This is a genomic window from Leptospira paudalimensis, from assembly GCF_026151345.1.
Taxonomy (GTDB): Bacteria; Spirochaetota; Leptospiria; order Leptospirales; family Leptospiraceae; genus Leptospira_A; species Leptospira_A paudalimensis.
In genome coordinates this window covers 3,063,060-3,293,745 of the sequence record NZ_JAMQPR010000001.1, presented here as the reverse complement: position 1 = coordinate 3,293,745, position 230,686 = coordinate 3,063,060, and the positions used below count along the sequence as shown (strand labels likewise).

Here is a 230,686-nt window from a genome sequence, read left to right as displayed (position 1 = left end):
TCTACATAGGATAAAAAGTATTGTTGGATGGGCTCGTGATTGGGATAATCAGGGTAGTTTGTTGGCATTGGGAAATCACGGTATTCCATTCTGTCCCGATGGGTGTTGATGTGTAAGGATTTATAAATATTACTCAGGCCATTGTCATTTTTGTAACGCCAGTTGCCACCAACATCACTTCCCTTTTCATAACAATCAAACGGAATGCCGTGTTCTTTTAAGGATTTGATGACGGTGATTCCAGAAGAACCAGCTCCAATTACACATACTTTAGGAAGTGCCATAAGGGATCTCTCTTACTCTTGTTACAGATTTACTTTAGGGACAAATGTTTAGAATCAAGAACATCGTTATCAAGTAGATTTTACACAATGATAGAAAAAAGTAACTGAATTGAGTTTAAATAGGCGACAGATCGATCCTGAACCAAAGGTAAAATTGTGAAATTCCCGATGGTTAGAAAAAAATCAAATGTGAATTAGAATGGCTTTCGAAATAGGTATTTGGTTTCCCTTAGAAAAACAAATAAAATTTGAAAGGATAAGGAACAATAAAAGTATAAGAAGATAAAATAAAAAACAAACAAATGTTTTGTTAGTTCAAAGGTTCCATCACCGAAAATGGTTGCATAAAAGCTAAGATAGAGTAACAGAATTGTGATTAGGTAATGTTTGGCGGGAAAATTTTTCCGGACATATGGACTTAATAATAACATAAAGACAAATATAGGAAAATAGAATAAATAAGTAAAATACTGGCTTTGTAATGCTATGATTTGATGGTTTAGAGTAAAAATATCTTCCCCTAATTTACCTTCTTCTGTCTGTGGGTATTCAAAGTTGATCCATCCTTTTGTTTCAATGAGTGCATGGTTGGTTAAATCAAAAAACAAATTTGGATTTTTCATTAAAAATAATATTAATTTTGAATACCCGATGTTCATGATCTCAGGACATGGATGACCATTCCAGAACTGGCCTTCAAACCAATTTTTACCAATGTAATTCTCACATTGTTTGTTTAATTGAAAATTTTCTTGAATTTGTGCTGGTTTGGAATATTTAAAAACAAACCCTAAAATCGTATTTGTTTTATTAATTTCTTTAATAAATGAATCATCATAATGACTTTTTTTATAAAGTAAAACACAGCTAACCAGAGTTATGATTAAGATAGAAACATATTTTGTAAGTTGTGTTTTTCTTTTGGTCTTATTCCTCTTAATGAAATAAAAAATACTTACGCCAATAAAAACAATGGCTAATGGAGAATATTGTTTTTTCGTAAAAAAGAGCAGAATGGCAAAGAAGAATAAAAAGTAGTTAAGTTTATTGTTATAACTAATTTGAAGTTGGGATAAGATAATGAACAGAAATGTTAAAAAGATGATGCCCGAGGGTTCGGCATAAAATGTATTAAAATAGAGTAAAACAGCTGGGTCGGAAATTAAAAACGTTAATATTAAAATCTGGACTTTCTGAAAAGTAGATAGTCGATTTTTCAAATGAAATAAACTTAAAAAAATAACGATAGAGAGAATACGAACGATACCGATCGATTGTAATTGAAATTTCTCATTCAAAACGGATGAATATAAAAATGTGGGGAATTGAAAAATGAGTTCAGTGCTAACAAAACACGAGTCAAAATCGTATTCAATTAATGGATTGTTAAAAAAACCTTTGTATTCATACTCTTTAATCGGTTTACTATGTGCTTTTTCGATTAGTGAGTTGTCTACTGGGAAAACTGCATAACATCTGGTATATCGATTCGCATCAAAATTGTTGGCATATCCTTTTAACGGTGAAGAAATAAGAAAGAATATAGATTTGATAAGAAAAAAGATAAGGATAGAATCATATAGATAAGTTTTTAGCTTAGATTGAAAAATTTTTTCCATTTGGAATAGGATTTACTTAATTTTTGGCTATTACAAACTTTCTAAAAAATCCTTCACTTCCTTTTCTACATTCGAAATATGAATTTTTGTAATTTTCCCTTGTTTTAATTGGATCATTGTCACGGAACCTTTTGTCCTAGGAAATGGATCCGCTAATTTTTCTTCTCTCACCAAACGAAGAGTATATGGATAGGATTTCATTTTAGGAAGTGCCACAAATCTTGTGATGAGGCTTGGCATTCTATGGATGTCGGAAATGAGAACTGCTTGTTTGGATTCCAAATACCCTTTGTTTTCCTTCTCCAAGATGGGATGGATAATCTTACTCGCATCCATATCTGAAATGAAGAATACTTTAATGGTTTCCTTTGGGATGGGACTTGGTTCTTCCCATTGGTTGGTATAAGGAATTTCAGGGAGTGAGTCACCAACTTTCAAAGTTTGGATTGTCGGTTCTTCAGCTATGAGAGAAGAAACAACCAAAATGTTAAAAAGGAAAAGGAGTTTGAATCCAATTGAGAGTGAATGACTGAGGTAAATTGGAGTATTTAGTTTCATGATGTTTCCCTTTTTACAGTTTATATAAATATGCGAGTACTTGTTCTTTTGTCATCTTACTTGCGTTAGAAAATTCACCACCTTTTGTAGAGGTTATGAATTCCCCTTTGGGTGAAATAACAACAAGTGATGGGATTCCATTTTGAATTGGATTTCCTAGTAGTTCATTGAGACTTAAGTTTTTGTCAAATCGACCAACATCAACCTTCATCACAACAAATTCTGAATCGAGTAAAGTTTTGGTTTCTGGATCGGCAAAAATTCCATCTAATGCCTTACAGTCGGGGCACCAATCGGCACCAAAGACAACGATGAGTTTCCGATTTTCCAAATTCGCTTTTGCTAAGGACGACTCGTATTGGGTGAGAATTATGTCTCTTTGTTTGGAGCAGTGAGAAGTAGGTAAGAGTGTGATACTCAAAATGAGTAGTGAGAGAATCGATTGGAATCGGTGTTCCATAAAAAAATGCGGAAGGATCCTTCCGCTTCGATTATTTTTTCGCGATTTCTTTTAAGATTTCTTGTCTTTTTTTGTCTTTCTCGATATGCGAAAGAGACAACCAATCACGTTTCAATTGTTTCTCTGAAACACCTTTGAAGGTTGCATATTTGCCGAGGATTTTTGCTGTTTTTGCGTTCATGCCGACCAGATTCTTTTAGTCCAGCTTTCTGTCAATGCGAACCTAAGAGACTTTGTTTCATCCTTGACCCCAATACTCACTGCGAAACATAGTAAAGTCCAAGAAATCGATCGACCTTATGAAATCACATCTACCTGACCGTTACGATCCTGAATCTGTAGAACCAAAGTGGAACCAAATCTGGGAAGAAAAAAAAACCTTTGCTCCTGATACTTCGCGCAAAGAAACGTTTTCCATTGTCATCCCACCACCAAATGTCACTGGGAATTTACACATTGGGCATGCACTCAATCATACCATCCAAGACATCATTATACGCATTGAACGGAAAAAAGGGAAAAACGTGGTTTGGGTTCCAGGGATGGACCATGCTGGGATTGCGACACAAGTTGTTGTGGAACGCGAACTGGCAAAAGATGGAAAATCCAGAACTGATTTTACTCGCGAAGGATTCATCGAAAAAGTTTGGGAATGGAAAGCACACTCAGGTGGAATGATTGCCAAACAACAACGGTTACTCGGTGAGTCAGTTGATTGGTCCAAAGAACGTTTTACTTTTGATGAAGGTTTATCTAAAGCCGTCATCAAAGTATTTCGCACATTATTTGATGAAGGTTTGATTTACCGTGGGGAACGTATCATCAATTGGTGTCCTGTTACCAAAACTGCCATTTCTGATATTGAAGTAGAATACAAGGAAAAACAAGGCAAACTTTATCATATCAAATACCCAAAAGCTGAATTCAAATCCAAAGACCCAAAAACATTAAGTGCAGGGGAATACATTGTTGTAGCGACAACAAGGCCAGAAACAATGTTTGGTGACGTGGCAGTTTGTGCTCACCCAGATGACAAACGTTATTCGGCTTTAAAAGATAAATTTGTATTTTTACCAATCGCAGAAAAAGAAATTCCAGTTTTGTTTGATTCCTTTGTCGACCAAGAATTTGGATCGGGCCTTGTGAAAATCACACCAGCTCATGACCCAAATGACTATGAAGCGGGCCAACGACTAAAACTCACACCTATCAACATTATGAATCTGGATGGTACACTCAATGACCATGCAGGTAAGTACAATGGTTTGGATCGTTTTGAAGCACGCAAACGTGTTGTAGAAGAATTAGAATCCAAAGGTTATATTGAAAAAATAGAAACCCATGTCCACAGTGTCGGCCATAACCAAAGAGGTGGGGCTGTCATTGAACCATTGTTATCCACACAATGGTTTGTGAAAATTGAATCCCTTGCAAAACCAGCAATCGAAGTTGTCAAATCAGGAAAGGTTCAGTTCCAACCAAAGATGTGGGAAAAAACCTACTTTGAGTGGATGGAAAATATCCGCGATTGGTGTATCTCTCGGCAATTGTGGTGGGGACACCGAATCCCTGCTTACTATGCACCAAACGGTGATATGGTGGTAGCAGAGTCTTTAGAGGAAGCCATTTCATTGTTTCAGAAAAAAGGAATCTCTATTACTGCCGACACCATCAAACAAGACGAAGATGTATTAGACACTTGGTTCTCTTCTGGGCTTTGGCCATTTTCCGTTTTTGGTTGGCCAGAAAAAACAGAAGAACTCAAACAGTATTACCCAACTTCAGTTCTCGTCACAGGATTTGATATCATCTTCTTTTGGGTTGCTCGTATGATTATGAACGGACTCAAATTTATGGGCGATGTCCCGTTTCATAAAGTGCTTATTCATGGTCTTGTTCGTGACAAAGACGGAAAGAAGTTTAGTAAGTCACTCGGTAACGTAGTAGATCCTTTGGATATGATGTCCAAATACGGAACGGATTCTTTCCGATTCTTTTTGGCTGCAGTGTTACCGGAAGGAAAAGATATTCTCTTCGACGAATCTAGGTTAGATGGTTATCGTTCCTTCTGTAATAAAATTTGGAATTCTAGTCGATTCATTTTTATGAATTTGCCAGAGGACTTTTCTCCTAAAGAACCTGATTTAAATGCATTGGAAGACACTGACCTTTGGATCTTACATGAATTTGATTTGATGCTTGGTCGATATGAAAAAGCTTACTCTGGTTACCTTTTCTTTGAAATGGCGAATGCGATTTATGATTTCGTATGGGGTTCGTTTTGCGATTGGTATTTGGAACTAACCAAAGCTCGTGTGTATGGAAATGTCACTCCAGAGTCTGCGGAAAAAGCACGCCAAGTGCTTGTAAGTGTTTTAAAAAAATCACTCGGACTCCTTCATCCTTTTATGCCATTCATCACAGAGGAAATCCATTCCCTTCTGGAGTCAAAGGAACTCGCAAAAACAGAATTTCCAAAAGCCTATGGAGTTTCGGAAACTTCACCTGCTGTGGTTCGGATGGAACTTGTTCGTGAGATCATTACCAAAATTCGAAACATGCGAGCTGAGCTCGGAGTAAAACCTGAAAAAAAATGTAAGGTCATCCTCAAATGTGCAAATAAAGAATTAAAAGAAATGATGGAACGAGAAAGTAAATCCATCCTTCAATTATCCAAAGCAGAGAGTTTGGAATTTTTAGATTCCTATGAATTAAAAAACACAGACTCAGTCGGTGCATTCTCGATTGGAGAAATCATTTTACCACTCGAGGGGATTTTTGATTTCGAAAAGGAAAAACAAAGATTGGAGAAAGAAAAAAAACAAATCCAATCCGAAATGGAAAAGTTAGAAAACAAAATTAACAATCCATCCTTTTTGGAAAAAGCAAAACCAGATGTAGTTGAGAAAGAAAGAGAAAAGTACAATACTTGGAAAGAGAAATTAGAAAGTACAATTAGGGCGTTAGAAAAAATTGGAACATAAATATAAAGTTTTACTTCTTGGAAGTGGTGGCAGAGAACACGCATTAGCGGACGTGATCTCAAAATCTAACTCTTTGGAATCGTTGAAGGTATTCCCAGGAAATGGAGGATTTGCAACTGAGCTCCTGCTTGGAGCAGATGAAATTTCCATTACTGATAAATCTAAGTTTTTAGAATATATAAAGATTTCCAAAACAAATCTTGTTGTGGTGGGACCAGAAGACCCACTTGTCAATGGAATTGCCGATTGGTGTGATGAAGTTGGTATCCCTTGTTTTGGTCCATCTGCCTATTGTGCACAGGTAGAAGGTAGTAAACATTTTGCAAAAGAAATGATGAAACGAGCAAAAGTTCCCACAGCTTCTTTTGCTGTATTTACAGACCATGAATCGGCTTGGAGTTATGCTCAAAAAGAAATGTTACCAATGGTTGTCAAAGCAGATGGTTTGGCAGCGGGAAAAGGTGTTACAGTTGCTTTTGAATTGAAAGAAGTCAAACGAGCATTAGATGAAATATTTTTAGAATCAAAATTTGGTCAAAGTGGAAACAAAGTAGTCATCGAATCCTTTTTAGAAGGGGAAGAAGCTTCTTTATTTGTCATTACCGATGGAGACAGGTATATGTGTTTGCCTGCTGCCCAAGACCACAAACGTGCTTACGATGGAGACATTGGACCAAACACAGGTGGGATGGGAGCGTATGCACCAGCACCAATTGTGACTGATGTTGTACTTTCAAAAGTTAAATCGAGAATCATCGAACCAATGTTAGAAGACTTTCGTAATGCAGGACATCCTTACAAAGGACTATTATACGTGGGTCTAATGATCACAAAAGAAGGGGAACCCAATGTGGTCGAATTCAATTGTCGGTTTGGTGATCCTGAAACACAATGTGTGTTACGATTACTTGATGAAGACATTTTGCCGATTTTTTATGCATCTGCTACAGGTAATTTACCAGAAAGGAATTTAAAATTGAAATCTGGCTCTTCTGCAATTGTCGTACTTGCGGCAAAAGGATACCCTGATGCTCCTGAAAAAGGAATGGTGTTAGAAATTCCACCAAACGAAGGGAATGTGGTAGTATACCATGCAGGAACAAAAAAAGAAAACCAAACGATCCTTGCCAGTGGTGGACGTATCCTTGGGATCACATCGTTTGGATCCAGTTTAAAAGATGCGATTAATGATTGTTATGTATTTCTGTCGAAAGTAAAAGCACCAAATACATTTTATCGAAAAGATATTGGTAGGAGAGCTCTGTAAGTGCCATTTAGTCTCTCAGGAAATTTTAAATCTTGCGAACGTTCTAAACTTCGCAATTTTGAAAAACACCTAGGGATTATTTTATCTGAAAACCAAACTCAACTCCAACAACATTTGATGATCCGAAGAGCCCTACAAAACTTGAGTGGTTCTGTCAGTGTTTTGTCAAGTCTCAGTCGCCAAGAGTTACTTTCCTTCATCTTCATCTTAACTCAGTTTGGTGATATCACTCGCACGGAAACACCTCCAGAATATTTACAATTAGAATCCATTCCTTATGTGATTGAATGGTCAAAGGGTCATTATATGATCCCACTTGAAATTTTGGAACATTTGGCTCATGAAAGGATTTTTAAAGACCAAGGGTATCTGTTTGCTCTCATTCCAGCCCTTCCCATCAAAGAAAAAAAATCTTGGATCAGATGGATCGGTGTAGATTATGAAAAAGGTGGCGACAGGGATTTAAATTTTGAAATTTATTTCCAATGCCGAGTGTTACAAAAACCTTTTTTAGGTAAGTCACTTGTACAAGAATCAGAGATTCGATTGGAACAAATTTGGCCAAGGGGCAAAAACGAATACATTGATTGGTTTTATAAAGGTTTATCTACATTCTATTATGCAATGGAAGAGATGAGCCGAAAAGAAAAGGATCCATTTTTACTTCATGTAATCGAACTCATCAAATCAGGAAAATTCATCTTGAAACGGTTACCTGATAGTTATGGAAAAGAATCGAGTTATTCTCTAGTGGGAACTGTAGAAGGAAATACTCCTCAACTGAGAGAAATCACATTCCAATGGGAAGTGGAACGTTTACGTAAAGATTCTTTGTTTTAATCTACACTTCGGATTTACACATTATGGATAGATCATTAAAAGACTTAAAAAAACAAACAAGTGAAATGATAGAAACATTTCAAACCTACTGGACTGCACAAAATTTCCAAGAGGATTATGATCGTTTGGTGTCCTTAATTGAAAAGGCAAACGATCCAAAATTATGGGATTCACCTGACCATGCTAAAAACGTAACTCAAAAACGAAACGAATTACAATTAAAGTTGGATCCATGGTTGGATTTAAAAAAAGAACTTTTAGATTTTCCAGACTTAATCGAACTCACTTCGGAAGAGATGGGAGAATCTGGATTAAAATCATTAAACAATGATTTTGAAAGAATGTTTGAGGCATTTGAAAACTTGCAAATGTTAGATGCTCTTTCTGGCAAAGATGATGGAAAAGCTGCCTTTATCAATATCCATCCAGGAGCGGGTGGAACTGAATCACAAGACTGGGCTGATATGTTACTTCGTATGTACACAAGGTTTTGTGAACAAAAAGGTTACCGAGCAGAACTTGTGGACTACCAACCGGGTGAAACCGCTGGAATCAAAAACGCTACACTTTACATCCAAGGGGACCATCCATTTGGGTATTTAAAATGTGAATCAGGAGTCCACCGCCTTGTTCGTATTTCTCCCTTTGATTCTAATAAACGTAGGCATACATCTTTTGCGTCTGTCTATGTGACACCAGAAGTGGATGACGATATCCAAGTGAACATCGAAGAAAAAGATTTACGAGTGGATGTTTACCGATCTTCGGGAGCTGGTGGTCAGCACGTGAACACCACCGACTCTGCCGTTCGGATCACACACATTCCAACAGGAGTTGTAGTCTCTTGCCAAATGGAAAGGTCACAAATCAAAAACCGTGATACCGCAATGAAGATGTTAAAAGCACGTCTTTACGAAATGGAAAAACAAAAAGCAGAAGAAGAGAATGCCAAAAAAGCAGGGGAAAAACGTGATATTGCTTGGGGTTCACAAATTCGAAGTTATGTGTTCCATCCTTATAACTTGGTAAAAGACCACAGAACCGATTTTGAAACAGGAAACGTCCATGCGGTGATGGATGGTGACCTGGAAGATTTTATCATTGCCTATTTAAAATACCTGACAAATCAGAAGGCAAACGCTAAAGTATAATCCCATGTCTGTGAAACAGGATATTTCCGGTGCCTTAAGGAAAATCCAAAAAGAAATCCAACAACTTCCGAATATTACGGATCGATTGAATTTCATTTTGGATATGACCCTCACTTTATTTGGTGCCTCAACGGGAAGTATCTCCATTATGGACCAAGAAGAAAAGGTCCTTACCATCGTTGCTGCCAAAGGTATGGACTGGGAGAAAAAAATTGCAGCAAAATTACCGTTTAACTTAGGTGTGACTGGTCGCGCTGCATCTACAAGAGAAATCACCTATGTTCCCGATGTTCTATTAGACAAAGATTATGTAAAACTCATTGAGACGGTTCGCTCAGAACTTGCCATTCCACTCCTTACAAGAGACTCTGTTGTAGGAGTTCTCAATTTAGAATCAGACAAAGTAAACTTTTTTTCACCCGATATCATCAACCAAGCTACTCTCTTTGCTTCTCAATTAACAATTGTTATTTTAGAAGAGAGAATTGCAAAAGAAGCATTCGAAAAATCCAAACGGGAAGAAGACCCTGTTGAAGAGATTTTAGGTTACGATCCAAGCATATTATTTTTGAAACATAGAATTAGGCAAGTGGGTCCTTCCGATATTTCGGTTATGATGATTGGAGAAGAGGGATCTGGCAAAAAATTAGTAGCAAAGGCACTTCATTATATTTCCCAAAGGAAAAATGCTCCCTTTCACACGGTTGATTGTTCTGGACTTAGTTATGAATTATTGGAAGCAGAACTTTTTGGAAGTTTTAGTGGTAAAATCTTCAATCCAGGAAAATTGGAACAATCCAATACTGGTTCCTTATACATAGAATCAATTGGCGATTTACCTTCCAATTTACAAAACAAACTGTTTCAAACTTTAAGTGATAAAACCATTCCGAATCCAACTTTAAAGAAAAAAGACGAAGTTCTAAATATCAGAATATTTACAGGTAGCAAACGAGACCTTTTGGAAGACATTCAGAAAGAAACGTTTTCCATGGATTTATATTACCGCCTAGCGGAAGTTCCACTTCGTATGCCACCGTTACGTGAAAGAAGAGGTGATATACCACTACTTGCACACCATTTTTTATACCAATACAATAAACAATATGGAAGAAACAAATCATTCTCCACCGAAGCCCTAAAGTCATTAACAGGAATGCCGTGGAGTGGGAATGTAAGACAATTACAAAGTGTCATTCAATATGCAGTCCTTGTTCCACAAGAGACAGTGCTTGAGCCATATTCTTTCCAACAAGATGGCAAACGTGAGGAAGAAACACGGACGAAAGTATCGGGATTCGGTGTGGGGACAGAAATTCTCACTCCAAGTGAGAACTTATCTTTGAATTTAGCGATTGAAAAACTAGAGGCAATTTGGATCAAAGAAGCCTTCCAAAGGGCGTCCACCCAAGAAGAGGTTGCAAAACTTTTGGGGATCAGCCGTGGATCTTTGCAATATAAGCTCAAAAATAACCAATTTCTCGACGGTTTCAGCGTTTGATCCTAAGAAAAGGATGGATCGATAGACCTCTTTGGTCGATAGTATAAGAAAGGAGCTTCGAAGTGGCAGAAAGTTATTACCGTACCATCAATGGTAAACAATACGACAATGAATTGTTAGAAATCGTTGAGAAGGCCACCAAACGTAGCAAAGCTCCTATTGGCAAAAACATCGCAAAAACATTATTTGATGCCATCAAAGATGGTGGTGATTATACTGATGTTGAAAAAAGAACTGTAAAACACATCCGCGACAATTTTAAATTTTCACCTGATGCAGATGAATACTTACGATCTGAAATTCGTAAGTGGGCAGCTAAGATTTCTGTTCCAGCTGCAAAGAAAAAAAGCCAATCCAAATCTTCGAATCCCAAAGAGTCTTCTTCTAAATCAAAATCCACTCGAACCAAAAAAACATCTATTTCTGTAAATGAATCTGAATCTTCCTATATGGAAATTTATGATTCGAACGAAGACTCTGGTTATGAAGTAGCACCAACTCCCGAATACAACGAACTTGTTGCACTCAATAAATTCCAAATCACTCCGAAACAAAGCCAATTAGGAAAATTCATCGTCATTGGTCTGATTGTATTATTTTTTCTTTTTCTTTTATTCTTTGGCATTCGAAGTTGTAATCGTAATTCAAGTGCAAACCTTTCCAAACAAGGTAACGTAACATCACAAGGACAAGAGTCCAGTTCACGATCTTTAGAACGTGTTAGCATACAATCTGGAACTGTTTCAAATCGATTTGATTCCCAAGCCAAAGCCATTCGTTATATCAATGATTTACAAATTCGTTTTATCAAACAAAGTATGGCAACTGAAGAAACTGCCTCTGATAAAATTGCAACTCTTGCCGAAGCACTAAAATCCTATCCAGGAATTAAAATTCGAGTCAAAGGGCATACCTGTTTCATCGGTGAAATGGACGAAAATAAAATTTTGTCAGACGAACGTGCGAAATTCATTTATGATGAACTCATCAATAATGGTGTGAACCAAAGCCAACTCGACTACCGAGGGTTTGGTGAAACAGCAGAAATTGATACGAACCAAACGGAAGCCGGCCGAATCAAAAACAGAAGGGTAGACTTTACTGTATTATCAGTCCTTCCTAAAGATTAGATTGTAAACGATACAAGGATTTTGTGAGCATCCGTTTGGTGGAACGAATGGACTCATACAATCCTTCGTATAAAAGTAATGATTTTTTAGCTACACCTAGTTGGGCATTTTCCTTTTCTTCCAAACTCAATTGTTCATCATACCCTTCTGTAATTGTAAGAATCACTCTTTGGATTCCCAAACTCAAAATTTCATTTAATCCTTTTTTTTGAGATACCTCCTCATCGATCAAATCCATTCGTTTGATATCTTCTGAAAATGTTTTTGGATTGATTTGGTTTTTTTGGATTTGTTGGTATATCCGCTGTGAAACGGTAAGGCCTTGTCTCACAAGGATCAGAAATTCGATTAAAGATGTGATTGTATTTTGTATATCTTCGATGAGTAATGATCGTTCAAAAAAGGAAGTATTTTCCTTTAATTTAGATTGGATCAACTTTTTTACATGCATTACAGATTGGATTTGTTTTTGATCGGAAGTATTCTCAAATTCTTTTTGAAAACTGGAATGTTCCATCCCTTCTAATTTGGCACCAAACTTTGTTAAGTTGGTCCATGGGTTTTCTTTGGTATGATCTTCAAACCATTTTTTAAAAATTAACATCTTTTCGTTGGTTATATAGGTTTCATTTTGAATTCCCGAAACTTGTTTTTGGGGAAGGGCAAAAAGTTGTTTGTAATTGTGTTTTTCCCTCCGAAACTTTCGAGACTCTAAGTAATTTAATCTTTCTTCCAACACTGCTCCTTTGGAATGAGCAAGACCCTTCGTAAAACTTAAATCTTGTCCGACCAAATACACTTTCTCGGCACCCATGAGTGTTCCAAGACTTGCAGCATTTGTGGAAACAGAACCACCAAAGGGAACGGAACCAATTTCACCAGATGCAGTTTTTTCTAATAATTGGAGTAATGGAAATGGAGAGGATGTCACAAAACCTTTGTTTGGTCCCTTTTCCAATCTAAGGCTAATATATGTGGAAGTAGGGTCAAAAATTAAAATCCCTTCACCAGTGTAGTCTTCCAAATATTGGCTATTTAATGCCTGAGGATCTACAGAATAAATTAAATCAGGATCTACACCAAAAGATGTAAGGATGGGAACTGCAGTGTCTACTGCTAATAACAAAAATTGGTTTCGGTAACGAAGGATTTCAGGAATGGATTCGGACAAACTTGGTCCTGCACAAGCAATGAGAACTTTGATACCCTTCGCAATGCCAAATAAATCTGCTACAGGTCGAAACTCTGATAATTCTGGAAGGTTGTAACAAATGTTTTTTGCCCAAATTTTTTCAAACCGAGTCAATGTTGCTAAGTTTACGTCCTTCTTATGGAACATTTGTTCGGCGATAAGTTTCAATTTAAGGTATTCTGATTCTTTCCATTGCCAAGACCCACGGTGGGGAACAAAACTAATGGGATGTGTTCCCTTTCCCTTAACTGCGTCTGAAAGTTGGTCTTCTAAATTGTCACCTGTAACAAGAACCAGTTTACCACTAAGTAATGCTTCTGAAAAATCAAACTTTGCCAAAGTCTCTTGTATAAGAAACGAAAAAGGTTCCATCCATATGATCGTTACTTTGGATCTTTCTAATAAATAGGGTATGATATAACCAATTCCTGCACCAAACAACAAATAAATACGTTCGGTTCCATCGTGTGGGAGTTCTGCAACAAAACGTGTGGCTTCTTTTTTCGGATCAAATTGGCTGTGGATCCAGACTCCATTAATTTCTAAAGTATCATCACCAACTTTGGATTTGACTCGTTTGTAATGAGTACCTTCCAACATAGAGTGATCATTTTGAATTAACTCAGAAACTTGTGAAGGTAAACAGGCTAAATTTTTGGAAAGAAAGGATTCGTTCACTTACGGTTCCAAGACAATTTTTACATTTACATTGGGAGAAAGAGATGTATTTGGTTTTGGATCTTGGGATTTGACAAACCCAGATCCATCAAGAGTATACTTCACTTTTAATTGTTTTAGTACTTGGATTACTTCCGATGCAGTTAGGCCTGTCATGTCAGGCATTTGTTTGGGATCTACCTTAAAGATTTTGTTTTTTTGGTTCTGTAATCGGTAAACCAATGCCTTTTCACTTCTTTCTACAATCGGAATGATACTTTCTACAACTTCACGAAAAACGGGAGCAGCAATTCCTCCTCCAGTATGTGCCTCACCGCCTGGTTCATCAAAAACGATAAGACCAACATACTTTGGTTTGTCGGCAGGAAAAAAACCAAGGAAACTTGCCGTAAATAAACCCGCTTGGTATCCTTCACCTGCTTTCGCTTTTTGGGAAGTCCCTGTTTTCCCTGCAATGAAGTAGTTTTCTAAATATGCCTTTTTTCCCGTTCCCTGTGAAACTGCTTTACCCATTGCATTTAATGTTTTTGAAGCAGCACCAGGCTTAATTCCAATTAACTCAGATTTGGTGGAAAATTCATGCACCAACTCACCATAAGAATTGGTGATTTGAGAAACAACACTTGGTTCAAATAAAATACCACCGTTCACGACGGCGGCAGCAGCGGTAATCAACTGAATTGGTGTTACTGAAACTCCTTGTCCTATTGACAAAAAATACGGTGTACTTTTGTTCCATTTGTTTTGTGGAGGGAGATAACCTTTTGCTTCATGGATGGAAAAATTAGTTCTTTTGCCAAATTTGAAACTATCCAAATAACGATAGTAAGTTGCCTCGTCAATTTTTTGAGCCGCTTTGATGATTCCAACATTACAAGAATATTGAAGGATTTCATCTAAATTGACATGGCCATGGTTGTCTGTGCAACGAATCACAGTTTTGCCAATTTCAATATATCCCGGACAATGGAATCGTTCTCCTGGTAGAATTTTACCTTCGTTTAGTAACATCAATGCGATAAAAATTTTCATTGTGGATCCAGGTTCATACACATGCCGGATGGACCAATTGGTATGGGATTCCACTGGAAAGTCTTGGAAATGATTGGGATCAAAATTAGGAAAGGATGCCATAGCCAGGATTTTTCCTGTTTCTGTATCCATGATCATTCCGATTCCACGTTTGGAAGCGGTTTGGAGAAAAGCTTTTTGTAAGGATTTTTCCAATCGGTATTGTATGATACTGTCAATTGTTAGGTGAACATTATTTCCTTTTGAAGATTCAGCATCTGGTGTGGATAACAGTTCCAAGTTATACAACATTTCAAGACCAGATAGGGCTTTATCATCATCATAACCTGTAAATCCAAGTAAACTAGCAGCAAGACTTCCCTGTGGGTAAATTCGTTTGTATTCTTTTTCGACTCTTACACCTGGGAGTGAAAGTGCTTTGATATTTTCTGCTTTTGATAATTCAATTTCTCTTTTTAGTAAAAAATAGTTTTGTTTGTCTCGAATGGTTTCGATCAGTTTATTTGTTGGAATTCCAAGAACTGGACCTAACTCTTGTGCGGTGAGTTCAGGATCATAAATATTGGATGGATCAATTCCAACCGTTGCTGATTCTCGAGAGATCGCAAGTTCGATGCCTCGTCTATCGTAAATGGTTCCTCGTTGTACAAATTTATTTGCTTTTAAATTGATTATGTTTTCATTAAAGTAAGTGAGATACACAACTCGGAAAAACAAAACAACAAATAATGATAAGATAAAATAGAAGATATATTTAAAACGAAGTTTGTATTCTGTCATTGTTAAAAATAAAAGATTACCTTTCCTTTGATTTTTTCAACTGGTACGAGTCCAAAGGATCTTGAGTCAGTTGAATATTGTCGATTATCTCCAAGTAATAAATAATAACCAGGAGGGATCCTTCCTTGTTTGTCCATTGCAAGAAATGGAGAATGATGTCTGTTTAAAAAGACAGAAGTGGAAGGTTCACTTGTGTAAGTTCCTTTTGGAAGATAATTTTCTAAAAGTTCCATGGAATCAATGAGCACCCTTCCTGATTCAATGGAATAAAATTCGCCAGGTAAACCTATCACACGTTTAACGACAAGTTCGTCTTCTTGGCTCACAAATAAGACTAAGTCCAATTTATTGATACTTGGATCGGTGTACAATAATTCCGTTCCAAAAAATTTGGCAGAGATGGCATACCCTCCCTTCCAGACAAAAACGACAGATCCATGTTCCAAGGTAGGAAACATGGAATTCCCTTGGACAGAATAGATTTGGAATAAAAAGATTCGGACAAACAGTAAGAAACAGAGAAATAAGAAGACAAAGAGGCTTCTTCTCACGTAACGTTTGATTTTACTCCACCAATTGGGGTCTAAAGTTTCTGTTTCCATATCCATCAAAAAACGATAAAAATCATTCGTGCATTTTTCCCCTTTCCAAAGAATGGAAAAGGAAGTTTCCGTAAATCTGAAGCCTAGAGAAGTCTATGTCACTTACAAAATATCAATTCCGAGCACAGTTTCGATGCACCAACGAATCCTGTCGCAAAACATACCCGCTCCACCAGGTCATCTATTCCTGTTCCAGTTGTGGAGAACTTCTAAATGTTGAACATGATTTAGACAGCTTAAAAAAAATCCCAGCAGAAGAGTGGAAGTCTACCTTTGAATCTCGCTTCCGTTCCAGCCAATTTCCCAATGCTTCTGGGGTTTGGGGCAAAAAAGAATGGGTTCTCCCCGAAATCAAAGAGGAAAACATCATCACCTCTGGGGAAGGGACAACCCATTTGTATGATGCGTCTCGTTTTGCAAAGGACCTCGGTTTAAAAAGCCTTCATGTCAAACAGTGCGGAGTTTCTCATACTGGTTCGTTTAAAGATTTAGGGATGACCGTACTTGTAAGCCAAGTGAACCAAATGATTGCAGATGGAGTTCCCATTAAGGCAGTTGCTTGTGCATCGACGGGAGACACTTCTGCTGCTCTTGCTTCTTATGCTGCCAAAGCGGGAATTCCAGCCATTATTTTACTTCCAGCTAACAAAGTTTCAACGGCTCAACTCATCCAACCTGTCTCGAACGGTGCCATAGTGCTTGCATTAGAAACTGACTTCGATGGTTGTATGGCAGTTGTAAAAGAACTCACTCAAGAAAAGTCAATTTACCTAGCAAATTCCATGAATTCCCTTCGCATCGAAGGTCAAAAATCAATTTCTGTGGAAATCACCCAACAATTAGGTTGGAATGTGCCCGATTGGGTTGTGATCCCAGGTGGGAATTTAGGAAATGTTTCCGCCCTTGGTATGGGTTTTGAAATGATGTTAGAACTTGGTCTCATTCAAAAACTGCCAAGGATCATCCTTGCTCAGGCAAAAAATGCAAGTCCTCTGTATGAGTCGTTTAAGAAGGGTTTTGCGGAGTTCTCTCCAGTCACTGCTGAAAAAACCTTAGCGTCTGCGATTCAAATTGGTGATCCTGTTTCCGTGAAAAAAGCGATCCGTGTTCTGAAAAAATTCAATGGGATTGTCGAGGTGGCAACGGAAGAAGAATTAGCGAACGCAAGTGCAAAAGGGGATTTGTACGGACTGTATAATGACCCTCACACAGGTGTGGCACTTGCTAGTTTATTAAAATCAATCCAATCGGGAGTGGTTAAACAGGGGGAGTCTGTTGTTGTGATCTCCACTGCCAATGGTCTCAAATTCACCGAGTTCAAACTTGCCTTTCACGAAGGGAAAATTCCGAAGGTGGATGATACCTTAAAGAATGTGATTTTACCTTGTAAGCCAACCTTATCGGGAGTGATGGAAATCCTCGGTAAACATTTGAAGAAAACATAAATCGCTAGACAAATCCCCACTTCACTGGCAATTTTTTTAAGTTTACCGGTATGTCCCAAGAGATTTCTCTCAGTCCAGATTTTTGTCGAACTGTGGATCAGGCTGTAGAGGCAGGGAAAAAAATTTCCATGATCACCTATGTGATGGGAGACATAGGTGAGGCAAAACTCAAATACATTTTGTTACGAATTTTGCGTTCCCTGGATCGTGAAGACCTGATGGAACTCTTCTACACTGCTGCAAAAGAATTAATTGTCAATTCTACGAAAGCAGCAATCAAACGAATCATTTTCGAAGAACTCCAACTCAATATCCAAAAATTAGAGGATTATGAAGAAGGAATGAAACTCTTCAAATCAAGTTTGAATGAACGCAAATTTCCCACTTATAAACAAAAAATGAGAGAATCGGGACATTTTGTTAAAATCACTTGTATTTACAAAAAAGACAAAATAGATTTAGAAATTCGAAATAATTTTCCTTTATTGCCAATTGAAGCAGAAAGGGTAAAAGAAAAGTTTATCAATGCTAAAAAGTATGATAATCTATTCGAGTTCTTTATGGAACATGGTGATAGTACAGAAGGAGCTGGAATGGGAATCACAATGGTAGAAATATTATTGTCTCAATCTGGATTTGATCGTCGTTTATTTTCAATATACTCATCAGAAAGGAAAAAGGAAACAGTAGCGCGTGTCGAAGTTCCATTACATGAAATACCAAAATCAAATGGAATGATCGAACAACTGTTTGTAGAATAATGTCAGAATTAAGTACAAAAGCAGACCAATTAAAAAGACAAGCAGACCTTCTCGGATTAACTAGAGAGGCTGTGTTTACTGATGAACAAGCCAAAGAAGTTCTACAAGGAAAAATCACCGATGGTTACTTGGTTAAAGTAAAAATTGATTTGGACAGTTTGAACGGAATGGTTCTCATTTTAGTTTCCTCCATACGTAAACACATTATGGAACTTTATGCAGTTGTGGGAATGTCTCCCACCTTTCGTCGGATTCGAACGTTTGCGGATCACGTACAAATTTCAACAGACTTAGGTGACATTGGTAAAACAGGTGGTTATGATCCTGCTATCTCTGAAAATATTGGTCGTGCTGTTCACCGAGCATTCACCAAAGAGAAGTTAGAGGAACTCCTTCCCCTTTGGCAAAAGAAGGATCCTTCTCATATCACAGAACTTTTAGAAAATCCAATTCTTATGGCAACCAAGGGAAGGAATATCAAACTACAAGCTGAAGTAGATAAAATTTCGACGGCAAAGTTTCGATATGAAAATCCAATGAAAGGGGTCATCCTTCCCATTCCAAAACCAGAAGACGAGGCACCAGCCGCACAAGATGCTTCTGTTCCTTCTGTTTCCACCGAACTTCCAAAAGGTGAAGGTTCTGCTTTGGATCGACAAATTGCACAATTTCGTGTCGCTTTTCCAAAAGAACTCAATATGAAAACGGTTATCTCTCCTATCAATGGAGTTGAGTTTGATAACTTAATGGAAGGTATGGAAATTTTATTTCGAGTTCCAACGGAAACACCAGAAGGACTCACAAATGCACAAATATTGGGTCTCATTGACGAAGAAGGTAAAATCAAAAAGGAACCTGTTGTAGGCAAATTCCTTGGGATTGCGAGTAACAAAACCGAATACCATATTTTTGCTGAAGGACCAAATCAGTATTTATTCCATTCGATCGAAGAACATCCAGTAAAGGTAGCTATTCCTAAACCTGCATCCATTGCTGGAACGGGAAACAAAACGGGAGCCGGCCAAACCCAAAAGAAAAAAGTAGGGAATGCACAACAAGATACAAAATCTTCAGGTGCCAACTTATTTATGTTAATGGGTGCATTCATCACAATCGTACTCATTGGAGTTTTGATTTTTGTGATGGTGATTTTGTAAAATCAATTAACCAGCAACTACAATGTTAACGAGTTTACCTTTGACATAAATTTCTTTTTTGATTTCTTTTCCGACCCAGAAAGGTTTTGCCTTTTCCACTTCTTTTGCAAGGGATAAGGCTTCCTTTTCTTCAATTTCTCTAGGTGCTAAAAATTCCCCACGCATTTTGCCATTTACTTGGACAACAATCGTGATATTGGCATCTACTAAATACTTCTCGTCCCATTTTGGATACGGATGGTAAGCAAGTGATTCTTTGTGTCCTAGTTTGGCCCATAGTTCTTCCGCTAGGTGGGGTGCAAAAGGAGATAATGCCAAAACAAAAGGTTCTAATACTTTTTTAGGTTTTCTTGGATTACTTGTGAACTCATTGATGAAGATCATCATTTGGGATACAGCAGTGTTAAATGAAAAACCATCGATGTCGTCTTTTACTTTTTTAATCGTGCGGTGAAGTGTTTTGAGTTCTGCTTCATTTGGTTCGATATCTTCTACAAAAAATGATTCATTTTCCCCTGAGTGAAAGAGTCGCCATACACGATTCAAAAATCGGAAAACACCATCGACACCATTTTTACTCCAAGGTTTGGACATCTCAAATGGGCCCATAAACATTTCAAAGAGTCGTAGTGTATCAGCACCGTATTCAGAAACTACATCGTCTGGATTGACTACGTTTCCTCGTGATTTGGACATTTTGCCTTTGTCCTCTCCGAGGATCAGACCTTGGTGGACTAATTTTTTAAATGGTTCTGGTGTGGATACGTGACCCAAATCAAAAAGAATTTTATGCCAAAATCTTGAGTATAACAAGTGTAGTACGGCATGTTCTGCTCCACCCACATATACTTCCACTGGCATCCACATCTTTTCAAGCGTTGGATCAATGAGTTTGTCATTATTTCTTGGATCGATATAACGAAGGTAATAATAACAGGAACCTGCCCACTGTGGCATTGTATTGGTTTCTCGTTTGCCGATTTCACCTGTGACTGGGTCTTTGTACACAAGCCAATCTTTGGCAAGGGCAAGAGGAGATTCCCCTGTTCCGGAAGGTTTGAACTCTTCAAGGTCTGGTAATACTAATGGTAATTCTGAATCCGATAATGCCTTTGGTGTTCCATCTTCAAAATGGACAAGAGGGATGGGTTCTCCCCAATACCTTTGTCTTGCAAAAAGCCAATCTCTCAGTTTGAATTGGATTTTTTTACGACCTACCGATTTTTTTTCTGCCCAAACGACCATGGTTTGGAACGCATCTTTGTAAGACTTTCCGTCTAACTGCACTTCTGCGGAAGAAGAATTAATACAAACTGAATCTTTGGAATCAAAAGCAAGGTTTGGTTCCATTTTTCCATCAATCACTTGTTTGATGGGAAGTTGAAACTTCACAGCAAAGTCATAGTCTCTTTGGTCGTGAGCTGGAACCGCCATTATGGCACCTGTTCCGTAAGAGATTAATACATAATCAGAGATGTAAATGGGAACTTTGACTGATGAGTCTGTTGGTAAACTAGCATAGGAACCAGTGAATACACCCGTTTTGTCTTTATTCAGTTCGGTTCTTTCTAAATCACTTTTTAAGGAACAATCTTTTTGGTAGGTTTCTACCGCTTTTTTCTGTTCTGCAGTTGTGAGTTCTGCGACCAGTGGGTGTTCGGGCGCAAGAACCAGATAAGTCGCACCAAAAATGGTATCAGGGCGAGTTGTATACACCGTGATGTCTTTGTTTAATGCAGGAACGTGAAAGTTGAGTTCCAAGCCTTCCGACTTTCCAATCCAGTTCCTTTGCATTTCGAGAGTGGATGGTGGCCATTCACAGAGAGAAAGATCGTTTAATAATCGTTCGGCGTAGGAAGTGATGCGCATCATGTATTGGCGCATAGGTTTTCTTTCGACTGTATACCCTTTGGAAGTCCATTCTTCCACTTCTTCATTGGCAAGAACGGTTCCCAATGCCTCACACCAATTCACAGGGATATTGGCTTCATACACCAATCGGAAATGGGACAAAATGTCCTCTTTTTCTTTCCGTGATTTGGATTTCCATTCAGAACCTGTAAATTGGATTCCTTTGGGAAGTTCTATCCCCTCAAAAAACTGAGAACCTTCGGTTTCAAAGGTTTTGATAAGGGAATCGATGGGTACAGCTTTGTTTTGTTTCCTGTCAAAAAAGGAATTGTAGATCTGTAAAAAAATCCATTGGGTCCAACGGTAATAATCGGGGTGAGTGGTGGAAATTTCCCTTTCCCAGTCATAGGAAAGACCAAGGCTTTTAATCTGGCGACGGAAGGTATTGATGTTATTTTTTGTCGTGGTACGTGGGTGAATGCCCGTTGTCATCGCATATCGTTCTGCAGGCAGTCCAAATGCGTCCCAACCCATGGGGTGCAAAACCTCGTATCCTTCCATACGTTTGAGTCTTGAGATGATGTCAGTGGCTGTGTATCCTTCTGGGTGGCCTACGTGAAGGCCTGCACCACTTGGGTAAGGAAACATGTCTAAACAATAGTATTTAGATTTGGAAGAGTGTGCGTTTGTGCGAAAGGTCTGGTGGTCGTCCCAGTATTTTTGCCATTTTTGTTCAATATCTTGGAATGGATAATTCATCGACTAACGTAGAGAAAGTGTAGTTAATTCTACTTTCTCACGGAGTCGATGATTTTTACAAGCTTTTTGAAACTCTTGGACAAACAAACTTTGCAGAGATTGTATTGATAAAGGGTAGTGACGGAGCCACATTCCGCACAAGGTTTAACATTATTGATTTTCACATTCATAAAGTCTGCAGTATTTATCTTTGTATTGCATTCGAGCATTCTATATTTACCTGTATGAGTCCGCTTATCGACAGTGCTGTTCATAACTTCCCAAAAATCCCCAAAAAAGGGGAGAGGAGAAACACTACGATGAAGTTACTTTATATGAAACCCACCCTTTGGGGTCAAAAAAAATTAGGATGTACACACAAAAAGATAAGGAATTTTTTCTAAGTTTTTTTTTGCCGAGGTGCAATAGAGTTGGAACGAAAATGAGAATTGAAAAAAAGATAACTGTTATAAAAAAAATTGAAAAATCGTTGTTAGGTGGCATTTTATTGAATAAATGCCCGATATTAGTCATGCGTTATGTGTTAGATGGTAATTAGCTTGGGGGAAAAACCTAGTGTTAGAATTTAAAAATGTGTTCAAATCATTTCACAACGAAGAAGAAACGATTGATGTGTTGAAAAATATTTCATTTCGTATGGAAACTGGTGAATTTGTAGCGATTATCGGCCCTTCTGGATCAGGTAAATCCACTCTTCTTGGTGTTGCAGCAGGCCTTGATAAACCTGATACAGGGATCGTTTCACTCGATGGAATTGATCTCACCAAACAAAATGAATCAAAACTTGCAGATATACGTGTCGATCAAATTGGATTTATCTTTCAAAACTTCCAATTATTGCCAGGACTCAATGCAATTGAAAATGTTGGGATCCCATTGTACTTAAAATCATCACTTTCAGAGAAAGAGATCTTAAAAAAAGCAGAGACCATTTTGGAATCTGTGTCTATGTCTCACCGTGCAACACATTTCCCAAAACAGCTGTCAGGTGGAGAAGAGCAAAGGATTGCCATTGCTCGAAGTTTTGTGAATGATCCGAAGATTATTTTTGCAGATGAACCAACTGCAAACCTAGATTATAAAAATAGCAAAACGATATTAGACCTATTATTGTATAGGAACAAAAAACAAGGAACAACTCTTGTTGTGGTCACACATGATCCGGATGTAGCAAAACTAGCAGACAGGGTGCTCGAGATGAAAGATGGAGAGATCATCTCGGATTCGAAGAACAAAAAATCGTCGGTCAGTCGAAAAAATTCTTCTAAGTCCAATTCCTCTTCTCTGAAAAGAGCCACCAAACAGAAACAAACGACAAAACAAACAAAGAAGGTGAGTCGATGAAGGCTTCCCTCTTTCGTTTTTACTTAAAACGTGAGCTTTTTTCACGGTTTCGGTATTCTATCCTCATTGTTGTCTCTATCACACTCGGTGTGGGTTCTGTGATTGGCATCCATTCCTATAAGGACAATACGGCCAATGCCATTAGGAAAGAGGCAAAATCCATTATGGGAGCCGATCTTGCTTTACAATCCCCCCAGGAAATCACTGAATCTGCTAAGGATTTATTGAAAAATCGACTACCGGCAGGTGCCAAAACCAGTGCTTCGATCCAATTTTTATCCATGATCTCCAATGAATCTGGCTCTGAAAATTCTCTGAGTTTTATCAAAGGGATAGAAACAGGTTATCCTTTTTATGGGGAAATGAAAACCGAACCTGAAAATGCGTATCGAAACTTAAAACCAAACCAAGTTCTCTTAGATCCTACACTAGTTGAAAACTTAAAACTGAAACTCGGTGATCGAGTTCGATTGGGTGATAGCCTTCTTGTCCTTTCTGGTATTGTTTTAAAAGAACCAGGTGCAGTTGGTTCCTTTGTGGGTTCGGCTCCTGGTTCTATCATTCGCAAAGACACTGCGATCCAAACAGGACTTGTGCAACGAGGCAGTCGCATTCGTTATACGATCTATCTACAATTCCCAGAAACTACCGATACTTTGGATTGGAAGGATAAAGAGTTTGAGTCCTTTATCAAAGAAGACTTAACCATTTATCACAATACAGAAGTCAATTCTGGGTCCCAACAGTTCATCAAAAACACATTTGATTATATGGCTCTTCTTGCTCTTGCCGGATTTTTTCTCGGAGCCATATCAGTGTATACAGCAGTTCGCACAAGGTTACTTGAAAAACGGAATGAAATTGCGATTCTTATGTGCCTTGGTGCCAAACCCAATGTCATCCTTTTGTTAGTATTTTCGGAAATTCTGATCCTTTCACTATTGGGAACAGTCTTTGGACTTTTACTTGGAACCTTCATCCAATCTTTATTACCTGATATCAGTGGGATCATTTCGGTAGGGACAAACTTCATCCTTGGACTTTCTGCATCGTCTCTTTTATGGAGTTTAGTGTTAGGTGTGATTTTGCCACTCCTCATTTCGATTCCACTCGTCTTAGAAACAAGGTCGGTAAAACCTTTAGCAGCACTGAAAGAAGTAGAATCACAAACAAGTGGGAATTTATCCTCTTCCTATTGGCAATTTGGAAGTTTTGTTTTGATATACATTCTCTTTACAAGTCTTGCGATCTTAGAAACAGAAAGTATCTTTAAGGGCACCCTCTTTACACTTGTTTTGTTAACTTTGCCTCTCCTTGTGTACGGATTGTACATACTCTTTGGAACTTTCCTTCAAAAAATTTCAAAATTAGGATGGTTATCAAAGGAGTGGAGCCTTGTGACAAAAAAAGTCACACGTAAATCAGGTGCCCTTCGCCTCTCCATCATTGGTCTTGGATCGGCACTCTTTATCTTAACACTCTCTCTCATCTTACAGGAAAGTTTACTTGAGTTAAGTGGAGCAAGAGAAATCGAACGAAGGCCTAACATGTTCCTTCTCGATATCCGTGAAACACAAAAAGAGGGACTACTCCAAGCCATCTCCAAGTTTCCTGTGGAAAAACAATATGTGGCTCCCGTGATTGGAGCTCGTTTGTCCAAAGTAAATGGAGAACCTATTAAAAAAGAAGACACCATCAAAAATGCAATGGACCGCAATTGGCGAGCCACTGCGAGAACACGGGAATACTTTTTGTCCTACCGCGATTCTTTGTATGATACAGAAGAAGTGACCAAGGGGAGTTGGTGGAAAGAATCAAGCCAAAATGAAATTTCCGTAGAACGAGATTTTTCTACCTATTTACAAGCGGGCATCGGGGATGAGCTTACCTTCAATGTACAAGGGAGAGAAGTAACTGGGAAAATCACAAACCTTCGTTCGGTGAACTGGGCGGATATGAAACCAAACTTTGTGGTGTTATTTTCCAGAGGGATTTTGGAAAAAGCTCCTAGGTTTTATATTGTATCGTTACTCATTGACAACGGAACGGATCGTTACCAATTACAAAAGGTCATTGTGAATCAGTTTCCCAATATCACTGTGATTGATACAGAAAAAACTATCCAAGCCTTTATGGGAATTTTGGAAAAGGTAACACAAATGATGGCGCTTATGACGATGTTTATCCTCGCTGCATCTTTTGTACTTGTCTTTACCACACTCTATGCAAGCCAATCCGAACGAAAACGGGAATTTGCACTCTTACGTGTGATTGGAGCAAACAGTCGTTTTATGAGAAAACATTTTTTACGAGAGGCATTCCTTGTTTCCGTGATTTCGTTTTTCCTAGGACTTGTGTATGCAGTGGGATCCAATGAAGTATTAAACCGATCTGTGTTGGAACTTCGCAGTGTGTATCCTTATGGACAACTTTGTTTGGTATTTATGGGAATTTGTTTTGTGACGGTGACTTTGTATAGCTTAGGGCTTTTTAGTTTCTTTCGATTGCCAACAAAGACGGTGCTTAAGGAAATTAAATAGTAGTAATACGATTCAATTCACTCCAAACAAAAAAGCCCGGGGTTTTAAACCGGGCTTTCTCATTGAAAGAGATGTATTCGGGATTATTGTGCTACCGAAATAACCTCATCTCGGTTGATTACGTTAACGATATGTTTGTATTCAGGAGAATCCTTTCCATATTTTAACTCGGTTGCACGTAATAAGTGAACGTTCTTTTTGTAACGATACTTGAAGAGCATATCATCTGGACCTTTTGTCTTTTTGATCATGTTTTCTTCGAAGCTATATGCACTTGCAAGATACTTGTGAGCAGGGTATTCTTTCTCGTTGTCATCGATTTCGATGTAAAGTTCAAGAATTGGGATACACTGAGGAAGGTTTTGTAAGTCATACTCAGCCATAATCCATGAACGGTAAACGTCAGAAAGAAGTCTTTTGAACTCAGGTCTTTCTCTTAAGTCAGGGTTTTTGATTTCGTCAAGGTGATTGATCGCTTTTGAGAAGTAGTTAAGTGCATCTTGTTTCGCTTTCATTTTTTCACGATAAACAACACGCTCTTCTCTTGCTTTACGATCTACTTTTTGCCAGTACCATTTTTCATCTAAGCGTTTCTTTTCAGCTTCTTCTTTGCGGTACTGTTCAACCCAATCTCTATTTTTCATGATGGTGTTAACACCAGATTGGTAGTTTGAAAGAGCCAAACGGAATTGGTTGTTTGCGAAAGTTTTAGAAAGTTGGTGTAATTCTTGGAACGTTTTGTTGTAACCTTTATAGTCAGGGTTCTTCCAAAGAGATTCCTGTTCCATAATTTCTTTCTTTCTTTTCTTTTGGTCTTCGGTGAGTTCCGCATCGTCATTCTCAGGAACGAGTTCGCCTTTGAGAAGTTCGTCGACTTGGTCTTTAGCCGCTTGGCTTTCTTGAGCGTTCGCAGGCTGAGTTTGTGCGAAAAGCACACTAAAGCCGGACACCAGTTGGAGAATAAGGAGATACTTAATAATCTTCATAGTCGTGTGACCCTTTTGTCTCTTTCAATATTTTGAACAAATAGGTTTATCTATTTCTTCAATGAAAGTATCGGATTGGGAAGAGTCAATAATAACGAATTAAAGAGGAAAAAAACCTAAATGTGAACTTTTTCTTCGGAAACCCTTTGTTTTAAAGGGACATAAGTCGATTCAGACCCAAAAATTCTCATTCCTTGACAGCCTAGTGTTTTCAGGAAGATTGCTCATTGGAGATGAATTTATCCGAAATTACTTCGATCCGAGACGGTAATCCGCAATGTAAAACCTGCGGTGGAGTGGGCATTACCTTAGCAGAACATGTGAGGGGATCTCGTTCTGGAGCACTTGTTTTATGCCATTGTATCGGCAGTGACTGTAACACATGTGAGGCGAAAGGCCAACCCCCTTTTATGTCTTTCGACCGTAAATTGGACAAAATGCTCCCTTGTGTCTGTCATAATGCAAGGTTTTCCCTTCGCAATTTAGAAACTCTGGTAGAAAAAGCCAACATACCGGCACGTTACCGGTTTCAATTTTTATCCACAATCGACATTGGGGACACAGCAAACGACCCTGATATGTCATTTATCATTGCCCACGACTGGGCAAACGAACTCGTTCATAAATTTAAGAATGCAGATTTTACACCACAGGGGTTTTACCTTTGGGGTGGGACAGGTTCTGGAAAAACCTTACTGGCTTGTGTCATTCTAAACGAACTGATCTTTCGGTATGGAATTACCTGTAAGTATGCAAAAGTAAACAAAGACTTTTTGTCTGCGATTCGCGATACTTACCAATCTGATAGCGAAACGCATGGGCAAGAACGTTCCATCGAACGTGAATTTGCCAATGTAGATGTACTTGTGATCGATGACTTTGGTGTCCAAAAGGAATCAGAATTCAACAATCGTAAGTTATACGACCTGATTGATAGTCGTTATGAACAAGAAAAACTCACTCTTCTCACATCCAATCACTCTCTTGTGGAATGGAGAGACCGTGGCCAAGGTCGGATTTACTCACGACTCATGGAAATGACAAAAGAAATTGAGTTAAAATGCCCTGATTATCGCACGAAGTTTGTGAAGAGGTAAGACCATGAAGTATTCCAATATTGCCTTTCTTTCTTTGGGTTCCAACATCGGAGATAGGCACCATTTTATGGACCAGGCAATATGGGAAATCTCCACCTTACCAGAGTTACAGATTTTAAAACAATCGGAACGATTGGAAACTGCACCTCTCGAAAACACAAACCAACCTTACTTCTTAAATCAAATTGTAAAGGTAATGGTTTCTTCTGCGTTTACACTACCATGTTTACTCGATTCACTCCAAGGGATTGAAGACAAATTAGGACGCAAACGAAGGTCTTGGAAAGGACCACGTGAAATTGACATCGACATTCTCACTTATGAGGCTGTTGTGATGAAAACTGATTTTTTACATTTACCCCACCATTCCCTTTATTCAAGACCATTCATCAAACAATTGTTAACGGATATGGGTGAAATTGGTGTGTATGCTCTTTTTTCGGAACTAAACCATGAAAAACATTATTCTACAGTATAAAAAGAAATACGATGCGGGGGAACCAATCTCTGTCATCACCTGTTATGATTATACCTTTGCGACTCTTTTTAATCGTACGGATGTGGATTGCCTTCTTGTGGGTGACTCGCTTGGAATGGTGATCCAAGGAAATCAGTCCACACTTCCTGTCACACTCGATGAGATCATTTACCACACAAAAGCGGTTTGTAAAGGGGCACCTGACAAAACGATCATTGCCGATTTACCATTTTTATCTTACCAAACCTCTATCGAAGAAGGGATTCGTTCCGCCGGCCGAGTGTTAAAAGAAACCAATGCTTCCTGTGTGAAACTGGAAGGGGACTCTGACTTTATCATCGAACTCACAAAACGAATGACCGAATCAGGAATCCCTGTGTTTGCCCATTTAGGACTTACCCCTCAATCGGTACATACTCTTGGCGGGCACCGTGTCCAAGGGAAAACAGAAGCAGCACGGAACAAAATGATCCGTAAATCCAGAGAAATTGCGGAAGCTGGCGCCTTTGCTTTGTTACTCGAGATGGTGCCCGAATCTTTAGGAAAAGAAATCACAGAATCGATTCGCATTCCTACCATTGGGATTGGAGCAGGAAAGTATACCTCAGGCCAAGTCCTTGTGATGCAAGACCTACTGGGTTTGAATGAAGATTTCCATCCGAAGTTTTTAAAGAAATTTGGGAACTTAAGTGGGGCAGTGAAAGAAGCAGTGAATGCCTACCACAAGGAAGTGACGAAAAGAGAATACCCTTCCGAAGCCCATGTGTTTTTAGATCAATAATCATCAAAAAACATTCATAAACCTCGGAGAGAGAGCAGTCTTATTTACGTTTGTTTGCTGCCTCAGCTAGTTTTTCAAACATGGGAACCGTTGTTTCCCAAGACACACAAGCATCGGTAATTGATTGCCCATAAATCAATGGTTTGGCGTCGATGGATTGGTTTCCTTCTTTTAAGTGACTTTCAACCATCACACCAAGAATGTATTTGCTTCCTTTCGAAAATTGTTCCGATACAGAATCCACAACACTCGGTTGTTTGCGAAAGTCCTTTTGGCTATTGCCATGGGAACAGTCCACCATCACTTTTGGTGGGAGACCCGCTTTTTCAATTTGGGCACCCACTTCATTCACAGAAGCCTCATCGAAGTTAGGTCCTTTGTTCCCTCCACGTAAGATCACATGTGTATCTTTGTTTCCGGCAGTTTTAAAAATCGCACTGCTACCTTGGTTGGTCACAGATAGAAAATGGTGGCTGGAACTTGCAGAACGAATGGCATCAATTGCAATTTGAACATTCCCATCGGTACCATTCTTAAATCCAATTGGTGCGGAGAGTCCAGATGCCAATTCACGGTGGACTTGGCTTTCAGTGGTCCTTGCACCAATGGCTCCCCAAGCTACGAGGTCAGCAATGTATTGAGGGGAGATCACATCCAAAAATTCGGTACCACAAGGGATTCCCATTTTGTTTAGATCTAATAAAAGTTTACGGGCAAGTTGTAATCCTTTGTTGATATGAAAGGATCCATCTAAATCAGGATCGTTGATAAGACCTTTCCAACCAACAGTGGTTCTTGGTTTTTCAAAATACACTCTCATCACTATGAGAAGTTCTTTTTCAAACTCTTTGATTTTTGGTTTTAACTTTTCTGCATATTCCATGACAGCGCCAATGTCGTGAACGGAACAAGGTCCTACTACAACTAACATACGCTTGTCGTCTTTTCCGTGAATGATGTCTGAAATTTGGCTTCTGGTTCTGACAACAACATCAGAAGCTTCATCAGTTAAAGGAAGTTCTTCTATCAAAACGGAAGGTGGAATGAGACTGTGTTGTTCTAAAATTCTTAAATTCGCAGTTGGTTTCATAATTAATACTTTTGCATGTTAGGATCAACTAGGTCAGAATAGGCAAGGATTCCCCCAGCAACATTTTTATAAGATTTAAATCCAGCTTGTGCCAAAATCCCGCAAGCCATCCCTGATCTTCCACCAGAACGACAATAAACCAAAATTTCTTTGTCAATTTGGCTTTTGATTTCTTCAATCCTTGCTGCAAGTTCACTCACGGGAATGAGTTTGTCTGTACCCGGTACGAGTGCGATTTGTTGTTCATTCGGATTTCGTACATCCAAAACAAAAAAATCATCCTTTCCTTCCGCTCTTGCATCCAGACGTTTTTTAAAACTGACAACATCGATTTCCGGTACCATTATGTAACTCCGCCCATTTCCTCTAGTTCTATTGTTGCCTCCTCCCAACGTTTGGTTAGGAGAGAGATTTCTCTTTTAATATCGTTATAAGTGTCCATTTCCAACTGAAAACTTCTGTTTTTAAAGAACTCAGGGTCCTGTAAAAGTTCTTCTTTGTCTTTTTTATTTTTTTCCAGTCTCTCTATTTGGACTTCCAAATCGGAAATTTCTTTTTCTAATTTTTTTCGTTTGTTTTTGCTTGCTTGGGGATTGGGCTTTTTTTCCTCATTTTTTGATTTGGAGGAAGTTTGGTCCTTAGCATTTGTACCCAATTCGTCTTCTTTGTGGAATTTGAGGTAATCGTCAAAACTACAATTTAGGTTTTTTAATTCTCCACCTGAGAGTTGGAAGGTGCGGTTACAAAGTCCCTTCATAAAATCGGGGTCGTGGCTGATGATGAGTAGGCTTCCCGGAAAATCGATGAGAGCACGTTTGATGGCTTCTCGGATGACGATGTCCAGGTGGTTTGTTGGTTCATCTAAAAATAAACAATTGGACGGATGATTGACAAGAAGTGCCAAACGAAGGCGGCTTTGTTCCCCACCTGATAGATGTTTTACGGACTTAAAAACTCCGTCTCCAGGAAATGCAAAATGCCCAAGAAGGGTCCTTGCTTTTTCTTCATTCAGTTCTGGGTATTTTTTAAGGACAGTTTCCACTAGGTTCAGTGATTCATCCAAATCTTCCCCGTGGGTTTGTGAAAAATAACCAAGTTTGGTTTTAGGACCATAATACAATTTTCCCGTATCAAGTTTGTGTTGTTCTAACAAACAGCGCATGAGGGTTGATTTACCTGCTCCATTGGGACCAACGAGCGCCACTTTATCGCCAGCAGAAATTTCAATTTCTGCATTTTCAAAAATGGTTTTTTTCTCACCTGTGTTTCGGTCTGGATAGGAGAAAGATGCATGTTCTAATCGTAAGATGATATTACTGGAAGGGACAAATTGGAATTGGTAGTCTGGTTTTTGGTTCCAAAAACTATCTTCTGGATTGTCTACTTTGTCCCGTTTTTCCAGACGTTTGATGACAGACTGTACTTGTCTTGCTTTTGTAGCTTGGGCTCGGAAACGTTCCACCCATTCCATACGTGATTTTAAATACGTTTCTTCTTTTTCAAATTGCACTTTAAGTTTTTCTTGGATTTCGTTTTTGGCTTCAAAAAACTCTTCCAAACTTCCTTGGAATTCAAACGTTCCATGTGGATTGATTTCAATAATAGTATCAACTGTTTGGTTTAAAAATTCAGGGTCATGTGTGACAAGTACAAAGGCCTGGTTTTGGGAAACTAGAAAATCAGCTAACCATGATTTGGTTTTATCATCCAAATGGTTTGTTGGCTCATCTAAAAGTAATAAATTATGTGGATTGAGTAGGGCAATCGCAAGACCGATACGATGGTGGTATCCTGGAGAAAACTCTTTTGTTTTTCTCGTGAAGTCTGTAGTGGCAAAACCAAGTCCCGATAGAATTTTTTTCGCGCGAGCTTCGAGACCGTGTAAGTCGTGTAAGTGGGCAAATTCCTCTAAATCACTCTGATCGTGGAGTAATGTTTCAAATTCTGGATCTTCGTGGTCAGTGGTTTCAAACTTGGATTCGATGGCCTTTCGTTTGGCATCATATTCCGCATACAATTTGTTTTCATCGAGAACGGTTTCAATCACAGACGTATCCGGATTAAATTCAGGAATCTGTTGGAAGAGGGATAAAACAGTATGTTTGGAACGAATCACTTCTCCCGATTCGGGTTTCAGTTTCCCTGCAGCCATTTGGAAAAGTGTGGTTTTTCCAGAACCATTGGGACCGACAAGGGCAACGCGGCAGCCAGGTTTGATATGCCAGCTAAAACCCTCAAAGAGGACTTTAGGACCGAAGTGTTGGTGGATTTGGATGAATTGGATCAAAGCGTTTGCGAAAACCCGCCGTTTCGGCGGGGAATTTAGGAGGGACTAACCTTATTTCTTGGCTAGGAGTTCCGCCTTTCTTTCGCGAAGGTGTTTCACATAAAGGCTTGATTCGCCGTTCATGGTTTCAACCGACTTTTTAATGGCAGAGTCAATTTCCTCGACCGTCATTTTCGCGATTTTTTTGTTCTTCTTTTCTTTTTCTTCTGACATGGAAGTTTTCCCCTTTTAGGTACGTCACTGAGATTCTTCCAGAGTTTCCGTAAGTTAGGAGAGGGCAAGAAAAATAAGACAAAAATACAGACAACTGGCAAACTGACCGCATGAAACGGATCCGTCGATTTTTCAGTGAAGTGTATTTGTATGATGTCCATGGCCTTGCCTCTGAACTTTCCTTTACCTTTCTTTTGACCCTATTTCCCTTACTGGTTGTATTTGTGACCCTACTTGGGTTACTCCAAGATCCAAAAACCATCAATTTGATGACGGACCAAATTGGGAAATTTTTACCAGCCCCCATTTTCCAACCCATCGACAAAAGTGTTGAAAACCTAACAAAGGTAAAAAGTTATAATGTCATCGCGATTAGTATCGCGATTTCCTTTTTTTCAAGTTTAACCATATTTGGAACCATTTCCAAAGCACTACGATTCATTTCCAGGGATGAAACTCAAGTTGGGTTTATTGCATCTCAATGGATTAACTTTCGACTCCTTGTGATCTCACTTGTTTTACTTGTATTGTATTTTTATCTGACATATGGAATCGTTTCCATTGAACGAATGTTATACCGTTCATTTCGGTTTTCTTTTTTTAGAAACAGTCCTTATCTTTCAGTTTCTCTCATCATTTTGCCATATAGCATTGGTTTATTTACCTTTTATTATGCATATATCACAAAAGCAAAAACAACGTTAAAGGAAAATTTACCAGGAGCCATTTTTGCATCCTTACTTGTTCTTGGGATGAGTTTTGGATTTCAATTTTATTTAAAAATGAAAAACGTTGGTGTGAACTATTCTTTGGCGTATGATTTAATTTCAAAAATGGTAGTACTGATGTTGTATACATACATCAACTCTACATTTTTTATCTGGGGATTTTTGTGGAACCAAGTTCTTTCGGATGATCGAAAGAAAAAATCTCAATCTAAAAAATAATCAGGTTCCAGTATCCGTGGACAATAGGAGATGATGATGCCAAAATAATGTCTGGCCAAGGAATGAAACAGCCATTCACCACCAGACGATAAAATGTCATCAGCATCTAAATCAGTGTAACCTTTTTTATGGAACAACTGATCGAGACTCCAATTTTCTTCTCCAGGGATTACTTGTACTTTTAAATGTGCATAAAATTTATGTTCCAAATGGTGGTAACGAAAGACTAAGGCTCTACCACCTAACGGATTTCGTATGGTGAAGGTTAACCAAGAAGGAAAATCATTCTCTGGTTCGGAGCTGAGGTGGTATAATTCCCATCCAATGTCTTTTGCATTTCCAAAAAATTCCTGAAAACTGGAAGCGAAGGCAGATTGGTATTCAGCAGTTATTCCCATTCTTTTTTTAATTCATTTTACAATCCCATTTTTTAGGCAAACCCTATCTCTTTTTTTGTAACTGTTTGGATTCAGAAGGTTCAAATTTAATCCAAGAGTAACAAATTCAGGTTTCCTAAACAAGTGAAGTCCTTATCATGGGAACTCGAGGTTCGTAAGTTATGATCGAAACCATCAACATTAACTGGCCAAGTGGTGCCATCGACCCAACAATTCATTGCCCTGCCTGCGGAAGTATGGTTTTAAGTCCGCTCGAAGAAGAGGGCCCTGGTTGCCACCATGTCCAATTCATCATCGATAGCGAATCAGGCGAATTTAACTACATAACAGAATCATTTGATGAAATCCTAAAGGAATTTCGTAAACCAGATGTAGATGAATTTGATGAATGGGACGCAACAGAATTGTTTCTGGAAGAAGCAGAATCGAATACCTTTTATGTGATGAACTTGATTTTACCAAGTAATGTTTCAATGGAAGATGATCCTGTATGTTTGCGCATCGGATATGAATTGTTTTTTACGGAAGACCAGGAAGAATTATACGAAGAATTAGAAAGAAGGCATGACGAGGAGGGTTTACATGACCATAGCCAAAACTAAATCAAATATTGTATTCATCACAGGTGTGGTATTGAGTTTCCTGTTGGTGTCAAATTGTATTATCAGCTACAAAGATTATCCAAAAATTTTGCCCCTTCCTTCGGAAGAAAAAACATTAGACACAAATTTTGTATATGTTCTACCAACATTTCCCCAACTCAATTTAGGGGGAAGAGAAGCTTTAAAAAATTACTTCGAAAACAAAACCAGATTTAGAAAAACTGTGGAAGGTGTTGATGTACCTAAGGTTGGTTATTTGGTAAATGTAAAAGTAAATTACCGATCACCCACACCTGTAGCGACTGCATTTTTAGGAGTTTCAACTCTTACTGCAACTCTACTTCCAGCATGGTCTACACAAGATGGTTACGACGTTCAGTACATACTATACAAAGATGGGAAAAAAGTTGGTACTTATGATTACCACATCTTTCGGAATTATGCACAATGGCTTTTATTTGTTCCAATCTCATGGTACAACTTTGAGACAGCGACTGAGAAAGAAGTATTTGAACGTATGACATTCAAGTTCTTTGAAGACGCAAAAGAACATTTTTAATCCACTTGGAAGAAACCTTTCAAATTTTTAACCACTTTGCCTGGGGATTTTGGCCCGGGATTTTTGTAGTTTTTAGTGTTGGATTTTTTGTTGGGTTTTTAGCCTCCTTCCTTGGTTTGGGAGGAGGTTTTATTTACACTCCCTTTTTTCATAGCTTCTTTCATCTAACTGCTGTTCAAGCAGTTGCCGTATCACTTGCACAAATGCCAATATCTGCTTTGTCTGGGTTGTATGTTTATTTTAAAAATGACAAAATTCGCTGGAAACAAGGGTTTTTATTGCTCATTACCTCCATACCATCAGCACAATATGCAGCATTAGCATTTGGAAGGTTTGAAGATACGGCTCTCGGTAAACAACTGTATTACGGAATTCCGTTGTCTGAATTTGTATATTTGTTTGTGTTTACAATTTTTGTGGGATTACTTGCGATTTATAATTTATTCACTGCATTCAATAAAAGGAAACTTTACTATAAAAGTTTATCCTTAGAAAATCAAAATCATGTCGTAAAACAAGAGAGTGCACAAACAGAAACAGATTCTAAAACGAACACAACTTCTGTTTCCCATGGGGCATCGGAATTTCATTTTACGAAACAATCAATTTTCGTCGTTTTACTAGCTGGTGTTTTTTTTGGTTTATTCTCTTCTTTGTTCGGAGTGGGTGGAGGATTTTTAGCAGTTCCATTATTTATTTATTATTTTCGAATGAGCCCTGTAGAAGCCGTTGCTACATCCTTTCTAGGAATTTTTCTTACCTCATTTGGAACCACAGTACAATTCCTAATCCTTGGAAAATTGCATTGGGAACTCGCACTCATTGGCAGTTTTGGAGGGATCTTTGGCGCAAGGATTGGTTCTTTAAAAGCCGTAAAGGCAAAACCATATACCATTTTATTCGTAACATCTTTCTTTCAATTTTTAGTTGTCACTTGGTATCTTGTGATGAAACTTCCTAAATTTTAATTTTTAAAACAAAGTTGCAATCTAGACGATACCGTCTAAATTGGGTAACCTAAAAAGATGAGACCAAGTTTTCCTGAAGCTCAGTTAATTGACACTCCCAATGGAAAAGTGCCTAAGTTATACAGTTGTGCCGAATGCCGGAGTGGTGCTGGATTGGACTTTGCCTTCTCAATGGCATTCCAACCCATCATTGATTGGAACCAAAAGAAAATTTATTCACATGAAGCATTGGTTCGAGGGACACAAGGGGAATCAGCCTATTCGATTCTCTCCAAAGTAAACCAAACCAATCGATACCAATTTGACCAGTCTTGTCGGATCAAAGCCATCCAACTCGCAAGCCAAATCCAAATACCAGCTTTACTCAATATTAATTTTCTCCCCAATGCTGTGTACCAACCGGAGACCTGTATCCGCACCACTTTGGAAGCAAGTCGTGAATACAATTTTCCTTTGAATCGATTGGTCTTCGAACTAACTGAGGGAGAAGAAGTCCAAGACCACAATCATATCATCAATATCTTTAAAGCCTACCAAAAGTATGGGTTTTTGACTGCGATCGATGATTTTGGATCAGGGTATTCAGGTCTGAACCTCCTTGCTAAATTCCAACCAGATCTGATCAAATTAGATATGGAACTCATTCGAAATATCCATACCAATTCCGTTGCCAGAAAACTCACGAAAGCTATCGCCGATGTTTGTCATGAGATTGGGATTCGCGTCATTGCAGAAGGTGTGGAGACTGTGGAAGAATTGAAAGTGTTAGTTGATATGGGGATTCATTTATACCAAGGGTATTTATTTTCAAAACCAGCGTTTGAATCCGCTGGCGAAATTCAATTTCCTTCCCTTTCGTAATTCATTTACAACAGAAAACTTTTTAAATCTCTTCGGAGTGAATCAAACTGATAAGAACTCCTACCAAGCCTTGCAATCAATTGGATTTCCTCGTTTGGTTTTAGTTTTAAAATTTCTTTTAATTTTTTTGTAAATACTCGGCTCTCAGGATAATCTTCCACTGCTTGGTTCATCGTATGGAAAGCAATGTTTTTGACAGCGCATGACAATGTATAACGCATAAAATCTCTTCCTGTCTGGATCCAAGTGGTTTCATCGTCCTTTCCCTCTGACAAAAAAAATACTAGCGCTTTTGAAGAATACACTTGTGAACGAAACATTTGAATTCCGGCATTTTTGGAATCTTCAGAATGCCAAGCTTCCTTAGATAAATCCACAAAGAATTTTTTAGCAAACCAAAGTTTGAGACCAGATAATCCGTTTCCTTCCAACGTTAATCCATCTCGGTTTGTTAACATTGATTCTTCCGTTAAACGAAACCATTTGCGATTGAGTTCATTAGATTCATAACGATTGGTTTCCATGGCAAACGCTTCGTCTAGTATTGGTAAGATGGAATTCATTAAAGTAGGATCATTTGTCCAACGTATGTTTTGAAGAAAGGGTCGAGCCAAGGATTGTATTTCTTCAAGTTCTGCATTTCCGATAAGTTCACCAGAGTAAACAGATCGATTCATCCTCCTTTTGTTAATACCAGAAAACACAAAGTCATGCACACATTTTGTTTTTGGTTGGATCGATACCTTCGCAATTGGAGTTTTGGAAAATGAATTTGATTTTGGTTTTCCATTCGGAAAAAGTTTGATCGTAGTATCAAACATTAATGAATCTGCTGTTAGGTGACAGAGTTCTAAAAAACAACCTTGTGTATGGTAAAATTGACGATTGATAGGATCAATCTCTGGTAACTGTTTGTCTCCATCACCATATAGATAAAACTCAGAATCTGAGGTTTTTTTGAATTTCCAAGGTTGAGAATTATGAGAGTTTGGTGCAAGAATAGCCGTCAGCAAAATTTGATCGATAGGGTTTGTGTAACCTAGGGATTCTGCATATGCGATTGGATTTTCCCTGTGTTTTTGATTCTCTTCACTCCCAAAGGCATATAGGCTTTTTTGTAACGACGGAAACGAAATGATACTGCCAATCGCTAAACTTTTTTTTAAAAAACTTTCTCTACTATGTTTCATCTTTTTCCTGGATATAGAATCATTCCCATTATGAATTGGAGTCTAATCTAAAATGTCAACCAACTCTGAATTATTTCCAATTGATATCGTTTCCGATGTAGCCTGTCCTTGGTGTTATGTAGGCAAAAAGAAATTAGAAAAAGCGCTACAAATTGTAGGGAATACCATCACTCCTGAAATTCGATGGAGACCATTTCAGTTATCACCCGAAATTCCAGAAGAGGGGATTGACTATAAACTACACCTAACACAAAAATTTGGAAGTTTAGATCGATTGGATGGAGCTTGGAAACGACTGACTGACATTGGAAACGATGTAGGAATTCAGTTTCAATTCCAAAAAATTCCTAAGGCAACAAACACTTTGGTTTTACATGCACTTGTTTCTGCCCTTCCCACTTTGGAAGCACAACAGGATTTAGTGGAAAGGTTTTTTGCTGCAAATTTCGCAGAAGCATTGGACTTAAGTGACAAAGAAACAGTTTGGAAGGTTGCCGAACCCGTTTACAAAGATAGAAATTTATTTGAAACCATTTATTCAGATACCAAATTGAAAAACGATATCCAACAGGAAATCCAATATTATCACCAAAATGGGATTAGTGGGGTTCCGTATTTTATCATTGGCGGGAAATACGCAGTGAGTGGTGCACAGGACACTTCCGTATTTGTAGAAGTGATCGAAACCGTCATAAAAGAACGGGAATCTGGAAATAAAGGTCAATAAATTTCCTAATCATCTTGACTCACTGGTCAATATCTTAATATTTCGTATTCAATAGTGTTCTTATGAGAAAAGTTATCCATTTTTTTGTTTATAAACCGTTAGTTGCAAACTTGGTTTTTATATTTTTGTTTCTTGCGGGGATCATTTCCGTTCTTTCTATGAAACGGGAAGCATTCCCTCGCGTCAACTTTCGCCAAGTGCGTGTTCTCACTGTCTATCCTGGTGCAAGCCCTGTGGATGTGGAAAAAAAAGTAACGATTCCCATTGAAGAGAAGTTACGCGAAGTAGAAGGGCTTGATTCAGTTCGTTCCATTTCTCGAAATTCCGAATCCGATATCAGCATCAAAATCGATTTAGAACACAATAACCCTGATGGTGTTGTAAATGACATTCGTCGTGCTGTTGACCGTGTTACCAATTTACCTACTCAAGTAAAGGATCGACCAATTGTCACGGAACAAAAGAGTTCGAACTTTCCTGTTTTGGAAATCGCAATCCATGGTGCAATGGATGAAATGGAATTACAAGAGATGGGGCGTTTCATTGAAGATGAGATGCGAAAAGTTTCTGGAGTTTCTCGAGTTGATGCGTTTGGAAAACGGAAAGAAGAATGGCGGATACGTGTTGATCCAGATTTAAAAAAACGATATACCATTGGATTTTCTGATATCATCAATGCAATTTCCAAACGTAATATCAGTGTTCCTGCAGGTTCTTTTTTAAGACCCATCACACAAGACATTCGTGTGACTGGAGAGATTGCTGAAATCAATGATATCAAAAACATACCAATTCGTTCGAATGAAACGGGAAATTCAATTTTACTTTCGCAAGTTGCCAATGTAAAAGATACGTATGAAAGACCACGTGTGCTCGCAGTAGTCAATGGTGAGCCTGCTTATGTTTTACAAATCATTAAAAAAGACAGTGCTGACATCATTCGAACGGTTGAAGCAGTCCAAGGTCGAATTGAAGAATTAAAGAAACAAATTCCGGCAAACATTCAATTTACGGAATTAAATAACGAAGGAAAAAGAGCAATCAAACGACTAGATGTGGTGATTACAAACTCTCTCCAAGGTTTGTTTTTAGTTGTTGTAGTACTCATTTTGTTTTTTAGTTTTAAAGATTCACTTTTAACAAGTTTATCTTTGCCACTGACATTATTTGCGACCACCATTGCATTTCCAATCTTTGATGTATCCTTCAACTTAGTTTCGATGCTTGGGATCATCATTTCACTTGGGATGCTCGTGGACAATAGTATCATCATCTCTGAAAATATTTATAAGTATCGTTCGAAAAATTTTGAGTCAAGAGAAGCAGCTGTTTTAGGTGCGAGTGAATTGTTTGTTCCTATCATCGGATCTTATCTAACAACAGTGGCAGCGTTTTTACCGATGGCATTTATGTCCGGGATCATGGGAAAATTCATTTGGCAGATTCCATTTATGGTGATCGTTGCGCTGACTTTATCACTGTTTGAGTCTTTTCTTTTGTTGCCTGTTCGTTATGCACAGTTTACTTCGAATGAACCAAAAAAAAGATCCAAACATAGGGATCGATTTCGTTCCATCTTGGAAAATGGATTTGAGTCTTTAAAAACTAAGTTTACAAATTTTATCACCAAAGTTGTAGGAAGACCATTCATAACACTTGGATGTATCCTCATCGTATTTTTGTCATCTTGTGGCTTAGTAGGTCTCATGAACTTCAATCTATTCCCAAAAGAAGGGATTGATTACGTGCTGGTAAGAGCAGAATTTCCGCCTGACTTTTCGGCACAAGAGACCGCCAAACAATTGCAATATTTCCAACCCATTTTAGATAAAATTCCAAAATCAGAAGTCCAAAGTGTCATTTTAAAAATTGGGATCCAACAAACGGATCCTACTGACCCACTCACACGGATTGGGGAACAATTGGGAATGGCACAAATCATACTTGTTCCAGAAACTGAACGAAAAAGAACTGCACAAGAAATATTTGGAGAACTGGAACCTGATTTAAAAAAATTACCGAATGCCATTTCAGTCATGGTGGATTTGGTTGTGAATGGACCTCCGATTGGAGCCGCAGTTACCGTTGCCATTGAAGGCCGTGATTACAAAACATTAAAACAAATCTCAAATGAGATGCAGGACTTTCTTCGAAAACAAGATGGTGTCATCAATATCAATGATGATTATAAACCAGGTAGAGAAGAAATTCAAATCCGTGTAAAAGATACTGCATCAGCGATCACAGGGATTGATACGGAAATCACAGCCTATTATGTGCGAACTGCTATGGAAGGTCTGGAAGCTTCTAACTTACGAAAAGGAAAAGATGAAGTCAGGATCATCATCCAAAATGATGATCGTTTTCGAGATGGGATAGAAGATTTAGATTCCATACAAATTTCCAATAAATTTGGCCTACTAACACCGATTACAGCAGTCACAACAAAAACGACTGTCCAAGGAATCGAAGCGCTTTACCACAATGACTATGAAAAAGCAATTACAGTCCTTGCTGATGTAAATGAATCGATTACAAGTTCATCCATCGTAAATGGAAAAATTGTAGATGAGTTTGGAAATATCGGGAAAAAATACCCTGGTTATAAAATCAAATTTCGTGGTGAACAAGAAGAAACTGCCAAGTCAATGGTTTCTTTGTTAGTTGCAGGTGTGTTAGCTTTTTTTGGAATTTTTGCAATCCTTGCAATTATCTTTAATAGTATCAAAAAACCTGTGTTGATCTTATTATCGATCCCTCTCGGATTTGTGGGTGTTGTATTTGGATTTTTGATTTCTGGTAAGGCTCTCAGTTTTCTTGCAATGATTGGTATCATCGGTCTTGCTGGTGTGATTGTTAACGCCTCGATTGTGTTAGTGGATACGATTGAAGAATTTCAATCCAAAGGAGAGGGACTTTTGGAATCGCTCATCACAGCATCATCGGAACGGTTTAGGCCCATCCTTGTTACAACGATGACAACGATGGCAGGGATGATTCCGACAGCGTATGCGATTGGAGGATCAGACCCACTCCTCATCCCGATGACATTGTCACTGGCTTGGGGATTAGGGTTCGGAACTTTTGGCTCCTTGATCTTTATCCCAGCTAGTTTTTCTGCGTATTACAAACTGAAAAAACGAGCATAAGCGACTGGATCCGTTTTCTATCAGTAAATTACTCTAAGACAGAAAGGATAAAGAGCGATGACAGTAATTGTGATCGCTCTTTTATTTTTTAGTAGTGATTGAGAACATCTTCGGCAAAACCAATTACGTTTTCTAGTTTGATTTTTTTTCCATCATCCAACACAACCGTTCCATTAAATTTTCCAAAGACTTGGTGTTGTACCGATTTAATGACCACAAAGTTCATATACGAATTACGATCCACTATGGGTTGGAAATTCAGATCCAAACGGTTGTTATTGGATACAAATTTCCAAGGTGCCATATAATCTTTTGTATTGATGATGAAATTTACTTCATCCAATTTGTGAATTTTACCATCATATAAAATGACATTTTCGGAAGCAGGAGTTCTGTCTGAAAATCCATACCCTAAATTGAGTCCAAACGGTTTTCCATCAATCCAAGCTGAAACGGAACTCCAATACCAACGATTTTTGTATGTCCAAACACCTCTCCCCCAATCCAAAGCACCAAAGTCAGTTTTGGAATCAAATGTGAGAGTCTGGTTTCCAACGACTACATTACCTGTCGCAGGCATACAATTGATTTTCGTATTATAATAGAATGCCTTTCTGTTTTCCTTCCAAGAGGTGGCAATGTTCATTGTATCCATTTTTGGTTCTGTCAGTTCAATTTTTCCTTGGATCCCACGGGAGCCGTCAGGTGCTACAAAATCTTTGGATTCAAATTCTAAGGTTCGTTTGCCATGAATCGTTTCAAAACGTAAGGAAAGTTTTTTGTCTTGGAAGGATACAACTCCACTATCATTCACTCTTGGAAATCCTGTTTTGCCAAGTGGCATTACCGATAAAGTATCAATTTGTTTGAAGATTCCTTTTTTAAAGTCTAAATAACAAATGGCAAAAAGTCCCGCATAACCTAAGTCTGATGCTGTAAATGTAATGCCATATTCTTTTGATGGAGAAAGAACCGAATAATAATCCCATTCCTTAATTCTAAGCTTGGAAGCGGCAATATTTTCTCTGTTATAAGTCCAATAGGGTGAACGTGCCCAACCTTCTTGTGTAATTGTTCCATCGGAGTTGAGCAGAGGAATTTGTTTTTTGATTTCAGGCATGAACCGATTCAAAACTGATGATTTGATTCGACCAGAAGTTTTTTCAGAATTCCTAAGAGCGAATTGACAGAAAATGAATTCCATCAGAGAATCGGATTCGCTCATTCTCCACAAACAAGGAAAAACGAACCATGAACCAAACCATTCCAAAAGAACAAAAATTTGATTACGACGTGATTATAGTTGGGTCAGGTTTTGGTGGTTCTGTTTCTGCATATCGTCTTTCTCAAAAAGGATATAAAGTTTTAGTCATTGAATCCGGCAAACGATGGAAGGCTGGAGATTTTCCAAAAACCAACTGGAGTTTACGTAAGTATTTGTGGATGCCAAAACTTGGATTTTATGGAATCCAAAGGATCAACCTACTAAATGATTTTTTACTCGTAAGTGGATCGGGAGTTGGAGGTGGATCACTTGTTTATGCGTGTACTTTATATGTTCCTTCCAGTAAAGTTTTAAACTCACCATTGTATTCCAAAATGGGTGGAGAAAAAGCATTATTACCCTATTATGATGTGGCAAAACATATGTTAGGTGTAACTGAAAATCCTCAATTATGGGAACCTGACCATTTACTGTTGGAAACTGCAAAATCATTTGGAAAAGAAGATACCTTTCGTAGAACACCTGTTGGAATTTATTTTGGTAACAAAAAAGATCCTAAGGATCCATTTTTTGATGGTGATGGTCCAGATCGTGATCCTTGTAATTATTGTGGTGGGTGTATGGTTGGTTGCCGCCATAATGCTAAAAACACACTCGATAAAAATTATTTATATTTAGCAGAGAAGTTAGGTGCTGTTATTTTACCTGAAACCAAAGTTACCTCTCTTATCCCACTCAATTCAAAGGGAATTCCTGATCCAGAAGCAAGTGGAGAGTTTGGATACGAATTAGAAACAAACAGCACAACAGGTTGGTTTGGGTATCCAAGACGAAAATTTAGATCGGAACAAGTTGTTCTATCTGCAGGTGTGATGGGAACTGTTGGTTTACTTCTCAAAATGCAACAGGAAAACAAAATGATTCGTTTGTCTGAGAAGTTAGGTGATACTGTTCGAACTAATAGTGAAACAGTTTTACCAGTGACAGTCCCATCCAGTAATCATGCAGATTATTCGCGTGGGATTGCCATCACTTCTTCTGTTCACCCTGATGAAAATACTCATATAGAACCTGTTCGGTATTCGAAAGGTTCCGATTTTTTTGGTGTCCTTGCCAGTGTGATGACTGATGGTGGTGGAAAGTTTCCGCGACCACTGAAGTTTTTTTGGACAATGTTACGCCATCCAATTTACTTTCTCAAAGCTCACAATCCATTTGGATTTGCAAAAAATTCAATTATCTTACTTGTCATGCAAACTGTGGACAATAGCGTACGACTTGTTCGCAAACGTCGTTTCATTTGGCCTTTCCAGAGGACCATCACATCGGCTCTATCCACTGGCGAACCAACACCGACCTACATTCCAATTGCGAATGCTTTCACTCGCAAATTGGCTGAGATTGTTGGAGGGATTCCCAGAAGTTCACTCAACGAAACATTATTGTCTGCTCCTGTCACAGGGCACATCATGGGTGGGTGTATCGTGGCAGAAACCCCTGAAAAAGGTGTGATTGATTTGGAAAATAAAGTGTTTGGTTATGAGAACCTACGTGTTTGCGATGCATCCATGTTGACTGTGAACTTAGGTGTGAACCCAAGTTTAACCATCACAGCATTGTCTGAAAGAGCAATGAGCCTCATCCCTCCAAAAGAAACATCTGTTCCGTATTTAAAATTTGAAGTGAAACGCGGATTTGATAAAATCATTAGTTTCAAGCCGACTAAACGTCTGGTTAAAAAATCGACAAGAGTTAAGTAACTTTTATCGTTACAGGAATGAGTGTCATTGATGTTGCAAAGTCAGGTACAATAGAAGATTGGGATTTACTTCTAAAAGAAGGAGCTGATCCGAATGAACTAGATTCTTACGGAACCAATGCTTTAACTTGGATGTTGAAAGTAGACAACGTTGAATTGTTCCAACATGCAATCACAAAGGGAGCAGACCCCAATTCACCATACCGAACACCTGGTAATGTGATCTTCGATGTTGTCAGCCAAAACCGCACCCAATTTTTAGAGGCACTAATCTCAACTTCACCATTATGGAAAAACTCACCTAACCTTCTCACACGAGACAAAGAAGGGAATACTATCTTTCATATCGCTGTGTTGGAATCCATGGAAACTCTTTGGGAGTCCATCCATCCGTGGATCACTGAGGAAGTGATGTCCTTGCGGAATGAAGCCGGACGTTCTATTTTTTTAGAAGCAGTGGTAGAAAATCGATTTGAGATCGTATTGTATCTGTTAAAAACCTTTCCTGAAGTGAAAGAAGATATTGATCAAGAAGGGAAAAATGCGCTGCATTTAGCCTCTGAACGGAATCTGGATGAAGTTTGTGCCATCCTTTTGGAGGATGATAGTCTCAATTTAGAAACAAAGGACCAATTTGGAAACACAGCTTTGTTTTTATCTGCTTCTTGTGATGGAGTAGAATCATTGAAGGAACTTCTGTATGCGGGTGCAAATCCGTTTGTATGGGGTGAAAATGAGGAATCAATTACAAGGTTACTTGACAGAGAAAAATTTGGGCATTGTCTCAAAACATGGAAAGACTTTGTGATCCAAAAAGCCATCTTAGGAGATACTTATCCCTTGAGAAAAGAAATGATCCAATACATCCAAATAGAAAAACCTTTCAAACCAGAAGAACTCGCCAAAGCAAAGTTAGTGGATTTGATTTAACTTGAATCCAATGGAATGAAAACAAGTTAAATTATATTATTCAAGATTGATCATTTTTGAGGAGTGGAATCATCTCCATAAAATTTAGGACCATAATTTCCTTCTCGGTCTGTATGGTTTCGTTCCATTCTGGGTCGTTCAAATGTAAAATGTTGTTCGATATTGGTTTTGAAGGGTGCATTCTCCGGTGAGGCACCGTATTGTTTAAGTTCCGCAATTTTTAAGACAGTCCTTGGGTGTTTGCCAAGCCTTCCTTGGAATTGAAAAAACGAAGCTACAGATGGATCAACTGTATGGTGGCCGTCTGGGTCTTGGAATGCTTTTTGGTTCACCCATCCTGGTTCTTCCCACATCACAAGTTTCTGGATTCTTTGTTTTACCATCACCCGCGCATCTACGAAGACAGTAGAAGATTTTTCCATTTGATTTGGATTTGGTTTTTGTGTTCCAGGTCCAATTTTAACAGATGTTAACTCTTTTTCGGAAAGATCTGCTGGAATCACAAGAATTGATTCCTTTGGGTCAAAGGTTGGAAACACGTCCCAAGGATCTGAAATATAATTGAATAAAAAATTCCCAGCATTGAGTTTTACCGTATAGCCACCGTAAGCTGAAGTTGGGTTTCCACCATCAGCTCCCATATTCCCTTTTGCGACATACAGGATAGGATGATTTTTTATGGAATTGATATTTCGAAAATCTGTATCGAGTAAAATATGATCGTGTCCTGTGAGTAAAATGCGTTTTGCTTTTCCTTCTTTTGAAATGAGTAAGGCGTAGGATTCCAAGTCCCCTTGGTGGATGTTTCCAAATTTAGTAGGACCTTCATTCCAATCATACCAAATCCAATAGGAAATTACCATATCCCCATTTCCAACTTCGTACCAATAATTCAAATCATCTCGAAATCCAGGTAAAGCTTCCGATTGTGTTCCAGACACAGTCGATTGTGCATAACGAACATGATAATACAAATGGGTTGGATTTTCGATTGGTATAAAATCTGGAAAATCTACGTAGTTCCAAGTGGTTTGCCCTTTGGTTTTCCTGCGGATATCCTTTTCTGGTAATGGGTATTCTTTTTTAGCAAAGAACTTGGAATACTTTTCGATGTTAGACGGAAGGTATTTCTTATCTTTATGGAAAACAAGGATGGGAGAAAATTTTTTAGCAATTTCTTCTTGGATTCTGTTTGGGATTTTGTTCTCTTGCGACAGAAATCGAAATTCTTTTGTGATGTTAGGACCTAATTTGGCAATGTCTGCGGGTGAATACCAAAATGGATTATGGCCTGGTGAAAATTTCCCATGAACTTTTTCGATTCCAATCATTCGGATTGCAAAATGTGTCCAATCCTTCGGTAAAGTGAAACTTGTTTTTCCTGCAGTTACATTTGATTTGATTTTTCCAATTTCAAGTTTATTTTCAAAGATAGGAACATAACATTCCTTAGATGTAGTATCAGGGCAATGATAGAATTGGAATGATAACGATACGGTTTCTCCTATTAACTCTTGTGGAATTGATGTTAGTTTGATTGAAAAGGTAACATCATTAGGGAGTTTCAGATCCTGATTTTTTTCGGGAGTGGAGTTACATTGAAAGAGTGTAAAGAATAAGAATGTGGTAAGGATTAGGTTTTTGTAATGCATGGTTCGTATCAAATCGAAACGGAATAAAAAAACCCCTGTTTCCAGGGGTTTTTGGAGATTAAGAGAGAAAGGATTACTCAGCGTCCTTTTTTTCTTTTTTCTCTTTTTTGGCTTTCTTAGCTTTTTTAGCCTTTTTCTCGCCTTTTTTGTTATTCTTTTTTTCTTTTTTCTCACCGTCTTTATTGTTCATTTTATCTTTCTTAGGTTTAACGGTTTCAGAAGCCTCTTCTGTTTGCATGGTAGGCTCTTCGTCTGCCTCTGTTTGAGCAAACAAACCAAAACTGCTGAAAGAGAAAAGAGTGAGAATCACAAGAAATTTTTTCATTTTTTACCTCGTATCGAATGTGCGACCAATTAGATACTAATTCGATGATTATACAAGATTAAATTTTAAATCTTCACGGAATTATTTTCCGACACAAAATTTGCTAAAAATTCGCCCTAGAATTTCCTCATTTTCAACAACACCATTCACTTGACCAATTTCTAACAAAGCCACATTGATTTCTTGGATATAGATTTCAGCAGGAGCATTGTTTTCTATGAGTTGGATGGATTCGGATAAACAAGATTCAATTTTTTGAATGTGATACCTTTGCCGGTCTTCTAACAAAACTAAATCTTCCGTATTCTCTTGTGAGGTAAGTTTTAATTTTAATAAATTCAGCAATTCGGAAATTCCTTGTTTTGTTTTGCAGGAGATTTCAGAGATGGTTAGGTTGTATTCTTTTTGGATGTTTTCTAGATTTTTTAAATTCCAGGTTGGATGTTTTGCATCAACCTTATTGGCAACAAGAATTGATTCAAATAAACGATCTTTATGTTTGTTTAGAAATGAATTGATTTCAAATGGGACAGAAGTATCGATCAAAAGTAATTTCACATTGGCACTGTCTGCTTCACGTTTACTCCTTTCGATACCCATTTTTTCGATGTTATCCGTAGTCTCTCTGATTCCGGCAGTATCGACTAAACGTATTGGGATTCCATCCAAACTCAATTCTTCAGCGATATAATCTCTTGTGGTTCCGGGTACATCAGATATAATGGATCTATCTTTTCCGATGAGTAAATTCATCAGACTCGACTTACCAGTATTCGGTTCTCCAAATAATACGACTGTCGATTGTAAGATGAGAGATTCTGCTCGTTCAGAATTTTTAATTAATTTAGAACATAAATTTTTAAGATCCACCATTCGGTTTTTCCTTTGTTCTAAACTTTCAAAGGTTAAGTCTTCAGTTGAAAAATCAATTTCTGCTTCACATTCTGCTTTGAGTGAAATCAAATCACTTCTGATTTTCGAACTTAACTTTGTGATTTCTCCAAATACGTTTTTTTGTGCGAGTTCCAATTCGTATTTGGATCTTGCTTCAATCAGTCGACTAATGGCTTCGGCACCAGACAAATTGATTTTTCCATTTAAATAAGCGCGTTTTGTAAATTCACCTTTCGAGGCAGGTCTTGCTCCTTTATCAAAAAGGACATGTAGGGCACGTTTTAATAGAATTGGATTTCCATGGAGATGGAATTCTGCTAGATCTTCACCAGTGTAGGAGTTAGGTGCTGGAAAATAAAAAAATACAATTTGGTCTAATGGGTTTCCATTTTCGACAAAGTCACAAAAAATGGCGGTGCGTTTTTGGTTTTGTAAAAATGTTTCGGTGAGGGCTGTTCCGTTTTTTTCTAAAACAGAAAGTGAGATGGGCAAAACCAAAGAACCCGAGACCCGAAGGATACCAATCGCTCCGGGACCTTGGGCTGTGGACAATGCCGCAATGGTATCAATCAAGATCTTCTTGGTCTACTCCATCAGCAAAGTCTTCCACTGGTAGACCTTTTTTAGAAGGATCTTCCAAATCTTTGTATTTGTGTTTTTCTTTTGCAGAGATTACTCGAACTCGTTTGAATGTTCCGTTACCTTCTGATCTTGTGAAGACTCTTTCGTCTTCTTGGATTGCCATATGAACAATTCTTCTTTCAAAAGGATTCATTGGATCGAGTAGTTTCGATCTTCCTGATTTAATTACAGAAGCAGCAACAGATTTAGCCAATCGAATGAGAGATAACTCGCGTTTGTCGCGATAAGATTCGATATCTAATACAATTTTACGGTTGTGTCTGATTTTTGGATCAACCATCAAGTTGAGAAGGAATTGGAGTGAATCTAATGTGCCTCCACGTTTTCCGATGATGAGTCCAGATTCTTTGCTTGTGAGTTCGACATAAATTTTTCCGTCTACATCACCCATTCCTACGACTTCTGCTGGGATTCCCATTTTTTTCAAAATGGTGATGATCACACCGTGTATGATTTTTTCAGAAGGGATATCGTTGTTAGCAACAAACGCACGTACAACGGCTGGTTTTTTTTGTGTGATTCCTAAAAAGCCGGACTTTCCGGAATCAACTACTTCGAATCGTAAATCGCCTGCTTGGAGACGAAGGGTTTCGAGAGTAAAATCTTCTGCTTCCCCTTTCGTTTTTCCTTCGGCTTCGAAAATGTAATTATTCATCTGTGATCTTCCTTGTTAAACAATGATTTCATTTCTTCTTTTTGTTTTGGTTTCTAAAACCTGGTCTTGCAACCGCAGAAGCGTTGTTAGCAGGTGTTGGCCCGCTTGGATTTGGTTTTTTGTCGTCCGACTTAACAAACTTGTTTGTATATACTTGCTGAGCGATGGAGAGAATGTTTTGCATGGTCCAATACATGGTAACCCCTGCAGGCATTGACCAGAAGAAGTATAACATGATGACAGGCATCATATACATCATCATCTTTTGATTAGGGTCAGTTGATACAGTTGTCATTTTTGACTGAACAACTTGTGTTGCTACCATGATGAGTGGAAGGATGTTGATAGCAAGAGCCCCAATAAATGCTAATTTTGGAGTCGTAAATACAGTGTCTGGTTCACTTAAATCTTTGATCCAAAGGAAAGGAGAATTCCAAAGGTCTACTGTATCTGAGAATGCCGTATAAAGAGCGATAAAGATCGGAATTTGGATGAGCATCGGAAGGCAACCGGCCATTGGATTGGTTCCGTTTTTCTTATAAAGTTCGATCGTTTTTTCTTGTTTGAGTTTTGGATCATCCGCGTACTTTTCGTTGATGAGTTTGATTTGAGGAGATAACTCTTGCATCTTTTTCATCGACTCTGCTTGTTTTTTGTTCAGAGGATAAAAAGCTAACTTAAAGAGAATTGCGAAGATAACAATTGCCCAACCGTAATTCGGAATCACTAAATAGATCTTTTTTAGGATCCAAACAATTCCGTTTCGAAGTGGTGTTGTAATCCCTTGGTTAAAGGATTTATCAAGTGATTCACTAAGACCTGCAAATACAGAGTCTTTGTTGATTTTTGGATCGAGTTTACTGTCTCGGAAGGCAGTGCCATCGAGCTCACGAACACCAACATAAGCAGCATAATCTAAGTTTACTTCTTCGCCAGGTCCTAGTTTCCAGTTGTCATACACAAGAAGGACACCTGTTTCATTTCCTTTTCGGTTATCTAAAAGGACACCAGCTGGTTTGTCATCCAGAGGGTCAATCACCCCGATGAAATAACGGCTTCCTGTTCCCACAAAGTCCACTTTGTCGTTAGAACCTTTTTTGATTTCGTAACGAGTGTCTTTTCCTTCATTGGAACCAAATAGATTGTCAAAAAATCCTTGGGTTGTTGTGCCATCGATATGGTCTTTGAAACTTCCATCTAAATAGTAGTAACGGAAGTAATGTGCATTGTCTCGGTCATTGAAGTCTTCTTTTTTCTTTAAGATGGGACCAAGGGAACTAAAGGAACGAAAGTAAACATCGGACTTAGTTGGAGAAATGTGAATGGTCTCAGAAGTTCTGTTTTTTAAAGTTAAATGGAACTTAAAGTAATTTTCAGAAGGGAAAAATTGGAATTTTTTCTGAATTGTGAATTTACCATCGAGCGATGGTGCTTCGAATGTAACCGTTCTTGTTTCTGCATTATAATTTGAGCTAAAGTTTACAAGGTTATATGCGGAATAAGGAATGGTATCTTTGTCTTCAATGATGTTGAAGTCAAAACCTTGGCCTCTTGTGAGTTCTACAGCTTTTTCAGTTTGGCCATCAAATTCAATTTGGAATTTCGGATCTTTTGCGATCGTAAAGTCAGAACCATCTGGTTCTTTATGATCTTTGATATAGTATTCTGTGATCCTTCCACCTAAACTTGAGAAACGAACCAAGAAGGAATCAGTTTTGAGAGAAAATGTTTTTTCCTCTTCTGGTTTGACTGGTTTTAGTTTTGGTGATTCCGTTGTGGCTTTTTTGATTTCTGCTTTTGGATCAGTTGTTGCTGTTTTTTCTTTATCAGCACCTTCTGTTTTTGCAGTTTCAGTTACTGTTTTTGGTTTCGGAGTTTGTGGTGGAAAAAAGATATAATTGATTCCCATCCATACTGCTAAACTTAAAAATAAAGCGAGGAATAAGCGACCTTGTCTGTTGTTGGTATCGTTTTGCATAGTTTAACTCTTGTTATAAGATTTCGGTAAAGGATCATGTCCACCTTCATGATAAGGGTGACATTTAGAAATTCGAATGATGCTAAGAACAAACGCTTTGTACCATGGATAGGTTTCAAACGCTTGTTTGGCGTATTCAGAACAGCTAGGAGTGAATCGGCATGATGGTGGTAATAGTGGAGAGAGCAGTTTTTTGTAGAGGAAAATGAGAAACAAAAACAGCCGATTCATGGGAATTGTTTTAGTGCCGAAAGGAATAAAACCTCTCGGTCTTCCTTAGATAACTTCGCAAATCCAACCTGAACAAGTAGGGCACAATCGTATCCTACTGGAAGAACAGAATTATATTTCCGAACCAGTTCCCTGAGGATTCGTTTTGAACGGTTGCGAAGAACGGCAGTTTTGTGAGTTTTATCGGGGCAAAATAAAAAACTGGCAAAAGGAAGGCCGTTTTTCCGAACAAGCCAACGAAGTGGAGGCCTGCCCATTTTTCGATTCTGACGAAAGAGTTCCTGGATCCTGGTTTGGTCGCGAAGGGTCTCCGAAGGAAGCTCCTAAATTAGAACTTTCTCCCGATTTTTTCGTCGGAAACAGTCAACTTAGCGCGTCCTTTTCTTCTTCTGTTCGCTATCACATTTCTTCCGCCTGGGGTAGCCATTCTGGCTCGGAATCCGTGAGTTCTCACGCGTTTAATTTTACTCGGTTGGAATGTACGTTTCATGAAACACCTAATTTATCTATATATGATCGCAAAAATATGAGGTCTTTTGAAAGGTTTTTGGTACCCCCATGGAAGTCAAGGGGAATTGGTAAAAATGATTGGACACTCTATATCTTATGAGACATAAGACTATTTTTGCAGGTTTTAGCCAATAAAACTAGACTCGCTTTTTTCCATCGTGTTGAAACAATTCCTGTAACAATGGACAGAATGAAACGATTCCTCATTTGCCTATTCTCTCTTTATTTGGTTCCGTTTTTATGGACTCTTCCTGCGAGACCCACAAAGCCAAATCATAAAATTCTAGATAAGAAGTCAGAGTCAATTGCCCTACAAGTAGCAATCCAAGAATCGATCCAATACCTGCAAAAACTCCCTATGGATACAAAATTTTTAATCCAAGGGGAAACCATTACTCTCAATGATATTTTATTCCCACTGAGAGAGATCCAAAAACAAATACAGGGAAACAAACACTTAGATTTACTGAAAGAGATTCGAAAACAATTCAAAGAAGTTGAATTGAAACCCAATTCCGAACCACCACTCATCACTGGTTATTATGAAGTGCGAATCCAAGGGAGATCAAAACCAAGTGGGAACTATTTGTACCCGGCTCTTGTCCCACCAAAACAGAATTCCAAAGCGACCCATTCCAAATTTTATCCTAGAGAGTATTGGAAAGAAGAATCCCATTGGAAAACCGTTTCCCGACCGATTGTGTATCTAACGTTAACCGACCTTCATTTAGCACAATTGGAAGGATCTGCTCTTGTCCAAACAGAAACAAAAGAAATATTTAGGATCAATTATGCCTCAGACAATGGATTTGATTATTTGAGTCCTGCTGTTCATTTAACAGGAGTTTGTCCAAGTTTAAAACCATATGAATTAAAATTTTGTATGGAGACAAATCCTAAAGAAGTTTCCGAAGCCATTTGGAAAAATCCAAGGTATATCTTCTTTGAAAAAGAGAACCTACCGAATAAACAACTTTCAGATCTAATGATCGGACCTTTGGGAAGTGGAGGGATCCGACTTGTTCCAGAACGTTCTGTTGCGATGGATAAACAAATCCCTCTTGGATTTCCAGTGCTTATCAGTTTTAAGTCAATTCAACAGACATATAACGATCATTTGGTGTTTGTTCATGATCGAGGAAATGCCATCCAAGGAGAAGGAAGAGTTGATTTTTATTTGGGTAATGAAACCGGAATTGACAAAATTGCCAATCATTTACTCACAAAGGGAAAAGTCATTTTGTTTGTGCCAAAGAAAGAAAAGTAAAAGCAAACGAATCTTTGTTTTTGAAATGATACTTCATTTCTGTTCCTTTCTGTTGGATATACCTTCGTAAAAAATTGAAAATATAGATTCGATTTCACGATCCACATCAATCGGAAACTTAGGTGCTAATATAAACTTTGTGATGATGAAACTAGCTCCCAAACTAAAAGATACTCTGACAATTTGATTGAGATCTAAATCCTTTTTGATCTCACCTTTTAATTGAAAATTTTGATAAGCTTCAATCGAAGTATCATATAAATTTGTTTTCCATAATTGCCCAAATATTTCAGAAAAGTCTTTGGAAAAGAGTATGGCTCCGAGTAAAAGTTTTAATTTTTGAGGTTCTTTTGCAACTGATTCAAACCTCGCTTTTAAGATTGAAATGTACCATTCCTTAAAATTCGGATTTTGTGATTGGATTCTATCTTTTAAGTCTGACATATGATTTGGCAAAATAGTCGACAATAAAAGACCAGCTAATACACGTTTGTATAAATCAAATTTAGTCGGAAAGTATTTGAACAATGTTCGTTCTGTAGTACCTGCTTTTTTAGCAAGTTCTGCCGTAGTTGCACCGCTAAATCCCAATTCGGCAAAAATTTCCTCTGCTGCATCTACTATCTCTTTTTCTTTTTCAGATTGTGGATTTTGATACGCTGCAAATTCACTTTGTAGCATTTTTAAGGTCAGTTTCATTCTAAGTATGGATCTCGTTTTACATCATTTTTTCCAAACCTGAATTTTTTCGATTGATTTTTCGTATAGTGTTTACTTTACCTTATAAGAAGAGAAGTATAGTATTCACTATACCAAGGGGAATCAGGTATGAAATCTGTAAAATTGGGGTTACCTCCTCATCGTGGAATAACATGGAATCCAAAGACGATGGAATCAGCCGAATCGGGACGGGAAATATTAGCAGATGGAAGGGTCAAATATTGGATCAAACATGATATCCTGAAAGGTGTTTTTCCAAGAATGTTAGTTTGGTGGTTCCAACATTTGGAAGGTACAATGGAATACCAAGGTAAGGTATTAGATCGATATCATGTTTGGCATCCTGAAGATCATGTTCATGTCAGTTATGAAAAAACAAATGAATCGGGTAAAATTGGGCCAGGTGCGGTGTTACGGATTGTGGAATACTTAGGAAGGCAAAAACGATATTTAGTGAATGTCATCAGTCCTATTGAAAAATTAGATGAAACTGGATTTATCCACAATCCTAAATTGTATGGAATTCTTCCCATCGCCCGAATGGAATATCAATTCCAAGAAACGAAGGATGGAACACTCTATGAAAACTGTTTGATTGTTGGATGGAAGGGAATATCCTTTCGAATTCTGAGACCTGTATTTGAATTTTTATTCTTTGATCGAAAACATGGTCAATATTGGATCAAACATAATATTGAAGAAGTGGGACAGTTCCAAAATTTTTTACCCGAATTATTTAGGAGTCAGAATGAAAGTTTACGGTGATCACCAATCAGGTAATTGTTACAAAATTCAGTTACTAACTTCTTTCCTCAACATTCCATATGAATGGGTTGATTTAAATATTAAAAAGGGAGAAACACAAACAGAAGCCTTTTTGCAATTAAACCCGAACGGAAAAATTCCCATATTCGTGTTAGATGATGCGAGGGTCATTTCAGAATCGAATGCGATATTACATTTTCTAGCAGAAGGGAGTCATTTATTACCAAAAGATCCTTTTTTAAAGGCAAAGGTATTAGAATGGCAGTTCTTTGAACAATACAGTCACGAACCTTATATCGCTGTAGCTCGGTATATACAACATTATTTAGGAATACCTGAAGAGAGACGTTTGGAATATGAATCCAAACAAGTTGGAGGACACAAAGCATTAAAAGTAATGGAACTCCAACTACAAAAAACTCCGTTTTTAGTTGGAGACATTTTTACAATTGCTGATATTAGTTTATTTGCTTATACCCATGTTGCTCATCAAGGAGGTTTCGACTTAACAAGTTATCCAAATATTCGCATGTGGATTAAAAGGATACAATCGATGGATTCATTCCAACCTATGAAGCTAAACTGAGTTTAATTAGGTTGGAGTTTGCATTGTTCTGCGTCAGTTTCAAGTTCGATTGTCGTATGGATGATTTCAAACTCAGAAGCAACTTTTCTGATTTCTTCTTTTAAGAGTTGAAACTCACTTAAGTTTATTTTTTTGTCCATCAAAACATGAAGGGATGCAACATGATGGTTTCCATCTAAACTCCAAATTTTAATATCGTGAACTGATTTGACTCCCTTGATATTTTCCCAATGTGCAATGAGTTCGGATCGATTGAGTGAGATAGGCACTCCTTGCAGAAATACACGCATGACTTGTTTTGTATTCCGATAAGCATTGAATAAAATCCAAACTGCAATTCCAAGAGACATCAAAGGGTCAAACCAAGGTAAATTCCAAAAATACATAAAAATACTACCAATGAGTACAGCAACCCAACCCAAAATATCTTCGAGGAAGTGCAAAAAAACGGCTTTTTCGGAAAAACTAGATCCACGATTTAAACGTACCATCGCAATTCCATTCACAACAACACCAACAATTGCGAGGACAAACATGGCTTCAGCTTTTGATTCCGCAGGGGAAATAAATCGTTTGATGGATTCAATGATCATAAAGATGGATCCAACAGTTAACAATACAGATATAAATAAAGCACCTAATATCGAAAAACGCCTGTATCCATAATCAAAATGAAGATCATTTGGTCTTGTTGAAACCTTTTGTAAGTACCAAACAAATGCAAGTGAAAGAGCATCGCCAAAATCATGAAACGCATCTGATATAATAGCGATGCTATTGGAATAAACTCCTCCAACCAATTCAAATAAGGAAAAGAATAAATTTAAGAAAAAAGCCCAAGCTAAGTTTTTAGAAGAGGAAGAGATGTCAGTATGTGAATGGTTGTGATTGGAATGATTGTGTCCATGTCCCATAAGGATAAAGTAACACTGATTGAATTAATATGCAACTAGTAAAGTGTTGGAATGAAATCGATAAATTCATCGATAAGTTTTGTAATGCAATTGGATTTCATTCAAATAAGATTTTTGGTTTTGAGTAAAGATAACCTTGGACGATATGACAGGATGTTTTTTTTAAAGATAGGATTTGTTCTTCTCTTTCAATTCCCTCTGCAATAGTTTTTAATCCTAAAGAATCAGCCAAATGGCATATTGATTCCAAAAGTAAAAAATTACGATCGGATGTAGCAATTTCATCTAAAAATGATTTATCGATTTTTAATTCATCAAATTGAATTTTTTGCATATAGTGTAGTGATGAATATCCTTTACCAAAATCATCTAACGAAACCGAGATTCCATTTGACCTGAGGTTAGAAACTATACTTTGGATGGTTTCAATTTCATCTATAAAGATATCTTCAGTAATTTCAAAGATTAGATTTTTTGGATTTATTGAATTTTGATTTAAATAGGTGATGATATAATCATTAAAATTAGGAAATAAAAAGAAGATTGGTGAAATGTTGATCGAAATTTTGATCTCTTGGCCATAAACTTTTTGTAAACTTGGAATTTGGCTGACTACTTTTTCGAATATTTTTTTGCCGAAAGGAACAATCAAATCTGATTTAGTAATGATAGGGATAAATTCATCTGGAGATATCTCACCTAATTCTGGCACCGTCCATCTGGCAAGTGCCTCTAACCCAACAATTGATTTGTTTGAAATATCTACCTTTTCTTGGTAGGCAATTTTAAAATGATTGAACTCAATTGCTTTTTCTAGTTGGTTCTTTAATTTTTGTTCCCTTTCTATTTTCTTTTCCATTTCCGGTTCGAACCAAACCAGATGGTTCATTGATTTTTCCCGGGCTACATTCATCGCAATGGAAAGTTTTCGAATGACTTCGTCCAAATGATTGGCTTCTGATGGAAAATGAATTCCAGAAACTCTGTATTGGAGTCTATGGCCAAGTCTATCCGGTGTTAAAGTTTGGTTATTATTTAAATCAAATTTAACAATTGCTTCCTCAATCCTATTCCTGGCAGAATTTTCGATCCATAAAATGAATTCATCTCCACCTAAACTAGCAACGATTGTATTTGGACGTTCAGAAGTGTATTGTTTTAATATATTCCCTATTAGTGTTAATATCTGGTCCCCAAAACTGATACCATGTAATGCATTAATAACTTTAATCCCTTTGATATTAATGAGTAAGACAAAAGCTTCATTTGAACCATTATCGATTCTATTTTGAATGGAGAGCTCAAATGAATAACGATTTGGCAATTGTGTGAGAGAGTCGTAAAATGCTAGTTTGTCGATATGTTGTTTTGATTTTAAAATTTTTGCTCTGGATTCTTTTAAATATACAATATTTTTAATTAATTTTGCTCGTAACCTTTGGATCAAAAATCCAGAAAGTATGGAAAAAATGATTAAACTGACTGATTTAAAATACCATTCTCTTGGGCTTTGATTTCGTATTCCTAATTCGTCTGGAAATATAACAATAGAATGGTATACAAAGATTCCAAAAATAACTGGAACAATAGAAATGAATAGTGCTGACAAAAGACTTGGAATGGGAGGTAAAAATACAAAAAAAGAAATGATAATGAAGGCAAGAGAAATCTCACCTGTCCCTAGTAATCCACTTCTTAAAAAAGATAAAACAGATATGAAGATAGCTGTAAAGATTAAAGTGAGAACTCGAATGACTAATGAAATTTTGTTTTTTAAAAAATATTCAAAAATGAATAAGATTGAAATTCCTAAATCGACAGCAAAAAAGATATAATCAATTTCACCTGATTTTGTAAAGAGGGGTGTTAGATGCAAACACGCAGCAACTAAAAACAACCCAGAAGCAGCGATTAAAAATCTCTTGAGTAGGGGACCTGTGTCCTTTCTAAATTTTAACCAATAGACGTAATTTCGTTTGTCAGTGATCATTTGTCCTCTACTTCCAAAATTTGTCTAAGGTCGGCATGTTTAAAAAAGTCTTTTCGAAACGAAACGTCAAGACTAAGTTATCCTCATTGTGTCCTCTCCTAATGAATTATCACCCAAGTCACCTCAAGAATCAGCCGTAGAAACTCGACATGTCGTTTTACCTAATGATGCCAACCATTACGGAACGGCATTCGGTGGTGCAATCATGAGTTGGATTGACTTAATTGCAGTCATGGCTGCCCAAAGGCATTCCGGAAGAGAAGCGGTGACAGTCAGTATTGATCGTATCAATTTTATAACGCCCATCCAAATTGGAGACCATGTCAATTTAAAAGCAATGGTGAATTATGTAGGAACAACTTCTATGGAAGTGGGTGTGCAGGTGAATCGTGAAAATCCATACACTGGAGAGATGGTGAGAGCTACTACCGCCTATCTTTCGTTTGTTGCATTGGATGAGAACAAAAAACCTGCTCCAGTGCCTCCGTTAAAATTAGATACAGATCTCGAAAAACGAAGGTTTGCGGAAGGAAAAATGCGAATTGAAATGGCTAAAGAATTTGCAGCAAAAATCAAAGCGAGTCGAAAGATTCTTTAATTTATATATCGATCATATTCTGCAATTTGCGTTGTACATTCGACCGATGGAATAAAGTATTTCTCTCTAATCTTTTTATACTCAGGATCCGCAAAGAAACTAAGTTTTTTTTCTTTGGTTTTGAAATAAATCAGAAACACTCTGTTGATTGGATTTTCGGTTTCGGTTTTTAGAGTTTCAGCAATTTTAAAATCATACCGAAATCCACCTTCATATTGTTCCAACAGTCCTTTCATTGCGTTTCGGTATTCAGCATATACACTTTCATCTTTGACTTGGAGGCCTACAATTGTTTCGAATGATAAAATTTCTTTTTGCATAAGGATTTTCTCACATATTTTAAGCTAAATTTTCTTTTTAAACCGACCAAAAACAAAATTTTGGACTGTGCCAAAAGGTGTATGGTGGTTTTCTCTTTGGAATTCAATGGGCTCAAATTCAGGGGAAAAGGTTTCGGCTAATGTTTCTTCGGTGTATTGTTTGATTTCAAGCCCACTACATTTTTTTGGGCCATCGTTGCTAAAGGTTCCTATGATGAGTTCACCATCTTTGTTTAGAGCTTTTAATAAATTATTTTTGTAAGCTAAAATGGATTCTGGATCTGTTAAAAAATGAAAGACAGCTCTGTCATGCCAAAGATCGTATTTGATACTGGATTGGAATTGAGTGATGTCTATCACAATCCACTCAATATTTTTGCCAATTTCACCTAATCTCTGTTTGCTTCGATTTAATGCGTTTTGGCTAATGTCTAAAACAGATAGATTTTGGTAACCAAGCTCTAAAAGACGATCCACTAAATTGGATTCTCCACCACCGACATCAATGATTTTTGTTGAAGTTGGTAAATTTGTATGATTAATCAACTGTAAGGAGAGCTTTGGAATCTCCTGAGTCCAACTCACTTCATTTGGTTGTTTTTCAGTGTAAATTGTTTCCCAATGTTTTTGATTATTCATGGTGTATTGTTCTTCTTTTGGTTTGGATGTAATACAATGTTACGATGGATACAAACACTAAGAATGGTATACTCACTAGATTGAGAGACAACCATCCTATTTTATGTTCCAAAAAACCTGCACTATATGTGGAAAAGATAGCAATAGAATATACGATTGTATCGTTAATAGCTTGGATTGTGTTTTTTTCCGCTGGATGGTATTGTTCCACAAGTAAGTTTGTCCCACCCACATACATAAAATTCCAACCAATACCAAGTAAGATCAGTGCTACTGCAAATGGTAAAAATTCGGTTCCTTGGATCGCAGAAACTGACTCCAGTCCCATGACTGCAACACCTAACAAGATCAAGTAGGGTGCTGTCATTTTACGAACTAAAAATCCAGAGAAAAAGGAAGGGATGTACATTCCTAAAACATGCCATTGTAATACTATTGTGGATGCATGCATTTCATGACCATGTGATTTCATCGCAACTGGCAAAGCTGTCATAAGCATTGCCATAAGTCCAAATCCAAAAGAAGTAGAGAGAATGGAAACCCATAATCCTAAATTTTTTACATGATAGGAGAATGGTCTTACTTTTTCTCTTTTACTCTCTAGGTGTTCCGATTCGTTTGTTGTAGTGTAACGTTTATTCGGTGAAGGTAGGAAGGTAATTAATAAAAATTGTAGGGAAAGGGAAACAATTAGGATTAAATAACATCCCAAAAATAAGGATGTGGGAAAGAGTTCTTTCCCATGTAATCCAGCAAGTGGCCCAAGGAAAGCAGCGGGGATTCCGGCGATTAAAATCCAAGATAATGCACTCGCCCTATCATGGGTTGGCACAGATTCCATTGCAACAAAACGAAGGTATTGGATAAACGATTGGTGAAGTCCAAATAACAAGTGTGCTATGGAAAATAATATAAAACTTTTTTCCCAAATTGCATACGTAGCAAGTATAGCTCCAAAGATTCCAATGATCGTACCAAGAAGAAGTCCATATTTACTTCCTTGCCATTTCATATACCTTGACGCTGGGACTAAACCAATCAAGGTTCCAAGGATTACAAACGAAACGGGAAGTGAGGCGGATTCTGGAGATGGACTTATGGTTTGCCCAGCAAGTGCAGAAACTGCCATAATCATCACTGTCCCAATTTGGAATACAGTTTGGGTAATGGAAAAGATACCAAGGACTTTGATTTTATTTAAAAAGGAATTCATGTATCTTTAATTTTCTAAACCTTAGACTGTAAAATAAATTTGATCCTAGATTAGATTCCAAGTTTTGTCAGAATTTCTTTGGCTTGTGATACAAAATGTACTTCTTCTTCCTTTTGGAATGGTACAAAGACATTTTGTGCAAAACGTACGGAAAGATGTGCATACTCGATACAACCTGCTATTGTTAATTCTGGTTTTGCTTTTCCTGGGAATATTTTAATGTCTGAACCATCTGGCACAACAAGTGAACGTGGTGGAATTTTTTTCCCTCCACGGATCATACATCCTGCCGCGATTTGAGATCCATCTCCTATTTCTGCATTATCCAATACGATGGACCCAATTCCAACTAGTACAGCTCTTCCTATTTTGCATCCATGAATCATAACATTATGTCCAACTAATGTCCATTCGCCGATAGAGATAGGACTTGTTGAATCAGTATGTAGTGTGGAATTATCTTGGATATTCACATAATCTCCAAGTTTGATTTTGTTCATGTCTGCACGTACAACAGCACCGGGCCAAATCGAAACAGAAGTACCATATTCTACCATTCCAAATGCTGTGGCGTTTGGATGGATGAATGGTTTTGTAAAATTAGGAATTTGATTGTAGGACATGGATCAAAGTCAACCTAGACTTTGAATTTCGCAACCGATAAATGTAATGTCGTCTTGTTTTGCTTGTCCATCAGTGAACAAAGAGAGTTCGCTTAACACTTTTGCCATCGTATGATCTAAGCTTAGTTTTAAGTTTTCTTTTAAAATTTCATAGAGTCTATCTTCACCGAAGAGTTCTTTTTCTTCATTAAATTGTTCGAAGATTCCGTCCGTGAATAAAAAGATCCGATCACCTTCTTCAATTTGGTGTTCGATGAGTCTGTATTGGGTATGGTCCATAAGGCCAATGATCTTACCAGTTCGAGGTAAAAGTTTGATATCATAAATTCTTTGGTGGATTTGGTCTGGATGTCCTGCAGATGCATAAAATAACTGTTTATTTTTTAAGTCAATGTCACAGACAGAACATGTAAAAATTGTTTGGATATTGCTATATTTATTGATGAAAATTTGGTTCATATGAAAAATCAAATCATCGGGATGATCATAAATCATTTTGAGTGATTCATATTCCGCTTTGATTGCCATTGTGATGAGTGCTGCTTGGATTCCGTGCCCAGTTGCATCTGCAACAAAGATTCGATAGTAGTCAGCTTTCACTTGGGTAAGGTCATAAAAATCACCTCCCACTTCGGACATAGATTGGTAATACGAATGAAAATGGATTCTTGGATCACTGGTTTTGATATCAGAGAATAATGTCTTTTGGATTTTTTTGGCGACGTTTAAATCCTTTTTGATGAGGCTCAATGATTCGTCTAAGGTTTTGGTCCGTTCTCTCACCTTTTCTTCTAAAGTGACAAGTGCTTCTGCTTGTGTATTTGCCTTTTCTTCTTTTAACTCATTGATTTTATTCGCGAGAGCAAGAGATAAAATACCAGCTTCTAAGGTGGAACCAATTTGATTTCCATAAATGGTGAAGACATTGGCAGGAAGGACTCCATTTTGCATCAGAGTGTACATCAATATTCCAAAGAGTAAGGTACTCCAACCAAACAAAAACAATCTAGCTTGTTTGTTTCCTGTGCTGTAATTCACTAATGCAACAACTAACACAGATACTACAAATAATTGTGCGATAAAATTTCCAATCCGAACTGCGATCTCAATTGGTAAATAGGCATAAGGAATTAAAATATAAAACAATACACTGAATTTTAAGACTTGGATAAGGCGATTGGACCAAGGATTAAAATCACGTAAATTCAATGTTTGTTGGGCAAATGTCCAACCAGTGATCGCAGAACAAGTCACAATGATACTACCAATTCTGTTATGAATTTCTGGATGGTCTAAAGTGAAAATTTGATTTAAAATTCCATTCAGGTACATTTGTAACAATAAATTACAAAAAATAGAAATGGAATAGGTGATGTAAGCTTTTTCTTTTAAGATGAAATAAATGAATAAATTATAAATCACCATGATAAAGATGGTGCCGTAAAAAAAACCTAGAATTGTATTTTCTAAATTTTCTTTTAGATAAAACGTTTCTTTGGAATAAAATCGAATGAGATAACTGATGTTTGATGATGATTTGGTTTCTAAAATGAGTGTTTTGGTTTCGCCAGCTGGCCAACTGAGTTCAAAAGCAATGGATTTAGAAAATGCATCCCAATGCGAATGTGCTATAAAATCTCCACCTTCTTTGATGGGCTCGGGATTTCCTTCTTCATACACTCGGATAAAGTCCAAATGTGGGTTTCCTAAATCTAGAATCAGTTTATTAACAGACGTTAGATTTGTAGCTTTTATTTTTAGATATACATGTTCTGATTGGAAACCTAAACTTAAGGTGTTTTTGAAAATAGGAGTCCATCTGAGTTTTTGTTGGTTGGTTTCATTTCCCGATTGGATGGCATAATCAATCTTTTGGGGAGTAAAACTTTCATCACTGATGGACTTTTGGATCTCCCATCGGGAACAGGAAAACAAAGTTCCCGAAAGAATAATCAAATAGATGAATCGCATAAACTCGAACGATTTCCCAATAAAAATTGGGAATTGTCAAAGCAAATTTATCGTAAGGTATAACCGTTGTTTTTTGCCGTGGACACCAAACTGTCTGAAAGTTCCTTAAAACGTTCTTGGGTAAAGGTTTTATCATAGGACATAAGCCGAAAACGATATGTTACCGATTTTTTGCCTTCTCCCACCGAATCACCTTGGAAAATCGTTTGGACATATACTGATTCTAATTCAGGAATTTGTAATGTTTTTACCAAATTTGCAAAAGATTCTGTTGGATCCGATTCATTCATGAGAAGTGAAAGATCCAATTGGCCTTGTGGAAAATGGGATGGTGGATTGAAATGAGAATTCCTTCCATGTGTTTCCCAAATTTCAGCTAACACTTCCATGTTGATTTTGGACAAAATGACCCTACGTTTTATATCGTACACATCAGCAAATCGAGTATGAAGGATTCCAAGTTCGACAACTTCTTTTCCATCGTAATGTACTACTAAACTTGCATTAGGGTGGAAATGGCTTCGTGTTTCTTTTTTCCAAACTAAATTTGGTAAATTTAAGAATAAAAAGAGTTCGGTAATTGTTTCTCTAATTTTTAAGAATTCTTGTTCAATGGAAACAAGGTCAGTTGGTTTGTGTTTGGATAAGGAAAGAATGGAGATCCAACGTTTCTCATCTGCTAACTCAGGACCATTGCCTTGTTTGTGGTAAGTTCTCCCCAATTCAAACAGGTTGACTGATTCAAATCGATCTTGGTTTAACTTTGCTTGTTTGATGAGACCTGGGTACAAACTGTTTCGGAGAATCGAATGTTCCTCTGGCATTTCATTTGCAATTTTGAGTGAAGTGGATTCTAAATTTGATTCTAGTTTTGCATCTGTTGGAGAAGCAAAAGAATAATTGTACACTTCATTAAAACCAATTTCCAAAGCTAAGAAATTTTTGACTCTACGTTCTAACTCGCGGAGTGGATTACGAATCGGAGTTTCCACTGCCATGTATAGAGCTTCTGTTCGGATGGAAGCATAACCAATTGTCCTTCCAATTTCCTCAACAAGGTCTTCTGGAATTGTTACATCGTAGTTTTGTCTGTATTTAGGTACAACAACGGAAAGTGATTCTTCTTTTGTTGTGACTCCAAAACCTAATCGTTGTAAGATGTCGGTGGCTTCGGGTAAAGTGATCTTTTTTCCTAATTTATGGCGGAGAAATTGTAAATTTGTTTCAATAGTAACCGTTTTGGATTCGGTATGATTAAAACCCTGTGGCGTGAAAACTTTTACATTCGGATTGCCGTTTTCTTTTAATAATTGAACCGCTCTTTTGATGACCGGTAAACAAGTATAAGAATCCAAACCTTTTTCATAACGTACTGCTGATTCAGTGCGGATATTGGTTTTTCGTATGGTAAAACGAACATCCTCCCTTTTGAAGATAGCAGATTCCATCACTATGTTTTTTGTACCATCTGTGACTGCTGAATCTTTTCCGCCCATCACTCCCGCTAAAGCTACTGGTGTAGAACCATTTTGAATGAGAAGGATATTACTTGGTAATGTTGGAGAAGTATCATCTAGGAGAGCTAAACTATCTCCATCTTTTGATTTGGATACTGTAAAGGAAGTTGATTGTAGCTTGGATCGATCAAAAAAATGAGTAGGTTGTCCAAGTTCTAACAAAAGATAGTTGGAAACATCTACTACATTATTAATGGAACGAATCCCACATTTTTCAAGTCGTGATTTGATTTTGGGAATGGATGTTGTGATGTTTACATTTTGGATAGAAGTCACGTAATATGCATGTGCATGTACGGATGTTTCTACTGTTAGTCCTTCGTTCCCTGATTCCCATTTTGTATCTGCTTGTAATGGAAAGGAATTCAGAGGGATTTGGAGTTGGCTTGCGAGTTCTCTTGCAAAACCAAAATGACTCCATAAATCAGGTCTATGTGTAATGGATTTATTATCGATTGTTAGAATTGTATCTTCCCATAAAAAATATTTACGAACCGAGATACCCAGAGTTGTGTCCTTTGGAAAAATAAGAACACCTGAAGATTCTAATGCCATTCCCAATTCTTTTTCGGAACAATACATTCCTTGGGAACGAACTCCACGTAGTTCCGAATCCAAAATTTCTTTGCCATCCAATTTGGTGCCAGGGAGAGCTAATGGAACAATATCACCCACGTTTACATTTGTGGCAGCAGTGACAATTTGGTAGTCTTTTGATCCATCCGTAGCGATGGTCGTTTGTAATTTCTCTGCATTGGGGTGTTTTTCAAGTGATTTGATTTTGACAGTGATCACAGATGTTAGGTGGGATTTGAAATCTTCCACATCATCAATTTCACAAATCGACGTATTAATTTTTTCCAGAACCGAATCGAAAGGAATCTGGGAGAGCGGGGTAAATTCGTTTAACCAATCAACTGAAAGTTTCAAGAGAAATCCTTATTTGTTAAAAACAGTGGGAAAGCGAACGGGTCAATCCGAAATTCCAAGTTCTGTTTTCAGAAAATGCAGGCAATCTTCCGAAGTCATTGGCCTTGCAAAATAAAATCCTTGGATTTGGTCCACTCCACTTTCGGCGAGTATTTGCACCTGTTCTTCCGTTTCAGCACCTTCTGCTACGACGCTCAAACCAAGGTTATGTGCTAAATTGGAAACAGCATGGATGATGGTTTTGGAGTCTTTGTCTGTTGTGATTTCGGATACAAAGGAACGATCGATTTTTAAAGAGGAAATGGGAAGTTTTTTTAAGTAACCCAAACTACTATAACCTGTTCCAAAATCATCAATTGCAATTTTTGCCCCAAGTTTTCGGATTTCCTGCATCGTACGAACGGCAGCATCCGCATTCTCCATTACCGAACTTTCTGTGAGTTCGACTTCTAAATCATGTGGGTCTACTTTGAATAATTTGAGATTTTCGGCGATTGTGGAAATCAGTCTTTCGTGTTTGAATTGTTTGGTGGAAATATTCACAGCCATAGAAATATCTTTAATCCCTGCATCTTTCCAAACACGCATGGTTTTGATGGCAGACTTAATCACCCATTCACCAATCGCAAGGATCATCCCTGTTTCTTCAGAAATGGGAATGAATACATTCGGTGAGATGAGTCCTCGTTCTGGATGGCGCCAACGAATGAGTGCTTCTACACCCACAGTTTTTTTTGTGTACAAATCAATTTTGGGTTGGTACATCAAAGTAAATTGATTTTCGATGATGGCAATCCTCATTCGGTTTTCGATTTCCAAACGTTCAGCCACAACTGTTTGCAGTTCTTCAGTAAAAAACACATAACAGTTTTTCCCTTGCGATTTTGCCAAGTTTAATGCACTGTCTGCATTTTTAAGAAGTGTATTTGAATCTTTTCCGTCTGTTGGGTATAAGGCGATCCCAATCGAAATATTTACAAAAATCCTTTCCCCATCGATCACAAAGGGATGGGTCATTGCATCTAAAATGGCTTCCGAAATAACGGCCGCATCACGTTCATTTGATAAATCAGGTAATACAACATTAAATTCATCTCCACCTTGTCTACTGATGAGATCATACACACGTATACTTTCACGAATCCGATAAGCGACAAGTTTGATGATTTTGTCCCCAAAGTCGTGTCCTCGAGAATCATTGATGATTTTAAAATTGTCCAGATCAATTGCAAGGATCCCAACCAAATTACCATGCCGTCTTGCTTCTTCGAAAATTGGAAATAGTTTATCAATAAGAGAGTTACGATTGGGAAGATTTGTGAGTTGGTCAAAAAATGCCATATAGGCAATTTTTTCTTCGGCATGCCTTCTTTGGGTGATGTCAAGAAAGGCAACTGCAAGTCCAAAGTTTTCAATGGGGATTGGTGTTGCTAAAATATCAAACCAAGTGATTTTATCTTCTTTGATCATCCCGATTTCCAAATTACGAATCACTTCTTTGTGTCGTAATGCTCGCATCAAACTTGATTTTCTTGGGTAAATTTTTGTGCCGTTTGGTTGGATGAGAGTGTACTTTCGAATGTTGAGAGTACGATTGAGAAGTTCCCCATCTTGGATGTCAAAATAGGTTCGTGCTGTTTTATTAGTTTCAACAATTTTACCTTTTTCATCTGTGATGGCTATGCCCATAGGTAAGTTGTCAAAGATTGACTTATACTTTTGTTGTTGGAGTAAAAATTCAAAGGAAATATCTTTTTGGATCGTTACATCTCGATCAAAACCCAAAATGATTTTGGACTCACGCAAAGGAATGAGTAACCAAATGATCCAAACTTCTTCCTTGGATTTGGTCACAAGGCGATTTTCGAAATTTACAATATTCGGATTTTTGCCCAAACTTACGAAAGTATTCTCAGTATTTTCTTTGTCGTCTTCTTGTGTGAAATGAAGGATTGATTTTCCAACAATTTCTTTAGGTTCAAATTCTAAAAATCTGGCAAAACGATCTGTAACAGAGACAAAATTACCTTCCCAATCCAATACTTGGAAACTATTGGGATATTCGGTCAGTAGAGATTTAACAGTGAGACCAGAGAGAATTTTACTGCCTAAAGGCTCATTTCGCATGTATTTCTTTGCCTAAATAATATACCGCTTCGATGGATCCAGGAAATTGGAATCCTTCAAATGGTGACCATCCGGACTTACTTTTAATCATAGATTTTTTAAATTCAACTGGTTTTTTTAAATTTAAGATAGAAAAATTCGCCGCATAACCTTCGTTAATAATACCAACACCCTTTCCAAAATGTTTTGGTAAATAAGGTGCCACAAACTCCCCAGGATTTTTGGAGCAGATTTTTGCTATTAAAGTCATCGGAATGTTTAATTTCGATATCATATATGTGACAAAAAGTCCATATGTATCCAATTGTGAAATTCCGCTTGTTCCTTTTTGTTTTTCTTCAATGGAGTGAGGTGCATGATCGGTCGCTAAATAATCAATATGCCCATCAAGAATCCCTTTCACCATCGCTTCTCTATCTTCGCGGCCTCGGAGTGGAGGGTTCATTTGGAACCATTTGTGATTTGTTTCTGTTAACATCTCCGTATCGAACATCAAATGAGTTGGAGTCACTTCACAGGTAACATTCACTCCTCGTTTTTTTGCTGCAACGATCTTAGAAAGACCGTCTTTTGTCGAATAATGGCAAAGTTTTCCTTTTAGGTTGTATTTCTCGATCAAATACAAAGCAAAATCAGTTGCGATTGTTTCTGCTTCTTTTGGCCTTCTTGTTTCATGAGTGGGTTTGTCTTGGTTAGCGATGAGGATTTCTGGGTCTTCACAATGGAAACTCACATCCTGTCCATGGTAATGTTTGATCACTTCTTCAAGGGATGGATTGTCATGGAAAAAAAGTTCTCCTATGGAAGGACCCATAAACACCTTATAAGGAACTTTGTTTGTGAGTGGTTTTGTATGAGGACCTATGCCAGCATACAATGTAATGTGGATTGGAGCTTTTTTGGTGAGCGCTTGTTTGGCGGTATAAGTTTCATCATCAATGGGTGGAACTGGATTGTTTGGCATATCAGCCACATGGATCACTCCACCGTTAATGGCGGCAGCACTTGCCGATAAAAAATCTTCTTTGTAAGTATGTTTTCCACTCACATCTTCTCTTGCGTGAATGTGAATGTCACCAAATCCAGGAAATATCACACATTCATCAGAAAACTGGCGAGCGTTCGGATCCAAACCTTCTTTAACATTCGTGATGAGTCCAGTTGTGACATCAAATTCGATCGTACCCAAAAATTCTCTTTCGTGGGTGACGACTTTTCCTGCGATTTTTTCCATAATGACCCTTTGATTCAGCAGATTCTAAGAGGGAAGGAAAGTTTCAAGGGAATTTACAGTCCCTTTCATGGAAGAATATCTCAACTCGACAATTGTTGATTTGTAAATGAGAAATGGATTGGATTAGTCCCACTTGGATAAAATTTCGATGATGTCATTTCCAAATCGTTCTACCTTGGCAGGCCCAACACCTTTTGTGGCTTCCAGTTCTGAAAGGTTTTTTGGTTTTCGTTCCGCAATCCGTTTGAGTACAGGATTTTGAAAGACCATAAACTTTTTCCATTTGAGTTGCCTTGCTTTACGATCACGGTAATTCATCAGTTCTCTTAAGATTTGAGAATGTAATGTCGGAACCTTTTTTAGTTTTGTTTGTTTCCCATTCGTCTCATCAGAGTTAGATGATGCTTGTTTGACTTTCGTTTTGGAAAAATTTGACAGGTATAATTTTGGGTATTTGGCACCAGCAACCAAAACCTTTTTTTCTTCCACCCAGGATTCTAGTTTTGCAACAACTGCTTCTTCTGGAATTCCTTCCAATTTTCCATGGAAAGGATTTCGTTCCATTCTGTAACGTAATACATCTTTTGTTCGTTTCCCCACTAAAGTTTTCGCAATGATGTTTTTTCCAAAAACTGCTGGGTGTTCTTTCAAAAAATTTAGAATGGTTTCTTCTTCCCATTCTGAGAGTGGGTGTTCTCTTTTTTCATTTTTTTTCTGAATTTTGACTTTTTCAGATTCTAAAAATTTACTCCGATTGATGCTAACACCTGTTTCCGTACAGATGTCACATTTTCCACAAGGAGAAATTGTTTCTCCAAAATAAGAACAAAGTTGGACTTGCCTACAAATTTCATTGTTTGCATATTCTTTGATATATTTGAGTAAAGTGTCTCCGCCTTTGAAGTTTGTCTCCTTAGACAACATAAAGACTTGGGTGGCTACATCACCTGCTTTGTAAAACAATACACATTCCGATGGTAAGTTGTCGCGGCCAGCACGACCTGCTTCTTGGTAATAGGCTTCGAGTGAGGCAGGAACTTGGTAGTGAATCACCAAACGTACGTCAGGTTGGTCCATACCCATCCCAAATGCATTTGTAGCAACTAAGATGGGAACTTTACCAGAAGAATAGGCATTTTGTGTTCGTTCACGGATCCCATCGGTTCTACCTGCATGGTACTTTCCAACTGAGAATCCGAAGTCTTTTAACAAATCATACACTTCGTCTGTTTTTTTACGAGTTGCACAGTACACAATGGCACGACCAGGGAATTTCCTTCCATCTTTCCAAGGTTCTAGAAGTTCCATCAGTCGGTCAGCTTTGTCTCGTTCTTGGTTTGGGTATTCCACACTGAATTTTAGATTGGGGCGAAAAAAGGTAGATAAAACAACGTTAGGTGAACGCATCCCAAGAGATGATTGGACATCTGTTTGTACTTTTTCTGTTGCAGTCGCCGTAAGGGCTAAAATGGGAAAATTAGGATTGGGATGCCTTTCTCGTAAAACATGAATTTGGCGGTATTCGGGTCGAAAGTCATGTCCCCATTGGGAAACACAATGTGCTTCATCCACTACCAAAGAAAATAATTTCATCTCACGAAAAATTCGTAAAAATCCATTAGAGAGTGCTCGTTCGGGGGATACGAGTAAAACACGAAGTTCCCCTCTGACTGCTTTTGCAAGAATGGTCATTTGTTCCACTTCGTCTTGGGTGGAATTACAGAAGGCTGCTGGAATTCCTTTTGCAAGTAAACTTTCCATTTGGTCTTTCATCAGTGCGATGAGCGGGGATATAACAAGCGTTAGTTTATCTTTTTGGATCGCGGCAGGTAATTGGTAAATGAGAGACTTTCCAGCACCAGTTGGTAAAATGGCAAGTGTGTCCTGACCGTCTAAAACCGATTGAATGGCTTCCCTTTGGCCTGGGCGAAATTCTGAAAAACCGAATTTGGTTTTGAGTTCCGAAAATAGATCCAAAGTAACTCTTAGATTTTTGGGAAATAGGAACGGGTCAACGATAAGATTCTCCCTTTTTGCCTCATTTTTGAATTTTACAGAAACAGCTAACCTAGAAATTGTAACGAAGACCGATGCTTTTTAACACTTTTGTCTTTTTATTATTCTTTCTCATCGTGTATTCGGTCTTTTTATGTTTTGGTTGGTTTGCCAAAAAACAGAAGTGGGCATACCGCGCACAAAACCTTTGGTTACTCTTTGCCTCATATTTTTTTTACGGATGGTGGGAATGGTTTTTTCTCACCCTCATTTTACTCAGCACCATCATTGATTATGTAGCAGCAAGGTCCATTGAATCCTCCCAAAACCAAATGGTTCGGAGGATTTACTTAGCAGTTTCGATTTTTGCCAATCTGGGCCTTCTTTTTACCATGAAGTACTATGATTTTTTTGCGGTGAATCTTGTTGATTCATGGAACCAAATTGCCATTTGGCTTGGTGGGAGTGTTGCCACAGACTCAAGTACATACTTACTCAAAAACATTGTGCTTCCCGTGGGGATTAGTTTTTACACCTTCCAAACGATGTCGTATACGATTGATGTGTATAGACAACAAATCAAAGCTGAACGTGATTTTTTTGATTTTGCACTCTTTGTGAATTTTTTCCCACAACTCGTGGCAGGTCCCATTGAAAGGGCACAAGACTTACTGCCCCAACTCAAAGCACCTAAGTTTCCTACTATGGATGGTGTCCAAAAAGGTTTGTACGATATTTTACTTGGTTACTTTATGAAAGTGTATGTAGCAGATAATTTGGCTACATATGTGGATCAGGTATTTTTTGCAGGTAAATCGTTTTATACCCAAAATCCAGAAATCATCCAAGCAATGGACGGCTCACAAGTGTTTGCTGGTGGATTTTTGTTTTTAACCCAAATTTATTGTGACTTCGCTGGATATTCCTTTATTGCCCTCGGAATCTCAAGATTACTCGGTGTGACCCTCACTGTGAATTTCGAAACTCCTGAATTTTCTAAAACACCTACAGAGTTTTGGAATCGTTGGCATGTAACACTGAATCGGTGGTTTCGTGATTATATTTATATTTCACTCGGTGGTAGCAAGTACGGAAAGTTTGCCCAATACCGAAATTTATGTATCATCTTCTTTTTGTCTGGGCTTTGGCATGGAGCCAATTGGACATTCATCACTTGGGGTTGTTTACAAGGTGTTTATACCATGATTTACCTTGTTGCCTTTTCCAAAAAGAAAGAAGATTTAGGAGATCAAACAAACGAATCTTCAATATCTTTTTCCTCTAAACTTTCACAAATCCTCACGGGTACGTTTAGCCGTGTGTTGGTATTCTCACTTGTTGCATTTAGTGCAGTCGCATTTCGATCGTATGATGCCAATATGATGTTTGTGTACCTTCAAAAATTCGTAAGTGTATGGACTTGGGACCTTTCTCCAAATAATAATGTGAAAAACATGTTTGGGCTTTGGGAAGAATACTTCAAAATTTTCATTCCACTCCTCATCTTAGATGGTATCACATATTTCAAAAAAGAAAGGTATTGGATTTTTTTAACACACCCACTCATCCAAGCGTTTGTATTATCGTTTATGGCATTTCTCATCCTCACAAGGGGAGTATTTGGAAAAGAGGTAATTTACTTTGCGTTCTAAATTTTTAGGCATAGGTCTTACTCTTTTATTCTTTTTGGTTTTAGAAATCACCATACGTGTGACGGGAATTCATTATTTAGAACAACCAGAGATTTTTTTTGTAAACCTAAAGAAAAACTTTGTCGAATCTGGAAAAGGTGATGCCGATATCATCGTGTTAGGTGATTCTAGATCCATGGCACTTGCCGGATATGGAAAAGACGATAAAACAGAATATTCAGTTTACAACCATAGTTTGCCTGCGATGGGACCGAAATATTACCGATTCTTTTTGGACAAATACTTAAAGAAGGGAAACAAAAAACCAAAAATGGTTTTGTTTGCCGCCTCTCCCAAGTTATATGCCACAGGTTATGGTCCTCCGCTGTATGACCCTGATGCAAAAGTTGTGAAGGAAAATGAATCCATCTCAAACTTTATGAAACGGAGATGGAACGAAGGAATAGAAAAAAACTTTTTTAGACCACAAACAAAATCCAATGTGATTAGTTATAGTGGGAAACAAGAAGATGCCAACCAAATCCTTTGGGAGTTTTTTGGTCATAGATATCTCCACCAGTTTACATTTGCCGAATTAGCAGAACAATATTCTGGTGTAGAACGACTGTTTATTTTATCAAAAGCCACACCACTTTTATACGAATCCTACCGATTCCATGGTGCCATTCGAAATGCACTTAGCGGGTCCAATTGGAAAGTAGACAAACAGTACAAAGAAAAATCCATCTTTTGTGAATCCTGCGAAAACATAGAAGCGGGTTTATGCAAACCATCCTCTTCCCAACTCGAAGACAATTTGACCATCGAAGACCAAATCAATCGTCATTTTGGGAAATATAATATTTCCAATCGATTGAAACCAGAGTTAGTTTTATTTTCCAAAGAAATGATTCGAAAGGAATTGGATGCGGAATTAAAGAATCCAAACAATGATTTTAATCCCAATCCAGATTTTGTTGTCTTGGAAGATTTGATCCGTTACACGGAAGAAAAAGGCATTCAATTTGGAATGGTATACTTGCCGTGGATCAAAGAACGCCAAGAATCTCCTGAATCGAAGGCTCTACTTTCCAAGTTAATCATTTTTTTCCAAAACCATCCAGCTACAAAACTCTTTTTCTTTCCCGAATCTTCCTACCCCGCAGAGCGTTTTGTAGATAATATCCATTACGATTGCCGGGGAGAAAAACGGGTAAACGAAGAATTCCGCCAATTTGTTCTCCCTCAGGTCTTTCGTTTTTTATCTTCTAAATAAAAATCCAATTGATTTCCGATTTCGAGTATTGGAGAATGAGGCACTCCATTCGGATAAGAGGAAACCCAATCATGTTTTCGTTTCGAAACATATTTGTTTGTATTCTATCTGCCTATCTCATCGGATCCCCGATACTAGCGCAGAACCGTTATGCGTTGTTCATAGGAACGAACTACAAAGGGAACACTGCCAAAATCCCTGAGTTGAATCTCTGTGAAGCCGATGCGAATTTTTTAAAAGAGAAAATCCAAAAAAAAGGTAACTTCAAGGATATCAAAGTCCTGTTAGGTTCCATGGTAACTCGGGATAATGTCAAAAATGCAATTACCCAAATCGGAAAAGTAGCTGGGAAAGAAGATTCTGTATTTTTGTATTTCTCTGGACATGGGATGTACATGAAAGATGCGAAGGCCAAAAATGGAATGCGTAACTACTTAATTTGTTACGATCGACCGCATATTTCTGATGAAGAACTCAATGAATTTTTAACCGATATCAAATCCCCGAAAACTGTCCTTGTGATGGATTGTTGTTATTCGGGAGGGATTGCCAAAAAAGGAAAAAACACTCGTGGTGCCGCAGAAATTCCCATTGCCCAAGGGAATGACGGGGTGGTCCGTCAAAATGCAGAAGATTATTTTTTCCAAGACAAAGCCGTCATTTCTTCTTCCGATGATGACCAAACTTCCATCGAAGTAGGGGGAACCATCAACCATGGTATCTTCACTTACAATTTTGGAAATGCTCTTGAAAAAGCAGATCTCAACAAAGACAGTGTGGTCACTGCGTTAGAGGCATTTTTTGTCGCAAAAGAAGAAACCGTGAGGATGGCTCGTCAATTCAACCACGAACAAACCCCACAAGTTTCTGGGAATGCTGCAGGGATTTTTCTTTCTGGGGCACCACAACCACAAACCCCTCCACCAAAACCACCGAATGTTGTGGTGAATGTTCCGATCACTCCTGTGGAAACAACCACACCTAACAACAACCAAACCACAACTCCCGTCACACCGGAGCCAGAACCAACACCTGCAAACGAAACCACTGTGGTCATCCCACCGATCACGGAAGTGGAACCACCAGCTCCTCCTTCTGTCTCCACTGGAAACATTCTCATCCGGACATCCATCATCAAAGATAAGTCCTATGGCGGAGCAGCAACGAAGTCTCCTTATGACCTACTGAACAAACAAGGTAAACTGAGATCTTCCACTCCGGAAGGCAAAGTGCGTGCCATTAAAGTGTTAGTCGATGACCTAGAATACAATGCACAGGTAACAACTGAGAAATCAAAGATTTGGGGTTCGATCACAAAAAACGGAACTCTCATCCCTGGTGATATATACAATGTGAAGATAGACAACCTTCCAGCAGGTGTTCACCAAATTGAAATCCGTGCTGATAATTACCCCATCTACAAAACAGCGACTGCGGTGATTCCGAAACAAACGGTGACTGTGGATGCAACGAGTTCTATGGATGGGTTTGGTGCCATTCGAGGGAGAGTTTTCTTCAAAACGTTGGACAATCCGATTGAAAAACACCCAATCTACATGCCAACAGTTGTGTCTACGAACCAAATCTTTAAGGTCACAACAGACAAGGACGGATACTTTTGGTTTACCAATCTAAAACCAGGGAAATATGAAATCAGAGCTAGTTTTATGGAAGAAATGAAACTCGAAAACTCTGAGATTGTCGTAAAACCAGGGGAAGTGACAACGGTTGAGATCATCCTCAATAAAAAATTGAGTTATACCAAAACCAAATACTAAACCAAACCTATACGGAACAGAAAGGAACTGTCTTTTTTGCCAGTTCCTTGGGGAGAAGGCCTTCAAACGAAGGTCTTTTTTTTTGTGAGCCCAGGTTTTCCAACCATCTGCCGGTGTTTTTTTGATTCACCGAGACCCAAAGAAAGGACCTAATTTATATTTACACGGCATAGAAAGGTTCAAAATCACTCAAAATGATTAATATTAATCTAAATTTGATTAATATTAATCCAAAAAGAAAGATTTTTCCCTGGTTTGGGTGAAATCGAGGTTTTTTTCAAGTTTTTGCGATTGAAATTAATCCTTATTTTTGGAATCGTATAGTCATAAAGAAAAAGGGAATCGGAAAAAGAGGTTCCCGATCTAGAGAGGATCACATGAAAACAACAAAAATAATCGCAACAGGGATCTTAGCAATGGGACTTGCAACAGCAAATCTACATGCTTTAGACACAAACGAAAGATTGGAGCTTTTGGAGTCTGCTATGATTGAACAAGCAACAACTCCAGCGCAAAAATCTGCAGTTTCAGAATACCTTGCGAATGTTGCGAAAGAAAAAACAGAATTGGCTCAAGCTCTTCGTGATAGAGCTGGATCAACTCGAGGTGGTAAAGCTCTTAGCCAAATGAACGAGAAGAAAGAACTTCTTCGCCGTGCTGAGGCTCTTGAAAAAGAAGCTAAAAAATACCAAACTGTCTCTATGGACATGCGTGCAGAGTCCATGCAGGTAGCTCACAACTAAGCACTCAATTTCCAATTGAGTCTCGCGAGAAAGGTCAGGTTCGCCTGGCCTTTTTTTATGCCCTGTTGATAAATGCTTTCCAAACTATCTAACTATGTGACATAATCAATATATGGTTGACACCCCCCAAGAAATCAAAGAAAAACGATTTGGGCGTGTGATTCCGATCCTCCTTGTTTTCTCAGGGCTTTTGGCTCTCGGATTGGTATTTCGATGGGGTAGGCCAGTCAAACCAGTTGTTCGTGTGGAATGGGAAGGCCAAAAGTACCTAACTCCATCGGACCTTATGGTTTACTTAGGAACGGATGCAGAGTCACCCAATATAAGTGATTGGAAGGATTGGGAAACAAAACTCTCCCGTCATCCTCGGATCAAAAAAGTTCGAATCACAAGAGATCCAGATGGATTTCTATTGGTTCATATAGAGGAGAAAGTCGCAGAATTTGTCATACATGTAGGAAGTTCTTTATACGAAGTGGATGAAAATTTGGAGATCTTATCCAAAGACCAAGTTTTAAATACCCATTTAATTGTCATTAGTGGGAAATTCGTTGTAGGTGAACAAAAACTAGAAGGCAGACAGATTTTTGATATTACCAAAGAAATGCGATATGCCCTATCTCTTTACCCTGCTCTTTCCACTCGAATTTCCGAACTTGTCGCTGAACGTGACGGTAATTATACAATGTACTTAAAATCACCTAAATCAATGAAAGTTTTTATTGGTGATAAATTAGAATTAAACGTATTTCGTAAATTATATGCATCTCTTGCTTATATGGAAGCAGAATCCATCAAAGCAGTCTCTATTGATTTGAGGGGAGAAGACGCAGTATACCATTAATATGATTGAAGATGATGCACCTATCATAACTGCTTTGGATCTCGGATCTTCTCTTATCAAAGTTGTCATTGGACGACTATTAGGAGATCATGAAATTGAAATCATTGGAACAGGCGTTTATCCTTCTACAGGGATCAAAAACGGTTCTATTGTTAATATTGAAACCACAACTAAATCCATCATAGAAGCGTTTGGTGATGCAGAACTCATGGCTGGCCAAGAGATAACATCAGTCGTAGTGAATGTTTCTGGAAAATCAGTACATGGATTTAATGAAAAAGGAATCATTGCTGTTACAAACAGAGAACGGATTGTAAGTGAGATGGATATTATGCGTGTCGTGGAAGCAGCACAAGCTGTACATGTTCCCAATGACCAACAAGTGATTCATGTCCTCACAAAAGAATTCAAAGTAGATGACCAAGTGAATATCAAAGATCCAATAGGGATGACAGGTGTTCGTTTAGAAGCCGAGGTTCATATTGTATCCTGTGGAAATACAGCTCTCAATAATATTGATCGTTGTGTGGAACAAGCAGGGCTTTTGCAAATGGATAAAGTTTTATCTAGCCTTGCCTCTTCAGAAGCGATTTTGACAGCTGGTGAAAAAGATTTAGGAACAGCAGTTGTCGATATTGGCGCAGGCATTTGTGATATCATCATTTATGTGGATGGGGGAATCGCATTTTCCTCGGTTGTTCCGTTTGGTGGATTTCATATCACAAGTGATATTTCCATTGGGCTTAAGACCACTGTAGAAACAGCAGAAATCATCAAAAAACGATACGGCCATACAAGAATTGATATGGTGGACCCAACAGAAAAATTTGAAATTCCATCTATATCAGGTAGACCATCTCGTTCTGTTTTCCGCCAAGAACTTGTTGAAATTTTAGAACCAAGGGTTCGCGAAATTTTAGAAATGATCGATCATGAACTGGTACGTTCAGGGTATAAGTCAAGTTTGGCGGGAGGAGTGATCCTAACAGGAGGCACTTCTTTATTACAAGGCATTGAATCCACTGCAGAAGAAGTATTTCGGTTGTCAGTAGGACGTGCAAAACCAGCAGGAATGAGTGGCCTTGTGGAAAGAATTGCAAGCCCTGAATATGCAACTGCGGTTGGCCTGATCAAATACAGTTCAAAAATACAAAACTTGGAACAAAAAAACATGCATTCCGTTTCCGATGGAGAGGGATGGATGAAGAAGGTTCGTCGTTGGATGGAGAATAATCTCTAAGGAAAAATGAATGTTATACCTAGAAGAAGAAAAAACTAGCCCAGCAATTATCAAAGTCATTGGTGTAGGTGGTGGTGGAATGAATGCCGTCACAAGAATGGTACATTCCAAAATGACAGGTGTTGACTTCATTGTGATGAACACCGACGAACAAGTATTACTCAAATCCCCCGTTGAAGTCAAAATCCAATTGGGGAATAAAGTAACCCGCGGTATGGGTGCTGGTGGTGATCCAGAACTCGGAGAAAAAGCAGCCTTAGAAGATAAGGAACGGATTGTATCTGCTTTAAAAGGTGCCGATATGGTGTTTGTCACTGCCGGTATGGGTGGTGGAACTGGAACAGGTGCTGCTCCGATCATTGCAGCCATTGCAAAAGAATTAAAATGTTTAGTGGTTGGTGTTGTGACTGTCCCTTTTTCATTTGAAGGGAAACGAAGAGCAGAACTTGCCAAACAAGGGATTGACCAACTCCGTGCGAATGTAGATACCCTTATCACCATTCGTAATGATTCTATTTTCCAAGTAGTCGATAAAAATACCCCTGTGGACATGGCCTTTCGAGTGATCGATGATATCTTGTTAAATGGTGTTCGTGGTATCAGTGATATCATCAACCATCCAGGAATCATCAATGTGGATTTTGCTGATGTGAAAACCATCATGAAAGACACGGGTGATGCGATTTTGGGAGTAGGGGAAGGGCGTGGGGAAACACGTGTTTCTGAAGCGGTGGAACAAGCGATCAACAATACCTTGTTAGAAGATTCTAGCATCCAAGGAGCTAAATCACTTCTCATCAACGTAACTGGTGGAAACGATCTCACCATCCATGAATGGAATGAAGTTTCTCAAATCATCACTGCACAAGCAGATCCCGATGCCAATATCATCATTGGTCTCAATGAAGACCAAAGCCTATCCGACCAAATCCGAGTGACAGTGATTGCGACTGGTTTTTCTAAAAAAGGAAAACAATACCAGAGAGAACAAAAGGTTGTAGGGTCTGAAGAGTCGATTTCCCCTATGGTATATCTCAAAAAATCCGATGAAAAAGAATCTGGATTTTCCAAAGAATCAGATGTCCCGAGAGGGATTCGCCAAGGGAATCGAAGTTTTGGAGCCCAAAAACAATCCTCCCCATTTCAAAATTATGGAGAGGATTATGATATTCCTGCTTTTTTACGTAGGAAAAACGATTAATCTATAATAAGAACTGTTAGTTGGAGTAGGATCTCACCGATACGAATAAGGGTTTTCCTTCTTCCACTAACAATTTTCTCGGTGCACTTGTCACAACAGAACCAGGTGATTCTACTTTAAAATCATATTCACCTGGTGCCAAAAAGATTCGTTTTACTTGGAAATTGGAAGGAATAGTCCTCCAACAACGTAGGTCAGGTGCGATGGTTTGTGAAACTGCAAGACCTGCAGCAGCCCCAGCAGCAACACGAATGAGACCAGAAACAAGGTCATTATTTTTCCCTTTTCCACCAGACTCAATGGCTCTTGCCATGGCTTCCGATGCAATTACCGCTGCGACTACCTTAAGGGATAAGGAAGTTAAGTTTTTGGTGATGAGAGCTTTGTAGTTCTCATTAAAATTGTTCATCGCTGTTTCGGAGTAATTGTTCATAATGTCGGAATACCCAACATCCACTCCATTGATGTAATATCGTTTGGGAAGGGAACCTTTAGGATCTCTTTCTTTATAAACAGGAATTGGATTCTCTGCTACAGAAAGTGCAGCTATGGCTCCTGCGAGGGAGGCACCAGCTCCTTTGGCACGCAGACCTACTTCTACTGCACCACGAAGGGCAGCAGAAAAATATTCGTCTTCAATGAGGCGTCCTCTAGACATCTTGATCGCAGATTTTCCTGCTTCGTGAATGATGATGACTTCTGAAAGTTTTTCATTTTCAGGTGAAGTCCTTTGCATAGAACGATTGTAAGCTTGTAAGCTAGATCGACCTGCAGAATATTTCGATTGGTCTGAGGAATCTCCTTCTCGGTAAGCTAACATATATCTGTCGGCTATTAAGTTTTGGCTTTTGCCGATGAGTTGTTCCATATTTTTGTATTGGACTCTTGCGTCATTATAACGACCAAGTTTCTCAGATACATACGCATCGATGAGACGAGCTGCATTGTTTTGGCGGTATTCTGCTGCCAAAAAACGCATTTCTTTCAGTTCAAAATCCAATCGTCTGAAATAAATTTTTGCGTTATTAGTGTCACCTTGTAAAAGGTAATTGTTAGCAATGTAAAACTTAATCATTACCCTTTCAAAATCTTCCCCGGTATAATTGGATTCGTTATCGGAAAGGATGAACGAAAGTCCAGACCGCGTCATACTGACTTTGATATTGTCTGCAATGTCTTCTGCTTCTTTGAAAACTTTATTGGAAGTGACGTAGTCACCTTTGGTATGAAAGATCATACCAGCTTCCATCAAAAATAGAAGTTTGTCCTTATTGGATGAACCTTCAAACAGTTCTCTAATTTTAGGAATGGCAGAATCATAATCCTGACCATAGTATGCTGATTCGGTTGCTTGGATGACTTTGTTGTAATCACTGGCACAACCGAGAACGAAAAGAAAAAGAAAGAGAAATGATTTTTTCATGCAATAGTGGAAGGGATTACCAACTAACCCCTTTGTTTCCTCGAACTGCTAATTTTCTATACGATACCTTTTCTGACCAAACCGCAATGGTGGTTTCCACTTCTACGAGTTCGATGTTAATCGATTGTTCCACGATTTTTTCTCCATTCGAAGTGAACATGTTTTCATTGATGTCACAACGAACAAAAAAGTTAGGAGATTTTAGTTTTCCAATGGATAAACGATTGGAAGTGAGTCCGGACAAACTGAACTGAATTTCATTGAGAGATTGTTCTCTATTTTTTGTGCGTACTGTGTATATTTTATTTTTGATGAGTTTAGATACAAACGCATTGTCAAAAAGTTCTGTTTGGATTTGTTCCGATGTATCGTTACGTGTAGGGAAGTGTGCCACAAATACACCTTCTTCATGTGGGTTTTCTTTGAAATACTCCCCAATTTGGCCTGCTAATTTTTCGGCCGCTTTCACCAATTCTTGGCTAGTCAGTCCACCTGAGTCGGAGATATAATCATCAGCATTGTCGAGTCTTTTGGGACTGGAACTGCATTGGAATAAGAATCCTACTAAGAGAAAGGAGAATAGAATTTGTTTCATAACCCCACTTATATGGGGGATGGAAACATGTCTTGTCAATTCCAAAAATCCGATTTCAATTCCTCGATTTTAGAACTACGATAAAAAGTTTTTTCCTCTTCGGACATTTCCTTCATTTCCCTTTCGTACAGTAACTCGACAACCTGTCGGTAGAAGGAAGGGCTTTCCCAGGATTGGATGTCCCATTTTTCCTGTTGGTAAAGTGTTTCTTTTTTACGAAGGAAAATTCGTTTTCGTTCCCTTGCATAACTATAGGGATTTCTCTGAACGTAATCTTCCAAAAAAGACAATAAAATCACGGGAGGAGAAGTGGGGTGTTTTGGAAAAAGTAATTCACTTAAAAATTTAGGAAATATTTCATCTTTTAGGCGGTTTACGGCCGTTAGTTTTTCATATTGGGAAAGTGAAGGAGAAGATTCAATTTCCAAACTTTTTTCCTTCCAATTCATAAAAGCGACATAGACAGCATATAAAACATGCCCTCTTTCATCTGGAAATTCTTGGAGTAAATAACGATATGTTTCTTCTCTGTCTCCATTCCAGAGATAGGATTCCTTCCCACGAATCGTTTCCAAAAAATCCCTAAGGTCACTTGGATACCCTGGACCTTTTAGGACCTCTGGGCGATTTTGTAACCTCTGCCAATAGATCTCGGAATGTGAATCAAAAGAGGATTCTTTGGGATTCTCTTTGTTTTTTTTGAGAAAAAGGATATAGACAAGACCACCAAGTAAGAAGGAGAGTAGAATTGTGATGAATAGGATGAAGATGGTTTTCTTTTTGTTCATTGGCATTGTGTGTATGGACTTTGCCTGTACGAAAAAATCCAGTGAAGATTCAAATTCAGAACTTTTGAGTACGTTACTCACTCAAGGGAGCCCTGTGCAATCTGCTTGTCAAAGATTTATTCTGACAGAATCAAATTGTGTGGCAGTAGCTGACATAAGTACAAACGTTTGCCCAGGTCTTATCTCCAAATTAAAAGCACAGATCCAACCAAGAGAATTGAGTACGGATTCAGTCGCTGTCTTGTATTTTGATTGTTTTTCGAAAATTAACTTAACTTATAATATTGCAAAAGCATGTAACCAGAGTTCATTTGCCTCCAATTCCGAATATAGAAGAGTCCAACGTACAGGAACTTCCTCTGCGGAAACTTCATGGCAAGAAGCAATGAACCAGTGTGGTTCTCTTGAGAATTCCGTTCCACCCGTTGATTCGGGACTTCGTGAAACAGACACCGTACTCGGGTCTGACCCTTTCCAATGATTGTTAATAGGAGTATAAAATGTCACTAGTCACTAAAGACCAATTGGTTCAAAAATTAAATCCGATTTACCTTCCTCATGAAATAGAAGAACGAATTCTTCCTTTAGCAGAAGAAATCAATCGATTGAAAAAAGAAAAAAATGCAGTGATCCTAGGTCATAATTATATGACACCCGATGTATTTTGGGGAGTGTCCGATATCATTGGTGATTCTTTGTATCTTTCCAAAATGGCGAAAGAAACAACTGCCTCAATGATTTTGTTCAATGGTGTTCATTTTATGGCTGAAACTGCCAAAATTTTATCTCCTGAAAAAAAGGTTCTCATTGCCGATCCCAAAGCAGGTTGTTCTCTTGCTGAATCCATCACACGTGAGGATGTCAAAGCTTTAAAGGCAAAATACCCTGGTGTACCTGTTGTTACGTATGTGAACTGTTCGGCGGAAGTGAAGGCAGAAACAGATGTTTGTTGTACTTCAGCAAATGCCGTACAAATTGTAAATGCTGTGGAAGGGGATACGGTTATCTTTTTACCGGATGAATACTTAGCAGGCAATGTTCGCAACCAAACGACTAAAACGATCATCTCACATCCTGGCAGATGTATGGTTCACGAAATGTACACTCCAGAAGATATTCGCTCCACAAAACGTTTGTTTCCTGGTGGAGTCACTGTCATTACTCACCCTGAGTGCCATGAAGATGTCGTTAAAGAAGCAGATTTTTCTGGTTCGACCTCTCAGATGGTTGATTTCATTCGGAAGAGTAAAACTGATAAAATCATGTTAGTGACAGAATGTTCGATGGGAGATAATTTACGTGCCGAATTCCCTGAAAAAGAATTTGTATCTACATGCCAAACATGCCCTCACATGAAAAAAATTACTTTGGAAAAAGTAAGAGATGCATTATTAAAAGAACAATTTGAAATCTTTTTGGACGATGAGGTGATTTCACTTGCCCAAAAATCTGTAAATCGTATGTTAGAGTTGAGTTATAAAAAATAATATGTTTAGAGTTGGAAACGGAATCGATTTTCATAAATTAATCCATGAACCATTTCGCCCCCTTGTCCTTGCGGGTGTGGAAGTGAAATCGGAATTTGCTTTTTTGGGTCATAGTGATGCGGATGTAATTTTACATGCAGTGGCAGATGCTATTTTAGGTGCATTGGCCCTTGGTGATATTGGGGTTCATTTCCCTGACACCGACCCACAGTATAAAAATATGAAATCCTCTGTGATCATTGATAAATGTTTAGAACTCCTAGAGGAAAAAAAATTCAAACTCATCAATGTAGATTGTACATATGTTGGTGATCATCCTAAAATAAATCCCATCCGTGCCGAACTGAATGCATCTTTGGCACAAATCACAAAACTTCCGTTAGACTGTGTTTCCATCAAGGCAACTACTTCGGAAGGGATGGGAGCTTTAGGTAGAAGTGAAGGTGTGATGGTGATGGCAACTGTGCTCGTTGAGAGCACAAAAAAACACCATTAAAATCGTTTTTCTTTTAAAGTGGCGATGTGGTTTAAATCTGCATCGCTAAAGAATAAAAACAAAAGTTTAGAAAGGAAATTGGGAGCCGTTTGGATTTCCAAAATTCCGTGGATACGAACGCCGTTCTCAGTCGGATCCAGTTGGTAGGTCTCTTTTAGAACTTCGTAATGTTTGAAACCTTGGCTTTCGATTTGGAAAGAAATTGTCGGTGTATTTGTGACAGAAGTTGTTTTGCATTTCACCGTTTCCCCCAAGGATTTAGATTCCCATTCTTCTCCCACTACAGGGGCTCGAAAGGATTTTGGTTGGAAGGATTCATACAAATTCTTTAGGGTTTGGTCAGGTTTTAATTTTACCTCCCAATGACGCTCCAAACGAGTTTCCTTTTGACCTAAGACGGCAAAAACAAAAACAAAGAGAAAGATTCCAAAAACTCTTAGATACCAAATCATATCTCCATTGAAAAATCTATTGCCTAGGGATCGATTGAAATTTATTTTTCTCCTACCGAAGGGGAATCTTCGAGAGGGTTTAGCCACTGCATTCTGCTAGAGAAATATCATCAAAACGAGTATCAGGCCTCATCCAAGTCTATGAGCGTGAACAAAATCTATCGATTCACACGAACCCTTTTCCTGATATCTTAGATGATACCACCTACAATCGTATCCTTAAAGATCCCAATTATTGGATTTCTCAGTCCTTAGAAGATAAAATCATCCAACAAATTTCCACTTCATTAGATATTTCAGGAATTTTGTACCATGTGGGAACGGAAGCATTGATTACAAATGCCTATGATTTGTTGCCACTTGATGATTCTAGGATTGATTTAGTGGAAATGATTTATAGGTTACCTATTTTGATTGGTCGCCTAACAAGAGCAGTCTACTTAAATGTAAAACCGATAGCAGACAAACATGTGAAATTCGTTTTTACATACCTTCCTGAGTTCCAAGAAAAATGGTATGATGCAGTGTTTTTCCAAGGCATGTTAAATGGCCTTGCTGTTCTCTTTGAACTCAAAGAATTTAATATCCGAATGACAAAAACCAAACTTTTTGGCATCCACGTTTCTCACAAAGAATTGGGTGAGGAAATACAATTTGGTTCCGACGCCAATGAATACGAATTGGAATGGAAAGATGAAGTTTTGTATTTGTCTAGATCACATCTAACAAAAGAAAATGTTTCATCTCGCCATCGTGTAATGGTTACCTCTCGCTCAGAAACAACATTGGAAGAGATGTCAATTGTTGATGTAAGAGATGTTGTCGGTAAATCACGTGAACTTGCGATTGAAAATCGTGATTTGGAAGCTGCTGTTGAAGTACTGAAGTCTTTCAAACAAGAGTTAGAGAGAAAACAACTCTCGATGGCAAAGGACCTTCGCCTTGCAAAAAACATCCAAAAGGGTTTGATACCTGAAATAATCCCTGATTGGAATGGGATTCAATTTTGGACGGGATTTAGTCCCATGCAAGAAGTGAGTGGAGATTATTATGATTATTTTCCATACCATACTGATAAGTTAGGTGTTGCTGTTTGTGATGTGTCAGGTCACGGAGTTCCTGCTGCCTTTATCACTGCACTTTCGAAAATGTTATTTTCGAATTTTAAAAAGCCAAAACCATCCGAAACATTTAAATTAATCAATCGTGAGTTATTAGACCTTGTCAAACAACAAGGTTACACCACTTGTGTTTACCTTCTCATCCACTCTGACTACAAAGTTGTGTATTCAATTGCAGGACATCCAAGACCTATTTTATTCCGCCACCGAACTGGCAAAGCAGAGGTCTGTGAAGGTGAAGGAACATTTTTAGGAATGTTTCCTGATGCAGGAGATACATACCGAGACTTACACCTCCAATTAGAACCTGGAGATAAATTATTCTTATACACAGATGGATTAACAGAAGCTGAAAATGATCATGGCCATGCATTCGGAGAAAGTAAACTTTTACAATTGATTGAAGAAAATGCGAATGCCACAATCCAAGAGACAGTTGAATCCATTATGAACCATCATAGAGAGTTTACGATGGGAACAGATGCAATGGATGACATCACTTTACTTGGATTACAGTTGTCACCACGACTAGAAGAGTTTCATCAGATAAAACGACAAGGTGACAAGGCCTATCACCAAAAAGATTACCAAACTGCAGTCAATTGTTATGAAAAGGCACACCAAATTTTACCAAGAGAACTGAATACCCAATTGGCATATGGAAAAGCTTTGGCATACTACGGAAAATTTGATGAAGCAATTGGGATGTTGGAATCTTATAATAAATTTAAGACCAACCATTTTAAATCACATGCAATTTTAGGTTATTGTTACTACCAAGTGGAACAATACGAAAAAGCCGAATTGGAATGGAAAAAAGCTTATTCCATTAATGACTCAAACTTATCTAATTTATATAATTTAGCACAACTTTATCGCAAATTGAATCAAAAACAAAAAATGAAAGATGTGATCGATAAAATGAAATACATTGAATCCACGTATTTACATATCCTTCCACTGGAAAAAAAGTGGGAGTCATTGCCAGATGAATCGAATTAAGCTTATTTTACTTTCTCTTTGTTTGTTTCATTTTAGTTTTCCGAGAGACCATAGTTTCCATTCTGATTTTAGCTTGGAGTGGTGTTACTTTGTCGGCCAACTCCAGACCGAATCTGGAAATTCATACGGATACGAACTTTCTTTTTTTCGATTGAAGTTTTCTGATGGTGAAAATTGGAATCCTGAAGTATTTCCTGTTCATTTTGCAATTTCAGATCTTACGGGACGTAAACATAAAACTGCACAAACCATCAAACGGAACTTAACTGGTCTTGCTGGTTATGATCAAAGTAGAATTTTTAGCGGTGAATACGAATTTCAAATACTTTCCAAAGATAAATTCTTAATCAAAGCAAAACCAAAATCAAATGAAATCGCAATTGAATTCACTTTAGAAGGGAATGGAAACATTTTATCCCAAGGAAAAAATGGAATTTCCATTAAATCAAAACGAAACCCAAATATATTTTCGTATTATTATAGTTATCCGAGACTAAAAACCAAAGGCCAATTGGTTTTTTTGGGGAAACAAGAAACCATTGTATCGGGAGACTCATGGATGGACCATGAGTGGAGTGAAAAATCATCTCAAAACATTCCTACATTAGCAAAAGGCCAATCAGGTTGGGATTGGATTTGCCTAATGGATGAAAAGGGTGGAGACTATGTTTTTTTTCGGTTTAGAGAATCTCCAGAACAAACACCTGAAATATTTGGGACGTATCGTGATGCAAAGGGCAATGTAACCTATTGGAATGATCCAAAAGATATCCAAATGGTTCCAACTGGATCTCCTTGGAAAAGTAATCAAACGAAAATCACATACCCTTTACATTGGAAAATCAAATACCCTGGAGGTGAGTGGATTGTTTCTCCCATATTCAATGAACAAGAGTTTGATGGCAGTGATTCTACAAAAACCATCTATTGGGAAGGGGCAGTTTTGGCCAAAGATCCAACGGAAAAAAAGTCAGCCAAAGGATATTTAGAATTGAAAGGTTATCAAAAATCGAAAGACTGGTGGGAGTTCTAAGCCATGTGGAAATATTTTTTAAAACGATTTTTATTAATTTTTCCGACTCTATTAGGAATCACTTTTTTAGTTTTTCTCATCTCACATTTTGCACCTGGTGGTCCATTAAATAGTGAAATTGCAAAGCTCAAAGGTGCGGGTAATTTAGCTGGAGCTTCTACCAAACAAATTTCCCAAGAAGAAATTGAACTCATCAAAAAAAGACTTCATTTAGATAAACCAGCCCCTGTTGCCTATTTTTATTGGTTAAAACAAATTGTTCAATTTGACCTTGGAGAATCCAGGCTTCACTCAAGAAAGGTTTCTGATCTCATTGTTGAAAAACTTCCAGTGTCTTTGTTTTTTGGACTGTCTGGTTTTTTTCTTACCTACTTTATTTGTATCCCTCTTGGAATCCAAAAAGCACTGAAAGAAGGCAGTCATTTTGATTTCATTTCTAGTTTTATTATCTTTTTTACGTATTCATTACCAGTTTTCGCCTTTGCGATGTTACTATTGTATTTGTTTGCTTCTGGAGAAGTTTTTTCTTTTTTTCCATTGGGACATGAAGTATCGGATTTTTATGAGGATTTAAGTGTTTGGGGTAAGGTAAAAGATAGATTGGCTCATATGTTTTTACCTGTGATTTGTTATGTAGTTGGTAGTTTTGCTGTCCTTACATTACTCATGAAAAATAGTTTGTTAGATCAAATCGCAAAAGAATACGTACGCACTGCGATTTCCAAAGGTCTTAGTTTTTCAGATTCCATTTTTAAACATGCATTCCGAAACTCACTCATACCCATTGCAACGGGATTTGGTAGTAATTTAACTCTAATATTTTCTGGATCCTTATTCATTGAACTTGTTTTTAACATTGATGGTATGGGTTTACTTAGCTTTGAAGCTGTTAGAGAAAGGGATACCGATTTAATGATGGGCCTACTCCTCGCACAAAGTTTTTTAGGTCTCATTGGCAAAATTGTCTCAGATTTTTGTTATATTTTAATCGATCCGAGGATTGATTTCGAATGAAATTTATATCAAACCCAGCAAACATTCGTAAGTGGGAAAAATTCAAAAAAAATAAAAGAGCCTATTATTCATTACTTGTACTCTTTTATACATATCTTATTTCTTTGTTTTCCCCACTTCTCATTAACAACAAACCATTGTTTGTATTGTATGAAGGTTCGGTTTCGTTTCCCATTTTCCTGTTTTATCCAGAAACCAAATTTGGTGGGAATAATTTAACGGAACCAAATTATAAAAAGTTAAATCGAGAACCAAGGTTCCAAGATTCTTCCAATCGAATGGTGTTCCCACCAATCCCATTTGGTGTGAATGAAGATAATTTAGATAGTTTAGAAGAAGGAACAAATCCTCCTTCCAAACCAACATTTCGGCATTGGATGGGGACAGATGACCGTGGGCGTGACGTTTTCACGCGTATTGTTTATGGGTACCGATTGGCGATGACATTTAGTTTGATCCTCATCGTCGTTGAAATTTTACTCGCTTCCTTTATTGGTGGGGTTCAAGGTTATTTTGTTGGAAGATTGGATTTATTTTTGCAAAGGATCATTGAAATTCTATCAGCAATTCCATTCCTCTACTTGATCCTCATCATGGGTTCTTTTTTTGGTAGGGGATTTTTGGTTTTAATCGTCACTTATGGATCACTCAGTTGGATTGGACTTAGTTATTATATGCGAGGTGAGTTTTTAAAGCTCCGCAAACAACAGTTTGTTGATGCTGCAAAAACTTTGGGCGCCTCTCCCTATTCCATCATTATGCGTCATATGTTACCAAATTCACTTACACCACTTGTTACCTTTTTACCATTCATTTTGATCTCAGCAATTTCTGTTTTATCAGCTTTGGACTTTTTGGGTTATGGAATCCCTGCTCCTAATCCATCTTGGGGTGAACTTATTGGGCAAGGAAGAGAACGTTTAACTGCTTGGTGGCTCATTACCTTTCCATCGGTTGCCTTATTTCTAACGATATTGTTCTCTGCTTTTGTGGGAGAGGGTTTACGAGATGCTTTTGATCCAAAAGATAAGGTGGTTTACGAATGAACCCCAATGAGAAAGCCATTGAAGTAATGGATCTCAGTGTCCAAATCAAAACGGATGATGGAACATTGCCAATTGTCAGCGGAATTAGTTTTCACTTAAACAAAGGGGAAACATTGGCACTTGTCGGTGAATCCGGCTGCGGAAAATCCATTACTTGTTTGGCATTAACGAAATTATTGCCTTCTAACACTACCATTTATCCAACGGGTTCCATCTTGTTTGAAGGAAACAATTTATTAGAATCTTCCAGTGAAAAACTAAGGTCTGTTCGTGGAAGGGAAATTGCGTATGTATTCCAAGAACCTTTTTCTTCTCTCAATCCATTACACAAAATTGGCGACCAGTTAATTGAAAGTTTTTTATTACATGGACTTGGTTCTAAAGAAGAAGCTGAAAAAAAGGCAATTTATCTATTGGAACGAGTTGGAATCACAGATGCAAAACATCGATTGGAACAGTATCCTAACCAATTTTCTGGTGGGATGTTACAAAGAGTTTGTATTGCCATGGCACTGATGTGTGATCCAAAAATTCTGATCGCAGATGAACCTACAAGTGCTATCGATGTCACCATCCAACTCCAGTTAATCGAATTACTGAAAGAACTAAGAAAAGAACATGGAATGTCAGTTTTATTTATATCACATGATATTGGTCTAGTGAGTCATATTGCAGACCGAATTGCAGTAATGTATGCAGGTAAAATTGTGGAACAAGGAAGTGTGGATATGGTGATAGATTCACCTAAACACCCTTATACCAAAGCCTTAATCTCTGCATATCCAACTCATGAAAATATTGGAAAAAAATTAGTTACCATTGAAGGAATTGTTCCCTCACCAAAATCGTATCCTAGTGGTTGTCGGTTTCACACTCGTTGTAAAGAAAAATTAGAAATTTGTAATGCATCAATCCCGAAACCAACAGTAGTGTCTGACTCGCAAACAGTGGAATGTTTTTTATATGGAGGAAAAGAAAGTGCTTAATGTAACGGACTTAGTTGTTTCTTACAAACAATCCCAATCTCTTTCCTTTTCTACTAAACGCCTGGTGGCAGTCGATTCTGTAAATTTTTCCATTCCGAAAGGAAAAATATTGGGACTTGTTGGTGAGTCGGGTTGTGGAAAATCAACTATCGGCCGTGCCATTCTTTCTCTACTGCCAATTGACAAAGGTTCTATTCAATTTGAAGACCAAGATATCACAAACATTTCAAAAGAAGAACAAAAACTTTTGAGACGAAAAATCCAAGTTGTTTTCCAAGACCCTTATTCTTCATTAAACCCCCGTTTCACGATAGAAGAAATCATTACAGAAGGTTTACAAATTCATTTTCCAAAATTGAGTTTGGCTGAGAAAAAAGAAAAAGCAATCAAAGCTTTATCAGAAGTTAGTTTACCAGTGGACATCTTACATCGGTACCCACATGAATTCAGCGGAGGACAAAGGCAAAGGATCGCCATTGCTCGTGCATTAATCTTAGAACCAAATTTAGTCGTATGTGATGAAGCTGTATCTGCTTTGGATATATCCACACAAGCCCAAGTCATTAATAACCTTCTTTTTTTAAGAGAAAAATATGGATTATCCTATTTATTCATATCACATGACTTAAATATCGTAAAACATGTTTCAGATCGGATTGCCGTGATGTACTTAGGCCAAATCGTAGAAGAAGGGAGCCGGGATGAAATCAGCAATAATCCTCTCCACCCATATACAAAGGCTTTATTTTCCGCTAGTTTTGATTTAAAACAAAGAAACAAAATTTCAAAACCTCTTGTTGGGGAAATCCCAAGTATTATGAACCAACCAAAAGGTTGCCGGTTTCATACAAGGTGTCCGATTGCAAAAGAGATTTGCAAATCAGAAGAGCCAAAGGAAATTTATCCTTCGGAACTACATCGTGTGAAATGTCACTTTCCGATGTTATGAATTAGTTGTGAAATTATCTTTAAGAGATACAATCAAAGGTGTAATCGGGAAAACACTCTTAACATTTATCTTTGTCATATCAATGACAATGTTTTTTATTTTGTATCCACTGTTAGCTGATCCTGATTATTACAAAAATTTAATTCTTGAGTCTACGTATAAAATGACTCAACTCAATGTGAATTATAAAAGTTCAGAGCCTGTATTTTTCCCTTTCCCGGGTATTGAGTTAAATGAAGTTACAGTTTCTAAAGTTGATGATGAAATTATCCACGTCCAAAAATTGCGTATTGAAATCTATTACGGGGTATTTGTTGGTAAACCATTAGAGTTAAGAAAAATATATTTAAATACAGGCACAATTGAAATCACCAGAGAAAAAGATGAATCATTTCCATTATTTGAAAAACTTTCGGAACAATCTTTAGAAGAAACAACTTTATCATCTAAAAACAAATCTAAAGTTCAAACAGATAATCAAAAAGATACATCTGAAGAACTCTATTTTTCCAAAACGTTTGTTAATTTAGTAAATCAAATTGAAATTAAGAACATTACGATTTTATTCGATGACAAACTCTATTCTCGAAAAATTAATTTATACCTTTGGGGCACAACGCTTCATATAGACCATGATTTACGGAACATTGATTTTTATTTGTATGGAAAATTAAATAATGAACCTATAACTTTCAGTGTCGATTTTCTTTTTACGGAAGATAAATTAACCTATGAAACTTTAAGATTAGAAGGTGAGTTCCAATTTCAAAACGTAAAAGGTATCGATTTACACGATATTTTAATCATTTTTACAAGAGGTGATTTACGATTTGTAAAAACATCAGGTACAATCCCATTTTATAAAAGAGATGAATCTAAAATTTATGCTGTAGTAGACCAATTACATGTACAAGACTTGGCATTAAAAGATGGTAAAACGTTTGCCGATGGTCACGTATCGACACTTATCAATTATGATAGTAACGAAGATAAATTGTCTTTTGCAAATATCATAGTAGAATGGAAGGGAAAGTCAAAACTGTATGGATCAGGTTACGTAAACTTTTTAAAACCTCCACTTTCACCGACTGTTTCATTTGAAGGATCTTCCGATTACTTGGATGTCCCTAGTCTCATTAAAGTTTGTAAAATTTGGATCGATCCCGATTTTGAAAAATCAATCCTTACCCGTGGTTTACCAAATACTGGATATGTAAATCGAATGAATGTTTATTTGAACTTTCATTTTCGAAATCTAACCATAGTTGATTTTAAAGCAGATTCATTAAAATTAAATGTTCATTATGCAAAACGAAAATTAAACATCAATCGATACGAATTAAAAGTATATGATGGAGATATAATCGGTACTGGCGAATATCGTTGGCTACAACCTGTTGGACTTACTTTAAAAGGTGAAATTAAACATGTTTCGATTGCGCCAGTTTTATCAGACATTTTTAAAATATCTCCCATTACTGGAAGTATCGATTCGGATTTTGTAATCCATTCACCTTCTGATACCGAAGATGGTTTGGTTGATAATTTACAAATCATCGGGAATATTAATGCAAAAAATGGAGAGTTATTGAGTTATACAAACATTTTAAAACCCATTAGTTCTATAGGTAGTGTTATCAATTTAAAGAAAATCGATTTTAGTAGAGCTACCCCATATAATGAACTCAAATTCGATTTTCAGTATGCAAATGAAAACATTGAAATCAAAAATTTTGCCTTAAAAGCAGATGGCATAGCAGGTTCAGGTGGTGGAAAAATTGGATTTAACAAAGCCATTGATATGAAGTTTACGATTGCTTTTCCTGGTGTTGCTGGTAAGGCATTAAAACTTCCCATTATTTACCGAGGAACTTATGGAGTTTCTTCACCATTCATTGATCCTATTTGGTTAGGTTCGGTGTATGCAGGCACAATTTTTTTAGCAAGCCCTGCAGGAGCAGCCGTTGGAGGTATAGCTGGATCTGCTATGTCTGAATATGTCAACCGAGCAGTGGAAAATGTGACAGGTGGAGTACAAAAGAGTTGGAAAGGAATTAAATCAATGTTTGGTGGCAAGGAAGAAGAAGAGAAAAAAGAAGAAAACACCAAAGAGAAATCTCCTTAGCATTTTCTTTTTGTGAAATTTGTTAGTTCATAATTTCTTGAATCACTTGGCAAACTCCTGAGTCTTCGTATTTGAAGTCTACAGATGGTTTATCCGATCTTAGTTCAGAGGGTGAAAATTCAAATTGAAAGAATTTTGAACTGCCTTCGAAAAAACAAATGTCTTCTATTGGAGTTAATTCTCCTTCATATTCATCATAACAACTTCGATCTGTGCCAGTGATGAATAACTCGCCTTTTGGTTGTCTCCACTTAGTAATAGAAAAACATCTATTATCATTTACTGAAAATGAAGTTTCTAATGTACCAGAATAATCGGTTGTCCTTTTCACGCTAGAGTTGAATCGAAATAAATCTAACATGATCCAATATCGTTTTGATGCGGAAAGGATATATACCATCTTTCCCAATTTTTCATCAAAGCCACCTTCACCAAATTTAAGGGCAATTAACATTTTGGCTTTTTCATAGTTATTGTTTTTGATGATATCTTTGTAATCATTAGGGATGGTTTTGAGGTATTCTTTAAAACCCTCTCCCGCAATCAATAAGTTTGGTGTTGTTTCTAAAGGAGATATAATAAAATCCTGTTTATCAGTTTTGACTTTAAATCCTAAAGAATTTCCTGATTCTTCGGCAGAAATGGAAACTAGTGAATATGTGTCTTCTTTTGTAACATTTCCATTCACATCTAAAATTTGAAGTTTTAATTGAAAATTGGTACCTGCATCATTTAATACTCCAAATAGAGCTACTACTTTCGATTGATCTAAATTTGGATCTATTTTTTTAAGTTTGTTAATCGCCGAAATTCCAGAATCTGCATTCACTAGATACTGTGCTTCAAATCCTGAAACAGAATAAACTCCTTCCTTCGATAAATATTCGAATACTTTTTCGGAAAGATATGGATAGTTTTTCAGTTTATTGAATTGTCCAACTAACCCTTTGAAGGTGGAAGCACGTAATGGAAATCCAGCAATGTATGAGTTTAATAATTCATTTCTTGTTTCTGTAAGTTTTTCTTCAAAATCATTATTTGTCACAACTGAATTGATAACTCCCTCCTCATTTACTTCTTTTAAGAATGGATATTTTTTCTTAAGTGAGGTTATGTATTGGTCATCTCTAGTAGAGTTTTTTAATAGTTGGATGATCTGATAGACTTCCTCTGTTTTTAATAAACGATCATCGGGCTGTGTTACCAATGAATTCATTAAAAATTGAAAAATATTATAATGATATAAGACAACTATGTTGTGAATAGATTTTGGATCTAAAATTAGTTTTTTTAAATCATTACTCTCAAGGTATTCACTCTCAGAAACGATAAGTCTCTTTTTTAAAGTTTCTGAATAACTTGAAGTTGAATTGAAATAATCACTACTTGCTAGATCAAATTCTCGAATGTATCCAAATTCAGTTTTGCATTTATGTTTAATCGAACTTGGACATTTGAACTGATATGTTTTATAAACCATATCCTTCTTTTCGATTGCTACAGATGCGATGATTTCTACTGAATCTATGTCACTGATTGTGCCAATTTTTTCAGCAAGTGGTTCTTCTGTTTGTAAAACTTCTATTGAATCTTTCTGATCGACAAAAAAGATTTTTTTAGGTTCAGTAAAATTTTCTACCTTCTTTTTGCTGCAGTTCATAAGAACTACAACAAAACTTAATAATAGTATTCCGCTTAATTGAATCGATACTTTTTTCATATATAATCCTTAATAACTATCTACCACTTGGATATATTCGCCGAATAAAAATCCTTTTTTACCATCGCTTGTTTTGACTTGGTACCAAAAATCTTCCATTTCTTCACCTTTGCTATTGGTGATGATGTACTTCCTTGGTTCTCTGGATATAATTTCGACTACAGAATTTCCTTGTAATCCAGTGATCACTTCTGATCGTTCATTCGCTTTGGAACGTAAATTCAAACGATCCGATACATTGATAATCGCATATTGTTTTGCAGCTTTTAATTTTTTTAAGTTTGCACTAAGATCTGCTAGATTTGGATGATTAGGGTTCGACTTTTTGAATCGAATTAATGTTGGAATGACTTGAGCAGGTTTAAAATTGGAAATTGCATCAAATGCTTCTTTGCTTATTTCAGTGTCTTGGCTTGCAAGTAATCCTTCAATTGCTAATAAAGACTCATCTGTTTTAAACTTACCAGCACTGTACAAACATGCCATGACAAAATCTTTATCTTGGTTTGAACAAAATGGTTTTACAAACTTCCATTCATCCCATGCATTAATGTTTCCCAATCCCCGAATCGCTGCTAGTTGAGTAGGTTTATCTTTCCATTCAATTGCATTTCGGAAGATGGGTGCATTACCACTGCGACCAACTTTAGATAATCCTTGGACACTAGAAAAACGAATTTTTTCACTTTTGTCTTTTACCCCTTTTTCAAAGTAGGATTGTGATTTTACATTTCCGATTTTTGCAAGAGCCTCGATTGCTGCTTCTCTTACATAGACATCATCGTTATCGAAAGCTTTTTGTAATTCGTTGATTCCAGCCTTTAGTTCACCTAAAGATAGTGCAGCTTGTGCTCTAATTTTACTGGATTCCCCTTTCTCTAATTGTTCTGTGACTGGTTTAACGTACTTAGAATCTCCAGATTTTCCCATTTCGGATAGAATTGAAATTCGGTCATTATCATTTGATGCGCCTTTCAAATCTTCTTTTAGATCACCAGCATAGATATGAAATCCCAAGGTAAATAGTAAAATTGCAAATCCTTTCTTCACGTAACTCTCCAGTCGTTGGCAATTGCCAGAATTTCACAACTGTTAAAGAATTTTATAACTTTGTCAAGGATTCATTCTTTGAAAAAAAATGACAAACTAACAGTCGTCTTTGAATTTAATTTTCCTTATCATTTCGAATGGGAATGCCTTCATTTTGTAAAATCCGAAGAGCATTTGTTGATCCAGAAACTCCATCTCTAATCTGATAATCAAAATCCATTTTACCATTGGTTTCTAATTCAGTGAAATGGTATCGTTTTGCAAAGTTCATTTCGGCAAGTTTGAGATCATGTGTCGTTAAAAATACAATGCATTTTTTTTCGCGTAATACTGCCAAAATTTCACGTGTGGCGATGTACCTTTCTTTTGAATTTGTTCCCTTTAAGATTTCATCTAAAAATAAAATTGGGACCTTCTTGGAATTGTCTGCATTGTGTATGATTGTAGCAAGTCTTCTGACTTCTGAATAAAAGAAGGAAACCCCATCTTCCATTGAGTCTTGTGAACGAATTAAGGTATGGATTTGAAACTCTGGGTATTCAAAACCATTTCCTAATACAGGTGCCCCTGATCCAGCAAGTAACAAAGACATGGCGATCGATCGCATGTATGTTGTTTTTCCACTCATATTGGATCCAGTGACAATCATCAAATCTCCTGGATTCATTTTTGGTAATGGATTAAAAACACGATTTGTTTTAGGAATCATTGGATGGACAAGTGAATTTGATGTTAGAGTTCCTCCATTGTTGATTGTTGCAAAGTTTGCTTCTGGATTCAAAAATCCAAAATTGACCATAGGTAAAATGGAATCAATTTTAATGCTTTCGTTTTGTAATTCATTCCAATGAAACGAATATTGTTGTTTCCATTTTTGTAAGGTTTTGATTTTCCATAGGTCCCACAAACAAAGGACATTTAGCACCAAATGTGGAAGGGGAGAAACCAAAAGTTCAGAAGAATCTCCGAGGTTTGCAATTTTGGATAACATTTTTTTTGTGAATTTTCTTTCCTTCGAAAGAAATAAAAATGTTTTTTGAAAACGAACGGATGACTGGCTTAGTGTTTTAATTTCCTTCCAAATCAAAGTAGAATCTTTTCGATAACTTACGAATAAAATTCCATTGGTGAGTAACAAAAGAGGTAGGAAAGGTAAATCGAATAACAAACCAAAAACGATATAAATTGGTGAGAAAATTCCCCATATAGGAAACATCCAACGTAGCCAATTTCGTTTGTTCCAAAAATTGGTTTCGAATTGAGTCGATGGGATCTCAAATTTTTCATTCGGTTCTCCCTCTAATACTAAAAACTTTCTCATCAAATGGAATGCTTTGTTTTTTTCTGTTAGGATTGTTTTGACCAAGGATTTGTCTGAAATGGCAAACTTCTCTTCCAATGGTTCTTGTAAAAATCGGAACAAATAGGAATGGAAACCTTCTTTTGTGATGGTAGTGTCAAATACTCCCAAAAACCCTTGTTTGGTGCAAAGATCCAAATCAATGGATAAGGGATGATTTCTGACATCAATTGGATATTCCCAAAGTTCTCTAGTTTTTAATTTTTTAAAATCTCCAGAAAGACGTAGTAATTCTTCCTCTATAAATTGAAGTGTACGTTTGGCAAAATCCAATTGTGACTTCCGATTTGAATACAATCGAACCAGGTATACAAAAGGAAATAACGGGAGAAGTGAGACTCCATATTCTTTCCAAGTGAGTTTGGTTAGATAACAAAAGGAAATCGCAAATAAAAAGGTTATAAAAGTAGATAATCGAAAAACTGAAACGATTCTAAGGCGATTGGATAAAAACTGAATTTTGGATTTGTATTTATTTTTCCTTAAAGAAAGGAAAACATAAGTTGGATTAGTGGAAAAGTGGTCGTTCGTAATTTTCTTCTTCCCGACGAGAAATCTCTGTATCGAGGACACGAATGAGACTTCCTAAGTCATTTAATCTCCATTTGTCGATGAGTCGTCCTTTCTCGCGACCAGAAAACTTATCTAAATACAAAGTACCAAATAGGTCTTCTCCATATTCATAAGCAACAAAGCGCCCGCTTCGTCTCCCTGTAGAATTTTCCAATCGAATCGTCATGAACGAATACCAAAAATCAGAGAAAAAAAAATAGTACAAGCAAAATTTTTTACTTCAGGATATTCATTTTTCGGCGATACATATATCGGGGGGAGGCTACCTACCACGGATGGTGGGAACCTTCAAAATACAGAAACCCCGGAAACCGGAAAGCACGGAGGCTTGTATGGATTTCTATCCTGATATGAATTTGGAGTTTAAAAGCTCTTTCGTTAAAACCAACCAGTTTTTTGCTAACACAGAAGACGAATCCCTTCTCCCGCAAAAAGGTCTTGCAGCACGTAACCTACTCAACCTTTCGCAGATGACCAAACTCCACGAAATACGCAAACGCCATTTGAAAAAAGGACACCAACGCGAAGGGTTCCACTGGGACTAATCATCTAAATTTCTCTTGACCATCTGAAAGTAGAGTCTATCATAAAGACCGCTTTTAGATGGAGAGATATGGCAAATAACCTAGCAGAAGTTTATAAGGAATCCTCAGAAAAATTTGGTCCAAGACCAGCATTTTGGTATAAAAATGCACAAAAGGATTACCAAGCACTTACCTATAAACAACTTTACGAAGATGGTATCGCACTTGCAGAAGCCCTAATTGATTTGGGTGTAAAAGCGAGAGAACATGTTGGCGTATTAGCTGACAACCGAGTCGAATGGATCATAGCCGATTGTGCTGTGTTAACTGCTGGAGCGGCAAATGTTCCACGCGGATCTGATATCACTGATTCGGAAATCGTTTATATTTTAAACCACTCGGAAGCCAAAGTTGTTTTTTTAGAAAACGATAAGGTTTACGAAAAATACAAAAATAACAAATCCCAGGTGAAATCGGTAAAAACCGTAATCATTATGGACAAAGACACCAAACTCAAGTCAGGTGCTGGGATTTTACATTTCTATGATCTATTGGAAAAGGGAAGGGAACTTCGTTCCAAAGGAAAACGAGAAGCGGAAAAACGGATGTCTGGAATCAAACCAGATGATTTGTATACACTCATTTATACATCTGGAACGACTGGAATGCCAAAAGGTGTAATGCTTATGCACTCCAATATGATCCACCAGATGCATTATGTGGTTCCTCGTGTTGCGAAAGTAACTCCAGATGATCGTATGTTGTCCATCCTCCCTGTATGGCATATCTTTGAACGAGTTGTGGAATACTTCGCTATCATCAATGGAGGTTCAACGTATTATACAAAAGTAACGGAACTCCGAAACGACATCCAAAAAGCAAGGCCAACCTTTATGGCATCTGCGCCAAGGGTTTGGGAAAGTATTTATAACGGGATTTACACTCGTATTAATGATCCGAAACAAACTCCTCCTGTCAGAAGATTTTTGTTTAAGGTTGCTTACTTTTTTTCGAAACACTACCATGCTTCCATTCGATTTTTGAAAGGTTGGGAAGTGGATTACGAAGGAAGAAATATCATTCAATCATTGTTTCTTTCTGTTGTATCAGTCGTGAAATTGTTGTTAACTGGACCATTCACAGTAACAATCCTTTCCCTTCTTGCTTCTCAGTTTTTAGTAGCAGAAGAGAGTGCCCTCAAAACTCCTCTCTATGTATTGGCTGGTCTTGGAGTTTTATTTAACTCGTTCACACTTGATCGGATCGTACTTTCTAAAATCAGACAAGCGACTGGTGGCCACTTACGTGCGACACTTTCTGGAGGGGGAGCCCTTCAAAAACACGTAGATGCTTTTTTTATGGATATTGGGATCACAGTTCTCGAAGGGTATGGAATGACGGAAACAGGACCGGTTATTTCGGCTCGGACATTTGACCGACCTATTATGGGTTCTGTTGGGGATATTGTTCCTCTCAGCCAAGTACAAATCAGAGATGATGCAGGAAATGTTCTCTGCCATATTGATGACAAACGAAATATCATCTTCGGTAAATTAGGTGCCAAAGGTGTGGTTCATATCAAAGGGCCTCAAGTGATGAAAGGGTATTACAAAAACCCTGAAACCACTAAAAAAACCATCGTAGACAATTGGATGAACACGGGTGACATTGGGATGATCAATTTCAAAAAAACCCTGACACTCACTGGTCGTGCAAAAGACACCATTGTTTTACTCGGCGGGGAAAACGTTGAACCGGTTCCAATCGAAAACAAAATTGATGAGTCACCTTACATCAAACAATCGATGGTTGTGGGCCAAGACCAAAAAGTACTCGGAGCAATCATTGTTCCTGACTTTGATGCTCTTATCCCTTGGGCAGAAGAAAATGGAATCACAGAAAAAAGTCCAGAGAAACTCATTGTTCATCCAAAGATTGTGGACTTCTACAAAAAAGAAGTTCGCAATTTTAACAGTGTTAAAACTGGATTCAAAAACTTCGAACAAGTGCAATATGTGACTCTTATCACAAAACCATTTGAAGTTGGGGATGAACTCACAAACCTAATGAAGATGAAACGACATGTGATTACAGAAAAATACAAAGACAGAATTTTGGAGCTCTACAAAAACAGTTAATATGACTCCTTTTGCAGAGATCTTTCATGGAGACCGCATCTTGGAAATCAAGATGCAGTCCAATGAAAAGAACACATTTGATTTTGAAGCCTTTGTTTCATTTCAAGAAATCTTAAACAAACACGCAAACAACCCAAACTTGCGTGTTTTATTATTCACATCCGCACAAACACAATTTTTTTCCAATGGGATTGAACCCACTCTCATGTATGGAAAATCGGAATCTGAAGTTAGACGTTCCGTTGAACAGTTGTTAAGAACGGCACAAACCTATTTCCATTTTCCAGTTCCAACGATTGCAGTGATCAATGGTCATTGTATGGCGGCAGGTGCTGTTTTTGCTTTGTTTTCCGATTACCGTTACATGGTGGACAAAGGAGGAAGGATTGGTTTTTCAGAAGCAATTGTAGGTCTTAATTTTCCTTCGATTCCAACCATCGTATTGCAAGACTTAGTTGGAGTAAAGGCCACTCGCGACTTACTCTTTACGGGAAAACAAATCAAAGGTCCAGAAGCCAAGGAAATTGGCCTTGTGGATGAATTATTTAGTGCCGATGATTTATATCCTGAAGCAATGAAGTTTGCCGAATCCCTTTCCAAACTCACATACAATTCAAGTCGTGGTATGAAGACTGCCTTACGAGAACCTTACCGAACACAAATGGAATCCTTATTCCAATTGGATGCAGATTTATTCACAAAAGTGATATTATCTCCCGATGGCCAGGAAGGATTTTTGTCACTCATCGAAAAACGTAGGCCGAAGTTTCAAACCTAATTGAACATTGATGATCGTATGTGGTAGAAATCTAAGTCACATACGGTGTCGTTTCTGATGTGTTGATTCCATTCTTTTGGATTGAGATGATGTTTAAAAAATACATCATTTAAATGTTAACAAATGGAATTTTTGATTAAGATTTTAAACCAAATCGTATTTTTTAATCATTCTAAATAAAAGGCAAACCTTGACTTGGGTGTATCACCGTCCAAAGTATACGAAAGGGGAAATATATGGCAGAAAATCATTATTACAACGCAAAAGACTTAGGAAAATTTGGAGAAATTGGTCGCACGAATCCCGCTCTTGCTGATAAATTTTTTGGGTATTACAATGCTGTTATGGCGGAAGGAGCACTCACGGAAAGAGAAAAAGCTCTCATTGCACTGGCAGTGGCTCATGCTTTAAAATGCCCTTATTGTATCGATGCATACACAACCACCTCACTCCAAAAAGGTGCTGATGAAGCTCAAATGAATGAAGCGGTGCATGTGGCTGCAGCAATGGCTGCTGGGATCAACTTGGTTCACAGTGTTCAAATGCAAAACAAAATTGACGAACTCTCTTTTTGATCTATGGACTTAACCGAACAACATTCCACCTTACAAAGTTATAGCGGGAATCCATTTTTAAAAACGGTTGGAAAACCAATCCAAGCTCGTTCGATTAAGGTATTTCAAATCAATGTTGGCAAGTGGTGTAACCAAGCTTGTCGGCATTGCCATGTGGATGCATCTCCCATTCGCACAGAGATGATGGATAGAAATACTGCGGAACTTTGTATTGACCTCATTTCAAAAATTCCAGAAATCGAAACCGTGGATATCACTGGTGGTGCACCAGAAGGGAATCCACATTTTAAATACTTGGTAACAGAATCAAAACGCCTTGGAAAACGAGTGATGGATCGATGTAACCTCACCATTTTAGAGGAACCAGGTTATGAATGGTTGTATGAATTTCTAAAAGAAAATGAGGTTGAAATTGTTTCGTCGTTACCTTCCGTGTTGGAAAATGTGACGGACAACCAAAGAGGAAAAGGTGTGTATCAGAAGTCGATTACCGCCTTAAAGAAGTTAAACGTTTTAGGTTACGGCACAACACTTCCCATCCATTTGGTATACAACCCCAATGGATTGTTTTTAAGCTCTGGGCAAACACAATTAGAAAAAGAATACAAAGAGAATCTATTTAAAAAATATGGAATTGTATTCAACCAACTGTTTTGTATCAATAACCTCCCCATCAATCGGTTTTTAGGATCCCTTGTCCGAAGTGGTAAGTTTGAAATGTATATGGAAACATTGGTCAATGCTTACAATCCAGCAACAGTGAATGGACTCATGTGCCTGGATCAAATATCAGTAGGGTATGACGGGTCAGTTTACGACTGTGATTTTAACCAAATGTTGGAATTAAAATCCAAAGAAGTGAAACACATCAAAGATTTCGATTTGCACTCCTTTCTTGGACGAGAGATCGTTGTAGCAAACCATTGTTATGGTTGTACAGCTGGAGCTGGTTCTAGTTGTGGTGGAGAAATTGTCTAAATGTCGATTCAAAATGAAAAAGACCTTCAAGGGATTTTAAAAGCTGGCAAGTTTGTCGCAAAAGTACGTGAACTTTTAAAATTATTAGCAAAACCAGGTGTATCTACATTGGAACTGGATATGGCTGCCAAACATGAGTTTGAAAACGCAGGGGCTTATTCAGCACCAAAGTTTGATTATCAATTTCCTGGTTTTACCTGTATCAGCACCAATTTTGAAATTGCTCATGGAATTCCTAAAAAGGAAACCATTTTAAAAGAAGGCGATTTGGTGAATGTAGATGTATCTGCAAAACTCGATGGGTATTATGCTGACACTGGGATTTCTTTTATTGTTGGAAACACAAACCCTAATTTGGAAAAACTTTGTGAGACTGCCATTGAAGGAACCATGCGTGCCACAAAACAAGCGTATACTGGAAATTATTTAAGAAATATTGGAAAAGAGATACATTCTGCTGCCAAAGAAAATGGATTCACTGTCATTAAAAACTTAGCTGGACATGGCACTGGAAAAAAACTGCATGAAGAACCACAAGTGTTGGTTTACGAGGACAAACGGGACCATCGTAAACTGAACCATGGCCTTGTCCTTGCAATTGAATCCTTTATCTCCACAGGAAGTCAAACTGCTTTTGAAGAAGCAGATGGATGGACCCTTGTGGCCGGGAACAGAAAAGGAAATTTAAGTTATGTGGCACAATGTGAACATACTGTCATTGTGCAAAATGGAAAACCCATCATTGCCACTTTGTAATTTTTGATCTGACTGAAGGTATCGAGGATTCTCTGTTGTCTCTAGAAATCATCGAACAAGGAGTTCCGCCTGAAGGAGCACAAGGTTTTCTCATCCTTTGGCCAAGCACAGGTGGGAATGCACGTTCCTTTCGTATACGAGAATCAGAACTTATCGATTACGGACTCAGATTAATCCGATTCAATCCACCATCACATGGTGATTCCAATGGAACATATGATCCAAAATCCGCCATTACGCTGTTAGATGAATATTTAAGGAAACAAAATTATATTGGGAAACAATTGTATGGAATTGGACATAGTGGAGGTGGCGCAGCCCTTCTTTTATACGCAAAACAAGTACAATTCCAAAATTTGTTTTTATTATCTCCCATCCTAAATAGTGTCCAAAGTTTAGAATTTTTGTATGAATCAAATTCCATAGAAGAATTTAGTCGATTGTTACTTTTACCAAACATTTCTGATGATGAATCTCCCAACAAACAAATATTAGAGACTTTATCCACTTCACTTTGGTTGGAAACAGGTAAGGTTAACCATCTTTCTTTTCCAGTTAAAAATACAAGGATACAGTTGGATTCACTTGCTCAGTTTTTACAAAATTTATTTTTACCAGGATTTCGTGTGGAAAACGTTGATTTTGAAAAAAGAACAGATATAACAATTTTTTTACCGGCAATGGACAAATGGTTTCCAAAAGAAATCACATCCGAATTTGCAAAACGAAATCATATACGATTGGTAGAAATTCTGGAAGCACCTGATCATTTTTTTTCAAAGAGTTGGCTTTCTGTTTGGAAACAGATCAAAACGATTGCTTGGGGAGATAAAGAATCCTATCCCAGTTAAATTTTTTTCAATTATTGGTTTACAAATGAACCAGAGTCACTTAGAATTCTCGCCTGTATCATTTCACTCTGAATCGGTGGAAGGTTATAAAGGAGAAATTGTGGAACCCATCTATTTGGCATTGATTTTATTTACTCTTTGGACTTTGGGTCTTGGAGTTACATTGATTACCTATCGAAGTGTACAAGTGTTACTTGGTAAAAAAAAATCTAATGAATTTCCTGCAGGTATCCAACATGGAAGTGATTTTAATTGGAGGTTGAATCGGGCTCATCTCAATTGTTTGGAAAACCTACCTTTATTTGTGGCGGTTGTATTCTTAACTGTGAGTTTAGGAAAGGTAAATGAATTTGTGAATCAAGCAGGATTTGTGATTTTAGGAGCAAGGGTATTACAATCGCTTACTCATTTGATTGGAACGAATGTCCTTGCAGTGAACATCCGTTTTACATTTTATATGATCCAAATTGTGACTTACATTGTTTTACTCATCCAATTATTTTAAACACCTTCCCGTTTGAGGTCACGGCCCATGAGAGCTTTTACAACTTCTTTTGGGTCTTTGTCTTCGTATAACATGCGATACACTTCTTGAGTGATTGCCATTTCTACTCCCAATTTATCCGAAAGATTTTTGGTGGAGAGAGTTGTTTTGACACCTTCTGCCACTTCATTCATCGATGCCAAAATTTCTTTTAACTTCTCTCCTTTGCCCAATCGAAAACCTACAGTTCGATTCCTAGAGGCTTCCCCGCAACAGGTAAGGACTAAATCTCCCATACCTGATGGTCCAAGAAAGGTCATAGGATCTGCTCCCATTTTGATTCCCATCCGAGTGATCTCGTTTAACCCACGTGTGATGAGAGCAGCTCTTGTGTTTTGTCCAAACCCAAGCCCATCAGCAACTCCAGCGGCAATGGCAATCACGTTTTTCAGAGCACCACCCACTTCCACACCAACAACATCGGGAGTCCAATACGTACGAAAGTAAGTGAAACTAAAAATCTCTTGCACTCGTTTGGCGGTTGCTTCGTTTTTGGAAGCGATGGAGACAATGGTGGGAACTCTTTTTACCATTTCTTTTGCAAAACTAGGTCCAGAAAGATAGGAAAGTTGAGAATGGTACTGGCCTGGAAGTTCCGATTCAAAAATCTCCGAGACAAGTCGTAAGGATTCATTTTCTATCCCTTTTGATGCGGAAACAATGGGAACTTTATGCGGGATATGGTCTTTAATTTCCTTTAGGATGCCGGAAAGTGCATGGCTTGGTGGTGCGGAAACAATCATTTCCTTGTCTTTTACCACCTGAATGAGGTCTGTATTCGCCCGCAATTTTTCTGGAAGCACCAAATCGGGCATATGTTTGGAATTCATATGGTTTTCATTGATGGAACGAGCTTGTTCCTCACTCCGAGTCCAAAGGGTGACGTCGTAACCCTTATCTGCCAAAATACTACCTAGTGCAGTGCCAAAACTTCCAGCACCTATGATTCCAATCTTCATGAGTTCAGTATTCTAAATCTGCTTTCCAAAAAGGCAATAGAAAATAAAATTAAAATATGCTTTTAACGGATCTCTTCCGTTTCAACCCACTCAATCTCTTTTTGCCACCCAAAGTGGTCCCAAAGAGTAATTACAAAGTTACCTTATTGCTTGGTAGCTTAAAAAAAGTCATACAAACTGAAATCATCGCAGAAGACCCCGATTTAGAAAGTATGGAAGTCGGTTCTGCAAAAGGGGAAGTCATCTTAACAGGGACTTACAGGATGGAATGGCTTTGGATTGCAAGAATCCTAAAAGTAAATTCGATTCGTTACCGTGTGCGACTCAAACCAGTGTTAGTAAAAGACAACAAAGCTAGGTTAAAAATTGTTGGATACCGTGTATGGGACACAAAACCAAGACGATTTGACTTTGTTAGGTGGTTTGTAAAAATTGATCCTTTTCATAAAAAGAAAGTATTTGAATCCATCATCCATGCTGCTCCCCATATATTATCGATCACAGGTTTACAATGGGAATTATTATTTGATCTCAATTATTTTCTAAATTTGGTTCCGGCCATTGCAGGAAAAATCGAAATCCAATACTTAGTCGCTGATCATAATGAACTGTATATCTTTGTTAGATCCTCTACCATTTTAAAACCTCTGGTAGATTTTTTTGGTCCTGAATACCTTAAGATCGATTATATAGAAGAGGATAGAGATATTCAGATGTTACTTTGGGAAAACGAATAAATGAAAATCATTTATCTTACGGATATCCATGATGGACTTCATGGTCTAAAAAAAATTCTACAATCAACAGAAGCAGATTTGTACCTTTTTTCCGGAGATATCATCTACAAAGCATTTTTTTCCTTTGATCGTATCATCGATTTTTGTGGTGTCCAAGAAGAATTGTATTATTTATTAACTGAAAGAAAAGACGACTCAACTCCCTTTGATTTTACAACTCATGCGATTCGTTTTCCCGAAAAGTATTCTACAGCCATTGTTGAAAAATCACAAAAATATAGAGACTTATATAAGTTAGCTGCTAAAACGATGAAAGAAAAATATGAAATCATCGAAAAATTGATTTTGAAATACGCAAAATCACCTGTTTATTGTTTGCCGGGAAATTATGATTTAGATTTACAATACACTGAATTGTACCAAAGAGAAGTGCATCGTAAAAGTTTTGATTTTAGAAATATCAAAGTATCTGGGTATGGTGGCGCACCCATTTGGACTTCAGGAATACCTGAGAAACTAACGGTTGTTTTTCATGAGTATACGAAAAATGGAAAAAACTATAGTGAACCTGAGGACTTTTTCCGGGAGGAACTACCTGACATCTGTTGGATACACAATCCAGCGTATGGTTATTTTGATACCATTCCAGGAGTAGGAAAGTGTGGTAGCCAAGGGATACGTCGTTACTTAGATGATGAATCTCCTTCTCTTGTTGTCTCTGGTCATGTTCACGAAGACCAAGGAATTAAAAAAACTAAAAATACTGTTTTTATCAATCCATCTAACTTCGGTGCTGTGGACTCTTTACATGGTTTCCAAGAAGGTGGATATTATGCTGAAATTATAATGGAAGGAAAAAATGTTGTACAATCCAATCTTTGCCAATTAAAGGAAGATGTTTGCCATACCTTAATTGAAGTAGATTGTTCGGAAAAACAATTAAAACTCATTTCTCAAAATTCAATTTCAACTGTGAGTTCTGAAGATTACATTCGAGGAAACTAAATGGTCACCTTTCTGACGATTTGTGGCGTATTATTCACTGTTGCCTTTTTTCTATATGCTCTCTCTGCAGTTGACAACCAATCTCTAAACCAAAAAGAAAAAGAACGTCTAAAAAAAGAAGAAAATCTTCGCGTGGGGGATCCACGAAAAGTTTACGGGAAAGATAAAGATCCTAATATGCCAAGACTCCGCCTATGTCCTGTTTGTGGAACAGTTCTTCGGAAAGATGAATATTTATATGCTGCTATTTCTACTTATACAAACAGCGAAGGGAAAAAACAGGCACAAATATATGGATGTAAATATTGTTATTTGATTTTAGATTCTGAAAAAAATAATCCAGATTCAATTGTTGGGAAAGTCAATCCATTTGGACCACCAAAACCCACGGATGAAATATAAATTCTATGTTTGATCTCACACAAAGTTTATCGAATCTAAAAGGGATTGGCCCGAAACGTAAAACAGTTTTATTGGAACATGGAGTTACAACGTATTACGATTTGTTGACTTACTTTCCAAGACGTTACTTAGATCGAAATTTTACAAAGGATATTATTTTAAAACAAGGTGATAATGTCACTTTACTAGGAAGTATTGTAGATAGTTACATTGTGCACGGAAAAAAGAGTCGATTACTTGTTGGGTTTCGTACATTAAACAATGAAAGAATCAACTTAGTGTTTTTTCGTGGAGTCAATTTTTTTCACAAACTATTTGCGATTGAGAAAAAAGTTGTGATCTCTGGTAAATTGGAATATTTTAAAGGATATCAGATCGTTCATCCTGAATATGAATTTTTATCAGACACAGATGATCCAGAGGATTCAATACATGCTGGTCGGATTATTCCTTTGTATCCATCCACTGAGGCACTCAAAGAAGAAGGATTGGATTCAAAAGGTTTACGAAAACTCATCCACCAAGTATTAGAAAGTGGTGAGATAGGAGAAAACCTTCCTTCTAAATTTATCAAAAAACGAAGGTTACTCGGCCGTGACGAAGCATTTCGGAAAATTCATTTTCCCGATACAATGGAAACAGTCCAAATTTCCAGGAAACGTTTTGCCTATGAAGAGTTTTTTTATTTCCAAAGACTCCTATTGTATAAACAAAGAGAACGACAAAAAGTAAAACGATTGTTGTGGCCTCTTCCAAATTCACCTTCTCGCGTTAATTTAGAGAAAAATCTTCCTTTTGAATTAACAGAAGATCAAAAAATAGCGGTTACGACAATACTCTCCAAAACAAATACAGATTCACCTTCGGCGTTTCTGTTACAAGGGGACGTTGGATCTGGAAAAACCATTACTGCACTACTTGTAGGTTTACATTATATCGATAACCACATCCAAGTTGCCTTTTTAGCTCCAACAGAAATTTTAGCTAGGCAACATTACCAAACAATTTATAAATTTATGGGCAATATGCCGTTCCTTGGCATTGAATTGTTATTAGGTGGTGAGAATAAAAAATCTAGAGCTGAAAAGTTAAACCGTATCAAAACTGGTGAATCCAATATCATCATTGGAACGCATTCTTTGTTGCAGGAAGATGTGATTTTTTCTGACTTGGGACTGGTTGTCATTGATGAACAACATAAGTTTGGTGTCGACCAAAGGGAAACAATTCGTGCCAAAGGAAAAAATCCTGATCTATTGGCTATGACAGCAACTCCTATTCCCAGAACACTTTGTCTCACTTTGTACGGGGACTTAACTCTTGTGAATATTAAAACAAAACCAAAAGGTCGTAAACCCATCGACACACGTTGGTACAAAGAAGACCGACGAACAGGCGTATACAATTCAATTCGAAAGTATGTAACCTCGGGTAGACAGTGTTATATTGTATACCCTCTTGTTGAAGAATCGGAGAAGGTTGATTTGGAATCTTGTACGGTAGCTTATGAAAACTTACGAACTAATATTTTTCCTGATCTTAAAATTGGATTATTACATGGAAAGATGAAAAGTGTTGAGAAAGAATCCGTTATGGAAAAATTTAAATCAGGAGAGATCCAAATTTTAGTCACTACAACTGTTGTGGAAGTGGGAGTGGATGTACCCAATGCTACAATTTTGGTAGTGGAACATGCGGAACGATTTGGAATTTCCCAATTACACCAGTTACGTGGTCGAGTAGGAAGAAGTGATTTGGAAAGTTTTTGTATATTGATGACAGGTGATTTTGTCAGTGATGAAGGTAGAGATCGATTAGAAGCATTAGTAACCTCCAACGATGGTTATTTTTTAGCCGAAAAGGATCTCGCCATTCGTGGTCCTGGCGAACTTTTAGGAGTCAAACAAAGTGGGCTTCCTGAGTTTAAAATTGCTGATTTGGTTGTGGACCGTGAACTTTTGGATGAAGCAAAAGAGGATGCATCATCCCTTCCGTTGGATGATCCAAGCGAGGTATCTGAACTCAGGATACGATTCAGTGAAGGCAAATTTTTATTTGCGAATTAATCGGTAATTTTTAAATGAACCTTACTATGTTCAGAACGAAATATCTATTATTGTTTTTGCTCTCAATACTATGCGTATGTGGAGAGAAACCTGTCAAACAAACTCAAACTGATTTGTATTTGGGTATTGATAAGGTTTCCTATTTAACCGGCAAATTCAATTCTCCTGGACCATTAGCGCCTGTTATATTAGAAGAAAATGCAAAAGAACATTTCCTTCGACCAGATGTTAAAAAAGCACTTCACAAAATGATCAATGATTTTGAAGACTCAAAACCAAGTTCTTATAAACAACATATTTTTTTAGTTTCTAGTTTCCGTAATTTTTCACACCAAAAAGGAATTTGGGAATCCAAATACTCTGGTAAAAAAGCGATGCGAGTACCGATCACCGGAAAGTCACCTGAAGAAATCATCAATTTGATCTTAGAATTTTCGAGTGCTCCTGGAACATCTCGTCACCATTGGGGAACCGACTTTGACTTAAATGCTTTGGATAATGCCTATTTTGAATCGAATGGAAAGGGAAAAATTCTATACGATTGGTTAAAAGAAAATGCTTCCAAATATGGATTTTGCCAACCATATAGTCCACTTGCTTCACGAAATAATAAAGGTTACCAAGAAGAAAAATGGCACTGGTCTTATGCACCCATCTCAAACCAACTCACTAAAGAATGGGTAAAATCATTTCAATCTGGTGAGATCAAGTTGACCGGAAGTTTTATGGGAGCTGAGGTGTTAGGTGACCGGGCTTTGGATTATGTAAGGTCCATCAACCCGGAGTGTGAAAAAATTAGTTCGCAGAATTTATAGATTTTTATACAAATTCCACATACTCGATAGTAATGTTTCTGCATCACTATAGATTGGTTTCCAGTTCAGTATTTCCCTAGCTTTTTTGGAAGAAGCTAGTAATTTAGCAGGGTCTCCAAGTCGCCTAGGCCCTGTTTTGTGAGGAATTTGTTTTCCAACAACTTTCTCGGATAAATCAGCCATTTCTTTGACTGAATATCCGGCTTCCGATCCTAAGTTTACAGTTAAACTTTCATTTTTTTCCATGATGTAGTTTAAGGCCAAAACATGTGCTTTTGCTAAATCACTTACGTGAATGTAGTCACGAACACAAGTTCCATCTTCTGTATCATAATCATTTCCATAAATCTCAAAACCTTTCCGAATACCAGACGCTGCTTCCATGATGATGGGTAATAAGTTGGCTGGGGTTTTTTCGATTCCTTTGATTCTACCTTTTGGGTCGTAACCTGCAGCATTAAAGTAACGTAGTCGAGCTGACTTTAATCCTTTCAGTTTATCAAACCATTCCAAATTTTCTTCAATACAGAGTTTTGTATAACCATAATAATTTTCAGGTTGTAAGGGATGATTTTCGTCTATTGGCAAATATTGAGGAGCACCATACACCGCAGCGGAAGAAGAAAATACAAAAAACTTGCAACCATATTCAATCATGGCATTTAACAAAGTGAAGGTTCCATTTAAATTATTCATTGTATATTTTAATGGATCTGTCATGGATTCACCCGCAGCTTTCCAAGCGGCAAAGTGAAATACTGCATCAACCTTTTTGGAAAATGCTTTTTTTAGAATATTTGGATCTTGGATTTCCCCTTTAATGAATTCATTTCCAGGAAACAAATTAGCTTCATTTCCTTTTTCCATATCATCCACAATAATGATTTCATGTCCTAGTTCCATTAGTTCTAGGACAATGTGACTTCCAATATAACCGGCTCCCCCGGTAACGAGAACTCTCATTCTTCGTCGGATCCACCAGAAACAAATCGGTGATCAACAACACCACGTTTACTTGTTTCAAAGAATTCGATAACTTTTTGTACTTCAGGAGCAGGATTTGGGTCTTTCTTAAGCTCAGCTAATGCTTGTTTTGTGTTAAAACCACTATGATAGATCGTTTTATAAACTCTTTTGATTGCAAGACGAACATCGGCAGAAATTCCAGCTCGTTTCATTCCGACAACATTCAAACTTACCACAAGACCAGGGTGACCGTCAACAGTTGCATACGGAGGAACATCTTTTACTACCTTTGTGAGGCCTGCTAACATTGCATAATCGGAAACTCTTACAAATTGGTGAACTCCCACTGATCCAGAAATGAAGACTTTGTTTCCGATCACAACGTGACCAGCAAGCATTGTGTTTTGGACTATGATATTATGGTCACCTACAATCGTATCATGTGCAATGTGTACATTACCCATCATATAATTATGATTTCCGATGGTAGTAGCTTTCCCATCTACAGTGCCCCTATGGAAAATAACGTTTTCTCTAAAATGATTGTGATCCCCAATTTCCAAATAGGTTTTGGTTTCGGGTTTGAAAGCTAAATCTTGAGGCAAACCACCGAAACTACCACCTGAGGAAATTTTGTTAAATTTACCAATCCGCGTCCCAGACAAGATTTTTACGTGGGATTCGATGACGGTTCCTTCTCCAATTTTTACATCTTTTTCGATGATACAAAATGGACCTACTTCAACGGATTCATGTAATTCCGCCTTTGGATCGATGATGGCAGTGGGGTGTATTTTCATATTGATTTACAAAAAAAACCAATTGGAAAGACCTGCAAATGATTTTTTAAAATGTAATTTACACGCTTTTATGAGTCTGTTATCTTTTGAATGGGTGGTGTGAACTTGTTAATAGATTGGTCGCGAATCGAATCTCTTGTGGATATGAATGATCCTGAAGACCAAGCATGGCTGAAGGAAATGATTACTTCGCTATTGGAAAATATGGCGACTCGGGTTGAAAATTTGGACCGATTGATGTTATCCAAGGATCCAAAAGAACTACAATCCGAACTCCACCAAATCAAAGGAGTTGCTGCCAATTTTGGACTGGCAGGTCTTTCGGAAGTGGTGGTCAAAGCTGAGGCACTTGTGAAGTCAGGAGACGTGGACTCATCCATAACCGAAGGAAAAAAAATTCCAGGGATTTGGGAATCCACGAAACAAGAGTTAGAAAAAAAGTTCTCCTCTTAAATCCTTAAGAAGCGGTCGCCATTTCGACGGCCGTTTTACTTCCGTTATAGACCCCTTCGATTGTATTTTTGATAATGGATTCGTTCATTCGTAGTAACAAATCATCGGACTCAGTGAAAATTTGAACCAGTTCCTTTGCATGCATCACTTCCCTACATTCCACAGTTCCTTCTCCTAGTTCCAAAGACCTTACAACCGAAGCAGCTTCATGGTCTCCAACCCTGCGGATAAACAGTTTTGGTATTGGAAAAAATGCCAACTCAGATGGTTTTGTGACAAGGACATCTGCAATTCGAATGAGTTTGTCGGTTGCTGAAAATGCTTCTGTGTGAGTTGGAAAATGAAACAAAACTACAGGCGGATTGTTTTCATTGTCATCAGACCTAAGAGGGTGTCGTGTAATGAAAGTTAGTAGGTCTTCCCAGGAATCTATTGATAAATATGGGATTTTTTGAAAAATCAAATACTCTTCAATTGCCTTGAGCACTTTCACATGGTCACCAGTGTTAATCCAATACACTGCTTTTTTGTTGGTGAGATATGACTTGGTCAAACGAATGAGATCTAAAATATAACCTTTTTGTGCACCCGCTCCACCAATTGGGATTAAGAACCTTCGGATTTTTTTGGAATCAATCCTTCTTACACGATTTTCAGAATCAGTGACAGCATTTGATACAATGTCTTCTGATACCCAATGTCCAGCGACAGCGAGATTGTCTTTTGGTACACCCATTTCGATAAACTTGGTATAAGAAGAAGGGGATTGGACTAAGTTCAATGCTCCAGGCACAAGTAAATAGTATTGTGGGTAATTATCACAAATTAAATGAATGGTTTTGTTAAAATCAGAAGCAACTGCTATCTGACCATTTAACGGGTATGTGGTGATGACAGGTGAATCTTTTGGAATTCCATTCATGAGTCCTTTGTACAGAGCTGCAAGTTGGCATGAAAATTCAAGAGAGGTTAGATTTCCTTGTGACATAAGTTGTCCCCAAATCCATTCCACAGGACCACCAATCTCAGCACTCATACGAGAGAAAAAACTATAACCAGAATCGATATCGGCAATGGCTTTTGATTCCGGGGAGGTGATGGCAAGTAAATCGTGTAAGTAAGTAGGGATGTTTTTTTTCAAAGAATGGGAATACACTGAAAGTGCCATTCTGTGGTGACCGTACCCCATCCGAATGCTTCCCACGAGTAATCTTGTTTCAATGGGATTTTGTCCTTTGTCGGAAATGAGTTCTAGGCCAGGGTACAAAGGGGAAGGGGAAGAAAATAAGGGAATGGAGCTTTCTCCAATAGAATATCGTTTTTGGAGGATCCCTCGAATGAGGCCTGCGGTTTGTTTGGAAATAAAACCTGTGTCAAGGCCGAACATTGGTTCTCGATTCATGCAGGAAGTCTATTTAAGTGGCATTCTCTTTCAAGTGAAATTTCAATTCTTAGCTGACAGGTGACCAATTTTGCCCATTCCTGGTATCTATGGAACAAGTTTACATTTTGGGCGGACTGAGATCCGCATTCGGTAGTTTTGGCGGAACACTCAAAGACATGAGTGCCGTAGACCTTGGGGTCGAAGTATCAAAGGCAGCACTCCAAAAAACTGGAGTTGATCCTTCTTTAATTGAAGAAAGTATTTTTGGAAATGTTATCCCTACTGGTAAAGATGGAATTTATTTAGCTCGTCATATCGGGTTAAAATCAGGAGTTCCGATCACAAGTCCAGCATTAACACTCAATAGACTTTGTGGTTCAGGAATGGAAGCAGTGATCCAAGCTGCTAAAAAAATCATGTTAGGTGAGGCACACACTGTTCTTGCTGGTGGAGTGGAATCCATGAGCAATGCACCTTATGTTGTACGCAATGCAAGGTTTGGAGTTCGTTATGGAAATGCAGAATTTGAAGATTCACTCGCACAAGGTTTAACTGACATTTATGTAGAACTTCCCATGGGGATGACGGCAGAAAACTTGTCTGACCAATATAAAATTTCCAGAGAAGAACAAGATGCTTGGGCAGCCACTTCGCAAGAACGAGCAGAAGAAGCAACTAACAAGGGAATTCTAAAAAATGAAATCCATCCCATCACGATCAATGGAAAAAATCCAATTGTGTTCGATAAGGATGAATTCATCAAAGGAAAAGCAGGTGGAGCAAAACTTGCCACTTTAAAACCTGCTTTTAAAAAAGATGGATCGGTAACTGCAGGAAACGCATCGGGAATCAATGACGGAGCTTCTGCTATGATTGTCGCATCCGCATCCCAAGCAAAAAAACTCGGTAAGGAACCACTCGCGATTGTAAAATCTTGGGGACATGCAGGTTGTGATCCTGCTAAGATGGGAATTGGACCTGCACTTGCAATTCCAGCTGCATTACAAAAAGCAGGACTCAGTTTAAAAGACATTGGACTTGTCGAAGTGAATGAAGCATTCGCAGCTCAGTACTTAGCGGTACAAAAGGAACTTGGTCTTGATCCAAAGATCACGAATGTGAACGGTGGTGCTGTTGCAATTGGACATCCACTCGGAGCATCGGGTAACCGTGTGACTTTAACTCTTGCTCTTGAGATGCAAAGACGTGGAGTGAAGTATGGTGTTGCTTCTCTTTGTATCGGTGGTGGACAAGGAATCGCGATTGTTTTAGAAAACCCTAAAGCTTAGTACAAAATGTACCTACTCCTTCCGGGGCGTCACCATCTCCTCACCAGGTACCAAAAGGAATACTTACTTCGTTTGGTAAACATGGGACTCTCGGAAGAATTGGATGTGTTTGGAAATCCATTACAAATTTCCAAACACCCATGTGCCATCATCTTTGCCGTTACATCGGCCAATCATAACAACACAAGGCGTAACCCACTTCCCCTTTACCAAAGGGCGATGATGATTCAGGATTTCTCCAGAGAACTCAACATTCCAAGTTTTGTAATTCCCATTGATGACATTGGTCATTCACCTAACTTTGCTTCGTATACAATTAAAAAAATTGAAGTAGAAACTGAGTTAAAGTTAAAATTAACGCCTGAGAATACAATTGTCCTTTGTTCCACACCAGTGGCGAACTTGTATCTGGAACTTGGATACAAAGTCCTACCAGTTGAAAAAGTTCCTGGTTCACAAGATTCTTTTTTGGCAAAACTTCCTTGGGAAGAGTTAGAAAGTATTGTTGTCAAACAAAAACAATCGAAACAAAATCTTGATCCTGCCTGTTTACGATTGTGGCAAGATTACGGCTTATTTGAAAAAGTAGATATGTTGTTTTCTGATTCTCTCATTGGAGATGATGGAGACCTAACCGAATCTCGGGATTATAATACCTATGTCCGTGAGATGGATGAAATCGCAGAACTCAAATTCCAAGAAACGATTCCTTTTTTGAAACCTGGTCGAATTGGGGACATCGGTTGTGCTGTTGGTTCATGGATCAAACTTGTCTGCCAAGATCCTAAGTATACGGAATCAGATTTTTATGGAGTGGAAATCGCCCGCCATCTTTACCATATCTGTGAACAAAGAAAAGAAAATGGTGAGTTCCAAAATCCCAATGTCTTTTTTTTGCGTAAAAATGCAGTGAGTGGACTTGTGTATCCACCTCTCAGTATGAATGCCATACATACATCCTCTCTTACCCATGAAATCGAATCGTACGGTGACCGGTCACAACTACTGGCATTTATCAAAAACCGTTTTGAGGAACTTGTTTATGGAGGGGTTTGGATCAACCGGGATGTTGTGGGTCCAGAAGACAAAGAAACGGAAGTTTATGTCTGGATGGAAGAGGATTCGAGTACAAACCAAGGACTTGGTCCAGAGGATTTTGTTAGTTTCAAAGAATACTTGGAATCCCTATCGACGAAAGAAAGATTTTTCCAATTCCAACAAGACTTTCGCAAAGAGGAAGGTTATGTGCTTAGGACGACCTCCATTTTAGTCGATGGTATAGAATACCACCGTATGAAACTCAAAGATATCTGCGAATACATCTCAAAAAAAGATTATACAGACAATTGGAAAAGTGAAATGCACGAGTCCTTTTGTTTTTGGAGTTTTAACGAATGGAAAGAACAATTAGAATCAATTGGATTTAAAATTTCCCCAAATTCTCGTGCCTATCGAAATGAATGGCTCGTTAAAAATCGTTATGAAGGCAAAATAAAACTATATTTACCGAGGATCCCAAATCCAAAACAAATCACCGATTTGAACCCTTATGATTTCCCTGTGACTCATATGCTCATGTTAGCAGAAAAATAAATGCAATCAGAAGTTAGGCGTAATCTTGAAAAAATTCGAAATGTATTTCGATCTAATTATTTATTAGCAGAGTTAGACGATTCGGAACGAGAATCACTAATTCCTTTTATTGAAGTCAAATTTGTTCGGATTGGACAAATATTAATCAAAGCAAACCAAATGCCTGAGTACATTCATTTTGTTCTCACTGGCAAATTTGGAATGAAACAAAACAAAGAGGATCTTCATTTAGGAAGGTATGCATTCGTTGAAGAAGGTGAGTCGATAGGAGAACGGATCACTTTAACAAAAACTCCATCAAAACATGATTATTACGCACTTGAACCTTCTATTGTTTTGTTATTACCAACTTCTCGTTTTTTAAAGTTAGTTGAATCTCATCCTGAAATTGCAGAAAAAGCAAAACATAGAGAAGAAGAACAAGAAAAATTCCATTACGTTCGCAAACTAAGTTTTTTTGATGAATTATCTCCTGAAGAAATCAAATCCATTTTAAAATCGATACAACTCATTAAAGTTCCTCAAGGTGAATTCATTTTTGTTGAAGGTGAGTCTGGAGAATCAGCATACATCGTCCGTTCTGGAAAAGTTCAAATCAGAACTGAAAATCCGAGGAAAATCATCTCGATCATGAAATCTGGGGATATACTTGGTGAAATTGCAATCTTTAAACAACAAAAAAGATTAGCAAGTGCCATCACAGCAGAAGACTCAGAACTCTATCAAATTCCAGGAAATGTTTTTCGTAAGGTTATTGGTGCGGAAAAAGGGAACAAACTTGAAGAGATTGTCCAATCAAGACTCTTACGGTATTCCACATATAAATCCAAAGAAAAAGAAGAAAATTCAATTCGTCCTTTTGTTTCTAAACGATTTGAAATCAGAAAAACAACTCGAACGATTTTAATTGAACAAGTGACTACAGACCAAATGAGCCTTGTTGGTTTGGTTTGTTCTGAGTTGGCATTAAGGACTTTTGACAAAGCACTCCCTTCAAATTGGAAAATTAGAATTAAAAATGAACTGAGTCGAAATATTGTTCCTGGAATTTTTGAATTAGCAATCGAATTAGAAAAACTTGGTTTTTTAACAAAACAACTTCATATTCCTTTTTCAGAATTAAATAGTTTAGAGAATCCTGTATTCATCACTGATGATGAAAATATACCATGTTTATTGTATTTAGTTGATTTAGAGTTAGATGCAATATTAATCTCACATCCCATTAAAGGTGTGTATGAATTATCGACTGAACAATTTCTAAAACTATGGGATGGTGTGATTTTACAATTTTCTCTTGCTCCAAGCAGTTTGTCAGCAGAAGTGAGTTTGATTAGTTTTTTTAAAGAACTTAGGATGTTATTTAGTCCCAAAAAGAAAGAAATTCGTTGGGTAATGGTAGCTACTTTTTTTTCAGCAATCTTATCCCTTTCGTTACCTTATTTAATACGCCAGATTGTTGACCAAGTTTTAGTTTTTTCTGATCGTAACTTTTTATTTACAATTGTATTTGGAGTAACTCTTTCTGTACTTTTTCAATCCTTGTTTTCCCTGTTCCGAAATTTGATTTCCATTGGACTCATGCAAAATTTGGAATATAATTACTTTGTTCGTTTTTTTCAACATATCTTGAATTTAACACTTCCAGAGTTTCGTAAATTTGAAACTGGAGATTTTACACAAAGACTAAAAGAAAACCAAAGAATTTTAGAAATCACACAAAGATCGGGTTTGTTTTTAATTTTGGATCTTATCACACTTCCAATTTATTTATTCATTTTATTTCGATTGGATGGTGGATTATCATTTGTCGGATTATTTTTTCTAATCGTTTATGCAATCGTTGTTGTTCGTTCCAGTTCAAAAATCAAAAAGTTGCAAAAACATAGTTTTGAATCAAAGAAAAAAACAACTTCCTTTTTTCTATCTTTGTTTTCAGGAATTCAATTGATCAAAGCTTCTTCGATCGAAAGTCGTTATCTTGCAAAAGGATTAAATGAAATTGCAAGGACAATCTTAACAAACTTAAGAGTGGGAAAAAGAGTACACATCCTTGAATTGATAAGCAAATTCTTTGAGCAAATTGGTTTGATTTCAGTCATCGCTTATGGAGTGAATCTTGTTTTAGATGAACATTTATCACTGGGAAGTTTTTTAGGTTTTTTAATCCTTTATTCCTTACTCATGGAACCAATCGTAAGATTATGCCATTTGTATGAGGATTTAAACGAGTTAAGAGAATCTCGTATGAGACTCACAGAAATTTATTCACTTCCAGGTGAAACTATCAGTTTACGACCGTTTGGTGAGCTTCCGAGATTGTCGGGTAGAATTAAATTAGACAATGTAAGTTTTCGATACTCGGAAGGTTCTCCTGAAATTCTAAAAGATATCAATTTAGATATAGAAGCAGGAGAAAAAATTGCAATCGTAGGTCGAAGTGGGTGTGGAAAATCGACTATGATGCGAATTATGATGGGAACACTTTCTCCAACGAAAGGGAAAGTGTTTGTTGATTCGTTTGATTTATCTACACTTGATCCAGAAGAAGTAAGAATCCAATTTGGTGCAGTAGAACAAAATCCTATTTTATTCTCTGGAACGATAACAGAAAATTTATCTAAAAAAAATCCATCGCTCCTTATGGAATCATTATTGGCTGGTGCCAAGTTGGCTTCTGTTGATCAGTTTGTGGATAGATTTCCGATGAAATATGAAACCAAAATTGGTGAGTCTGGAGTTGGATTATCGGGAGGTCAAAAACAAAGACTTGCGATAGCACGTGCTTTAGTAACGAATCCAAGTATTCTATTTTTAGATGAACCTACTTCTGCATTGGACTCAGAAACGGAAGCTCATATTCAATCACAATGGGAGACTGTTTTTTTGGATCGAACAGTCATTCAAATCTCCCATCGACTACATAGTACAGTGAGTGCAGATAAAATCATTGTCCTTGATGAAGGTCGTATCGTTGAAATGGGTACACATGCTGAATTGATCCAAACAAAAGGTTATTACTATCATTTGTTTCCTACCTTAACCGAAGAGGAAAGCCATGTTTAAAAAATTTAAGAACTTAAAAGAAACAGATTCCAATTGGGAATCTAGGCATTCTGCTTCTTACTATGATGAATTACTGAAACATCCAGCACCAAATTGGGAAAAGAAGGGCATATACCTCATCGCTGTATTCTTTTTTTGTTTTGTTTTGTTTTTAGTTTTTGGACGAGTTGATGTTGTCGTACAAGCAAATGGTAACATTCGCCCCAAAGGCAATTATCATGTAGTAGAAGCATTAGAAACAGGTACACTCACGAATTTGTATGTAAAATCAGGTGATTTTCTTAAAAAAGGAGATCCCATTATGGAATTAGAATTTTCAGAACAACAAATCGAACTTTCTAAAGATGCGAATAATTTGGATTACGAAGAAAAAAAATTACAAAGGTTAATTCGTAATAAACGTGAAGCTGAAAAAATTTCAAAAAATTTAGCTTATAATTTAGAAAACAATTCCGGCTCTTCCTTATCTGGAGGAGTATTAAGTAAGTTTGTAAGTTTAAAAAAAGCTTATATGGATTTTCAAAATGGAGTTGGTGCAAAGTTCATTTATGACCAAAGTTTATTAGAGTTTAATGAAGAATTTGGAAACTTAAAAGATGAAATCCAACGAGAAGAAAATATAATCGCAAGTCTTCGCGGAGATACCAAATTAAAAAAGGAAAGAGTTGCCAATGCGGTAATTCGTATGCCTTTTTCTGGTGTGATTGGTGAATTAGCTGTTAATAACGTAGGTCAAAACATCATTCGTGGACAAACAGTGGCTTCACTTATGGAAGAAGGCCAGCCATTGGAAGCAATCGTTGAAGTTAGTAGTAAAGACATTGGTGCTGTAAAACTTGGACTGTCTGCAGTGATTAAAGTAAAAGCATTTCACCAAAATGATTTTGGTGTCGTAGAAGGAATTGTTTCTCAAATCATACCAAATACAAAAGAGAAGGATTCGTTTAGTGTGATTTTAGTTTTGGGAACACAAGATTTAAACCAAGATGGTAAAAAATTTCAGTTATTCCCAGGATTAAAAGTTGTAGCAGACATTGTCATTGATAGAAAAAACATTTATCAAATTTTATTTCGTTACGCTGATCCAAGGAATTAAATTTGAAACGTAATTTCAAAGATATTTCAGATTTAGTAAAAGAAGATAGTTTTTTATCTCAACTATCTTCTGCAGATCAAAAAAAAATAATTTCATTCTTTGAATTTAGATCATTAGTAGCTGGAGATAAAATAGGAGGAAATGAAAACGACCCAACTCCCATTTTATTGTTAGAAACGGGTAGAATTCAAATAAAACTAAAAATCAATCAAAATGAGTTATTGATTAAAACATTAAAGGAAGAGTCTCTTTATGGAATTTCTGAATTCACTTCAGATTCCCTTGGAAAACAATTATACTACATTGAAGAAAATTCCAAAGTATTAACACTATCTACTACATCTTTTTTAAAATTCATCAATTCTGATAAAGATCGAAAACGAATTTGGGAGGATTATAAAGAAAATGTTCAATTAAGAGATGAACTTAGAATTCATCCTTATTTTCGAAAATTATCTAATTCTGAAATCCAAGAACTTTCAAAATTATTAGTCAAAAGAAAAATAAATTCTGGCCAGGTATTGATTAAAGAAGGTTCAAAAAGTTCATCGTTATTTTTTATCAAGTCAGGTAAGTTTAAAGTAACAAAATCAACGTGGCAAAATGATTATTTCTCATTTGTAGAAGCGGGATCTGTCCTCGGTGAAATGGGTGTTCTGGAAAAAAAAGTAAGGAATGCTACAGTAACTGCAGTGGAAGATAGTTTCGTTTATGAGTTATCTTCTAAAAGCGCCGAACAATTCTTTAAAAAATCTGAGAGTTTGCTAATTACAATTCGCTCAATCATGAGTGAAAGGAAACTTAATTTAGGTGAAAAATCAAATGAAGATGATTTTGAACAAACGAATGTTTATGAAGAAGATAAGTTTCATTTTTTACCTAAATTAAAATTTTCACCACCAATTCGAAATCAGATTTCTTTTCCATTTTTATTCCAAGAAGGAAAATTCCAATCAGGTGATGTATGCCGTAAGATGATTCTAAAGTATTGGGGTTATTCATTTGCTGAATATGACTCAGACCCAATGTTTCCAGATTTTGATCCAGATATTTTGCCTTACCATTGGAAACAATGTTTTGGAGAGGAAAAAGGTAATTGTTATTTTGTTAATTGGCGGGAACATGAATCGGAAATTAATTCATCTCCAACAATTTCCTATTTAGAAAATTCAAAGTATGTAATCGTAAAACACATTGGAGAAAAGACAGTCACAATTCTTGATCCAGAGATAGGTGAAGTTGTTCTTAATCGAAAGGAATGGGAGAAAAAATCATCGGAGATTGTGATTTATTTTGTTCCCAAAGTGATTCCAAGTTCATCATGGGAATGGAAAAATCGATTTTTTAATGGAATCAGTGAATACTTTTTACCTGCGATTCAATATTTGAAAGCAGGTATACTCGCTAGTTTTATTTTGAAGGGACTTGAAGTATTTATACCTTTAGTCAACTTATACTTGATAGATGCTGTATTATTACAGGAAAGCCGAGATTTTTTCTTACCAGTCATTGTGTCAGTAGTAGTATTAAGTTTGGCACAATCATTTTTGGGATATTTTCGATCGAATGTAATATTTTTTACAAGTAATCGTGTCAATCAAACAATTGCTATACGATTTTTAGTTAAATTAATTTCACTTCCAATTTCATTTTTTGAAAGAAATCGAAAAGGAGAAATTCTGAATCGATGGGAGGAAATTGAATCAGTGATTTTGTTTTTTTCAGACCAAGGTGCTATGAAAATCTTCGATTTGATTTTTAGTTCATTGGTTTTCATTATATTCCTATTTTTATCTCCAGTGTTATTAGTCATCATTATGTTGTTTATCATACCCGAGATATTGGTTTTACGTTTTTTATCACCCAAAATCATTGAAGAAACAAAAAAGGAATCTTTAAAACGAGCTGAAACATTAAGTTATTTTATCGAATCAATCAATGGATTTGAAACGATTAAAAATTTAGGGGCAACATATTCACACAGATGGGATTTTGAGAAACGACTAACGGCTCAATTAAATTCCGAAGGGAAAAAACTATTTTATTCAAATTTACTTTCAGCGAATACTGAGTTTTTTAAACAAATAACAATCGTGATAGTTTTATTGGTCGGTAGTTTGTTGATTTTACATGACCAAATGACTTTGGGAACTTTGTATGCCATTGTTGGATTGATCACATATATCCGAACGCCATTGATATCTTTATATGAAGATTTTTTAAAGTTTCAAAAAGCAAATGTAGCTTGGAATCGGCTTAGAAGTTTTGAATCCTTGGATAGTGAAATCTCTGATAAGGACAATTTATTCAAAGTTGATTTACCTGAGGTAAAAGGTAATATTGAATTCAAAAATCTTTTTTTCGCTTATGACAGCCAAAAACCAGAATCAGGAATTCGTAATTTATCACTCAAGATTCAACCAGGAAAAAAAGTTGCCTTTGTTGGACGTAGTGGTAGTGGCAAATCAACAATCATAAAACTATTGTTAGGATTGTATAATCCTACTCAAGGTGAGATTTTAATTGATGATATTCCTCTCAATGAAATTTGGTTACCAAGTTTACGAACTAAAATTGGTGTCTGTTTCCAAGAAAATCCATTCATTTCAGGAACGGTTCGAGAGAATATATCCATCACAAAACCTGAAGCAACACTAAGCGAAGTGGTAGAAGCAGCAAAACTTGCGTGTATCCATGATGATATTGTAAAGTTACCTTTGGGATATGATACTGAATTTTCAGACCGAGGTTTTTTATTCTCAGGTGGCCAAAAACAAAGAATATCCTTGGCTAGATTGTTTTTACAGAGACCAAACTTACTATTATTAGATGAACCAACATCATCTCTCGATAAAGAGACGGAATCGCGAATTCTGTCACATATCAATTCCGTTTTTGCAAATTCCACAATCATAACAGTCGCTCACCGATTGGACACCATCCGAAATTATGACCAAATTTTCGTTTTAGAACGTGGAAAATTGGATTCAAAAGGGAATCACAAAGAGTTACTTTCCAAAGGCGGAATTTACCAATTGCTTCATTCCAAACAAGAAGCGATCCGATAATTCAATTAGTGTCAGATTCTCGGAAAATTCTAAGTTTTATCATCCTGCTTATTATGTCAAATTCCCACCTTTTGGCAGAGGTGGTGAGTTTCTATGATTTACCGAAGTTAGTTGGAGAAAAGTCTTATGAATTAAAACTGAAGGAAATGGAAATCCAACGTAAAAAAGTGGATATCGATACCCGTAATTTACGTTATTTGCCTTCCGTAAATTTGGAACATTCTCCTTTTTTTGAATCACTTAGAGGTGATGGATACAACCGGAAAGGTTGGAGTACAACATTAAATCTAAACTGGAATTTTATGGAGCAAGGTAATACAATCCTTACCAACATGATTCTAGAATTGGAATATGAACGATTACTCCTTGAATATCGTGCTCTTTACCAAAAAGAACTTTTTGACCAAGCGTTTCAGTATGCAGAAACTTTAAAACTTTTGGCTTTTTATGATTATGATTTTTCAAATGAATCAGATGCAGACAAACAATTTCAAACTGTACAAAAACTTTATAAACAAGGAATTGAGTCTTATTTGGTGACTCAAAACTCAAAGGTTGACTATTTCTTTTATAAGTACAATGCGATAAAATCTAGACTTGACCAACAGAAAAGCCAATCAATTTTTAGAAGAAAATTTCTTTTAAAAGATGTTACATTAAAACAAATTCCTGAAAGAGAATACAAAATCCTTCCTCTAGAATCAACATTAGCTGAGTTTGAAAGAAATTTATCTGATGTAAATTTTGATTTAATCTTAACAGTCAATCAAATCAAAATTTTAGAAATTCAAAAACAGGTTCGATTCAATGAATTATGGGTACCTGATTTTTTTGTAAACATTTACAATCAAAATACAAGAGAATCTTATTCTGGTCTTAGTGGAACTTGGACAAATCCGATGCAAGTATATGATTATAGCAGAAATGATTATAGTATTTATGCAAGATCATCTGATGCAGATTTAAATGTAGGCGGAAATTTCGGCTTCCGATTTCCTTTATTCAATCGTTGGTTAGACAAAAATGAATTTGATAAATCCAAAATTGAAGTGAAACTTGCAAAGTCACAATCTCAGTTTTTACGAGAAAATACTGGATTGTATTTGTTTGAATTAATCCAACAACATAATAACCTAGTTGAGTTGTATGATATTTCTCGCGAAAGTAAAAGAATCGCAGAAGAAAATTATCAAATTATGGAAAAAGCTTATAAAACAGGATCTGCATCAATTATTGAATTACAAACAGTTGATAGACGACTTAGAGATGTAATGCGTAATGAAATCCAAAACCGTTATGATTTAATCCAATTACGACTGCAGATCGGTCTTTTGTTAGGTGATACAATGAAGTTTTTAAATAATTAAAGTACGATCGGTGGTCTCTCCGAATTCGTTTCTTTTTTTCCTGTCATACCACATTTTTCCACTTTCCATTGGTTCAATATTTCATCTGATTTGACTTTGTTTTTGTAATGGATATAAGGCGTACTAAGGATAGGTGCTAAAAATATCGGAGAAAATGCAGAATTGAGTAACGAAAGAGTTACCACGAGTCCAATGGTTAATGTATTTTCATCAAAAACTTCAGTAACTTGTCTTTTGGTTTGGAAATAATATGCCTTACATTCTTCTGTATGATTTGCAGGTTGGAATGGAATGCTCACACAGCCTACTAAAGATAAGATAGTTAGAATTATAGTGAAGCTTCTAAGTTTTTTAAACATACATTCACCGCTTCTAAATTTGTCTCTTCAATCATCCTATGAAAGTTTCTAACCTTAAAGAATCCATACAGAAATTCTTCTGCATTTCCTTTTTTAATGATCGTTTCTTCTTTTTGTAAATCTTTGTTAAGATAAAGTTTGTAATGAAATTCGACAGAATATTCACCTAACCGATATTGTATGGGCCAAATTGCTACGAATGGATATACAGCAGGCCAAGTATACCACCAATTGTATCTGTCTGAATAGATAGTTTTCATCTCAACATCAATTGTATAAAAATCTTTAACTTCATTTGGATCTAATTCATTGTAAACGTTTGTGAATATACCAGAAGACTGTAAATGACCTTTCCAAGCCATACGCCATGCATCCGTGTAAACACCTCTATCCGCTGAAAGTATTTCAAACTTACCGATAACAATCGGTAGGTTCACTTTATTCCTAGTGAGATTGCCATTTTTGGTTGGAGGAGGGACTTGGCGAAGGTCAGTAGAACAATGGAATAAGAGGGATATGATGATAAAGGCGAAGTAATGTTTCATTTTTGGAATCATAGAATAATCAATTTGATTGAGGAATCAATCCTTTTCTTATTTGGTGAAAGTACCAGTGAGGGCAGCTTCCGCACATTTCATACCATCGATTGCAGCTGACACGATACCACCTGCATACCCAGCACCTTCGCCACAAGGATATAATCCGTGAGTCGTAATGTGTTCTAAGGTTTCTGGATTTCTCGGAATTTGAATTGGAGAAGAAGTACGTGTTTCAGGAGCATGGAGGATCGCTTCATTTGTAAAGTATCCTTTCATTGATGAATCAAACTCTTTGAAACCCTTTTGGAGAGCATCTACAATGAGTGGTGGTAGAACTTCCGACAAAGAAACGGAAACAAGCCCAGGAGTATATGAAGTTTTCGGTAGATCGGTTGACACAATGTTCTTTGTAAAGTCTACCATACGTTGGGCAGGGGCTTTTTGTGTTCCGCCATTGATTAAAAATGCTTTTTGTTCTATTGAAGATTGGTATTGTAAGGCAGAAAAAACTCCAAAGGATTCAAATGATTTAAAATCATCTAACCGAAGTTCTACGACAATTCCTGAATTGGCTGTTGGTCTAGATCGTTCTGCACTAGACCAACCATTTGTGACAACTTCTCCTGGTTTTGTGGCACATGGTGCAATCACTCCACCTGGACACATACAAAAACTATAAACACCACGACCATTAATTTGTTTTACTAACGAATATTCAGATGCGGGTAATAGCGGATTCTTTGTTTGGCAATGGTATTGAATGGAATCGATTAAACTTTGTGGGTGTTCCACACGGACACCAATTGCAAGTGGTTTTGTATGAATTTCGATTCCCTTTTCATGTAATAACTGAAATATTTCCCTTCCAGAATGGCCAGTTGCAATGATGACTTTTTTTGCCATCCATTTTTGACCATCTGCAGATTTAACTCCAGTGATCGAATTTCCATTCATGATAAGATCAGTGACTCTTGTGTGAAAATGTATTTCTCCACCAGCGGAGAGAATACATTCTCTTATACTCTGAATGATTCTAGGTAGTTTATTTGTTCCAATATGAGGATGAGCGTCGACTAAGATTTGTTTTATGGCACCAAATGAAACCAAATACTCAAGAACTTTTCGGATATTACCTCTTTTTTTGGATCGAGTATAAAGTTTTCCATCAGAATAGGTTCCTGCGCCACCTTCGCCAAAACAATAATTAGAATCTTCGTTCACAATGTGGTGCACATTGATGCCTCGTAGATCAGAAACTCTATCTTTTACATTCTTTCCTCTTTCCAGAATGATCGGTTTTTTGCCGAGTTCTAAGGCACGTAATGCAGCAAATAAACCAGCAGGTCCTGCTCCGATGATGAGAATGGGTTCTTGAAGTTTTACATTTTGAAAATCTGGAATGGAATATTGGTATGGTATAAATTCTTCATTGATGTAAACATCTAACCTTAATTGGTACACAACCTGTTTTTGCCTCGCATCAATGGATCTAGCTGTGCATTCAATATGTTTGATGTCTTGTTTCGGAATTTTATTTTGTTTGGATACAAATTGTAAAAGATGATCCGGATTGGATGCAATTTCGGGAGTTACTCGGACATTTAATTCTAGTTTCAATGTATTTCACTAAACTCAGTTGATCAATTCAAGAAAAAGAAATCCAATTCAGAAATTGAAGAGAACAATTCTTATGAATTTTGATCTAAGGATTGTTTCATTAATTTGGCAATCGCTTTTTCATTGTCACCTGGCTTTCTCTCAAGATTCTCAATCACTCGTAACCTTCGTTCGATTGAGTGGTTTTGGCTTAACTTCTGTTTTCCTTCCATTTCTGTGATTTGAATTCGAAACGGAACAATTCCTTTTTGTAATCCGATCAAATAATCCTTCTCAACTTCACCTAGATTATAACTCGAGTCATTGGATTCAAATGTTTGTACAAGTGTTTTTAAACTATTTTGAATTTCCGAAGGATCTTCCATATAGGTTAAAATTCCTTTGATATGAACTGCTGTGTAATTCCAAGTAGGAACAGACCGATTTGTTTCGTACCAAGATGGTGAGATGTAAGTATGTGGGCCAGGAAATATACAAAGGACCTCTTGGTTTAGAGAATGTTTCTGAGGATTTGGCTTTGCAAAATGTCCTATCAAATATCTTTGATCTTCACTAATTAACAGTGGTAAGTGGGTTGCTTCCATCTTCCCATCAACATTTGAGATCAGAATTCCAAATGCATTATCTATTACAAAATCAAGTATGGAAGAAGACTCCATTCGAAAATGTTCGGGAATGTACATCGCAGTTTACCTCTGCAAAATAGTTTCGTTAATTTGATTTCCAGAAATAGGATAAAAACTCTGTTTCCTGAACAAATCCTTCTTTTTCATATAAGGATCTAGCTTCTTTATTGTGCATAGAGGTAGATAATTCTAAACCTTTTCCTTGGAAAGATTTTGTAAAAGATTTTGCCTCAAGGATCAATCCTTTGGCGATTCCTTGTTTTCTATTTTCAGATTTAACATATAAATCATTTAGAATGTAGGAACGTTGCATAGAGATGGAGGAAAAAACTGGATACAATTGTGTGAATCCAAAAAAATTTCCAGTATTTGGGTCTTCCGCTAGAAATAGAACTGATTGGCCATGTTCCATTCTGTCTTGTAAATACCGTGAAGCACCTGCTAGGTTGCTTTTTTGGCCATAGAACTGACGATATAAATCGAAAAGTTCTGCGAGTTTGGAAATGTCTTTAAAGTTAGCTTGTCTGATTTTCATATTTTAGTACCAACGTGAAACTAATCACTGATAAAATGGCAGTGATTGGTGTAGCCAGTAAAGTTTCTAAATTTGTAATGGCAACCAAATTCCCGATTGTATTCATAAAAAATACAGCAGAAATAAATCCGAATATGATGCGGATCCATATCGGAACAAAACCATTGTTCATGTATTGTAAGTATAAATGACTACAATACACAAAAAAAACATTAGCAATTAATGATATACTTTCCATCAAATACATCTCTTCGACCGATTGAAGTCTACCTCCCCAAAGGTATTGGTAAGGAATGATTTGCAATAAAGCAAATACGTGAAAGACTGATGCCAAGGAGAAAATTACAAATAAGATTTTACTAGTGATGGTTCTTGTTTTCTTAGATGGATTCCACATTTCATTTTCCTAATGATTGTAAATAATAAACGTAGTCAATCTCAGGAGCGATACCACCTAAATGTGTGATGGCAGCTGTGATTTGTCCCCGATGGTGGGTTCTATGATTCATATTATGTTGAACAACATCACAGTACAATAGTTCGGCTTCGAATCCTCGCATTGTATTGTATCGAAATACATTTTGCCAGTTTGAATCATCGAAATTCTGAATCCAACGATTCCAGTTTCCAATATGAATTTGGAGTTGTTCTTTTAGCTTGTCCTTATTTGTTTCCAATTCTTCTGCGAGTGATGTTGGAACATAAACTTCACCAGAGAGTCTTGAGAACCATACTTTCTCAACAACTAACAAGTGATTGAGTGTTCCATGAATTGACTTAAAAAACAAACCAACGTCTTCTTTGTAATCATCATCTGATAACTTCTCAATGGATTGGTAGAGAAGATTTGTTGCCCAAAGGTGGTAATTATTGTTCCGAAGGAAAAAATCTTTCATTAAGAAAGATTTTTCCATATTATTTTAACAGACAATGAGAAATTTATATTTTGTTTCTTTCGTTTGCAATTTCTAGAACAAACCTATCTGTAAACGATAAAACTGACTGCGACTGTAGCGATGACCACTAACCAGGAAGGTAATTTCCAAAACTCCAAAAGTAAAAATCCCACAACCACAAGTGCAAAGTCTTTTGGTGCATACACTGCACTTGTCCAAACTGGATTGTAAAAGGCTGCTAGTAAGATTCCTACAACGGATGCATTGATTCCTAACATCAACTTTCGGATCCATAGATTTTTTCGTAATTGTTCCCAAAAAGGTAAAGCTCCAACAATGAGTAAAAATGAAGGAAGGAAAGCTGCCACCAAACAAATGATAGCCCCATACCATCCGTTTGGTGATATAGATGACACAGCCCCTAAATAACCACTAAACGCGAATAAAGGTCCAGGGATCGCATTTGACAAACCATACCCTGCCATAAATAAATCATTATTCACCCATCCAGTTGGGACAACTTCTGCTTGTAATAAAGGTAGTACAACATGTCCACCTCCAAATACTAATGCTCCAGCGCGATAAAAGCTATCTATATACTGAATCTCTATAAAATTTGAAACATTTCGGAGAATAGGTAAAAGAAATAAAAAAATAAAAAATAATGCGATGAATAGAAAGCCAATTATTTTTTTGCCAGTTTGCATTGGTTCATGTGGTAATGTTTCATTTGATTTGAGAAAATAAACACCAAAGAAGCCGGAGAATATAAGAAGTGAGATTTGTAAAACTGCTGAACTAAAAAATAACAGTATCACACTTGTTATGATAGCAATAGTTAACCTCTCTTTATCAGGACAAAGTTTTTTCCCCATACCTAAGATTGCTTGTGCTACTACAGCAACAGCTACAACTTTTAAGCCGTGTAACCAGTGTTTGTGGTCTGAAACATCCATTGTCCCTAAACCTATACCAAACAATACGAGTATCAAAAAAGAAGGTAATGTAAATCCAATCCAAGAAATGATAGCTCCCAATATCCCACCACGAGAAAATCCGATTGCCATACCCACCTGGCTACTGGCAGGTCCAGGTAAAAACTGGCATAAGGCTACTAAGTCAGCATATGCGTGTGCACTGATCCATTTTTTTTTGGTTACGTATTCATCATGGAAGTAACTTAAATGAGCAATTGGACCACCAAACGAAGTACATCCGAGTTTGAGCGCTGTAAAAAAAATTTGTAATAGTTTCATATTTGTCCTAATTTATTTTTTTTGTTTCCATTTAATTAAGAATTTCACCAATCAATTCTTTTAGTTTGAATTTTGCAGAAGTAAGTTCTTTTTTTCCTTTTGGCGTGATACGATAGTATTTACTTTTTACCTTACCCAATTGTTCAATGCGAGAACGAATGAGTCCTTTTTCTTCTAGTTGTTTTAAAAGTGGATACAAAGAACCAGGACTAATTTTATAACCATGTTCTCGCAATTCTTCCATCATCCAAACACCGTAAATTTCTTCGTTTAGACAGTGGTGTAAAATATGAATTTTGATAAAACTAGAAAAAAATTCATTAATTCGCATTCAAAATCAAATTACGATATCTTAATTTGATTTTGAATGGAAAAAATTTACCATTAAGATAGAATGTATCCAATTTGAGATTGTTTCAATGAGGAGTGGGGCGCCTCGAAATGAATTCGGAATCAAAGCTGATTCTAAACCGACCGCGCCTTTCGTTCCAATCTTTCCGTTCTGGAAAGGATTTCCACTGCAGCTTTTGATTCAGGAAAATTCCTATTCAAACTTCTTTTTCCATATAGTGGTGAGATGGAATTTTACCTTCCCAACCTTTCGGATACCTTGTTTCTTTGATGACAAATCCTAATTTTTGATAAAGGCCAATCGCTGAAGGATTTTCTGTTGATACATCTAAAGCGATTGTTTTGTATCCCGGATTTTTTTGGATCATATATTCGATGAGTTGTTTGGCGATCCCTTGGTTTCGATGTGATTCTAAAACAGCAATATGACCTAAATACAAACATTTTGATTTAGGTGGTTGGATAACTGTCTCTGTTTTTAAACCACGTGCCATTACTTTTGGTGCTTTCCATTTGTATAACGAAAGGATTTTTAACGCTGTGCCGATGGTAAGAGCTAAAAAACTTGGTTGGGTGTATTGTAAGATGGATCCAACCACTTGTCCCTCTTTTTCAGCGACAAAGTGATTTGTATACGAGACAGTGTTTCCTTTTTTTGGGTAAGCGGTATTCAAAAAATCAAAGGCAGTTAGGTTACCTTCTTGGAATACAAAATTCCATGCAAGTGGTCCTGAGGAATGGATGAGAGGGACGATATGATTGTTATCTTCAGGTTTAGCATTGCGGATGGTAACTGGATTTGGAGTCTCTTGGGATGGCATAATTGAAGTTGTAATTGTTTTTGGCTTGTATACACAACGAAAATTTATTGGATTCGAATGGATGCGCCTCGGATTGTAGCGGAAATCCTTTGTGTAAACAAAGATTGGAGCGTAAAGCCGGAGATGTGCGCCCCAAAATTTGTAAAACAATTTTAAAAACTATAGGAAGCAAACACATTGAACAGTTCTCGCGTTGCCAATTGTGGTCCATTTAAATTTTGATGGAATGGCCGTCCGTATTCGAATCCAAATCGAATGCCAGATAACATTCCTTTGGTGACTAGAAAATTGAGTCCTACAAACCAATCACTTCTCATGCCACCTTGTCTATAAGGATCATTTTGAGGATCCATTTTAGGGTCAAGTGTCGCATCTAACCCTTGTAAATTGAGCCATCTTTGTTTAGCCACTCGAAAGGAAAAAGACATCGAATCAAATAATAAATACGATATCCAACTTGAGATTTCATAACGATTTCCAAATTTATAATTGTTATCATTCTTTCCCATCCGTAAATTTGCCTGGGTTAAAACTCCCCAAGTAAATCGGTCATATTGTCCGTTGTAGGAAAGTTGCGGTAGTAAATTGTAAGTTCCTGTTCCTGGTTGCATATTATAAGGAACCTTTTGTTTTCCCATCATTGGCATATTATCTCGTTCATCGATGGATCCAGTGGGCAAAGATATTCCCATACCTGTAAAAAAGTTTTGATGATCAGTTTTGATAAGCCTGTAGGCTGCACTCACACTAACATCTCCGATACCTGCTGAACTCATAGGAGCTCGATCAAAATTACTTGATAACATCGTCATTCGATTTTTGACAACAGGCACCATGAACATAATCATCCATTTGTCCGAGATAGATGTCATAACACTTGCCATATTCATTTCCATTACCATATCTGTTGGCACAGACATATAATTGAATTTGTTCTGAGATAATATAGGAATCGTTGTTCCAATAGGTGAACTTGTAATCAAACTTCCCGTTGGCATTGCAACAGTTGGATCAGTATAAGGAAAATATAATGTACCTAAATCGGATAACCCTTTCGTTCCAGATTGTAATCCCCACATCTTCATACCCATATACCGGTAATCGATCATCCATTTGCCTTTCTCATGGATGTGTGGATTCATGATTCCTGCAGGTCCAATCATATCAGCACGATTGTGAGAATGATGGTCGCCATTTCCATGTTCGTCGTGATGGGAATGGTCTTCTTCTTCATTCTCAGCTACATTAGTGAAATGATGGTCTTCGGTTTCCTCTTCTGTGGTACTTGGAAGATTTGAAATCGGATCTTTTGTTAAGGATGGATTTTTGATTGAGGATATATTAGGAGAAGAAGTTTCTACTGGAACTTTTATTTCAATTTCTGTACCATTATTAAAAACCAATCGCAAAGGAATCAGTTCTTTTAATTTCAGTGGAGATTTGATTCCAAACACCATGATATGAAATCCTTGGGGTGATAAGGAGACGGTTGTTTTTTTGGGAATTGGAATCTCAGTGACTGCAACCATCTTTTTTCCATATTCACTTTTTTGCATGTCATACAATTCAACTCGATTTGCGACATCTGAAATCGTTTGGGTTAGTTTTACATCTTTATTTGAAACATTGGATATAGTAAGATAAATTGCAGAATTTGATCCATTCGTATACTTTAAATAAGCATTTGAGATATTTATCTCTTTTGCAATGAGCGGTGAAAAAAGCAGAATGGATATGATGATGAGAATTTTTTTAAGTTTCATAAAATTACAATTTCCTTTTCCAAAAATGTCATACTAACGAAATTTTTTCGTTAGTATGACGAGTGTTTGGAGAGCGGTTTACATTTCAGTATTGGAAACGATGGATCCAATTGTAAATGAAGTGATTGTCGCTCCATTTAATACAAATCCTAATGAGTTTCCGCCAGTGTAAGTTGGAACATTCATCATTTGCATGATAGGGTAATAAGACATGGATCCTCTTTCTGTAGATGTCAATTCAGCACATGGTTTATTAAATCCATTGAGAAATCGGGAACCACCAGATGTGTATTGGAAATCTAAACAATACGTATAAGTTGTTCCAACATTTGGAATAGGAGCAGAGACCGAACCTCCTTTTCCCGTATTACCATAAACACCTGATGCATTTTTATATTGTGTTTGTGCACCAGCAAGCAAACGATATGTGGGACCTGAGGTCGGTGTGCCACTTCCATAGGCAATCACATCGATTGAACTTGATGACGAATTCATTGTAAATGTTACTTCAACATTGGTTCCACCTTTGTTAGTTGCCAACATCACATCTGTAGTGGTTGATAAAACAGAGCTCGAAGAAGAACCGGTTGCCCCTTTTGTGATTCCTGTTTGGGTTAGGCCCAAATTGGCAAAACCAACGTCACTACAATCTGAGATACTATACTTTACCCTTGGTTTACTTTCTACTTGGGTTAGGTTACTTGGAATTGCTTGTGATTGAGTGATTCCGCAATTGGGATTTAAGTTTGATGCAGCAAGAAGAGACAAAAGGTTCGTTGTTTCAATACCAGATTTGTCTGATGTTAAACTACATTGCGTTAAAAATAAACTAATGATACAAATGAGAATTGTTTTTGAGAACATAAAAATACCTTATTAGATTGATCCAAGGTTCCATTGTTAATGGATTCCAAGTAACTTGATATACATTCAGTTATGAATTGAGTGAATGAATGACATAGATTGAATTAAGTCAAAAGTCTTGGTGGTTTGTCAGGAAGGTGGCTATAACCGAGAGGTAAGTTTTGAGAGAAAGAAGATTCAATCGATAATAAATCAAATAGAATTGTATTTTGAAATTTGAAAGGATTCACATAACTTGGATTCATTGATTGGGATTGAATGATTTTTGCGGCCATTTTTTTCTTGGAACATGTACAAGTATGAGCGCTGGAAGTTTTTTTCAAATGACAAGTCATTCTTTTTTTGGGATTAGATTTTGAATCATGATGTACTTCTGATTCAGAGTTATGGTTACAATGACAAACCATTGACAATTGGTACAATGATTGTGCGAAGAGTCCTGATTCCAAAAAAAGGATTTTTCCTAAAAATGGAACCAAGACTAACATCGTGATGATTGTGATCCAACATTTCCTCATGGTTGGACTTAGTATGCATTAAAGAAGTAAATCCTTCCATGATCTAAATCAAGATTCTTAAAAATATAGTAAATTAGATTGAGATCCGTTCTAAAAATTTCTTTTTTGAAACTTGAAATAAGAGATAAAAAGAGGAATACTTACCCATAACGAAAGGAACAATATTGCGATCAAAAGAACACCTGCCATTCCTAAGGTTTTGAGTAAAATGGCTCCAGAAAATCCTAGTAATGCCGCCGCACTGGTTTGCAATAAGATAAAAATTCTGACTAAATCAATAGGGTTTAGTAAGATAATGATCAGTGATGGAATTTCAATTGGATAGTCTCCAAGATATAAACTCAACATAAATACGATAGCGTCAAAGAAGATAAAGAAATACAACCATACTAACAAAGATATGGTGAGTACGATTTCCCCTCTTCGTATAAAAGAAGAGGTTAAAAAAGCAAGTGCTACAAAAATATTAGTTAAAAAGATTCCAAAAATCAATAGTTCCAAAAATAAAAAAAGAAATTTTGGATCACTCATAAATAAAAAGAAACCTGGAATTCCGAGACCAATTAAAAGACCAATAGATAAGGATGTTGTAATTCCAAAAAATTTTCCAAAGAATAATGACTTACGTGTCACAGATTTTGACAATAACACTTCAGAAAATGGCATCGATTCTAAGAATGTCATTCCAGAGAATGTAATGGAATACAGTGGAATCACGATAAGAGTTAAGTTCATTGTGCTCACTAGTAATCGGATTCCATTTTGGTCTCCAAAAAAACTCAATACTAACATGACAATGGCTAAGAGTCCGGAATAAATAAATATCCATCTGCTTCGGATGTTCTCTTTGATTTCGAAAAGTAATATTTCTTTCATACTTTTGTTTTGTATTCCTCATTCCAGAAATGCATTAAAGCTTCGTCCATTGTCACTTTGTTGTTTTTTTCTAGGAAATTTTTAGGTGTATCATCTATCAATATCGATCCCTCAGATAATAATAGAAAACGATCGGCTAACTCTTGTAATTCCGATAATATATGTGTGGAAAATAACACAAGTGATCCTTGTTTTTTTTGTTCGATCAAAAGATTTTTTAATAAATGTGATATATATGGATCCAAACTTGCAGTTGGTTCATCTATCACATATAAGTCTTTTTGTTTTGAAAAACATTGTAAAATACTGATTTTTTGTTTGGTTCCACCAGAGAGGTTTCCGATTTTTTTCTCTTCATGATGTTTCAAATCAAGTAAATTGAATAATTTTTCAAATCTCGATTCATCAACTGATTCTAATTTCTTAAAAAATGAAATGAGTTCTTTCACTTTGATATTCGTTGGGAATCGAGGAGTTTGTGGCATATAACCAATTGTATACGAATTTTCTTCTTTCCCATTAAATTGTATGGAACCTTCATTCGGACGGACGAGTCCAAGTATACCTTTGATAAGAGAACTTTTTCCAGAACCGTTTGGACCAATAATGGATACAATATTTCCAGATTCTACGGAAAAGTTTACATTTTTGACTGCATATGAATTCGATCCGTAACTGATAGATAAATCATTCACTGTTATCATATTCTAACCTTCATTCTTGGTTGTTTGTCTTCAAACTCAATGGGCGTAACGATGGGAAATGCTTTTTCGATCCCTTGCAGGAATAAGACAACAGGTGATTCATACAGTATCATGAGAAAAGGATAAACGGCAATCCAATAACCAAAGAAGTGTATTGTTTTATGAGGAACATCTCCATATTGGTCTAAATTTAAATCATATCCTCCATAGTGATCCCAATAATTATTTAAAAATACATTGGTTGTTGATTTCGTATTCGTACTAATATCAAAAACATTTTGAATGAAATTATTATCTTGAATATTGTTATGATCAGTATTGCCTAAAATTTTGATTCCCCATCCGTTATCGATGAAATTGTTTTTTAGAAATTCTATTTTTGTAATGCCATCTGCAAATACTGCAATCGTATTCCCTTGGAATAAATTTTCTGATAATACACTTTCTGTTATATCTTTTAACAATATTCCATTCGAACTTTCACCCCAATTTTCGATAAATTGGTTTTTTTCCATTAGAATTCTTCTGCTATACATCACTGCAACACCGGCAGAATTGTTTTTGAAAATATTATTTGTAAATTGATTTTCACTGGAAAACATAAAATGCATTCCATATCTGATATTTTCTTTTGATTCATTGTTATCAATTTTTAAGTGTTCAGAAAATTCTAGGTAAATTCCATCTCTATGTTTTTTTAAGTGATTTCCAATGATTTGGTTGTTATGTGAGGACCACAAATGAATTCCATTTCCTCCCAAAACTTCGTTTTCTGCATTTCCAATGGAAGAACTATTTTTAATGATACATTCAGATGATTCAGAAAGATAAAAACCATACACATTGTCTTCCAATTCCAAATTTTCGAAATAACAATGGTTTACCTTTTCAGCATACACACCTGCATATTCAGCTAAATCAGAAATTCCACTTCCAATGATCTTTAAGTTTTGAATTTTCACAAAATTATGATAGATTCCAAACACATGTTTTTCTTTTAAACCATCAATGATGACACCTGGTTCACCAATTATCGAAATTGATTTTGCGATGGGAATGAATCCTTCTTGGTAAATGCCTTTTTTGATTTGGATTGTATCGCCTTCACTCGCGATTTGAATTGCTTGTTTGAGAGAGGATACTTGGCAGGTTTTGCAAACTGTGATATTTTTTCCAACGATCGATGAAGGAAACAAATGAATGAAGAAGAGTATGATTATAACAAAAATGGATTTCAATTGTTTTGGTATCTTATTAGAGAATAAGACATACCAATCAATTTTGAAAAGGGATTGTTTCTTCATTGGATTTGAAAGCGGCTAATCCCCCGCCCATAGGAGATCGAATTTTATTCGTTTGGATGATAATTGCGTTTTCTTTCGGTATAAATTCGTTAGATTGTAAATAATTTGAAACCCATATTTGTTTTGGTTTCATTTGTTTTTGGTTTATAAACTGATCTGCACATTCAATTGCATCAAAATGATATCGTTTGCCTTTATAAGTGATGAGTTGTGTATGAAATCTCATATCAACGATGGACATGGAACAATGATCACATTTTTTTTCTCCTACTGTAAGACTCTCTGGTTTCACCTCCCCACAGTTGCAAAGAACAACTGTGAGTGTGAAAAAAATGAGTTTATGATGTTTAAACCACATTTGATTTTTTCCTTCGTTTTTCATCCCATAGGATATAGACAAGTAAGACGAGACTAGAAGCCAAAATCATACCACCATAAGAAGGATAACTACAAGCAGTTATATTCAACATCACTTTACAACCTAGAAGTGGAGGTTGATAAGCCATTCCTTCAATGATGATAGGAGCATCTGGATTTAAGTTGTGTCCATAATTATACTCCCATCTCCAAAAATCAAACAAACCAACGAGTCCAACGATGATTAAATTGATGATGCCAAGAATTGCCATTCCAACTTTTGGAAATAATTCAGTAATAAAAGCACCAATAATCAAATATGCTAATACATATGGCATAAAAAGAAGTTCAGGGATTGATTCTGAAATGATCTCTTTCATACCAATGTAGTGATTTAACAAATTGATATTTTTTAAATCATAGGGAGTTGCACCAGTGATTTGATTGATCCATATTTGCATCCCAAGTCCTTCAGGATACTGAGGTGCAGAAATTGAGATTGCCCAGATTGGGATAAAATAGACCAATACGAGGAATAAACCGACCCCTAAGATTAGGAGTCGGTTTTTTTTACTTAACGTTTGGAAAAGTAAATCTTTCATATAATTCACGGACTTACACGGATGTATTGTTGCATCTCTTGGTGTAGAGCAGAGCAAAAATCAGTGCAATAGAAAGGATAAATTCCTGGTTTAGGAGCTACCCATTTGAAGGTTCTTGTTTCACCTGGCATGATAAGTAAGTTAGTCATGTTAGGTGCTCCACCGATTGCGAAACCATGAGGGATATCATAGTCTTGTTCCAAGTTAGTAACATGGAAATATAATGTTTCTCCAGTCCTTGCTTCAATGATATCTGGTTTGAAGTGAGATCTGATAGCAGTCATGTAAATGTGTGTAGTGTTACCTAGTTTTACAATCCTTGCATCATTTTCACTTTTTGTCGCATAAGGGTGTTTGTTCTCTTCCAATGGAAATAACTTAGCTGTTTTATCCATAATGAGTTTTGCTGGAATCATTTGTGAATAATGTGGTTCACCTACTGTTGGAAAATCGGAGAGTAACTCTGCTTTTCCAGAAGAGATATCATAAAGTTGCGCACTTTGTGGTAACTCCATTCCAACTGGTAAATAACGATCTTTTGTGATTTTGTTCATCGCAATTAGATATTTACCGTAAGGTTCAGTTGAACTTCCACCAACGATTGATAAGTGACCAACGCTGTAATAAGCTGGTAAGTGTTGGACTACTTCCCATGTTCCGAGTTTCCATTTCACAACTTCCGAACTCACAAAACAAGAAGTGTATGCATAACCTTGGCCATCAAATTCTGTATGGAGTGGTCCAAGACATGGTTTTTGTACTTCACCAGCAAGTGTTGATTCATACTTAAGAACTGGAATTCCCTCAATTTCAGTTGAGTGATGCTCTTTTTTATCCTTCACCTCAATCATTTTACTAAATGAGTGAACTGGAATGACAGAAGCCAATTTACCTCCACCAACAATGTATTCTCCAGTCGAGTCAACATCGGTTCCATGTGGACTTTTTGGAGTAGGCATGTAATACATCATACCTGGACAATCCTTAGGATTTAACATCTTGACGCCACTTAACTTTGTTGAGACGGCAGGTTTGTTTTCATCTTTAAAGTTGTTAACGTATTCACCACCAAAATTGTAGGCTTTACCTTGGTCTTTACATTCTTTTGCTCGAACCCAGTTGAATGCTAAGATAAAATCTTTATCTTTTTTGGAAGCACCAACTTCTAACATTTTGTGTGCTTGTTCAGAGTTATAACTACTGAAAAAACACCAGTCATGAGATTTCTTTTTTCCGCAATGGGATAGGTCATAATTGAAACCAGGAACTAATACTTGTAATTCGATTGAAAGTCTTCCTGTGTTTTTGTCTACTTTGACCATAGTGACTGTTCCTTTGAACCCACCTTTGGAAAAACTATCTATAGAAACATTACTTTGTGGAACAGGAACAGAAAACCGTGTTGCTGCCATTAAGTATTCTGTGTTCTCAGTTGCAAAAGGTGACGCATGGTTACCAGCAGTGTTAGGAATTTCCAAAATTTCTTTTGTTTCAAAAGACTTTAGATCAATCCTTGCAAGTCTTGGGGTGTTGTTTGCATTTAAGAACATCCAACGTCCATCTTGTTTTCCATCTGTCATTGATGCTTCAACGTGATGGCTATCATCCCAAGGAACATATCCATGAGTTGTTTTTAACATGTCTTTAGTTTCTTCGTCAAAACCATAACCATTTTCTGGAAATACAGAGAACACCGGAATGATTTTGAAAAGTCTTGCAGATGGAATTCCATACACAGACATCTGTCCACTAAATCCACCGGACAAAAAGGCATATACTTCATCCTTTTCTCCAGGAGCTACATACACTCTAGATGCTGCATCTGAAGCCAATGTTGCTGTTGCAGCTCCCTTTTTACAATTTGGTAAAAAAGCAAAAAGGGCAATTCCTAGTGTAACAACGATTATGTTTGATTTTTTTAACATATGGTTACCTATTTTAAATCCATTTTACGGAAGTATTCGAGAATCTCTCTCGCTTCTTCCTCTTTCACATTTTGGAATGTCATTTGTACGAGGTGTTCAGCAAGTAACTCTTGTCCAATTGGATCTTTTTGAGTCATCTCCATTGGGTTTAGAATCATATTCATGATCCATTCAGGAGTTCTTCTTTGTGTAACACCTTGAAGAGCTGGGCCTACGACTTTTTCTTCAAATTTATGACATGCTGAACACTTTGCTTCAAATTGTTTTTTCCCTCTATCTGCCATTGATTGGTCAAGTGCACCAATAGTGACTGAAGATACGGGACCAATACCCTTTGAACCAGCGTTAGATGCAGGTGTTTCTTCTGTTTTCTCTCCTCCGCAAGCGAAAATTGTTAAAAACGATATAAGACCCATTGTGATTCCGATTTTTAGTCGAATGGATCCTTCTTTTGAATTGTATCGATTCATTGTTACTACTCCTTTGATTGATAGTGACTTATTTTTTTTCTGGTGGAAGTAACACTGTATCCACAACATGGATGATTCCATTTGCTGCAGGAATGGAAGCAATGATGGTTGCACCATTGATTAGTGTTTTTCCATTTTTAACGGTTACTTTAGTGTGAGCGCCATTTGCCATACCAAGTTCATCTTCTTTTCCAGTATATTCAGACTTTAGGATAGCTTCTGTTAGGTTACCAACCACCACATGATACTCTAGAATATTTTTTAACGTATCCTTTTGGCTTGGTTTCAGAAGATCATCGACAGTCCCTGCAGGTAATTTTGCAAATGCATCATTTGTTGGTGCAAAAACTGTAAATGGTCCTTGGTTTGCTAGAGAATCAACAAGACCTGCCGCTTGGACGGCTGCAACGAGTGTGGTATGGTCTTTTGATCCAATCGCAATTTTTAGAACATCCTGTTGTGACTTATCATCAGATACAGCAGAGATTCCTTTTCCAGCATCTGCATCGTCACCCTTTCCACAGTTTGTGCCTACAAGAGCAAAACTGAGGAGGATTATAATCATTGTTATTTGTGAGAATCTGTTTTTCATTTGTTTCCGCCCAATTTTTAAATCTAGTATCATTCAATACCAGTCTCAGATGAATTACATTGATCTGGATCAAGCGGAAGAGGGGAGATTTAGTTGATATTTATCAATCGAAGGTCCGGGTGGATAGACGTGTTTTTAAGGATTTAAACCTTGTTTCTAAGGGTGTAAGGAAAAAATGGAAAGTAAGAGGTAGTTATGATCGCAAATTGGGACGTTAAATATGAGACCAATATTTCAGAGATTGACTCTCAACATAAAAAACTGTTTCGACTCATCAATCAAATTGAATCCATTTATGAGGAAAACAAAAATCGTTTATCTGATAATTCAAAGTTATTAATTGAAGCAGTTTCAGAATTAGAGGACTATACCATTAGTCATTTTTTGATTGAAGAACGAGTGATGGAGTTGAACCAATACCCAGAATTGGAAGCTCACAAAAAACAACATGATCGTTTCACTGATAAAATATTGGAACTGAAAAAAAGATTAACATCTGGTAATTTATTAACAAATGATCTCGAATTGAATCACTTTTTCAGCGATCTAATTCAATTTTTAAGGCTTTGGTTAACAAATCATATTTTAAAGGAAGATATGAATTATAAACCGTTTATCAAATTAGATTTATAATCTTTCCTAAGAATTGTATGAAATAGATCTAACCCAAAGTAATCTAATAAACATTACAATTGCTAAACAAATGAGAATTTTGGCATATCGTTCAAAATCGTTTGGCAATTGATTTAACTGAATCAAAACAAAAAAAACGAATCCAATGTTATAAGAATAAAAAAGAAACCAAGCTTGAAAGTGAGAACCTCTTGGTAAATCTGATAAATGTTTTGGAAACATCCAATATGCTGTTCCCATAATGAATTGTATGAAAAATCCCCAAACCATGATCGAATAATGAATTGGCAATAAAAACCAAAATGAATGATCCCATAAAAATATTTTCTGCGACATGAGAAGCGCACCTAATAAGGTACCTAACAGCAAATATACCAATGAACTTCTCAATAACCAAACGGATTGAATAGGAAACATAAATTAAGAAGGTTTCCTATTCATAGGTGTAAGTCTTGGCCATATCTCTAAGATAAAACATAAGATACCCAAAACTTGTAAAAAAATCGAAAGTAAAAATGGAATCTTAACCATTTCGCGATCAACATGTAGAAATGGTTCAGAAGAAAATCGAAACACAAGTCCAAGATTTAAGGAAACATAAGATATCCAAGATAATATGGATCCATTTTTAGAGATCGAAATTTTGCCTTTTGGAAACATCCAAAGTGAAACACCCATAATGATCTGTGTGATCCACCCAATGGCGATCATATGCCAATACACTGGTAGGAGTGGTACTTTGAAATTTAATCCTGGAAACTCATTCAAGCTATAAACTAAAACACCAAAAAACAAATATAACATCCCTGATTTGATAAAGTATCTAGAAATTTTTGGCATGTTTCTAAATTATAAATTATTTAGCTTCGGTTTCTAATTCGATTTTATAACCAGCGTGACAAGCGACACAGTTTTTGGTAAGTTCATCCATTTCTTTTAAGAGAGTATGAATCTCTTCTTTTTTACGGATCTTTGATGCAATTTCATCAAATTTTTCATGAGTTCCAAAACCTAATTTTTTGAATGAAACAGGAAGTTTTAACAAAATCGTTTTTTCTTGGTGTTCTAAACTTGCCACAAGCCCCATGCCAACTGCGTCTGCAGACTTAGCTGCTTTTTCATAATCTTTTTCACCTAGACCAGACAACATACCATTTAGTGCTTCTAATAAGGCTCTCATTTCAGTCAGTACCAATTGTCGTTCAGCAGGCGTTAAACGAATTGCAGTTCTTGTATCAAGAGACTTTGTAGTATTCCCAAAGTAAAAAAAATAACCTAAGGTTATCATTGTGAATAACCATAATAAAATTGCAACTTTTGCTAATTGTAGATGTTTCATAAATTTTCCTTTAAATGTATTGTTCTAGTCCTAAATAAATGCTAAATACACTCATCGATTTCTGATATGAATATTGTATTGGATGTATTTCAGAAGTAGAAAATACAGAGTGTGATAATGTCCAGTCAGAAGTTTTACCTCCAACTGTTTTTTTAGGGAATCCATATTCACAAGCGATATGAAATGAAGTTTCGTTCCATGTGATACTTCCACCTAAAGAAAAATGATGTTCGATACTTGCACCTAACATTGGACTCACTCCACTTGCTGGAATGATATTATTTCCATAACTATAACCCATTCGTGATTTATACTTTTCATTCCATTTGTATTCTGTTCCCAAAGCGAGAATAGTTTGATTTCTCCAATTTAAATTAAATTGAAATGCATTTGTTTCTACTCCAATAGGTGTTCTCACCCATACATCTTCTAAACGAAATTTACTCGAATTAAAACTTTCGGACCATGGAATGTATTTAATGTCCATGTCGATAATCCATCGGTCATTATGATACGAGATTCCTGCGATATGTTTATCTGGCCATATCATATAACGAGAGACTCTAGTCCCGAAGGATCGTTCTGGCAAATAGGAATCCACATGCATGGTTCCATCTAAAGGTAATACATTTCTAGAAGTATATGAGTATGCGATTCTTATGTTTTCTGTAATATCATAAGAAAATCCAATTTTACCTCCAAGTGTAAAAGCAGAATCACTTTGGTATCTGATTCCACCAGGAATCGTAAGACTTCTTGTTTCATCCTGGTAGGTTCGTTTTAATTGCATAAAACCATAAACAAAATCCAATCCAAGTCCGAATGCAAATCTTCCCTCTTTGATGCCAACACCCAATGTTGATTTGACGGTCATAAATCGAAAGGTTAAGTCTTCCACTGCAGAATTTGTTTCGCCAATGACTGGGATGATAGTATTAAATGTATCATTAATCGTGCGTCCATCTGGAGTGAAACGTTTGATATTCTTAAAATGACCACCTCCACCTCCTTGTGCATACAATGCAAATCCGATACTTATGTTTTCAGTGATTGGTTTGATGATCCCTAAATAAGGTAAAACGGCTCTTGGGTTTTCTACAATTTTATTCTGGTATGATTTTAAAGGATTTTGGTCTATATAACTATCATTATATGCAATGGTTGGGAAATGAAAAGAAGATCCCAATTCCCATTTCGTTCGATGAACACGTGCAAGATGAGATGGATTTGATTCTAAATCCATTACTGATCCTCCAACAGCTTGGAATGCGCCACCCATACCCGCTTGCCTTGCACCAAACGCTGGTTGTATGATTCCTTGGAACGCCTCTATTTTGGAAGGGATACCTGGAGTGATCTCTATCCAAATTAGAATCAGTATAAATTTGAAATTGCGACTCGGAATCATTAATTTGAGTCGATTTTCCAGACGTTAAGAGTCAAGAGGATTTTTTCTAAAAGAACGAGACTCCTCTTGAAACAAGGATTCCTGAAATTGCGATGAATAGGGAGAGAAATAAATTGAAACGTCCAAAAAAGCCAGACATCCTTCGATACCGTTCATATTGAACGGGATCAGATTCTAAATAGAAAAATGTTTTTGGACCAGAAACAAAATCGTGGTACACGGAAGAAATAAATAAGATTCCAAACATTCCAATCTTTAAGCTAAACATAAAACCAATCGAAGAAGTAAAAAAAGTAAAGAGATTGTCCTCTCTTAATAAACCTTTGCTAAATAATATTCCAAAACCAGTAGTGATCAAAATAAAAAATAGGATATAAGAAATGTTTCGAAATTGAAGGGCAGTTAATTGGAGTAAGGTTAACTTCTGTTCCTTCAATTTTTGGTTTCGAATGACAGGCATCACTACAATCACATAGAAAATCATACCTCCAACCCAGACCATAGCAGATAGGATATGGAACATTAAAAAAATCAAATAAGCCGTCATTGTAGTTTCAAGTTTTTGTATGAGAATCTTTTGTCTTTCTATTTTTTATTTTAGAAACACTCTAAACAAGTAGAATCATATTTTCCTTTGATCCAAGGAATCACTTTTTTGGAATGGAATATGTATATGAAATCTTTTAGAAACATTCCAGAACTATTATTACCTGCTGGAAACTTAGATAAGTTAAACATCGCGTATTTGTATGGAGCAGATGCAGTTTATTGTGGAGTACCACGTTATTCGTTACGTGCGAGAGAAAATGAATTCTCAATGGAGGATTTACAGACAGCAGTTTCAATCGCAAGAAACCTAAATAAAAAAATTTACTTTACGGTGAATAACATACCTCGTAACTCCAAACTTGGTTCTTATCATAAGTATTTAGAACAAATGGCAAGTTTAAAACCTGATGCTTTGATTATGGCAGATCCAGGATTGATTCATATAACTAAAAATGCATATCCTGAATTAGATATCCATATCTCTGTACAATCAAATACAATGAACTATGCCGCAGTTGAATTTTGGAAAGCATATGGAGCAAAAAGAGTTATTTTGTCTAGAGAGGTATCGATTCCTGAAATTAAAGAGATAAAAGAAAAAGTACCAGATATGGAGATCGAAGTTTTTGTTCATGGTTCAATCTGCATTGCTCATAGTGGAAGGTGTTTTATGAGCAATTATTTTAAAAATCGAGATGCAAACCAAGGATCCTGTAATAATGCATGTCGTGATTTATATAAAGTGTATGTTACAAATCCAAAACAAAATGATGAACCCATGGAACTGATAACGGATGAGGATGGAACATTTTTAATGAATTCCAAAGATCTACGTGCCATTGAGTTTTTACAAGAGTTATGTGATGCAGGAGTCGATTCACTTAAGGTTGAAGGGAGGACCAAAAATGATTTTTATGTTGGCATGGTTGCCAGAAGTTATCGAAAAACATTAGATGGAATCAAACGTGGAGAGAGTTTTGATCGGAAATGGTTGGAAGAATTGGATAAACTTTCTTCCAGAAAGTATTTTTCAGGTTTTTTAACAAGAGGTATGGAAGACCAAATACCAGTAGAAGAACAAAATTTTCAAAACAATGAGTTCGGAACAAGTCTACAAAAAACTCATCATTACGTAGGTCTTGTCAAGGGATACCAACATAAGAACCAAAGAGTCATCATTGAAGTAAAAAACAAAATAGAAAAGGGAGATGTCTTAGAAGTGATCAATCCACTTTCAGAGGATGTTGTTCCTATTGTCGTCAATGAAATGTATTACAAAAACAATATAGTTGATGTTGTTAGTGGGGGAATTGGTTCTGCTGAAATTACAGTACCCTTTGAAATCACTAAACAATCCTTTCTAACCAAACGAATCCTATAGGAGATTTGGTAACGGAGTCGTTTGGACGAATATTTGTTTTCTAACTTGCGCAATCCATTCTTGTTGAGAATAAATTACCGATTGTTTGTTAATGATAATTAGATTGTTTTGATTAGGATTTGTTGTGAAAAAAATAAAATTACCAATTTACCTTCTTATTTTATTTCTCTTTTGGAGCTGTGGAAATGCACAAGAGGAAAGTGTTTCAATGGAATCGGAGGAGAGAAAAATTGCGAGTGCATCTGCTGAAAAAAAAGTAGCACCCAGTTCTCCTTCATTGGAAGAAAGTGCCGATTCCACTGCACAGAGGAAAGAAACTACAATTGGGCCAGTTTTCCTTCCAATCCAAAATAACCAAGATCGTTTATTAGAATTCCAAGTCGATTTAAGTTATCAAACCTCTGATTTAATCAAAACCAGAAAAGATTTTTTGGTATTTGTGAGTAAGTATGGGTTCATTGAAAATAGTTCAGCAATGAATTCGGAATCACCCTATATGAATGTGAAAATGCACATTCGTTCTGACAAACTATACGATGCATTATTGGAATTGGATACGTATGGGACATTACTAAGTGAAAATATAAGTACGATTGATCACACAGAAGGAATGGTTTGGGAGAAAATTAAAACCAACCGAGAAAAAATTCGTTACCAAAGAAGGGTATCTGCCAATCACCAAACAACAGGTAACTCAAGGAATTGGTCTGCAATAGAAGACGCAATTACGGAAAGTGAAAATGAGATCGACCAAACAGAACTTCAAGTATGGAAAATCAATGATAAAGTAAAATGGGCTACATTAAATGTCAGCTTTAGCATTCCCACTCCTGCTGAAAAAATTATCGTACCCCAATACCAAAATGCATTTGTAGGAATTTTCAATTTGTTTTTGGAACTCACATATGTTTTGGTTTGGATGACTCCTGTTTTTGTATTGATAGGATTATTGTACTTTCCCGCTAGGAAAGTACTGAATTGGATAAGAAAAAAGAATTAACCAATCAGTTCATTCATTTCCACAGGATTGTGAATTGATGTTAAATGCTTTTTTTCTTTATCGAATACTGATTGCATTTCTCACCAATATTGATTCACTATGTTTTGAATGTTTCCTCCATTCAAATGGGAACACATTTAATTTTCTATGATCAAAATTTTACTCATCGAAGATGAACCAGGCATACAAGAATCCATTCAAATTACATTAGAGTCTGAGGGTTTTTTACTGACAATCGCATCCACAGGATCAGAAGGACTCAATATGGTGACAGCTGATGTCTCAATTGTGATCTTAGACATTGGTTTGCCAGACTTAAATGGTTTTGAAGTTCTAAAATTGATCCGTCAGAAATACCAAATCCCAGTGATATTTTTAACAGCACGAAATTCCGAAATCGATAAGGTACTTGGATTGGAAATTGGAGCTGATGATTATATCGTAAAACCATTTAGTCCAAGAGAACTATTGGCAAGGATAAGAGCTATCCTTAGGCGAACACAAAATCCGGTGTTTAGTGAAGCAATATCCAATCAAAAAATTAGGATCTCTTTGGATAAAAAACTAGTATATTTCAATGGAAATTCATTGAATTTATCACCTTACGAATACAAAACGATGGAATTGTTTATTAAGTGGCCTGGAAGGATCTTTACTAGAGAAGAAATTATGGACATTGTTTGGACTGAACCTGAAGATAGTTTTGATCGTGCAGTGGACACTGTGATTAAAAATATTAGAGCTAGATTTAAAGAAATAGATCCTAATTTTGATCCAATAGAAACCAGAAGAGGTCAAGGATACGGATTAAAGGAAATTATATGAATCTTTGGTTACGAATTATCATCAGTTTTTTTTTATCTTAGCAATTGGTTTCTATTACTTAATCGATAAAACCGAAGAATCGATTCGTCCTCGTTATATGGAAACTATCGAGGAATCATTAAACGATACAACTCATGTCCTTTCAGCAATCGTTGAAGAACGAATCAATGCAAATCCGAACGAAAGGTTCCATCTTAAATCTTTAGTAGAATCATTATTTAGAAAACCATTTCAAAATGTACGTAATCGTAGTTTTGAAGCAAAAATTTATTCATTATTAAAAACAAATGCAGATCTTCAAATATACATAACTGATTCAAAAGGAATCGTAATTTTTGATTCTGAAAGTTATCGAGAAGACCTAAATTATTCCAAATACAATGATGTTTATTTAACCTTAAAAGGAAAATATGGAGTTAGATCGAGTAAAATGATTGAAACAGAAAAGGAAGGGGCTTTGTTCATTGCCTCTCCCATTCGTTTTCAGAATCAGATTATTGGCGTTTTGACGGTCATCAAACCTAAAGTTGGTGTCATTCCCTTCATTGAAGAAGCAAAACATAAATTTTGGCGAATCTCATTACTCGTGGCTTCATCGATTGCGATTGTATTTAGTTTGCTTGCCTATATAAGTTTTCGACCCATTTTACGTTTGTCTCAATACATTACAGCGTTACGAAACAAGGAGAAAAAACCGTTTCCAAAATTAGGAATGAAAGAACTAAACGAATTGGGTAAGGAAGTTGATCAATTGGTAGTCGAGTTGGAAGGAAAAAAATATGTAGAATCATATGTGCAAACTTTAACACATGAAGTGAAAAGTCCTTTGTCTTCGATTCTTGCAGCAGTAGAATTGATACACTCACATCCAAATGAGATAGAACGACTAACTAAAACAATAGATTCAGAGGCAAAACGGATCCAAAATCTTATCGATCAATTATTGGAACTATCATCATTGGAAGGCAAAAATTCAATCGAATTAAATGATACTATTGATTTGATTTCGTTTTTAAATGAAATATTGTTTCGATTTGAAATTGAATTGGAAAGAAAATCTTTGTCAGTGAAAAAAATATTCCCAGAAAGTTCGGTTATGATCAATGGAAATCAAAACTACCTACGGATGGCCATTGAAAATATAATTCGAAATTCTATAGAATTTGCAAATCAAAATGATTTGATTGTGATAAAATTAGAATCTATTTCCAATCATCAAACAAAATTAATCATTTCTGACCAAGGTCAATTGATTCCTGAATATGCTTTAACAAAGGTTACGGATAAGTTTTTTTCCTTACCTAGGCCAATTGGTCAGAGAAAAAGTTCTGGCCTTGGTTTAAGCATCGTAAAAGAAATTTTAGATTTTCATACAGCAGAATTGAAAATACAAAATAGAATACCCAAGGGAGTGGAAGTGAGCATTTTGTTTCAAAAACAGTAATGCTCACACAATCCTCACATTGTCATCATAATTAGCTCACCAATTTCATTTATAGTAAATCTGTAGGAGTTTTGTATGAGCAAACTAATTTCGTCTATCAATTTACGTCTTATGATCCTCGGTGTGATGATCATATTATTTATCATTCCCCTTTCGATGGTAGGTTCCTTAATCGAAGAGAGAAATCAATCTAGACTAGATGCAGTTACTGAAGTAGGAGAAAAGTGGAGTCAAAACCAAACATTTCTTGGCCCAATTTTAGTCATTCCGTATAACATAAGAATTCCAAAGTCAGGGAATGCACAATCCAAAGAAAAGTGGGATTATATCACAGAGTATGCATATTTTCTACCGGAAGATCTTGGATACCAAGTGGGGATGGTAACCGAAGAAAGAAAAAGAGGGATTTATCATATTCCACTTTATACAAGTAAAATTAATGCAAAAGGAAAGTTTTCGCCAGTTAAATCAAGTGATTTTCCCTTAGATACAACTTATATTTATTGGGATGATGCTAGAATCATTGTATCAGTATCCGACTTAAAAGGATTAGGTGGTGACTTGAAACTAACTTGGAATGGCAAAGAAAAAACTTTTACACCAGGTACAAAATCAAACTTTTTTCCTTCTGGAATGAGCCTTCCCATTCCGTTGGAGGAGAATGAAGGAAATTCCATTTTTAAAATGGATGTTTCTTTAAAAGGATCTGATACATTCTCAATCATTCCGATTGGAAAAAAAACAAAAATGATGATGGAATCGAATTGGAGAGATCCTTCTTTCAACGGAAATATTTTGCCTGTTGATCGAGAAATTTTTGATGGTGGTTTTCGTTCTCTTTGGGAAACTTCTTATTTTTCTCGTTCGTTTCCACAAGTGATACATTCCTTAGATGATTCGATCCTTAACTCAATTCATAACTCTGCATTTGGTGTGAGTTTATTGATTCCGGTAGATCATTATTTAAAATTAGAAAGATCAGTAAAGTATGGATTACTTTTTATCGTCACAAGTTTCACACTCTTCTTTCTAATGGAAGTGTTTGGTGGAATTTTATTACATCCAATTCAATATGTTCTAATTGGATGTGCTATGGTTATTTTTTATGTTCTTAACTTGTCATTATCCGAACATATAGGATATTTAATGTCCTATATGATTTCTTCTCTCTCAGTGACTATCTTAATTGGTTATTATGCAATCCATGCTTTAAGGAATAAGAAAAAAGGGATTATGACGGGAATGTATTATCTCTTTTTATATTCTTTTTTGTATATCATATTGGCATCAGAAGATCAGGCATTGTTACTTGGTTCAATTACGCTCTTTATGATATTAGCACTTGTAATGCATTTTACTAGAAAGGTAAATTGGTATCAATTTGGTTTGAACGTAGAAAACAAATAGTTCAAATATACTCTGTAGTGATTTCGAATTTACTACAGAGTTCAGTTCAATGATTCTAGGTATTTTTCTGGACTCAGTCCAATCATTTTTTTAAATACTCGATTGAAATGAGCTTGGTCAAAAAATCCAAATTCATTTGTAAAATCAGCTAAATGAATGGACTTATCTTTTTCTAATCGTTCCGCTATTTCTTGCATTCTATACTGTTGGATCACCCATTTTGGACTAACACCTACATATTCTCGAAATAACCTTTGTAAAGTTCTTAATTGAATCGAATAGACTTTCACAATTTGATCGACTGATAATATAGAGCTATTAGTCTTTATTCCATTAATGATATAATTTAATTCTTCAATTTTTGAGTCTTTTTTTAATGATTTATTTTGAATCCAAGATTCGAAGAGTTCAATTTTAGTTTTATCATCTTTTGTTCTGCAAATTCTTGCTTCCATTTTTATATCATCTGTAAGATTAAATAACGAATTGAAAGGAATCCTTTTGTTAGTTAATTTTGTAATTGTATTGAAGTAGAATGGATAAAATCCGGCAGGTTTAAATTTAATACCGAATACCGATCCACTTCCACTCAAAGTAATTGAAAATTTTTTTTGATGAACTCCATAAACTATAGAATTTCCTCTTTCAAAAACAATATGAACACTTGGATAAGGAAGTGTTTCCGCAACATATGATTCATTTTTTGACGCGTTTTTACAATCCAAAACTTCTTTAAACATTTATACTGAAAAAAAGGTTACACATGAAACTAACACCATCTTTGGATCAAATGTTAAAAATTGAATGCAATACATTCATCCATTCTAATGTACAGAATATTTGGATCTTACTCGTGACTCCTGAATCCATTAAAAAATATTTATTTGGAACAGAAACGGTTTCAAATTGGACAATTGGTAGTGAGATTCGCTTCAAAGGTGAATGGGAAGGGAAATTATATGAAGATAAAGGTATCATTTTGAATTTAGAGTTTCAGAAAGAATTAAAGTATTCTAATTTTTCAAGTTTCTCGGAAATGCCTGATTTACCAGAAAACTATTCTATTATTACAATGAAACTTGTGGAAAAAAATGAAGGTGTTTTTTTATCCCTTTGCCAAACAGGATTTTTTTCAGAAGAACAACAAAAACATTCTGAGCAAAATTGGAGTCAAATATTAGAAAAAATAAGAATACTTGCAGAAGATGGAAGCGTTTGAACTACAAAAATTTTTAGTTTTCAATTCTATATGTCACTAAAAACTCAAAATTGATTAAAAATTTATCCTTATGTTTTGAATTGGTATAGATTCTTAATTTTTTACTCGTCTTTATAAGAGTATGCACTCTTTAGATGATAGGATGAGTTATTTTTTTCGGAAAATAGGAGCATTTTTATTTGTCTATGTAGTGTATTTCGCTTCTGGAAAACTTAGTTTATACTTATCTTCGATTGATGGATACAGCACTCCAGTTTGGCCACCAGCAGGATTTGCTCTTGGTTTTATATTAATCTTTGGTAATCGAATTTGGTTTGCTCTTTTTTTAGCAGCATATTTTACCAACACACATTTTTCCAATCCAGATCTCAGCTGGTTCCAAACGATCAAAAACAATCCCCAAAATATCTTTATCTCGATTGGAAATTCCGTCTCGGCATTGTTTGGTGGCTATTTGCTTAAGAAGTATTCAGATTCAAAATTGAATATTTTTTCTGTCAGGGATCTATTATCTTTTTTTGTTTTAGCTGGACCATCAGCAGCATTTGTGTCTTCTTTAATTGGTAGTATTTCACTATTAGCCTTTGGTATCATTTATAAAGATTTTTTATTCCAAACATGGTTTACCTGGTGGTTAGGTGATTCGATTGGAATCATAATTTTTACTCCCATTCTAATTTTGACATACAAATGGTTATTAAAAGAAGAAACGGGAATGCGTTTGGTTCTGTTTACGTCCGCCACGATGGGAACATTCATTCTTACGCTTACAATTTTTTTTGTAACTAGAGATTGGGAAAAAGAATTTATCCAATACAGAATTAAGTCTGACGGACAAATCATATCATCAGAAATAGAAAACCGTATTTTGGAAAATTTGCGAGTTGTAAAGTCCTTGGGATCTTTTATTGGCCTACAAAAAAACATGAATAAAAAAGATTTTGATACATATGCAAAATCAATTTTGGATGAGACAGAAAGTGTTTCTGCATTATCATGGAACGTTCTAATACCAAATACAAAACGTATTGAATATGAATCAAAGTTAAAGTTTGATTATCCAGGTTCGATTGGAATTAATTTTAAGGAGGGAAATGAAACCAAACTTTCCCCTGCCAAAGAAAAATATATTTTTATACGATATATTTATCCAATCATAGGAAACAATTCTGCAGTAGGATATGATGTATTTTCAAATCCAATTCGGAAAAAAGCATTATTGAAGGCTATGGAATCTAATAGCTTAGAGATCACTGGAAAAATTAATTTAGTTCAAGATGATATTGATAATACTGGTTTTCTAGTTTTTTATCCACTAAAAAGAAATGATGGTGAATATGGTTTTGCAACTGCGGTTATCAAAATCAATTCTATCATTAAAAAATCATTAATTGGAAGTGATCAAAATAATCTTTGTGTACAAATATTAGAAAGTGATGATAAACATTCCAATGAAGTATACAATCGAAATTGTATTGCTTCGCAGGAGAAAATATTCTCTGATTTCTCTCATAGTCACAGTATGAAAATCGGAAGTCACCTTCTAACGTTTCGAATAGTCGCTACAAAGGAATATTTTGAAAAAAACTTGACTAACGCTTCTAGATTTATACTCATTATCTCTTCCTTATTAACAGGACTCCTAGGAATACTTATGCTCATCATTCTTGGAAAAGAAAAAAGCATCCAAGAAATTGTTGAAAAAAGAACTTTCGAATTACAAAAAGCAAACCGTGTAAAGTCAGAGTTTCTCGCAAACATGAGTCATGAGATTCGCACTCCAATGAATGGTGTTTTAGGGATGTTAACATTGTTAGAAGAAACCAATGTAGATCTTGAACAAAAGGATTATCTGGACAATGCTAAAAAGTCCGTACTATCACTATTGACAATCATCAATGATATATTAGATGTATCCAAGTTAGAAAATCATAAACTTGAAATTATCCCAACTGAAACAAATGTATATAAACTTTGCAGGGATATACAGTTGTTATTCCAATCTGATGTGATAGAAAAAAATCTAAAATTTAATTTAGATTTTACGATTGAAGATACAAATCTACATATCTTAGTCGATGAAAATCGATTGAGACAAGTATTAAACAATTTGATTAGTAATTCACTGAAATTTACACCGAGTGGCATCATTACATTGGCAGTAAAATTAGACCCGAGTCGAAAGTTTATCGAATTTTGTGTCCACGATACAGGGATTGGAATTTCAGAAGAGAATATTAAAAGATTATTTGATCGATTTGTGCAATTGGAAGATGCAAGAACAAAACGATTTGAAGGTGCTGGATTAGGTTTATACATTTCAAAACAGTTAGTGAATTTGATGGGTGGAGAGATCAAAGTTGATAGTATTTTGAATATTGGATCTACATTTAAGTTTACGATCCCATTCCACCAAGTCTCTGTTCCTAAACAATTCATTCCTCGAATCGAATCACCAGAGACATTCAATCTAAAAAATATAAACGTACTTGTGGCCGAAGATAATCTCCTAAATCAGAAATTTGTTAGAAAGGTTTTGGAGAAGGAAAAAGTTCATGTTACGATTGCTTCAAATGGTATAGAAACGATTCAACTTTTAGATGCTTCTCTCGTTGATGAAAGTAAAAAATATGATTTGATACTGATGGATATTCAAATGCCAGAACTAGATGGATTGGAAACTACCAAACGTATCAGAAATCGTAAAGATGAATACCAACGTATTCCAATCATTGCATTAACTGCTAATAACATGGATTCCCAGATACAAGAATACCTCGAGAATGGAATGGATGACTGTGTAAAAAAACCAATAATTCTGTCTGAGTTACTTAATTCGATTTATAAAATATTTTCGAAATCAATTGATTCTAAAAAGTAATCGAACATCTAAATCCCCTAACAGCATAGTAGGAATCTGCTCCATTATGATACACAAATACTGTTCCATAGCGATAATCACAAAAAAGGGCACCACCTAACTTTCTGATCTGTTCTGGTGTTTCGATCCAACTGGATGTTTTTTTGTCAAATTCACCAAGCGAATGCAAAAATCGATATTGTTCTTCATTTAACAATCTTGCACCAATTTTTTTTGCAAAATCAATGGCATTGTTTTTAGGTTGATTCAATTTTCTAGATTGGAGTGCTTCAAGGTCATAACAACAACTCCTTCTGCCTTCGGGAGATTCTTTTGAACAATCAAAGAAGGTTATAAGTTTATTTTTTTTGTCTTGTAATACAACGTCTGGTTCGCCACCAGATTCTTCCATTTGCTTAAGCACATTTACTTTGTCGGGATGATTTTTCAGTTTATCCTCAATCAAATTCCATTGAATTCCCTTATGACGTTCTGGATGGTTTTTAAATCTTTCTTTCAAGATTTCTATGAATTTTTGATTTGAATGCAGTTCGGAATGATTCGATTTCATAGTATTTTTTGTCATAAAGGTGTCAGTAGTTTCAATTATATTTCGGTTCGAATCCGTTGGTTTTCTTTTACAATATAATTTTCAAATTCATTCTCATAAGATTTTACTTTTTCAGAAATTTGTTTTTTTGTCTGATAAAGTGTCGGGTATTTTTGAAGTGAAAAGGTTTCCGGTTCAATCATCACTTCACTTTCCTTTTGTTCTATATCGTAAACTAATTGGTCCAAGAGTAAATGATAAGTGAAATAAAATGCAATTATTTCCATCTTATTATCATAGTCTTTTAGACTTTTAATTGAATCAAATTTATCAATTAAGTTTTTTCCAATGTCATTCAATGAAGTGACTTTTTTCTCAATAGTATCTTTTGAATCTCTGATTTCGAGGAATGCATGTAATAACGGTAAACTAGCTATTTGATTGATCAATATGATTTTAGATAATTGTGTTTTTTCAAAATCATCAATTAAAAACAATTCGAATTTTGTTAATTTGATTTTTTGAGTTACCAGATAATTTTGAATGAATAATGATTCAATTGCGTATGCATCAGCTTCAAAGAGTGCTTTTACAATTCGATTATTTTTATAAAATAAAAAATATCGTTGGCTATTAAAAAAATCATATGCATGAGTAAATTCATGTACTAAGGCAGAATAGAATATACTTGGATTTTTATCGAATTGATCTAAAAAGTAAGTTCCTATAACAATTGCTGGTTTTTTATTTTCATTGTAAAAATCAACAAAACCCATTGCTGATAAATCTTGACTGCCATTTACATCGATTAAAAAAGTAATTTCGCCTTTCATGGCTTGGCTTATCATAAAATTAACCTTTTGTTCGACTAGATCATGTTTTTTAGGTGAAGATTTAAATACAGTTTCAAATTGTGTAATTGCATTTCTTAAAATCGGTTCGTAATCACTTAGTGTTTTTGAATTAATTTCATTTCCCAAAAGTAGAGTTGGGAAAACGAAAAAGAGTAATAGTATGGAATATTGTTTCATTTTATTTACCTTGTTTGAATACGCTTTCATGGTTTTAGCAGATCCCTTTGAAAATTTCATTCCGAAGATTTAAGAGTAGTTTCGATATTAACTTCTCTTAGAGTCCATCCTTCATACGTTTTTAAAAAGAATAAATGGATAATCTCTTCGCCTGATTTTAATTTTAAATACTTTCCAAAAATATATTGTTCGTTGTTCCTTAGGTCTAAATTTTCCGATATTTCATTTGGATTCAGATTGATAAGGGAGTTTTGCAGAAATAAGATTCGATTTGATATTTCATTTTTAGAACTTAATGTCTGAATTGGATTTCCAGAAATTTTGAATTCTTTTTTGTCTTTCTCTTTTAGCAAAAAATTTTGATCCAATAGTTGAGCAATTTGGTATATGTTTTTGTCCTTTAAGATTCTAAATGTTTCATTGATGTCCAGGGTTTCGCTTACATTAGCCGATCCCTTAAAAGTAAGTTTGATGCTTGAGACTTTTTGATTCTGAACTTCAATGCTGAAATTTCTACTACGATCGTATGAGTAATATTGTATTGTAGATAATTCTTCTTTCGTTTCTTCATCAAAGGCCTTTCTGATTTCGTCTGGTTTGCCAAAGACAGAGACAACCTTTTCTATTGGATCTCCTAAATTTATCTCATTTAGACCATAGAATTTAGGATTTTTATTTCCTTGGATTTGAATCGCCCACACTAAGTCTGGTCTTTTGTTCTCAGATTCCACAACTAAGATATGTTCGTCTAATTTGTAGGCATCGTAACTATATCCATCTTCAAATGTATGCGATTTAAAGGGTTTGCCATAAAGATCGGAAACTAAATTTCGTTTTTGACCGAGTTTAATTCCATACATCATGAAGAGTTTTGATTCTCCAAAAATGGAAAGTGGAGAAAGAACAAAAACGAATATCAAAGGTAGAGTTATTTTTGATTTCATTTGGTATTTATTAGTATCTTTTTATTTTCTTAAGATTTTATCGATTGATTTCCCTTTAGCCAACTCATCAACAAGTTTGTCTAAGTACCTTACTTTTTTGGTTAACGGGTTTTGGATTTCTTCGACACGATACCCACAAATCATTCCTTTGATCATGGTTGCATTTTCATTTAAGGAAGCTTTTGAAAAAAATGTATCAAAGGTAACATTTTCATTAATCAATTCTTTTATTTTTTTCTCATCAAAGGAAGTGAGCCATTCGATCACTTGGTTTAATTCTTTTACAGTTCTTCCTTTTTTTTCAACTTTTGCGACATACATAGGATATACGGAGGCAAAAGACATTTTGGCAATTTTTTGATGGTGTTCTAAAGTAGGTTCCATACTTTATTTCTCTCTTCTTGTTTTGTAATGGTGTGCGATATTTCCCGAGGAAAACGTTTTGATTTCTATCAAATCTAATCTAACGGGTGTTTCTAAAGGATGATCACTAAATAACCTAGGACCTTTTCCCACAATGACGGGATGGATGACAAATCGATATTCATCGATGAGACCGAGACTCGAAAGTTGAGAAGCGATACTTAAACTACCAACACTAATGTCCTTTCCAACTTGTTTTTTAAGATATTTTACTTCCTCCTCCAGAGACCGAGTAGCGATGGTTGTGTTGGGATCTGATACCTGTTTAACCGAATGAGAAAAGAGAATTTTTTGAAGGGAAGTAAAAACGTCAGCAAATTCATTACTAACGTTCGACATGGATTTATTTTTTGCTACATCAGGCCAAAATGGAACCATTAAGTCATACGTGATACGTCCATAGAGGATTTGATCTGATTGTTTTAAAAAATCGGTGAAGTATTGGTGTAGGTCTTCATCGACAACCATGCCTGTATGACCATAAAATCCATCCGACGATACATTGATTCCAAAGACAACTTTTCTCATTCGCCTTTTTATATAGACTTTGTGTTGTCTTGGAAGTACATTTTGGACTTCGGCATGGGCAAATTAGAAATTTTCTAACAAAATGTTACATAAAACCTCAGTTTGTAAGAGAAAATTTGAATTTCAAATCCTTTGTTTTCATTTTGAATTCAGTTCAAGATTTTGAAACAAATTCCAATTCACGTCAATCCTAACAGTAATATAACAAATATTATAGATCACTCATTCAATAAATTAGGGATAAGTATAAGAATATATGTTCTATGAAGATGTTTTCTACATTAACGAACAATAATTGGTATATGAAAATTCTATGTTATGCGAAAAATTAGTTGACTGTTACATTCGGATTACTCAGATTTGGCGACATTGTCAATGAAGGAATCAATCAATTCCTATCATTGATTCGTATATTTGAAAAAACTAAAAGGTAAAAAAACATGCGCAAAGTATTGATTGTGATCTTTGTTGTTAGTTGTTGCAATTTGATTATGTGCAGCGGTGATAACAAGATTTCCAATTTTAACAAAATGTTTATGTTTGGTTCTTTTTTTGCATCTAGTTCAGTTGTTGTTACACCTGAAACTGGCGCTGTAATCCAAGCTCCAACCATGAGTTTAACGATACCATTAGGTGCGTTAGATGAAGAAACAGTGATTACGTATTCGGAGACAGGATTGCCACCGGCAACTGATTCGATTGTACCCCTCCAAGTTGCCTATAAGTTCGGGCCTGAGAATTTGCAATTCAACAAACCAGCACAAATGAAAATTTGTTATGATGGTCGACCTGAATTTTTGCAAGGTAAAAGTGAGAAAACGTTGCAGATACAACACTATGATCCCGCAACGAAACGATATATTAGTTATGGTGGCGATGTTGACTTAGTGAACCATTGTGTCACAACTTCTATTTATCACTTCTCAAATTATATTCTAACGGCTCAAAATTTAGTATTAACTAACAATCCTCCAACAATCGGTGGTGCTACTTTTTTCCCCGGTCGATTGATCGAAGGACTACCAGCCGTTGTAAGAACGAGTATTCTTGATTGGGATGCATCTGCAATAGTGACGGCAAGATTTTATTATAGAACCCAAGGCAGTGGTTCTATTTTCAAAAGTATTGTTATGTTGCCCGATGAAAATGATGGTACTGGTCAATTTTACCAAGCTAAAATTCCTGGGTCAGATATTTTTGCAGCCGGTTTAGAATACTACATTGAGGTTTATGATTCGTTAAATGCAAGAGTCACTCGGCCAACAACTGCACCAACTTCCTTTGATACAATAAGTGGTGATATAAGAGATAGTGTAACACCAATTCGGTTTCAAAATACAATCACCAGGATGACTGCTGGTTTTTCAAGAGACTTGACCATTCAAGTGAAAGGAAATTCATCTGCAACGTATTACCCGGTACCAGCTGAAACAATGACCTTTGCTGGTGGAAAAGGAGTAACATCACGACCAAATTGGTTAAGTGCACGTTACACAGCACAAGTAATTGGTGGGTCCTACATCCAAGCAAGTTATGGAAATCTTAATCTTTCCATGCCGATTAATGTATATCCAGGTATTATGGTGAGGATGGTTGTGCTATATAACTCAGCTGAGTTACCGAATCCATTCCAAGTGAATGCTGGAACGACAACTGCGTTAGATGCAGCAGGGTATGATGCATTTAATAATTTCATATTTGTACACCCCACATTCACTTCGGAACCAATCATTGGAGGATTTGGTGATCCCTTTTCGGAATTTGGAAAGTTCAACGCATCCTATCACCCAACTGACAAAACAGGAACAATTTCGGTAAGTTTAGGTGGATTTACATCTACATACAATATTTTAGTAAAAGGGTTTGGAATACTTTGTCAGTATGATGTAGGAACTTTTGATTCTACATGTATATTTAATTAAGACGTTTAAATAATTTAAGAGGAAAAAACAAATGAAAGGTAATATTAAAGAATATTTAAGAAGTGGATTTTATAAAGGTGTTGGGATTACATTAGGATTTTTTACAACAAGTTTAGTGGCAGCTGCTGCAGCGATGAACTTATTTGCTCCAGGAGAAGTGATTAGTTCTGCAAGGATCAATCAAAACTTTCTCATTGCTGCTCCAGAAGGTGCGGTTGTTGCATTTTATCTAAACAACTGCCCAGAAGGTTGGGCTCCTGCAGATGGAACGAACGGCACTCCTGATTTAAGAGGAGCTTTCATCCGAGGAAAAGACAATAGCGGAAGTACATTGAGAGATCCAGATGGAATAAGAGCATTAGGAAATTTTCAAGATGATGCCTTCCAAGGACATTTTCACGATATTCAAGGTGAATATGCTTCTTATTCAGGCGTCACGGGATCAATCCTTGTTACAAGAGATTCACCTACGATCGGTTCCACTAATTACAGTGGAGGATCTGCTAGTACAATAAAGACAGATGGAATAAACGGTACTCCAAAAATCGCAAGAGAAACTCGTCCTAAAAACATTGCTTTGACTTATTGTATGAGAAAAAATTAAACTATCAAAGTAGTTCTATGAATAAAAACACAATCGATATTTTGAATCGATTGTGTTTCTTTCCTCTCTTGCTTTCAATTCATTGCACATTCGCTTAAATACTCATCATTAAAAATGAAAAACCTATCAGAAGAGAGAGTGGGTTGTAAATTCGTTTTGTATATCGTACAAAGATTGGCTCCCAATGTTTTGTGACCCAAGGGAGATAACCCAGAATTCCTCTTAAAAGAAATACGATTGCCACAAAAATCATACCATACCGAATCAGATTGGTGATTTCTGGACTAAATTCCAAATCGTTTCGAACCAACCATATAACCGGTAAACTTGAAAACAAAACCAAGCCAATGGCTACCACAAAACAACTGAATGGTGATGGAAAATGAGTTCCTCTTCCAAAAACTTTATTAACTAAATCTTGTTGATTCTTTCCTGGCCATAAACCACCAAACGCCCAATACATATGGATAAAAGCGAGTATGATGAGGAGGAAAGAAGTAGAGATAGGAATAATTAAATTTAGATTCATATCGGTTTGAATTTATAAAATTTTGAAAACACTAAAATTGTATACAGTTGAATTGTAATCTAAAGAGACTTAGAATCGATTTTGACAGTGGCAATCATTGATTTGATTTCATTCAATCTAGGTTCGAAGTCATCAAATGGAATTCCAGAACCAATGAAATAATAAAAATCTTTTTGAGGGAAAATCCAAACTGCTGAAATAATTTTTTTTTCTTCTTCTTTTTCATTATAGATAGAATAGGAAAAAAGACTATAACCTGCTAAATTTCCATTGATCCGAACTGATTTTGGTTCAATTAAATAGTCAAAATTTTTCAACTCAAGTGAAACATAAAATAACAATTTTCGTAATGTCTTAGGTATGTTTCTAAATTCCAAATTGTTTTTTTGTATTTTGACATTGACTGTAGTCAAATACTCATCATTCTCTAGGTCTCCTTTTCGAAGTGAAATGATCGGAATCTCTGAATTTTCTTGTAACAGTTTATTAAACGTTGGCGAACCTAAATTGACACGTTGGAGATTTTCCTGAAACTCTTCTGTTGATACTTCATCCCATATAACTGGAACTTCCATTGAAAAACCCAATGATTTTAGCTGTTTGACTTGGGGTGGAATCGCAATTAAGATTGAAGTAACGATCGTAAAAATCAATAACCAGGTAATTTTTTTCATCTATGAATGCATCCTCTTAAATTGACAAATCCCCATAAATTGTTTAGTTTATAACTGAATATACCTTCTTTGATTTCACTTACACTTTCAAATATAGGTGGAACTAACCATTCCGCTTCTAATGTGATGAAACCCTTTTTTTTCTTTTCTTCTGCAATGGCGATTCCATTTTTAAATGAACCAATATAATCTATGTTTGGTTCTATTAAATAATCTCCTCGTTTATTGATCTTTCCATATTTTTCTTTGATCTTTATTGTTGCGTATCCTTCTGAAAAATCATAAACATCATCAAATTTTGGTTCGATAACAATTTTCCCCGTTTCGTCCAAAAATCCCCATTTATGATTCAATTGAAATCGTATTAATCCTTCCTTTACTTGTCCCAAATAATCATATTTAGGTGGTATGATTATCTTAAAATTGGAATCCATTAAACCCATTTTTTTGTAATGAGTAAACGTTAGATGCCCTTCATAAAAATAAGATTTTATATCATAAAGATCATGAACAAATTTTTTTTCGATCCCATTTGTATTCACAAGACCTTGGTGTTCTTCTCGTTTGAATACTGCCCATCCGTTGTGAAAATTGGTTAGAAAATCATATTTTGTTGGTAAAATAAATTTTCCCTTTGTATCTATAATTCCATATTTATCGTCATTTTGAACTAATGCATAACCATTGTGAAATGAATATGCCTCATCAAATGATAAATCCCCTAAAAGATTCCCTTTTTTATCTAAGTATGCCTTGGGATCTCTAAAACTGGCACCATCACGGTATACTGCAAATCCGTTTGAATAATCACCTACGAATACGAGATCGTAAGCAAAAACAAGTTTATCTTCTGTATTGATAAATCCGTATTTTCCATTTTGTTTGGCTCGAATCCATTCTTCTGAAACATCAGATAAGTCTTCGTATCTGCTATGATAAACTTTGATTTTAGGATCAGTAGCATACAAATAATTATTTTTTTGGCTCCCTGAAGACAATTCTATTAATCGGAAGCTCATTTTGCAACCCTTGTAAATTGGATTTACTTTTTCGGGTAAACTTGAACAGCTTAAAATCGCTGTTAGACTCCAAAAACATAAGAAAATGTATATCTTTTTCATTCAGATAACAATTGTAAAATTATAGTTTGGATTTGAACAGTCTATTTCTATTGTTCAAGATACAAAATGATTTGAATGTCAGATATGGAATCGTGCCGCTGCGCCCCGGATCGACTGAGCGCCCTCGCCGAAGGAGAGCCGGAAATGTGCGCCCATATAAAAAATCGTACATTACATTGACTCCCGAGCATTTAATTTACAGTTAGCTTTTGTTTTGTGGTTACGAACTGGAATGCATTTTCAGATAAGGTTTTACCATTGATGGTAGCTGTCCAAGCCCCATGGCCAGCACCTACCAGTGGATTAAACTCATAGGATGCCCCAGAAGCAATGTATGCATCTCGGAGTGCTTCTGCTTGTGTAAAGGGAACATCTGCATCAGCTGTCCCATGTACGATGCTCACTGGAGGATCGTTACTATCAAACCTAGATTGCCCTGTAATGGCTTGGAGGTATGTCATATGATTAATCCCACCCCAATGGTCAATGATGGTGTGGATTTTGGAACCTGCTGAAAGGTTTGTCGTCGAAAGAGTGGTATCAGTTAAAGTTAAAGTTTCATCTCGAAAATCACTTACATTGGTGATTCCTAACATATTGGCTAAAAAAGAACCAGCAGAACCACCTAATGCAGTTACATAATTAGTGTTAATTCCATATATGGAAGCATTGGCATAAAGCCAACGAACAGCAGCCTTTGCATCCCGAGCAGCTGGATACATGGCATAACTTTGTTGTTTTTCTGTGGGTGTAAGTGATGAGTTTAACACATACGTTCCCCAGGCAGTAGAAAGTGTTCCGTAAGCAGATACCAATCGATAGTTGATGGAAATACATACCCAACCACGACTGGCAAAATAATTGGCAATCTCAACGATGTTTGTATCTTCTTTTGATCCTGTTGTGAACCCTCCACCATGGATGAGGACCATTGCGGGTCGGTTTGTAGGTGCGTTCTCGGGTAGATATAAATCTAAACTTAAATTGACAACGCTGGTTGTGTTTGTCCCCCAATTCGAATGGCTAAGAGCTTGTGCATACACAAATGTTGATTTGGAAACAGTATAAGTTGAATTTTGTTTTACAGTCGGTGGGACGTTTGTTTGGGTAAGTTGGACGAGGAGTAGAGTGGAGAGTAACATGTTATTGTCTGCATCCGATTTTCCTGTGATTTCATTTGGGAGGGCTGAACAAGATAAGGCAAAACCAAGAGTAATCAATACCAATGTTAATGGAATTTGAAACCGAAAACAATTGGGAAGGTGTAAAAGTTGATTCCTTTGTTTCATACTTACTACGACAGTTGGTATCGTTAATTCGAATGAATTTAAATGGTGTTCAGTAATTTTTTTATCAGGAAATCTCCTGAAAAGAAGATTCCATTTTTTCAATGTGACAAAAGAATTCCCATCAAATGTTGGGAAAAAATTATTTCTTAAATGTTAAAATTAGAGAATGATGATATGATCATCCAAACCAATATGAAAAGGATTCTATTTATAAATTGTATATTCTTTTTATGTTGTTTCCAATGCAAAAAGGCGGATCTTTGCAATCCTGCTGATACAGAAAGCCAATGTGGAATTTTAAATTTGGCTCTGCAAAGAACAAGTAATTCTGCTTTCCCAAAGATACCTCATTGTTCTCCTTGCAAATTGTTTGTTACGGCAACGACTTATAATGCCAATCTGCTAGGTATTGCTGGTGCCGATGCGAAATGTTCGGTTGATTCGAATAAACCTGCATCTGGAACGTATAAAGCTTTACTTGTTGATGATTCGAATCGAAGAGCATGTACAAGTGTTAATTGCACAGTCGGTGGAATCGCGGAACAAATCGATTGGGTATTTGCACCTAATGTCAGTTATTATTCTGTAAACACTTCAGCTTTCATTTTTACATCAGATGTGAATGGTGTCTTTACCGGCTCATTAACGACTACTGTATCTGCACCAACAGGGATTTGGACAGGGATCAAAAATAATCCGTCTTGGGATTGGCAAACAGATACATCTCATACATGTACTTCCTGGTCGGATAGTGTTTCCGCTAATTGTGGCACATACGGAGTGACTTCTTGGCAAGATAGCCGAGCGATAGCGATCACATCTGCCTATGGGAATGGAGGTACACTTAACAATCTTCTATGTATTGAGCAGTAGAATTAGGAAATCGATTTTGATGGCAATACAGATAAAAGATTTTTCTAAATTCAACAATTAATTGACTTTATTTTGATTGGTTCCATCTGATTCAGTTATATTCTCCATGGAATCGAAAGAACCAAAAATTTGGATCCACAATTCATTAGGATTCATACTAAGGAAACCCATCCATCGTCTATTCGTGTTAATTTGCATTTTAGTAAGTATGGAAGTTACCTTTCATTGCAAACCGACGGTGCTCAATTCTGTCTGTGATTCGAGTTCAAAATCATTTAAAGATTCTATGATACTACTTCTCGCAACGAGTGAACGATTTCAATTTTGTGGCGGAACAGTTTTCCAAAAGCGAATTAAGACCCCACGTTATTTACTCGTGTCGAATGTTGGAACGAATTTCGCAACAAGTAACATCAGTGTATTTCGGATCAATTCTAATACTGGTGAAATTACCTTGGTTCCAGGATCTCCTTTTCAACTAACAAATCGTCCACGGTTTACACTTACCAACGCTTCTGGAACAATCGTTTATGTTGCCAATGTTGGTAATACTTCGGTGTCAACCTTGAGTCTGAATCCATAGAATGGTGTATTATCGACTAAATCTTCTGATTTGGTTCTACCATCTACTCCCTATTCATTAGCGATGGATCCTTCCGAAAAATACCTGTTTGCCAGTTCCGAAACCACCCAACAAATTCATAGAATGGCAATCGATGTTAATGGTAATATTTCAATTTTATCACCTGCTACTGCTACTTTAAATCCAACATCTGGTGCTGTCGGTAGGTTAGCTTTTGATTCCTCTGGGAGGCATGTGTATGTTGGACTTACAGGTGCAGCAGCTAGTGTATCTGGAATCCAAGCTTTTAGTTTGGATTCTGTTAGTGGATCGTTAACATCCGTAGGTGTTTATAATACAAGTGAGAACAACATTTCTGTTGCAATCTCTCCCAATGGACAATTTGTCTTTGGAGCCAATTACTTTTCACAGGATGTTTTTCCATTTGTTAGGAACCAAACAACTGGAACTTTGACAGCTCAATCAACGATAATGGCAGGATCAGCTCCTGCTTATGCTCTTGTCGATCCATTCAATCGATTTTTATATGTTGCGAATAGTGGAATAGGGCAAGGTACCATTTCTGCATACAAAATTGACCAAGTGAATGGAACATTAACGACTATTAGTGGGTCTCCATTTAATTCCGGATTTAGCCCAATTGGGATCAGTATAGACCAAAGTGGAAAGTATTTATATACTTCTAATACTCAAGATGGGAATGTATCAGGGTATACGATTTCGGAAACAGGAACATTATCTCCGATAGTTGGATTTCCTGTTTCTGCAGGAACCAATACATTTTCCGTCGAGATTGTATCCTATTAAGGAAATTGAAGAACATAGGAGACGAAAATATGATCGAATTTGAAAAACATTCCTTTTACCAAAAATTGATTTGGCTCTTTCCAATTGCATTTTTTTTTCATGTGATCGAAGAATCAAACGGATTTTCTTATTGGGTCACTACTATCTTAGAAGGCCAAATGGATGTTAGTGTATTTTATATAAACAATTTGATGTTTATGGTTGTACTACTCCTACTTACATTTTTTGCATTCAAAAAGCAAAATTCGATTTCTACCTTTTTATTATTTTTATGGGTTTCTGGACAACAGTTTTGGAATTTTGTATTCCATATTTACACTCAGTTTCAGTTTAATGCATATTCACCTGGTTACTTTACTGCCATTTTCTTATATTTTCCAATCTACCTGTACTTAACATACCTTGCACTCAGAGACCATCATCTCAAATGGAAACAATGGATCCTATGTTTTGTGTTCGGTTCATTTGGAATGGTGTTTACCATTTGGTCAGGTTTATATCATTTTGGTTCTGTTCCATGGAGTAAATGGATTTAAAGAAAACAGTTGAGAGATATCTGTTTTCCGATTTTATATCTAATTTGTTAATGAACACATAGTAGTTTCCCACATTTGCGGAAATCCACTATTTCGAAACTGGTTCGGTCATGTGAAAATGCGATCATGAAACGAACCAATTTTTTTGTAATCAGTTTCTTACTTTTGACAATCCAATGTGCGAATATACAAACGAGATCGGAAGATCGTTTTTATAATTTGTATTACCAAGTTGCAATTGGAAATACAGAGAGAGTCAGACAATTAATTGTACAAGGATACGACTTAAACACTCCTGAAGATACGTTTGAAAGACTAACGCCACTTATGATCGCCTCAAAAGAAGGTCATACAGAAATTGTATCACTCTTAGTTTCTATGAGAGTTGATTTAGAAGCAAAAACTAGAAACGGACATACTGCCTTAATGATGGCAGCTTATAATCGTTATCCGAGAATTGTTAAAATTTTACTAGATGCTGGAGCAAATCCAAATGTAGTCACAAATGAAGGTCACACTGCCTTGTCGGAAATTCTCCTTTCCGAAAGGGAAGAGATTGTTAAATTATTGAAGGAGAAAGGTGCGAAATGAAACTCTTCATGTTCTCACCTAAATTATACGTTTCTATAATCTTCTTATTATTGACTGTCCAATGTTCGAATACGTTTTCCAATCATTCAATCGATAGTTGTCGGAAAAAATGTGTTACGGACCAGTCACTTTGTTATCTAATCACATTGCAAAGTTCTCCCACAAACACAAACCAAGTGAATCTTACTTGTCCAGTTCTGTACATGGGATGTTACTCCAGTTGTGATTCGACAAAAAATTCTGTCTTTTCAACTAATTCATCTTCTCGGTCAGGGAGTCGTTCTGGAGGTGGAGGACATTCTTCATCCGGAGGAGGCGGGCATTCTTCCTCTGGCAGTGGTGGAGGGAGTAGTGGTGGGTCTAGTGGAGGAGGACACGGAGGAGGAGGCCATTGAAAACTTTAATCTGCACCCCATGCCCATTCAATCGTGACACCTGTTTTGTTTTTTCGAAATGATATAGTGTTTGGAATTTCATCCAAAGAATATTCGGCCGAAGTTTCTTTTATATAACTCAAATCTTTTATTTTAAAATCAGGTGATGAAAAGATGGAATAAAAAAATACGAATGCTGTTTCGAGTTTCCAATTCGGTAAAAATAAAACAGCTTTTCCCCATCCATATTCATTTTCACTCTGTTCTACATTTAGAGTGACACCTAATTCCGATTTGTATGATTCGAAAATTTGAGTGTAGCTGGTTTGGTCTTCTGCGATTTGTTTTTTATCAGAGGAAATTTTTTTAAGAGTAAAGATCCTAACAAGATAAGGGGTGATATCATAACCAGTTCTAAATTCGTCATTTCGACTTGGTGGGTAAGGGCTAAGGAGTGGACTGAATGCATACCCTTCCTTTCCATTGATTTCTACTTTTACCCATGTTCCTTCCAGAAGGATTTGGTTTGGTTTGTTAGTTTCAGGTGTGATCGCATCTAAGAATTTGATTTTCGCTTGGACTAACTCCTGATTTTGTTTTAAAATTTTGACACTACTTTTGTTGGGAAGTTTTGATACAACTTGGGATTTTTCAGAAGGAGTTGATCTCAAATTCAATCCGCGAGGGCTTGTTACATACCAAATTTCGCCAGACAATGGAAGTGTTTTGTTACTCTCATTCCCTTTTGTTTGAGAGAGAAGGTGATAGGAATCTAATGTTGTTAGTAGAGAGAGTAATAAGAGTTTGAGAAAAATATTTTTTATCTGCATACCAAAATCCAAACTGATTAAAATCGAGTTACTGTCCTTTTCTTCTATTGATTTCCATAAGCGAGTCATTTTTCATCTAGATTCTACTTCTTTCAGATTCCTTAACAACATTTTGTTGAAGTTTTCTGGTGATTCCAACTGTGGAATGTGCCCAACTCCTTGGATGATATGCAAACGAGAGTTGTTGAGTATGGATTTAATTTTTTCTCCATCTGCAACTGGTGTCACTGTGTCCAAATCTCCCCAAATTAAATCGATGGGCATCCTTAGATTGTTACCATACAATCTTGTATCTTTGGCTAAGAGATCATCGGAGTGGAAAATAAATTCACCCAACCAATCACCTAAAAAAGAAGTGGTTCCCTTGATTCGCATTGGCATTTGAATTAACTTTACCTTTTCTTCGGTGATACAATCAGATGAATGAACAAACTGGCTAAACAAAATCTTAGTTAAATGAGGGTTTGTTGCTGTTACTTCCAGAAGTCTATTTCGTAAGAGTGATAAATTCCAAAATGTTTCGAATAGATTTGGTTCGGAAGGAGTTAAAACTTTTTTTTCTTCTAGGTTTACAGCAATATCTACCAATTGTAATGAAAGGATACGATTCGGGATTAGGAGTGCGGTATGTAGAGTCGCACCGCCACCAAATGAGTGTCCAAGCAAATGTACTTTTTGTAATCCTAATGCATCAATAACCGAGACGATTCGTTTTCCTTGTTGGATTGATTTTAATTCTGTAGGTTTAGGTCTCTCGGAAAAACCAAAAGGAGGCAAATCAATTGCTATCGCATAATATCCATTTTGTGATAAATCAATCATTGTTTCTCTCCAGAGTTCACTCCATGAACCCATTCCATGGATCAAAACAACTGCTGGATTTTTTGGATCTCCCATCTCTTGGATGTAGATCTTTACATCATTACTTGGGATCCATCTTCCTGTTTTAGGTGCAATTTCTTCCGGAGAAAGGGATTCTCGATACAATCGTAAACTGGCATAGAAGGCAAAAACTGAGAAAATAACCAGTCCAACAAACAAAATAAAATACTTAATGAGTTTCATAGGATCCTAACGTTACTGGTATTTAAAAATCGTAAATATGTTCGACTTCTATGTTTTGTTCTCTTAAAATTTCCAATATGGTTTTTAAGTTTTGAACTTTTGATACAATTGCATAACGATTTTCACCGGGTCTTGTCATGATGTCTTGTCGGAATACCGTTTTTGAATCGGGAAGTTTAGGTAAACTCTCATCTTTTTTTAATAGGATGGTCACCAAAGTTGCTGACGTATTCCCAGCTATCTCGTGTAATTCGACAGTTTTGCCTATCAAGATCGATTCCATTGTGGGATGGAAATCGGCATACCGAGGGACCAAATACACAGAATGAAATGGATCATTTCCATCTAATAATTTTACTTTCTCATTGGTTGGAATATTCTCATCCAATACAATAGCAGTTCCTAAAATGGGATCTTCATAAGTGGCCTTTGTTGCTTTTTTAATTAAAAAACCATAAACTGCTTTAACAAAAATATCAGTGGTCAGATAATAACGCCTTTCCCATTTTCGGATCATATGATCGCCAAACAATGGAACTTCTGTCCAAAGTGATTTGAGTTCTTGGAAAAAATTATATTCATACCAAGGGGTTTGTAAGATAAAATCTACATAAGATTGGGTGAATTTTGCGTTAAATTTGTCTTCTTCGGTGAGTGCCTGGTCTTCGTTGGTTGCGGTAATGCGACCAATCATCTTTTCATAAATCTGCTTTGCTCCATACTCAACTGTTGTGCTGACTGTCAACACAACAATCATTAGATGGTATCCATAATTAAATTGATATGAATTTAAAATTTGGTCAGAAACAATCATATATGATTTCCACAATTGTAAAACATGTTCCCAATAAGGAAAGGTGCTTGATGTATTGGATCTAAAATACATAGCCTGTTCCTTGGGACTATGAACCAAATACCATTCAGGAAAGGTTAAGAATGTTTGGTCACCAGGACGAATGTGTTCTTTTGGAGTGTATGTTTTTGTATCATTCACCATCCATTCACTTGGGACTTTTTCAATGTATTCTGTGCTAGATTGTTTTGATGTCCAAATGCTTATACTAAGGGAAAAAGAAATTAAAGTTGTGAAGATCAATCGGCTCATTTTGATACCTTTGTAAAAATCATTAGAATATTGTCAGATGGGTCATCTTTTTGTAGCAGTCTCGCAGGTCCTGCTTCGAGATTGAATTTTTTAAGAATCTCTACCCATTCCTCAATGGAACGGAATTTTTTAAATTCAGCAGATTCATATTCCCATGTTTCCTTCAAACCTGCGTTAAAAACTGTATGGATTATGGAGACAAATTCAAACATTTCTGGATCTTTTACATCATGATCTCTTAATATGAATTTACCTCCCACACGGAGAACACGATGGATTGATTGGATAAACGCATCTAATTTATGTAACTGTATATGGTGTAAACCAATGAGACATGTAACAAGGTCTAGGCTCTCAGATGGTATTTCATTGCTAATTGGATCATAATCATTGAGAGGGAAAAAAGTTCCAATTTTTTTGATCCCACCTCTTTCGAGTATATCAACGGGATTGTTTTTTGGTGGAACTGAATTTACAAGATAAATGTTTTGATTGAATTTTAGCTTTTGTTGTAAGCTCGAAATGTACCTTCCTGTGGTTCCAATTTCCAAATACCCATTAACGGTTGTATTGGTACCAAGAAGTTCCAAAATCTGAAGAGACAATTCTCTTTTTTGTTTGAAGAGCGCAGGTAATGCATAAGTTAAATCTGCATGGAAAGGTTTTATTGAATTTAATCTTTGTACAATTTGCGAATAAATTTCCTCATCGGTTTTGTACTGTTTGGTGGTATCGTAAATCAATTGGAAGAATTTTTCTTCTGGATAAAGGTTGAAGATCACTTGCAAAAAACGATAAAGTGCATCACTCCATTTAACATTTGCAAAAATCCGGTGAAACGCAGAATCAGGCAATTCTGGTTTTGGATTTTCTTTATAATAAGTATCCCAGAAAATATTTTTGAATCGAAACTTAGGATCTAACTTTTCTTTTAGGGCAAAAATTTCTTTGTATTTTGGATATGCTTTCTGAAACATCTCTCTGGATGCATGGGTTTGGTAAGGTAAATAATAACTACCTCCAAATTCAATACTTGCATTCATGAGTTCTCGAGTCCATACTGCCACTTTTAGTTTATCAGATTCGTTTACGTTTTGTTTGTAATACAAGACAAAGGCAAAACTTTCCTTGGGTGCCCAAGACAAATACGTTTCCTCATCTGCTTTTGCATGACGAACGGATATATTCACCATATTGACTTTGTGTCGTTTTAAAATGTCACACAAACGATCTGAGAACCCATTGAATTTTTCAATGGGAACAAAGTATTCTTGTAATACATAGGTTGATTTTTCGCGCGCAGATGGTTCTAATTCTAAAACATCGTAACCTGCTTCATAATTCCTCCAATGTACTTTTTTGGAGAAAAATAGCAGTGGATCCACAATGTATTCTCGTCTCCATTTCCCAAATGGAGATTCTGTAAAATCCCAGAAAAAATAACGATGGATTGGGTAGGAGGATTGCAAAGGCATAAATCTTGATTTCACAGTAGGTTTGTCTAACGTAAATTCCCAACTAACAGCTCGAATGTTTTGGTATTGAGGAGGGTAAATGTCTGCATTGTGAAAAATTACTTTTTTGTCTTCCCGAATGTTATATTTAAAAAACTGGAAGTATTGGTTCTTTTTCATTTTTTTGCTGACTTGTTTGACTTTAACATTTTCATCCAAATCAAATTCTACTGATGCAATGATACCAATGGAATTGTAACCACCAATCATCCCCGCAAATACATCTGTGTTTTGATCTCTGTTTGCTTTGATCAAACTTCCATCTGCAAGGATCACTTCAATGGATCGAACTGATAGAACAACTGGACCCAACCCCATATAACGTCCATGGCAATTGACACTCAATGCACCACCCACGGTGAAGTTTGCATATGTTTGCATGATCTTAACAGACAAATCATCTTTATCGATATAATGTTGGATGTCACACCAACGGATTCCCGCTTGGACTTTAATCCACTTTTCAGATGGATTGTACTCAATGACTTGATTGAGTTTTCGCATGTCAATATGCACCGAGCCTGGACTTGCCGTTTGGCCACCCATACTAAATCGCCCACCACCGACTGAGATGGGAGCTGTGGATGATTTAACAAATTGGATCAATTCATCCAATGTGACTGGGCGAAAAACGGAAGAAACAATCACAGGATTTAAGCGAGTCACATCATTGATGATGACCTCTGTTGATTTTAAGTGGGGGATACTTTTACCATCATCGTTTTTATAATAATCAATTTCTGATCCAGGAACGGAACCATATTGGTTGTTTTGTGGGTCTCCTTTTTTGAAGGCCAAAAAGTAGATCACTACCAAAGGACCAAGAATGGGTATCAATGTGAGTAAAATTGTATTTCCAGACTTTCCGATATCATGAAATCGTTTTGCGGAGACGGCAAGAATGCCCCAAAGCATAAGTGGATAAATGATCCAGGTACTTGTCTCACCCAAACAATAATCCAATGTTTGGTAAAATACGTAAAAATTGGACCACATAAACAAAGAGGCAATCCAATACACTTTTCTATCAATTCGGCCCTTATAATTTAAGAGTAGGTATGTGACTGGTAGAAGTTGTTTGATTTTCAAAAAATCTCTCCTGGAGGGTTCATCTCTAAATGGATGGAAATAAATTGCAATCAAAAACTATGATTGCCCTAACTTCTTTTCTAAGTGGGACATTAAAAAGGAGTTGCAACTGTTAGATTCAGAAATTTCGCCAATCTTTGAGGTTTTTAGTCTAAACTACTAGTCTTTTTGATTGAATAGTTCAAAAATGAAGTTATCTAACTTTTTAATATAACAATCCTTATGTTTTTTTGGAAAATTGGATTCGATTGAAATCAAGAGATTCGAATATTGTATTTCTTCCTTAATTATTATCCTTTCTGACTCTTCATTAGAATCTATAATGATTTCAGAGGGATATGATTGAAATTTAATGAATCTTGAAGACTCTTTTTTTTCTTTGGGAGTGATTTCATCCATATAATTAAAATTAGATGTTTTATCTTTGATATTAATTTCTGTATAGATTATATTTTCTTTTTTCGATATGTCGATTGTTCCTGTTTTGCATTCATTGAAAATTTGATTTGAGACGTATCGATACCGATTATTATAATAAGCACTTTGTCTGATAAATGATTGTATTTTGTATTTGAATGCTAAATTGATTTTAGCATCGATCACAGGTTTACGAACTGGATTTTGAATTTTATTGTATCTACTCTCGATATTTTGGAATGTATCAATTGCATCTTGTAAAGGGAAAGGTTTGTTTATTGCTAAATGGTAAGAGAAACCTTGGATATTCGTTAATTCAACAGATTTCAGAAGTTGAATTTCAAAGGAATCTACTGGATTATTTTTTAAAGTGTTTAATCTTAATTCCCATTTCGTTATTTTCCCGTATTCGAAACCTAATTCTTTTCCATAGAATGACACTTGAAATAAAATATTGTATAACAATAAAATAATTTCAGCTTCATTTAGACTTAAATTGTTAAATTGTTCATGCTCCAAATCATATAAAACCTTACAATTAAGTGTTTCTTCTTTGAGTAAAATGCAATCTAAATTATAATATACAAATTTAGCATCTACATCATTTTTAACTAATCTCTTTGAAAAATCACAGTTTGAAATTAAAATAGAAAGGAATAGAATTGTTAGTTTTAAAAACATAAGCGTAAAATCTTTCATCAAAGGCTTTCTATAGGAAAAAATAGAGAAGCAAATAACTTGGTAAAGCATCTTTGCGATTTTTTGTCTCTAAATTCAAACGTCCCATTGTATTCCAGGTGTTTGAAATTCTGTATCGATAGGAAAGGAAAGATTAAATTTTTCCTTCAAAACATGAATTAATTCTTTCGGAGAATTGATGGTTGTTTTGTGAGCAGTTCCGTTTTTGTCACGTTCTGAATATTCTCGATTGACGAGTGTAATTCGTTTTCCATCATCTCCTGCTTTAGCAACGATTAAGCGATCTTTGAAATGTGATTTGGGATGGTTACTTGTATACCAATTGGCTAACTCACGATCAATTTGAGGCATTTCTTCCAATGTAAATTCACAAACATCGACCCATCCATTTGGAAACAAGACTTGATGGAAATACCGATTTCCTTCAGAAACAATTCTTCTTGTTTCGTGGTTTGTGATTTGTTCTGTATCTTGAAGGAATTGGATCGCAGAAGTGAGTGATACCCCACCTACACCAACATCAGTAAACCATGTAGTTCCAGAAAGATCTACCTTTAGAAAAACATGTGTTCGTGGGGGAGTAAAATTCCTAGGTCTATCCAATCGAACTCTCGCACTGATGGGAGTCACTTGAAATCCTAGTATTTGCAAAACATACAATAGAAGACCATTTTGTTCAAAACAATAACCACCACGTTTTTGATGGATTAATTTCTCAATCATTGCATCCAAACTAATGTTGATACTTTTTCCCAAGAGAATATCTAAGTTTTCAAAAGGGATACTGCGCACATGAGCTAATGTAATATTGTGAAGTAATTCTAAGGTAGGATTGTGTGGGCCCTGATAACCAATACGATTCAAATATGCTTCTATTAATTGTTGATCGTTCAAAATTAAATTCCTAATACGCTTCTAAATGTAAATGGTTTAAGAAAGAAAGTAAATGAATTTTCTAGGAATTACACATACCAATCTAAAAGGGAAAGTTAGGATTGATTGAAACAATTAAATATCAAAATATTCGATGGGTGATTCGGTTTGGACTGAAAAAATATGTTCCTTATTGGAAATTAAGATTTTACTAAGAGAAAGAAATCGAATTAGTTCTTTCCCTGTTTTCGTTCTAAAAGTGTTTTTGAAATTTTTTACATACCCTTGCTCTTGGAATTGGATTAAGACTGTTTCTCTTTCTTCTGGGAATACATATAGACCTAATTCAAGTGCCGTTTTACTGATGATCTCTTCTTTTTTGTATCCGGTGATCGCGATAAAAGCTGGGTTACAATCAATAAATACATTTCGGTTTGTATAGTCATGGATGGCCATTGGAGTGGGACAAAATTGGAATGCCTTCATAAACTTCTCTTCCGACTCTTTTAGTTTTTGATTCGCATAAAAAAGTTTTAAAGCCATTTTGATAGAGGCATCCAAGACAGTTATCGTTGAACTTTTAACTACATAACCATAAGAAGTGATTCCTTCTGTTTTTGTGACGATTTCTTTTTCTGTATGGGAAGAAACAAATATGAGTGGAATGTCTTTATGCTTTAAAATAATGTTTGCTGCTTCCGTACCTTCCATTCCATTTCCTAAATTGATATCCATCAGGATGATATTGATAGAAGTATCGTTCTTAAACAGTTCGATGGCATCTTCTCCACTGGACGCCCAAAGTACTGAATATCCATATGATTCTAGGTTTCGTTTTTCTGTTAACGCAATGATCGCTTCATCTTCCACTAAGAGTATTTTTAATTGATTGTTGGTATCGTTCATCAGTGTTTGAGTCACAATGTTTCATAGAATGGAATATGAAAATCGATTGAAACGTAGGGAACAAATTGTATCCATCTATGTCAGATGCAATCCTATTTTCAAATGAAACCTCTACGTGTTTCTCCTATAGGTAGGTTTCGTCTGACAATTTCCATTGCCAGACTTAGATTCAAAACAAGGGAGCTTATTTATCTTGCACCTTCGTTCATGATTTCACTGTGATTTTTGTTGAGTCCTGCTGCTGTCAAAGACGGTGCTCGGACGTGACCAGAATACTGAGTGTAGGTTGTGTTTCCACTCACAAATGAACTTTGGCACTTGTCTAGACCACCTGCACGGTTGTATCCGCAAGAAGAGTGAAAAGCAACTGCATAGTCATCAGCTCCAGGTAGGATAAAATTAGCACCAAACTTACTTTTATATCCTGGAACATGGTTTATTGTAACGGATGCAGTCAGGTTGTGGTTGTATGCTCCTCGAGCAGTGGTTACCTGAAGTGACTGGTCCATCGCGTTTCCGCCACCACCAATTACGTTTGCAAGTTCAGAACCACCTGAAGCAGCTGCAAGTGCAGTTACTTTTGTGATATTGAAACCTTTGGAAGTTGTTGTATCAGCTAAACTTGCTAACCAATATTCAATTGCATAACATCCAGCGGAATGGCACACAATCTTACAAGTGTTTGTTCCCTTGCAATAACTCATGAGACCAGTTGTGATATTTGTTTGGGCTCTCGCAGATCCGTACGTTCTTGGGTCAGTGCTTCCGTCGTAACCAATGAATATTTTGGCACCAGAAACCGCATTTGCGTTTGTGCCCCAATAACTGTTCACATCGGTAGTTCCCACCCCGTCGTGATTTTTGCTGGATTTACCGTGAATGAACACGGTGTAAGTTTCGGCACTGATGCTCGTCGCAAACAGCAATGCCAGTATTAGGTTGATTGTATTTTTCATCTTTCTCTCCTTTTTCAAGTAGCCCAGACTTATAAATTTGGTGAAAGTATGTCAAATATTTATTCATATGTCATAAATATTTCTAAAAAATCACCAAATGACACAAAAATCCTCATCCTTTCGGTGAAATACTCAACACTTGTCAGGAAATTTAGGTAGCGAAATGCCTTTCTAGAATGGGTTTTAACGGAAACTCGTTCTGACTCGCTCAATAGAATTCACTTGAAATAAATAGTTTACAATTATATGTATAAATATAGTAAGTGTACATACTATAGGAGATTTTATGATCATCAATACATACACATACACTACAAACGAAATCAAACAGGAACAAATTTGGAAATTGATGTCAGATGTGAACCGGTGGAAAAATTGGGATTCTACTCTTGAAAAATCGGAGATGTTAGGTACATTCGAAGCTGGGAATTTTTTTATGATTCGCCCCTCTGGTGGGCCGGATGTAAAAATTCAATTGATAGAAGTGAGACCCAATTCTTATTTCAAGGACTTTACAAAATTTCCTTTGGCAAAAATGTTTGGTGAACATTTTTATGAGAAAACATCTGAGGGACTCAAAATTACAATCACCATGTCGATCACGGGCCCACTTGCTTTTTTATGGAATATGATTGTCATGAAAAATATCGTAAGTCATCTCGCAGAAGATGTGCAACTACAAATCAATGAAGCAAAAAAAATCAGATAGTGCAACTGTTAAGAGCGATTTTAGTGTCAATAAGGCAGAAGATAGCTCTGGATTTCTTTTATGGCAAGTAACGAGTCTTTGGCAAAGAGAGATTCGTTATGCGCTTGAACCTCTGAAATTGACACATTCACAATTTGTATTGTTAGCAAGTATCCTTTGGTTGACCCAACAAGAAAAGGAAGTGACTCAGGTTCTTTTGTCAGAACATACAAAAATTGATCCGATGACTACCTCCACTGTCATTCGCACATTAATCCAAAAAGGATATGTTGATCGACGGGAACACAGTACGGATACCAGAGCAAAAATTGTGAGTTTGACAAAGAGTGGTGAATCGATTACAAAGAATGCAGTGAAAAAAGTTGAAAACTTTGATCACGAATTTTTTTCTGCGTTAGGTGTCGCCAAACATGAATTTAACGATTGTTTATTAAAGATACTTTCTAAATATTAAATGTATCAGTTATATCGAATCAAAGGCTAAGCAGAACAACGGTCGTTATCATCGGTAAATATATGATCAAAACCTTGTATCTCCAATTTACCTTCAGAATAATGAACCCTTAAATTTTTGTTTTTTCCACCTTCCTTCATTGGACTCGGATCATAAAATTGGATTTCCAATTTGGAATCGTTGATCCATTTGTAATGTCCTGTAAATTCTAGTTTACCAATGGGATTTGATTCTGTCATATCTAGTTTTTTATAGATAAAACCACCATCTTCCCTAAACTGAAATTGATCCATCGGGCCATAGGCTCCAGGACTTGGACCAAACCAGGTAATACTTGTTAGAATTTCTTTTTTTGTTTTACCTGCTAATTTCTGAAAATGGTATTTCCCTCTGAGAATGATAAAGTCTGAATCTGTTAGCAGTTTTTTTTGATAAGAGGGTTTCGATTTGATTGCTTTCTGGATTAGATTGTATATGTGGACTTCACTTTCTATATCTTCGCATTGTGCGAGTAAAAGTGTATATGTGCATGCTAAATTATAGTTTGCAAATGCATCATCTGGTTTGTCATATAATGTTTTCTTAAATGATTCTACGGCAGTGAGAAATTCTTTTTCTTTGAGGGCATCAATTCCTTTTTTGTTCCAGTTTTCTGAAGTTTGGGAGAAAATTCCTAAAATGAAAAAGAAATAAATGATGATCAATCGAAATGACATAAAATTTACCTCAGACAAAACTTTTGAATGATTCTCTTAAAGCGAGATAACTATAAATTCAAATTGGTGGTTTTTCATGACGATTGGGCAACCAAAAAAAATTTCACGAATTCAGAATTATATTAATCAATCTATTCCATTTGTTTTTCTGACCATTTAACAAGTGTTTTTCTTGTGTTTGCCAATTCGGCATTTTATTTTCCATAGATGAATTCCTATTCAATTGAATGACAATTCTTCATTGTCGTATTGTGATTGAATAGTCAATCAATTGTTTCCAATTCAAATTTGTATTTGGTGGTCGGTTTTAAAATCGTTTTTTTAAAATCTAACCTAAGATTCCCAGTTGTTTTTTCCAAGTCTTGGCATGTGTCTTTCCATAACGGTATCCGATCTCAACCAGTTCATAGAACTTTTTCCAATCAAAGAGTCCATACTGTTCCACTGGTAACTCAGCAAAAATATCAGACTCAGCTTTTGTTTGTGCCATCGCTGCATCTGAAGCCACAAAAGTCGCACGCATCATAAGGCTAAGAATGTTCGGGGCTTCTTTCAAATTCTGTGTTTTACTGAAGAGCCGTTTGAAGAGCAATCGAAGTGCCGATGGTAATGCTCCCGAATTATTTTTAGGATAAATGCCACCAAAGAGTTCATCAGCTGCGGAATCACCTTCTGACGCAAGTGCAACAGAAATTACAAAATCTGCTCCCTTTTCGCGCATCACAGCACCTGGAATATTATCTAACATTGCACCATCAACTAACAGTTCATTGTTTTCGAAGAATGGAGGTAATATACCTGGTATTGAAGCGGAAGCGCGGAGTGCTTTCCATAATGGACCACGGTCGATGATTACTTTTTGTGCTTTGGAAAGGCTTGTTGCGACAGCAAAATAGGGAAGCCAGAGATCTTCGATCATTGTTTCACCGACAAAACTTTTAATCACAGTATTGAATTTTTTGCCACGAATGAGAGATACAACCGGAACGGTATAATCGTTTAAAGTTTTTTTGTCACTCATGAGAGACTTGGCGATCCGTTCCAAACTGGGAGCATCATTACCGAGAGCATAGATGCTCGCCATAAGTGCCCCTGCACTTGTACCACCAATCATGTCGATTGGGATGTTCTCTTCCTGCATGGCTTTAATCAGCCCAATATGTGCGAAACCTTTTGCACCTCCGCCACCCAGAGCAAGACCAATGGAACGACCAGTGATGAAGCGAGTGAGACTTTCAAATCCATGGTTACTATATGTACGGATATGTCTGACTACATCTGTTTTCCTAATTTTTGTTAGGTTAGAAATATTTTTTGGTTTTTCATTTGGATTAGAGTAAAGTAAAATAAGCTCTCGTATGGGGCCATGGGTTTCTTCCGAATCTCCAAGAAAGCGAATTTCTTCTGGAGAAAGGGCATCTGCTTTTTTTGCATCACTTAACAGTAAAATACGATTTGTATGATGGAGAATTGTTTCCGTCCAAAGTTTGTCTTCAAAATCGGGACAAAGGATTAAGAAGTCATGTGAGTCCTGCAAATGGTATAATGATTCGAGGATGTCTGAAACTGCGTGTTCGCGGTCTCCCTTGTGTTTTTTAAAGTCTTTGCTCTCAACGATTGTCGTACGTCCGATTTTTTTCAAAGCAACTGCAAGGTTGTGTGCAAAGTCGCGAACCAAAAGATCTTTCTGGAGTGGAAAAAGTGTGATGATGCTCCTTGTTTTTTTGGCAGTTCTTTTTCCCATTCGGTCTTTGGTAAATCGATCCGCAATGAGTTTGGTGATTGCAAGCATACTAGGCGGATGTTTGGAAAACACGGTTTCGAAAGCGACAGTGCTGATTTTTACAATTTCACAGGAAAGAGTTGCGACTACTGTTGCGGTCCTCGGTTCCCCAGTTAACAGAGCCATCTCACCAATGATATCACCTTTTGAAAAATTACCTGTTGAAACCACTAGTCCTTGGTCGTTTCTAACTTCATACACCAAACTACCGTTAACGACGATATACATTCCGTCGGCTTTGTCACCTTGCCGCATCAGAGTTTCGCCACCTGGCAGAAAAATCCATTCCATCTGTTGTTCCAACTCTGAGATGAGTTTTGCGCCTACACCTTGGAAAAGTGATACAGACGAAATGAGTTCTTTGATGCGTCTAGGTTCAGGACGAAACACACTTCTATGAAGAGCACGTGACCTTCGGCTGATGAGTCTGACAAATGCTTTCAGTTCTTCTGAGCGATCCTTAAAGGCTCTTTTGAATTCGTTTCGATCGATGCGGTAAACGATGCCAGATTGGTCACAGACAACTGTGGCGTTTCGGGGTTCATCTGTCACAAGTGCTCCTTCTCCGAAACAACTCCCAGGTTTCACCTCACCTAATTTCTGCTTTTTTCCGTCATTGGTCACATAAACACTGAAACTACCTGTCGCAACTAGATAGAGTGCATTCCCATGTTCTCCTTGTTTGATCACAACTTTGTTCTTAATAAATTTAACTTTATTGAACGATCGCTCCAAGTGTTCTTTTGTTTCTGAGGAGAGGTTTAAGAATAAGTCAGTACTGGAAATGATTTGTTTTAGGGTTGGAGTATTTGTTTTTGAACGCATAGCAAATGAATATAAGCCTTTTGGCGACTTCGTTCCCCATACTTAAAGGTGGGCATACTGAAAATCACGACACAATGTCGATCATGGGTTTGGATTGAGTCTGAATGCGACTCTATTTTTTAAAGGTGAAAGAAAAATTTTAACATCGGACTTACTCGTGAACCAAACACAAACAAGTCGGAGATTTTTGATCCAAATCGATTGAACTTTGTAACACTTGGAATTATGAAACCTCTATCGGGAATTTAGTCCAATATTTCCAGTGAGTCATTTTTGTAAGTTGGAAACATTTGTACCTAATTAGTGAGGAATATGATCCACCATAGTATTTGATCATCCAAATGAACTGATAGTATCGATAGAGCCTATCTTCACTTATCCCATATTGGATATCTATCTTTTCATGTATAAAATTAGATGAAAGAACAATGGAAATATATTTCCTTCAAAAAATCAAACATATCACATAAGAAAATTCTGAATCTTGGATCGAAGTTTAGAGATCAATTTTTGGCGCATTCGAGTGTAAAATCAAACTACATTAGGATAAGAACTAGTCAGTTTCAATCATTTTGAAAAATCCTTGAAATGAAAACAACTTGGATTTACACACGTCGTCTGGAGTGGATTTAATCTAATTTAAAAAGAGTGAAAAGGTATTTTGCAATTTTATTCAAGTTCTCTCGTGCCTTTAAGGTGATCCTATTTCCTTTTTTTCTCAGTTGTCAATTGGACTTAAATAGTCCTTATGAATTTGGTACCGATGAATACTATAAAACTCAGTTCTTAACATGTCTCATCAATCGTTCGAGTGTATGTGTACCCTCTGGTCCTTTTGATCTGAATCAGGTTCCTGGACGAAGATTGTGGATTCGTGCAGAAGGGCTTACGTTTACCAACGGTGCTGCTGTGACAAATTGGTCAGATCTCAGTGGAACCGGAAATGACTTGATTCCTGGAGTAGCTCCGACTTTTTATTCGGCTACGAATACGATTAATGGGAAACCAATTGTCCGTTTTTTGTATGGATCTGGAAACAACTTATTAAAAACCTCTCCCGTTGGTGTGAGTACTTCGGATTCAGGAAGTGTGTTTTTTGTCGTGAGGTTGCCATTAACTGTCAATAGTAATGTGCTCACTATAGGACCGTCAGGTACTAATGGGAGAGAATTTCAAATCACTAGTTTGGGAGCTGTTGCAGTCAATAAATCTGGATCAACAGCCGTTGCAACGTATAACTCTGGTTGGGTGGCAAATGCTGTGCACCAGGTTTCGATTTTGCAAAATGGGGGAACAAATGTTCTCATCAAATTTGATGGAGTGCAAGTTGTCTCAACGGTTCCAGCAGCGACGGGATATGCTGCGGGAAATTTGGGTCTTGGAATTGGTGGAGCAGAAATGGATTTGGCAGAGCTTTTGTATTTTGACAATCGAGTTTCGGATGAAAATGCAACAAACATAGATTGTTATTTAGGAAAACGTTACGGAACCTTCAACTGTCCATGATCAATTTTATTGTATTCTTCAATATAGGGTCACGTAACAGGCAATCGTTTCTTAGTGAAATTGGCTCACTTTCCACTTTGGTGTTGCGCAAGGCTTCTTCCATGTTAGGTAAAAAGAAAGGATTCTGGTTTTGAATTTAGATTACCGCGCCCCGGATTACAGCGGAAATCCTTTGCGAAGGCAAAGATTGGAGCGAAAAGCCGGATATGTGCGCCCAAAAAAAAAGGGAACACTAGTTCCCCTTTTTTACCAACCCATGTAACCGATGTTTATCGGATTCCTGGTTTGATGTATTTCAATTCATCCAAGTAACGTCCTGTTCCGAGAACCACACAAGTGAGTGGGTTTTCAGCACGGAATACTGGAACTCCTGTTTCTTTGGTGAGGTAGTGTTCGAGACCACGGAGGAGGCAACCACCACCTGTAAGAACGATTCCTCGTTCTACGATGTCGGCCGCAAGTTCTGGAGGAGTGCGCTCGAGAACCGATTTGATCCCGTCTAGGATTTCGTCTGTTGGTTCTTTGAGGGCTTTACGGATTTCGTTGGAATCGAGTTCGAGAGTGCGTGGGAGACCAGAGATGGCATCACGACCTTTTACTTCCATCGTGTCGACACGTTTGTCAGCAAACGCGTTACCGATGGTGAGTTTGATGTCCTCTGCCGTTCTTTCTCCAACAACTAAGTTGTATTGGTTACGAAGGTATTTCACAATGGCTTCATCGAATTCGTCACCACCAGTTCGGATGGACTCGGCGATTACCATACCACCCAGAGAGATCACAGCGATTTCTGTGGTTCCCCCACCGATATCAACAATCATATTTCCTGCTGGTTCATGGATCGGGATGTTGGCACCGATGGCAGCTGCGAGTGCTTCTTCGATGAGGAAGATTTCGCGGGCTCCCGCTTGTTCTGCGGACTCACGAACGGCACGTCGTTCTACTTCGGTAATCCCTGAAGGAACCCCGATCACGATGCGCGGTTTTACAAATGTAGTGCGGTTGTGGACTTTTGCGATGAAGTAACGAATCATCTTTTCCACAGTTTCGAAGTCAGCGATCACCCCGTCTTTCATGGGGCGGATGGCAACGATATCACCAGGAGTTCTTCCTAGCATCCGTTTTGCTTCTTGTCCCACAGCAAGGACTCGACCAGTAGAGGCTTGGACTGCCACCACCGACGGTTCTGATAGGACGATCCCTTGTCCTTTCACATGCACGAGGGTGTTCGCGGTTCCCAAATCGATTCCCATATCGTTCGAGAAAAGTCCATAAAGATTATCAAATATCATATCAGATCCTGTGAAAGAAGTACGAAGGGGGGAATTTACGGTGGGTTAACACCAAAACTTTACAATTCTGCCCGTTCCCCATAATTTTCGGCTGGTTTTTGCTTTCAACCGTAAAAATTTTCGATAGGCTAGTTAGATACAAAATGCTTCCTTTCTCACAAATCTTACGCAAACCAAACCAGGCATTTCGCACGGAAAAGATCCTTGCTGCCATTGATTTGGGCACCAATTCCTTCCACATTGTCGTCGTAAAACTAAGACCGGATGGTACACTCGAATACCTGACCAAAGAAAAGGAATCCGTTCGATTAGGAAGCGGTAGCAGTGATTATGCGGTCATTACAAACGAGGCTATGGATCGGGGTCTTGCTTGTTTGAAACGTTTCAAAACTCTTGCCGACAGTTACAAAGCGGAAATCCGAGCTGTAGCCACAAGTGCACTTAGGGAAGCAGAAAATAGGCAAATTTTTCTGGACCGAGCGGAGAAGGAAACGGGCATCCAAATCCAAGTGATTTCAGGAAACGAAGAGGCAAGGCTCATCTACCTTGGGATTTTACAGGGACTCCCTGTATATGAAAAACGGATCCTTCTCATTGACATTGGTGGAGGGAGCACGGAACTTCTGATAGGGGAAAAAGGGGATATCCTTTTTTCCACCAGTATGAAGTTAGGTGCCATTCGTTTAACGGAGAAATACTTAAAGAAAGATCCAATTTCGGCCACTGATTTGCAAAAATGTAGGATCCATATTGAATCAGTGTTATCCGCTTTTTTACCTCAAATTGAAACTTGGAAACCTTTTATGGTGGTAGGAAGTTCGGGAACCATCACTTCAGTAACTTCGATGGTTTTAGAAAAAAAAGGAGAAAAACGAGAAAGATTAAATGGGACTGAGATTCCCATCGATTCTTTCAAAGAGATCCGCAAACAGGTATTAGATGCTGAAAGTATCAAAAAAAGACTCAAAATCCCTGGTTTAGATGCTAAACGAGGAGATATCATTGTTGGTGGGATTTTGGTATTGGATGAAGTGTTACAAAGGATTAAGGCACCTGCCTTTACTGTGAGTGATTTTGCCCTTCGTGAAGGAATTGTGTATGATACCATAGAATCTTGGTACAGACATAAGGACACTTCACTTCCGAGACTCGATAACATCCGAGAAAAAGCGATTAAAACAGTGGCAAACCTTTACCCACAAGGAAAACATCATGCTGAAACTGTTGCAAAACTCACCTTGCAGTTGTTTGATGATCTAAGGGAATTACATGGTCTTGGTAATTTAGAAAGGGATTATTTAGAAACCGCTTGTTACCTCCACCAAGTGGGGCTTTGTATTTCTCACCATAACTACCACAAACATAGTTATTACATCATTCGTAACTCTGAAGCAATGGTTGGATTTTCCAATTCAGAAATTGAAATCATTGCTCTTCTTGCCCGTTACCATAGAAAAGGTGGCCCAAAAGGCAAACACGAAGAGTTTAAAACCCTTCGGCCAGAAGACCAACTTTTGGTTCGCAAGTTATCGTCTTTTTTACGAATCGGAGATGGATTGGATCGTTCTGAAAAATCCATCATTGAAAGATTGGATGCAGTCATTGAAAAGGGCAAAGTGAATTGTCGTTTGTATTTCAAAAAAGGAGAAGATCCCAATTTAGAAATTTGGTCTGTGTCAGAAAAAAAAGATTTATTCGAAGATACATTTGGTACAAATTTAGAATTTCACTTACATCCAATATGAAGAAAACTTTATACTTTATTTGTTGTTTTATATTATTTTCCCATGCAATTTTCGCACTGCCCATTGATTTAACAAAAAATTGGTATGTTACCAAAGGATTTGAAACCACAGAAAACCCAGATGGTAAAAAATGGAAAACACTAGAATCTTTGCCTTTAGTATCAATACTTTCTGAATTTGAATGGGAAAAAGGAAAACTTCGAAAGGTAACGATGGCAAAGTCTTTTTTGTTATCACAAACTGATTTTCAAAAAACGGAAGACGATGCCTTTAGTCTACACATACCTTATATCTCAAATTATTATGAAATATACATCAACCAAACTCTTGTTTCCTCTAACGGTAAAATCAAAAATGAAACAATAGAAAAAAGTGGGTATAGACGACACATACTCATCAGAATGAAAAGAAATCAATTGAATATTGGCCAAAACCAAATTCGGATTTTGATCGCAGCTGAAGAGGGTGAAGAACTAAATTTATACAAACTCTTTAACGATTATACAGCCAATATCGACCTTGCCTCTAAGCATCTTAAAATTGAAGATGAATACGAAACATACATGTTGTTGTTTTTGTATATTTTTGTTGGTATTTATCATGGTTTGTTTTATTGGAAACGGAAACAAGAAACCTATAATTTATTTTATGCATTGTTTTCTATCTTTTTAGCAGTATATATGATCTTTCGATCGCAGGGAGTTTATTCATTTGGTTTAGAACCATTCACACAAACGAAAATCGAGTATTTTGTAGTTTTTCTAACGCCTGTTTGGTTATTATTATTCACGGATGTATTTTTCCGCTCCAAAATTAGTATCATATCAAAGGTATACTTTACTTTTAGCTTAGTATTGGCAGTCGGTCAAATTTTTGTCAATCGTGCTACTTCCGTTACCTTACTTCGCATATGGCAAATTTCCGTTTTAGTTTTTGGGGTGATTTTGCTTTACTTAATGATCTCCGCAGTGCGTGCGAAAAACAAAGACGCAAAACGTCTGTTAATAGGCGTTTTGTTTTTGCTTGGTACCGGAACTTGGGATATATTAGGGGCTTCTGGACTACTTCCGATTCAAAATCTTAATTTATTACGATTTGGTTTTTTGGTTTTTGTTTTAGGCATTGCAGTTGTCTTGGCTAATCGTTTTTTGCGAGTGCATAGGCAGGTGGAAGAACTCAATTTGAGTTTAGAGAAAAAAGTAGAAGAGCGGACAAACGAATTACAAAATACTCTCACAAAGGTGCAGGAACTTAAAGTCCAACAGGATGGTGATTATTTTTTAACATCTCTACTATTAGATCCGCTTAGCCAAACAAAAGTTGAATCTACAAAAGTTTTGCTTCAATCTTATGTAAAACAAAAAAAGGAATTTGAGTTTCGTGGGAAAAAAAGAGAAATTGGTGGTGATATCATCATCAGTGATAGCATAACTTTAAATGGAAAATCTTATTTAGTATTCATTAATGGTGATGCTATGGGTAAGTCCATTCAAGGTGCTGGTGGTGCACTCGTTTTAGGAGTTGTGTTTTTATCCTTTATCAAACGAACTCAAATGATTTTGGATAACCAAAACAAATCACCAGAACGCTGGATCAAAGAATGTTTTTACGAATTACAAACCATCTTTGAGTCATTCGATGGATCGATGTTAGTATCTGTTGTTTTAGGACTTGTTGAGGAAGACACAGGTGTTTTATACTATTTGAATGCAGAACATCCATGGACAGTTTTGTATCGTGATGGTGTGGCTTCTTTCATCGAGGAAGAATTGGAACTTCGAAAAATTGGAACAAAGGGTATGGATGGTGATGTAAGAATCCGGATATTTCCTTTAGAAAAAGGTGATATATTATTCATTGGATCGGACGGTAGAGATGATCTAGTTTTAGAAGAAAGTGGAGATGGAAATCGCCTAATCAATGAAGATGAAACAAAGTTTTTACAAGTAGTTGAAAAATCAAATGGTGATTTAAGTTTACTTGTAGAAAATTTATTAGATGTCGGAACATTTTCGGATGATCTTACATTATTACGGATTGAATGGTTAGGTTCATTCAAACGAGTCTCAAAAGACACTCTCTCCAATTTATCAACAGATGATTATTTATATGCTAAAGTTAAACTATTGTTAGATCTTGGAAATGGTGAAGAAGCATACCAGAATATCGAATCCTTATTATCGAATGAGTCGTTAAATGATGATATCAGAATTAATTTAATACGAGAAAAATCACGTATTTCTTTACTCTTGAAAAAATTTGATGTTGCTGTGGAATCCTTAGAATCCATTTTTCCATTCTTTGTGACAGACAATGAAATATTATTGCAACTCAGTTTCGCATACCGTAAATCAAAGAACATTAAAAAAGCAATCGACCTTGGGGAAAGATTACGTGCAAGAGATCCAAAACACATTAGGAACCTGATCAATTTAGTAGAATGTTACCGATTGATCGGGAATGGAGATCGTGCCAAAAAGATTTTTCATCGGCTAGCAATGATTACACCTGAACACCCTCAGGTGGTCAAATTAAAGGAATTATTGGAGCAGGAAATCAAGTAGGTAAAGATTACTTTTTTTAGAATCATTAAAATTGAATTGCCATTCTATGTAATACTAAATTATATATTGAGTAAGATGGATTTTAAATTTACACCTTACCACATCTTTGTCGTTGGCTTATTAGCCTTTTTACAATTCACTGTTGTACTAGATTTCATGATACTCTCACCACTAGGTGTTTTGGTCATGAGTGAACTACAAATCCCAACTGAAAAATTTGGATATGTAGTTTCTGCTTATGCATTTAGTGCGGGAATATCAGGTTTACTTTCTGCTGGTTTTGCCGATCGTTTTGATCGTAAAAAATTACTTTTGTTTTTTTATATTGGATTCGTGGTGGCTACCTTTCTTTGCGGAATTGCCGTACATTATGAATTTTTACTTTTTGTAAGAATTTTAACTGGGATGTTTGCAGGTGTATTGTCTTCGATTTCATTTGCGATCGTTGCCGATTTATTTCCCTTACAAGTTAGAGGAAGAGTTATGGGTTTTATCATGACGGCTTTTGCTGCAAGCCAAGTGTTTGGACTGCCCATTGGAATTTATATTTCTAATATTTGGGGATGGCAATCTCCATTTTTAATGATCGCAGGTGTCAGTGGAGTGGTTGGGTTTTTTATCTTCTTTTTTCTAAAACCTGTAACAAAACATTTAGATAACAAAACAGATACACATGCTTTCCACCATTTGGTAACTACATTAACACAACCAAGATATTTGCCTGCATTTATCGCAACCACCTTACTTGCGACAGGTGGATTTATGTTGATGCCGTTTGGTTCTGCATTTTCCGTTCACAATTTAGGTGTTAGACTAGAAGACTTACCTTTCATCTATATGGTAACGGGTATAGTTTCGATGTTGGGTGGCCCAATCATGGGAAGGTTGAGTGATTCGATCGGAAAATATAATATGTTTTTTGGAGCTTCAACAATTGCAGCGATCATTATCCTCTATTTTACTAGATTAAAAGTGACACCACTCCCGACGGTGATTATTATCAATTCACTATTATTTGTTTTTATTGCTGCCAGAATGATATCTGCAAATGCAATGAATTCAGCGGTTCCAGAACTACATGATCGAGGGGCTTTTATGGCGATTAGTTCTTCCATCCAACAGATATCAGGTGGAATTGCAGCTTCGGTTGCTGGACTCATAGTCATCCAAACTCCGAGTGGTTATCTAGAGCGATATGAAGTTTTAGGTTATGTGGTGGCGACAGCGATTGTTTGTACAATTTTGTTAATGTACAAAGTGAATGAAATGATTTCGGCTAAGAAATAAAGGTTTCATCGAACTCAAATCCATCCAATTCTTTTAAAACATTGAAAGTTCGTTTTCTTTCATTTATTGGAAAAGAAGTACTTTCAATGTTTGCTTACGATTCAATTTTGAGTCAAAGGAATCAAATTTTGATTGGTTCCTGTTTGATTTTTTGATGAGTACATCTACTAACAGTACCAATACACAAGTGAAACCAATTGTTTACCTGAATATAGGAGAAACTTTTTTTTCCAATGGATTCCACGAGATACGAACCATCTTGGGATCCTGTGTATCTGTTTGTCTATTCCATGAACATACGAAATTCTCAGCCATTAATCATATTCTATTGCCAAAAGTTTCCAATGTAAAAGAAGAACAAAAGAGTTTAAGATATGGTGAAAACTCGATGGAAAATCTAATTTCTTTTTTTGTGAAACGACAGATCCCAAGATTTGAATTAAAGGCAAAGATCTTCGGTGGAACCCAATCACCATTATTTCCAAATTTTACGGCAGGACCCAAAAATATTCAATTTGTGACGGAATATTTAAACTATGAAAAAATTCCAATCGCAAGCCAAGACATTGGTGGTGAGTTCTATCGTAAACTTTCCTTTCACACTGATTCCTTTGATGTCTATATCACCAAGTTAAATCCACAGTCAATTGGAGATGTTTCGGTCCAAGAAAGACATTTTGAAACGAAAGTCAAAGAACGAATGTTAAAGAAAACTATGATATATACGTTTAACCAATAATTTTATTTAGAACTTCAATCAAGTCTTCGTCTTCAAATGGTTTAACGATCCAAGCTTTTACACCTGCGTCTTTACCTGCTTGCCTTAGATAGTCACTTGATTCCGTAGAAACGATTAATATTTTTCCACCTTGTCCTTTTGGGTGAGCTAAGTATTCTTTTGATAATTCAATACCATTTTTACCAGGCATGTTGATATCAAAGACACAACCATCAAATGGTCCATTTGCTTCTAACGAGAGCATTGCTTGTTCTGCATTTTCAGCTTTGTAAATTTCATAACCTTCACCTGAAAGGATTAACTCCATTAGTTTAAGTGCTGTTGGTGCATCGTCGCATAATAATATTTTTTTAGCCATATCTGACTCCTTGTTATGTTTCTAAAATTTGAATGATTTTTTGTGGAATATCAACTAATGGAGTTTGATGGCTGATGCCACCTAACAGGAATGCTTCCTTTGGCATTCCATAAACAACTGACGATTTTTCATCTTGTCCAATTGTGAACCCTCCAGCTGTCCGAATGTTTTTAATGCCAGATGCACCATCTCTTCCCATTCCAGTTAAAATGACAGCTACACAATGATTCCCCATCTTTCCTTTTGCAATGGAATCAAACATAACATCAACGCTAGGTCGATGTCCTGATACCTTTTCGAAAGTTTCAAGTTCAAGATACATTTTTCCGGCCAACCGCCTAACTAAAAGATGTTTGTCACCAGGAGCTAAATAAACTCCACCAGTTTCTAAAATGTCACCATTTGATGCTTCTATTACGTTTAGACCACTTGTTGCTTTTAGGCGCATTGCAAACAAACTTGTAAAATACTCTGGCATATGTTGGACAATCACAATTGGAGGTAAATTGGTAGGTAATCGACTTAAAAGATAATCGATGGCTTGTGTGCCACCAGTGGATGCACCAATAGCAATGATTTTGATACGATTATTTTTCTCTTCATTGAATTTGAGTTTTGTTGTTTTTGCAAATAAGGATTGTTTTTGAAGTTTGACTTCAGTTCCATATTTTTTGATTTTAGTCGTAAGTTCTTTTAACATACGTAAAAAATCAGATTCACTTCCGTCTGGTTTTTGGACAAAATCAACAGCTCCATTAGAAAGTGCGGCAAGAGTTGCATCTGCTCCAGATTGTGTAAATGTGCTTAACATGATCACAGGAGTAGGGTACTTAGGCATAAGCCAATTTAAAAATTCTATTCCACTCATACCTGGCATCACAACATCCAAACTAATGACATCAGGACGTAATGATTCGACTAGTTTTTGTGCTTCATTTGCATTTGCTGCTGTACCAATTACTTTGATGGTTGGATCATCTTTAAACGTATCAGAAAGAACATTTCTCACAATATTTTGATCATCCACTATCAACAGTTTGATCATGATGCGCCAACTAATTCAAGTTTGCTAAAAATCGATTTAACATCTAAAATTAAACTGACGTTTCCATTTCCTAATATAGTAAATCCATTTACACCTTGAGCATTTTCCATAATTCCCATTAAAGGTTTGATCACTACATTTTGATTTCCGATGATTTCATCGACTCTGATTCCAATTAGTTTTCTTTCATATTCGAGAATGATCATCAACGGATCTTCATTATCATAAATGATCTGTTCTTTGTGATTGAGGATTTGATTGATATTAAAAATAGGAATAAAAGTACCTCGAATGTCTAAGACCTTTTGTCCTTCATCTAATTCGATTTCCTTTTTGTCTCGAAGGCTTACGAATTCGCGTAATTCAATCGTTTGGATTGTAAAAAATTTCTGACCAACTCTAACAACAGTTCCTTCCATGATACCTAAGGATAGAGGGATACGTAAAACAATTGTTGTCCCTTCTCCAAACTGACTATGGATTTCAATTTTTCCACCTAGTTTGACTATGTTTTGGCGGACTATATCCATTCCAACACCACGACCAGAGATATCAGAAACAACTTTTGCAGTGGATAAACCAGGTAAAAATATTAAATTGAAAACCTCTTGGTCAGTGAGTGACGAAGTATCTCCAGAGATAAGTCCATTTTGTTTAGCCTTTTCTAATATTTTATTTCTATCTAAACCTCGGCCATCATCTCGAATCATCACCCAAACTTCATTCACTGATTGTCTGGCACTGAGAAAAATATTCCCTGTATCAGATTTTCCTCGGTTCATTCGATCCTCAGGAGATTCTAAACCATGGTCGATAGAGTTTCGAAGGATATGAACAATTGGATCTGCAATTAGATCAACAATGGATTTATCAATTTCAGTATCTTCCCCTTTGATATGTAAGAGTACTTTTTTACCAGATTGTTTTTGCAGGTCTCTTACTAAACGTGACATCTTTTGGAAGACACCAGAAATAGGAATCATCCGAGTGGAAAATGCAACTTCTTGCAAATCTAAAAGTATTTTATGAAATCGAGTTAGTGCTGAATTTAAACTTTCGTTACGAATTGATTTAATCGTTGGATGTTGGGTTACATTTGATTCGGCGATGACAAGTTCTCCCACTAAATCTAAAAGTGAATCTAACTTATCATTTGCGACTTTGATTTCTTTGCGTATATTGGAGATAACAGGTTTATTTTGATCGCCTAAACGTTCTACCTTGGAGTTACTTGATGCAACTTCTGTTTGGGTTTGTTTTGGTTCTTCCTCAAAAATTTCAAATTTTTTGTTTTTATGAACAGTTTGGTTTGTTTCTTCACCAAAGATTTCATATACATTCGATTGTTTGTTAGTTTCCTTCGGTGGTTCTGCTTCGTCAAAAATCTCGTATATTTTTTTCTCTTTTTTGGGTTTTTCTGAAACTGTTTCCACAACCGAATGTTGTTTCAGTTTATTGATCTCACCTTGTAATGCTTGGATCTGCGTTTCCGTTGGTGGATCCATTTCCGGATTTGATTTTAATGTTTCAACTTTAGATAACAAAACACGCATACGATCGAATGTATCGATTAGAACTTGTGTTAACTCATCAGATGGCAAAAGTTTTTGGTTTCGGAGTAAATCCATCAATGTTTCAGCTTCATGCGTTAACTTGACTAGAGTTTCTAATTTGAGAAGTCCAGAAGAACCTTTAAATGTATGAACAGAACGAAACAAATTGTTCATCAGTTCTTCATCAAAGTTTCCATGTGAGTTTTGGATTTCTTCGATGGCAAGGATTGCATTTTCACAATCCTCTATCAATTCGAAACCTTCTTGGATGAATCCGAGTAAGAGATCTTCTCTATTCATATTGATGGTTAAAATTTTTCAGTTAAATTTGTTTCATGTTTCAAATCGTGAGTAGATTTTGATTTCCCTCCATTGGAATTGCCAAATCCAACTTTTGAATTTTTTCCAAATTCACTTGCTATCGATTTTAATTCAGAGGAATTGATTTTTTTGGAACTTACTGATTGTTTCACATTCAGTTTCACAAGAGATTCCATGATTTCCATCAAATGAGTTGCTTGTTCCTTTAATTCGTTGGAAGTTGCAGCCAATTCTTCTGATGCAGATGCTGAAACTTGAGTGGTTTGGTCCATCTGTGTCATAGCCATTGAAATTTGTGAAATTCCTGCAGATTGTTCTCTTGAAGAGACGGCAATTCCAGAAACTAGTTCAGCCGTTCTGTTGATACTTGGGACAATTTGTTCGATGATCCTACCTGCTTCTGTGGCAAGTGAGACACTGTTGGTTGACAATTGGTTGATTTCTTGTGCAGCTACTTGGCTTCGTTCTGCTAGTTTACGAACTTCGTCAGCAACAACAGCAAATCCCTTTCCATGTTTTCCAGCACGAGCTGCTTCAATGGCAGCATTTAACGCAAGTAAGTTTGTTTGATAAGCAATTTCTTCAATGATTTTAATTCTAGAAGAGATGTTTTTCATCGCTTCTAAAGTTTTTAAAACCGACTCTTGGCCAATTACAGCTTCACTTGCTGATTTGCCTGCAATATTATTAGTTTCTATTGCTGATTCTGCATTTTGTGAGACAGAGGCTGACATCTCCTCGATGGAAGCTGTTGTTTCTTCCACAGAAGCTGCTTGTTCGCTTGCTCCTTGGCTTAAGGAAAACGCGGTAGAGGAAACTTGTTCGGATGCGACTGTGACCATACCTACAATTTCCATAGCAGCATTCAATGACTTGGTGATACTTCTGATAATCCAAAAGGCAACGATGAATGCGATTGCAAATGATACAATTAATTGGATGGTAAAGGATCGAACCATAAAATTATAAGCTTTCGATGCATTCTCATAGGCATTTTTCATTTTCGATTCTGACAAAATGGCAAAGTCTTCCATGGTTTTGTCGAGAGCCATGGCCGCTGCCCTTCCTCTAGTGGAAGAGTTTGCTTGTGCTTCTTTTGCTTTAAATTGTAAAGCCATACTTTTGGTGACAGCATAAGCTGCATACCATTCTTCTAATTGTTTCTCTAATCCAGGTACTTTCGCTTTTTCATCTTGGTCTAGTAAGTCATAAAATTCTTTTTTGATTTTTGTAAAATCAACTTCGAGACCAGCTCTTATGTTCAAACGTTTGTTTTGTTCTTCTTCGCTCGTTGCGAGTATTAAGTTTTTTTCCTCGCGTATCATCCAAATGAACTTTGCTCTTAATTGTTCGGATAGTTGTACTTTTTTAGAATGTGTATTTACAATCTCATGTAAGGTTGAATTTAATTGATTCAGTGAATTGAGCCCAATCATTGTATTGATCAGGATAATCAAAACGAGAGCACTAAATCCTAAAATCAGTTTTGATTTCACTTTCATATTATTTAAATAATTCATCTTTTTGTTCCTTTATTGATTTTTGATGGCGAGTGCGTTGTCTAACGCGAGTTTGTCTTCATCTTTTAGAAGATTTTCTATGTTGAGTAAAACTTTTACATCTTCATTGATTTTTGCGATGGATTGGACAAAACGATTGTTTTCCGATTCACCAAATTTTGGTGCTTCTTCAATGTTTTGAGCATTGATTCGTATCACTTCTTTTACCGTATCGACTATGAGGCCAACAAGTTGGTTTTTAAAATTGAGAATAATGATACATGTTTTATCATCATAACCAACATTCTCCATTCGAAACCTGTCTCTCACATCAATGAGGGCAATTACCTTTCCCCGAAGATTGATCACACCCTTGATAAAAGTAGGCATATCAGGTACTTCAGTGATGTTTTGCATTCCAACAATTTCGGTTATGTATTTGATTTCGATACCGTAACTTCTGTCCGCAAGTGAAAAGATTAAAAATCGATTTTCGAGGGTATCTTCCTCGTTTTCGAAATCATCATTATCATCTGTCAGTGAATCCAATTCACTCGTATTCATTGAAATGCCTCGTTGGTTTGATTGATCTTAAATCTTATTTAGCTTATTAAAATTAAGTACGAACTGTACTCATGGGGAATTCTAGGGAGACGGAAACTTCTTCACTAGATTTTGAATATAGATGCGACTTAAGGAGGTTAAAGTATACTTTTCCTTCCATGTCCTCAACCATTTTTTTAATGATTGGGAGACCCAAACCTAATCCAAATTCCTCTTTCGAATACCTCTCATCTACGTATTTGTTATGACGGTAGAATGGTTGGAACAAAATGGTTTCTTGTGATTTGGTAAAATCTAGTTTGTGAATGGATGTATCAAAAGGAGGGTTTAATACTTTTACGATGATATGATCACCAGCACTTAATAATAATACATAGATCACACAATGGTCATTTCCATATTTCATTGCATTGATGAGTAACTCACGGATCACTCTTTTGAAATTCTTTTTGTGAATGTTTACATAGAGATTGTGTCCATTTTTCGAATTAGAAATTTGGACTTGTTGGGCTTTGATGCCTAACATATCAATCAGATCACTTACTTCTTCCAGAATCAATGTATGTAATTCTCGTAAATTCACTTGTTCTGAAGTTCTTTTTTTGTTTTCAAAAATCAGTTGAGCTTCAGCTAACGTTTGTACTAATTTCTTTGTACTATTGAAGTTTTCTTCCAACATTTCGAAGATTGCACTGGGTATTGTTACTTGATCTCCTTCACGTTTGGCTTTCCTGACCATTGCACCAACGGTAGTCACAAGGGCACCAAGGCCGGAACCTTGCATGAGTGATGTATTGAGGTTGGGTAAAGCAGTTTCCATCCATTCGCGTGAAATGGTTTTTCCCTCAATTTCCTGCCTCCAATCGAAAATACGGATGATCTCTCTGTGAAGTGATTCTTCGTAATGGATTACATTCTTTTCTTCCACATCTAAATCAGACGAAGAAACGATGCATTCTTCTGAAAGGATCAAACTTAAGATAAAATAATTTTTGGTATCAATGGGAATCGGAGCAATTTGCGAACGAATTTTTTGGCGGTTAAAAAGGATCTCAGCTTCCTCAGGGTGTTGTTCGTCTCGGACTTTTGCTAGGGATTGTCCCCAACGATTCGCAAACTCGGGATTCATGTCTTGGATGGTTCTTCCAATTTCCGTTTCAAAATTGATCTCTTCATTGAGAAAGTAGGGTCCTAAAAAATTTTTTAAACACAAGGAATCATCGAAGACAAAAAAGGATGCTTTGGGTGTGACAATCTCTCCTTGGTTATCGTTTGTTATTCGGTGATTGTCCATAAGGTTACTTTGCATAGAATGGAATATTACAGTAATGAAATGTTAAGCATTTAGGCAATCATTTTGAAAAAATAGCGAAAAAAAGGACAAAAGGAACACATGCTTTTCATTAGGAGTTGTCCGAGTTGGCTGATTAAGATTTAGAATCATTCTGATTGTCTTTCAGTTAACATTCCTTAAATGCTAGATCAAAATGAATTGGTAATTTGTGTAAATTCTTTTCTCATTGTTAGTTGGTCGTTTTCTTTTTAGGAACGGAGATCAGGTGACATAAGTGAATATTATTTTGTCGAGATGGTTTTTTGTCATTCATCTCGGAATTGTTAGTTGGTGAATAGAGTTGATCTGGTAGTGGAAGGAATTTGGATAGAGAACTAATTCGAACTCGTTCTCTATCCAGTTTTTGAATGTGAAGATACTTTTTTACTTACTTGCTAATTCCTTTGCTAAATCCACTAACAAACGTACGCCGTAACCAGTGGGTCCTTGGAATTGGGTTCCCGATTTTTTCTTTCTCCAAGCTGCTCCTGCAATGTCAATATGAGCCCAATTGATGGATTCATCGACAAACTTAGAGAGGAATACTCCAGCAGATATTGTCCCTGCTCCCTTTCCACCACCTGTGATGTTTTTGAGATCAGCGATGTCTGATTTTAAGTCTTCTCCATATTCTTCCCATAGAGGTAGTTCCCAAACTCGATCATCAGATGCCTCAGAAGCCTTGAAGAGTGCTTCTCGTAATGGATCAGAATTTGTAAGGATGGCGGCGGCTTCATGTCCAAGTGCAATGATGACTGCACCTGTGAGTGTCGCCAAATCCACCATATAATCTGGTTTGTAGTTTTTGGAAACATATGAGAGTACATCACCTAACACGAGTCTACCTTCTGCATCCGTGTTTTGTACTTCTACAGTAGTTCCATTATAGGCAGTATAGACATCACCAGGTTTAATTGCTTTTCCATCTGGCATATTTTCAGCAACACCAATGGCTGCAATGATGTGGATCGGGATCTCAAGAGCGGCAATGGCACCGATTGCATGAATCGTTGCAGCGGCTCCACACATATCATATTTCATTTCATGCATTTCACCCGGTGGTTTTAAGGAAATACCACCTGTATCAAATGTTAATCCTTTTCCAACGATGGCGAATTTCTTTTTGGCTTTTGTTGGTTTGTATTCCAGAATCACCATTTTGCCTTCTAATTCTGAACCACGAGAGACTGCAAGGATACCACCTAACCCCTCTTTTTTGAGTTGGGTTTCATCCCAAACTTTAACTGAGAGTTTGTATTCCTTGGCTATTTCTTTTGCTCTCGAAACAAAGTCATTTGGAGTGAAGTAATTTGCTGGTAAATGTGCGATGTGTCTGGCACCATTCACATGTTTTGCGACAACTTTACTTTTAGAAAGACCACTTTCTGCTAAACTATGAACAGATTTGTCCTCGAATTTTAAAAAGACGGCTCCCACCTTCTTTTTTTCTTTGTCTTTCTTCTTTGTTTGTAATACTGAAACTGGATAACTTCCAATATAGAGAGTATTGGCAAGTTGATAAGCAATTCGGTCTGCAGAAAACTTTTTGGAAAGTGTTTTCGAAATATGAATTTCCAATCCCATTCCATCATAGTTCAGGATTTTTTCTCCATACTTGAAAAAATGAGAGATAAATTTTCTGAAATTTAATTTATCCTTTTCACCTAATCCAAGATAAATGGTTTGTTCCGCTTCATCTCGAAATTCTTTTCCAAGTTCTCCAGAAAACACTTTGGTTTCAATTTGTGTTCGGAATTTTTTCCCGAGTTCCTCTTTCACATCTTCTTGGAAAATAGGAATTAATTTATAAAAGGTACCAGATTTGAAGTTTCCGATTTGGATTTGGAGTGGAGAGATTTCGATTTTCATTTCCCTTGGATTTCCTGAATGTCTTTAATGATTTCTTCAACGTGTCCTTTTACCTTCACGCTGTCATAGATTTTTTTAATTTTGAGAGAACTGTCGAGAAGGAAGGTCGATCGAACGATTCCCATTCCTTTACGTCCCATAAATACTTTTTCGCGCCACACACCATATGCTTCGCAGATTTCTCCAGATTCATCGGAGATGAGATCAAAATTGAGTTCTTGTTTTTCGATGAATTTGGTATGGGATTTGGGATTGTCTTTGGAAATTCCTACGACGTTATAACCAAATTTTTTGAGACGGGCAAAGTTGTCTCGGAAGTCACAGGCTTCTGTTGTACATCCTGGAGTCATGTCTCTTGGATAAAAATAAACTACGACTCCATTTTTTCCTGTTAGATCGGCGAGTTTCACTTTTTCGCCGTTTTGGTTGACACTTGTAAAATTGGGGGCTTTTTTCCCTACTTCCAACATAATTTTCACTCCTGGTAAATTCATTCTTTTAGACAATTTTCAGTTGTCAATTTCGGAAAATGATTCGATACTAATTGTATGGATTCGAAAGAAAGGGTACAACTCATCCGGGAAGGAAATACTGCCTTTAATGCAGGTGATATCCGGAAAGCTCGTGAACTCTTTCTGAAAACAGACTATAAAGATGGCCTCATCCGTTTGGGTGACCATTTTATGTACGACCGAAAACTTCCCATGTTGGCTTTTGGGTATTACAAAAAAGCAGGTCGACAAGACAAGGTTGATGAAATTTACCAACGAATGGTCTATGCACTTTCCGTTTGGTTAGGCCGCGATAAGTGGAAAGTTCCGGCATCTGCCAATCAATCAAACGAAGCACAACAAGAATCGGCATCAACTTTAAATCCTGATGATTTTAAAGTTCATCCCATCTTAAAAGCAAAAGCTCTCGAAATACTTTCTTCCAAACATTAATCAGTTTGGATTCGTCTAAGGACTAAACATGATAGATAGTTTTACCTTACAAGCACTCGTTATTTCTACTTTGATCATTTTCTCCATTCTATCGAGTAAACTTTTTTTCCGTTTTGGTTTTCCGATTTTACTTATCTTTTTAACCTTTGGTATGTTAGCTGGTGCTGATGGTCCAGGCAGGATAGACTTTAGTGATTATAGTTTAGCACAATCCATCGGAATTTTTGCTTTAATTTATATCCTGTTTTTGGGTGGTCTTGAAAGCGAATGGGATAGTTTAAAAAACTTCTTATCAGTTGGAATTCGTCTCTCTATTATAGGAACAATTTTAACTGCACTCATCTTAGGAGTAGTCATTCATCTTTTATTTCCAGTACTTGGGTTTATGGAATCCTTTTTACTTGGCTCGATTGTCAGTGCCACTGATGCAGCATCAGTATTTAATATTTTTAAGACAGGTTCTTCTGACCTTCCTGTTCATTTAAAAAAAATAATCGAATTTGAATCGGGATCCAATGATGCTGTTGGTGTCCTTCTCACCACAATTTTCATGAATCTCATCACAGCGGACGCTAGTTTTAGCGGATTCCAATTCTTTCGCTTTTTTGTGATGCAAGTACTTGTTGGTGTGATGATGGGATATAGTATGGGAATTCTCATCTTGTATTTAATGAATTCCGTCAAACTTGGGTATGACGGTCTTTATTTAGTATTCATCACCGCATCTGTTCCCTTCATATATGCTGTCACAACTGTATTCCAAGGGAATGGATTTTTAGCAGTTTATATCGCGGGGATTATCGTTGGACGCAATAAGTTCATTCACAAAAAATCAATCTTTCGGTTTTTGAACGGTTATGTTTGGATCCTACAAATTGGTATGTTTCTTTGTTTTGGTTTACTTGTGTATCCAACAAGAATGGCAAATATTTGGGTACCAGGGCTTCTCATTGGGGTATTACTCATATTATTAGCAAGACCACTTGCCGTTTTCATTTCCTTATTTAGAGTTAATTTACCCATCAAAGAAAAATTATTTATCTCATGGGTAGGGCTTAGAGGAGCTTCCCCAATCATCCTTGCTACCTTCCCAATTGCCCAAGGCCTTGTATGGGGAGATTTACTCTTTCATATCGTATTTTTTGTTGTTTTGGTATCTCTTCTCATCCAAGGATCACTCATCCCAAGAGTGGCACAGTGGCTCGGGATTTTAAAGGTAGATCCAGATCGTAAAATTTATCGTCCTACAGACTTTGATAACATCGAGTTTCCGGGGATGACCTTACAAGAGTTAATCGTTCCATACAATTCAAGTGTTGTTGATAAAGCTTTGTTTGAAATTAAACTACCAGACCAATCACATATCCTTCTCATTGCGAGGGGAGAACAATTCCTCATTCCTTCGGGAAACACTCAGGTGAAAGGTGGGGATGTTGTTTGGGTTTTAGCAAAAGACGATGTGATGCCAATTATAGGCAAAACTTTTATGGCAATCGCCTAACGAAGTTTTTTGTCCAATCGAAGTAGATAATATACAGGCAATGCGATCAGTGTGATCATTAGCCCCCAAGAAGCAGTGATTGGTTTTTCGACAAACAAAATCACCATCACAGCAATGTTAGCAAATATATACAAAAAGATTGGTAGAGGGTAAAAAGGTATTTTATAATCAGATTTCATACCCATTTTTTCAAATCGAAATGGTGTAGCCGCAGTGAGGCAAGACAGAATAAGAATCGAACACGTGATCATATAAAGAAGTGCTTCAATTTCTTTTACAAACAAAAATAAAATCGCAACAAAACCCTGAAAAAAAATAGAAACATAAGGACTATGCCATTTGGGATGGACTTTGGAAAACGAAGGTAAAAACACTCCATCCCTTGCCATGGCAAAGTAAACTCGACTTCCTCCAATGAGAATGGCAGACATTGATCCTAAAATCACCCAGGCTATAAAACTTGTAGTTAATACCGAATAATTAACTCCGAATAACTTTTGAAAGGCGATGGCACCAATCCCATCTTGGCCCGCTAATTCATCGATAGGCGCTGATATTACAAAAAGTAAATTGATTGCAAAATAAAGTCCAGCGACAAGAAAACAAGCTGTGATCGCGGAACGTATAATTGTTTTTTCAGGGTTTTTCACTTCTTCGGCAATGTAAGTGATCATATTCCACCCAAGGTAAGAAAAGGATACGGGTACAATTCCGATGAGCACTTTGGAATAAAAGGAAAGTTCTAAGATATTTGGGAAAGGAGAGTTAAGAAGGTAATTCCAATGTGTAGAACCAATACTGAACCCAAGTGCCAAAAATAAAAGTAGTCCTGTAATTTTTAAAACAGCAAATACATTTTGTACGCGAACCGCAGACTTAATCCCAAAATAATTCAATCCACTAAAAAAGAGAATAGGCAAAATTCCAATTAGGGTAAGGGAACTTACTTGTAAGTCTAGACCTAACAAAGTGTAAGTTGGTGATTCAAAGTAGGGCAGTTCAGGGAATAAAATTTGGACATACTTACCAAAGGCTAAGGCAAGTACAGATACACAGGCAGAAAAATTAGTGAGTAAAGAGGACCAACCACTCATAAACGCGATGGCTGGAGAGTAGGCAACTTTTAAGTATACATAGTCTCCGCCTGCAAAGGGGAGGAGTCTTGCAGCATAAGCATATGTGATGGATCCAGACAAAGCAAGTAAACCACCGATGATCCAACATAGGAGGACAATCCAAAGGTTTCCTGTTTCTTTAATTAAATACCCAGAAGTGAAAAAGATCCCCGATCCCACCATCGATGAGAATAAAACGGAGACGGAATCAAAAGTATTGAGGCTACGTTTTAATTCCAATTAACCGCCGAGGAGACGTTTGACCATTGTTTCTGAAATCGGTTTCATGGAAGCAGTCGAAACCGATCCAATTTTTCCCTTAAACTCTTCAGGATTCAACATCATACCAAGAGAAAAGATATTTTCACTTTCTACTTCTTTTTTCCTGAGTTCCGCAAGGAGCCCAGAAACCGTTGCTTTACTTGTTTCCAAAATTTCCGGTTTGGATTTGTTTCCTTCACCTAACTCTGGAAAGAGTGGTTCTCCCTCAAACAAAAGTTCTTTGAGTTTGTTTTCTTCTTGGGTATTGTCTTCCAAAAGTCCAATCCGAGATTGTTCCTTCGAAAGTTGTTTTTGTAATTCTGTGAGCCGTGATTGGATATTGTGGTACTGTACAGGAAGGCTTACCACAAAGTCAGATTTTTCTTCTGCCTTTTGTATTTGGTTTCCTGCTTTTCCAGAGACATCTTTGGTGTCTTTTTTGTCCTGGATTAATTTTTCGGCTGAGTTGAGGAGACGATTGAGACGAACATCCATGTCCTACCTTCCTTGGTAAAGGCCTTATGTCTCGGCGGTGCCTGGACATAAATCCTATGACTACCTGTCTAATTTTCGGATGACCCGTACAAGGAAAATAAACTTTTTCTAAAAAAAAGTAAAGAATTATTAAAGTTGACTCGGGTTTTTACACAGTTTTGCTAGTGAGAGTTTATGGAAAGAAACCAATTTCTTCTCTTTCTCTCCTTTTTGTTCTCCACCATTGCCACAATTCTCGGAATTGCGATCCTTTTCTCGGGATCAAGCCTTGCTCGTTACTCGAGTGGGACGGGCGGGAGTCTTTTCCAAGCCAGTGAAATCGGTGCTGTCGTCATACCGATCGTAGGCGAAATCCACTCTGGGGAATCCACATTTGATTCGACTGGTGCCGACACCATTTTACGCCAATTACGTGATCTGGAAGAGGACGGTAACATCAAAGGGATACTTCTCGAAATCAACTCTCCTGGCGGAACCGTTGCTGCTTCCCAAGAGATTTTTAACGAACTGCTACATTTACGAAAAACAAAAAAGATTGTGGTGAGTATGAAAGATGTAGCTGCCTCTGGTGGGTACTACATAGCCTCTGCATCCGATTATATCTTTGCCGAAAATGGAACCATCACAGGATCCATTGGTGTTATCTCATTTGCTCCGAATGTAAAGGGACTTCTCGATCGGTACGGCGTGGCGGTTCGCACTTACAAAGCAGGAAAATACAAAGATATGTATTCTCCGTTTCGTGACTCGACAAACGAAGAAGATGATATGATTGGAAAACAACTCCAAGACACCTATCGTAAGTTTGTTGAAGATGTTGCCAAAGGTCGAAACAAAACTGTGAAATCCATTGAAGAGTTAGCAGAAGGAAAAATTTATTCAGGGGAAGATGCTTTCCGCAACAAACTAGTAGATGATATTGGTGGAAGGCGAGAAGCCCATAAAAAACTCTCAGAACTTTGCCAATACGAAGGTGAAATCCCACTTTTTGAACAGGAATATTCGCCATTTGAACGAATGATACGTTCCTTAGGTGTTAAGTTTTTGGGTGAAGGATCGCAAACTGCAAAAATTAGATCTCTTTTGCAATCGCAAGTTCTTGTGATCCTTCCTACATCCCTCGGAAAATTAATGTTATGAGAGATTTTTTCTTTGATTTGGTAGATACATTGGAGTTGGTATTTCTCGACCCACTCCGTTATTCAGAAGAAGTAAAAGAAATTCCTTTTGCCTTAAGTCCTAGTTCTAGTTGGTTGTTTTCGATTTTGTCCGCATTGTCGTTGTCAGTGGGGATGAGTATTTTATCTGCACCTTATACAGTTTCTACCTTGTCGTTTCTATTTTTTGGATTTCTTGCGAATTTAATATTGTTTCGATTTTTTCCATTTTTCTATTCACTGGTTGCTGATTATTATGTGCAAAAAAAAGGAAGAACACAAAAACTTTTGTTCCTTGTAATGTTTGCAAGGCACGCGACCGTACTCTTTTTGTTATTTGCTCCCGTTTGTATTGTGATCCATGCTATTGGATTATCGGGTGTAGGTTCAGGATTTTTTTTATTACTTACTTTCATAATGTTGTATGGTTTGGTCATTGCACGTGGACTCAAATCCATTTATGAACTGAAAAATCGCGATTCGATACGTTTTTCCTTTTATGCTTTGGGATTAACCATTTTGTTTCCATTTTTAATGAATTTGTACACAGCAACGAGTGTCCTGCAATCGGTATCAGGCGGTTTTTAATTGAATTTACTCATTACAAATGACGACGGAATCTCTTCCGCCGGTATTAAGGCTTTGGAACGAGTCCTTGGCAAATCTTACAAAACATACCTCATTGCTCCTCTCAAAGAACGATCTGTGACTTCCATGGCACTGACTGTTTTCCAAGGGATGAGAGTCGAACGGATCAATGACAACCATTACATCGCTGATGGATTCCCTGTGGATTGTGTGAACATTGGTTTGTATGCAGATATTTTTCCAAAAATTGACTTTGTCATCTCTGGGATCAACAGAGGTGTGAACATGGGTTATGATGTGCATTATTCAGGGACAGTTGGTGCGGCTAAACATGGTGCTTTACATGGTATCCCTTCTCTTGCAGTGAGTTCTGGTCGCATTGATCCAGAAGATGGGTATGAAAAGGAAGCACAACTTGTATTAACTTTCTTAGAAAAATACAAATCCCAAATCCAGTCTGGAGAAATATGGAATTTAAATTTTCCTCCTGAAGTCCGTGGAACGGGAACCATCAGTGAACTTGTTTTTACAAGACTCGGTCGCAGGCGTTATTCCGAAAAGTATGAGAAAAAACAAATCATTGAAGGTGTCAGCGAATTTCAGTTAAACGGAAGTTTGCTCGGTCATGATGAGGAAACGGGAACAGACTTTGAAGCCTATTACCAAGGAAAAATCCCTGTGACACCGATCCAATTGGACCTAACAGAAAAAAATCGTCTGAAGGAATTACAAACCAAATAAAACCTATGGCAGTAGACAACGATTACCTTTCTTATATGAACAAAGGCAATTATGCCATGGCTTTAAACCTTCTCGACCAAGCATTATTGCAAAATCCAGAGGATCCTATCCTCTTATACAATTTTGCTTTGTGTTGTTTCCAAACGAAAAACTTTAAAAAAACAATCCAAGTTTTGGATCGAATCTTAAGTGAATACCCAGGTTTCATAGAACTGGACAATGTGTACCGACTAAAAGTATTTTCCCTTGTGGAACTCAAAGAATGGGAATCTGCGGAAGGGATCATCAAGGAACGATTACAAATTGCGGTAGATGATGCCAAACTCCTCTCGTTTTTGGCCCATGTATATGAATACACCCACCGTTTGGAAGATGCGATCTCCATCCACAGACGGATTTTAAAAGCTAATCCTGATTATAAAAATAGTTTGAATTCCCTTGGTTACTTACTCGCTTTAAAAAAGAAACTAACAGCAGAGGAAAGAGCCGAAGCCATTCGATCCTTAAAAAAAGCATTAGAACTGGATCCCAATAATCCGGCCTATTTGGATAGCTTTGGGTATTTTTTGCAAACCAATGGGAAACCAGAAGAAGCTTGGAAGGCATATCGTAAGGCCTTACAAAAGAACCCAAACCACCCCGTCCTCCTCGAAAGACTCAAGAACCTGAAGAAATAAATCTCCCTTTTGTTGACACAGTCCTTCTTCCAAAAACACTGGTGTTTCAAGGACTTTCTCGGGATGTAGCGCAGTGGTAGCGCATCTGTTTTGGGTACAGAGGGTCGCAGGTTCAAATCCTGTCATCCCGAATCAGTTGGTTCTATCTGACCCGGTAGCTCAGCTGGATAGAGCAACTGCCTTCTAAGCAGTTGGTCGGGGGTTCGAATCCCTCTCGGGTCGATGATTGTTCTAGAAACGGTGGATGTAGTTCAGCGGTAGAGCCCCGGTTTGTGGTACCGGTCGTCGCGGGTTCGAATCCCGTCATCCACCCACTTGTAAATTTCCCCTTTAACGAATATAATTTTTCCCAAAAAGTCCACGAGCGCCTTGCGTTCGCTTGGCCCTCCATGGCCAAAGCTCTCGCCCGCATCCATCCGTGGATGCTTTGCGGCGTTAGTGGACTTGTTGGGAAAAAACTTCGATTTCATTGGGAAATTGCGTACAAGTATAGAATTTACTTAAGAATGAATTGAATTGGGATTCGAACGATTTTGCGATAGAGTTCGAGTAGCCAATTTGGCAAGACACCTTGCCTAATTGGCGTTAAGCGAGAACGACCGAGCGCAAGGACGCGCGAGGGCCCGCAAAAGACGGCCTGGAACGAGTTCGACCTGGATGGGAGAACCGTGGAAGGCGAATCCCGTCATCCACCCACTTATCAATTTCCCACTTCAACGATATAGTTTTTTCTCAAAAGCAAATAGGCGCCTTGCGTTCGCTTGGCCCTCCATGGCCAAAGCTCCCGCTCGCATCCATCCGTGGATGCTTTGCGGCGCCCATGCCATTGTTAGGAAAGGCCTCGATTTTATTGGGAAATTGTGTACAAGTATAAAAGTTATTTAAGAATGAATTGGATTGGGATTCGATGTTGTTGTCGGGAGGAATGATAAGAATTCTATCGATTGTTAGATTGTAAAAAATGCAGAAAGTTTATCTTGGTTAAAGTAAGATTGTGTTAAATGATCGGGACTATGGAGGAAGTAGGGATTGGCTTTGTAAAAATACTTGAAAGGAAGAATAGAAACAAAGCTAAATTGGCTTATATGAAGATAATTCTTTGTTTGTTTCTCATCATATCTATTGGATGCAAAAAAATGCAATCTTTCAATGAAGAACAAAACGTTGTCAGCGGATTTGCTTTTGCAATTCAAAAATCTCCTTTATACAAAAATACAGATGTAAAGAGTGAAATTCTCCTAATCATTCCAGAAGGGGCGAAGATGGATGTAATAGACGATACTAATCGTAATTTTTGGAAGGTGTCTTATGGTGGAAAAATAGGATTTGTTCCGAGAACTTTTTATACTGAAATAAAAGATAATTTTATCTCTGTATTCTATAATATAGAAGAAAGCGATTACAACAGTGTTTCCACGAATAGAGAGAATCTAAGATTACGAAATAAACCTTTTTTAGATGCAAAGGTTATCAGTTTGTTGCAGAAAAATAAGAAAGTTTTTGTCCTTGCTATTGGAAGACTATTTCAGCAGATTGATTCAAATTTTGATGTATGGTATTTGGTTAAAACCGAAAAAGGTGAAATAGGATTTATCTATGGAGGATTTACTTATAAAAATTCCCATTATATAAATGTTCCCATATTAAACAAAAACAAACTTTGGATGGATATACGTAACCTGGATGGTTTTGTGGCATTCCCTGGTGCCTCAAAGGATGATGATCGCCTTCCTTCTTATTGTGGCAGTAAAGAAAATGGATATAATTCAGACATTCATGGAGGTATCGAACTCATCTCGGGCATTTCGAATCATAAAGGAATCAATTATTATTTAGTAGATGAACTTTATAATGACATTGAAGGATGCGATGCGATGACCCTTTGGATTTCCGAAAAATATGTTACATTGGTTGAAAATGTAAAATCTTATACGGAGAAAAAATACGCGAAAAACTTTGATCCAAAGTTATTAAAAATTCTGAATGTAGAAAACTACAAAGCACTATCGGTTAAAAAGTTAGAAGAGAGTGAAAAATACCTACATAATTTCTTTCAAGTTGAGTATACGACCAGAGAAATTAACCTTGGATCTTCGATCTATGTTTACCAAAATCAAAAGAAGGATTATTTCCATTTAACAGAAGCATCTCAGTTGTATTTCGGGGATATAAACCAAGATAAAATTCCAGAGATCTTTGTTTGTTATACGGATGGGTTAAATAGTTTTATGGGAGATCTCTTTGTTTATCAAAATGGAGATTATTCTCCAGTATTACAATTTAGACCAGAAGATGAAATTAGTGGAGTGAGATTCGTTGAGGATCGAATTGAGTTTGCCTTTGATGGAACGGTTGATGGATGTCCGTTTGATGAAAGGTTTTCCGAAACGGCAAAAAAGGTTGTTCGGTATAAGTTTCTCAAAGGGAATTTGGAAAAGATAAAATAGAAAACAACCAAACAATGAAGTTACAGAAACCTATGGATTGGGATGGAAGAAACATTGAATGACGGTTCCAGAAATCCATTTTAAGGTTATCCTTACCATTTCGATTCAGTTTTTCTTTCAAACGCTGTTGGATGCAAATGACATAATTTTTTAAAATTAGTACTTACACCGAATTTTGAAACTTAGGGAGAAGGAAAGGCATTAAATTGATTTCATAATTTTCGCATTCTATATTATTTTATTTTCTAATTCTCTACAGGTAATAAACTGCATACTACTGAAAGAGGGAAATCACTCGTATGCATTCTTATTTTTCCAATATATCGATTCGACTCAGACTGATCCTTTTGCCTCTTCCTGTCCTATTGTTTTTATTGATTGTGCTCGTTTTGTACATTCAATCGCAAAACAAGGAAATCGATTTCTCAGTGAAAGAACAGAAAGGTATCGAGATCATCAAACCTGTTTATTTTGCATTTAAAGTTGCATTACCGAAATTCAAAATTGGGAATGAGAATGTAGATGATTTAAAACCTATGATTGAAGAAGGGAAAGCAGCCATTCTCAAATCAGGAATCCTTTCTGAAAATTCAAAACAATTTCAAAAATGGAATGCGTATTTAACTCACGAACGATTCAACCAAGAGACAACTCGCAATTTTTTGGAAGATACACAAGACTTAGCAGTTAAGATTGGAGACCATTCGAATTTGATATTGGATCCAAAACTGGAATCCTATTACCAAATGGATATCATTCTGTTCCAAATTCCTATGTTATGGAAACATGTTGGGCAACTCAAAGAATTAATTCGGGATGAGTATCTTGGAGAAAATCGAAAACGGAAAACTTTTTCGAATATCAGTTATACAAAATCAATCATATCGATCAATGCGATTGAGAACATTTGTACCAATATCACAAGTTCTTATAAAAAAACAATGGAGAATGCTCCAACCTATCAAGAGAAGATTCAAAAGAACATAGACCAAACAAACCAGGCTTGTAATGCCTATGTTGATGAACTGAAAAAAATATTGATAACTGAGGTGAACAAACCGGATTCATCCGATGAGTTATTCAACATCATACATAAGGGAACATTTTTAGGTTCGGAAATTCAAAATTTTTCCATTTTGATTTTTGAAAACCTGATAAAGGATCGTTTGTCAGAACAAAAATTCCACAGGTTGATCAATATACTCATTCTTGTTGTGGCACTATGTGTTTCTATACTTTTGATTTTTCTCATCTTTAAAAGTATCAACCTTCCATTAAAAACTGTTTTAATGAAAGTCGAGGAATTATCGAGTGGTGATGCCGATCTCACAAAAAAACTACCTTCGTTTGGTGAAAATGAAATTGGAGAAATTTCAGGTTCCATCAATCGTTTTGTAAGCCAATTACATGATATCATTGTGCAACTGAAACATTCAGTGAACCAAGTTGAAAAAAGTTCTGACCAATTAAAACATGATGCTCTATCGGTATCAGATAATGCATCAGGACTTGCTTCCACTTCAGAAGAGGCTGCCGCTTCCTTAGAAGAATTATCTTCTTCCTTTGAAGTTATGTTTGGTTCCATTTCAGACGAAACCAAAAACATTGCTAAAATTGCAGAAGAAATTCGAAATATTGAATATTCCATCGTGAATATTGAAAAGGAACTCAACCAGTTATCGATTGAAGCTGTTGCATCAACTCAATTAGCGGATAATGGAAATTTATCGATCCGAAGTACGGATAATTCAATGGAAGAGATCCGATTGGTAACAAAAGAAATTTCTGGGATCGTGGATTTGATCACGGATATCTCTGAACAAACAAATTTACTGGCACTCAATGCCAGTATCGAAGCGGCCCGAGCAGGTGATGCGGGAAGAGGTTTTGCTGTAGTAGCGGAAGAAATTTCAAAACTTGCTGATAAAACCAGAACTTCTGTAAAAAATATTATGACATTAATTGCAAAGAGTGATTTAGCAGTCAACATTGGTGTGAATCATGTGAATGATACAGTTAAAGTTCTAAATGAAATTGTTGGCCAATCCAATCGGATTCAAACAGGTGTTGAAAAACTAAAGGGTGAAATCTCATCTCAATCCAATAGTTTAACCAATGTATCAGACGAACTCAAAGAACTGCAGTCATTGGCAGAATCAATCGAAACATCTTGCCAAGAACAAAAACGAACTTCTGAAGATATGGTTGTTAGTGTGAATTCACTTTCAGGTAGTGCCCAGGAACTTGCTCAAAGTTCCGAAGATCTAAACCGCGTAAGTGTCACGATTAGTAGTGTGGCAAAAACAATTTCTACGATTGCCAATTCGTTCGAAACGAGTATTGATTAATAAATAAGAATTTATATTTTGTGATGTGATGGTTACGAACTTTTCTACATTACTTAGGAGGTTTGAGCAGGCATCACGATCATTCGTTCATTCTATATTCAATAGGTTAGTTGGGAGAGAAATTATTTGTTTTTAAGATTTTATTTCCTTCTTGCCGTTTCCGAAATTAATTTCAGTAATGAATCTATATGCCCACGAATACCACTACAAAAAAAGACTATAGGATAATTGGTTTTTTATTATTTCTTAGTTTGGTTCCGAGCATCGCGGGACTAGTTCGAATTTTCCAACTAACAACTGGCTCTGGTTATACGGTAGAAAACCAACGATTTTTTAATGACCCAATTCCAGTAATCCTACATATCATAGCTGTTTTATTGTATAGTATTTTAGGGTCATTCCAATTTGCCCCTGGATTTCGAAGCCGTCACCTTCGTTGGCACCGAATTTCTGGTAGGATCCTCGTAGGTTTAGGACTTCTCACTGCGGGTAGTGGATTATGGTTAACCTGGGTTTACCCAAGAGTACCTACTGATGGAGATTGGTTATTTGGAATTCGAATGGTGATCGGAGTTTGGATGTTGGTCTGCATTATCCTCGGGTTTTCATTTGCTATGGCGAAACAATTCCGATCCCACAGCCACTGGATGATCCGAGGTTATGCGATTGGTTTAGGAGCTGGCACACAAGTATTTACACACTTACCATGGTTTGTCTTTGTGGGAGGTGAACCATCAGGGATTCCAAGGGATTTAATGATGGCAGCAGGTTGGCTTATCAATTTTTTATTTGCAGAATGGATCATTTGGAAGGAGAAATCCTTCCGAAATTAATTTACAAGTTGCAAAATTTTCTCGCTGGAAACATCATAAGTCACTTTCGACTAACAAAGTGACACAGTGGTGAGAAGTTAGAATGTTTCCAAATTTCAAACAACTTCTATCTACCTTATTGTGTTTTGGCTTAATCTCTTATTTAAGTCCTCTTTTTGCTTCCGATCATATTGATTTATATTTAAAATGGTACCACCAATTCCAATTTGCAGGGTATTATACTGCACTTGAAAAAGGATACTACAGAGAACTTGGTTTGGATGTTTCCATTCACGAAAGTAAAAATGGAATCGAAGGGTTACACCAACTCATTTCCGAAAAAGAAGCACGTTATGGAGTTGGAACAAATGAAGTTCTCTTACAGTGGCATGCTGGTACACCCATCGTTGTCATTGCTGTCATTTTCCAACATTCTCCTACCGTTTTATTCACAAAAAAGACTCATCCTGACCAAACTGTACATGATTTGGTTGGGAAAAAGATCATGTTATCTCCACATGTTTATGAAATCCTCGCTTTGTTAAAAAAGGAAAAATTAGACCCTAGTCAATTCGAACAATTACCACATAGTTTTCGATTTTTGGATTTAGTAGAAGGTAAGGTAGATGCCATGGATGGTTATTCTACTACTCAAACCTATGAACTTGAAAAGTTGGGATTCCCATTGATGGTGTTTTCACCAAGAACATCAGGTATTGATTTTTATGGAGACAATTTATTCACGAGCAAACTCGAAATAGAAAATAATCCAAGCAGAGTCAAAAAATTCCGTGAAGCAAGTCTTCGTGGATGGGACTATGCTATGAAACATAAGTCAGAGATTGTAAATCTAATTTCAGAAAAATATGCGAGTTCCATTCCCAAAGAACAATTATTATTTGAAGCAGAACAGATGGAACCATTGATCCAACCTTCTCTAGTAGAGATGGGATATATGTATGAAGGACGATGGAAACATATTAATGAGGTGTACGCAGATTTTGGCATGTTACCAAAAAATTTAGATCTGAGCGGATTCCTCTATAACGCCAATCCAAAACCTAATTATGAGACGATTTTTTCTATTTTGATTTTACTATTATGTATTGTGTTAGTTGCTTGGATGGTCCAAAGGTATCGATGGAACAAACGGTATTCAGAAACCTTACAAAGTGAAGTTTTACTTAGAACAGAAGAATTAAAGATCTCCAATGATGCTTTGAATTCTACTAATATTGTTTTAGAATCAAAATTAAAAGAACTGACAGAGGCACAAGAAAAGTTATTAACGAGAGAAAAATTAGCGACCATAGGTAATTTAACAGCAGGGATGGCACATGAATTGAATACACCTTTGGGTGCGATTGTTTCCTCTCATGGTTCTATTAGTGATTTTTTTCAGAATCAATTTCAAACTATCTTAAATTCCCTTTTTACATTTTCGAATGAAGATAGAGAACGATTTTATTTTTTGATAAGAGATTACCAAAACATTCAAAATGTTTTTTATACAGGTAAAAAAGAGAGGGAATTTAAAAAAGAGTTAGAAATGGAGTATACCGAATTATTCCAAACATATTTAAAAGATGATCGAGAAGAATACTTAAACTTAATCTTTGAATCTTCCGCATTCTTGTTGGGGGATCATCTCACCTATATTTTAGAAAGTGATCGCAAAAAAGAAATTTTAACAATGGGTTCCAAGGTAACAAACGTCTTTCGTTCTTGTTCTATCATTTCCATAGCATCTGAAAAATCATCTCATGTTGTGAAATCTTTAAAAAATTACTTAATTGCTGATGATCATACCCATTCAGATCAAAGTAAAATCGATATCATTAACGAAATCGAAACGATCCTCACTCTGTATTATTATAATATCAACCATAGAGTAAAAGTTAAAAAACATTTTTTATCGCATCGGAAATGCAAAGGCAATCGAGATAATTTAAATTTAATTTGGGTTAATTTATTGAACAATGCTCTATATGCTATTTCATATGAAGGAATCATTGAAATTTATATAGAAGATGATGGTCCTTGGATCAAAGTCAGTTTTATAGATTATGGGAGTGGGATTCCAAAAAATATCCAAGATCGAATTTTTGAACCTTTTTTTACAACAAAATCAAAGGGTGAAGGAGTTGGATTAGGATTGGACATTTGTCGAAAAGTGATGAACAAAATGAACGGTAAAATTGAATTCGAAAGTGAAGTTGGGAAAACCAAGTTCACCGTTTATTTGTTAGCTGATGAATAAAATACTGTTGATTCACTTTTTTACTTTACTTTTTTCCGAATGAGAATCTTATTTTGCCAGTTTGTTTTACCACACTCAAATTCAATTAGGTAGGTTCATTTTATGTCATTCCAAGATGCAATCAAGGTTTGCTTTCAAAAATATGTCGATTTTAATGGAAATGCAAAACGTCCAGAATTTTGGTATTGGGTAGCATTTACATTTGTTGTTAGTTTTATCTTACAGATGTTCCTTCCCATTTTAGGAATGGTGTTTTCTTTGGCAGTTTTTTTACCAAGCATTAGTGTTGGCGCAAGAAGGTTACATGATGTAGGAATGAGTGGTTGGTGGCAATTAATAGGTCTTACAGGGATTGGACTGTTGGTATTGATTTACTTTTGGGCACAAAAAGGTAAATAAACAAAGTGTTTCTTAACGCATTCAAAGAGTATTTGATTTCGCGTTAGGGACAAGTAGGGCTTGGTCACCTGCCATTGGAATGGTAGGTGACGGAAGCGTAAGCGCACCCCGGATTGGCCCGACCTTTTTTTGGATTCATCATCTGCTTCAATGAATTAGGAACGCCCAATCAACTCTTTACTTTTCATTTTCCAGAATACTTAGATAAATTTCCTTTTGATTTTTAGAATGTTTTGATTGGTTAGAGGCAAATGTAAAGATAAATGATTGTTCTTCATTTGATACCATTCTACTAATTTCGGAACCTGTAGGATATCCACCACAACCATCATGTGACCATTCAAATATAATCTCTGATTCTGTTTCTTTGAGAATATTAAAATATAAATCACTACAATCTTTTGCTAACTCTGCTTTTACCGCATTCACGAAAACATTACGTCTTGAAGTTCCGATTTTTTTTAACAAAGTGAAACGATAGAGTTCCTTCCAAATTTGGTTTGTGACTCCGCCTGGGAACAATTCTATCATAGAGATATTTTCATCATTTTCTGAGTGCCCAATGACCCATTTTCTTCCGTCAAAATTTCGATGGAATGGAACTTTGGTTAATTCTTTTTTAATTCCAAAATTTTTATCTAAAACCAAACGTAAGTTCTCTTTATTTTGTTCTGAAAAATTGATTGGTATGTGTAAGGATTTGATTTCGCCATCTTTGTGTTTCAGTTCAATCGTGAAAAATTTGCTGGTATTGCCAGATTCAAAGATCCATTGATACTCCGCTTCGTTTAACGCGCTACTCTCTACATATAACTTTCCTTTTTCAATGTTTTTGTCTTGGTTAAAGTATTCTTTTTTTTCTTCTCCATTCCTTTCAAAACCTCGGACGGAATCAATTTCATCAGTTTTTACCATCGCTAAAAAACTCCAACGAACTGATGTTCCATCAATGATAGGGCCTAAATTTTTTGCGACTGCCCATTCATTTTCCAATTGAGGTTTAACTTGTGCCTGTAAATAAACATGGGATAAAAAAATTGCGAATATGACTAGATTAGAAAGATGTTTCATAGTGAGTTCCTTTTTCAGTAACTGAATCAGGCCTCGATTTTATAGGAAGATTTTGGATCCGTCAATGAAATCCTTTGGATCAATTTGGAATTTAAGTTCAAAAGTAAGGAGGAAATAAGAAGTTAATGGAATTTATAAGGAAAGCGGGGAAAGGAATTTTTATGTTTTTGGTTTTGGTATTTGGTCAAGAGGGCTTTTGATATTTTCCAACCGACTCCTTGCAACTTTGGTGTAAATTTGTGTGGTTCGGACACTTGAGTGTCCGAGAAGAGTTTGGATCATTCTAAGGTCCGTTCCGAGTTCCAACAAATGTGTCGCAAATGCATGGCGCAAACTATGAAAGGTGACTTTTTTAGTGATCTTTGCTTTAGCGGCCGCTTGGTTAAAAATAGATTCAGCAGTTCTGATGTGAAGAGGTCTTTTACCAGCACCAGGAAATAACCAAGTTATATTTTTTACTTCATTAAAACTATATTTTAAGAGTAAATTGTATTCTCTCACTTGTAAGTATTCTTTGAGTTCGAGTATGAGGGAATTTGCAAGAATTGTGTATCTATCTTTTTTACCTTTTCCTTGTGTGATTCGGATCATGTTCCTTTCCAAATCGATATCTTTTAATTGTAAATGGATTACTTCTCCTACACGTAATCCCGCTGAGTAACTAATGAGGAGCAGTATTTTATGTTTTAAATTTGGAAGTGCATTGAATATAGCCCTTGTTTCTTCCGCTGATAAAACTTCAGGTAATTTTGCATCGACTTTCATTTTTGGAAATTTGAGATTTTTCATCTGCTTTCGGACTTCCCGGAAATAGAAAATGAAAGCTTGTCTTGCACTTCGGATAGTCGCAGAACGTAATGATTTTTCTTTTACTTGAAAGTCCAAATAGTTTTCGATATCCCTAGAAACGATATTCATAGGCAATTTTTCTGTGAAAAGCAACAGCCTGTATAAATGTGAATAATATGTTTTGGTGGTGAAAAATGAAAAATTCCTTTCCCTAGCCGAACGAAAAAAATCTTCTAATATCCCACATTGTTTTGGAATTTCATTTGCTAAATACCGGATATCATAATTTGAAAATTCAATTAACACACGTTTAATGGAAGCAGCATCATTAGGATAGGACCAACTTTTATCTTCAGGGTGGTAAATTGCCTTTGGAATTGATTTTGCGATTTTGATATACAATTCCGAATACGGAAAATAGAGATGGAATCGTTTATCATTTGATTTGTATTTGAGTTTGATCATAAAACACCTAACTTAGTTTGATTCATTGGAATAGGTGAGGGCTTACGGTTTTGGTCCTGAGAACCTTTCGCTTTTTTGAGGATGAGAAGAAAATGTTGGTGATTGGAGAGGGTTTGGGGGGGAGAATCTAGTATCCCCGCCCTGATTAGGGTGGGGTTCTAGACCCGCCACCCAATACGTTCCCTCTATCACGCCCAAGGGCAACGGACAAACGAAAATCAATTTAAGGATTTTTTTTTCTTGGAAAGTTCATGCTACAACACAAACTGAAATCTTTGGGAGTTATATGAATTTAGTCACAGTCGGATTAGGAATCTTTTTTATCCTTTATGGAATCACTACCTATATTTTACGCCTCTACAAACCAGGTTTTTTTTGGAAACTAGAACCCATGAAACAAAAATGGGGTGAAAAAAGAGGATACTACATTCATGTTTTTAGTTATTCCATCTTACCAGTCGTATTAGGAATTGTGTATACAATTTTAGGTTTAAGAGGTTAGGAACGAATAACGAGAGTTATTTGGGCGCCTCCAATCAATTTGATCAAAGAACAAAGTTTATAAATGGACCGGGCCCTACGCTGCAATCTTTCTCCATTTGAGAAAGGATTTCCGCTTCGGTCCCTGGCGCAGGATTTTTACAATTGATGGGAAAGGATTGTATCTTGCCTAGATGGAGTTCGGTCTTCAGGATAATCCGTACTAAAATGTAGGCCCCGGCTTTCCTTTCGTAATAACGCGGATCTGACAATGAGTTCGGCAACTTTTACTAAATTACGAAGTTCTAATAATCCCAAAGAAACTGTAGTTCGATTGTAATAATCTTTTACTTCTTGTGAAATCAGTTTTAATCGACGAAGGGCACGTTCCAATCTCATATCAGACCTAACAATCCCAACATAATTGCTCATGATGGTTTTAATTTCGATTAAGTCATGGGAAATCAATACCCATTCTTCCGTGTTAGTAGTTCCTTCTTTGTTCCAATCAGGAATCAAATCGGTTTCTAAGGAATACTCAAGTTTCCCTTCAGATTTGATATCATTTGCAATCCGATGGGAAAATACCAAACATTCCAATAAACTATTGGACGCTAAACGATTACCACCATGGACTCCTGTACAAGTTGTCTCTCCACAAGCATATAAATCTGCAATGTTTGTTCGTCCTAAGAGATCCGTGGCAACTCCACCACACATATAATGGGCGGCAGGAACAACTGGAATCGGATCGGTTGTGATATCAATCCCTAGTTTTTTACAACGTTCATAAATCGAAGGAAAATGGCTTATGATGTCATTGGCAGGTCTATGAGTGATATCAAGGAGTACATGTGGTTCCCCTCTTTTTTTCATCGTATCATCAATGGCTCGTGCCACAATATCTCTAGGTGCTAATTCTCCCATTTCATGATAGTCTTTCATGAATGGTCTGCCACCTATCTCGCGTAAGATGCCTCCATGGCCTCTCACAGCTTCTGAAATTAAAAAACTATTCCCTTGTTCATGGAAAAGCGAAGTAGGATGGAATTGGTAAAATTCCATATTTTTGACAATGGCACCAGCTCTATACGCACTTGCTACACCATCACCTGTGGCAATGTTTGGATTGGTTGTGTGCAAATACACCTGGCCTGCACCCCCAGTTGCCAAAATTGTTTTTTTGGCTAGGACTGGAAATACTTCACCAGTCTCTGTATCGACTATGTAGGCTCCATAACATCGTAAGGGTAAATTTTCTTTATTTTTTAAATGGTGTTTGGTGATTAAGTCTACACATGCATGGTTTTCTAGAATTCGAATGTTTTGGTTTGCATGAACATGATCAAGTAACGATTGTTCAACGGCACTTCCTGTTCTGTCAAGAGAGTGGATGATCCTATTTTTGCTATGTCCACCTTCTCGTGCTAAATCCAATTCACCTGTTTGGTTTCTTGTGAAAGGAACACCCAAGTCCAATAGTTCTTTGACTCGGGTTGGACCTTCTTCCACCAAAACACGAACTGCTTCCAGATCACATAAACCTGCTCCGGATTCTAAGGTGTCTTTGATGTGTTCTTCGAATTTATCCTTATCATCAAAAACAGAGGCAATCCCACCTTGTGCATAGTTGGTATTCGATTCGTAGTCTGCTTTTTTGGTAACAACAACAACCGAACCAAGCGGAGCTAATTTTAATGCGGTAAAGAGACCACTCACTCCGCTTCCAATGATCAGAAAATCTGATTTAATTCGAGTCACATTGCATCCAATTCATGATTAGTTTCAAAAATAGAGATTCTATAATCTAGAATCTTTATTTAGCATTCAACATCCCTTCGATGAAGTCCAAACTTCTAATTAACATATAATCAGGTTTGATCGCATCGTTTGCGTGTTCTTTCAAATACGTATCAGCCTTACCATTTTTTTTGGCATAATCCTTAATCGCATTCAAATTGAATTTTGATTTCACAATCCCTTCATGTGGGATGAGAGGTAAGTGGTTCCACATATCCTCTTCTCGGTATCGGAAAGGGAAGGTTCCATCTGGTTCTTCAGAAACTTCTATGTCAGGTGAAACTCCAACCACTTGGATGGTTTTTCCGGAAGGAGAATAATACCTAGCATTTGTGATTTTCAAAAGGTAATTTGGATTGTTGTCCAATTTTTTTAATGTTTGCACAGTTGCTTTTCCAAATGTCCTTTCACCAAGTAAAATTCCACGGCCATGGTGTTGGATCGCACTGGCAACAATTTCAGAAGCAGATGCTGATTTTGAATTCATGAGCACGGCTAACGGAAGTTTTGTGATGTCTTTGATTTTTGCATATTTTTCATCATCACTTCTACCAGGAGTTTTTGTAGAAACAATGAGTCCTTTTTCGATGAACATATCAGCAATATCCACTGCTAAATCCAAAAATCCACCTGAGTTTCCTCTTAAGTCTAAAATCACTGCCTTTAGAGGTTTGCCATTCTCTTTGGCAGTTTTTTCCATTTCTGCTAAAGCTTCTGCAATTTGTGTATCAATTGGTGGTTCACCGTTTCCAGGTTTTACAAATCCAGTGAGTTTGATGTAAGCAACTTGTGGATTTTCTTTTACTAAGTGATAGGTTACGTTTTTGATTGTGATTTTGTCACGAATCACTTCGATATCGATTTTTCCTGTATTCCCTTTGCGAGAGATAGTCAGCACAACTTTTGTTGCTTTTGGTCCCTTGATCTTTTTAACTACTTTATCAAGAGATAAGTTTTTGATGAGTTTACCATCAACGGCAACAATGTTGTCTCCACTGCGAATCCCAGCTTTGAGCGCAGGACTTCCTTCCAATGGATTTTCAACAATCACTTCACGACTTCCACCACCAGAAAGGATGGCACCAATCCCTTCAAAAGATCCATCACTGATTTTGGACATGGATTCTTCCCAAACTTCTTCCAAAAAGACATTGGAGTGTGGGTCAAGAGAGTTTAAATAACCATTCGCAGCAGCAACAAACACTTGTTCCATGCGGAATTCTTTTTTGTCTTCTTCCTCTTCGTCAGGAAGTTCACCATCAAGTTCCACAAGTCCCTTTAAAACAGGAGTTTTATATTTATCCAAATTGTCTTGGATGTAAGTGACAACCCGATCAAAATCTTTTCTTGAAAAATTAATTTCTTCCCAACGAGCAGAGATCACTGATTTTTTTAATTTTTCTTTTTCGATCAGTTTTTTGAGTTCTGCATCAGACAATTTACGGTTTTCATTTTTTTTCCGTTTCTCTTTTTGGATTTTTTCCACTTGGGTGTAATCAGGATCAAAAACGACAAATTTGTCAGATGGAGAGATTTTGAAAGTAGTCCCTGGCCAGAGATCTTCCTTATCATCATATTTCTCTCTCTCTTTGAAATAACTTTCTGGGTAAATGTAAAGTGGATGGGGTAAACTTAAAAAAGCAAAACTTGCTGCATCGGTATAAGCACGATTTACATTGATATGTTTGTCTATGTACAGTTTGTCTACTGTTCGAATGACAGTTTCAAAGTCGACATAAGTGAAATTGGTCTCGCGGTTTTGCGCTTTTTTCGCTTCTGGTTCGCAGGAAATAAAACCAACTGGTAAAGCAAAACTTAGAAGGGTGAAAAAGGATAGTAGATAAACAAATCGTTTCAAGGGATCTCTCGTTTCGTGGATAGATTATCCTAAGAATTTCCGAATTTCCAGCCTAGGCAAGACAAAAAAAATTGGGACAAATCCAGGACACATGCATAACATAGACGGTGACATGCGCTCATTCGTTGTCCTGATTTTTGCCCTTTCTCTCTGGTTTTGTTCCTCCGAGCCAGAAAAGAACCCAAATCGTGATCCATATAGTTTGGAAACCCTTCTTTTTTTGGAAGAGGTATTACTTGATGTTTGGGAAAACCCTTCGGCAAAAGAAGATGCAATGTCTCGACTAAGATATGTTTGCCGAACTAAAGATACTGACGATGGATATTTATGTTACATGTGGGGTCTTCTGGAATACCAACGTGGCAATTACAATGAAAGTTATGCTGGTTTTCGAAAGGCTTTAGAAAAAAATCCAAACGACACCCTTTACAAAAACATGTTACGTATGTCCGCCGAAAAATCAGGAAACCTTGCGGATTTAAAAGCTCATTCGTATGATGGAGAAGTCCTCGCTTCTCTTTCTGAATTGGATAAACAATGCAAAGAGGAAAAATCCCCAAACTTTTCCACCTTTCAATTTTTGATCGAACGAGGTGTTTTCACCAAGGAATCCTTAAAACGTGGCAGTTTTTCGAATTGTTTCCAAAAATTAGAACCTAATGAACAAATTTCTCTTCAAAAACTAATCCGTAATCCCAATGTATCCTACAAGGAAAGGTTGTATGCGGACCAGATGAAGTCGGATCCGTTTACGAAAATTTGGGATACTTCCTCTTACCACCGTGGTGAATTGGGTAAGGAAATGGTGGGCGGAACACAAGGTGCAGTTTCTGCGACTGTCTCATCCAATGCAGAAGGAAATCCTTCCCTCGTTTCTGGGTCCAATCGCCCCTCTCCAATAACAGAGGCATGGCGTAAGGTAAAACTTGCTTCGCTTTCAGGGAATGAAACCCAGGCAAAAGAAGCCTTTAAACAATTTATTTCCGAAGTACGTCTTTCCAAAACAAAAGGTAAGTCGGAAGCGATGATGGCAACCGCTTTAGAACGAGCAGCAAAATTATTACTCGAACAAGACCCGAGTTACGTTAAGATTCGTTTCCTTGCGAAAGAACTTTAAGATATTCTTTTACCGTATTCCCTAATCCATCGACCAAACTTTGGGCCATGAGTCGATGGCCAATCGAAACTTCTGCAAGGAAAGGAAGTTTTGCAAATACTTGTAAATTCTTCGTATCAAGGTCATGTCCGGCATTGACACCTAACCCTCGTTTGTTTGCCTCAAACGCAGCCTGCTTATAGGATTCAAAAATTTGAACGCCTTCCCTTACATCTGCATCAAATGCGTGGGCAAATGGACCTGTATACAGTTCAATCCGTTCGGCACCGAGTAGAGTGACTTGGTCATAAAACGTAAAATCAGTTTCCATAAAGAGAGACACTCGGATTCCTTCTTTTCGAAATGCCTCTACGATCGGTTTTAGCGTCACAAAAGTATTCGGATCCCTAAAATCAAATCCATGGTCCGATGTGATTTCGCCTGGTTTCACGGGAACAAGAGTGGCTTGGTCTGGTTTTGCCTTAAGGACAAGCTCCAAAAACCGTTCACTTGGTTCGCCCTCAATATTGTATTCTTTTTTAGAAATTCCTAATTTAGTAATTTTTTCGTTGTAAGATTCCAAAAATTCCTTTAATTCGAATACATCTTGTTTGGTGATATGCCTTTCATCAGATCGAGGGTGAACTGTAATCCCGTGGGCACCAGAATCTAATATGATTTCTGACAATTTCAGAACATTTGGAATGGAACCTCCCCTAGAATTGCGGAGAGTGGCGATCTTGTTGACATTGACACTTAATTGGGTCATAGGAAAAAAAAAACTTTCCTTTAATTTTCATCCAGGAGAAAACCGTCCAATTTCAAAAAGGTTGTCCCAGAGAAGGGATTTCCAAAACTGTCAAAAGTACGTTTATGGTCGCAAAAAAAGCAGCAAAGAAACAAGCACCGCCCAAAAAGAAAGCGGTTGCCAAAGAAAAACCGAGTAAGGACGCCAAGTCCTCTTCCCCGAAGGAAGATAAAAAAAAGGCCGTAGTCGGGTCCAAAGCCCCTGCTACGAAGGCGAAGGTTGTACCTGCGCCTAAAACAGCCACAGCTCCGAAGGACAAACCGGCCCCTCAAGCCAAAGCTCCTGCTGTGAAAATTGATCCGAACAACCCCCTCGGAAAGAAGTTTAACTGTTACTCCTGTGGAACGAAGTTTTATGATTTGAACAAACCTGAAAAAAAATGTCCGAAATGCGGAGCTGACCAGTTGGCAAAACCTGCGATCAAATCTCGTATGGCTGCCATTCGCAGTTCGGAATATGAAGTGGAAGAAGAGGAAGAACCAGTCATTGAAGATGATGAACTCTTAGAAGAAACTGAGGAATTGGAAGAGACCGAAGAAGAGGAGGTCGTTGCCGAGGAAGAGGAGTGATCCTTCCCATCCTTGGTGGACCTACCGGTTCCGGAAAAACCTCTCTTACCCAAGCCCTTGACCCAAAACGTTTCGAAATTGTTTCTTTTGACTCTCGCCAAGTCTACCGGGATTTACCGGTAGGCACAACGGCTCCCACTCCCGAAGAATTTTCCCATATCCGCCACTGGCTCGTTGGTTTTTTGAATGCAAACGAATCCATCAATGCCAATCAGTTCTCCCTGCTTGCAAGAGAAGCCATTTCCGATATCCAAGGTAGAGGGAAAATTCCCATTCTGATTGGTGGGACAGGATTTTATCTCCGCGCATTTCTATTAGGGATGTTTCCCGTACCAAATGTACCAAAAGATACCAAAGATTATGTTTTGGAACTTCCATTAGAAGAAGCAAGGATGATGCTCCAAACAAAAGACCCGAGAGCAATGGAAAGTCTGTCTATGCAAGATGGATACCGCATCAAACGTGCTTTGGAAGTTGTACTCACAGGAGTTTTGTGGTCAGAGGTATCAAAACAAACTGTAGGCGGATATTTACAAGACCATCCAGAAGTGAAAATGATTGGGCACTGGTTGGATTGGCCACGTGACATTCTCTACAAACGCATCAATGCCCGAGTGAATCAGATCGTTAGTGGTATGTTAGAGGAAACGAAAGAAGTGATTTCGAAGTACGGACCAAACTGTCCTGGGTTACGAACCTTGGGTTACAATTTTGCGCTTGCATTCTTAAATGGAACGATAGACATTAATACATTCATTGAACAGTTGGCGCAAAGTCACAGAAATTATGCAAAAAGGCAAATTACTTGGTTCAAAAAAGAATCATTCCTTTCGCCCATTTCTTTTGATGCCGCTGTCCAATTGTATACAAATATAGAACAAAGATAGAGAGAACACTCGGGATTTCCAATGTCGGCAAAAAATAACATCCAAGACCAACTTTTAAACACAGCAAGAAAAGAGAAAATTGATCTCACCATCTACTTGTTAAATGGAGTTCCTTTAAAAGGAAAAGTTGTCAGTTTTGACAATTTCACCATCATTCTAGAAAATGAAAACAAACAGAATTTGGTATACAAACATGCCATTTCGACCATCATTCCCGCAAAACCGATCAAACTTCACAGCGAGGAAACTCCGAAAGAAGCAGGTGGGGCTTAACTCTTTTCTAGTTTTCCTCTCTTTCCCTTTCTAAATTCTGGTTCCAAACCCTATGGCAAAATTACCAAAAGAAACCCCTGTTGTTTTGATTATGGCAGGAGGGAAAGGGGAGAGGTTTTGGCCTCGTTCCCGTACCAATTCCCCCAAACAGCTCCAGAAAGTTTATTCGAACAAAACCCTTCTCAAAGA

The 230,686-nt window shown here is 36.8% G+C and carries 211 protein-coding genes, 3 tRNA genes and 4 pseudogenes (2 of these 218 only partly in view); 106 read left to right on the top strand and 112 right to left on the bottom strand.

What is annotated here, in order from left to right:
• From ND855_RS15215 to ND855_RS15195, 5 genes are all read right to left on the bottom strand, one after another.
• Positions 1–284: the start of a flavin-containing monooxygenase gene (locus tag ND855_RS15215; RefSeq protein WP_265359042.1), read on the bottom strand. The gene continues 1,135 nt to the left of window position 1, outside the view; only the first 284 of its 1,419 coding nucleotides appear in the window; the start codon lies at positions 282–284; its stop codon lies off the left edge, out of view.
• Positions 285–478: 194 nt separating this feature from the next.
• Complete coding sequence (gene wsfD / locus ND855_RS15210) at positions 479–1,903, bottom strand: glycan biosynthesis hexose transferase WsfD (RefSeq protein ID WP_265359041.1); 1,425 nt, start codon at positions 1,901–1,903, stop codon at positions 479–481.
• A 30-nt stretch (positions 1,904–1,933) separates the two neighbouring features.
• Complete coding sequence (locus tag ND855_RS15205) at positions 1,934–2,461, bottom strand: hypothetical protein (RefSeq protein ID WP_265359040.1); 528 nt, start codon at positions 2,459–2,461, stop codon at positions 1,934–1,936.
• 13 nt (positions 2,462–2,474) lie between these two features.
• Positions 2,475–2,921 carry a thioredoxin family protein gene (locus ND855_RS15200; RefSeq protein WP_265359039.1) on the bottom strand — a complete coding sequence of 149 codons (447 nt, stop codon included), beginning with the start codon at positions 2,919–2,921 and terminating at the stop codon, positions 2,475–2,477.
• Between the two features lie 31 nt (positions 2,922–2,952).
• Entirely contained in the window at positions 2,953–3,102 is a 150-nt protein-coding gene (locus tag ND855_RS15195; protein WP_012387282.1) for a hypothetical protein, read from the bottom strand.
• A gap of 118 nt (positions 3,103–3,220) precedes the next feature.
• Between ND855_RS15195 and ND855_RS15190 the strand changes: the two genes are divergently transcribed.
• The 6 genes from ND855_RS15190 (at position 3,221) to ND855_RS15165 (ending at position 11,794) form a co-directional block, all read left to right on the top strand.
• Entirely contained in the window at positions 3,221–5,905 is a 2,685-nt protein-coding gene (locus ND855_RS15190; RefSeq protein WP_265359038.1) for a valine--tRNA ligase, read from the top strand.
• On the top strand, positions 5,895–7,172 hold the full coding sequence (gene purD / locus ND855_RS15185; protein WP_265359037.1) for a phosphoribosylamine--glycine ligase: 1,278 nt from the start codon (positions 5,895–5,897) through the stop codon (positions 7,170–7,172). Before ND855_RS15190 ends, purD begins: the two co-directional genes overlap by 11 nt.
• Positions 7,173–8,012, top strand: coding sequence for a hypothetical protein (locus ND855_RS15180; RefSeq protein WP_265359036.1), 840 nt, complete (start codon positions 7,173–7,175; stop codon positions 8,010–8,012). It begins immediately after the preceding gene.
• A 23-nt stretch (positions 8,013–8,035) separates the two neighbouring features.
• Positions 8,036–9,163, top strand: a complete 1,128-nt coding sequence (gene prfB, locus ND855_RS15175; RefSeq protein ID WP_265359035.1) for a peptide chain release factor 2 — start codon at positions 8,036–8,038, stop codon at positions 9,161–9,163.
• Between the two features lie 4 nt (positions 9,164–9,167).
• Entirely contained in the window at positions 9,168–10,664 is a 1,497-nt protein-coding gene (locus ND855_RS15170) for a sigma 54-interacting transcriptional regulator (protein ID WP_265359034.1), read from the top strand.
• Positions 10,665–10,726: 62 nt separating this feature from the next.
• Positions 10,727–11,794, top strand: coding sequence for an OmpA family protein (locus tag ND855_RS15165; RefSeq protein ID WP_265359033.1), 1,068 nt, complete (start codon positions 10,727–10,729; stop codon positions 11,792–11,794).
• On the opposite strand, the gene ND855_RS15160 is transcribed toward ND855_RS15165, so the two are convergent.
• From ND855_RS15160 to lepB, 3 genes are read right to left on the bottom strand one after another with little or no spacing between them, the layout of a single operon-like run.
• Positions 11,784–13,664, bottom strand: coding sequence for a motility associated factor glycosyltransferase family protein (locus ND855_RS15160; protein ID WP_135594413.1), 1,881 nt, complete (start codon positions 13,662–13,664; stop codon positions 11,784–11,786). The two genes, ND855_RS15165 and ND855_RS15160, sit on opposite strands and share 11 nt — an antisense overlap.
• The gene (locus tag ND855_RS15155; protein WP_135594411.1) at positions 13,665–15,476 is read right to left on the bottom strand and encodes a penicillin-binding protein; all 1,812 of its coding nucleotides are present in this window, start codon (positions 15,474–15,476) and stop codon (positions 13,665–13,667) included.
• Between the two features lie 2 nt (positions 15,477–15,478).
• Entirely contained in the window at positions 15,479–16,078 is a 600-nt protein-coding gene (gene lepB, locus ND855_RS15150) for a signal peptidase I (RefSeq protein ID WP_246838052.1), read from the bottom strand.
• A 95-nt stretch (positions 16,079–16,173) separates the two neighbouring features.
• Between lepB and thrC the strand changes: the two genes are divergently transcribed.
• The 3 genes from thrC to ND855_RS15135 are packed head-to-tail and all read left to right on the top strand — an operon-like array spanning position 16,174 to position 19,441.
• The gene (gene thrC / locus ND855_RS15145) at positions 16,174–17,523 is read left to right on the top strand and encodes a threonine synthase (RefSeq protein ID WP_265359032.1); all 1,350 of its coding nucleotides are present in this window, start codon (positions 16,174–16,176) and stop codon (positions 17,521–17,523) included.
• Positions 17,524–17,573: 50 nt separating this feature from the next.
• The gene (locus ND855_RS15140) at positions 17,574–18,284 is read left to right on the top strand and encodes a hypothetical protein (RefSeq protein ID WP_135662302.1); all 711 of its coding nucleotides are present in this window, start codon (positions 17,574–17,576) and stop codon (positions 18,282–18,284) included.
• On the top strand, positions 18,284–19,441 hold the full coding sequence (locus ND855_RS15135) for an LIC10486 family protein (protein WP_135662304.1): 1,158 nt from the start codon (positions 18,284–18,286) through the stop codon (positions 19,439–19,441). Before ND855_RS15140 ends, ND855_RS15135 begins: the two co-directional genes overlap by 1 nt.
• 6 nt (positions 19,442–19,447) lie before the next feature.
• Here ND855_RS15135 and leuS read toward each other — a convergent pair whose 3' ends face one another.
• On the bottom strand, positions 19,448–22,051 hold the full coding sequence (gene leuS / locus ND855_RS15130; RefSeq protein WP_265359031.1) for a leucine--tRNA ligase: 2,604 nt from the start codon (positions 22,049–22,051) through the stop codon (positions 19,448–19,450).
• Positions 22,052–22,606: 555 nt separating this feature from the next.
• Between leuS and ND855_RS15125 the strand changes: the two genes are divergently transcribed.
• The gene (locus tag ND855_RS15125; RefSeq protein ID WP_265359030.1) at positions 22,607–23,395 is read left to right on the top strand and encodes an ABC transporter ATP-binding protein; all 789 of its coding nucleotides are present in this window, start codon (positions 22,607–22,609) and stop codon (positions 23,393–23,395) included.
• Complete coding sequence (locus ND855_RS15120; protein ID WP_265359029.1) at positions 23,392–25,935, top strand: ABC transporter permease; 2,544 nt, start codon at positions 23,392–23,394, stop codon at positions 25,933–25,935. Before ND855_RS15125 ends, ND855_RS15120 begins: the two co-directional genes overlap by 4 nt.
• A gap of 83 nt (positions 25,936–26,018) precedes the next feature.
• Here the strand turns inward: ND855_RS15120 and fcpA are convergent, their stop codons facing one another.
• A complete protein-coding gene (fcpA, locus tag ND855_RS15115; RefSeq protein WP_265359028.1) occupies positions 26,019–26,921 on the bottom strand; it encodes a flagellar coiling protein FcpA in 903 nt (300 codons plus the stop codon).
• Between the two features lie 233 nt (positions 26,922–27,154).
• On the opposite strand from fcpA, the gene ND855_RS15110 reads away from it, so the two are divergent.
• Genes ND855_RS15110 through panB form a run of 3 tightly spaced genes read left to right on the top strand, consistent with a single transcriptional unit; the run spans position 27,155 to position 29,277 of the window.
• Positions 27,155–28,018, top strand: coding sequence for an ATP-binding protein (locus ND855_RS15110; protein ID WP_165780303.1), 864 nt, complete (start codon positions 27,155–27,157; stop codon positions 28,016–28,018).
• Between the two features lie 4 nt (positions 28,019–28,022).
• A complete protein-coding gene (gene folK / locus ND855_RS15105) occupies positions 28,023–28,496 on the top strand; it encodes a 2-amino-4-hydroxy-6-hydroxymethyldihydropteridine diphosphokinase (protein ID WP_100721611.1) in 474 nt (157 codons plus the stop codon).
• Entirely contained in the window at positions 28,471–29,277 is an 807-nt protein-coding gene (gene panB, locus ND855_RS15100) for a 3-methyl-2-oxobutanoate hydroxymethyltransferase (protein ID WP_265359027.1), read from the top strand. The genes folK and panB overlap by 26 nt, the downstream gene beginning before the upstream one ends.
• A 40-nt stretch (positions 29,278–29,317) precedes the next feature.
• On the opposite strand, the gene ND855_RS15095 is transcribed toward panB, so the two are convergent.
• Genes ND855_RS15095 through ND855_RS15080 form a run of 4 tightly spaced genes read right to left on the bottom strand, consistent with a single transcriptional unit; the run spans position 29,318 to position 32,867 of the window.
• The gene (locus ND855_RS15095) at positions 29,318–30,367 is read right to left on the bottom strand and encodes a 3-deoxy-7-phosphoheptulonate synthase (RefSeq protein WP_265359026.1); all 1,050 of its coding nucleotides are present in this window, start codon (positions 30,365–30,367) and stop codon (positions 29,318–29,320) included.
• Between the two features lie 2 nt (positions 30,368–30,369).
• Positions 30,370–30,711, bottom strand: a complete 342-nt coding sequence (locus ND855_RS15090) for a rhodanese-like domain-containing protein (RefSeq protein ID WP_108960153.1) — start codon at positions 30,709–30,711, stop codon at positions 30,370–30,372.
• The gene (locus ND855_RS15085; protein WP_265359025.1) at positions 30,711–32,654 is read right to left on the bottom strand and encodes an ABC-F family ATP-binding cassette domain-containing protein; all 1,944 of its coding nucleotides are present in this window, start codon (positions 32,652–32,654) and stop codon (positions 30,711–30,713) included. Before ND855_RS15085 ends, ND855_RS15090 begins: the two co-directional genes overlap by 1 nt.
• Positions 32,655–32,705: 51 nt before the next feature.
• Positions 32,706–32,867: a hypothetical protein gene (locus ND855_RS15080; protein WP_012387307.1), complete on the bottom strand. Its 162-nt coding sequence runs from the start codon at positions 32,865–32,867 to the stop codon at positions 32,706–32,708.
• Between the two features lie 110 nt (positions 32,868–32,977).
• Between ND855_RS15080 and ND855_RS15075 the strand changes: the two genes are divergently transcribed.
• Positions 32,978–33,814 (top strand): YihY/virulence factor BrkB family protein, encoded by an 837-nt coding sequence (locus ND855_RS15075; protein ID WP_265359024.1) that lies wholly within the window; start codon positions 32,978–32,980, stop codon positions 33,812–33,814.
• Here the strand turns inward: ND855_RS15075 and ND855_RS15070 are convergent.
• Complete coding sequence (locus tag ND855_RS15070) at positions 33,799–34,212, bottom strand: hypothetical protein (protein WP_265359023.1); 414 nt, start codon at positions 34,210–34,212, stop codon at positions 33,799–33,801. The genes ND855_RS15075 and ND855_RS15070 overlap by 16 nt on opposite strands.
• A 161-nt stretch (positions 34,213–34,373) precedes the next feature.
• Here ND855_RS15070 and ND855_RS15065 point away from each other — a divergent pair, with 161 nt between their 5' ends.
• From ND855_RS15065 to ND855_RS15050, 4 genes are read left to right on the top strand one after another with little or no spacing between them, the layout of a single operon-like run.
• Positions 34,374–34,814: a hypothetical protein gene (locus ND855_RS15065; protein WP_265359022.1), complete on the top strand. Its 441-nt coding sequence runs from the start codon at positions 34,374–34,376 to the stop codon at positions 34,812–34,814.
• The gene (locus tag ND855_RS15060; RefSeq protein ID WP_265359021.1) at positions 34,795–35,373 is read left to right on the top strand and encodes an LIC12231 family lipoprotein; all 579 of its coding nucleotides are present in this window, start codon (positions 34,795–34,797) and stop codon (positions 35,371–35,373) included. Before ND855_RS15065 ends, ND855_RS15060 begins: the two co-directional genes overlap by 20 nt.
• A gap of 5 nt (positions 35,374–35,378) precedes the next feature.
• Complete coding sequence (locus ND855_RS15055) at positions 35,379–36,341, top strand: sulfite exporter TauE/SafE family protein (protein ID WP_265359020.1); 963 nt, start codon at positions 35,379–35,381, stop codon at positions 36,339–36,341.
• 57 nt (positions 36,342–36,398) lie between these two features.
• Positions 36,399–37,202: an EAL domain-containing protein gene (locus ND855_RS15050; protein ID WP_265359019.1), complete on the top strand. Its 804-nt coding sequence runs from the start codon at positions 36,399–36,401 to the stop codon at positions 37,200–37,202.
• 5 nt (positions 37,203–37,207) lie between these two features.
• Here ND855_RS15050 and ND855_RS15045 read toward each other — a convergent pair whose 3' ends face one another.
• Entirely contained in the window at positions 37,208–38,392 is a 1,185-nt protein-coding gene (locus tag ND855_RS15045; protein WP_265359018.1) for an Acg family FMN-binding oxidoreductase, read from the bottom strand.
• A 52-nt stretch (positions 38,393–38,444) separates the two neighbouring features.
• Between ND855_RS15045 and ND855_RS15040 the strand changes: the two genes are divergently transcribed.
• Together ND855_RS15040 and ND855_RS15035 are read left to right on the top strand one after the other, a co-directional pair.
• The gene (locus ND855_RS15040; protein WP_265359017.1) at positions 38,445–39,119 is read left to right on the top strand and encodes a DsbA family oxidoreductase; all 675 of its coding nucleotides are present in this window, start codon (positions 38,445–38,447) and stop codon (positions 39,117–39,119) included.
• A gap of 62 nt (positions 39,120–39,181) precedes the next feature.
• Entirely contained in the window at positions 39,182–42,268 is a 3,087-nt protein-coding gene (locus tag ND855_RS15035) for an efflux RND transporter permease subunit (protein WP_265359016.1), read from the top strand.
• Between the two features lie 88 nt (positions 42,269–42,356).
• Here ND855_RS15035 and ND855_RS15030 read toward each other — a convergent pair whose 3' ends face one another.
• On the bottom strand, positions 42,357–43,493 hold the full coding sequence (locus ND855_RS15030) for a DUF2804 domain-containing protein (RefSeq protein WP_265359015.1): 1,137 nt from the start codon (positions 43,491–43,493) through the stop codon (positions 42,357–42,359).
• Positions 43,494–43,519: 26 nt separating this feature from the next.
• On the opposite strand from ND855_RS15030, the gene ND855_RS15025 reads away from it, so the two are divergent.
• The gene (locus ND855_RS15025; protein WP_265359014.1) at positions 43,520–45,253 is read left to right on the top strand and encodes a GMC oxidoreductase; all 1,734 of its coding nucleotides are present in this window, start codon (positions 43,520–43,522) and stop codon (positions 45,251–45,253) included.
• Between the two features lie 17 nt (positions 45,254–45,270).
• The gene (locus ND855_RS15020; protein WP_265359013.1) at positions 45,271–46,182 is read left to right on the top strand and encodes an ankyrin repeat domain-containing protein; all 912 of its coding nucleotides are present in this window, start codon (positions 45,271–45,273) and stop codon (positions 46,180–46,182) included.
• 50 nt (positions 46,183–46,232) lie between these two features.
• On the opposite strand, the gene ND855_RS15015 is transcribed toward ND855_RS15020, so the two are convergent.
• From ND855_RS15015 to rpmH, 8 genes and pseudogenes are all read right to left on the bottom strand, one after another.
• On the bottom strand, positions 46,233–47,834 hold the full coding sequence (locus ND855_RS15015) for a hypothetical protein (RefSeq protein ID WP_265359012.1): 1,602 nt from the start codon (positions 47,832–47,834) through the stop codon (positions 46,233–46,235).
• Positions 47,835–47,907: 73 nt separating this feature from the next.
• Entirely contained in the window at positions 47,908–48,159 is a 252-nt protein-coding gene (locus ND855_RS15010) for a hypothetical protein (RefSeq protein WP_265359011.1), read from the bottom strand.
• Positions 48,160–48,240: 81 nt separating this feature from the next.
• Complete coding sequence (gene mnmE / locus ND855_RS15005; RefSeq protein ID WP_265359010.1) at positions 48,241–49,626, bottom strand: tRNA uridine-5-carboxymethylaminomethyl(34) synthesis GTPase MnmE; 1,386 nt, start codon at positions 49,624–49,626, stop codon at positions 48,241–48,243.
• Positions 49,619–50,350, bottom strand: a complete 732-nt coding sequence (jag, locus tag ND855_RS15000; RefSeq protein WP_108960139.1) for an RNA-binding cell elongation regulator Jag/EloR — start codon at positions 50,348–50,350, stop codon at positions 49,619–49,621. The genes mnmE and jag overlap by 8 nt, the downstream gene beginning before the upstream one ends.
• Before the next feature lie 28 nt (positions 50,351–50,378).
• Positions 50,379–52,328, bottom strand: a complete 1,950-nt coding sequence (gene yidC / locus ND855_RS14995) for a membrane protein insertase YidC (protein WP_265359009.1) — start codon at positions 52,326–52,328, stop codon at positions 50,379–50,381.
• Positions 52,329–52,331: 3 nt separating this feature from the next.
• Positions 52,332–52,559, bottom strand: a complete 228-nt coding sequence (gene yidD / locus ND855_RS14990) for a membrane protein insertion efficiency factor YidD (protein WP_015676762.1) — start codon at positions 52,557–52,559, stop codon at positions 52,332–52,334.
• Positions 52,556–52,861, bottom strand: a pseudogene (locus ND855_RS14985) (ribonuclease P protein component); the annotation flags it as partial. The pseudogene ND855_RS14985 and the gene yidD, both read right to left, overlap by 4 nt.
• A 26-nt stretch (positions 52,862–52,887) precedes the next feature.
• On the bottom strand, positions 52,888–53,049 hold the full coding sequence (gene rpmH / locus ND855_RS14980; protein WP_081431642.1) for a 50S ribosomal protein L34: 162 nt from the start codon (positions 53,047–53,049) through the stop codon (positions 52,888–52,890).
• A 210-nt stretch (positions 53,050–53,259) separates the two neighbouring features.
• Between rpmH and ND855_RS14975 the strand changes: the two genes are divergently transcribed.
• A complete protein-coding gene (locus tag ND855_RS14975) occupies positions 53,260–54,336 on the top strand; it encodes an MltA domain-containing protein (protein WP_265359008.1) in 1,077 nt (358 codons plus the stop codon).
• A 33-nt stretch (positions 54,337–54,369) separates the two neighbouring features.
• On the opposite strand, the gene ND855_RS14970 is transcribed toward ND855_RS14975, so the two are convergent.
• Positions 54,370–55,035 (bottom strand): TetR/AcrR family transcriptional regulator, encoded by a 666-nt coding sequence (locus ND855_RS14970; protein WP_265359007.1) that lies wholly within the window; start codon positions 55,033–55,035, stop codon positions 54,370–54,372.
• A gap of 129 nt (positions 55,036–55,164) precedes the next feature.
• On the opposite strand from ND855_RS14970, the gene ND855_RS14965 reads away from it, so the two are divergent.
• Positions 55,165–55,821 carry a DAPG hydrolase family protein gene (locus ND855_RS14965; protein WP_265359006.1) on the top strand — a complete coding sequence of 219 codons (657 nt, stop codon included), beginning with the start codon at positions 55,165–55,167 and terminating at the stop codon, positions 55,819–55,821.
• Positions 55,805–56,407 carry a glutathione S-transferase family protein gene (locus ND855_RS14960; RefSeq protein ID WP_265359005.1) on the top strand — a complete coding sequence of 201 codons (603 nt, stop codon included), beginning with the start codon at positions 55,805–55,807 and terminating at the stop codon, positions 56,405–56,407. The genes ND855_RS14965 and ND855_RS14960 overlap by 17 nt, the downstream gene beginning before the upstream one ends.
• A gap of 2 nt (positions 56,408–56,409) precedes the next feature.
• Here the strand turns inward: ND855_RS14960 and ND855_RS14955 are convergent, their stop codons facing one another.
• Both ND855_RS14955 and ND855_RS14950 read right to left on the bottom strand, forming a co-directional pair.
• Positions 56,410–57,321 (bottom strand): cation diffusion facilitator family transporter, encoded by a 912-nt coding sequence (locus tag ND855_RS14955; protein WP_265359004.1) that lies wholly within the window; start codon positions 57,319–57,321, stop codon positions 56,410–56,412.
• A 97-nt stretch (positions 57,322–57,418) separates the two neighbouring features.
• Complete coding sequence (locus ND855_RS14950; RefSeq protein WP_265359003.1) at positions 57,419–59,311, bottom strand: putative bifunctional diguanylate cyclase/phosphodiesterase; 1,893 nt, start codon at positions 59,309–59,311, stop codon at positions 57,419–57,421.
• A gap of 88 nt (positions 59,312–59,399) precedes the next feature.
• Between ND855_RS14950 and ND855_RS14945 the strand changes: the two genes are divergently transcribed.
• Positions 59,400–59,909 (top strand): acyl-CoA thioesterase, encoded by a 510-nt coding sequence (locus tag ND855_RS14945; protein ID WP_265359002.1) that lies wholly within the window; start codon positions 59,400–59,402, stop codon positions 59,907–59,909.
• On the opposite strand, the gene ND855_RS14940 is transcribed toward ND855_RS14945, so the two are convergent.
• From ND855_RS14940 to ND855_RS14900, 9 genes are all read right to left on the bottom strand, one after another.
• Positions 59,906–60,229 carry a DUF1330 domain-containing protein gene (locus ND855_RS14940; RefSeq protein WP_265359001.1) on the bottom strand — a complete coding sequence of 108 codons (324 nt, stop codon included), beginning with the start codon at positions 60,227–60,229 and terminating at the stop codon, positions 59,906–59,908. The genes ND855_RS14945 and ND855_RS14940 overlap by 4 nt on opposite strands.
• 24 nt (positions 60,230–60,253) lie before the next feature.
• Positions 60,254–60,868: a class I SAM-dependent methyltransferase gene (locus ND855_RS14935; RefSeq protein WP_265359000.1), complete on the bottom strand. Its 615-nt coding sequence runs from the start codon at positions 60,866–60,868 to the stop codon at positions 60,254–60,256.
• A complete protein-coding gene (locus ND855_RS14930; protein ID WP_265358999.1) occupies positions 60,861–62,081 on the bottom strand; it encodes an MFS transporter in 1,221 nt (406 codons plus the stop codon). The genes ND855_RS14935 and ND855_RS14930 overlap by 8 nt, the downstream gene beginning before the upstream one ends.
• Positions 62,082–62,131: 50 nt before the next feature.
• Positions 62,132–62,704: a gamma carbonic anhydrase family protein gene (locus ND855_RS14925; protein WP_265358998.1), complete on the bottom strand. Its 573-nt coding sequence runs from the start codon at positions 62,702–62,704 to the stop codon at positions 62,132–62,134.
• Between the two features lie 9 nt (positions 62,705–62,713).
• Positions 62,714–64,675 carry a 7TM diverse intracellular signaling domain-containing protein gene (locus ND855_RS14920; RefSeq protein WP_265358997.1) on the bottom strand — a complete coding sequence of 654 codons (1,962 nt, stop codon included), beginning with the start codon at positions 64,673–64,675 and terminating at the stop codon, positions 62,714–62,716.
• 47 nt (positions 64,676–64,722) lie between these two features.
• On the bottom strand, positions 64,723–67,122 hold the full coding sequence (gene pheT, locus ND855_RS14915) for a phenylalanine--tRNA ligase subunit beta (protein WP_265358996.1): 2,400 nt from the start codon (positions 67,120–67,122) through the stop codon (positions 64,723–64,725).
• A gap of 42 nt (positions 67,123–67,164) precedes the next feature.
• Positions 67,165–69,249: a sensor domain-containing protein gene (locus ND855_RS14910; protein ID WP_265358995.1), complete on the bottom strand. Its 2,085-nt coding sequence runs from the start codon at positions 69,247–69,249 to the stop codon at positions 67,165–67,167.
• Positions 69,239–70,486, bottom strand: coding sequence for an amidohydrolase family protein (locus ND855_RS14905; protein ID WP_265359417.1), 1,248 nt, complete (start codon positions 70,484–70,486; stop codon positions 69,239–69,241). Before ND855_RS14905 ends, ND855_RS14910 begins: the two co-directional genes overlap by 11 nt.
• A gap of 120 nt (positions 70,487–70,606) precedes the next feature.
• On the bottom strand, positions 70,607–72,460 hold the full coding sequence (locus ND855_RS14900) for a RecQ family ATP-dependent DNA helicase (protein WP_265358994.1): 1,854 nt from the start codon (positions 72,458–72,460) through the stop codon (positions 70,607–70,609).
• A gap of 113 nt (positions 72,461–72,573) precedes the next feature.
• On the opposite strand from ND855_RS14900, the gene ND855_RS14895 reads away from it, so the two are divergent.
• The 7 genes from ND855_RS14895 (at position 72,574) to ftsZ (ending at position 81,191) form a co-directional block, all read left to right on the top strand.
• Positions 72,574–74,130 carry an MBOAT family O-acyltransferase gene (locus ND855_RS14895; protein ID WP_265358993.1) on the top strand — a complete coding sequence of 519 codons (1,557 nt, stop codon included), beginning with the start codon at positions 72,574–72,576 and terminating at the stop codon, positions 74,128–74,130.
• Positions 74,120–75,385 carry a DUF1574 domain-containing protein gene (locus ND855_RS14890; protein WP_265358992.1) on the top strand — a complete coding sequence of 422 codons (1,266 nt, stop codon included), beginning with the start codon at positions 74,120–74,122 and terminating at the stop codon, positions 75,383–75,385. Before ND855_RS14895 ends, ND855_RS14890 begins: the two co-directional genes overlap by 11 nt.
• A 71-nt stretch (positions 75,386–75,456) precedes the next feature.
• Positions 75,457–77,163, top strand: coding sequence for a caspase family protein (locus ND855_RS14885; RefSeq protein WP_265358991.1), 1,707 nt, complete (start codon positions 75,457–75,459; stop codon positions 77,161–77,163).
• Between the two features lie 377 nt (positions 77,164–77,540).
• A complete protein-coding gene (locus tag ND855_RS14880; protein WP_100725439.1) occupies positions 77,541–77,906 on the top strand; it encodes an LIC_10421 family protein in 366 nt (121 codons plus the stop codon).
• A 112-nt stretch (positions 77,907–78,018) separates the two neighbouring features.
• A complete protein-coding gene (locus tag ND855_RS14875; protein ID WP_265358990.1) occupies positions 78,019–78,750 on the top strand; it encodes a cell division protein FtsQ/DivIB in 732 nt (243 codons plus the stop codon).
• A gap of 1 nt (position 78,751) precedes the next feature.
• A complete protein-coding gene (gene ftsA, locus ND855_RS14870; RefSeq protein WP_265358989.1) occupies positions 78,752–79,990 on the top strand; it encodes a cell division protein FtsA in 1,239 nt (412 codons plus the stop codon).
• Between the two features lie 10 nt (positions 79,991–80,000).
• Entirely contained in the window at positions 80,001–81,191 is a 1,191-nt protein-coding gene (gene ftsZ, locus ND855_RS14865) for a cell division protein FtsZ (RefSeq protein WP_265358988.1), read from the top strand.
• Between the two features lie 16 nt (positions 81,192–81,207).
• Here ftsZ and ND855_RS14860 read toward each other — a convergent pair whose 3' ends face one another.
• The 3 genes from ND855_RS14860 to ND855_RS14850 are packed head-to-tail and all read right to left on the bottom strand — an operon-like array spanning position 81,208 to position 84,003.
• Entirely contained in the window at positions 81,208–82,614 is a 1,407-nt protein-coding gene (locus ND855_RS14860; RefSeq protein WP_265358987.1) for a hypothetical protein, read from the bottom strand.
• Between the two features lie 16 nt (positions 82,615–82,630).
• Positions 82,631–83,209 (bottom strand): penicillin-binding protein activator LpoB, encoded by a 579-nt coding sequence (locus ND855_RS14855; protein ID WP_012387350.1) that lies wholly within the window; start codon positions 83,207–83,209, stop codon positions 82,631–82,633.
• 35 nt (positions 83,210–83,244) lie between these two features.
• Positions 83,245–84,003, bottom strand: coding sequence for a hypothetical protein (locus tag ND855_RS14850; RefSeq protein WP_265358986.1), 759 nt, complete (start codon positions 84,001–84,003; stop codon positions 83,245–83,247).
• A gap of 7 nt (positions 84,004–84,010) precedes the next feature.
• On the opposite strand from ND855_RS14850, the gene ND855_RS14845 reads away from it, so the two are divergent.
• From ND855_RS14845 to ispF, 3 genes are read left to right on the top strand one after another with little or no spacing between them, the layout of a single operon-like run.
• A complete protein-coding gene (locus tag ND855_RS14845; protein ID WP_407658723.1) occupies positions 84,011–84,478 on the top strand; it encodes a hypothetical protein in 468 nt (155 codons plus the stop codon).
• Between the two features lie 19 nt (positions 84,479–84,497).
• Positions 84,498–85,484 carry a quinolinate synthase NadA gene (gene nadA, locus ND855_RS14840; RefSeq protein WP_265358984.1) on the top strand — a complete coding sequence of 329 codons (987 nt, stop codon included), beginning with the start codon at positions 84,498–84,500 and terminating at the stop codon, positions 85,482–85,484.
• Between the two features lies 1 nt (position 85,485).
• Positions 85,486–85,980: a 2-C-methyl-D-erythritol 2,4-cyclodiphosphate synthase gene (gene ispF, locus ND855_RS14835; RefSeq protein WP_265358983.1), complete on the top strand. Its 495-nt coding sequence runs from the start codon at positions 85,486–85,488 to the stop codon at positions 85,978–85,980.
• Here the strand turns inward: ispF and ND855_RS14830 are convergent.
• A complete protein-coding gene (locus ND855_RS14830) occupies positions 85,977–86,432 on the bottom strand; it encodes a hypothetical protein (RefSeq protein WP_265358982.1) in 456 nt (151 codons plus the stop codon). The genes ispF and ND855_RS14830 overlap by 4 nt on opposite strands.
• 131 nt (positions 86,433–86,563) lie before the next feature.
• On the opposite strand from ND855_RS14830, the gene ND855_RS14825 reads away from it, so the two are divergent.
• Genes ND855_RS14825 through ND855_RS14795 form a run of 7 tightly spaced genes read left to right on the top strand, consistent with a single transcriptional unit; the run spans position 86,564 to position 95,708 of the window.
• Positions 86,564–88,555 (top strand): SpoIIE family protein phosphatase, encoded by a 1,992-nt coding sequence (locus ND855_RS14825; RefSeq protein WP_322113576.1) that lies wholly within the window; start codon positions 86,564–86,566, stop codon positions 88,553–88,555.
• The gene (locus ND855_RS14820) at positions 88,542–89,588 is read left to right on the top strand and encodes a lipocalin-like domain-containing protein (RefSeq protein WP_265358980.1); all 1,047 of its coding nucleotides are present in this window, start codon (positions 88,542–88,544) and stop codon (positions 89,586–89,588) included. The genes ND855_RS14825 and ND855_RS14820 overlap by 14 nt, the downstream gene beginning before the upstream one ends.
• Before the next feature lie 3 nt (positions 89,589–89,591).
• Positions 89,592–90,602 carry an ABC transporter permease subunit gene (locus ND855_RS14815; protein ID WP_265358979.1) on the top strand — a complete coding sequence of 337 codons (1,011 nt, stop codon included), beginning with the start codon at positions 89,592–89,594 and terminating at the stop codon, positions 90,600–90,602.
• Complete coding sequence (locus ND855_RS14810; RefSeq protein WP_265358978.1) at positions 90,599–91,648, top strand: ABC transporter permease subunit; 1,050 nt, start codon at positions 90,599–90,601, stop codon at positions 91,646–91,648. Before ND855_RS14815 ends, ND855_RS14810 begins: the two co-directional genes overlap by 4 nt.
• Positions 91,645–92,634 carry an ABC transporter ATP-binding protein gene (locus ND855_RS14805; RefSeq protein ID WP_265358977.1) on the top strand — a complete coding sequence of 330 codons (990 nt, stop codon included), beginning with the start codon at positions 91,645–91,647 and terminating at the stop codon, positions 92,632–92,634. Before ND855_RS14810 ends, ND855_RS14805 begins: the two co-directional genes overlap by 4 nt.
• The gene (locus tag ND855_RS14800; RefSeq protein WP_265359416.1) at positions 92,627–93,583 is read left to right on the top strand and encodes an ABC transporter ATP-binding protein; all 957 of its coding nucleotides are present in this window, start codon (positions 92,627–92,629) and stop codon (positions 93,581–93,583) included. The genes ND855_RS14805 and ND855_RS14800 overlap by 8 nt, the downstream gene beginning before the upstream one ends.
• Before the next feature lie 7 nt (positions 93,584–93,590).
• A complete protein-coding gene (locus tag ND855_RS14795; RefSeq protein WP_265358976.1) occupies positions 93,591–95,708 on the top strand; it encodes an AsmA family protein in 2,118 nt (705 codons plus the stop codon).
• A 22-nt stretch (positions 95,709–95,730) separates the two neighbouring features.
• Here the strand turns inward: ND855_RS14795 and ND855_RS14790 are convergent, their stop codons facing one another.
• The 4 genes from ND855_RS14790 to ND855_RS14775 all read right to left on the bottom strand — a co-directional run bounded on the left by ND855_RS14790 (position 95,731) and on the right by ND855_RS14775 (position 100,577).
• Entirely contained in the window at positions 95,731–97,428 is a 1,698-nt protein-coding gene (locus ND855_RS14790; protein ID WP_265358975.1) for a hypothetical protein, read from the bottom strand.
• 9 nt (positions 97,429–97,437) lie between these two features.
• A complete protein-coding gene (locus tag ND855_RS14785; protein WP_265358974.1) occupies positions 97,438–98,478 on the bottom strand; it encodes an SH3 domain-containing protein in 1,041 nt (346 codons plus the stop codon).
• Positions 98,479–98,593: 115 nt separating this feature from the next.
• Positions 98,594–100,411, bottom strand: a complete 1,818-nt coding sequence (locus ND855_RS14780; RefSeq protein WP_265358973.1) for a MutS-related protein — start codon at positions 100,409–100,411, stop codon at positions 98,594–98,596.
• Positions 100,347–100,577: a hypothetical protein gene (locus tag ND855_RS14775; RefSeq protein WP_100725929.1), complete on the bottom strand. Its 231-nt coding sequence runs from the start codon at positions 100,575–100,577 to the stop codon at positions 100,347–100,349. Before ND855_RS14775 ends, ND855_RS14780 begins: the two co-directional genes overlap by 65 nt.
• Before the next feature lie 166 nt (positions 100,578–100,743).
• Here ND855_RS14775 and ND855_RS14770 point away from each other — a divergent pair, with 166 nt between their 5' ends.
• The 8 genes from ND855_RS14770 to ND855_RS14735 all read left to right on the top strand — a co-directional run bounded on the left by ND855_RS14770 (position 100,744) and on the right by ND855_RS14735 (position 107,516).
• Positions 100,744–100,956 (top strand): hypothetical protein, encoded by a 213-nt coding sequence (locus ND855_RS14770; RefSeq protein ID WP_238760335.1) that lies wholly within the window; start codon positions 100,744–100,746, stop codon positions 100,954–100,956.
• A gap of 68 nt (positions 100,957–101,024) precedes the next feature.
• Positions 101,025–103,073, top strand: a complete 2,049-nt coding sequence (locus tag ND855_RS14765; RefSeq protein ID WP_265358972.1) for an AMP-dependent synthetase/ligase — start codon at positions 101,025–101,027, stop codon at positions 103,071–103,073.
• 1 nt (position 103,074) lies between these two features.
• Complete coding sequence (locus ND855_RS14760) at positions 103,075–103,851, top strand: enoyl-CoA hydratase/isomerase family protein (protein WP_265358971.1); 777 nt, start codon at positions 103,075–103,077, stop codon at positions 103,849–103,851.
• Positions 103,852–104,087: 236 nt separating this feature from the next.
• On the top strand, positions 104,088–104,426 hold the full coding sequence (locus ND855_RS14755) for an arsenosugar biosynthesis-associated peroxidase-like protein (protein WP_015676644.1): 339 nt from the start codon (positions 104,088–104,090) through the stop codon (positions 104,424–104,426).
• A 3-nt stretch (positions 104,427–104,429) separates the two neighbouring features.
• Complete coding sequence (gene arsS / locus ND855_RS14750) at positions 104,430–105,404, top strand: arsenosugar biosynthesis radical SAM (seleno)protein ArsS (protein WP_265358970.1); 975 nt, start codon at positions 104,430–104,432, stop codon at positions 105,402–105,404.
• Complete coding sequence (map, locus tag ND855_RS14745; protein ID WP_265358969.1) at positions 105,405–106,160, top strand: type I methionyl aminopeptidase; 756 nt, start codon at positions 105,405–105,407, stop codon at positions 106,158–106,160.
• A 32-nt stretch (positions 106,161–106,192) separates the two neighbouring features.
• Positions 106,193–107,011 carry an alpha/beta fold hydrolase gene (locus ND855_RS14740; protein WP_265359415.1) on the top strand — a complete coding sequence of 273 codons (819 nt, stop codon included), beginning with the start codon at positions 106,193–106,195 and terminating at the stop codon, positions 107,009–107,011.
• A 100-nt stretch (positions 107,012–107,111) separates the two neighbouring features.
• Positions 107,112–107,516, top strand: a complete 405-nt coding sequence (locus ND855_RS14735; protein ID WP_265359414.1) for an MAPEG family protein — start codon at positions 107,112–107,114, stop codon at positions 107,514–107,516.
• Here ND855_RS14735 and ND855_RS14730 read toward each other — a convergent pair.
• Positions 107,513–108,514 (bottom strand): NAD(P)H-dependent glycerol-3-phosphate dehydrogenase, encoded by a 1,002-nt coding sequence (locus ND855_RS14730; protein WP_265358968.1) that lies wholly within the window; start codon positions 108,512–108,514, stop codon positions 107,513–107,515. The two genes, ND855_RS14735 and ND855_RS14730, sit on opposite strands and share 4 nt — an antisense overlap.
• A gap of 56 nt (positions 108,515–108,570) precedes the next feature.
• On the opposite strand from ND855_RS14730, the gene ND855_RS14725 reads away from it, so the two are divergent.
• From ND855_RS14725 to ND855_RS14705, 5 genes are read left to right on the top strand one after another with little or no spacing between them, the layout of a single operon-like run.
• Positions 108,571–109,251, top strand: a complete 681-nt coding sequence (locus ND855_RS14725; RefSeq protein ID WP_265358967.1) for a hypothetical protein — start codon at positions 108,571–108,573, stop codon at positions 109,249–109,251.
• A complete protein-coding gene (locus ND855_RS14720) occupies positions 109,252–110,256 on the top strand; it encodes a metallophosphoesterase family protein (RefSeq protein WP_265358966.1) in 1,005 nt (334 codons plus the stop codon). It begins immediately after the preceding gene.
• Positions 110,257–110,658 (top strand): hypothetical protein, encoded by a 402-nt coding sequence (locus tag ND855_RS14715; protein WP_265358965.1) that lies wholly within the window; start codon positions 110,257–110,259, stop codon positions 110,656–110,658.
• A 5-nt stretch (positions 110,659–110,663) separates the two neighbouring features.
• Positions 110,664–112,724, top strand: a complete 2,061-nt coding sequence (gene recG, locus ND855_RS14710) for an ATP-dependent DNA helicase RecG (protein ID WP_265358964.1) — start codon at positions 110,664–110,666, stop codon at positions 112,722–112,724.
• 26 nt (positions 112,725–112,750) lie between these two features.
• Positions 112,751–113,539, top strand: coding sequence for a M15 family metallopeptidase (locus ND855_RS14705; RefSeq protein ID WP_265358963.1), 789 nt, complete (start codon positions 112,751–112,753; stop codon positions 113,537–113,539).
• Here ND855_RS14705 and galE read toward each other — a convergent pair.
• Both galE and lpxA read right to left on the bottom strand, forming a co-directional pair.
• Positions 113,534–114,502 (bottom strand): UDP-glucose 4-epimerase GalE, encoded by a 969-nt coding sequence (galE, locus tag ND855_RS14700; protein WP_265358962.1) that lies wholly within the window; start codon positions 114,500–114,502, stop codon positions 113,534–113,536. The two genes, ND855_RS14705 and galE, sit on opposite strands and share 6 nt — an antisense overlap.
• A complete protein-coding gene (lpxA, locus tag ND855_RS14695) occupies positions 114,499–115,305 on the bottom strand; it encodes an acyl-ACP--UDP-N-acetylglucosamine O-acyltransferase (protein WP_265358961.1) in 807 nt (268 codons plus the stop codon). Before lpxA ends, galE begins: the two co-directional genes overlap by 4 nt.
• 105 nt (positions 115,306–115,410) lie before the next feature.
• Between lpxA and ND855_RS14690 the strand changes: the two genes are divergently transcribed.
• A complete protein-coding gene (locus ND855_RS14690) occupies positions 115,411–115,758 on the top strand; it encodes an Hpt domain-containing protein (RefSeq protein WP_407658722.1) in 348 nt (115 codons plus the stop codon).
• A gap of 4 nt (positions 115,759–115,762) precedes the next feature.
• On the opposite strand, the gene ND855_RS14685 is transcribed toward ND855_RS14690, so the two are convergent.
• Positions 115,763–117,160: a DUF6938 domain-containing protein gene (locus ND855_RS14685; protein ID WP_265358959.1), complete on the bottom strand. Its 1,398-nt coding sequence runs from the start codon at positions 117,158–117,160 to the stop codon at positions 115,763–115,765.
• 89 nt (positions 117,161–117,249) lie between these two features.
• Between ND855_RS14685 and ND855_RS14680 the strand changes: the two genes are divergently transcribed.
• The 6 genes from ND855_RS14680 to ND855_RS14655 are packed head-to-tail and all read left to right on the top strand — an operon-like array spanning position 117,250 to position 128,621.
• On the top strand, positions 117,250–118,431 hold the full coding sequence (locus ND855_RS14680) for an acetyl-CoA C-acetyltransferase (protein ID WP_265358958.1): 1,182 nt from the start codon (positions 117,250–117,252) through the stop codon (positions 118,429–118,431).
• Between the two features lie 6 nt (positions 118,432–118,437).
• Positions 118,438–120,024, top strand: a complete 1,587-nt coding sequence (locus ND855_RS14675) for a methyltransferase domain-containing protein (protein WP_265358957.1) — start codon at positions 118,438–118,440, stop codon at positions 120,022–120,024.
• Complete coding sequence (locus ND855_RS14670) at positions 120,025–123,090, top strand: peptidase domain-containing ABC transporter (protein WP_265358956.1); 3,066 nt, start codon at positions 120,025–120,027, stop codon at positions 123,088–123,090.
• Complete coding sequence (locus tag ND855_RS14665; protein ID WP_265358955.1) at positions 123,083–124,186, top strand: HlyD family efflux transporter periplasmic adaptor subunit; 1,104 nt, start codon at positions 123,083–123,085, stop codon at positions 124,184–124,186. The genes ND855_RS14670 and ND855_RS14665 overlap by 8 nt, the downstream gene beginning before the upstream one ends.
• 2 nt (positions 124,187–124,188) lie before the next feature.
• Positions 124,189–127,254, top strand: coding sequence for an ATP-binding cassette domain-containing protein (locus ND855_RS14660; protein WP_265358954.1), 3,066 nt, complete (start codon positions 124,189–124,191; stop codon positions 127,252–127,254).
• A 53-nt stretch (positions 127,255–127,307) separates the two neighbouring features.
• Positions 127,308–128,621 carry a TolC family protein gene (locus ND855_RS14655; protein ID WP_265358953.1) on the top strand — a complete coding sequence of 438 codons (1,314 nt, stop codon included), beginning with the start codon at positions 127,308–127,310 and terminating at the stop codon, positions 128,619–128,621.
• Here ND855_RS14655 and ND855_RS14650 read toward each other — a convergent pair.
• From ND855_RS14650 to ND855_RS14550, 21 genes are all read right to left on the bottom strand, one after another.
• The gene (locus ND855_RS14650; protein ID WP_407658721.1) at positions 128,618–128,920 is read right to left on the bottom strand and encodes a hypothetical protein; all 303 of its coding nucleotides are present in this window, start codon (positions 128,918–128,920) and stop codon (positions 128,618–128,620) included. The two genes, ND855_RS14655 and ND855_RS14650, sit on opposite strands and share 4 nt — an antisense overlap.
• A gap of 29 nt (positions 128,921–128,949) precedes the next feature.
• Positions 128,950–129,525 carry an LBF_2127 family putative lipoprotein gene (locus tag ND855_RS14645; RefSeq protein ID WP_265358951.1) on the bottom strand — a complete coding sequence of 192 codons (576 nt, stop codon included), beginning with the start codon at positions 129,523–129,525 and terminating at the stop codon, positions 128,950–128,952.
• A 48-nt stretch (positions 129,526–129,573) separates the two neighbouring features.
• A complete protein-coding gene (locus ND855_RS14640; protein ID WP_265358950.1) occupies positions 129,574–131,136 on the bottom strand; it encodes an NAD(P)/FAD-dependent oxidoreductase in 1,563 nt (520 codons plus the stop codon).
• Between the two features lie 71 nt (positions 131,137–131,207).
• The gene (locus ND855_RS14635; RefSeq protein ID WP_265358949.1) at positions 131,208–131,819 is read right to left on the bottom strand and encodes an FMN-binding negative transcriptional regulator; all 612 of its coding nucleotides are present in this window, start codon (positions 131,817–131,819) and stop codon (positions 131,208–131,210) included.
• Positions 131,820–131,847: 28 nt separating this feature from the next.
• Positions 131,848–132,297: a GNAT family N-acetyltransferase gene (locus ND855_RS14630; protein ID WP_265358948.1), complete on the bottom strand. Its 450-nt coding sequence runs from the start codon at positions 132,295–132,297 to the stop codon at positions 131,848–131,850.
• The gene (locus ND855_RS14625) at positions 132,278–132,694 is read right to left on the bottom strand and encodes a hypothetical protein (RefSeq protein WP_265358947.1); all 417 of its coding nucleotides are present in this window, start codon (positions 132,692–132,694) and stop codon (positions 132,278–132,280) included. The genes ND855_RS14630 and ND855_RS14625 overlap by 20 nt, the downstream gene beginning before the upstream one ends.
• A 1-nt stretch (position 132,695) precedes the next feature.
• Positions 132,696–133,193 carry a DinB family protein gene (locus ND855_RS14620; protein ID WP_265358946.1) on the bottom strand — a complete coding sequence of 166 codons (498 nt, stop codon included), beginning with the start codon at positions 133,191–133,193 and terminating at the stop codon, positions 132,696–132,698.
• Between the two features lie 83 nt (positions 133,194–133,276).
• Positions 133,277–134,449, bottom strand: a complete 1,173-nt coding sequence (gene chrA / locus ND855_RS14615) for a chromate efflux transporter (RefSeq protein WP_265358945.1) — start codon at positions 134,447–134,449, stop codon at positions 133,277–133,279.
• Between the two features lie 31 nt (positions 134,450–134,480).
• Positions 134,481–134,780, bottom strand: coding sequence for a PadR family transcriptional regulator (locus ND855_RS14610; RefSeq protein WP_265358944.1), 300 nt, complete (start codon positions 134,778–134,780; stop codon positions 134,481–134,483).
• Positions 134,781–134,997: 217 nt separating this feature from the next.
• Positions 134,998–135,621 (bottom strand): GNAT family N-acetyltransferase, encoded by a 624-nt coding sequence (locus tag ND855_RS14605; protein ID WP_265358943.1) that lies wholly within the window; start codon positions 135,619–135,621, stop codon positions 134,998–135,000.
• Positions 135,622–135,773: 152 nt separating this feature from the next.
• Positions 135,774–137,384: a copper chaperone PCu(A)C gene (locus tag ND855_RS14600; protein ID WP_265358942.1), complete on the bottom strand. Its 1,611-nt coding sequence runs from the start codon at positions 137,382–137,384 to the stop codon at positions 135,774–135,776.
• A gap of 78 nt (positions 137,385–137,462) precedes the next feature.
• On the bottom strand, positions 137,463–138,248 hold the full coding sequence (locus ND855_RS14595) for a hypothetical protein (protein ID WP_265358941.1): 786 nt from the start codon (positions 138,246–138,248) through the stop codon (positions 137,463–137,465).
• Positions 138,249–138,352: 104 nt separating this feature from the next.
• Positions 138,353–138,766, bottom strand: coding sequence for an LIC_11090 family protein (locus ND855_RS14590; protein WP_265358940.1), 414 nt, complete (start codon positions 138,764–138,766; stop codon positions 138,353–138,355).
• 90 nt (positions 138,767–138,856) lie between these two features.
• Entirely contained in the window at positions 138,857–139,642 is a 786-nt protein-coding gene (locus tag ND855_RS14585) for an ABC transporter permease (RefSeq protein WP_265358939.1), read from the bottom strand.
• Positions 139,639–140,346, bottom strand: a complete 708-nt coding sequence (locus tag ND855_RS14580) for an ABC transporter ATP-binding protein (protein WP_265358938.1) — start codon at positions 140,344–140,346, stop codon at positions 139,639–139,641. Before ND855_RS14580 ends, ND855_RS14585 begins: the two co-directional genes overlap by 4 nt.
• Positions 140,343–141,650, bottom strand: coding sequence for a nitrous oxide reductase family maturation protein NosD (locus tag ND855_RS14575; RefSeq protein WP_265358937.1), 1,308 nt, complete (start codon positions 141,648–141,650; stop codon positions 140,343–140,345). Before ND855_RS14575 ends, ND855_RS14580 begins: the two co-directional genes overlap by 4 nt.
• Complete coding sequence (locus ND855_RS14570; protein WP_265358936.1) at positions 141,622–142,008, bottom strand: nitrous oxide reductase accessory protein NosL; 387 nt, start codon at positions 142,006–142,008, stop codon at positions 141,622–141,624. The genes ND855_RS14575 and ND855_RS14570 overlap by 29 nt, the downstream gene beginning before the upstream one ends.
• Positions 141,998–142,609, bottom strand: a complete 612-nt coding sequence (locus ND855_RS14565) for a hypothetical protein (protein ID WP_265358935.1) — start codon at positions 142,607–142,609, stop codon at positions 141,998–142,000. The genes ND855_RS14570 and ND855_RS14565 overlap by 11 nt, the downstream gene beginning before the upstream one ends.
• A gap of 5 nt (positions 142,610–142,614) precedes the next feature.
• Entirely contained in the window at positions 142,615–144,534 is a 1,920-nt protein-coding gene (gene nosZ / locus ND855_RS14560; protein ID WP_265358934.1) for a Sec-dependent nitrous-oxide reductase, read from the bottom strand.
• An 8-nt stretch (positions 144,535–144,542) separates the two neighbouring features.
• Complete coding sequence (locus tag ND855_RS14555; protein ID WP_265358933.1) at positions 144,543–145,004, bottom strand: c-type cytochrome; 462 nt, start codon at positions 145,002–145,004, stop codon at positions 144,543–144,545.
• A 28-nt stretch (positions 145,005–145,032) separates the two neighbouring features.
• Positions 145,033–145,569 carry a fasciclin domain-containing protein gene (locus ND855_RS14550; RefSeq protein WP_265358932.1) on the bottom strand — a complete coding sequence of 179 codons (537 nt, stop codon included), beginning with the start codon at positions 145,567–145,569 and terminating at the stop codon, positions 145,033–145,035.
• 222 nt (positions 145,570–145,791) lie between these two features.
• Here ND855_RS14550 and ND855_RS14545 point away from each other — a divergent pair, with 222 nt between their 5' ends.
• The gene (locus tag ND855_RS14545; protein WP_265358931.1) at positions 145,792–146,229 is read left to right on the top strand and encodes a bacteriohemerythrin; all 438 of its coding nucleotides are present in this window, start codon (positions 145,792–145,794) and stop codon (positions 146,227–146,229) included.
• Positions 146,230–146,235: 6 nt separating this feature from the next.
• On the opposite strand, the gene ND855_RS14540 is transcribed toward ND855_RS14545, so the two are convergent.
• From ND855_RS14540 to ND855_RS14520, 5 genes are read right to left on the bottom strand one after another with little or no spacing between them, the layout of a single operon-like run.
• Positions 146,236–146,646, bottom strand: a complete 411-nt coding sequence (locus ND855_RS14540) for a cbb3-type cytochrome c oxidase subunit I (protein ID WP_265358930.1) — start codon at positions 146,644–146,646, stop codon at positions 146,236–146,238.
• Between the two features lie 3 nt (positions 146,647–146,649).
• Positions 146,650–147,069 (bottom strand): hypothetical protein, encoded by a 420-nt coding sequence (locus ND855_RS14535; RefSeq protein WP_265358929.1) that lies wholly within the window; start codon positions 147,067–147,069, stop codon positions 146,650–146,652.
• 16 nt (positions 147,070–147,085) lie between these two features.
• A complete protein-coding gene (locus ND855_RS14530) occupies positions 147,086–147,568 on the bottom strand; it encodes a hypothetical protein (protein WP_265358928.1) in 483 nt (160 codons plus the stop codon).
• Between the two features lie 10 nt (positions 147,569–147,578).
• Positions 147,579–148,976 (bottom strand): OmpP1/FadL family transporter, encoded by a 1,398-nt coding sequence (locus ND855_RS14525; RefSeq protein ID WP_265358927.1) that lies wholly within the window; start codon positions 148,974–148,976, stop codon positions 147,579–147,581.
• A gap of 46 nt (positions 148,977–149,022) precedes the next feature.
• Positions 149,023–149,523, bottom strand: a complete 501-nt coding sequence (locus ND855_RS14520) for a hypothetical protein (RefSeq protein WP_265358926.1) — start codon at positions 149,521–149,523, stop codon at positions 149,023–149,025.
• 126 nt (positions 149,524–149,649) lie between these two features.
• Between ND855_RS14520 and ND855_RS14515 the strand changes: the two genes are divergently transcribed.
• The 5 genes from ND855_RS14515 to creD all read left to right on the top strand — a co-directional run bounded on the left by ND855_RS14515 (position 149,650) and on the right by creD (position 155,582).
• Positions 149,650–150,906 (top strand): U32 family peptidase C-terminal domain-containing protein, encoded by a 1,257-nt coding sequence (locus ND855_RS14515; RefSeq protein ID WP_265358925.1) that lies wholly within the window; start codon positions 149,650–149,652, stop codon positions 150,904–150,906.
• Positions 150,907–151,030: 124 nt separating this feature from the next.
• The gene (locus tag ND855_RS14510; protein ID WP_265358924.1) at positions 151,031–151,906 is read left to right on the top strand and encodes a DUF4349 domain-containing protein; all 876 of its coding nucleotides are present in this window, start codon (positions 151,031–151,033) and stop codon (positions 151,904–151,906) included.
• Positions 151,907–152,053: 147 nt separating this feature from the next.
• Positions 152,054–152,731 carry a response regulator gene (locus tag ND855_RS14505; RefSeq protein WP_265358923.1) on the top strand — a complete coding sequence of 226 codons (678 nt, stop codon included), beginning with the start codon at positions 152,054–152,056 and terminating at the stop codon, positions 152,729–152,731.
• Positions 152,732–152,735: 4 nt separating this feature from the next.
• Positions 152,736–154,175, top strand: coding sequence for a two-component system sensor histidine kinase CreC (creC, locus tag ND855_RS14500; protein WP_265358922.1), 1,440 nt, complete (start codon positions 152,736–152,738; stop codon positions 154,173–154,175).
• A gap of 75 nt (positions 154,176–154,250) precedes the next feature.
• Positions 154,251–155,582: a cell envelope integrity protein CreD gene (gene creD / locus ND855_RS14495; protein WP_265358921.1), complete on the top strand. Its 1,332-nt coding sequence runs from the start codon at positions 154,251–154,253 to the stop codon at positions 155,580–155,582.
• A gap of 41 nt (positions 155,583–155,623) precedes the next feature.
• On the opposite strand, the gene ND855_RS14490 is transcribed toward creD, so the two are convergent.
• Positions 155,624–156,322, bottom strand: coding sequence for a helix-turn-helix domain-containing protein (locus ND855_RS14490; protein ID WP_265358920.1), 699 nt, complete (start codon positions 156,320–156,322; stop codon positions 155,624–155,626).
• 23 nt (positions 156,323–156,345) lie between these two features.
• On the opposite strand from ND855_RS14490, the gene ND855_RS14485 reads away from it, so the two are divergent.
• Together ND855_RS14485 and ND855_RS14480 are read left to right on the top strand one after the other, a co-directional pair.
• Positions 156,346–156,801 (top strand): SRPBCC family protein, encoded by a 456-nt coding sequence (locus tag ND855_RS14485; RefSeq protein WP_265358919.1) that lies wholly within the window; start codon positions 156,346–156,348, stop codon positions 156,799–156,801.
• A gap of 142 nt (positions 156,802–156,943) precedes the next feature.
• A complete protein-coding gene (locus tag ND855_RS14480) occupies positions 156,944–159,682 on the top strand; it encodes a CHASE domain-containing protein (protein ID WP_265359413.1) in 2,739 nt (912 codons plus the stop codon).
• Here ND855_RS14480 and ND855_RS14475 read toward each other — a convergent pair.
• Genes ND855_RS14475 through ND855_RS14455 form a run of 5 tightly spaced genes read right to left on the bottom strand, consistent with a single transcriptional unit; the run spans position 159,672 to position 163,137 of the window.
• A complete protein-coding gene (locus ND855_RS14475) occupies positions 159,672–160,247 on the bottom strand; it encodes a DUF4256 domain-containing protein (protein ID WP_407658720.1) in 576 nt (191 codons plus the stop codon). The two genes, ND855_RS14480 and ND855_RS14475, sit on opposite strands and share 11 nt — an antisense overlap.
• A gap of 20 nt (positions 160,248–160,267) precedes the next feature.
• Positions 160,268–161,242 carry a hypothetical protein gene (locus ND855_RS14470; RefSeq protein WP_265358917.1) on the bottom strand — a complete coding sequence of 325 codons (975 nt, stop codon included), beginning with the start codon at positions 161,240–161,242 and terminating at the stop codon, positions 160,268–160,270.
• Between the two features lie 56 nt (positions 161,243–161,298).
• Positions 161,299–162,186 carry a hypothetical protein gene (locus tag ND855_RS14465; protein WP_265358916.1) on the bottom strand — a complete coding sequence of 296 codons (888 nt, stop codon included), beginning with the start codon at positions 162,184–162,186 and terminating at the stop codon, positions 161,299–161,301.
• A 21-nt stretch (positions 162,187–162,207) separates the two neighbouring features.
• Positions 162,208–162,570 (bottom strand): DUF2200 domain-containing protein, encoded by a 363-nt coding sequence (locus ND855_RS14460; RefSeq protein ID WP_265358915.1) that lies wholly within the window; start codon positions 162,568–162,570, stop codon positions 162,208–162,210.
• Between the two features lie 3 nt (positions 162,571–162,573).
• Positions 162,574–163,137 (bottom strand): dihydrofolate reductase family protein, encoded by a 564-nt coding sequence (locus ND855_RS14455; RefSeq protein WP_265358914.1) that lies wholly within the window; start codon positions 163,135–163,137, stop codon positions 162,574–162,576.
• Positions 163,138–163,673: 536 nt separating this feature from the next.
• Here ND855_RS14455 and ND855_RS14450 point away from each other — a divergent pair.
• Positions 163,674–165,059 carry a hypothetical protein gene (locus ND855_RS14450; RefSeq protein ID WP_265358913.1) on the top strand — a complete coding sequence of 462 codons (1,386 nt, stop codon included), beginning with the start codon at positions 163,674–163,676 and terminating at the stop codon, positions 165,057–165,059.
• A 31-nt stretch (positions 165,060–165,090) separates the two neighbouring features.
• Positions 165,091–165,663 carry a phage tail protein gene (locus ND855_RS14445; RefSeq protein WP_265358912.1) on the top strand — a complete coding sequence of 191 codons (573 nt, stop codon included), beginning with the start codon at positions 165,091–165,093 and terminating at the stop codon, positions 165,661–165,663.
• A gap of 94 nt (positions 165,664–165,757) precedes the next feature.
• Here ND855_RS14445 and ND855_RS14440 read toward each other — a convergent pair whose 3' ends face one another.
• From ND855_RS14440 to ND855_RS14425, 4 genes are all read right to left on the bottom strand, one after another.
• The gene (locus ND855_RS14440) at positions 165,758–166,192 is read right to left on the bottom strand and encodes a DUF3995 domain-containing protein (RefSeq protein WP_265358911.1); all 435 of its coding nucleotides are present in this window, start codon (positions 166,190–166,192) and stop codon (positions 165,758–165,760) included.
• Positions 166,193–166,251: 59 nt separating this feature from the next.
• Entirely contained in the window at positions 166,252–166,866 is a 615-nt protein-coding gene (locus tag ND855_RS14435) for a hypothetical protein (RefSeq protein ID WP_265358910.1), read from the bottom strand.
• Positions 166,863–167,885 (bottom strand): WG repeat-containing protein, encoded by a 1,023-nt coding sequence (locus ND855_RS14430; RefSeq protein WP_265358909.1) that lies wholly within the window; start codon positions 167,883–167,885, stop codon positions 166,863–166,865. Before ND855_RS14430 ends, ND855_RS14435 begins: the two co-directional genes overlap by 4 nt.
• 293 nt (positions 167,886–168,178) lie before the next feature.
• On the bottom strand, positions 168,179–169,276 hold the full coding sequence (locus ND855_RS14425) for an alpha/beta hydrolase (RefSeq protein ID WP_265358908.1): 1,098 nt from the start codon (positions 169,274–169,276) through the stop codon (positions 168,179–168,181).
• A gap of 150 nt (positions 169,277–169,426) precedes the next feature.
• On the opposite strand from ND855_RS14425, the gene ND855_RS14420 reads away from it, so the two are divergent.
• The 5 genes from ND855_RS14420 to ND855_RS14400 all read left to right on the top strand — a co-directional run bounded on the left by ND855_RS14420 (position 169,427) and on the right by ND855_RS14400 (position 172,666).
• Positions 169,427–170,149, top strand: coding sequence for a DUF1554 domain-containing protein (locus tag ND855_RS14420; protein ID WP_265358907.1), 723 nt, complete (start codon positions 169,427–169,429; stop codon positions 170,147–170,149).
• A 286-nt stretch (positions 170,150–170,435) separates the two neighbouring features.
• Entirely contained in the window at positions 170,436–170,732 is a 297-nt protein-coding gene (locus tag ND855_RS14415; protein ID WP_265358906.1) for a beta-propeller fold lactonase family protein, read from the top strand.
• Positions 170,733–170,762: 30 nt separating this feature from the next.
• A complete protein-coding gene (locus ND855_RS14410) occupies positions 170,763–171,539 on the top strand; it encodes a lactonase family protein (RefSeq protein ID WP_265358905.1) in 777 nt (258 codons plus the stop codon).
• A gap of 29 nt (positions 171,540–171,568) precedes the next feature.
• Positions 171,569–172,075: an HXXEE domain-containing protein gene (locus ND855_RS14405; RefSeq protein WP_265358904.1), complete on the top strand. Its 507-nt coding sequence runs from the start codon at positions 171,569–171,571 to the stop codon at positions 172,073–172,075.
• 126 nt (positions 172,076–172,201) lie between these two features.
• Positions 172,202–172,666, top strand: a complete 465-nt coding sequence (locus ND855_RS14400; RefSeq protein ID WP_265358903.1) for an ankyrin repeat domain-containing protein — start codon at positions 172,202–172,204, stop codon at positions 172,664–172,666.
• Between the two features lie 400 nt (positions 172,667–173,066).
• On the opposite strand, the gene ND855_RS14395 is transcribed toward ND855_RS14400, so the two are convergent.
• From ND855_RS14395 to ND855_RS14360, 8 genes are all read right to left on the bottom strand, one after another.
• A complete protein-coding gene (locus ND855_RS14395; protein ID WP_265358902.1) occupies positions 173,067–173,939 on the bottom strand; it encodes an SH3 domain-containing protein in 873 nt (290 codons plus the stop codon).
• Positions 173,940–173,942: 3 nt separating this feature from the next.
• The gene (locus ND855_RS14390) at positions 173,943–174,935 is read right to left on the bottom strand and encodes an alpha/beta fold hydrolase (protein ID WP_265358901.1); all 993 of its coding nucleotides are present in this window, start codon (positions 174,933–174,935) and stop codon (positions 173,943–173,945) included.
• A gap of 22 nt (positions 174,936–174,957) precedes the next feature.
• Positions 174,958–176,040 carry a hypothetical protein gene (locus ND855_RS14385; protein ID WP_265358900.1) on the bottom strand — a complete coding sequence of 361 codons (1,083 nt, stop codon included), beginning with the start codon at positions 176,038–176,040 and terminating at the stop codon, positions 174,958–174,960.
• The gene (locus ND855_RS14380; RefSeq protein ID WP_265358899.1) at positions 176,037–178,643 is read right to left on the bottom strand and encodes an FAD-binding protein; all 2,607 of its coding nucleotides are present in this window, start codon (positions 178,641–178,643) and stop codon (positions 176,037–176,039) included. The genes ND855_RS14385 and ND855_RS14380 overlap by 4 nt, the downstream gene beginning before the upstream one ends.
• Positions 178,644–178,802: 159 nt before the next feature.
• On the bottom strand, positions 178,803–179,759 hold the full coding sequence (locus tag ND855_RS14375; RefSeq protein ID WP_265358898.1) for a hypothetical protein: 957 nt from the start codon (positions 179,757–179,759) through the stop codon (positions 178,803–178,805).
• Between the two features lie 75 nt (positions 179,760–179,834).
• Positions 179,835–180,653, bottom strand: a complete 819-nt coding sequence (locus ND855_RS14370; protein ID WP_265358897.1) for an arylamine N-acetyltransferase family protein — start codon at positions 180,651–180,653, stop codon at positions 179,835–179,837.
• Between the two features lie 114 nt (positions 180,654–180,767).
• On the bottom strand, positions 180,768–181,553 hold the full coding sequence (locus tag ND855_RS14365) for a response regulator (RefSeq protein ID WP_265358896.1): 786 nt from the start codon (positions 181,551–181,553) through the stop codon (positions 180,768–180,770).
• A 173-nt stretch (positions 181,554–181,726) separates the two neighbouring features.
• Positions 181,727–182,494 carry a hypothetical protein gene (locus ND855_RS14360; RefSeq protein WP_265358895.1) on the bottom strand — a complete coding sequence of 256 codons (768 nt, stop codon included), beginning with the start codon at positions 182,492–182,494 and terminating at the stop codon, positions 181,727–181,729.
• Between the two features lie 286 nt (positions 182,495–182,780).
• On the opposite strand from ND855_RS14360, the gene ND855_RS14355 reads away from it, so the two are divergent.
• Together ND855_RS14355 and ND855_RS14350 are read left to right on the top strand one after the other, a co-directional pair.
• Entirely contained in the window at positions 182,781–183,203 is a 423-nt protein-coding gene (locus tag ND855_RS14355) for an SRPBCC family protein (protein WP_265358894.1), read from the top strand.
• Positions 183,181–183,657 (top strand): MarR family winged helix-turn-helix transcriptional regulator, encoded by a 477-nt coding sequence (locus tag ND855_RS14350; RefSeq protein ID WP_265358893.1) that lies wholly within the window; start codon positions 183,181–183,183, stop codon positions 183,655–183,657. The genes ND855_RS14355 and ND855_RS14350 overlap by 23 nt, the downstream gene beginning before the upstream one ends.
• Positions 183,658–183,683: 26 nt before the next feature.
• Here the strand turns inward: ND855_RS14350 and ND855_RS14345 are convergent, their stop codons facing one another.
• Positions 183,684–184,373 (bottom strand): hypothetical protein, encoded by a 690-nt coding sequence (locus ND855_RS14345; protein WP_265358892.1) that lies wholly within the window; start codon positions 184,371–184,373, stop codon positions 183,684–183,686.
• Between the two features lie 328 nt (positions 184,374–184,701).
• Complete coding sequence (locus ND855_RS14340) at positions 184,702–186,981, bottom strand: cyclic nucleotide-binding domain-containing protein (RefSeq protein WP_265358891.1); 2,280 nt, start codon at positions 186,979–186,981, stop codon at positions 184,702–184,704.
• Positions 186,982–187,629: 648 nt separating this feature from the next.
• Between ND855_RS14340 and ND855_RS14335 the strand changes: the two genes are divergently transcribed.
• Positions 187,630–188,487 (top strand): hypothetical protein, encoded by an 858-nt coding sequence (locus tag ND855_RS14335; protein WP_265358890.1) that lies wholly within the window; start codon positions 187,630–187,632, stop codon positions 188,485–188,487.
• A 269-nt stretch (positions 188,488–188,756) separates the two neighbouring features.
• Here ND855_RS14335 and ND855_RS14330 read toward each other — a convergent pair whose 3' ends face one another.
• Positions 188,757–189,779, bottom strand: a complete 1,023-nt coding sequence (locus ND855_RS14330) for a rod shape-determining protein (protein ID WP_002972591.1) — start codon at positions 189,777–189,779, stop codon at positions 188,757–188,759.
• Between the two features lie 143 nt (positions 189,780–189,922).
• Between ND855_RS14330 and ND855_RS14325 the strand changes: the two genes are divergently transcribed.
• The 4 genes from ND855_RS14325 (at position 189,923) to ND855_RS14310 (ending at position 196,114) form a co-directional block, all read left to right on the top strand.
• On the top strand, positions 189,923–191,524 hold the full coding sequence (locus ND855_RS14325; RefSeq protein WP_265358889.1) for a Ppx/GppA phosphatase family protein: 1,602 nt from the start codon (positions 189,923–189,925) through the stop codon (positions 191,522–191,524).
• Entirely contained in the window at positions 191,521–194,088 is a 2,568-nt protein-coding gene (locus ND855_RS14320; protein WP_265358888.1) for a SpoIIE family protein phosphatase, read from the top strand. The genes ND855_RS14325 and ND855_RS14320 overlap by 4 nt, the downstream gene beginning before the upstream one ends.
• Before the next feature lie 75 nt (positions 194,089–194,163).
• Entirely contained in the window at positions 194,164–195,375 is a 1,212-nt protein-coding gene (locus ND855_RS14315) for an MFS transporter (protein ID WP_265358887.1), read from the top strand.
• A gap of 154 nt (positions 195,376–195,529) precedes the next feature.
• The gene (locus tag ND855_RS14310; protein ID WP_265358886.1) at positions 195,530–196,114 is read left to right on the top strand and encodes a chemotaxis protein CheD; all 585 of its coding nucleotides are present in this window, start codon (positions 195,530–195,532) and stop codon (positions 196,112–196,114) included.
• On the opposite strand, the gene ND855_RS14305 is transcribed toward ND855_RS14310, so the two are convergent.
• From ND855_RS14305 to bcp, 9 genes and pseudogenes are all read right to left on the bottom strand, one after another.
• The gene (locus tag ND855_RS14305; protein WP_265358885.1) at positions 196,104–196,472 is read right to left on the bottom strand and encodes a response regulator; all 369 of its coding nucleotides are present in this window, start codon (positions 196,470–196,472) and stop codon (positions 196,104–196,106) included. The genes ND855_RS14310 and ND855_RS14305 overlap by 11 nt on opposite strands.
• 13 nt (positions 196,473–196,485) lie before the next feature.
• A complete protein-coding gene (locus ND855_RS14300) occupies positions 196,486–197,517 on the bottom strand; it encodes a protein-glutamate methylesterase/protein-glutamine glutaminase (protein ID WP_265358884.1) in 1,032 nt (343 codons plus the stop codon).
• A complete protein-coding gene (locus tag ND855_RS14295) occupies positions 197,514–199,370 on the bottom strand; it encodes a chemotaxis protein CheA (RefSeq protein ID WP_265358883.1) in 1,857 nt (618 codons plus the stop codon). The genes ND855_RS14300 and ND855_RS14295 overlap by 4 nt, the downstream gene beginning before the upstream one ends.
• 8 nt (positions 199,371–199,378) lie before the next feature.
• A pseudogene (locus tag ND855_RS14290) lies at positions 199,379–200,233 on the bottom strand (methyl-accepting chemotaxis protein); the annotation flags it as partial.
• A gap of 135 nt (positions 200,234–200,368) precedes the next feature.
• A pseudogene (locus tag ND855_RS14285) lies at positions 200,369–200,893 on the bottom strand (MCP four helix bundle domain-containing protein); the annotation flags it as partial.
• A 30-nt stretch (positions 200,894–200,923) separates the two neighbouring features.
• A complete protein-coding gene (locus ND855_RS14280) occupies positions 200,924–201,454 on the bottom strand; it encodes a chemotaxis protein CheW (protein WP_265358882.1) in 531 nt (176 codons plus the stop codon).
• Positions 201,455–201,506: 52 nt separating this feature from the next.
• Positions 201,507–202,748 carry a sensor histidine kinase gene (locus tag ND855_RS14275; protein WP_265358881.1) on the bottom strand — a complete coding sequence of 414 codons (1,242 nt, stop codon included), beginning with the start codon at positions 202,746–202,748 and terminating at the stop codon, positions 201,507–201,509.
• Between the two features lie 423 nt (positions 202,749–203,171).
• Positions 203,172–204,656: a leucyl aminopeptidase gene (locus ND855_RS14270; RefSeq protein WP_265358880.1), complete on the bottom strand. Its 1,485-nt coding sequence runs from the start codon at positions 204,654–204,656 to the stop codon at positions 203,172–203,174.
• Positions 204,653–205,126 carry a thioredoxin-dependent thiol peroxidase gene (gene bcp / locus ND855_RS14265; RefSeq protein ID WP_100718512.1) on the bottom strand — a complete coding sequence of 158 codons (474 nt, stop codon included), beginning with the start codon at positions 205,124–205,126 and terminating at the stop codon, positions 204,653–204,655. The genes ND855_RS14270 and bcp overlap by 4 nt, the downstream gene beginning before the upstream one ends.
• A 78-nt stretch (positions 205,127–205,204) precedes the next feature.
• Between bcp and ND855_RS14260 the strand changes: the two genes are divergently transcribed.
• The gene (locus tag ND855_RS14260) at positions 205,205–205,600 is read left to right on the top strand and encodes a hypothetical protein (RefSeq protein WP_265358879.1); all 396 of its coding nucleotides are present in this window, start codon (positions 205,205–205,207) and stop codon (positions 205,598–205,600) included.
• Positions 205,601–205,628: 28 nt separating this feature from the next.
• Complete coding sequence (locus ND855_RS14255; RefSeq protein ID WP_265358878.1) at positions 205,629–207,101, top strand: potassium/proton antiporter; 1,473 nt, start codon at positions 205,629–205,631, stop codon at positions 207,099–207,101.
• On the opposite strand, the gene ND855_RS14250 is transcribed toward ND855_RS14255, so the two are convergent.
• Together ND855_RS14250 and ND855_RS14245 are read right to left on the bottom strand one after the other, a co-directional pair.
• Positions 207,098–208,456: an APC family permease gene (locus ND855_RS14250; RefSeq protein WP_265358877.1), complete on the bottom strand. Its 1,359-nt coding sequence runs from the start codon at positions 208,454–208,456 to the stop codon at positions 207,098–207,100. The genes ND855_RS14255 and ND855_RS14250 overlap by 4 nt on opposite strands.
• Positions 208,457–208,972, bottom strand: coding sequence for an LIC10415 family protein (locus tag ND855_RS14245; protein ID WP_265358876.1), 516 nt, complete (start codon positions 208,970–208,972; stop codon positions 208,457–208,459). It lies immediately after the preceding gene.
• Between the two features lie 222 nt (positions 208,973–209,194).
• On the opposite strand from ND855_RS14245, the pseudogene sppA reads away from it, so the two are divergent.
• The 12 genes and pseudogenes from sppA to ND855_RS14185 all read left to right on the top strand — a co-directional run.
• Positions 209,195–209,990: pseudogene (gene sppA / locus ND855_RS14240) on the top strand (signal peptide peptidase SppA); the annotation flags it as partial.
• A gap of 118 nt (positions 209,991–210,108) precedes the next feature.
• Entirely contained in the window at positions 210,109–210,717 is a 609-nt protein-coding gene (locus ND855_RS14235) for a hypothetical protein (RefSeq protein WP_265358874.1), read from the top strand.
• On the top strand, positions 210,718–211,458 hold the full coding sequence (surE, locus tag ND855_RS14230; protein WP_135682319.1) for a 5'/3'-nucleotidase SurE: 741 nt from the start codon (positions 210,718–210,720) through the stop codon (positions 211,456–211,458).
• A gap of 5 nt (positions 211,459–211,463) precedes the next feature.
• A complete protein-coding gene (locus ND855_RS14225; protein WP_265358873.1) occupies positions 211,464–212,135 on the top strand; it encodes a tetratricopeptide repeat protein in 672 nt (223 codons plus the stop codon).
• 59 nt (positions 212,136–212,194) lie between these two features.
• Positions 212,195–212,266 (top strand) — tRNA-Pro (locus tag ND855_RS14220).
• 17 nt (positions 212,267–212,283) lie between these two features.
• Positions 212,284–212,357, top strand: a tRNA-Arg gene (locus ND855_RS14215).
• Between the two features lie 18 nt (positions 212,358–212,375).
• A tRNA-His gene (locus ND855_RS14210) sits at positions 212,376–212,447 on the top strand.
• A gap of 824 nt (positions 212,448–213,271) precedes the next feature.
• Positions 213,272–214,582 (top strand): SH3 domain-containing protein, encoded by a 1,311-nt coding sequence (locus tag ND855_RS14205; RefSeq protein ID WP_265358872.1) that lies wholly within the window; start codon positions 213,272–213,274, stop codon positions 214,580–214,582.
• Positions 214,583–214,881: 299 nt separating this feature from the next.
• Complete coding sequence (locus tag ND855_RS14200) at positions 214,882–216,930, top strand: methyl-accepting chemotaxis protein (protein WP_265358871.1); 2,049 nt, start codon at positions 214,882–214,884, stop codon at positions 216,928–216,930.
• A gap of 188 nt (positions 216,931–217,118) precedes the next feature.
• Positions 217,119–217,763: a DUF2306 domain-containing protein gene (locus ND855_RS14195; protein WP_265358870.1), complete on the top strand. Its 645-nt coding sequence runs from the start codon at positions 217,119–217,121 to the stop codon at positions 217,761–217,763.
• An 82-nt stretch (positions 217,764–217,845) separates the two neighbouring features.
• Entirely contained in the window at positions 217,846–220,002 is a 2,157-nt protein-coding gene (locus tag ND855_RS14190) for an ABC transporter substrate-binding protein (protein WP_265358869.1), read from the top strand.
• 102 nt (positions 220,003–220,104) lie between these two features.
• Positions 220,105–220,401, top strand: coding sequence for a DUF805 domain-containing protein (locus ND855_RS14185; RefSeq protein WP_100718502.1), 297 nt, complete (start codon positions 220,105–220,107; stop codon positions 220,399–220,401).
• A 177-nt stretch (positions 220,402–220,578) separates the two neighbouring features.
• Here the strand turns inward: ND855_RS14185 and ND855_RS14180 are convergent, their stop codons facing one another.
• Together ND855_RS14180 and ND855_RS14175 are read right to left on the bottom strand one after the other, a co-directional pair.
• Entirely contained in the window at positions 220,579–221,472 is an 894-nt protein-coding gene (locus ND855_RS14180; protein ID WP_265358868.1) for a hypothetical protein, read from the bottom strand.
• 159 nt (positions 221,473–221,631) lie between these two features.
• Positions 221,632–222,726 carry a tyrosine-type recombinase/integrase gene (locus ND855_RS14175; RefSeq protein WP_265358867.1) on the bottom strand — a complete coding sequence of 365 codons (1,095 nt, stop codon included), beginning with the start codon at positions 222,724–222,726 and terminating at the stop codon, positions 221,632–221,634.
• 286 nt (positions 222,727–223,012) lie between these two features.
• On the opposite strand from ND855_RS14175, the gene ND855_RS14170 reads away from it, so the two are divergent.
• On the top strand, positions 223,013–223,228 hold the full coding sequence (locus ND855_RS14170; RefSeq protein ID WP_265358866.1) for a hypothetical protein: 216 nt from the start codon (positions 223,013–223,015) through the stop codon (positions 223,226–223,228).
• Positions 223,229–223,365: 137 nt separating this feature from the next.
• On the opposite strand, the gene nadB is transcribed toward ND855_RS14170, so the two are convergent.
• Positions 223,366–224,967: an L-aspartate oxidase gene (gene nadB / locus ND855_RS14165; protein ID WP_108959992.1), complete on the bottom strand. Its 1,602-nt coding sequence runs from the start codon at positions 224,965–224,967 to the stop codon at positions 223,366–223,368.
• A gap of 55 nt (positions 224,968–225,022) precedes the next feature.
• Positions 225,023–226,864: a S41 family peptidase gene (locus ND855_RS14160; RefSeq protein ID WP_265358865.1), complete on the bottom strand. Its 1,842-nt coding sequence runs from the start codon at positions 226,862–226,864 to the stop codon at positions 225,023–225,025.
• A 91-nt stretch (positions 226,865–226,955) separates the two neighbouring features.
• On the opposite strand from ND855_RS14160, the gene ND855_RS14155 reads away from it, so the two are divergent.
• The gene (locus tag ND855_RS14155; protein WP_265358864.1) at positions 226,956–227,981 is read left to right on the top strand and encodes a tetratricopeptide repeat protein; all 1,026 of its coding nucleotides are present in this window, start codon (positions 226,956–226,958) and stop codon (positions 227,979–227,981) included.
• Here ND855_RS14155 and ND855_RS14150 read toward each other — a convergent pair.
• Entirely contained in the window at positions 227,950–228,729 is a 780-nt protein-coding gene (locus tag ND855_RS14150; RefSeq protein ID WP_265358863.1) for a pyridoxine 5'-phosphate synthase, read from the bottom strand. The genes ND855_RS14155 and ND855_RS14150 overlap by 32 nt on opposite strands.
• A 104-nt stretch (positions 228,730–228,833) precedes the next feature.
• Here ND855_RS14150 and ND855_RS14145 point away from each other — a divergent pair, with 104 nt between their 5' ends.
• The 4 genes in view from ND855_RS14145 to ND855_RS14130 are tightly spaced (at most 52 nt apart) and all read left to right on the top strand, a layout consistent with a single transcriptional unit that may run on beyond the window.
• The gene (locus tag ND855_RS14145; protein ID WP_265358862.1) at positions 228,834–229,337 is read left to right on the top strand and encodes an FYDLN acid domain-containing protein; all 504 of its coding nucleotides are present in this window, start codon (positions 228,834–228,836) and stop codon (positions 229,335–229,337) included.
• On the top strand, positions 229,334–230,224 hold the full coding sequence (gene miaA / locus ND855_RS14140) for a tRNA (adenosine(37)-N6)-dimethylallyltransferase MiaA (protein WP_265358861.1): 891 nt from the start codon (positions 229,334–229,336) through the stop codon (positions 230,222–230,224). Before ND855_RS14145 ends, miaA begins: the two co-directional genes overlap by 4 nt.
• Before the next feature lie 21 nt (positions 230,225–230,245).
• Entirely contained in the window at positions 230,246–230,497 is a 252-nt protein-coding gene (hfq, locus tag ND855_RS14135; protein WP_015676555.1) for an RNA chaperone Hfq, read from the top strand.
• 52 nt (positions 230,498–230,549) lie between these two features.
• Positions 230,550–230,686, top strand: the beginning of a protein-coding gene (locus ND855_RS14130) for a mannose-1-phosphate guanylyltransferase (protein ID WP_100715797.1). It continues 934 nt past the right edge of the window; 137 of the gene's 1,071 nt are visible here — the first part of the coding sequence; it begins with the start codon at positions 230,550–230,552; its stop codon lies beyond the right edge, outside the window.

Excerpts from the sequence above, each read along its gene's own strand:
- ND855_RS14245 (WP_265358876.1), bottom strand. The coding sequence starts at position 208,972 with ATGGATGTTCGTCTCAATCGTCTCCTCAACTCAGCCGAAAAATTAATC.
- ND855_RS14355 (WP_265358894.1), top strand. The coding sequence starts at position 182,781 with ATGATCATCAATACATACACATACACTACAAACGAAATCAAACAGGAA.
- ND855_RS14325 (WP_265358889.1), top strand. The coding sequence starts at position 189,923 with ATGCTTCCTTTCTCACAAATCTTACGCAAACCAAACCAGGCATTTCGC.
- ND855_RS14580 (WP_265358938.1), bottom strand. The coding sequence starts at position 140,346 with ATGATAACAGTGAATGATTTATCTATCAGTTACGGATCGAATTCATAT.
- ND855_RS14885 (WP_265358991.1), top strand. The coding sequence starts at position 75,457 with ATGTTTTCGTTTCGAAACATATTTGTTTGTATTCTATCTGCCTATCTC.
- ND855_RS15170 (WP_265359034.1), top strand. The coding sequence starts at position 9,168 with ATGTCTGTGAAACAGGATATTTCCGGTGCCTTAAGGAAAATCCAAAAA.
- ND855_RS14960 (WP_265359005.1), top strand. The coding sequence starts at position 55,805 with ATGAAAGTTTACGGTGATCACCAATCAGGTAATTGTTACAAAATTCAG.
- wsfD (WP_265359041.1), bottom strand. The coding sequence starts at position 1,903 with ATGGAAAAAATTTTTCAATCTAAGCTAAAAACTTATCTATATGATTCT.
- ND855_RS14730 (WP_265358968.1), bottom strand. The coding sequence starts at position 108,514 with ATGAAGATTGGAATCATAGGTGCTGGAAGTTTTGGCACTGCACTAGGT.
- ND855_RS14790 (WP_265358975.1), bottom strand. The coding sequence starts at position 97,428 with ATGAAAAAAGTATCGATTCAATTAAGCGGAATACTATTATTAAGTTTT.
- ND855_RS14765 (WP_265358972.1), top strand. The coding sequence starts at position 101,025 with ATGGCAAATAACCTAGCAGAAGTTTATAAGGAATCCTCAGAAAAATTT.
- ND855_RS14920 (WP_265358997.1), bottom strand. The coding sequence starts at position 64,675 with ATGCGATTCATCTATTTGATTATTCTTTCGGGAACTTTGTTTTCCTGT.
- ND855_RS14385 (WP_265358900.1), bottom strand. The coding sequence starts at position 176,040 with ATGAGCCGATTGATCTTCACAACTTTAATTTCTTTTTCCCTTAGTATA.
- ND855_RS14150 (WP_265358863.1), bottom strand. The coding sequence starts at position 228,729 with ATGACCCAATTAAGTGTCAATGTCAACAAGATCGCCACTCTCCGCAAT.
- ND855_RS14545 (WP_265358931.1), top strand. The coding sequence starts at position 145,792 with ATGATCGCAAATTGGGACGTTAAATATGAGACCAATATTTCAGAGATT.
- ND855_RS14260 (WP_265358879.1), top strand. The coding sequence starts at position 205,205 with ATGGATTCGAAAGAAAGGGTACAACTCATCCGGGAAGGAAATACTGCC.
- ND855_RS14930 (WP_265358999.1), bottom strand. The coding sequence starts at position 62,081 with ATGAATTCCTTTTTAAATAAAATCAAAGTCCTTGGTATCTTTTCCATT.
- nadA (WP_265358984.1), top strand. The coding sequence starts at position 84,498 with ATGTCACTAGTCACTAAAGACCAATTGGTTCAAAAATTAAATCCGATT.
- ND855_RS15015 (WP_265359012.1), bottom strand. The coding sequence starts at position 47,834 with ATGCATTACAAAAACCTAATCCTTACCACATTCTTATTCTTTACACTC.
- ND855_RS15090 (WP_108960153.1), bottom strand. The coding sequence starts at position 30,711 with ATGGTACCGGAAATCGATGTTGTCAGTTTTAAAAAACGTCTGGATGCA.
- ND855_RS14530 (WP_265358928.1), bottom strand. The coding sequence starts at position 147,568 with ATGAAACATCTACAATTAGCAAAAGTTGCAATTTTATTATGGTTATTC.
- ND855_RS14185 (WP_100718502.1), top strand. The coding sequence starts at position 220,105 with ATGTCATTCCAAGATGCAATCAAGGTTTGCTTTCAAAAATATGTCGAT.
- ND855_RS15030 (WP_265359015.1), bottom strand. The coding sequence starts at position 43,493 with ATGAGCGAATCCGATTCTCTGATGGAATTCATTTTCTGTCAATTCGCT.
- ND855_RS14625 (WP_265358947.1), bottom strand. The coding sequence starts at position 132,694 with ATGTGGAATCCATCTAAGAAAACAAGAACCATCACTAGTAAAATCTTA.
- folK (WP_100721611.1), top strand. The coding sequence starts at position 28,023 with ATGAAGTATTCCAATATTGCCTTTCTTTCTTTGGGTTCCAACATCGGA.
- hfq (WP_015676555.1), top strand. The coding sequence starts at position 230,246 with ATGTCGGCAAAAAATAACATCCAAGACCAACTTTTAAACACAGCAAGA.
- ND855_RS14720 (WP_265358966.1), top strand. The coding sequence starts at position 109,252 with ATGAAAATCATTTATCTTACGGATATCCATGATGGACTTCATGGTCTA.
- ND855_RS14375 (WP_265358898.1), bottom strand. The coding sequence starts at position 179,759 with ATGAAAGATTTTACGCTTATGTTTTTAAAACTAACAATTCTATTCCTT.
- ND855_RS14630 (WP_265358948.1), bottom strand. The coding sequence starts at position 132,297 with ATGAAAATCAGACAAGCTAACTTTAAAGACATTTCCAAACTCGCAGAA.
- ND855_RS14190 (WP_265358869.1), top strand. The coding sequence starts at position 217,846 with ATGTTTCCAAATTTCAAACAACTTCTATCTACCTTATTGTGTTTTGGC.
- ND855_RS14420 (WP_265358907.1), top strand. The coding sequence starts at position 169,427 with ATGTTAAAATTAGAGAATGATGATATGATCATCCAAACCAATATGAAA.
- ND855_RS14820 (WP_265358980.1), top strand. The coding sequence starts at position 88,542 with ATGAATCGAATTAAGCTTATTTTACTTTCTCTTTGTTTGTTTCATTTT.
- recG (WP_265358964.1), top strand. The coding sequence starts at position 110,664 with ATGTTTGATCTCACACAAAGTTTATCGAATCTAAAAGGGATTGGCCCG.
- leuS (WP_265359031.1), bottom strand. The coding sequence starts at position 22,051 with ATGAATTATCCATTCCAAGATATTGAACAAAAATGGCAAAAATACTGG.
- ND855_RS14595 (WP_265358941.1), bottom strand. The coding sequence starts at position 138,248 with ATGTTCTCAAAAACAATTCTCATTTGTATCATTAGTTTATTTTTAACG.
- ND855_RS15040 (WP_265359017.1), top strand. The coding sequence starts at position 38,445 with ATGTCAACCAACTCTGAATTATTTCCAATTGATATCGTTTCCGATGTA.
- ND855_RS14235 (WP_265358874.1), top strand. The coding sequence starts at position 210,109 with ATGAGAGATTTTTTCTTTGATTTGGTAGATACATTGGAGTTGGTATTT.
- ND855_RS14575 (WP_265358937.1), bottom strand. The coding sequence starts at position 141,650 with ATGAAGAAACAATCCCTTTTCAAAATTGATTGGTATGTCTTATTCTCT.
- ND855_RS14340 (WP_265358891.1), bottom strand. The coding sequence starts at position 186,981 with ATGCGTTCAAAAACAAATACTCCAACCCTAAAACAAATCATTTCCAGT.
- ND855_RS14605 (WP_265358943.1), bottom strand. The coding sequence starts at position 135,621 with ATGCCATCCCAAGAGACTCCAAATCCAGTTACCATCCGCAATGCTAAA.
- ND855_RS15155 (WP_135594411.1), bottom strand. The coding sequence starts at position 15,476 with ATGACAGAATACAAACTTCGTTTTAAATATATCTTCTATTTTATCTTA.
- ND855_RS14145 (WP_265358862.1), top strand. The coding sequence starts at position 228,834 with ATGGTCGCAAAAAAAGCAGCAAAGAAACAAGCACCGCCCAAAAAGAAA.
- bcp (WP_100718512.1), bottom strand. The coding sequence starts at position 205,126 with ATGTTGGAAGTAGGGAAAAAAGCCCCCAATTTTACAAGTGTCAACCAA.
- ND855_RS14470 (WP_265358917.1), bottom strand. The coding sequence starts at position 161,242 with ATGAAACAATATTCCATACTATTACTCTTTTTCGTTTTCCCAACTCTA.
- ND855_RS14475 (WP_407658720.1), bottom strand. The coding sequence starts at position 160,247 with ATGACAAAAAATACTATGAAATCGAATCATTCCGAACTGCATTCAAAT.
- ND855_RS14755 (WP_015676644.1), top strand. The coding sequence starts at position 104,088 with ATGGCAGAAAATCATTATTACAACGCAAAAGACTTAGGAAAATTTGGA.
- prfB (WP_265359035.1), top strand. The coding sequence starts at position 8,036 with ATGGATAGATCATTAAAAGACTTAAAAAAACAAACAAGTGAAATGATA.
- jag (WP_108960139.1), bottom strand. The coding sequence starts at position 50,350 with ATGAATAATTACATTTTCGAAGCCGAAGGAAAAACGAAAGGGGAAGCA.
- ND855_RS15075 (WP_265359024.1), top strand. The coding sequence starts at position 32,978 with ATGAAACGGATCCGTCGATTTTTCAGTGAAGTGTATTTGTATGATGTC.
- ND855_RS14715 (WP_265358965.1), top strand. The coding sequence starts at position 110,257 with ATGGTCACCTTTCTGACGATTTGTGGCGTATTATTCACTGTTGCCTTT.
- ND855_RS14200 (WP_265358871.1), top strand. The coding sequence starts at position 214,882 with ATGCATTCTTATTTTTCCAATATATCGATTCGACTCAGACTGATCCTT.
- ND855_RS14330 (WP_002972591.1), bottom strand. The coding sequence starts at position 189,779 with ATGATATTTGATAATCTTTATGGACTTTTCTCGAACGATATGGGAATC.
- ND855_RS14270 (WP_265358880.1), bottom strand. The coding sequence starts at position 204,656 with ATGAAAATCGAAATCTCTCCACTCCAAATCCAAATCGGAAACTTCAAA.
- creD (WP_265358921.1), top strand. The coding sequence starts at position 154,251 with ATGAGCAAACTAATTTCGTCTATCAATTTACGTCTTATGATCCTCGGT.
- ND855_RS14415 (WP_265358906.1), top strand. The coding sequence starts at position 170,436 with ATGATACTACTTCTCGCAACGAGTGAACGATTTCAATTTTGTGGCGGA.
- ND855_RS14490 (WP_265358920.1), bottom strand. The coding sequence starts at position 156,322 with ATGTTTAAAGAAGTTTTGGATTGTAAAAACGCGTCAAAAAATGAATCA.
- ND855_RS15190 (WP_265359038.1), top strand. The coding sequence starts at position 3,221 with ATGAAATCACATCTACCTGACCGTTACGATCCTGAATCTGTAGAACCA.
- ND855_RS15080 (WP_012387307.1), bottom strand. The coding sequence starts at position 32,867 with ATGTCAGAAGAAAAAGAAAAGAAGAACAAAAAAATCGCGAAAATGACG.
- ND855_RS14465 (WP_265358916.1), bottom strand. The coding sequence starts at position 162,186 with ATGAAATCAAAAATAACTCTACCTTTGATATTCGTTTTTGTTCTTTCT.
- yidC (WP_265359009.1), bottom strand. The coding sequence starts at position 52,328 with ATGCAAAACGATACCAACAACAGACAAGGTCGCTTATTCCTCGCTTTA.
- ND855_RS14170 (WP_265358866.1), top strand. The coding sequence starts at position 223,013 with ATGAATTTAGTCACAGTCGGATTAGGAATCTTTTTTATCCTTTATGGA.
- ND855_RS14400 (WP_265358903.1), top strand. The coding sequence starts at position 172,202 with ATGAAACGAACCAATTTTTTTGTAATCAGTTTCTTACTTTTGACAATC.
- ND855_RS14585 (WP_265358939.1), bottom strand. The coding sequence starts at position 139,642 with ATGAAAGAAATATTACTTTTCGAAATCAAAGAGAACATCCGAAGCAGA.
- ND855_RS14450 (WP_265358913.1), top strand. The coding sequence starts at position 163,674 with ATGTTTGGTTCTTTTTTTGCATCTAGTTCAGTTGTTGTTACACCTGAA.
- ND855_RS14405 (WP_265358904.1), top strand. The coding sequence starts at position 171,569 with ATGATCGAATTTGAAAAACATTCCTTTTACCAAAAATTGATTTGGCTC.
- ND855_RS14950 (WP_265359003.1), bottom strand. The coding sequence starts at position 59,311 with ATGATCACTGACAAACGAAATTACGTCTATTGGTTAAAATTTAGAAAG.
- ND855_RS14295 (WP_265358883.1), bottom strand. The coding sequence starts at position 199,370 with ATGAATAGAGAAGATCTCTTACTCGGATTCATCCAAGAAGGTTTCGAA.
- ND855_RS14195 (WP_265358870.1), top strand. The coding sequence starts at position 217,119 with ATGCCCACGAATACCACTACAAAAAAAGACTATAGGATAATTGGTTTT.
- ND855_RS14675 (WP_265358957.1), top strand. The coding sequence starts at position 118,438 with ATGTACCTACTCCTTCCGGGGCGTCACCATCTCCTCACCAGGTACCAA.
- ND855_RS14225 (WP_265358873.1), top strand. The coding sequence starts at position 211,464 with ATGGCAGTAGACAACGATTACCTTTCTTATATGAACAAAGGCAATTAT.
- ftsA (WP_265358989.1), top strand. The coding sequence starts at position 78,752 with ATGATTGAAGATGATGCACCTATCATAACTGCTTTGGATCTCGGATCT.
- ND855_RS14430 (WP_265358909.1), bottom strand. The coding sequence starts at position 167,885 with ATGAGCTTCCGATTAATAGAATTGTCTTCAGGGAGCCAAAAAAATAAT.
- ND855_RS14535 (WP_265358929.1), bottom strand. The coding sequence starts at position 147,069 with ATGCCAAAAATTTCTAGATACTTTATCAAATCAGGGATGTTATATTTG.
- ND855_RS14685 (WP_265358959.1), bottom strand. The coding sequence starts at position 117,160 with ATGAATCGAGAACCAATGTTCGGCCTTGACACAGGTTTTATTTCCAAA.
- ND855_RS14345 (WP_265358892.1), bottom strand. The coding sequence starts at position 184,373 with ATGTCATTTCGATTGATCATCATTTATTTCTTTTTCATTTTAGGAATT.
- yidD (WP_015676762.1), bottom strand. The coding sequence starts at position 52,559 with ATGAATCGGCTGTTTTTGTTTCTCATTTTCCTCTACAAAAAACTGCTC.
- ND855_RS15120 (WP_265359029.1), top strand. The coding sequence starts at position 23,392 with ATGAAGGCTTCCCTCTTTCGTTTTTACTTAAAACGTGAGCTTTTTTCA.
- ND855_RS14970 (WP_265359007.1), bottom strand. The coding sequence starts at position 55,035 with ATGAAACTGACCTTAAAAATGCTACAAAGTGAATTTGCAGCGTATCAA.
- ND855_RS14320 (WP_265358888.1), top strand. The coding sequence starts at position 191,521 with ATGAAGAAAACTTTATACTTTATTTGTTGTTTTATATTATTTTCCCAT.
- ND855_RS14850 (WP_265358986.1), bottom strand. The coding sequence starts at position 84,003 with ATGCCAATGAACAAAAAGAAAACCATCTTCATCCTATTCATCACAATT.
- ND855_RS14895 (WP_265358993.1), top strand. The coding sequence starts at position 72,574 with ATGCTTTTTAACACTTTTGTCTTTTTATTATTCTTTCTCATCGTGTAT.
- ND855_RS14805 (WP_265358977.1), top strand. The coding sequence starts at position 91,645 with ATGAACCCCAATGAGAAAGCCATTGAAGTAATGGATCTCAGTGTCCAA.
- rpmH (WP_081431642.1), bottom strand. The coding sequence starts at position 53,049 with ATGAAACGTACATTCCAACCGAGTAAAATTAAACGCGTGAGAACTCAC.
- ND855_RS14940 (WP_265359001.1), bottom strand. The coding sequence starts at position 60,229 with ATGCAAAAAGAAATTTTATCATTCGAAACAATTGTAGGCCTCCAAGTC.
- ND855_RS14975 (WP_265359008.1), top strand. The coding sequence starts at position 53,260 with ATGAAACGATTCCTCATTTGCCTATTCTCTCTTTATTTGGTTCCGTTT.
- ND855_RS14645 (WP_265358951.1), bottom strand. The coding sequence starts at position 129,525 with ATGAAACATTACTTCGCCTTTATCATCATATCCCTCTTATTCCATTGT.
- ND855_RS14570 (WP_265358936.1), bottom strand. The coding sequence starts at position 142,008 with ATGTGGTTTAAACATCATAAACTCATTTTTTTCACACTCACAGTTGTT.
- ND855_RS14810 (WP_265358978.1), top strand. The coding sequence starts at position 90,599 with ATGAAATTTATATCAAACCCAGCAAACATTCGTAAGTGGGAAAAATTC.
- arsS (WP_265358970.1), top strand. The coding sequence starts at position 104,430 with ATGGACTTAACCGAACAACATTCCACCTTACAAAGTTATAGCGGGAAT.
- ND855_RS14555 (WP_265358933.1), bottom strand. The coding sequence starts at position 145,004 with ATGAATCGATACAATTCAAAAGAAGGATCCATTCGACTAAAAATCGGA.
- ND855_RS14305 (WP_265358885.1), bottom strand. The coding sequence starts at position 196,472 with ATGGCTAAAAAAATATTATTATGCGACGATGCACCAACAGCACTTAAA.
- ND855_RS14440 (WP_265358911.1), bottom strand. The coding sequence starts at position 166,192 with ATGAATCTAAATTTAATTATTCCTATCTCTACTTCTTTCCTCCTCATC.
- ND855_RS14565 (WP_265358935.1), bottom strand. The coding sequence starts at position 142,609 with ATGAAAGATTTACTTTTCCAAACGTTAAGTAAAAAAAACCGACTCCTA.
- ND855_RS15035 (WP_265359016.1), top strand. The coding sequence starts at position 39,182 with ATGAGAAAAGTTATCCATTTTTTTGTTTATAAACCGTTAGTTGCAAAC.
- fcpA (WP_265359028.1), bottom strand. The coding sequence starts at position 26,921 with ATGAAGATTATTAAGTATCTCCTTATTCTCCAACTGGTGTCCGGCTTT.
- ND855_RS14725 (WP_265358967.1), top strand. The coding sequence starts at position 108,571 with ATGCTTTTAACGGATCTCTTCCGTTTCAACCCACTCAATCTCTTTTTG.
- panB (WP_265359027.1), top strand. The coding sequence starts at position 28,471 with ATGAAAAACATTATTCTACAGTATAAAAAGAAATACGATGCGGGGGAA.
- ND855_RS14455 (WP_265358914.1), bottom strand. The coding sequence starts at position 163,137 with ATGAGAAAAGTTGTCTTTGGAATCAATGTATCGTCGGATGGATTTTAT.
- ND855_RS15025 (WP_265359014.1), top strand. The coding sequence starts at position 43,520 with ATGAACCAAACCATTCCAAAAGAACAAAAATTTGATTACGACGTGATT.
- ND855_RS14515 (WP_265358925.1), top strand. The coding sequence starts at position 149,650 with ATGAAATCTTTTAGAAACATTCCAGAACTATTATTACCTGCTGGAAAC.
- ND855_RS15205 (WP_265359040.1), bottom strand. The coding sequence starts at position 2,461 with ATGAAACTAAATACTCCAATTTACCTCAGTCATTCACTCTCAATTGGA.
- ND855_RS14635 (WP_265358949.1), bottom strand. The coding sequence starts at position 131,819 with ATGTACATTCCCGAACATTTTCGAATGGAGTCTTCTTCCATACTTGAT.
- ND855_RS14485 (WP_265358919.1), top strand. The coding sequence starts at position 156,346 with ATGAAACTAACACCATCTTTGGATCAAATGTTAAAAATTGAATGCAAT.
- galE (WP_265358962.1), bottom strand. The coding sequence starts at position 114,502 with ATGAGAGTTCTCGTTACCGGGGGAGCCGGTTATATTGGAAGTCACATT.
- ND855_RS14300 (WP_265358884.1), bottom strand. The coding sequence starts at position 197,517 with ATGATCAAACTGTTGATAGTGGATGATCAAAATATTGTGAGAAATGTT.
- chrA (WP_265358945.1), bottom strand. The coding sequence starts at position 134,449 with ATGAAACTATTACAAATTTTTTTTACAGCGCTCAAACTCGGATGTACT.
- ND855_RS14670 (WP_265358956.1), top strand. The coding sequence starts at position 120,025 with ATGCAATCAGAAGTTAGGCGTAATCTTGAAAAAATTCGAAATGTATTT.
- ND855_RS14845 (WP_407658723.1), top strand. The coding sequence starts at position 84,011 with ATGGACTTTGCCTGTACGAAAAAATCCAGTGAAGATTCAAATTCAGAA.
- ND855_RS15095 (WP_265359026.1), bottom strand. The coding sequence starts at position 30,367 with ATGAAACCAACTGCGAATTTAAGAATTTTAGAACAACACAGTCTCATT.
- ND855_RS14445 (WP_265358912.1), top strand. The coding sequence starts at position 165,091 with ATGAAAGGTAATATTAAAGAATATTTAAGAAGTGGATTTTATAAAGGT.
- ND855_RS14860 (WP_265358987.1), bottom strand. The coding sequence starts at position 82,614 with ATGAAAAAATCATTTCTCTTTCTTTTTCTTTTCGTTCTCGGTTGTGCC.
- ND855_RS14310 (WP_265358886.1), top strand. The coding sequence starts at position 195,530 with ATGAGTACATCTACTAACAGTACCAATACACAAGTGAAACCAATTGTT.
- ND855_RS14175 (WP_265358867.1), bottom strand. The coding sequence starts at position 222,726 with ATGATCAAACTCAAATACAAATCAAATGATAAACGATTCCATCTCTAT.
- thrC (WP_265359032.1), top strand. The coding sequence starts at position 16,174 with ATGTCACTTACAAAATATCAATTCCGAGCACAGTTTCGATGCACCAAC.
- ND855_RS14910 (WP_265358995.1), bottom strand. The coding sequence starts at position 69,249 with ATGCGAAATGAGCCTTTAGGCAGTAAAATTCTCTCTGGTCTCACTGTT.
- ND855_RS14880 (WP_100725439.1), top strand. The coding sequence starts at position 77,541 with ATGAAAACAACAAAAATAATCGCAACAGGGATCTTAGCAATGGGACTT.
- ND855_RS14360 (WP_265358895.1), bottom strand. The coding sequence starts at position 182,494 with ATGAAAAATACAATCAACCTAATACTGGCATTGCTGTTTGCGACGAGC.
- ND855_RS14770 (WP_238760335.1), top strand. The coding sequence starts at position 100,744 with ATGGATTTCTATCCTGATATGAATTTGGAGTTTAAAAGCTCTTTCGTT.
- ftsZ (WP_265358988.1), top strand. The coding sequence starts at position 80,001 with ATGTTATACCTAGAAGAAGAAAAAACTAGCCCAGCAATTATCAAAGTC.
- ND855_RS14935 (WP_265359000.1), bottom strand. The coding sequence starts at position 60,868 with ATGAATAATCAAAAACATTGGGAAACAATTTACACTGAAAAACAACCA.
- ND855_RS14705 (WP_265358963.1), top strand. The coding sequence starts at position 112,751 with ATGTTCAGAACGAAATATCTATTATTGTTTTTGCTCTCAATACTATGC.
- ND855_RS14280 (WP_265358882.1), bottom strand. The coding sequence starts at position 201,454 with ATGAATACGAGTGAATTGGATTCACTGACAGATGATAATGATGATTTC.
- ND855_RS15195 (WP_012387282.1), bottom strand. The coding sequence starts at position 3,102 with ATGAACGCAAAAACAGCAAAAATCCTCGGCAAATATGCAACCTTCAAA.
- ND855_RS14480 (WP_265359413.1), top strand. The coding sequence starts at position 156,944 with ATGAGTTATTTTTTTCGGAAAATAGGAGCATTTTTATTTGTCTATGTA.
- ND855_RS14180 (WP_265358868.1), bottom strand. The coding sequence starts at position 221,472 with ATGAAACATCTTTCTAATCTAGTCATATTCGCAATTTTTTTATCCCAT.
- ND855_RS15045 (WP_265359018.1), bottom strand. The coding sequence starts at position 38,392 with ATGAAACATAGTAGAGAAAGTTTTTTAAAAAAAAGTTTAGCGATTGGC.
- ND855_RS15070 (WP_265359023.1), bottom strand. The coding sequence starts at position 34,212 with ATGGGAATAACTGCTGAATACCAATCTGCCTTCGCTTCCAGTTTTCAG.
- ND855_RS15065 (WP_265359022.1), top strand. The coding sequence starts at position 34,374 with ATGATCGAAACCATCAACATTAACTGGCCAAGTGGTGCCATCGACCCA.
- ND855_RS14205 (WP_265358872.1), top strand. The coding sequence starts at position 213,272 with ATGCAATCTTTCAATGAAGAACAAAACGTTGTCAGCGGATTTGCTTTT.
- ND855_RS15135 (WP_135662304.1), top strand. The coding sequence starts at position 18,284 with ATGTCAGAATTAAGTACAAAAGCAGACCAATTAAAAAGACAAGCAGAC.
- ND855_RS15010 (WP_265359011.1), bottom strand. The coding sequence starts at position 48,159 with ATGAAAAAATTTCTTGTGATTCTCACTCTTTTCTCTTTCAGCAGTTTT.
- lpxA (WP_265358961.1), bottom strand. The coding sequence starts at position 115,305 with ATGAAAATACACCCCACTGCCATCATCGATCCAAAGGCGGAATTACAT.
- ispF (WP_265358983.1), top strand. The coding sequence starts at position 85,486 with ATGTTTAGAGTTGGAAACGGAATCGATTTTCATAAATTAATCCATGAA.
- ND855_RS15140 (WP_135662302.1), top strand. The coding sequence starts at position 17,574 with ATGTCCCAAGAGATTTCTCTCAGTCCAGATTTTTGTCGAACTGTGGAT.
- ND855_RS14435 (WP_265358910.1), bottom strand. The coding sequence starts at position 166,866 with ATGAAAAAAATTACCTGGTTATTGATTTTTACGATCGTTACTTCAATC.
- ND855_RS14425 (WP_265358908.1), bottom strand. The coding sequence starts at position 169,276 with ATGAAACAAAGGAATCAACTTTTACACCTTCCCAATTGTTTTCGGTTT.
- lepB (WP_246838052.1), bottom strand. The coding sequence starts at position 16,078 with ATGGAAACAGAAACTTTAGACCCCAATTGGTGGAGTAAAATCAAACGT.
- ND855_RS14855 (WP_012387350.1), bottom strand. The coding sequence starts at position 83,209 with ATGAAACAAATTCTATTCTCCTTTCTCTTAGTAGGATTCTTATTCCAA.
- ND855_RS14875 (WP_265358990.1), top strand. The coding sequence starts at position 78,019 with ATGGTTGACACCCCCCAAGAAATCAAAGAAAAACGATTTGGGCGTGTG.
- nosZ (WP_265358934.1), bottom strand. The coding sequence starts at position 144,534 with ATGTTAAAAAAATCAAACATAATCGTTGTTACACTAGGAATTGCCCTT.
- ND855_RS14350 (WP_265358893.1), top strand. The coding sequence starts at position 183,181 with ATGAAGCAAAAAAAATCAGATAGTGCAACTGTTAAGAGCGATTTTAGT.
- ND855_RS15060 (WP_265359021.1), top strand. The coding sequence starts at position 34,795 with ATGACCATAGCCAAAACTAAATCAAATATTGTATTCATCACAGGTGTG.
- ND855_RS14540 (WP_265358930.1), bottom strand. The coding sequence starts at position 146,646 with ATGTTTCCTATTCAATCCGTTTGGTTATTGAGAAGTTCATTGGTATAT.
- ND855_RS14525 (WP_265358927.1), bottom strand. The coding sequence starts at position 148,976 with ATGATTCCGAGTCGCAATTTCAAATTTATACTGATTCTAATTTGGATA.
- ND855_RS14460 (WP_265358915.1), bottom strand. The coding sequence starts at position 162,570 with ATGGAACCTACTTTAGAACACCATCAAAAAATTGCCAAAATGTCTTTT.
- ND855_RS14680 (WP_265358958.1), top strand. The coding sequence starts at position 117,250 with ATGGAACAAGTTTACATTTTGGGCGGACTGAGATCCGCATTCGGTAGT.
- ND855_RS14395 (WP_265358902.1), bottom strand. The coding sequence starts at position 173,939 with ATGACTCGCTTATGGAAATCAATAGAAGAAAAGGACAGTAACTCGATT.
- ND855_RS14955 (WP_265359004.1), bottom strand. The coding sequence starts at position 57,321 with ATGGGACATGGACACAATCATTCCAATCACAACCATTCACATACTGAC.
- ND855_RS14965 (WP_265359006.1), top strand. The coding sequence starts at position 55,165 with ATGAAATCTGTAAAATTGGGGTTACCTCCTCATCGTGGAATAACATGG.
- ND855_RS14590 (WP_265358940.1), bottom strand. The coding sequence starts at position 138,766 with ATGAGGAAATGTTGGATCACAATCATCACGATGTTAGTCTTGGTTCCA.
- ND855_RS14600 (WP_265358942.1), bottom strand. The coding sequence starts at position 137,384 with ATGAAACTTAAAAAAATTCTCATCATCATATCCATTCTGCTTTTTTCA.
- ND855_RS14390 (WP_265358901.1), bottom strand. The coding sequence starts at position 174,935 with ATGAAACTCATTAAGTATTTTATTTTGTTTGTTGGACTGGTTATTTTC.
- ND855_RS14520 (WP_265358926.1), bottom strand. The coding sequence starts at position 149,523 with ATGACGGCTTATTTGATTTTTTTAATGTTCCATATCCTATCTGCTATG.
- ND855_RS14610 (WP_265358944.1), bottom strand. The coding sequence starts at position 134,780 with ATGCGAATTAATGAATTTTTTTCTAGTTTTATCAAAATTCATATTTTA.
- ND855_RS14655 (WP_265358953.1), top strand. The coding sequence starts at position 127,308 with ATGTCAAATTCCCACCTTTTGGCAGAGGTGGTGAGTTTCTATGATTTA.
- ND855_RS15200 (WP_265359039.1), bottom strand. The coding sequence starts at position 2,921 with ATGGAACACCGATTCCAATCGATTCTCTCACTACTCATTTTGAGTATC.
- ND855_RS14815 (WP_265358979.1), top strand. The coding sequence starts at position 89,592 with ATGTGGAAATATTTTTTAAAACGATTTTTATTAATTTTTCCGACTCTA.
- ND855_RS14620 (WP_265358946.1), bottom strand. The coding sequence starts at position 133,193 with ATGAAAGATTTTTTCCTTCGGAACAATAATTACCACCTTTGGGCAACA.
- ND855_RS14925 (WP_265358998.1), bottom strand. The coding sequence starts at position 62,704 with ATGTCCTACAATCAAATTCCTAATTTTACAAAACCATTCATCCATCCA.
- ND855_RS14760 (WP_265358971.1), top strand. The coding sequence starts at position 103,075 with ATGACTCCTTTTGCAGAGATCTTTCATGGAGACCGCATCTTGGAAATC.
- ND855_RS15110 (WP_165780303.1), top strand. The coding sequence starts at position 27,155 with ATGAATTTATCCGAAATTACTTCGATCCGAGACGGTAATCCGCAATGT.
- ND855_RS14255 (WP_265358878.1), top strand. The coding sequence starts at position 205,629 with ATGATAGATAGTTTTACCTTACAAGCACTCGTTATTTCTACTTTGATC.
- ND855_RS14275 (WP_265358881.1), bottom strand. The coding sequence starts at position 202,748 with ATGGACAATCACCGAATAACAAACGATAACCAAGGAGAGATTGTCACA.
- ND855_RS14155 (WP_265358864.1), top strand. The coding sequence starts at position 226,956 with ATGCATAACATAGACGGTGACATGCGCTCATTCGTTGTCCTGATTTTT.
- ND855_RS15020 (WP_265359013.1), top strand. The coding sequence starts at position 45,271 with ATGAGTGTCATTGATGTTGCAAAGTCAGGTACAATAGAAGATTGGGAT.
- map (WP_265358969.1), top strand. The coding sequence starts at position 105,405 with ATGTCGATTCAAAATGAAAAAGACCTTCAAGGGATTTTAAAAGCTGGC.
- ND855_RS14550 (WP_265358932.1), bottom strand. The coding sequence starts at position 145,569 with ATGATTATAATCCTCCTCAGTTTTGCTCTTGTAGGCACAAACTGTGGA.
- ND855_RS14775 (WP_100725929.1), bottom strand. The coding sequence starts at position 100,577 with ATGACGATTCGATTGGAAAATTCTACAGGGAGACGAAGCGGGCGCTTT.
- ND855_RS15050 (WP_265359019.1), top strand. The coding sequence starts at position 36,399 with ATGAGACCAAGTTTTCCTGAAGCTCAGTTAATTGACACTCCCAATGGA.
- ND855_RS14315 (WP_265358887.1), top strand. The coding sequence starts at position 194,164 with ATGGATTTTAAATTTACACCTTACCACATCTTTGTCGTTGGCTTATTA.
- ND855_RS14665 (WP_265358955.1), top strand. The coding sequence starts at position 123,083 with ATGTTTAAAAAATTTAAGAACTTAAAAGAAACAGATTCCAATTGGGAA.
- ND855_RS14830 (WP_265358982.1), bottom strand. The coding sequence starts at position 86,432 with ATGATTTGGTATCTAAGAGTTTTTGGAATCTTTCTCTTTGTTTTTGTT.
- ND855_RS14505 (WP_265358923.1), top strand. The coding sequence starts at position 152,054 with ATGATCAAAATTTTACTCATCGAAGATGAACCAGGCATACAAGAATCC.